We start from the raw sequence: 230,686 nt of genomic DNA, 5'->3' as shown, positions 1-230,686 counted from the left end.
CCGCCGGCTCCGGCCGCCCTTGCCGCCCCGGCGGGCTCCGCCGTCGCCCTCGTCCCCACCGCTGCCGCGGCGCTCGCCGGGGGCGTCGGACTCGCCGTACTCGCTGAACTCTCCGTGCGCGCCGTAGCCTCCGCGCCCGCCGTACCCGCCGGCCCGGTGTCCGTCGTCACCGTCCGGGGCGGAGTCCGGGCAGCCCCCTGTGCCCCTCCCCCGTGGGGCACCGGGGGTGGCGTACTCGTACTCGGCCCAGTCGGTTCGTCGTGTCACGGGTCAGCTCTTGGCTGCGGCGGCCTTGGGCTTGGCGGCCTTGGCGGCGGGCGCCGTCTTGGCGTCGTCGTCGGCCGCGGCGGTGACCGCCGCGTCCGCGCCGGGCTCGGCGGCGGGCTCCTCCGGCCGGACCCCCACGCCCAGCTTCTCCTTGATCTTCTTCTCGATCTCGTTGGCCAGGTCGGGGTTGTCCTTCAGGAAGTTGCGCGCGTTCTCCTTGCCCTGGCCGAGCTGGTCGCCCTCGTACGTGTACCAGGCGCCGGCCTTGCGGACGAAGCCGTGCTCCACGCCCATGTCGATCAGACCGCCCTCGCGGCTGATGCCCTGGCCGTAGAGGATGTCGAACTCGGCCTGCTTGAAGGGCGGCGCGACCTTGTTCTTGACGACCTTGCAGCGGGTGCGGTTGCCGACCGCCTCGGTGCCGTCCTTCAGGGTCTCGATGCGGCGGATGTCGATACGCACCGAGGCGTAGAACTTCAGCGCGCGGCCACCGGTCGTGGTCTCCGGGGAGCCGAACATCACGCCGATCTTCTCGCGGAGCTGGTTGATGAAGATCGCGGTGGTCTTGGACTGGTTGAGCGCGCTGGTGATCTTCCGCAGCGCCTGGCTCATCAGCCGGGCCTGGAGACCGACGTGGCTGTCGCCCATCTCGCCCTCGATCTCCGCGCGCGGGACGAGCGCGGCGACGGAGTCGATGACGATGAGGTCGAGGGCACCGGAGCGGACCAGCATGTCCACGATCTCCAGGGCCTGCTCGCCGTTGTCCGGCTGGGAGAGGATCAGGTTGTCGATGTCGACGCCGAGCTTGCGCGCGTACTCGGGGTCGAGGGCGTGCTCCGCGTCCACGAACGCGACCTGGCCGCCGGCCTTCTGGGCGTTGGCCACGGCGTGCAGGGTCAGGGTCGTCTTACCGGAGGACTCCGGTCCGTAGATCTCCACGACACGGCCGCGCGGCAGGCCACCGACGCCGAGGGCGACGTCGAGCGCGGTCGATCCGGTCGAGATGACCTCGATGGGCTCCTTCGACCGCTCGCCCATGCGCATGACTGCGCCCTTGCCGAATTGCCGTTCAATCTGTGCGAGCGCGGCGTCGAGCGCCTTCTCGCGGTCGGTTCCTGCCATGGGTTCCACCCGGTTTGCTTGAGTCGATCGCTTCACGTCAAAGACGCTAACGCCTGCCACTGACAATGCGCCCCGACGCAGGCCCAGCCTGTGGATAACCGGGGGACATCTCCCCGCAAAACGGGTCGAAATCCACCACCTAGAGCCTTGCCTGAGCTTCCATAAGAATGGATGTTCGATTTTCGTGTCAAGCGCACCCCGCAGGTACGGCCGAGTGCGACCGGCGCTCCTGGAGGAAGCGGGCCTCGGGGGACGCGGTGCGCGGGGGTGGGGCGGCCAGCTCCGGCGACTCGGTGACACGATCCCGCCGTCCTGCTGCCCCCCCCGGGCGGCAGGAGCGGGCACGAGCGGCACAGGTCGCGGACGCGCTGCTGCGCAACGAGCACGCCTGTCTGCTCGCCCCCCCCCGCCCCGCGCCTGGTCGCGCCCCGTCCCGCAGCGTCTCGGCGAGCCCCCGTCTCCGTATCCGCCCGGACAGGCCCGGCTCTGTGGGCCCACGGCGACCGCCGCCAGGCCGTCTGTCGGCCCACCCCGGATCCCGCGGCCCTGCGCCGCGCCCAGGACGAGACGGTGCCGCGAGCCCCGGCTGCCGCCCAGTCTGGTCGGCCGGCCTGGTCGAGCACGTTGTTCGCGGCGTCGACGCCGGCGCCGAAGCCGCTGTCGCCGTCGGCGGGCGTGGCCATACCGGCGGCGACGAGCGCGACGGCGGGCGGACGCGGACCGGAACCGTACGGCCTGCCGAACCGGTCACCCATTGGTGCACCCGGCGTCGAATCCACCCACCTCCGCCTGTCCGGGGCCGTCATGCTCACGTGACGGCGATGCGTGACCGGCATCGCCCGAAGGCACCGGCGGGAGACCGGGCGTACTGGCGGGAGAGGCATGACAGAGGGAGCGGGGCGCCGCGGCGGTCTGGACGAACAGGCCGTACTGCTGGTGGCGGGGGTGGCGGACCTGGCGGTGAGCGCGCTGGGCTCGGCCGTGACGACCGTAAGGGGGCTGCTGCGCCGCTCGGACACCGCGGAGCTGGCATCGGCGGCCGAGCAGGACCTGGTGGCCCGCGGCCGGCTGGCGCTGGACCGCTACGCGACCGTACCCCCGGCCCATTTGGAGATCCTCGCCCGGCACGCGCGCGTACACCGGGGTGCCGATGGCGGCTGAGCGGTGGAACGCGGCCGGGTTCCGGGCCCGCGTCGACCAGGTGCTGCACACGTTCGTCGCCCGGGAGGCCGATCTGCTGACCGAGGTCGATCCGGCCCTCGGACCGGTGGCCGGCCAGCTGGAGTCGGCGGTCGCGGACGGCAAGCGGCTGCGGGCGGCGTTCTGCTACTGGGGCTGGCGTGCGGCCGGCCAGCCGGACAGTGACGCACTGGTGCGGGCCGCGGCCTCCATGGAACTGGTGCACGCCGCCGCGGTCGTGCACGACGACCTGATCGACGACAGCCCCCTGCGGCACGGCCGGCCCACCGCCCACCTGGCCCTGCGCGGTGCCGTGACCGGGCATCCGCGCCCCGGCGCCGCCGCGCGGTCGCTGGCGATGCTGGTCGGGGATCTACTGATGTCGCTGGCCGGGCAGCTGTTCGCCACGTGCGGGCTGCCCGCCGCCTATCTGGGCCGCGCCCGCCCGCTGTGGTCGCTGCTGGCCCGTGAGCTGATCGCGGGTGAGTGCCTGGAGATCCTGCACACCGGGGCCGTCCCGGACACCACGGCGTCGCTGAAGGTGATCCGGTACAAGACCGCCAAGTACACCGTCGAGCAGCCCCTGCTGATCGGCGGCACCCTGGCCGGGGCCGGGGAACGGCTGCGGGCGGGCTACTCGGCGTACGGGCTGCCGCTCGGCGAGGCCTTCCAACTGCGCGACGACCTGCTGGGCCTGTTCGGGGACCCGGAGCGCACCGGGAAGGCCGATACCGACGACGTACGCGGCCATCGCCCCACCGCACTGCTGGCGGAGACCTGGCGCATCGCCGGCGCGGACGAGCGCGAGCGGCTTCGGGTCCTGCTGGGCCAGGGCGAGCCGGACCGGGCCGGCCTGGACGCCGTACGGGAGGTGATGCGCCGGCTCGGGGCACCGGACCGGGTCGAGAACATGATCTCCGCGCGCGTGGCGGAGGCACTCGACGCCCTCCACGACCTGGACGTGTCCGCGCGCGCCGCCGACGCCCTGGCCGAACTGGCGCATGCGGCGACGGTCCGCCCGTACTGACCGTCTGCCCCGCCCTCCCCGCCCGTACGGCTGCGACCGCCCACGACCCGGGCCCTGACGTCCCGTATGCCCACAACTCGCCGCACGCCCATGACTTCCCGGACAAGGAGCCCCCTGCCATGACCGTCACCGAGGCATCGATGGACGCCCTGCGGGAGGCCGGCGACGAACTCGCCGACGCCACCGTCGCCACGCTCTTCGCGCGCGGGGAGGTCGGCACCTTCAACTCGCTGATGCGGTACGTCTCCACCGCCGGCGCTCCGCTGCCGGACGGCCTGCCCGACGTGGCCCGCGAGTACCTCCGGGCGACGAGCGTGCCGCCGTCGTGGGTGGACTGGGGCGAGATGGAGAAGGCGCGGCTGTTCTTCATCGACAACAACGTGCACATCTCCACGGCGTTGTCCTTCGCCTCCATGCCCGCCTGTTACGTCGTCCCGCACGTGGCGCGGCTGCTGTCGGCCACGCACTCGCTGAAGTACCCCTCCAAGCGGATGGCGGAGACCGGCCAGTTCACGGTCTATCTGATGCGGCCGGACGCCTTCGAGGCGGGCAGCCGCTTCATCCCGGCCGCCCAGAAGGTCCGGCTGCTGCACGCGTCCATCCGGCACCACCTCAAGCGCGAGAACCGCTGGGACACGGCGGCCCTGGGCACGCCGATCTGCCAGGAGGACATGATCGGCGGGCAGATGTTCTTCTCGCTGCTCGTCCTCGACAGCCTGCACCGGCTGGGCATCCACATGACCACGGAGGGAGCGGAGGCCTACTACTACGCCTGGCGGGTGGTCGGCGCCATGCTCGGTGTCGACCAGGAGGCCGTGCCGAAGACCCTTCAGGAGGCACGGAGCTTCCTCGACCTGTACATGATCCGTCACATGGGCCCCTCGGCGGAGGGCGCGGAGCTGACGCGGCAGCTCATCGACCTCTACGAGGAGGTCGTGCCCGGCACTCTCTTCGACCCGATCGTCTCCGCCCTCGTCCGCCATCTGGTCGGCGACACCTGCGCCGACTGGCTCCAGGTGCCCCGCACCCGCTGGGACACGCTGGTGAAGGCCGTCCCGCACCTCCTCGGGGTGCTGGAGACCATCGAGGACCGCTCCCCGCTCGGCGCCTGGGCCCTGGACCGGCTCGGCCATCTGACGACGGTCCTCGAACTGTCCTCCCTCACGCGCGGGCGCGTGATGCACTACGCCATCCCCGAGCACCTCAAGAAGGACTATGGCGTCACCGACGCGGTCCCCCGCACCAGGCGCTGGACCCCGCCCGCCGCCACGGTGTCCCCCTGACCGCTGCCTTCCGGGCGCCGGATGCCGCCGTTCCCGGCGATACTCCCCGTGGCGTACGGCGGGTGCCTTCGGCCGGACGACGACCTCGCGGGCGGCCGCCGGGAGCCTTGGCGCATGAGGACTCCGCGCGCCGCCGGCCGCGTCACCGCCCGTCTCGTCGAGCGATCCGTCGGCCTACCCGTCAACCGATCCGCCGGCCGATCCGTCGACCGCCTCTGTCATGCGACTGGGCTGTTGCTCGTCCTGTCCGGTCTCGTGCACCTGGTGGTGTTCGCGGTGGACGGCGGCCCCTGGTACGGCCCGGTCTCCTGGCGCAAGCCCTTCACGTTCGGGCTCTCCTTCGGGCTGACGCTGATCGCGATCACCTGGGTCACGTCGTATCTGCGCGTCGCGGACCGGCTGCGCGCGGTCCTGCTGGTCGTGTTCGCCGCCGACTGCGTGGTGGAGGTCGGCGGGATCACCGTGCAGGCGTGGCGCCGGGTGCCCTCGCATCTGAACATGGAGACCCCCTTCGACACGGCCGTGTCCATGACGCTCGCGGTGGGCGGCGGTGTCCTGGTGGTCGTGCTCACGCTCTTCGCCGTCGCGTCGTTCCGGCAGCGGCCGACGGGGCCCGCCGGCATGCCGCTGGCGGTGCGCTCCGGATTCGCGATCCTGCTGGTGGGGCTGGCCTCGGGCGCGGCGATGATCGCGCGCGGGGTCGTGCTGACCCGGACCGGCCACCAGCAGGCCGCCTATCACTCGACGGCCCCGCTCAAGCCCCTGCACGCCGTCAGCCTGCACGCGGTCCTCGTGCTGCCGCTGCTGGCCCGGCTGCTGTCCCGCTCGCCCCGGAGTTCGTCCTGGAGCGGGCGGACGCGCCGGCGCATCGTGGCCGCGGCGGTCGGCTGTTACGTGGTGGCCGTCGCCGGTGCGGGTGTGTGGGCGGTACTGACGTACTGAGGTCCGTCCTACGGGAATGGCTCGGCGGACGCGGTCTACGACTCCTCGGCGGCCTCGGGCTCCCCGGCCCGCAGTCGGCCGTACGCGCGCGTATCCCGGGTCCGCCCGGGCTGCGGCCGCGATGCCCGTGCACCCGGGGGTCGTCCGTGACGGCGTACCGCTTCACCACGACGAAGGCCAGCACCCACACCGCATACCAGTGGGGCGACGGTGAAGGCGATCAGCATCGGCAGCGCGCCCGCGAGCTACGTCCCGATGGTGGGGATGAACTGCGACACCAGCCCGACCCAGACACCGAGCACGGGCGCGTACGGCACTCTCAGTGCCTTGAGCAGCGCGGCATGCGGCCGCCCGGAACGGCGGCGTCCGGGAGCGGGGCCGGTCGGGCGCTGTCGTACCGGTGGGTGCCGCGTGCCGGGTCAGCGGCTCGGTGGCCTCGTCGGCGGGTGCCACGAGGTTCTCGTCGGTGGGTGCCACGAGCCAAGTGTCGCCGAGGCCACCGACAACCAGCGCCCACCTGCGATTTCGTGACCGACCAGTGCCGTACCGCAGCCACCTTCACGACCTATTGGCACATCGGTCGGAAGGCGGCAGTGTGTCGGGGCAGGACGTCAGTGGCGTTCGCCCGGCACGTCCATGACCGTGCAGACCACGCGCCACACGTCCTTCGCCGCCCAGCCGGCGTCCAGCGCCTCGTTCACCGTGCGTCCGCCCAGCTCCGACATGACGTGATCACGCGCGAAGGTGTCGGCGTACCCCGGACCGAAATGTTCCGCCATCCGCTGCCAGAAGGTCGTCAACCGCATGACTCCAGTATCCCGCCCCTGAGGGTGGGCCCCGGCCGTGACCGCTTGCCGAGACCGCTTTCCGTCCTACGGTCTGACGCATGGCCGACATCGGAGCTTCCCCACTCCCCTCCACGCCCCAGGCGCGCTCCCCGCTCTTCCGCGCCGAACAGTTCGTGTGGCTCACCGCGCGCGTGCTGGAGCAGCGCCTCTTCGCCCACCACTTCCTGCACGGCGCCGCGGACGCGGTGGAGACGGCACTCGACGCCTACCGCAACGAGGACGGCGGGTACGGGCACGCGCTGGAGCCCGATCTGCGCGGACCCGTGAGCCAGCCTCTGCACACCGCGCACGCGCTGCACGTCCTGGACGCCATCGGGCGCTGCGGCGGACAGCGGGTGGAACGCGTGTGCCGCTATCTCACCGCCGTCTCCACGGCGGACGGCGCGCTGCCGGCGATCCATCCCAGCCAGCACGGCTACCCGGCCGCCCCGTTCGTGCCGGTCGTCGACGACCCGCCCAGCGATCTGCTCGCCACCGGGCCGGTGGTCGGGCTGCTGCACCGCAACGAGGTGTGGCACGCCTGGCTGTTCCGGGCGACCGACTTCTGCTGGCAGGCCGTGGAGTCCCTGGAGAAGTCCCACCCCTACGAGGTGGAGGCGGCCGTGCTCTTCCTGGACTCCGCTCCCGACCGCTCGCGCGCCGAGGCCGCCGCCGACCGGCTGGGCCGCATGGTGCGCGAGCAGCGGCTCGCGGCACTGGACCCGGACCGGCTCGACGCGTATCCGGTCGCGCCCGGCTACGCGCCCGCCGAGCATCACTTCCCGCACGACTTCGCGCGCGGCCCGGACTCGCTCGCGCGCGCGTGGTTCACGGACGACGAGATGTCCCGCTCCCTGGACCACCTGGCGGCCGAGCAGCAGGACGACGGCGGCTGGCTCGTCCGCCGGCGCCGGTGGGCCCCGGCCCCCGCCCTGGAGGCACGCTCCCTGGTGACGATCGCGGCGCTGCGCACGCTGAGGTCGTACGGCCGCTTCGTGGGCTGAGCCGACCTGGGCCGGCGGCGTCCTCGCGTCACCCTCCGAGGGCCCGTACGCCCGCCGTCACCACGACGGCCGCCATGACGACCACCAGGAACGGCGCACGCAGCACCAGCGCCACGGCGGCCGCGCCGAGCCCCGCCGCCCGGGCGTCCAGCACGAGCGCGTGCCCGTCGGCGAACGTCTGCTGGGCCGTGAGCGCGGCCAGCAGGGCGACGGGCAGCAGGGCGGCGAGCCGCCGTACGAACGGCCGTTCCATGGCCCCGGCCGGCACCAGCAGCCCGGCGAGCTTGACGGCGTAACAGCCGATGGCGGTCAACCCGATCGCGATCCAGGTGTTCACCGGTCCTCCCTCGATCCCGTGAGGAGGGCGATCGGTGCCGCCAGCGCCGCCACCAGGACCGGCACGCCGGTCGGCAGGACGGGCAGCAGGCCCAGGCCCAGCAGGAGCGCGAGGCCCGCCACCGCACGCTCGGTGGTCGTCTTCAGCATCGGCGCGAGCAGGGCGAGGAACACGGCGGGCCCTGCCGCGTCCAGGCCCCACGCGCGCGTGTCGCCGATGGCTTCGGCACCGAGCGCGCCGAGCAGCGTGGTCAGGTTCCAGAGCACGTACAGCGAGAGCCCGGTGACGGTGAAGCCGATCCGCCGGGCGCGCCGGTCCGGCTGGGACAGGGTGACCGCCGTGGTCTCGTCGATCACCCACTGGGCGGCGAACGGCCGTACCGCGCGAGGGAGGGCCAGCAACTGCGACAGCCGCAGCCCGTAGAAGGCGTTGCGCACGCCGAGGAAGAAGGCGCCGGCGGCCGCCGTGAACGGACCTCCTCCGGCGGCGAGCGCCCCGACCAGGGCGAACTGGGAGGCTCCGGTGAACACCAGGAGGCTGAGCGCGCAGGTCTGGAGCAGCCCGAGCCCGCTGCCCGCCGACGTCACGCCGAAGGCGAATCCGGACAGGCCCACGGCGACACCGACTCCGAGGGCGTCCCGTACGACGGCCCGGTCGGGCTTCACCGCGGCGTCGGTGCCGGTGCCCGTGTCGTCGTCGCCGGTGCCGTCGGCGGCCATGTCCCCGTGTGCTGTCTGCTGTGCCACGCCCCCGACGGTACGGGCGTCCTTCCGTGCGGGTCTTGTACGTTCTTGCGCCCGCTCGCCGGTCTGCGCTCTCGCTGGTACGCCCCCGGGGGCACGCCGACGATGCGCGCGAAGTGCCGGTTGAGGTGGGGCTGATCGGTGAATCCGACGGCGACGGCCACCTCGGCGGGCGGCGCCCCCGCATCCAGCAGGAGCCGCGCGCGGCGCACCCGCGCGTCGGTCAGCCAGGCGTGCGGCGGCATCCCGTAGGCATCACGGAACGCCCGCAGCAGCGCGAACGGGCCGGTGCCGAGGTCGGTGGCGAGCCGCTCCAGGGTCGGCGGCGCGGTCATCCGCTCGTCCAGCACGGCACGCGCGCGTGCCGCGATGCCGGCTCCGGCCGTGCGGACCGGGCGCTGCGGCAACGGTCCGCCGTTCAGCCGCAGCAGCCTCGTCACGGCGACCCGCAGCAGGGTGTCGGCTGCGAGCGCGTTGCCCTCCTCGGCGGCGCGCAGCACCTGATGGACCAGGCGCACGGCGTAGGGGTCGTCGAGAACGGGGCTGACGAAGCCCGGGGTGCCGCGGAGCGTGGTCGTCTCGGCCGTGATCGCGGCGACCGTCTCGGGCGAGGGGTAGACCGCGCCGTACCGCCAGCCCTCGGGAACGCCGGCGCGGCCGGTGTGCGCGGTGTCCGGGTTGACCAGGGCGAGGGCTCCGGCGCCCGCGGACACGTCGGAGCCGTGGTGGTGGAAGATCTCGACGCCGTCGGCTATCGCGGCGATCACGAAGTGCTCGTGGGTGTGCCGGACGAAGGTCTTGCGGACGTATCGGGCCCGCAGCAGGTCCACGCCCGGCAGGTCGTCGTACCGCCAGTGCCGCGCACGCTCCACCGGCCGGTGCCCGTGCGTCCGGCCACCCGTTCGTTCCTCGCCCCGCCCGGTCGCGCCCGCCACGTCTCCATTCTCCGCCTCACCGCCCGCGACCGGCTCCGTCCGCACCCGACGCACGGCGTTTCCGCAGGTCAGAGCGATTGTCAGTGGCCGGGTGCAGGATGGACGCATGGTCAGCTCCGCGCACCGAGCTCTCGACGGCTTCTCACCCGCGACCCGCGGCTGGTTCACGGGGGCGTTCTCCGCGCCCACCGCGGCCCAGGCGGGTGCGTGGCAGGCCATCGGTGCGGGCTCGGACGTGCTGGTGGTGGCCCCGACCGGCTCCGGCAAGACGCTGGCCGCGTTCCTCGCCGCCCTGGACCAGCTGGCCTCGTCCCCGCCCCCGGCCGACCCGAAGAAGCGCTGCCGGGTGCTGTACGTGTCACCGCTGAAGGCCCTCGCGGTCGACGTCGAGCGCAATCTTCGCAGCCCGCTGACCGGCATCCGCCAGGAGTCCGTGCGCCTGGGCCTGCCCGAGCCCGAGGTCAGGGTGGGCATCCGCTCCGGCGACACCCCTGCCGCCGAGCGCCGCGCGCTGTCCTCACGTCCGCCGGACATCCTGATCACCACTCCCGAGTCGCTGTTCCTGATGCTGACCTCGGCCACGCGTGACGCGCTGACGGGCGTGGAGACGGTGATCCTGGACGAGGTGCACGCGGTCGCGGGCACCAAGCGCGGCGCCCATCTCGCGCTCTCCCTGGAGCGGCTGGACGAACTGCTGCCGAAGCCGGCGCGCCGGATCGGCCTGTCGGCGACGGTCCGCCCGGTCGACGAGGTGGCCCGCTACCTCTCGCCGCGCCGCAAGGTGGAGATCGTCCAGCCCGAGTCGGGCAAGGAGTTCGACCTGTCGGTGGTCGTCCCGGTGGAGGACATGGGCGAGCTGGGCGGCTCCCCGGCGGCCGACGCGGCCGAGGGCGGCGAGCGGCCGTCGATCTGGCCGCAGGTGGAGGAGCGGATCGCCGACCTGGTCCAGTCGCACCGCTCCACGATCGTCTTCGCGAACTCCCGGCGCCTCGCGGAGCGCCTGTGCAACCGGCTCAACGAGATCGCGTACGAGCGCGTGACCGGCGAGCCCATGGCGGAGCACCACGCCCCCGCGCAGCTGATGGGCGGCTCGGGCGCGGCCCAGGGCGCTCCCCCGGTGATCGCCCGCGCTCACCACGGCTCCGTCTCCAAGGAGCAGCGCGCCCTGGTCGAGGAGGACCTCAAGGCGGGCCGGCTGCCCGCGGTGGTCGCCACGTCCAGCCTGGAGCTCGGCATCGACATGGGCGCCGTCGACCTCGTCGTCCAGGTCGAGTCCCCGCCCTCGGTCGCCTCCGGGCTCCAGCGCGTCGGCCGCGCGGGACACCAGGTGGGTGCCGTCTCCACCGGTGTCGTCTTCCCCAAGTACCGCGGAGACCTCGTCCAGGCGGCCGTGGTCACCGAGCGGATGCGCACGGGCTCGATCGAGTCCCTGAGGGTGCCCGCGAACCCGCTGGACGTGCTCGCCCAGCAAGTGGTCGCCATGACGGCCCTGGACACCTGGCAGTTCGACGACCTGCTCGCCACGGTCCGCCGCGCGGCCCCGTTCGCGTCGCTGCCCGAGTCGGCGTTCACGGCGGTCCTCGACATGCTCGCGGGCCGCTATCCGTCGGACGCGTTCGCGGAGCTGCGCCCGCGCGTCGTGTGGGACCGCGTGACCGGCGAGATCACCGGCCGCCCGGGCGCCCAGCGCCTCGCCGTCACCTCCGGCGGCACGATCCCCGACCGGGGTCTGTTCGGAGTCTTCCTCGCCGGCTCCGACCCCAAGAAGGGCGGCGGCCGGGTCGGCGAGCTGGACGAGGAGATGGTGTACGAGTCCCGGGTGGGCGACGTCTTCACCCTGGGCACCAGCTCCTGGCGCATCGAGGACATCACGCGCGACCGCGTCCTGGTCTCCCCCGCTCCCGGTGTGCCCGGCCGCCTCCCCTTCTGGAAGGGCGACCAGCTGGGCCGTCCGCTCGAACTGGGCCGCGCGGTGGGCGCGTTCCTGCGCGAGGTCGGCTCGCTGCCCAAGGACGACGCGCGGCCGCGCCTGCTGGCGGCGGGACTGGACGCCTGGGCGGCGGACAACGTGCTGTCGTACCTGGACGAGCAGCGCGAGGCGTGCGGCCATGTCCCGGACGACCGCACGATCGTCGTGGAGCGCTTCCGCGACGAGCTGGGCGACTGGCGGGTCGTCGTCCACTCCCCCTTCGGCGCCCAGGTCCACGCCCCCTGGGCCCTCGCCCTCGGTGCCCGCCTGTCCGAGCGGTACGGCATGGACGCCCAGGTCATGCACGCCGACGACGGCATCGTGCTGCGTCTGCCCGACGCCGATCTGATGGGCCTGGACCTGCTCGACCAGGCACCCGTGAAGACCGGCACGGAGTACGACAGCGAGCAGGCGCCCGTCGGCGCGGCGGACGTCGCCTTCGACAAGGGCGAGGTCGACCAGGTCGTCACCGACCAGGTCGGCGGCTCCGCCCTGTTCGCCTCCCGGTTCCGTGAGTGCGCCGCGCGCGCGTTGCTGCTGCCGCGCCGCAACCCCGGCAAGCGCACCCCGCTGTGGCAGCAGCGCCAGCGCGCGGCCCAACTGCTCCAGGTGGCGAGCGAGTTCGGCTCGTTCCCGATCGTCCTGGAAGCGGTCCGCGAATGCCTCCAGGACGTCTTCGACGTCCCCGGGCTCGTCGAGCTGATGGGCGACATCGAGTCCCGCAAGGTCCGTCTGGTCGAGGTCACCACGCCGGAGCCGTCCCCGTTCGCCCGCTCCCTCCTCTTCGGGTACGTCGCCCAGTTCCTCTACGAGGGCGACTCCCCGCTCGCCGAGCGCCGGGCCGCCGCGCTGTCCCTGGACTCCCGGCTGCTGGCCGAGCTGCTGGGCCAGGCCGAGCTGCGCGAGCTGCTCGACGCCGAGGTACTGACCGAGCTGGAGCGCGAGCTCCAGTGGCTCACCGAGGACCGCCGGGCCAAGGACGTGGAGGGCGTGGCCGACGTGCTGCGGCTGCTCGGCCCGCTGACCGACGCCGAGCTGGTCGCGCGCGGCGCGGATCCGAACTGGGTGCGGGAGCTGGCCGGGGCTCGCCGGGCCATCAAGGTCCGGATCGCCGGCGCCGACCAATGGGCGGCGATCGAGGACGCGGGCCGGCTGCGGGACGCGCTCGGCACGGCGCTGCCGGTCGGTGTGCCCGAGGCCTTCACCGAGCCGGTCAAGGACCCGCTCGGCGACCTCCTCGCCCGCTACGCCCGTACGCACGGCCCGTTCACGTCGGCCACGGTGGCGGCCCGCTTCGGCCTGGGCGTCGCGGTGACCGAGGGCGCCCTGCACCGGCTCGGGGCGGGTGGCCGGGTCGTGCAGGGCGAGTTCCACCCGGCAGGCATCGGCCAGGAGTGGTGCGACGCGGCCGTACTGCGCCGTCTGCGCCGCCGCTCCCTGGCGGCGCTGCGGCACGAGTTGGAGCCCGTGCCCCCCGCCGCGCTCGCGCAGTTCCTGCCGCAGTGGCAGCACATCGGCAAGGGCCACGGGGTGCGCGGGATCGACGGACTGGTGCGCGCCGTCGAGCAGTTGCAGGGCGCGTCCGTGCCCGCCTCCGCGCTGGAGAAGCTGGTCCTGCCCTCCCGCGTGGCGAACTACACGCCCGCGATGCTCGACGAACTGACCGCCGCCGGTGAGGTGGTGTGGGCCGGTGCGGGCGCCCTGCCCGGCAAGGACGGCTGGGTCTCCCTCTATCTGGCCGACGCAGCCCCCCTGCTCCTCCCGCCGCCGCACCCCCTGGAGCTGACCGCGCTCCACCAATCCGTCCTGGACGCGCTCTCCGGCGGTTACGGCCTGTTCTTCCGCCAGATCGCCGACCAGGTGCGGGTCACCACCCATCCCGACGTCACCGACCCCCAGCTGGCCGACGCGCTCTGGGACCTGGCCTGGTCCGGACGGCTCACCAACGACACCCTCGCCCCGATGCGCTCCCTGCTGGGCTCGGGCCGTACGGCGGGTTCGACCGCGCACCGCGCCAAACGGTCGGTCCCGCGCGGGCGTTACGGCTCCCTGACGGCCGCCGCCCGTCCCGCCTCCCGCTCGGGCCCGCCGACCGTCGCCGGCCGCTGGTCGCTGCTGCCCACGGGGGAGCCGGACGCCACCGTGCGCGCCCACGCACTGGCCCGCACCCTGCTGGACCGACACGGCGTGGTCACGCGCGGGGCGGTCGCGGCGGAGGGTGTCGAGGGCGGCTTCTCGGCGGTGTACCGGGTGCTGTCCGCCTTCGAGGAGAGCGGCCAGGCACGCCGCGGTTACGTGGTCGAGGGCCTGGGCGCCGCCCAGTTCGCCATGGACGGCGCGGTGGACCGCCTCCGCGCGGTGGCGAACGCCCGCGACCGGAGCGAGGGCCTGCCCTCCCCGGCCCACCGGAGCGGCTCCCTCCAGAACGGCTCGTTCCGGAACGGCTTCCCGGGATTCCCGGACGGTCTCGGCGCGGGCGACGTCGCGCCCCACGACCACACCCTCTCCGATGCCTTCGGCGGCTCGGACGGCGGATTCGCCCACCCCGGCCTCGACGGCGACTTCGCGTGGCCGCTGGCGGACCCCCCGCCCGCCCCCGGCGAGTACGTCTCCCCTCGCGACCTGGCCGACCCCTTCGCCTCCCCCGGCTACGGCGGCCCCCGAGGCGGCACCACGGCCTACGGCTCACCGGCGAACCGGCTCCACGGCGGCGGTCGTACGGGCTCGTCGGCACCCGACCCACGGGCCGTGGTCCTCGCCGCGGCCGACCCCGCCAACGCCTACGGCGCCGCCCTCGCCTGGCCGGAGTCGCCGACCGGGGCCGGGCACAAGCCGGGCCGCAAGGCGGGCTCGCTGGTCGTCCTCGTGGAGGGCGAGCTGACGCTGTACATGGAGCGCGGCGGAAAGACCCTGCTCGCCTGGCCCGCCACCCCGGACACCCCGGCGCCCGAGGACCCCCGCCTGCGTACGGCGGCCGAGGCCCTGGCCGCGGCGGCCCGCGCGGGCTCGCTGGGCACGGTCACCGTCGAGCGGATCAACGGCGCCCCGGCCCTGACCTCGCCGACCGGCACCCTGCTGGAAGGAGCGGGCTTCGTGGCGACGCCGCGCGGTCTGCGGCTGAGAGCGTGACAGCGGCCGTGCCCCTGCCGTACCGCACCGTGGCACCCTGGACGCATGCCCGAAGGTGACACGGTCTGGCAGGCCGCGCGGCGGCTGCACGAGGCCCTCGCGGGCAAGGCACTGACCGTCAGCGACTTCCGGGTGCCGAGGTACGCGACGGTCGACCTCACCGGCCGCACGGTGCTCGGCACGCTCCCGCGCGGCAAACACCTGCTCACCCGCTTCGAGGGCGGCCTGACCCTGCACACCCATCTGCGGATGGAGGGGGCCTGGAAGGTGTACGGCACGGGCGAGCGCTGGCGGGGCGGTCCGGCACACCAGATCCGCGTGGTCCTCGGCACCGCCGACCGCACGGCCGTGGGCTACCGCCTCCAGGTCCTGGAGCTGCTGCGCACATGGGAGGAGGAGCGGGTGGTCGGCCATCTCGGCCCCGACCTGCTCGGTCCGGACTGGGACCCCGAGCGCGCCCTCGCCAACCTCCTCGCCGACCTCGCCCGTCCGCTCGGCGAGGCCCTGCTCGACCAGCGCAACCTGGCCGGTATCGGCAACATCTACAAGAGCGAGCTGTGCTTCCTGCTCGGGGTGACTCCCTGGCTGCCCGTCGGCGCCCTGCCCGCGGACCGCGCGCAGAAGCTGCCGCCGCTCGCCAGGAGGCTGCTGGAGGCGAACCGCGACCGCCCGGTCCGACAGACCACGGGCCTGCACCGCCACGACCTGTTCGTCTACGGCCGCGCACCCCGCCCCTGCCTGCGCTGCCGCACCCCCGTCCGCGAGGCCGACCAGGGCGACGGCTCCCGGGCCCGCCCCACCTACTGGTGCCCCACCTGCCAGACGGGCCCCGCGCCCTCCCCCGGCCCGCCGCAACGCCGCCCGGCCCGCGGCCCCCACCACCCCGGCTGACGCCACACCCGCGCCCCGCCCCACTCATCCGGTCACCGGCCGATCCCCGCCAGCTAATTGACGATCCGTCAGAAACGCTCGTACGGTCGCTTCATGGCCCTCACGGCGTACGACCTCACCGGACGGACCGCGTTCGTCACCGGAGCCGCCGGCGGCATCGGCCGGGCCTCCGCCGTTCTGCTCGCCGAGGCGGGCGCGACGGTGCACTGTGCCGACCGGGACCCGGACGGACTGCAGGGCACGGCCACGCTGGTCAAGGACCGTGGCGGCACGGCCGTCGTGCATGTCCTGGACGTGACCGACCGGGCCCGGCTCGCCGAGGCCGTACGGTCCTGCGGACGCCTGGACGTGATGGCCGCGATCGCCGGGATCATGCACAGCAGCCCCGTGCTGGAGACCCGCGACGAGGACCTCGACCGGGTCCTGAACGTCAACTTCAAGGGCGTGCTGTATGCATGCCAGGAGGCCGCCCGCCTGATGCTCGCCCAGGACGTCCGGGGCAGCATCGTCACGATGGCGTCAGGCGCGGTCGACACGGGCGGTCCGGGGCTGCTCTGCTACGGCGCCGCCAAGGCCGCCGTGGTCCAGCTGACCAAGACCCTCGCCACCGAGGTCGGCCGGCACGGCATCCGGGTCAACGCGGTCGCACCGGGCTGGATCCGCACCCCCATGACCGAACGCCACGACCGGGAGGCACAGGCGCACACCGAGGGCACGATGGCCCGGTTGGCGCCCCTCGGCCGGGTCGGCAAGCCGGACGACGTGGCGCACGCGGTGCTCTATCTGGCGTCGGACGCCTCGGCGTTCACGACGGGTCAGATACTTCGCCCGAACGGGGGTGTGGCGATGCCCTGGTGACCTCTCCGGTCCGCCAGGCCGCCGCCCAGCGTCCCGTCCGCACCGCTCCGGCCGCCTGCCCCTCGGGCACACAGTGCACGGGCAGTACGCTCAGCCCCCACCCGCCGACCACGACGGCCCCTTCCAGCACACCCGAGCCCTGCCCCAGCACGAGCCGCAGCCCGGCCCACCACCACACGGCCGTGAGTCCCAGCCCGAGCGCCCAGCGCACTGTCCGCGCCACCATGGCCGCCACCACCTCCTGCGCGACGCTAGACCGCCGCCCGCCCGGCGCGGGAGGCGCACTGAGGGCTCATGGATGCAGCACCCCAGGCGGCACGCCCGGCACAGGGCAACGACACGGCGCGGAACACCGAACCCCGGCCGGCCGCTTACGCGTTCTCCGCCTGGAACATCCAGTGATGCTTCTCCAGATCCGCGGTGACCCCGATGAAGATGTCCTGGGAAACGGGGTCCGGCTCCCCCGTCGCCGCCACCCGCTCCCGCATCCGGGTGATCACCGCGCCGAGCGCGTCCACCATCGCCCTGACCGCGTCGCCGTCCTTGATCCAGCCCGCCGGAGTGGCGCCGATGCCGCTGCCCGAGGCGACCGAGGCAGCGCGCCCGTCGGGCGGGACACCGAGGGCCGAGGCCCGCTCCGCCACCGTGTCGGAGTGGGTGCGCGCGGAGGCGACGACCTCGTCGAGCTGGAGGTGGATGGACCGGAAGCGGGGTCCGACGACGTTCCAGTGGATCTGCTTGGCGACCAGTGACAGGTCCACCAGGTCGACGAGGGCACCCTGGAGCGCCTCGGACACGGTCTTCAGGTCCGCGTCGGCCAACGGGCTCTTCACGACGTACATCCGTCTTCCTCCGGTGCTTCGGCGCGGTCACGTCCCTCCCACCATGACCGCACCGCACACATCGGGCAAATGGACGCATGGCCGGACACGAACGGCAGAAGCCCCGGTCGGCTCCCCCAGGTCTCCCTGGAGCAGCCGGCCGGGGCTTCACTCGTCTTCGGACGGCTAGGCCACGCGCGCGAACCTCACGCGGCGACCACGTCCACAGCCTCCGCGGGCGCCTTGATGGTCACCCGTTCCGGTGGCACACCGGTCACCGACACCGAACCCAGCATCGGACGGACCGGCGTGGGCACGGGCTCGGTGGCCGCGGCGGACTGGGCCAGCTCGGCGAGCGCCAGCTCGTCGCTCACCTCTCGCATGAGTTCCGACATCCGTACGTCCAGCGCGTCGCAGATGGCGGAGAGCAGCTCGGAGGAAGCCTCCTTCTGCCCCCGCTCCACCTCGGAGAGATAGCCGAGTGAGACTCGGGCGGACGAGGAGACTTCGCGCAGAGTACGGCCCTGGCGTTGGCGCTGCCGACGCAGCACGTCACCCAGCAGGCGACGGAGCAGAATCATCGGTGGCTCCCTCCTCGGACCGCGTAGCCGCATCCTTCTCGCCCCACCGTACCGCCTCGCGCTGCGGCCGTGCGGGGAGCGATGTCGTGTTCACTCAGGGCTGCAAACATCAAAACCCCCCGTTCCGTTCCGTATCCTGTGCCCGCTCATTCCCGGTCTGTTCGCCCGCAAGCTGCTCAAGCAGCAGTGCGAGTACGCTCCGTACACTCTCCATACGAATTTCCGCACGGCTGCCGTTCAACCGCAGAGCCTCCACTTTTCCGCCACCGGCAGAACCAGCACGGCCGGTGACGGGCCCGTCGGCCGCGACGAACACCGTCCCGACGGGCTTGCCGTCCTGCGGGTCGGGCCCGGCGACTCCGGTGGTCGCGATGCCCCAGTCGGCACCGAGAGCCTTGCGCACTCCGGCCGCCATCTGGGCCGCGACCTGCGGATCCACCGCGCCCTGCCGTGCCAGCAGGGCGGGGTCGACACCGAGCAGCTCGTGCTTCAGCTCCGTGGCGTAGGCGGTGACCGAACCCCGGAACACCTTGGAGGCTCCGGGGACTCCGGTGATCTCCGCCGCCACCAGACCACCGGTGAGCGACTCGGCGACGGCGAGGCTCTCGCCCCTCACCGTCAGTAGTCGCACCAGTTCGGTGGCCGTGGAGCTCACGATTCCTCATCCTCCAACGCTGCCGCACGCTCGGCGATTCCCTGGCGGCGCAGCACAATGGCTTGTCTTACGTAGTCGAGACCGGTGACGACAGTGAGGACGACCGCCACGGCCATCACCCAGAACCTCAGAGTCGCCAGCCACCCCGTCAGTGCCAGGACGTACATCCCGACGGCGACGCCCTGGGTGAGCGTCTTGAGCTTGCCGCCCCGGCTGGCGGGGATCACGCCGTAGCGAATGACCAGAAAACGCAGCAGCGTGATGCCGAGTTCCCTGCCGAGGATCACTGCGGTGACCCACCAGGGCAGATCGCCCAGGGCCGACAGACAGACGAGCGCCGCCCCCATGATCGCCTTGTCGGCGATGGGGTCGGCGATCTTTCCGAAGTCGGTGACCAGGTTGTAGGTGCGCGCCAGATGCCCGTCGAACAGGTCGGTGATCATGGCGATGGCGAAGGCCGCCCAGGCCAGCGAGCGCCAGGCCGGGTCGTAGCCGCCGTCCGCCAGCATCAGCGCCACGAAACCCGGCACCAGGACCAGCCGGAGCATCGTGAGCAGATTGGCGACGTTCCAGACACTCGCCTGGTTGACGGCCGCGGCCGTGATCTTCCCGCCGCGCGCGGGCTTGCCGCCGCTGCCGCTGTCGGGACCTGGGGCAGAACCGGAGACCTCGGACCGTGCGCCGTCGGCAGCGGCGGCGGGACCCCGGGCGCCCTGCGCACCGGAGGAGCCGCCCGCGGCGGATGCCGGGACTCCGGTCATCTGCCCGCCTCCTCACTACACGCGAGCGAACCGGCCAGCGGCTCGGCCACCAGGTCGACACCTTCCGTACCGACCACCTTCGCCTCGACCATACGTCCGACACTCAGGCCCTCGCCGCTCGTGAGCAGCACCTGGCCGTCGGTCTCGGGCGCCTGGTGCGCGGCGCGGCCGTAGACGCCCTCTTCCTCGTCCACGGACTCGACCAGGACGCGCACGCTTTCGCCGACGCGCTCCTCGGCGCGCTGCGAGACCAGTTCCTCGGCCAGCCGGGAGATGCGCGCGAGCCGCTCGGCGACGACGTCCTCGTCGAGTTTGTGCTCGTACGTCGCCGCCTCCGTGCCCTCCTCGTCGGAGTAGCCGAAGACACCGATGGCGTCCAGGCGGGCGCCGGTCAGGAAGCGCTCCAGCTCGGCCAGGTCGGCCTCGCTCTCGCCGGGGAAGCCGACGATGAAGTTGGAGCGCACGCCGGCCTCGGGGGCCTTGGAGCGGATCGTGTCGAGCAGCTCCAGGAAGCGGTCGGTGTCGCCGAAGCGGCGCATCGCGCGCAGCACGTCCGGCGCGGAGTGCTGGAAGGACAGGTCGAAGTACGGGACGACGTTGGGGGTCGAGGTCAGGACGTCGATGAGCCCCGGGCGCATCTCGGCCGGCTGCAGGTAGCTCACCCGCACCCGCTCGATGCCGTCGACCTCGGCCAGCTCCGGCAGCAGGGACTCCAGCAGGCGGATGTCGCCCAGGTCCTTGCCGTAGGAGGTGTTGTTCTCGGAGACCAGCATGATCTCCTTCACGCCCTGCTCGCCCAGCCAGCGCGCCTCGTTCAGCACGTCGCTCGGGCGGCGTGAGATGAAGGAGCCGCGGAAGGACGGGATGGCGCAGAAGGAGCAGCGGCGGTCGCAGCCGGAGGCGAGCTTGACCGAGGCGACCGGGGAGCCGTCCAGCCGGCGGCGCAGGGGCGCGCGCGGGCCGGACGCGGGCGCGAGGCCCTCCGGGAGGTCGGCCGGGGCATGGCCGGGCAGCGCGACGGCGGCGGCCGATTCCTGCCGCTCGGCCGGGCTGATCGGCAGCAGCTTGCGGCGGTCCCGCGGGGTGTGGGAAGCGTGGATGCCGCCGGACAGGATGGTCTGGAGGCGGTCGGAGATGTCCGCGTAGTCGTCGAAGCCGAGCACGCCGTCGGCCTCGGGCAGCGCCTCGGCCAGCTCCTTGCCGTACCGCTCGGCCATGCAGCCCACCGCCACGACGGCCTGGGTTCTTCCGTGGTCCTTGAGGTCGTTGGCCTCCAGGAGGGCGTCGACGGAGTCCTTCTTCGCGGCTTCGACGAAGCCACAGGTGTTGACCACGGCGACGTCGGCGTCCGCGGCGTCCTCGACGAGCTGCCAGCCGTCCGCCTCCAAACGGCCTGCGAGCTCCTCGGAGTCCACCTCGTTACGAGCGCAGCCGAGAGTGACGAGTGCGACGGTACGGCGTTCAGGCATGGGCTCAAGACTACTTTGTCTCACTGACAGCCCACGTCGACGGGGTTGGCCGATCTTGGCCAACCCCGTCACATCTGCGATCCGGCGGGACCGGTCAGCCCGCCACCGGGTCGCCCTTCGTGTAGGTGAGGCGCTCCACGGCACCCGGCTGGAACTTGTCGTCGATCTTCTTGCCGTTGACGTACAGCTCGATCGCGCCGGCGTCGCCGAGGATCAGGTTGATCTTGGAGCTGTCCTGGAAGGTCTTGGACTCGCCCTTCTTCAGCAGCCCGTCGAACAGCATCCTGCCGTTGTGGTCCTTGGCGTTGATCCAACTGCGCCCGTTCGGCGCGCTGACCTGCACGGTCACCTTGTCCTGCGGGGCCGCGGCGATGGCGCTGTCGGAGGGCTCGGTGCTCGGCGCGGCGGGCTTGTCCTTCGTCGGAGTGGGCGAGGCGGACCTGGTCGTGGACGGCGAGGTGCCCTCGGCGACCTGCGTCTTGGAGTCGTTTGCGCCACTGCCGCTCTTGAGCGCGGTGAAACCGACGAAGCCGATCACGACGACGATCGCGGCGACCATGGCCGCGGTCCAGTTCGGCCCGCGCCGCTCGGGGCGGATCCGCTCCGCCTCGAACAGAGGTGCGGCAGGGGTGGGTGCGGGGCGGCCGCCGTGGTCGGCGTCGTACTGGGCGATCAGCGGCGTGGGATCCAGGTGGACGGCCTTGGCCAGCGTGCGGATGTGCCCGCGCGCGTACACGTCACCGCCGCAGGGGGCGAAGTCGTCCGCCTCGATGGCGTGCACGATGGCGATACGGACCCGAGTGGCACTGCTGACGTCGTCCACGGTGAGCCCGGCCGCGATCCGCGCCTGCTGGAGAGCGCGGCCCACGGAGACACGGGCTTCCTGGGACTCGTCTGGGAACGGACGCTCGTCTTCAGGGGAGTTGCCGATGGACACGGGGGCGCCTTTCGAGCGGGTGAGCCACCTGTGCTGGAGGTTCAGTCTAGGGGGGTACGAAAGGTTGGGGCGACAGGGCGGTGCTATTTGTACGCCATCAGAACAACCGCTCATCCCAATGGCGGGACAGACGCGCCCCCGGGCCCGGGGTCCGCGGCTGCCCTTTCGCTCAACTTGACGTACCGCAAAGGGAAACGGTTGCCCGCCGATCTCTAACGGGTGGATCACGGCGTGGCCGCCACCCGGACCAACCCGCATCGGGCGGGCGGCCCCATGCCCTTGCCTCTAAGACTCCCCGCGAATCAGCGCGAGCACGCCGTCCAGCTCGTCGGGCTTCACGAGAACGTCACGCGCCTTGGAGCCCTCGCTGGGCCCCACGATGTTGCGGGACTCCATGAGGTCCATGAGCCGCCCGGCCTTGGCGAAGCCGACGCGCAGCTTGCGCTGGAGCATGGAGGTCGACCCGAACTGCGTGGAGACGACCAGCTCGGCCGCCTGGCACAGCAGGTCGAGGTCGTCGCCGATGTCCTCGTCGATCTCCTTCTTCTGCTTGGTGCCCACGGTGACGTCGTCCCGGAAGACCGGCGCCATCTGGTCCTTGCAGTGCTGCACGATGGCCGCGACCTCTGCCTCGGTGACGAACGCGCCCTGCATACGGGTCGGCTTGTTCGCCCCCATCGGCAGGAACAGGCCGTCGCCCTTGCCGATCAGCTTCTCGGCGCCCGGCTGGTCGAGGATGACCCGGGAGTCGGCCAGCGAGGAGGTGGCGAAGGCCAGCCGGGAGGGCACGTTGGCCTTGATCAGACCGGTGACCACGTCGACCGAGGGGCGCTGGGTGGCGAGCACCAGGTGGATGCCGGCCGCGCGCGCGAGCTGCGTGATGCGCACGATCGAGTCCTCGACGTCCCGCGGCGCGACCATCATCAGGTCGGCCAGCTCGTCCACGATCACCAGCAGGTACGGATACGGCTGGAGCTCGCGCTCGCTGCCCTCCGGCGGCTTGACCTTGCCGTCGCGCACGGCCTGGTTGAAGTCGTCGATGTGCCGGTAGCCGTAGGCCGCGAGGTCGTCGTAGCGCAGGTCCATCTCGCGGACGACCCACTGGAGCGCCTCGGCGGCCCGCTTGGGGTTGGTGATGATCGGCGTGATCAGGTGCGGGATGCCCTCGTACGCGGTCAGCTCGACGCGCTTGGGGTCGACCAGGATCATCCGGACGTCCTCCGGGGTCGCCCGGATCATGACCGAGGTGATCAGGCAGTTGATGCAGGACGACTTGCCGGAGCCGGTGGCGCCCGCGACCAGCATGTGCGGCATCTTCGCCAGCGAGTGCATCACGTACCCGCCCTCGACGTCCTTGCCGAAGGCGACCAGCATCGGGTCGTCGTCCTCGGCGGACTCCGCGAGCCGCAGCACGTCGCCGAGGTTGACCATCTCCCGGTCGGTGTTCGGGATCTCGATGCCGACCGCGGACTTGCCCGGGATGGGGCTGATGATCCGCACGTCCGGGCTGGCGACCGCGTATGCGATGTTCTTGGTCAGGGCGGTGATCCGCTCGACCTTCACGGCGGGGCCGAGGGCCACCTCGTAGCGGGTGACCGTCGGGCCGCGGGTGAAGCCCGTGACGGCCGCGTCGACCTTGAACTCGGAGAAGACCTGGGTGAGCGAGGCGACGACCGCGTCGTTGGCCTCGCTGCGCGCCTTGCCGGGGCCGCCGCGGGTGAGGAGGTCCAGGGAGGGCAGCGCGTACGTGATGTCCCCGGCGAGCTGGAGCTGCTCCGCGCGCGGGGGCAGATCGCGGGGCTCCTCGGGGGCCTTCTTGGTCAGGTCCGGGACGGTCCCGGCGGTGAGCTTCTCCTGCTTGGGGCGCGCGGCCGGCACCGGCGAGGCCGCGGGAGTCGCGGCGGGCTCGGGCGTGGGCGTCGGCGTGGGCACCGGGGTGGTCTCTTCGCGCCCGCCCGTGCCGACGCCCTGGGTGAGGTCGGCGACCAGCGGGGACGGCGGCATGCCGTGCAGCACCGCGCCGTCGAGCGCGGCAGCGGCGGCCGCCGCGACGTCCACAGCGTCCATCTGGCGCTGCGGATCCGGCTGGGGCACCGCGGAACGCCTGGGACGCCCGCGACGCCGCGAGAGGGCCTCTTCCTCGGCGCCGTCGGGGTCGTACGGCTGGGGGGCGGCAGAGCGCCTGCGCGGGCGCGCGGGCAGCGCCTCGCGCCACTGCTCGTCGTAGCGCTCGTCGTCCTCGGTGAAGTCCTCGGCCTCGTGGTCGTGCAGCACGCCCAGGCGTACGCCGAGCGTGCGCAGGCGCTGCGGGATGGCGTTGACGGGGGTGGCGGTCACCACCAGCAGACCGAAGATCGTGAGCAGCGCCAGCAGGGGTACGGCGAGCACGTCGGTCATGGTGTACGTCAGCGGGGTCGCCGCCGCCCAGCCGATGAGGCCGCCGGCGTCCCTTATCGCCTGCATGCCGTCGGCGCGCGCGGGCGAGCCGCAGGCGATGTGGACCTGCCCGAGCACGCCGACGACGAGCGCGGACAGACCGATCACGATCCGCCCGTTGGCCTCCGGCTGCTCCGGGTGCCGGATGAACCGTACGGCGATCACCGCGAGCAGTATCGGCACCAGCAGGTCGAGCCGGCCGAAGGCGCCGGTGACGAGGATCTCCACGAGATCGCCGACGGGGCCCTTCAGGTGGGCCCAGGTGCCGGCGGCGACGATCAGCGCGATACCGAACAGCAGCAGCGCGATGCCGTCCTTGCGGTGCGCCGGATCGAGGTTCTTCGCGCCCCGCCCTATGCCGCGGAAGACGGCGCCGACGGCGTGCGCGACGCCGAGCCACAGGGCGCGCGCAAGCCGGTACACGCCCCCGGTGGGGCTGGGTGCCGGCTTCGGCGGCACGGCCTTCTTCGCCGGCGCCTTCTTCTTGGCGGGCGCCTTCTTGGCCGGGGTCTTCTTCGCGGCGGCCTTCCTCGCCGGAGCCTTCGCGGGAGCCGCCGCCTTCTTGGCGGTCTGCTTCTTGGCTGCGGAGGGACGTGAGGCCATGGGTGTGAGGTTACCGGGGGAGACGACAGGGGACACGTGTGCCCACAGCTTCACCCGTTCGTGTCGCCCTTGCGGGGACTCGGAACTGACGTGTGCTCATGGGCAACCGGCGCCCGGGATCACGTCAGTTCTGCGCCGGCACCGACGGACCGCCGGCCCCAGCGCCCGGTTCCAGGGCGTCGAGTGCACGGCGCAACCCGGTGAGTTTGCGCTCCAGATGGGCCGCCGTGGCCACCGCGGCTGCGTCCGCCGAGTCGTCGTCCAGCTGCTTGGACAGCGCCTCGGCCTGCTCCTCGACGGCCGCGAGCCGCGCCGACAGCTCCGCGAGCAGCCCGGCCGACTCCTTGCCGCCGCCGACCGCGCCCTTGCCGCCGCCCTCCAACTGGAGCCGCAGCAGCGCCGCCTGTTCGCGCAGCTGGCAGTTCTTCATGTACAGCTCGACGAATACCGAGACCTTGGCGCGCAGCACCCACGGGTCGAACGGCTTGGAGATGTAGTCCACCGCGCCTGCCGCGTAGCCCCGGAAGGTGTGGTGCGGGCCGTGGTTGATCGCCGTGAGGAAGATGATCGGGATGTCCCGCGTCCGCTCCCGCCGCTTGATGTGTGCGGCCGTCTCGAAACCGTCCATGCCAGGCATCTGGACGTCCAGCAGAATGACCGCGAAATCGTCCGTGAGCAGTGCCTTGAGCGCTTCCTCCCCGGACGATGCCCGCACCAGCGTCTGATCGAGCGCCGAGAGGATCGCCTCCAGCGCCAGCAGATTCTCCGGCCGGTCATCGACCAGGAGGATCTTGGCCTTCTGCACCATGGCCCGCCCTCCTCGCCCCGGCGGTACACCGGGCGCCGCCCCAGGGGACGACTCCCTATCGCCGCCCGTCCTTGTGCCGGTCATCGTAGCCGCACCCCGCCCGTCGCCACACCCTGTCACCGCGATGTCACTGTGCACGTAGCGGAAACGCCTCGGAGGCCCGGATGGTTCCCGGAATCCGGCATTCCCATACGCGCACAGCCCTGTCGGGCCCTACCTTCGCAGCCACCCCACAGGGGCAACTCCCGACGCCCGCCAGAGGTTCCCCGGGTGTTCACATCCCGGAGAACCTCTTTTCGCGTCACCTCGCGTCCGAGCGTCACCTCGCGCCCATCCACTGCTGCATCACGGCCAGCAGGTGGTCCGGGTCGACCGGCTTGGTCACGTAGTCCGAGGCACCCGACTCGATCGCCTTCTCCCGGTCGCCCTTCATGGCCTTCGCCGTCAGCGCGATGATCGGCAGGCCGGCGAACTGCGGCATCCTGCGGATCGCCGTGGTCGTCGCATACCCGTCCATCTCCGGCATCATGATGTCCATCAGCACGACCGCCACGTCGTCGTGCTGCTCCAGCACCTCGATGCCCTCGCGGCCGTTCTCGGCGTACAGCACCGAGAGACCGTGCTGCTCCAGCACGCTGGTCAGCGCGAACACGTTGCGGATGTCGTCGTCGACGATCAGTACCTTCTCGCCGCCGAACCGCACCACGTGCGCGGGGTGCGCCGTGCCCTCGTGTTCGAGGGCCGACCAGCGCTCCGCCCGCAGCTCACCCTGTGGCAGGGCGCGCCGCCGGCGCCGGAAGAGCGCCGCGGGGCCGTTCTGGGTCTCGCGGTACGACTTCACCTCGGCCGGCGTCTCGATCTCCACCGCGGACAGCTCCGAGGACGGCTTCGCCTCCGAGGCCAGCAGCTCGCCCGCCCCCAGCGGGGGCACGGACTGCTGGTAGCCCTGCGGCGGCAGTTCGCTCGGGTGCAGCGGCAGGTACAGGGTGAACGTCGAGCCGCGGCCCGGCTCGCTCTGCGCGTGGATCTCACCGCCGAGCAGCTGCGCGATCTCCCGCGAGATCGACAGGCCCAGGCCGGTGCCGCCGTACTTGCGGCTGGTCGTGCCGTCCGCCTGCTTGAACGCCTCGAAGATCACCCGCATCTTGCTGGCCGCGATACCGATCCCCGTGTCCGTCACCGAGAACGCGATCAGCGGCGCCTCCGGATCGGTCAGCGCACCGGCCTCCAGCAACTGCTCCCGGATGCCCACCGGCACGTCCGCGCCGGCCGGCCGGATCACCAGCTCCACCGAACCCGAGTCGGTGAACTTCACCGCGTTCGACAGCAGGTTGCGCAGCACTTGAAGCAGCCGCTGCTCGTCGGTGTGCAGGGTCGCGGGCAGCTCCGGGGAGACCCGTACGGACAGGTCCAGGCCCTTCTCCGCGGTCAGCGGGCGGAAGGTGGCCTCCACGTAGTCCACGAGCTGCACGAGCGCGATACGCGTCGGCGACACGTCCATCTTGCCCGCCTCGACCTTCGACAGGTCGAGGATGTCGTTGATGAGCTGGAGCAGGTCCGAACCGGCGCCGTGGATGGTCTCGGCGAACTCGACCTGCTTCGGCGAGAGGTTGCCCTCGGCGTTGTCGGCGAGCAGCTTGGCCAGGATCAGCAGCGAGTTGAGCGGGGTGCGCAGCTCGTGCGACATGTTGGCGAGGAACTCGCTCTTGTAGCGCATCGACACCGCGAGCTGCTCGGCGCGCTCCTCCAGGACCTGGCGGGCCTCCTCGATCTCGGTGTTCTTCACCTCGATGTCGCGGTTCTGCCGGGCCAGCAGCTCGGCCTTCTCTTCCAGTTCGGCGTTGGAGGCCTGCAGCGCCTTCTGCCGGTTCTCCAACTCGGCCGACCGCTCGCGCAATTGCTCGGTCAGCTCCTGCGACTGCTTCAGCAGCAGCTCTGTCTTGGTGTTGACCGAGATGGTGTTGACGCTCGTCGCGATCATCTCGGCGATCTGGTTGAGGAAGTCCTTCTGGATCTGCGTGAACGGCGTGAAGGAGGCCAGCTCGATGATGCCGAGCACCTTGCCCTCGAACAGCACCGGCAACACGATCACCTGCGCGGGCGGGGCCTCGCCGAGCCCGGAGGAGATCTTCAGATAGCCGCTCGGCGCGTCCGACACCAGGATCGTGCGCTTCTCCTCGGCGGCCGTGCCGACCAGCGCCTCGCCAGGCCGGAACGACGTCGGCATCGACCCCATCGAGTAGCCGTACGAACCCAGCATCCGCAGCTCGTAGTTGTCCTCGCCGTTGCCCACGGCCTTGCCCTCGACCATCGGCATCGCGAGGAAGAACGCGCCGTGCTGCGCGGACACCACCGGCGTCAGCTCGCTCATGATCAGCGACGCGACGTCCTCCAGGTCGCGGCGGCCCTGCATGAGGGCGGAGATCCGGGCCAGGTTGCCCTTGAGCCAGTCCTGCTCCTTGTTGGCGATCGTGGTGTCGCGCAGGTTGGCGATCATCTTGTTGATGTAGTCCTGGAGTTCCTGGATCTCGCCGGACGCGTCCACGTCGATCTTCAGGTTCAGGTCGCCGCGGGTCACCGCGGTCGCCACGCGCGCGATGGCCCGCACCTGCCGGGTCAGGTTCCCGGCCATCTCGTTCACCGACTCGGTCAGGTCCCGCCAGGTGCCGTCGACGTCACGCACGCGTGCCTGGCCGCCCAGCTGCCCCTCGGTGCCCACCTCACGCGCCACGCGCGTGACCTCCTCGGCGAAGCTTGAGAGCTGATCAACCATCGTGTTGATCGTCGTCTTCAGCTCAAGGATCTCGCCGCGGGCGTCAATGTCGATCTTCTTGGTCAGGTCACCCTTGGCGATGGCCGTGGTGACCATGGCGATGTTGCGCACCTGGCCGGTCAGGTTGGACGCCATCTGGTTCACGGACTCGGTGAGGTCCTTCCAGGTGCCGGCCACACCCGGGACGTGGGCCTGGCCGCCCAGGATGCCGTCCGTACCCACCTCGCGGGCCACCTTGGTGACCTGGTCGGCGAACGAACTCAGGGTCTTCACCATGGTGTTGATGGTGTCGGCGAGCTGCGCCACCTCACCGCGCGCCTCGATCGTCACCTGCCGCGTCAGGTCGCCGTTGGCGACGGCCGCGGACACCTGCGAGATGTTGCGCACCTGCATGGTCAGGTTGTTGGCCATCAGGTTGACGTTGTTGCTCAGGTCCTTCCAGATGCCGGTGACGCCCGGCACGTGCGCCTGACCGCCCAGGATGCCCTCGGTGCCCACCTCACGGGCCACCCGGGTCACCTGCTCGGCGAAGCTGGACAGTTGATCAACCATCGTGTTGACCGTCGTGACCAGCTCAAGAATCTCACCCTTGGCGTCAACAGTGATCTTCTTGGACAGGTCGCCCTTGGCCACCCCCGTCGTGACCTCGGCGATGTTGCGCACCTGGATCGTCAGGTTGTTCGCCATGAAGTTCACGGACTGCGTGAGGTCCTTCCAGGTGCCGGAGACGCCCTGCACCTCGGCCTGACCGCCGAGGATGCCCTCCGTGCCCACCTCACGGGCCACCCGGGTGACCTCCTCCGCGAACGACGACAGCTGGTCGACCATCGTGTTCAGGGTGTTCTTCAGCTCCAGGATCTCCCCGCGCGCGTCCACGGTGATCTTCTGGGAGAGGTCACCGCGGGCCACCGCCGTGGCGACCTGCGCGATGTTGCGCACCTGGGCCGTCAGGTTGCCGGCCATGCCGTTCACGGAGTCCGTCAGGTCCCGCCACACACCGGCCACACCGGGCACCTGCGCCTGGCCGCCGAGGCGCCCCTCGGTACCCACGTCCCGGGCCACCCGGGTGACCTGGTCGGCGAAGGCGGACAGCTGATCAACCATCGTGTTGATCGTGTTCTTCAGCTCAAGGATCTCACCGCGCGCGTCGACGTCGATCTTCTGCGACAGGTCACCCCGCGCCACCGCCGTCGTCACCTGGGCGATCTGCCGTACCTGCGAGGTCAGGTTGCCGGCCATGAAGTTGACGGAGTCCGTCAACTCCTTCCACGTGCCCGACACGCCGTCCACCCGGGCCTGACCGCCCAGCCGGCCCTCCGTGCCCACGTCCCTGGCCATCCGCGTGACCTGGTCGGCGAAGCTCGACAGCTGGTCCACCATCGTGTTCACGGTGTTCTTCAACTGGAGCATCTCGCCGGAGACGTCGACGGTGACCTTCTGCGAGAGGTCGCCGTTCGCCACCGCCGTGGTCACCTGGGCGATGTTGCGCACCTGGCCGGTGAGGTTGCGGAATGCAGTGTTGACGGAGTCCGTCAAGTCTTTCCATGCACCGGCGGCACCGGGCACCTGTGCCTGACCGCCCAGTTCACCCTCGACACCGATCTCCCGTGCGACACGGGTCACTTCGGCACCGAACGCCGACAGCTGGTCCACCATCCCGTTGACGGTGTTCTTCAGCTCCAGCATCTCGCCGGCCACGTCCACCGTGACCTTCTGTGACAGATCACCACTGGCCACGGCGGTCGTCACGGCGGCGATGTCCCGCACCTGAGTCGTCAGGTTCCGGAAGACCGTGTTGACCGAGTCCGTCAGGTCCTTCCAGGTCCCGGCCGCGCCCGGCACGTTCGCCTGACCGCCGAGCCGCCCCTCTGCGCCGACCTCGTTCGCCACGCGCGTGACCTCGTCCGCGAAGATGCGCAGCGTCTCGGTCATCTGGTTGATCGTCTCGGCCAGCTGCGCGACCTCACCACGCGCCGGAACCGTCACCTTCTGCGACAGATCACCGTTCGCGACAGCTGTCGTGACCTGCGAGATCCCCCGCACCTGCGCGGTCAGGTTGCCCGCCATCGTGTTGACGGAGTCGGTCAGCTCCTTCCACACACCGGCCACCTCTGGCACCTGCGCCCGGCCGCCCAGGATGCCCTCGGTGCCCACCTCCCGGGCCACGCGCGTGACCTCGGAGGAGAAGGCCGACAGCTGGTCCACCATCGTGTTGACGGTGTTCTTCAGCTCCAGCATCTCGCCGGCCACGTGGACGGTCACCTTGCGTGACAGATCACCCTTGGCGACCGCCGTGGTCACCAGCGCGATGTCTCGCACCTGCGCCGTCAGCCGGTCGGCCATCGTGTTGACGGACTCCGTCAGGTCCTTCCACGAACCCGACATCCCGCGCACCCGGGCCTGCCCGCCGAGCTTGCCCTCGGTGCCGACCTCGCTGGCCACGCGCGTGACCTCGTCGGTGAACGTCGACAGCTGGTCCACCAGGTTGTTGACGGTACGGCCGACCTTCAGGAACTCGCCGCGCAGCGGATGCCCGGCACCGTCGTCCGGCGCCTGCGTGCGCAGCTCCATCCGCGGCGACAGATCACCCTCGGCGACCGCCGTCAGCACCCGGCTGACCTCCGACACCGGCCAGACGAGATCGTCGACCAGCGCGTTGGAGGCGTCGATGGCGGTCGCCCACGAGCCCTCGCACGCCCCCGTCTCCAGCCGCTCCGTGAGTTTTCCCTCACGCCCCACCATGCGCCGTACCCGGGACAGCTCCCCGGTCAGATGCATGTTCCGGTCGGCCACCTCGTTGAAGACGGCGGCGATCTCCGACATCACGCCGTCACCGGACACGGTGAGCCGTTTGCGGAAGTTTCCGTCACGCATCGATACGAGAGCCGCCAGCAGCCGGTTCAGGGCAGCCGTGTCCACGGCGGTGGTGCCGCCGCTCCTGCCCAGGGACGGTCCGCCTTTCGCGCGCGTCTTCGTGCCACGCGTCGCCGCGCCAGACTCCACTGTGTCCCTCCCGGAGGGGTAGACCGCTACTGCCGTGCTCTGCCGCTTCGGCACCGGTCGCCGGTCATCGGCATACCGGATACTTCCGCGTACCCATTACTGCTGCGTATTTCTGCCAGACGAGATCCGGCCGCACCAGAGGCTGCTGCCCGCCGTACACGGAACACACGCAGCCCGACCCGACCTTCATCAGAAGCTTGCCCAGTGTTTCACCCGGGCCGAACCAGGCCATAACAGTTCGGCAGCTTCGCACATCGCCCGCACACCGTGGGGGGTAAACACCGGCGACCGGCATCCGCACGGACGGCGAAGGTAAGTAACCTTGCATCCGGCTGTCCAGCCGCACCGGTCCGACCGGCCTGGGCGGTGGCACGAGCACGAGGGGCATCGGAGGGGCGGCCGCAGACCATGACCACCGGAGTCATCCCCGGGGGACAGCCCCCGGAGCCACAGCCGACGGGCGAGCTGCTGCCCCAGCAGCGAAGCGAGCCGGCCGGCCATGCTGCCCTGCACGTCGACAACCGGCCGAGGAGTTCTGTGATCACCGCGCGTGCGGCCGCCACGTTCGAGCCCGTCGGGCGGTCCGTCGCGACCGCCCGGTCCTTCGTCCGCGACACGCTCCAGGGCTGGGGCTTCGCCGACATCGTCGACGACGCCGTCGTCCTCACCAGCGAACTGGTGACCAACGCGGTCGTCCACGCGGGCACACACGCGGACGTCCTGTGCCTGCGCACCGACGACGGCGCGCGCATCGAGGTCTCCGACCACTACCCCGAGCGCGAGGTCCCCCTTCAGAGCGCCGCCGCCACGATGGGCAGCCCCGACCGCGAGGGCGGCCGTGGCCTCCAGCTCTGCGCGGCCCTGGCCGCCCGCTGGGGCGTGGACTACACCCCCACCCACAAGAACGTCTGGTTCCAGCTCAATCTCCCCCAGCGCCCGGTCGGCACCCGCTCCGCCGGGCCGTCCCTGCCCGCCGAGCTGCTGCCGCTGGCCGACGGCCGGGTCCGCGTCGCCGTCCTCCAGGTCGACCGAAAAGGCTCCCTCACCGCCTGGAACGAGGACGCCGAGGAACTCTTCGGCTACCCCGCGTCCGAGGTCATCGGCAGGCCCCTCACCGAACTCGCGGCCTGGCCGCACACTCCGGGCACCAGCACCGGCGTCGCCGAGGCCCTCCAGCTCTCCCGCTGGGAGGGCAGTTACGGCATCCGCGGCGCCGACGGCCGCGTGGCCCCGGTCTACGCCTCACACCTCCGGGTCCGCGACACCGGCGGCGAGCCCTCCACCGTGTGCCTCCTGGTACGGGACCACGAGCGCGCCGTCCTCCAGACGCCGCTGCGCGTCCCGGCAAGCGACCAGAATCAGCCCTCCGACGGCCCGAACGCCGACCCCTTCGAGGTGTTCATCGGCTCCCCCGCCCCGGACGACCTCGACGGTCTGCTCCAGCGCACGGTGGAACGCGCGCGTGACATGCTCGACGGCGACTCCGCCTTCCTGCTGCTGGCCACCGACGACGAGACCGAGCTGGAGGTCCGCGCCTCCACCGGCCTGCCCTCCGCCCGCCAGCGCTTCGCGCGCGTGCCCGTCGAGGCCGGCCCCGGACGCTACGGCTCCGCGCGCATGCCCGCCGTCCACGACGACCTGACGGCCGTACCCGGCGCCGTACCCCTCCTGTCCGGCACCGGCATGCGCTCGGTCGTCACGGTCCCGCTGAAGGTCGAAGGCCGCCTCACCGGCTCCCTCGGCGTCGCCGCCGAGGGAGCCGGCAGATACTCCAACGAGGAGGCGCTGCGCCTCCAGTTCGCCGCCGACCGCATCGCCCTGGCCGTCGAGTCGGCCCGCCTCGGCGAACTGGAACGCCTGCGCCGCGGCTCCCTCAGCTTCCTCGTCGAAGCCTCCGACCTGCTGGCCGGCACGCTCGACCGCGACCAGACGCTGGCCCTCATGGCCCAGATGACGGTCCCGACCCTGGCCACCTGGTGCGCCGTCTACACGATCGCCGACCAGGCCTCGGACCCCTATCTGTCCTACGTCCTGCACGAGGACGAGGAACTCATCGACGGCATCAAGTCATTGCTCTCGAAGATCGCCCCGCCCGACCCGGTGCCGACCCCCGGCGCCCGCGTGTGGACGGTCCCCGCCGAGGTGGCCCACCAAGCGGCCCTGCGCACCTCCATGCGCACCCTCGGCCTGTCCGGCAGCCCCACCCACCGGATCTCCTCCAGCATCGGCCCGACCCTGGCCACCGCCTCCGCGGTCGGCGGCGAGACGGTCGTCCTGCCGCTCGTCGCGCGCAACCGCGTCATCGGCATGCTCGTCCTCGGCAAGCCCACCGACGAACACTTCCGCCAGGAAATCCTGGAACTGGCCGAGGACCTGTCCCGCCGGGCCGCACTCGCTCTCGACAACGCCCGCCTGTACTCGGAGCGCACGGCCATCAGCCAGGCCCTCCAGCGCAGCCTCCTGCCGCCCGGCACCCCGCACATCGACGGCGTCGAGGTGGAGGTCATCTACCGCGCGGCCGGCGAGGGCAACGAGGTCGGCGGTGACTTCTACGACCTCTTCCCGATCGGCAACGGCGCCTACGGCTTCGCCATCGGCGACGTCTGCGGTACGGGCCCCAACGCCGCTGCGGTCACCGGCCTCGCCCGGCACGCCCTGCGCCTGCTCGCGCGCGAAGGCCTCTCCGGCCCCGCGGTCCTGGAGCGCCTGAACTCGGCCATCCTCGACGAGGGCGACCGCAGCCGCTTCCTGACCCTCCTCTACGGCGAGATGCGCCTTCAGGAGGACGGCAGCGCGGAGCTGAAGGTGGTCTGCGCCGGCCACCCGCTCCCACTGCGCCTGCGTCAGGACGGCACGGTGGTCGCGGCAGCCGAACCCCAGCCGCTGCTCGGCGTCATCGAGGACCTGGAGCTGTACGAGGAGACCGTCACCCTCGATCCGGGCGACGTGCTGCTCTGCGTCACGGACGGCGTCACCGAACGCCGCGAGGGCACGCGCATGCTGGGCGACGACGGCCTCGCCGACGTCCTCACCACGTGCACGGGCCTGACGGCCGGAGCAGTCGCGGCCCGCATCATGCGCGCCGTGGAACGCTTCGCGTCCGACGCTCCGTCGGACGACATGGCGATTCTGGCGATGCGGGTCCCGGGAATCCACAAGGAGGCATGAGGCCTTGAGGTCTCAAGGCCTTGTGGGTATAAAAAAGGGCCCCACCCGAGAGGGTGGAGCCCTTTTCTGCTGGAGCCCCCAAACGGAATCGAACCGTTGACCTTCTCCTTACCATGGAGACGCTCTGCCGACTGAGCTATAGGGGCCTGTCGTTTTCGAGGTTTCCCTCGCGGCGACGAAGAAACTGTACCCCGAACCGGCCCGGGTTCCCAAATTCGTTCGGGAGCCGTTCAGAAGGCGGGCTGGAGCAGACCTCCGAGCGCGTTGCACGCCGAAACGATGCGCTGCATCTCCCGCTTGGTGAGCGTGGCGTCGACGGGCAGCGCGAGCGTCTCGTCGGCCGCGAGCTCGGTCTCGGGCAGCGACACGCACCGCCGGAACTCCGGCAACCGGTGCACCGGTGTCTTCACGGGCACCCGGCACTCAACTCCCTTGGCCCGCAGGGCTCGTGCGAAGGCGTCCCGGTCCGGACGGCCGTTCCCCGGCACCCGCACCACGTACTGCTGATACGTGTGCCCGTCGCCCCCGTCCGGCGTCCGTACGCCCTTGAGCTTGGCGTCCAGGTAGGCGGCCCGCTGCCGACGCTGCGCTATCTCGTCGTGCGGCGCCTCGGACTCGCCCTGCTCCAGCATGAGCAGGCCCTGCCGCTGCCCCAGCGCGTGCAACCGCCCGATGTCGGCCCGCCGTCCGAAGCGATGCACGGCAACGACCGCCGCAGTACGCGAAGTTACGGCCGCCTCGACGGCACCGGGATCGATGCAGTACGTCAACGGGTCTATGTCGGCGAACACCGGGAGCGCGCCGGCCAGGGTCACGGCCTCGGCGACTTCGACGTTCCCGAAGGCCGGTACGACGACCTCGTCACCGACTCCGACACCCGCGGCCCTGAGCATTGCAGCAGTTCCCATGTGCTGGATGTTCGGCGCGCAGGGTGAACGACACGTTAAGCAGAACGTAAAAAGGTCGGACCCCGAACCGAAGTTCAGGATCCGACCTTTTTGGAAGAATTGTTCGGCGGCGTCCTACTCTCCCACAGGGTCCCCCCTGCAGTACCATCGGCGCTGTGAGGCTTAGCTTCCGGGTTCGGAATGTAACCGGGCGTTTCCCTCACGCTATGACCACCGAAACACTATGAAACTGACAACCGGACCGCCTGTTCGGCGGGGCTGTTCGTGGTTTCAGAACCAACACAGTGGACGCGAGCAACTGAGGACAAGCCCTCGGCCTATTAGTACCGGTCACCTCCACACCTCACGGTGCTTCCAGATCCGGCCTATCAACCCAGTCGTCTACTGGGAGCCTTACCCCATCAAGTGGGTGGGAGTCCTCATCTCGAAGCAGGCTTCCCGCTTAGATGCTTTCAGCGGTTATCCCTCCCGAACGTAGCCAACCAGCCATGCCCTTGGCAGAACAACTGGCACACCAGAGGTTCGTCCGTCCCGGTCCTCTCGTACTAGGGACAGCCCTTCTCAAGACTCCTACGCGCACAGCGGATAGGGACCGAACTGTCTCACGACGTTCTAAACCCAGCTCGCGTACCGCTTTAATGGGCGAACAGCCCAACCCTTGGGACCGACTCCAGCCCCAGGATGCGACGAGCCGACATCGAGGTGCCAAACCATCCCGTCGATATGGACTCTTGGGGAAGATCAGCCTGTTATCCCCGGGGTACCTTTTATCCGTTGAGCGACGGCGCTTCCACAAGCCACCGCCGGATCACTAGTCCCGACTTTCGTCCCTGCTCGACCCGTCGGTCTCACAGTCAAGCTCCCTTGTGCACTTACACTCAACACCTGATTGCCAACCAGGCTGAGGGAACCTTTGGGCGCCTCCGTTACTCTTTAGGAGGCAACCGCCCCAGTTAAACTACCCATCAGACACTGTCCCTGATCCGGATCACGGACCCAGGTTAGACATCCAGCACGACCAGACTGGTATTTCAACGACGACTCCACGAACACTGGCGTGCCCGCTTCAAAGTCTCCCAGCTATCCTACACAAGCCGAACCGAACACCAATATCAAACTGTAGTAAAGGTCCCGGGGTCTTTCCGTCCTGCTGCGCGAAACGAGCATCTTTACTCGTAGTGCAATTTCACCGGGCCTATGGTTGAGACAGTCGAGAAGTCGTTACGCCATTCGTGCAGGTCGGAACTTACCCGACAAGGAATTTCGCTACCTTAGGATGGTTATAGTTACCACCGCCGTTTACTGGCGCTTAAGTTCTCAGCTTCGCCCCACCGAAATGGAGCTAACCGGTCCCCTTAACGTTCCAGCACCGGGCAGGCGTCAGTCCGTATACATCGCCTTACGGCTTCGCACGGACCTGTGTTTTTAGTAAACAGTCGCTTCTCGCTGGTCTCTGCGGCCACCCCCAGCTCTGGCAGCAAGTGCCGTCACCAGACGTGGCCCCCCTTCTCCCGAAGTTACGGGGGCATTTTGCCGAGTTCCTTAACCATAGTTCACCCGAACGCCTCGGTATTCTCTACCTGACCACCTGAGTCGGTTTAGGGTACGGGCCGCCATGAAACTCGCTAGAGGCTTTTCTCGACAGCATAGGATCATCCACTTCACCACAATCGGCTCGGCATCAGGTCTCACCCTGCATGAGTGGCGGATTTGCCTACCACTCGGGCTACACCCTTACCCCGGGACAACCACCGCCCGGGATGGACTACCTTCCTGCGTCACCCCATCACTCACCTACTAACCGCTTGGTCCGGCGGCTCCACCACTTTCCATTCCCCGAAGGGTCCGGAACGGCTTCACGGCCTTAGCATCACGATGCTCGATGTTTGACGCTTCACAGCGGGTACCGGAATATCAACCGGTTATCCATCGACTACGCCTGTCGGCCTCGCCTTAGGTCCCGACTTACCCTGGGCAGATCAGCTTGACCCAGGAACCCTTAGTCAATCGGCGCAAACGTTTCTCACGTTTGTATCGCTACTCATGCCTGCATTCTCACTCGTCAACCGTCCACGACTACCTTCCAGTGCCGCTTCACCCGGCAGACGACGCTCCCCTACCCATCCACACAGGCGTTGGCCCTATTGTGTGAATGACACGACTTCGGCGGTACGCTTGAGCCCCGCTACATTGTCGGCGCGGAATCACTAGACCAGTGAGCTATTACGCACTCTTTCAAGGGTGGCTGCTTCTAAGCCAACCTCCTGGTTGTCTGTGCGACTCCACATCCTTTCCCACTTAGCGTACGCTTAGGGGCCTTAGTCGATGCTCTGGGCTGTTTCCCTCTCGACCATGGAGCTTATCCCCCACAGTCTCACTGCCGCGCTCTCACTTACCGGCATTCGGAGTTTGGCTAAGGTCAGTAACCCGGTAGGGCCCATCGCCTATCCAGTGCTCTACCTCCGGCAAGAAACACACGACGCTGCACCTAAATGCATTTCGGGGAGAACCAGCTATCACGGAGTTTGATTGGCCTTTCACCCCTAACCACAGGTCATCCCCCAGGTTTTCAACCCTGGTGGGTTCGGTCCTCCACGAAGTCTTACCTCCGCTTCAACCTGCCCATGGCTAGATCACTCCGCTTCGGGTCTTGAGCGTGCTACTGAATCGCCCTGTTCGGACTCGCTTTCGCTACGGCTTCCCCACCCGGGTTAACCTCGCAACACACCGCAAACTCGCAGGCTCATTCTTCAAAAGGCACGCAGTCACGAGAATGTGCAAGCACATTCCGACGCTCCCACGGCTTGTAGGCACACGGTTTCAGGTACTATTTCACTCCCCTCCCGGGGTACTTTTCACCATTCCCTCACGGTACTATCCGCTATCGGTCACCAGGGAATATTTAGGCTTAGCGGGTGGTCCCGCCAGATTCACACGGGATTTCTCGGGCCCCGTGCTACTTGGGTGTCTCTCAAACGAGCCGCTGACGTTTCGACTACGGGGGTCTTACCCTCTACGCCGGACCTTTCGCATGTCCTTCGCCTACATCAACGGTTTCTGACTCGTCTCACGGCCGGCAGACCGTGAAAGAGAGATCCCACAACCCCCACGACGCAACCCCTGCCGGGTCTCACACGCCATAGGTTTGGCCTCATCCGGTTTCGCTCGCCACTACTCCCGGAATCACGGTTGTTTTCTCTTCCTGAGGGTACTGAGATGTTTCACTTCCCCTCGTTCCCTCCACACTGCCTATGTGTTCAGCAGCGGGTGACAGCCCATGACGACTGCCGGGTTTCCCCATTCGGAAACCCCCGGATCAAAGCCTGGTTGACGACTCCCCGGGGACTATCGCGGCCTCCCACGTCCTTCATCGGTTCCTGGTGCCAAGGCATCCACCGTGCGCCCTTAAAAACTTGGCCACAGATGCTCGCGTCCACTGTGCAGTTCTCAAACAACGACCAGCCACCCATCACCCCGAACCCATAAGGTCCGAGTGCACTGGGGCCGGCGACTGAGGAGAAGATCAGATCATTCCCTCAGACACCCAACAGCGTGCCCGGCACGACCAGCCGACCAGATCAGCGTTCCACGCCCCGAAGAGCAGTACTAGCGCCTGGTCCGTCCTGGACCGTGCCGAATAATCAACGTTCCACCCATGAGCAACCAGCATCGGACACTCGCCGATGTACTGGCCTCTGACCGAGCAGAGCCCGGTAAGAAGTGCTCCTTAGAAAGGAGGTGATCCAGCCGCACCTTCCGGTACGGCTACCTTGTTACGACTTCGTCCCAATCGCTAGTCCCACCTTCGACGACTCCCTCCCACAAGGGGTTGGGCCACCGGCTTCGGGTGTTACCAACTTTCGTGACGTGACGGGCGGTGTGTACAAGGCCCGGGAACGTATTCACCGCAGCAATGCTGATCTGCGATTACTAGCAACTCCGACTTCATGGGGTCGAGTTGCAGACCCCAATCCGAACTGAGACCGGCTTTTTGAGATTCGCTCCACCTCACGGTATCGCAGCTCATTGTACCGGCCATTGTAGCACGTGTGCAGCCCAAGACATAAGGGGCATGATGACTTGACGTCGTCCCCACCTTCCTCCGAGTTGACCCCGGCGGTCTCCTGTGAGTCCCCATCACCCCGAAGGGCATGCTGGCAACACAGAACAAGGGTTGCGCTCGTTGCGGGACTTAACCCAACATCTCACGACACGAGCTGACGACAGCCATGCACCACCTGTACACCGACCACAAGGGGGGCACTATCTCTAATGCTTTCCGGTGTATGTCAAGCCTTGGTAAGGTTCTTCGCGTTGCGTCGAATTAAGCCACATGCTCCGCTGCTTGTGCGGGCCCCCGTCAATTCCTTTGAGTTTTAGCCTTGCGGCCGTACTCCCCAGGCGGGGAACTTAATGCGTTAGCTGCGGCACCGACGACGTGGAATGTCGCCAACACCTAGTTCCCACCGTTTACGGCGTGGACTACCAGGGTATCTAATCCTGTTCGCTCCCCACGCTTTCGCTCCTCAGCGTCAGTAATGGCCCAGAGATCCGCCTTCGCCACCGGTGTTCCTCCTGATATCTGCGCATTTCACCGCTACACCAGGAATTCCGATCTCCCCTACCACACTCTAGCTAGCCCGTATCGAATGCAGACCCGGGGTTAAGCCCCGGGCTTTCACACCCGACGTGACAAGCCGCCTACGAGCTCTTTACGCCCAATAATTCCGGACAACGCTTGCGCCCTACGTATTACCGCGGCTGCTGGCACGTAGTTAGCCGGCGCTTCTTCTGCAGGTACCGTCACTTGCGCTTCTTCCCTGCTGAAAGAGGTTTACAACCCGAAGGCCGTCATCCCTCACGCGGCGTCGCTGCATCAGGCTTTCGCCCATTGTGCAATATTCCCCACTGCTGCCTCCCGTAGGAGTCTGGGCCGTGTCTCAGTCCCAGTGTGGCCGGTCGCCCTCTCAGGCCGGCTACCCGTCGTCGCCTTGGTGAGCCATTACCTCACCAACAAGCTGATAGGCCGCGGGCTCATCCTTCACCGCCGGAGCTTTACACCGTCAAGGATGCCCAAGACGGTCATATCCGGTATTAGACCCCGTTTCCAGGGCTTGTCCCAGAGTGAAGGGCAGATTGCCCACGTGTTACTCACCCGTTCGCCACTAATCCACCCCGAAGGGCTTCATCGTTCGACTTGCATGTGTTAAGCACGCCGCCAGCGTTCGTCCTGAGCCAGGATCAAACTCTCCGTGAATGTTTACCGGTAATCCGGTCGAACACCACGAGAGCGGAACCAGGAGGAGGAATAGTCCTCCCGGTTCACAGCGTCCTCGCTGTGTTTTTCAAAGGAACCTCGCCCCGGTCGTGATGACCGGAGACGGGGTATCAACTAATCTGGCGTTGATTTTTGGCACGCTGTTGAGTTCTCAAGGAACGGTCGCTTCCTTTGTACTCACCCTCTCGGGCTTTCCTCCGGGCTTCCCTTCGGTGTTTCCGACTCTATCAGATCTTTTCTCGATCCGATTTCCTCGGTGCTTTCCAGGTTCCCGCTCCGCTTTCGCTTCGCGTTTCCCTTTCCGGCGGTTCCGACTTTATCAGAAGTTCTGAGTCGGTTTTCCCGCCCCTCCGGGTTGTCCTCGGCGCACGAGGCGGCCGGGTTCCCTTGCTGGCGGAGCCGTAAACGTACTGGAGCGGGGCGCCTCGATGCAAATCGAGGCGCCCCGCTCGGGTGAAGCTTCCGACGGACCGTCAGACCTCCACGACCACCGGGAGGATCATCGGCCTGCGGCGATACGTGTCCGAGACCCACTTGCCGAGGGTGCGTCGGACGAGCTGCTGGAGCTGGTGGGGCTCCACCACTCCGTCCTGGGCGGACCTCTCCAGGATCTCCGTGATCTTCGGAAGGACCGCGGCGAAGGCCGAGTCCTCGATGCCGGAGCCGCGCGCCTGGACGTGCGGGCCGCCCGTGATCTTGCCCGTGGAGGCGTCCACGACCACGAAGACCGAGATGATGCCCTCGTCACCGAGGATCTTGCGGTCCTTGAGGGCCGGCTCGCCGACGTCGCCGACGGAGAGGCCGTCGACGTAGACGTAACCCGCCTGGACCTTGCCGACGATCTTGGCCTTGCCCTCGACCATGTCGACCACCACGCCGTCCTCGGCGATGACGATCCGGTCGTGCGGGACGCCCGTCAAAGCGCCCAGCTCGGCGTTGGCCCGCAGATGGCGCCATTCGCCGTGTACCGGCATCAGGTTCCTGGGGCGGCAGATGTTGTAGAAGTACAGCAGCTCGCCCGCCGAGGCGTGGCCGGAGACGTGCACCTTGGCGTTGCCCTTGTGGACGACGTTGGCGCCCCATCGGGTCAGGCCGTTGATGACGCGGTAGACCGCGTTCTCGTTGCCGGGGATGAGGGAGGACGCCAGGATCACCGTGTCGCCCTCGACGATGCGGATCTGGTGGTCCCGGTTGGCCATGCGGGACAGGGCTGCCATCGGCTCGCCCTGGGAACCCGTGCAGACCAGGACCACCTCGTGGTCCGGGAGGTCGTCCAGCGTCCTGACGTCGACCACCAGGCCCGGCGGCACCTTCAGGTAGCCGAGGTCCCGTGCGATGCCCATGTTGCGGACCATCGAACGGCCGACGAAGGCGACCCGGCGGCCGTACTCGTGGGCCGCGTCGAGGATCTGCTGGATGCGGTGGACGTGGCTGGCGAAGCTCGCCACGATGATCCGCTTGCTGGCGCTCGCGAACACCTGGCGCAGGACGTTGGAGATGTCCCGCTCGTGCGGCGTGAAGCCCGGGACCTCGGCGTTCGTCGAGTCGGTGAGGAGGAGGTCGATGCCCTCCTCGCTGAGCCTGGCGAACGCGTGCAGGTCGGTCAGACGGTTGTCCAGCGGGAGCTGGTCCATCTTGAAGTCGCCGGTGTGCACCGCCATGCCGGCGGGCGTGCGGATGGCGACGGCCAGGGCGTCCGGGATGGAGTGGTTGACGGCGATGAACTCGCACTCGAAGGGGCCGACGCGCTCGCGGTTCCCCTCCGCCACCTCCAGGGTGTACGGGCGGATCCGGTGCTCCTGGAGCTTGGCCTCGATCAGGGCGAGGGTCAGCTTGGAGCCGATCAGCGGGATGTCCGGCTTCTCGCGAAGCAGGAAGGGGACGCCGCCGATGTGGTCCTCGTGGCCGTGCGTGAGGACGATGCCCTCGATGTCGTCGAGACGGTCCCGGATGGACGTGAAGTCCGGCAGGATCAGGTCGATTCCGGGCTGCTCCTCCTCGGGAAAGAGCACTCCGCAGTCGACGATCAGCAGGCGGCCGCCGTACTCGAAGACCGTCATGTTCCGGCCGATCTCACCGAGACCGCCGAGCGGGGTGACGCGCAGGCCGCCCGTGGGGAGCGGCGGGGGCGGGCCGAGTTCAGGATGCGGATGACTCAAAAGACTCTCCTCAAACATGCGCGCCACGTACCGGTCGGGCACGTGGCGCGCATGACGTTCGTGCAGAAGCAGTTGTCGTTGTGGGGTGCAGGCACCGGTGGCCTGCGTCTTCTGTTGTTGTTCAGTTGTGAAGTCAGTGGTGAAGCTCGGGTGGTGCCAAGTCTGTTGTCAGAGCTGTACCCCGCCGGCGGCAAGATCGATCTTGAGCTGGGCGATCTCCTCGGGCGAACACTCGACCATGGGCGAGCGCAGCGGCCCGGCGGGCAGTCCCTGGAGGGCCAGGGCGGCCTTGGTGGTCATGACGCCCTGGGTGCGGAACATGCCGGTGTAGACCGGGAGCAGCTTCTGGTGGATCTCGGTGGCCTTGACGACGTCGCCCGAGGTGTACGCGTCGACGAGGGCGCGCAGGTCGGGGGTGACGAGGTGGCCGACGACCGAGACGAAGCCGACCGCGCCCACGGAGAGCAGGGGCAGGTTCAGCATGTCGTCGCCGGAGTACCAGGCGAGGCCGGACCGGGCGATGGCCCAGCTGGCGCGGCCGAGGTCGCCCTTGGCGTCCTTGTTGGCGACGATGCGGGGGTGCTCGGCGAGCCGGACGAGCGTCTCGGTGTTGATCGGCACGCCGCTGCGGCCGGGGATGTCGTAGAGCATGACCGGCAGGCCGGTGGCGTCCGCGACGGCCGTGAAGTGGCGGTACAGGCCCTCCTGCGGGGGCTTGTTGTAGTACGGCGTGACGACCAGGAGTCCGTGGGCGCCGACGCGCTCGGCCTCGCGGGCCAGCTCGACGCTGTGGTGGGTGTCGTTGGTGCCGACGCCGGCGACGACGTGGGCTCGGTCGCCGACCGCCTCCAGTACGGCTCGTACCAGGTCCGCTTTCTCCGCGTCGGTGGTGGTGGGGGACTCGCCGGTGGTGCCGTTGATGATCAGGCCGTCGTTGCCTGCGTCCACCAGGTGGGCGGCGAGCCGCTGCGCGCCGTCGAGGTCGAGTGCGCCGTCCGCCGTGAAGGGCGTGACCATGGCGGTGAGGACCCGCCCGAAGGGGGTCTGCGGAGTCGAGGTCGGAGCCATGGGTAACACGCTACTCGGTGCTCCATGCGTGGTCTGCCCTCGGGGGGCCGGGAAAGTCAGGACAAATATGGAGCCCGGCACTGCCTGCTCGGGGGTTCAAGCAGTGCCGGGTCCGTTTGATCAGGCTAGATGAACTTCTCTAAATGCCGCAATACGGACACTTCGCCCGGCTGATGCGCACATCCGTTCCGGGCCCTGATTACGGGGCGACCCGGCCGTTGCCGTTGAAGGCGGCGTACGTCAGCGGCATGAGCTCGGCCCACTCCGCCTCCATCTTCTCGCCGACCATCTCGATCTCCCGCTGCGGGAAGGACGGCACCTTGGCCAGCTCGTGCTGGGTGCGCAGACCGAGGAAGTGCATCAGGGAGCGGGCGTTGCAGGTGGCGTACATCGAGGAGAACAGGCCGACGGGGAGCACCGCGCGGGCGACCTCACGGGCGACGCCCTCGGCGAGGAGCTTCTGGTAGGCCGCGTAGGCCTGCTCGTAGCTCTCGGTGAGGGTGCTGCTCACCGTGTCGTGCTGGGCCGGGGTGCCCTCGACGAAGACGTACTTGCCGGGGCGGCCCTCCTGGACCAGCTTGCGGTCGGTGCCGGGGACGTAGAAGACGGGCTCCAGCTCGCGGTAGCGGCCGGACTCCTCGTTGTACGACCAGCCGACGCGGTGCCGCATGAACTCGCGGAAGACGAAGATCGGGGCGCTGATGAAGAAGGTCATCGAGTTGTGCTCGAACGGGCTGCCGTGCCGGTCGCGCATCAGGTAGTTGATCAGGCCCTTGGAGCGCTCCGGGTCCTTCTTCAGCTCGTCCAGGGACTGCTCGCCGAGCGTGGAGACGCGGGCGGCGAAGAGGACGTCGGCATCCGACGCGCTGGACTTCACGAGCTCGACGGTGACGTCACTGCGCAGGGTGAGCGACTCGGGGGTGGTCACGGGGGTCCTTCCCATCACTTCTTCAGGTTCGCGCCCACTGTACGGGGCGCCTCTGACAGTGCCGCACAGTGACCGTTCGGTGACCGCGCCGATGATTTTTTCGGACATGGGCACCTTTTCCGTCACTCGATCGTCTGTATGGGTGAGACCTGCTCGTTCGACCCGAAAACGACACTCCCGAGAGGAGAGGTACCTCCCATGTTCCGTCGGCGTGAGCCCGTGCCCTTCGCCTTCCTGGCCGAGGCGGACCGGTTCCGCAGCAATGTCGCTCCCCCGCCGCGCCGGCGTGCGTCCGCCGGGCAGATAGCCGGGCGCTGGCTGCTGGGCCTCACCATCGTCGCCGGGCTCGCGGGCTCGCTGATACTCGGCATGCCGGCGCTGTCGACCCCGTCCGACACCCCCGTGCAGCAGTCGCGGGCCGCCGACGGGCGCTGACTCTTACAGCCGTCCAAGGGTGGTGAGCGCGAACCCGGCCGGATAGCCTCACCGGGCACAGCCCGCGCAAGGATCGAGTGAGGACCAGCCGTGCCCCTGCCCTTCCTGACGGCCGACCGCACCTTCGAGGCCGCCGACGAGAGCGCGCTGCCCCACCTCGACCGGGAGCGCTGGCGGCGCCCCTACCGTCCCGGGCCCTGGCGGGTGGGCGTGGCCGCGCTGGTGCTGCTGGTCGCCTCCTTCGTGCTGTTCGCCGCGGTCGTCATCGCCCTGGCCGACTCGGTGTCCTCCGCCGTGGCGGTCCTCGTCACGGCGCTCGTGGTGATCGCCGCCGCGCTGCGGATGCTGCGCATGGGTGTCTGGGTGAGCGGGCGCGGGCTGCGCCGCGTCGGGTTCCTGGTGACGCGTACGGTGCCGTGGTCGCGGGTGGTCTCGGTGCGGACGGCGCAGCAGCCGGTGCGCTGGCTGGGGCTGCCCCGGACGGTGCAGGGGCAGGCGCTGACCCTCGTCCGGGGGGACCGGCCGGCCGAGGACACGCCGCCGCTGCTGACGACGCACACACTGGACTTCCTGAGCCGCCCGGCCGCCTTCGACCGGGCCGCGGACGCGGTCGAGGCGTGGGCCGCGGAGTGCGGCCGCGGGCACGGGCGCGACTGACCTGCGCAGGCATGCCGAAGGGGCCGGTCCGCTGCGGGCCGACCCCTTTGGTGTGTCCGGTGCGCGCGCTGTCCGCGCCGTACGGCTCAGGCCCGGGCGGGCTTGCCGTCGTGCAGGGCGATGGCCCGTTGCATGGCCTTGCGGGCGCGTGGGGTGTCGCGGGCGTCGTGGTAGGCGACGGCGAGCCGGAACCAGCAGCGCCAGTCGTCGGGGGACGCCTCCGTCTCGGCCTTGCGCCTGGCGAACACCTCGTCGGCGGAGTCGCGGTCGATGTGACCGCTCGGGGTGCGCCGCAGCTCGTCCACGGGCAGGCCGCCCTCGGCGTCGAGCTGGGTGGCGAGGGCGTTGGCCTTGCGGACGAACTGGGTGTTCTGCCACAGGAACCACAGGCCGATGACCGGCAGGATCAGGACCGCGACCCCGAAGGTGACGGTCAGGAGCGTGCCGGCCTGTATGAGCATGACGCCGCGGCTGCCGACCAGGACGAAGTAGAAGACCAGGACGGCGGCGGTGACGAGGTAAGTGATCTTGGCGCGCATGGCAGGGGCTGTCTCAGCTCAGGTCCAGGAAGTGCTCCAGGCCGAAGGTCAGGCCCGGAGTGGTCACCACGCGGCGGGCGCCGAGCAGGATGCCCGGCATGAAGCTGCTGTGGTGCAGGGAGTCGTGGCGGATGGTGAGGGTCTCGCCCTCGCCGCCGAGCAGCACCTCCTGGTGGGCCAGGAGGCCGCGCAGCCGGACGGCGTGGACGGGGATCCCGTCGACGCTGGCGCCGCGGGCGCCGTCCAGGGCGGTGGCGGTGGCGTCCGGCGCCGGCGCCGTACCGGCTGCCCGGCGGGCCTCGGCGATCAGCTGGGCGGTGCGGGTGGCCGTACCGCTCGGGGCGTCCACCTTGTTCGGGTGGTGCAGCTCGACGACCTCGACCGACTCGAAGTACGGCGCGGCGATCTGCGCGAACTTCATGGTCAGCACGGCGCCGATGGAGAAGTTCGGCGCGATGAGCACGCCGGTGCCCGGGGACTCGGCGAGCCAGCCGTTCAGCCGCGCGAGGCGCTCCTCGGTCCAGCCCGTCGTACCGACGACGGCGTGGATGCCGTGGCGCAGGCAGTAGTCGAGGTTGTCCATGACGGAGTCGGGGGTGGTCAGCTCGACCGCGACCTGGGCGCCGGTCTCCGCCAGCGTCTCCAGCTCGTCCCCGCGGCCGAGGGCGGCGACCAGCTCCATGTCCTCGGCGGCCTCGACCGCCCTGACCGCCTCGGCCCCGATCCGGCCCTTGGCGCCGAGGACCGCCACGCGCAGCTTGCTCATCTCTTGTGCTTCCTTGTCAGGAGTGGTTAGGCGACGGCGTCGTGCAGCCGCGCGGCCTGCTTGTCCTTCAGCGGGCCGATGACCGACAGCGACGGGCGCTGTCCCAGGATGTCGCGGGCGACCGCGCGGACCTCGTCCGGGGTGACCGCGGCTATCCGGTCCAGCATGTCGTCGACCGACATCTGCTCGCCCCAGCACAGCTCGCTCTTGCCGATACGGTTCATCAGCGCGCCGGTGTCCTCCAGGCCGAGGACGGTGGAGCCGCGGAGCTGGCCGACGGCGCGGGCGATCTCGTCGTCGGTGAGGCCGTTGGCGGCGACGTGGTCGAGTTCGTCGCGGCAGATCTTCAGCACGTCGTGCACCTGGCTCGGCCGGCAGCCGGCGTACACGCCGAACAGGCCGCAGTCGGCGAAGCCCGAGGTGTACGAGTACACGCTGTAGGCGAGACCGCGCTTCTCCCGGACCTCCTGGAAGAGGCGGGAGGACATGCCGCCGCCGAGGGCGGTGTTGAGCACGCCCATGGCCCAGCGGCGGTCGTCGGTGCGGGCGAGGCCCGGCATGCCGAGGACGACGTGCGCCTGCTCGGTCTTGCGGCCGAGCAGCTCGACCTTGCCGAAGGTGCGGATCGTACGGCTGCCGTCCCGCGGGGCGATCGGCTGCGCGTCCAGGTTCTTGAAGGCGCCCGCCTGCTCGAACGCGGCACGGACCTGGCGTACGACCTTGTGGTGATCGATGTTGCCCGCGCAGGCGACCACGAGATGGGTCGGGTCGTAGTGCTTCCTGTAGAAGCGGCGGATGCGGTCGGCGCCGAGGGCGTTGACCGTGTCGACCGTGCCGAGCACCGGGCGGCCGAGGGCGTTGTTCCCGAACATGGTGTGCGCGAACAGGTCGTGCACGCAGTCGCCCGGGTCGTCCTCGGTCATGGCGATCTCTTCGAGGATCGCGCCGCGCTCGACGTCGACGTCCTCCTCCAGGATCAGCGAGCCGGTCAGCATGTCGCAGACGACGTCGATGGCGAGCGGCAGGTCGGTGTCGAGCACGCGCGCGTAGTAGCACGTGTACTCCTTGGCCGTGAACGCGTTCATCTCGCCGCCGACGGCGTCGAGGGCGGCGGAGATGTCCAGCGCGCTGCGCTGCCGCGTGCCCTTGAAGAGCAGGTGCTCCAGGTAGTGCGTGGCGCCGTTCAGGGCCGGGGTCTCGTCGCGGGAGCCGACGTGCGCCCAGATGCCGAAGGTCGCGGAGCGGACCGAGGGCAGGGTCTCGGTGACGATGCGCAGGCCGCCCGGGAGGGTGGTCTTGCGGACCGTGCCGATGCCGTTCTGGCCCTTGATCAAGGTTTGGGTACGGGCAACGGCCCGCGCCTCCGAAGAGGGGCGGGCCGTCACCTTGGAGCTACGGGACGTCACTGCTCGGCGTCGTCCTTGTTCTCGTTGTCGCCTTCCTCGCCCTCGATCACCGGAACGAGGGAGAGCTTGCCGCGGGAGTCGATCTCGGCGATCTCGACCTGGACCTTCTGGCCCACGCCGAGGACGTCCTCGACGTTCTCCACGCGCTTGCCGCCGGCCAGCTTGCGGATCTGCGAGATGTGCAGCAGACCGTCCTTGCCGGGCAGCAGGGAGACGAACGCACCGAAGGTGGTCGTCTTGACGACCGTACCCAGGTAGCGCTCGCCGACCTCGGGCATCGTCGGGTTGGCGATGCCGTTGATCGTGGCGCGGGCGGCCTCCGCCGAGGGACCGTCGGCGGCACCGATGTAGATCGTGCCGTCGTCCTCGATGGTGATCTCGGCGCCCGTGTCCTCCTGGATCTGGTTGATCATCTTGCCCTTGGGGCCGATGACCTCACCGATCTTGTCGACCGGGATCTTGACGGTGATGATCCGCGGGGCGTGCGGGCTCATCTCGTCGGGCCGGTCGATGGCCTCCATCATCACGTCGAGGATGTGGAGACGGGCGTCGCGGGCCTGCTTGAGGGCCGCGGCCAGGACGGAGGCCGGGATGCCGTCCAGCTTGGTGTCGAGCTGGAGGGCGGTCACGAAGTCCTTCGTGCCGGCGACCTTGAAGTCCATGTCGCCGAAGGCGTCCTCCGCACCGAGGATGTCGGTGAGGGTGACGTAGTGCGTCTCGCCGTCGATCTCCTGGGAGATCAGACCCATGGCGATACCGGCGACCGGGGCCTTCAGCGGCACACCGGCGTTCAGCAACGACATGGTGGAGGCGCAGACCGAGCCCATGGACGTCGAGCCGTTGGAGCCGAGGGCCTCGGACACCTGGCGGATCGCGTACGGGAACTCCTCGCGCGTCGGCAGCACCGGCACGAGGGCGCGCTCGGCGAGGGCGCCGTGGCCGATCTCGCGGCGCTTCGGGGAGCCGACGCGGCCGGTCTCACCGGTGGAGTACGGCGGGAAGTTGTAGTTGTGCATGTAGCGCTTGCGGGTCACCGGGGAGAGGGTGTCCAGCTGCTGCTCCATGCGGAGCATGTTGAGGGTGGTGACGCCCAGGATCTGGGTCTCGCCACGCTCGAACAGCGCGGAACCGTGCACCCGCGGGATGGCCTCGACCTCGGCGGCCAGGGTACGGATGTCCGTCACCCCACGGCCGTCGATGCGCTTCTTCTCCTTGATCACGCGCTCGCGGACCAGCTGCTTGGTGAGCGAGCGGTACGCGGCGGAGATCTCCTTCTCGCGGCCCTCGAACTCCGGCAGGAGCTTCTCGGCGGCGAGCCCCTTGACGCGGTCCAGCTCGGCCTCGCGCTCCTGCTTGCCGGCGATGGTGAGCGCCTGGGCGAGCTCGGGGCGGACGGCGGCCGTCAGGGCCTCGAAGACGTCGTCCTGGTAGTCCAGGAAGATCGGGAACTCGGCGGTCGGCTTGGCGGCCTTGGCGGCGAGGTCGGCCTGGGCGCGGCACAGCACCTTGATGAAGGGCTTCGCGGCGTCCAGACCGGCGGCGACGACCTCCTCGGTCGGCGCCTCGGAACCGCCCTCGACGAGCTTGATGGTGCCCTCGGTGGCCTCGGCCTCGACCATCATGATCGCGACGTCGCCGTCCTCCAGGACGCGGCCCGCGACGACCATGTCGAAGACGGCGTCCTCAAGCTCGGTGTGCGTCGGGAAGGCCACCCACTGACCGCGGATCAGCGCGACGCGGACGCCGCCGATCGGGCCGGAGAAGGGCAGGCCGGCCAGCTGCGTGGACGCGGACGCGGCGTTGATCGCCACGACGTCGTACAGGTGGTCGGGGTTGAGCGCCATGATCGTGGCGACGACCTGGATCTCGTTGCGCAGGCCCTTCTTGAAGGACGGGCGCAGCGGACGGTCGATGAGGCGGCAGGTGAGGATGGCGTCCTCGGACGGCCGGCCCTCACGACGGAAGAAGCTGCCGGGGATCTTGCCGGCGGCGTACATCCGCTCCTCGACGTCCACCGTCAGCGGGAAGAAGTCGAGCTGGTCCTTGGGGTTCTTGGAGGCGGTGGTGGCCGACAGCACCATGGTGTCGTCGTCCAGGTACGCCACGGCGGAGCCGGCGGCCTGCTTGGCCAGGCGGCCCGTCTCGAAGCGGATGGTGCGGGTACCGAAGGCGCCGTTGTCGATGACGGCCTCGGCGTAGTGGGTCTCGTTCTCCACTAGCGTTTTCTCCGTTACGTATCGTCTTTCGTCCCTTGGCTGCCCGTGTGGCAGGGGGACGGTGGCGGAGAAGCGCGCCGTCTGGTGCGGGCCGGTCTTCGATCGAAGCACCCGGGGCTCGCTTCCCCCCGGGGGCCACTACCGAGGACCGGCGGCGGCGAGGTGCGCTTCTCCTCGTTCTTTTCGTACTGCGTACTGTGTCGTGCGTCTTGCGTTGTGCGTCGTGCGTACTGCGTTGTGCTACCACACTACAAAGCGTGTGTGACACTCCGCACGTTTCCCTACATACGGCAAAGGGAGCGATCCCCGAGTCCTTCGGGAACCGCTCCCCTCACGGCGTCTTACTTGGCGCCCGCCGCACCGCGGCGGATGCCGAGGCGGTCGACCAGCGCACGGAAGCGCTGGATGTCCTTCTTCGCCAGGTACTGGAGAAGGCGGCGGCGCTGACCGACGAGGATCAGCAGGCCACGACGGGAGTGGTGGTCGTGCTTGTGGGTCTTGAGGTGCTCGGTCAGGTCGGAGATCCGACGGGAGAGCAGAGCGACCTGGACCTCGGGGGAGCCGGTGTCACCCTCCTTGGTACCGAACTCGCCGATGATCTGCTTCTTCGTAGCGGCGTCGAGCGACACGCGTACTCCTCAATAGTCTGTTGAATGCCACCGAGTGCCCCCGGTCTACGTCTCGGGGAAGCTTCCGTTACTCGGGAGGCGGGGATCCGCTGGGCGCGGCCACCAGAACGTGCAGGACTGCCTGCGGGATCCGGGGGTGCGTACACGAACGGCCGTCAGCCAGGGTACCAGGAGGTGGCGGGCACCTTTCCCCCGGTCTGCGAACAGCCCGGGCGGCGGTCGTACGGCCACTAGGGTGAGCGCCGGGACCGAACGTTACGCCGTTACGCCGGGAAGGGGTCGTCACACGATGACGGAGACGGAAGCGGACATCAAGGCGCGCAAGGAGCGGGAGCGGGACGAGCTGTACGGCCTCGACATCTCCGGTGTCGAGTGGCACTGCGCCCCGGGCACCGAGGAGCACGAGGAGCGCGTCGAGATCGCCTACCTGCCCGAGGGAGCCGTGGCCATGCGCTCCTCCCTCGACCCCGACACCGTGCTGCGCTACACCGAGGCGGAGTGGCGCGCCTTCGTGCTGGGGGCACGGGACGGGGAGTTCGACCTGGAGCCGACGGAGGGGAACGGGGGGCTCGGGGCGTAGCGCCTGACGTGGCGAGGGGGCGGCACGCGTGCGTGCCGCCCCCTCGCGCTTGTCCGCCCTTGCTCAGTGCTTCAGGCCCGCGGTGCCCACTCCGAGCACCGACAGCACCGGGTCCTTCGGGTGACTGGTGTCGCGTTCCAGGACGCGGCGGGCGAAGAAGGCGTGCCCCTGTTCGTACAGGATGTCTGACATATCCGGTTCGCCGAGTTCGCCTTCGTCGTCCGACGGGAGATGGAACAGGAGGTACGGGGTCTCCTTGTCGGTCCGGGGATTCCAGTCCACCACGGCCGCCGGCTGAACGTCGTCCGAGGTGGAGCGGAAGATGATCAGGTCGTCACCGTTCATGCGGACGGGGACGACCCGCTGGAAGAGCCGGCCCTCGAACTTGGCGACGGCGGTGCCCTTCTTGACGTCGAAGGCCGTGATCTGGTTCTCGGGCTTCGTGGTGACGTCGGCGGTGTCCTTGCTCATGACGAAGACCCGGTCGCGGCCGACCACCATGCCGTAGCACCTGTCGACGGCGTCGAAGAACAGCTCGACGTTGCCGCCGCACTTGGGGTCGTAGCCGTCCAACGAGATGGTGGCCAGCCGCTCGCCGCTCTTCGGATCCAGCGTGATCAGGTCCGTGACCTGGTATTCCCCCGCCTCGGCGGCGATCACAGGCGGGTCGGCGGACGGCAGGTAGATGCTGCGCAGACCGTCACTGACCGAATAGCGCCACAGGACTTTGCCGGTGCGCGGCTCGACCTTCTCCACGCGGTAGGTGGGGGCACTGGAGTCACCGCATTTGACGAGGGCCAGCAGGGCCGCGCCACCGGCATAGGCCGAGTCGTGGCACTGGGACGTACCGGACGTGCTCCACAGCCTCTTGCCACCGTCCATGGCATACGCTGCCGACCCGTCCTCCCAGGCTATGGCCACGACGCCCCGGGTCAGGGCGATGTCGGTGCCGTTGAGGGTGGCGTCGTCGGCCGCCGGGATCTTCCCTTGCCAGAGCTTCTTGCCGGTGTCGAGGTCGACCATGATCACCTCGTCACAGCCGCTGTCCAGGGGGGAAGTGACGTTCACATGCCCAGGCGTGACCACGACGGCTGTCCGGTTGTCGGCGGTGACGTCGCGGCTGACGGCGCAGATGTGGCCGCCGAGTTGCAGGGTCCATGCCTTCGCGTCCGAGTCCGGGTCGGGCTCGATCTCGTAGCCCTCGATACGGTCGGCGAGGGCGCGCGCGACGATCTTGGACGTGGCCCAGGTGGCGGGCGCGACCCGCTGCTCGTTGCCGGTGAAGCCGCCTTCATTGTGCTGGACGACGACCTGGCCCTCCGGCGAGACGGGGGGCTTCTCCACGGTCTGGCGAACGGTGTCCGGTGCCTGCTCGACCGCCTTGGCGCCGGTCCGCCCCTGCGTCCGGTCCGCCGAGTGGTACCAGAACAGACCCGCGCCGAGGCACACGACGGCGGCCACCACCGCGGCGACCGCGCCGACTATGCGTCTGCGGCGTCTCTTCCGTGACTGGTCGGCCGCCAGCACGGAGTGGGTGTACATGGACGGGGGCGGCCCGAAGCTCACGCTGCTGGATCCTTTTCCTCGCTGCCGCCCACGGGGCGGAGAGGCCCGCTCGGGCCGGCCCGTGTCACTTGCTGGTCATCGCGCGGGCAGTCGCGTACACGTCGAACACGGCGAGCGCCAAGGGCACCAGCGTCAGCAGGACGAAGCCCTCGCAGATCTCCAGGAACCGGCCCCAGAACGGGGTCATCCCGCCGCGCGACAGGATCAGGCCCAGCGCGGTCACCAGGGCGGTGGCCGCACCGATGACGGCGATCAGCCAGATGGTGCGGATGTCCAGGTCGGTGCGGTTCCCGCCGAGGGCCTCTCGGATCACGTGTCCCGGCGGGTTGAGGGCGAGGCCGAGGCCGAGCAGGACCAGGCAGGCGAGGCCGGCGGCCAGGACGGGGGCGACCTGGGCGGTGTACCGGAAGAGGCCGGCGCGCATCAGCATCGCGACGCCGGTGGCGAACGCGAGCACCTGGGCCCAGATGCCGTCGGAGAAGCCCAGCACCGCCGAGGCTCCCACGGCGAGGAGGGCACAACCGCCGACCAGGCCGACGAGCAGTTCGTGGCCGCGACGGGCCTGGGCCTCGACGCGCTCGGTGTCGACGGCCTCCGGCGCGGCGGACTCGGTGCCGTAGGCGGAGCGGGCGGGGCCGCTGCTGGGGCTCTCGAAGCCGATCGGCAGCCGCGCGAAGCGCATGGACATGCCGGGCAGGAAGGCGAGCGCCCCGACGGCGACGGGCGCGCACAGGCCGGCCATCTCGGTCGCGGACCAGTGGGTGAGGGTCGCCACGAAGACGACGACCAGGGCGACCGCGGAGGCGAAGACGAAGGCCACGAACGGGCCGTCGCCGCGCGGGGAGCACAGGGTGAGGATCAGGGCCGCGACGAGCACCGCCGCGCACGCCAGCAGGAACTGGAGCCGGCCGATGCCCTCCCCGCCGGTGAGGGGCAGCAGTCCGCTGCCGGCGACACCGATGTTGGGCAGCGCGCCGAGGCCGAGGGCGATGGCCGAGCCGCGGTCGTCGTAGACGCGGGCACGGATCGCGGAGAGGACGACCAGGAGGATGCCGGCGACGGCGGCGAGGATGCCGGCGAGACCGTGCATGTCGTGACGCGGGTCGGCGGTCCAGGCGACGAACGCGAGCAGCGTGGGCAGCACGCCGCCGCCGACGAGACCGGCGGCCCGGGTGAGGTCGCCGCTCCACAGCTTGTGCTGCTTGGTGACGGCCGAGGCGACGGCCTCGGCGACGTCGTCGAAGACGGCCGGCGGCAGGGACTCCGCGAACGGCCGCAGGGTGAGCAGTTCGCCGTCGAGAATGCGCTGGGCGGCGAAGGAGCGGGCACTGTCCAGCACGGTGCCGTCGGTGCGGACCAGGTGGTAGCCGACCGGGGCGCCCGACTCGGGACTCTGCTGGGACAGCCGGAGGATCTCCGGATAGAGGTCGGCGACGGGGACGTCGTCGGGCAGTGCCACGTCGATACGGCTGTCCGGCGCGACGATGGTGACCCGGCAGAAGCCGAGTCCGGTGCCGGACCCGGCGGGGGCTCCCGTCCCGGTTCCGCCGGTGGCGGCGGCCGTCATGCTCACCTGCTGCTCCCCCTCAGTGGTGGTGGTGCGTCTACTTCGTGAAGGTCTCGTGCCGGTCGCATCTGCGCGGGTCGGCACGGGCTCCCTGTGGCCGGTTTCCGGGGCCGTACCGCCTCGACATCAAGGGGGTTGTCCCGGTTCGTCCGGCCTGCTCGCCGTGTGCTCACGCGAACACCCGGCACCCTACCGCCCACCCGTCCGCCGTGAACTCAGTAGGATCACGCGGCGGCCTGCGCCCGCCGGACACGGGGCGGTGGGCGGAAAGCCTGGGTCGGGCAAGGGAATTGGTGAGCAGTGAGCCAGATTGTCGTCAAGCGCCCCGCTAGGGCGCTTCCGTCCGAAGTGCCCACGGATGAGGTCGTTGTCCAGCCGCCGCCGGAACTGCCGAGGGGGCATCAGGAAAGCGTCCTGATGCAGCTGCTACCGACGTTGGGCATGGGTGGCTCGGTGGTGTTCTTCTTCACGAACGGTCAGCCGTTCATGAAGATCATGGGCATGATCATGATCGCCTCGACGGTGGCCATGTCCATCGCGATGGTGGTCCGCTTCCGCCGTGGCTCCCAGGGCCAGCTGGCCGACATGCGCCGCGACTACCTCAGCTATCTGTCGCAGACCCGCAAGTCCGCCGTCGAGACGGCGCGGAAGCAGCGGGACGCCCAGTACTACCTGCACCCGTCCCCCGAGCAACTGTGGGCGCTCGTCGCCGAGGGCAGCCGGGTGTGGGAGCGACGGGCGAGCGACGAGGACTTCGCGCACGTGCGCGTCGGCCTGGGCCCGCAGCCGCTGGCGACTTCTCTCGTGGCCCCGGAGACGGGTCCGGTCGACCAGCTGGAGCCGCTGACCGCGGGCGCCATGCAGCGCTTCCTCGCCACGCACGGCACCGTCGGCGATCTGCCGATGGCGGTGTCCCTGCGCGCCTTCTACCACGTCACGCTCAGCGGTGAGCCGCAGTCCGTACGCGCCTCCGCCCGCGCGCTGGTCGGCTCGCTGGCCTCGCTGCACTCCCCCGAAGACCTGGTCATCGCGGTGGCCGCCGGACGCGAGACGCTGCCGGACTGGGACTGGGCGAAGTGGCTGCCGCACGTGCAGGCGCCCGGCGCGGTGGACGGCGCGGGCAGCCGACGGCTGATCGGCGCCGACCCGCGCGAGCTGGAGGACCTGCTGTCCGCCCGGCTCACCGGCCGCCCTCGCTTCCACCCCGCCGCCGCGCCCCTGCTGGACGAGCCGCACATCGTGCTCGTCCTCGACGACATCTCCCTGCTGCCGGACTCCGTGCTCGCCAATCCGGAGGGCCTGCAGGGCGTCACCATCCTGGAGGTCGTGGCCGGCGAACTCATGAAGCCGGGCGGCGAGCTGTCCATCGTCGTACAGCCGGGCACGCTGCGGCTGGAGTCCGGGCACGGGGAGCTCTACGACGGCATCCCGGACGCGCTCTCCTACGAGTCCGCCGAGGCTCTGGCCCGGCAGCTGGCGCCGCTGTGCATGGGGGCGGGCGGCGACGACGGCGAACCGCTGCTCGCGAACCTGGAGTTCACCGATCTCCTCGGTCTCGGCGACGCGGCCTCCGTCGACACCAAGCGGACCTGGCGCCCGCGCGCCCTCGCCGAGCGTCTGCGCGTGCCCATCGGCCTCGGCGAGGACGGCCGCCCGGTCATGCTGGACCTCAAGGAAGCCGCGCAGGAGGGTATGGGCCCGCACGGCCTGTGCGTCGGCGCCACCGGTTCCGGCAAGTCGGAGCTGCTGCGCACCCTGGTGCTGGGCCTCGCCGTCACGCACTCCTCCGAGACCCTGAACTTCGTCCTCGCGGACTTCAAGGGCGGTGCGACCTTCGCCGGTATGGCGCAGATGCCCCACGTCGCGGCGGTCATCACCAACCTGGCCGACGACCTCACCCTGGTCGACCGCATGGGCGACTCGATCCGCGGTGAGCTCAACCGGCGCCAGGAGATGCTCCGCGACGCGGGCAACTACGCCAACATCCACGACTACGAGAAGGCCCGCGCGGCGGGCGCGCCCCTGCAGCCCATCCCCTCCCTCGTCCTGGTGATCGACGAGTTCAGCGAACTGCTGACCGCCAAGCCGGACTTCATCGAGATGTTCGTGCAGATCGGCCGTATCGGCCGATCGCTCGGCGTGCACCTGCTGCTGGCCTCGCAGCGCCTGGAGGAGGGCCGGCTGCGCGGCCTGGAGACGTACCTGTCGTACCGCATCGGTCTGCGCACGTTCTCGGCGGCCGAATCCCGCGCCGCCCTCGGCGTCCCCGACGCCTACGAACTCCCCAACGTCCCCGGTTCCGGCTTCCTGAAGTTCGGCACGGACGAAATGGTCCGCTTCAAGGCGGCGTACGTCTCCGGCACGTACCGTACGGGCGGGCAGCGGACGGCGCCCGGCGGCGGCCCGCTGCCGGTGGACCGGCGCCCGGTGCTGTTCACGGCCACCGAGGTACCGGTGCAGTACACGGCGCTCCCGCAGCAGCGTGCGGAGTCGGCCCCCGAGACGGACGACGCGCTGACCGACACCGTCCTGGACGTGATCGTGCGCCGCCTGGAGGCCCAGGGACCGGCGGCCCACCAGGTGTGGCTGCCCCCGCTGGAGAGCCCGCCGGCGCTGGACTCGCTGCTACCCGGCCTCGCGGCGGTGCAGGGCCGTGGCCTGACCCAGCCGAACTACGAGGGTGCCGGCCGTCTGATCGTCCCGGTGGGCCTCGTCGACAAGCCGTACGAGCAGCGTCGTGACCGGCTGATGATCGACTTCTCGGGCGCGGCGGGCCACATGCAGATCATCGGCGGCCCGCAGTCCGGCAAGTCGACGCTGCTGCGGTCCCTGATCTGCTCCTTCGCGCTGACGCACACACCGTACGAGGTGCAGATCTACGGGCTGGACTTCGGTGGCGGCGGTATGGCAGCGGTCGCCGACCTGCCGCACGTCGGCGGCATCGCCTCCCGCCTCGACCCGGAGCGCGTCCGCCGTACGGTCTCCGAGGTGTACGGCGTCCTGACCCGCCGCGAGGAGTACTTCCGCGCGACGGGCATCGCGTCGATCGCCGACTTCCGCAGCCGACGGGCCCGCGGTGAGATCTCGGTGACCGACCAGCCCTGGGGCGACGTCTTCCTGATCGTCGACGGCTGGGGCAACTTCCGCACGGACTACGAGGCCCTGGAACCGGCGGTCGTGGACCTCGCCGCCCGCGGTCTCGGCTACGGCATCCACGTGATCATCACGGCGTCGCGTTCGATGGAGGTCCGGGCGAACCTCAAGGACCACCTGATGAACCGCCTGGAGCTGCGCCTCGGCGACGTCATGGACTCCGAGATCGACCGCAAGGTGGCGGTCAACGTCCCCGCCGGCGTTCCCGGCCGCGGCCTCTCCCCCCAGAAGCTCCACTTCATGGCGGCGGTCCCGCGCATCGACGGTCTGACCTCCGACACCGACCTGGCTGACGCGACGGCGGCACTGACCACCGAGGTCGGCCGCCACTGGCAGGCGCCCGGCGCCCCGCAGGTGCGGCTGCTGCCGCGCCAGCTGGAGGCGGTGGAACTGCCTCCGGGCGACCGCCTTCCGCAACGGGGCATCGCCTTCGCGCTGGACGAGGACGCCCTGGAGCCGGTGTTCCTGGACTTCGAACAGGACCCGTTCTTCCTCGTCTTCGGCGAGAGCGAGTCCGGCAAGTCCAACCTGCTGCGGCTGCTGATCAATCAGCTCTGCCTGCGGTACAGCGGCGACGAGGCGAAGTTCTTCGTCGTCGACAACCGCCGCTCGCTGCTGGACATCACGCCCGCCTCGCACCTGGCGGAGTACATCCCGATGTCCAGCCAGATGGACCACCACATGGTGGCGCTGGCCGACCTCATGCAGCGCCGCACGCCGACGGCCGATGTCACCCCGCAGCAGCTGCGGGACCGCAGCTGGTGGCGGGGCCCGCAGGTGTTCGTCGTCATCGACGACTACGACCTCGTGTCCACGTCCAGCGGCAACCCGCTCAGCGGCCTGACGGAGATGCTGCCCTTCGCCCGCGACGTCGGCGTCCGCTTCATCATCGCCCGCTCCTCCGCGGGCGCGGGCCGCGCCGCCTACGAGCCCTTCATGCAGCGCATGAAGGAACTCGGCGCCCAGGGCATCGTCATGGCCGGCGATCCGGCGGAGGGCGACATCCTCAACGGGGTGCGACCGCGGCCGATGCCGGCGGGGCGGGGCGTCTTCGTGTCGCGGAAGCGGGGGAAGCCGTTGGTTCAGACGGGGTTGGTGGACGTGGAGTACTGACGTGCTCGTTCAAGCGCTGTGAATACGGCGAATCCGGCGGTCTGGCCGACCGCCGGATTCCTGTTCCGGGTGCGGCGGGGTCAGAAGACCGGCAACGCGATCAGGGCGTTGCCTGCCGTGACGAAGACTCGGTTGCCGTCGGCCGCGAGCTTGAGGTCGTCGATGAAGCGAGGGTCGAAGTACCAGATCTCCGAGCCGTCCTTGACGCTCAGGGCGTGTACCGACAGACCGTCGTTCAGATCTTGGAGCACCCATACACCGCTGCCCTGGAACAGGACCGGACTCCCGTCGGTGCCGCCCGGGCCGAACCAGTCCTTGCGGCCCTTGCGGAGGCTGAACCGCTGGTTGAAACCACCGATGTTCGCATACACGTAGTCGTCGGAGAGACCGGCGGGACCCCATTCCGACGAGGACCCGGATTCATTGATCCCCCGCCAGACCTCCTTGCCGTCCGAGATCCTCCGGCCGGTCAGCGTCTTGCCGTTGAGATAGACCACACCGCTCGCGGCCACCGGAACGAGCTGTGTCTTCTTCGCCTGGTCGTACACCGTCCACAGCGTGCGGCCGGTCTTCGTGCTGACCGCCAGTGCGTGCCCGTCGGTGGTCGCGACGACCAGTGTTCCGCTGTCGACCACGCCGTGGAGGTACAGGCGGGTTCTGAACCGCTCCGGCACCGACACGGTCCAGCGGAGTCCCGCATCGAAACGACCCACCGAACGGAGCCGGTGGTCCTTCGTCACGACGTACACCGCCTCCTCGTCGACGGCCAGGAGCGTCTCGGCATCGGCCTGTGCCGTCCACTTGGGCTCGCCCGTGGACGGGACGAAGGTGTGCAGCGTGCCGTGGGTGTCGGCGGTCACGAGCAGACGGTCGGAGAGCGACAGATAGCCGCTTGCCATCTCCATGTCGGAGGCCTGCCAGCGCTGTTTGCCGTCGACGACGTTGAACGCCGCTACACCGCCGGACTTGGCACCGGCGATGACCACGTCGCGGACCGGCAGCGGCGCTGGTGACTGCGGTCCCACCGCCGCATCGTGCTTCCAGAGCGGCTTGATGGCGTCACCGACAATGAAGTCGCCGTCGTCGGCGGACAGGATGCGCGCCGTCGGTGTCTTCACCGCGGGCGGCAGGGCGAACAGGTCCTTGCGGCGCGAGCCACCGTCGCGCATCAGCCACCAGCCGGTGCCACCGGTCGCCGCGAGCAGCGCGCCACCGGCCGCGACCCCGGTGAGCAGTCCGCGCCGGCTCGGCCCCACCCCGGTCCGGGTCGTCAGCAACGGTGCGGTCAATTCCCGTATCTCGCGCTCCCGCTCCTTGATCGCATCGGCCACGGGCCCGCGCTTCCACACCCCGTCGGACTTCCCGGACAGAGTGAAGGCCCCGGCGATCTGCTCGGGAGTGGGCCGGCCCGCCGCCTCCTTCGCCAGGCACGGGGCGATCAGGGCATGCTGTTCGGGCGAGAGACCGTGCCAGCGCGGTTCGCCGTGGACGACCTCGTACTGGACCGCAGCGACATGCCCGCCGGTGAACGCCCGGCGCCCGGTGGCCGCGTACACGAGGACGGCGCCGAGGGAGAAGACGTCGGCCGCCGCGGTGACCCGACGGCCGAGCACCTGCTCGGGGGCGCCGTATCCCGGGGTGACCGGAATCTGCCCAGTGGTGGTGAGCGTCAGTCCGTGCTCCGGACGTGCGATGCCGAAGTCGATGACCCGCGGGCCGTTCGCGGTGAGCACGATGTTGGGCGGCTTGAGGTCGCGATGGACGAACCCGGCGGCGTGGATGTCGCGCAGGGTACGGGCGAGCGAGGTGGCCAGCGCACGCAGACCCGCGTCGTCCAGCGGGCCGAGCCGATCCACGATCTGGTCCAGGGTCGGCCCGGCAAGGAACTCCGTGGCGATCCACGGCCGTCCGCCCTCGGTCTGCGCACCCAGCACCGCCGCCACACCCGGACTCCGCACGGCCGCAGCCGCCAGCGCTTCACGCACGAACCGCTGGGCGAGACCCGCGTCGTGGGCGAGTTCGGGCCGCAGCACCTTCACCGCGGCGACGATGCCCGCGTGGTCCTGGCCGACGTACACCTTGCCCATGCCGCCCTCGCCCAGCACACCGAGCAGGCGGTACGGGCCAAGCCGGATCGGATCACCGGTCCCCAGGGGTCTCATCGCTTGTCGCTTTCTGTTCTGTGCGCCCGTTCTGTTCTCTGCACCGGCCGGTTCACCGCACGGGGAACGCCGCGAGGAAGTGGCCGCCCAGCGCGATGACTTCTCCCGCCTTCTCATGGATCATGAAACGGTCACCGGTGGTCCGGTAGGAGTGGGCCGGCTGCTGGGAGGACAGATCGATCGCCCACAACCGCGACCCTCGCTTGGTGTACGCGAAGTCGGAACCCACCACGGGTGGGGCACTCAGGTCCGCGTCGGTGCCCTGCCCGCCCTTTTCCTGCCACTTGACGCGCCCGCTCGCCGGGTCGAAGGCGACGAGCCCGAGCCCCTTCTCGACGGCGTACAGGGTGCCGTCCTTGATCACCGGAAGGCCATAGGTGCGACCCGGCCGTTCGGACGCCGAGTCCCAGGCCACGCTCCCGTCGCCGAGCCGCAGTGCCCTCAGTCGGCCGGCGCCCACGTACAGGTGCTGCGCGTCGGTGACCAGGGACTCCCGTACCCGGTCCGGGACGACGCCGTCGAGCTTGCGGTCCCACCGGACGGTTCCCGTACCCGTGTCGCGCACAACGGCGTGCACACTGCCGTCGTTCGCTTCCTGAAGCGCGACGAGGCGGTTCCCCACGACCGAGGCGCCGAGGAAGAACAGGTGCGGGACCTCCTGCTGCCGACGGGGCAGCGGCGCCTTCCACAGTCGCTTGCCGCTGCTGATGTCCACCGCCAGCACGTACCAGGACTGCGAGGCGAGGAAGCTGAAGGAGAACTTGCCGTGCCCGGCCACCGCGTAGGCCACCCCGCCCGCGGTGCACAGCGCCTGGTTCAGTGAGAGCCCATTGAGGTCGGTGAACTGCGCGAAGGGCTCCCCGACCGAGCCGGTGCGGACGTCGATCGAGGCCAGAGCCAGCGGGCGCGCATGGGAGGAATCGGATCCGGTGTAGCCGTCGTTCACGTCCTTCACCAGGAACATGCGCCCGGCGTCGGAGGCGATCTGCCACGGTATCGGCGCGTTGAGCGACTTCCAAGCGACCTTCCCGCTCTGCGCGGCGACCCCTTCCAGGAAGTTTCCGGCCATCACCACGACCATGTCACCGACGGCCTGCAACGGCACCGGAAAGGAGTCCAGAGGTCCTTCTGTGAATCCTCCGTTGTACGTGTCCTCGACCTGGACCTGCCAGCGCGAGTCCAGCTGCTTCTTCGGCAGCTGGCTGTTGCTGGGCCCGGGCACGGGCTGTGTCTTCGGACCACCGGCCCACTCGCTCCAGGCCCACGCCCCCGCCGCTCCCACGGCCGCGACGCCCAGTGCGGCGCCGCCGCTGGTGAGCAGCAGACGCCGGCGCGACCACCGTACGGGAGCGGCCGTCGCCGCCATGGCCGGCTCATCGGCCGGGGCCGGCAGCCGCTGCGGCGCGACCTGCCAGACCTCCGTGGCCCGACGCCCGATGTCGGCCAAAAGTACGTCCGGCAGGTGGTCGGCGAACTCGCCACCTCCGTCGTGCAGTTGGGAGGCCAGCCAGCCGGTCGTCGGGCGCCGGAACGGATTCTTGTCCAGACACTGCGCAAGCGCCGGCACCAGGTTTTCGGGTACTCCGCTCAGGTCGGGCTCGGCGTACTGCACCCGGTAGAGCAGATCCGCCGCCTGGCCGTGCCCGAAGGGCGGATGCCCGGTGGCGGCGAAGACGAGCAGCCCGGCGAGCGCGAAGACATCACCCGCGGCCGTGTGTTCCTGCCCTCCCGCCTGCTCCGGTGACATGAAGGCGGGGGTACCGACCGCGACTCCGACACGGGTGAGGTGATCATCGCCGGCCGCGCGGGCGATACCGAAGTCGATGACCTTGGGCCCGTAGGCGGTGATGAGAATGTTGGACGGCTTGAGGTCGCGATGGACGACATCGGACGCGTGCAACTGTTCCAGCGCCCCGCACAGCGCCGCCCCCAGTGCCCGTACGGACGCCTCGGGCAGCGGCCCGCACAGCTTCACGGCCTCGTCCAGGGACGGCCCGAGCACGTACTCGGTCGCGAACCAGGGTGTCTCAGCCCGCGGATCGGCGTCCACCACACCGGCGCCGAACCGCTCCCCCACGACCCGCGCCGCGTCGGTCTCCAGCCGGAACCGGGTACGGAACGCAGGATCGGAGGCGATGCGGGCGTGCATCGTCTTCAGCGCGACGGTACGTCCACCCACGGTACGGGCGAGATACACGGTGCCCATGCCTCCGCTGCCGAGGCGGGCGATGGGCCGATAGGAGCCGATCGTGTGGGGGTCGTCGTGGGTAAGCGGGGAAGGCATGGGGTCGTTGTCAGTTCTGGCTATGGGAAGGGTGGGTGGGAGAGGTCTGCCCGGCAAGGGAGATCTCCGCCGTGAGAACAGCCGCCGACTGATGGGCGAGGGCGGCGATGACACGCCCGGGGAGCCAGCCTGGACCGAGGAGGACGGCGGAACGGCTCTCTGCCTCAGCGCGCCCTCCCAGGGCGTCGATGAGTTCGGCCAGTTGAGGACGCTTCCTCGGGTCATGTGAGAGGCACCGGGCGATGACCGTACGCAAGGCGGCGGGAAGTTCGTCCCGCTCCGGTGTCGTGTACCCGGTGGCCGCGTAGGCGAGCGTCGCCCCGAGGGCGTACACGTCTCCTAGGGGACGCGGACGCCCGCCGGACGACTGTTCCGGCGGCAGGCTGCCCGGTTCGAGACCCGGCAGCCCTGAGCGGGAAGCACCGTCGGGCGCGGCCGCGCGCACGGCGCCGAAGCAGGAGAGACGCGGCCCGTCGGCGGCGATCAGGACGGCCGCCGGTGACACACCGGCGAAGGTCAGCCCCTGCCCGTGGAGGACGGCCAGCGTCTCGGCGAGGGCCGCGCCCAGCGCGCGTACGGTCCGCTCGGGAAGCGGACCTCCGTGTACGGCGAGGGCGGTGGGGAGGGGCAGGACAGGCAGATACGGGTGCGCGTACCACGGCGGCTCGCCCGCACCGGCGACGGAGGTGGCCGGGGCGGCGCAGGACCCGAGCAGATAGCGGGAGGCTTCGGCCTCGGCGAGGAAGCGCTGAGGGTCGCGACCGGACAGCGGGAGGGACAGCAGCACGGTGTGCTGTCCGTCGGAGCTTCGGGCGATGTACCGCCGCTCGGGGACAGGGACTTTGGTGTGGGGGTCGTCCAGGGCGGTGATCAGCGTGTACGGGCCCACTCGTCGCCGTGACGTGGCGGCTCTACCGGGTTTCGCCCCAGTGGCCACACCACCTACGGCGCCGTCTGCGGCGTGCATTCCCTGTCCTGATTCTTCCGCTGTACCAGCCTGGTTCCACCGCCCTGCCGGGTCCACACCGCGCACGACAGGGGGTGGGCACCCTCCGTGCGCGCCCACCCCGCTACCGCGACGTGCTGCTGATCCCGGCCGCTTACTGGAAGTAGCTGGCGGCCTTCTTGTCGCCGCCCATGTAGTCGCCGCCGGCGGCGTGCACGGCGCGGCCGATGGCGTGGAGAGCCTCGTGGATGGCCCGGGCCTCCTTGTCCCATTCGGCCTGCTTCCGGATGTACGCCTGGTGGGCCTCGCCCTCCCACATGCCCGAGACCTTCTGGACCTCGCCCTTGATCACTTCGAGGCTGGCCTCAAGATTTCGGGCCTGGGTGGCGATTTCGGTCGCCATCTGGTCGAGACCGTCGTAATGGACTTCCGTCACGTCACTGTTGTTGATGCCCATGTTTTCTCCGTTGCTGAGAAGTGGTGGTCCGGCCGAGATCAGAGGTGCGACAGTGCCGACGAGCCGCCGAGGTTCACGTCGATCTTGTGCACCGAGGCTCGGACCTGGTCCTCGGTGTGGTCGTTGATCTTCATGGTGGTGTTCATCGACTCGATGAACCCGACCAGGATGTTGCCGATCCGGACCATGTGCTCGTTGATCTCGGTCTGCTTCTGGTTGAACGCGCCGGCGCCAATACCCTTCCAGTGCCCCTCAAGCGAGTCGATCAGGTGCTGGAGGCGCGTGAGCTGACCCTTGATGTCGTCGAACTGCCCCAGAAGCTTCTGCTCAAGGCCTACGACTGAATCTTTGGTGATCTTCTGAGTGCCTGCTGCCACTTCGATGCCTTTCTCTGTGAACGGAGCCTGCCCGGTGCCGGCTTCTGGTGCCGGCACTGTCGGCAAGCGGACCTCTGCTCGTTCGGCGAATGAGCAGCTGTGCGGGAGACCGGTCAGGCGTTACGGCGTGCACGCAGCGCGGCGAAACCGGCGCCTCCGATGATGAGGACGGCCGCTACGGCGCCCACGATCACCCACGTGGTCGTGTTACTGCCGGAGTTGGAGTCCTTCGCGGCCGCGGAGGCGGAGCCGCTGGTGGAACCGGCGTCCTTCGCGGGCTGGCCGGAAGAAGCTGAAGGGGTGGGGCTGGCCGAGGTGCCATCGTCGCCGGTGGAGTCCTCGGCAGCGAGGGGGTCGACGTTGGCCGGACCGGGGTTGATGTTTGGATTGTCGAGGACCAAACGCGGGCGCAAGAGACCAAAGCCAAGATAAAGACTCCGCTCGTTCTTCGGCCACTTACGGCCGGCCGTGTCGAACAGCACGCGGAGCACCTGGTTCGCCGTCCATTTGGGGTGTGCGGACCAGACGAGGGCGGCGGAGGCGGAGGCGATGGCGGAGGCGGCGCTGGTGCCTTCGTTGCTGCAGTATTCCTTGAACGTGTTGTCACACCAGCCTGGTATGTCAACTCCGGGTGCCGCAAAGTCGACGTACTTGCCGTGCTCCGAGAACTTGGCAACCGTGCCGGACCGATCTGAAGCAGAGACTCCGTTGACGTATGGATAGAAAGCCGGATACTCGATCTCGTTCTTCTTCAGCCCCGAGTTACCTACCGCAGCGAACAGGAGCTTCCCCTTGGAGGCGGCGTATTTGATGGCCGCTTCGGCGTCCGGATCAATATATCCGTTGCCAAAGGACATATTGATGATCTTGGCACCACTATCGGCGGCGGCCTTGATCACATCGGCCGCCGTAGGCATCTTGTTCGCCTCCTGCTCGTCCTTCAGTGAGCTGAGCGCAATTCGGTAGGGGATGACCTTCGCCCCAAAGGCCAGACCTTTTATACCGTTGTCCGCACCGGTTCCGGCGATCAATTCAGCCATGGATGTGCCATGGCCGTCGTAGTCCTGGGTGACGTGGTACGAGACGGACTTCTGCACCTCGTCGACGAGAACCTGCCCCTTCAACGAGGGCGTGTTCGGATTCACCCCTGAGTCGATGACGGCGACCTTCACCCCCTCACCAGTGCTCGTTTTCCACATCTGGTCGGCCTGCATCGCGTCCAAGTACCACTGCTTCGACCGAATGTCTACGGCTGCGGCACCAGGAGCCAGGGACGCGGACACGATGGTCAACGCGCCCAGCGCGGAGCACACGACAGACAGGCGTATGCCGCCACGCCCTATCAGGCGTGATGCTTTTGTGTCACGTCGGCTAGTCCCTGGCTTCATGCCCGCGTACGTCCTCGCTTGTTCAGTCACTCTTCTGTGGCGCGTCACGCCGCTGCTTCTGCGACGAGCGGTGTTGTTCCTTCTCGGCCGACTTTCCGGCCCGACCTGCGCCACCATCCGCTCCCCGGCGGTCGCCTACCACACCCCGGCCGAACCCCGGCCTACCGAAGCCGCCCTCGGAGTCCTTGAGTGTCGAGCCGCTGTTGTTCCGGGGCGCGCCGATCACGCCCTCGGGGTTGCTCGCCGAACGCAGCGCCGACCGGCTTGTGGCAGGATCTGCCTTCGTTCTGGGCGTATCGACAACTCCACGCTGTCCGAGAGCGCCCTTCGGCTGTGCGGAGGAGACCGACTCCTCGGCGCCGATCACCATACCGCGCGGCACACGGGAATTGGATGCCGCTCCCGACGTGCTCCCTGCGACAGGTTTGCCGCCCACGACACCGTTGCGCGCCGCGCTGGAGGGGCCAGTGACTCCAACACGTCCACCGGGCGTGTTGGCCTTCCTCGGCGTTCCACCAGTGACCCCACGCCCCAGAGAGGAACGTCCGGCTTGTTGAGTGGACCCGCGCACAGATGACTCACCGGCCGGAGTCGTCGTACGTCCCATGGCCCGAGCACCCTGCCCCATGGGCTCCTGCGGCACACGGCCGCCGGCAGCAGCACGCCCTGTCTGTCCCTCAGGTTCCTGTGGCACTCGACCACTTGTCGTGCCCGCGGGGCCGGTGCGTCCCTGTGCCGAGGTCGGGAACCGGCTGGCCGGACCGTAGCCCGCCGTACGCCCGACGGTCGGCGCAAATGGAGGCGTCATCGGTCCGCTGGTCAGCGGAGGCGTGCGCCCCCCGCCGCCGGTGGTCGGAAGAGTGGGCACGGAGCGCTCGGGTTGTGTGGTGTGAGCTGGGGCAGGCAACGTGCCCACGGTGTTGATCTCGGTGCCGACCTGGTGGTGCGGATCGGAGGCCGGCTGGTGCGCATCATGCATGGGTGCGACATGACCAGGGGCGTGCGGGTCAGTCGACACCGCCGTCTGCTGATGGCTCGACACCGTGGGCTGCGTGGTGACCCGCTGCGACGAACCGTAATGGCCCTGCTTGTCGTCCGAGCGGGGGTCAAATCTGGGCCTCGGCACCCCCACAGCCGGCATCGGCTTGTACGGATCCGGCCCATTCTGCCCATGCAGGACGCCAGCCGACACCGCATAGTAAGAAGCGAGCTTGTTCATCTGATTGATCGCCTCTTGCCGATCCTTCTCGGCAGTCTTGGCGACCAGGTAGTCCGAGTTGCTGTCGACCTGCTTGGCCTTGGGCAACTCGGTGGGCAGCTTCCGGTCAGCCCTGGGCCGGGGGTCGCGGGGCGGCATCGACTTGCTCACGGTGGCCAGGCCCATGCCCGCAGCGGAGATCTGCGTGGCGGTCGTGTCGGCGAAAGCCGCGAGTTCGTCGCTCCAGTCGGCCAAGCCCTTGCCCCAGTCGCGGAAGGCGGTGGCGGCCTCGCCCTTCCAATCGACTGCTTTGATGCGAGTTCTCAGCTCTTTGGCCGCACCAGAGATGGCCTTGTGGGCGTCCCACAAGGCCCTGCTGGCCGACTCCAGATGCTCAGGCTGCGCTTGTTCGACGAGGTCGATCATATCGTTGAGGTCGTGGTGCTCGAAATTGGTCGAACCGAAGGCGTTGACGTGCACGCCGGGGCCGAGCGGGAAATTGCCCAGCATGTACTCCACGATGTCGACCGCGCCGACCTGCTGGTCCGCCTGCTCCACGCCGGGCTTGTACTGAGGTTCCTGCTGCCACTTGTCGTCGCTCATCAGTAATCACCGCCGTGCGTGGACTTGTTGGTCTTCGGCTCCGGTGCCGGCTTGACAGGCTTCTTATCCGGCTCCGGCTGCTGGAGCTCCTGGTCGAGTCGAGTCTGAATCGCCCAGAAACGTCGACGTACCTCTTCGTCGACGTTGTCGTATCCGATGTCGGCCGCCTGTACAGCGATCCCTAGCGCAGCGATGTGCAGGCCCAACGAATTCGACAGGTCCTTGAGGCGGTCGTGCACGCGGCTGTACTGATAAGACAGGTTCTGTGCCTCGTTGAACTCAACTCCCCCACCACTGAACGACGCCCGGCTGAGGGCGTGCTGAGCAATGCTGGACGAAGCGCCCGGTGAGCCGTCAAAGTCCTTCAGCGCATCGTTCACGCGCTTCTGGAAGAGCTTCAGAGCCTCAAGACCGCGTCTCAGATCCGAGCCGCCACCGTCACTCACCGCGACCCCTTCCCCGTTGGTGCAGCTGCCGACGCCCTGGGCAGCGCAGTACACCCCCGGGGCCATCGCTGACCACTGTAGTCACTGCGCAAATCGCAGCCAACTGAACTCTGCGACGGTTCAGTTGCAATGGTGTCCCGAAGTGACCGAGTCCGGAGCCACACAAGACCGGCACTCCGGTCAATCAGGGCAAGAGCACTCACACATCTGTACGGAAGCTTCACATTCAGCCACTGGCCCGTAGTTGAGGCGCCGGCGATACATGAACTTTGCGATCACACGGTCACCCCATGGGGTGACCTGCCGTCAGGTTGCCGAACCGTTCGATCGAAAATCAGCGTCGGCAGCCCGCCGTAGCTGTGACGCCGCGCCCGTAAGCGCAGCTCAGACAGGGACCCCAGGCGCCGCGCCCGCCGACGCACCCCCACCTGCCTCCAATCTTCACAGCCCGACAATCCTTCGATTGCGGACATGGACGAGTCTTTCCTTGTCTCAGGTTGCTAACTTGACCCGGCACCGGATGTATCCACGCGGGGGAAGGGGCCCTTCCATGGCATGGGACGAGTGGGAGCAGCTCAAGGCTCGGGCAGCCGAGGGTAAATCGCCGCATATGCGCCTCAATCAGCTGGCGGCGGCTGGGGGAGGCGGGGGTACGGGCGAGCTGGTGGTCCATCAGGACGACCTGGGCGCTGTCGGTCACGAGGCCAACATCCTTTACGACGACGTGAAGAGTCAGGCGGACATCGCCGCTGCTGGATCCGGGAGCGGGTCGACCGGCTCGACGATGCAGGCCGCCGCCACTCTCAAGTCACGCGGATTCCAGACGGGCGGTGCTCTGGAGACCACCGTCGAGATGTGGACTTCGCAGGTGAAGGCCGTGCTGCAGGCATGCGCGCACATCTCCGACCACCTGGACTACACCCAGAAACGGCATGCCGAGGACGACGCCAAGATCGGTGCCGTGATCCGGGGTCGTGACGGCTCAGCCGTGTCGGTGTCACAGCTCAACGAGTACTTCAAGTAGGAGCATCTCCGATGACTCTCAGCTTCAACGACCTCGTCGAGGTCGATCTCGGCACGCTCGCCACCGCCGTGTCGGACTGGAAGAAGGCCGTCGACGGTCTGAAGAAGTCGGCGGAGAGCGCCCGTACGGGGATGCAGGCCAAGTCGGACTCGGCGAAGTGGGCCGGCATCAACGCCACCGTGACGCGTGAGTTCGTCGCCAAGACCGCCAAGGAGGTCTCGGATCTCCACTCCGAGGCCAACAGCATCTACCAGGTTCTCGATGACGGGCACACCGAGCTCGAGTCGCTGCAGAAACAGATCAAGACCGCCGTCCAGGTGGACGCCCAGAATCTCGGTGTCCGGGTGGAGGACATCGGCGAGGGGAAGGTCCGCTGCTTCTTCCCGCACATTCGCGGTGACAGCGACGAGCGCACCCAGGAGCAGCTCGATCAGAGGCGGGCATTGGAGGACCGGATCAACGGCATCCTCGCCCACGCTGCCGAGGTCGACGCTTCCGTCGCCCGCGCACTGGCGAAGAGCCACGGCAACGACCCGTACGACGCAGGCCACAGCAAGTACGAGTCGTTGAACGACGCCGAGGCCGAGCGCGCCGTGGAACTGGCGCGCAAGGGCGACAAGATGTCCGACGCCGAGCTGCGCGAACTCAACCAGCTGCTGCGGTTCAACTCCCGTGAGAAGGATGGTGAGTTCGCCACCGAGTTCTACCAGGAGCTGGGCGGTCCGGAGAAGGCGCTGCAGTTCTACGCCGAGATGTCGATCGACGGCACGGGCAGCGATGCGACGAAGACGCGTCTCAACGAAGTACAAGACCTGCAAGAGGTCATGGGGTACACGCTCGCCAACGCCACTGACCCGGACCACAGGCAGCATCTGGACCCGAGTTGGGGTGCGGAGTTCCGGCGCCTCGGCACCCGGCAGATCGGCTGGCAGAAGGGGCAGTGGAACAAGCCGTACGGTTACCAGGTGCTGGGCGGGCTGCTGCGCTACGGCGACTATGACTCCCGCTTCCTCAATCCCATCGCGGAGCACATCACACAGCTGCACAAGAAGGACCCGTACTTCTTCCTGTCGAACAAGCCAACAGGCAACCCGGACACCTACGGCTTCAACCCTTCCGGCCAGCTCGGCACGGGGAACGAGCCGCTCAACAGCGTCCTCGAGGCGCTGGGACACAGCCCCGAGGCCGCTGAGAAGTTCTTCAGCCAGCCGCCGACCGCGTACAACCAGGATGGCACCGTCAAGAAGGACGGCAAACTGGGCTTCGACTCGTACGTCGACCTGCTCACCGACAAGGACTTCGAGTGGACGATGGACACGAACAGCGCGAATGTCCTCGCCGACGAGGACAAGGCCAAGACGGTCATGGGCTACGGTCCTGATGCGCTCGGCCATGCCTTGGAGGCAGCGACCACCGGTCTGCCTTACGGGAGTGACGCGGTGTCGCCTCCCCACTCCAAAGAAGCGGCCGAGATCTTTCACAAGCTCGTCGAGCGCTACGGCGGCACGCCCGAGGATCTGGACGACTCACCCCTGCGTGACAGTCTAGGGAACATCACCGCCGACTACATGCGGGATGTGCAGGGAGCGTTCATCGGGGATGGGAGCGCCGTGGGAACCCATGGGGCCAGTGCTCACCTCGGAAACCTCGATGTCACCGCCAACCCCGAAGGGCTCAGCCCTGGCATGCTCAAGAATTTCCTCAGCGCGGTCGGGAAGGATCCTGACGCCTATGGAGCCATCATCACTTCTCAAGAGTCGGTGACCACCGACCTCGTCAACGACGCGTTCCATAATGCCGATAAATACAAAGAATTGGCTCCAGAAGTTGCCAACCGGGTCCATGCCGGAGGCGAGATCGCCGGAATCATGGCAGAGTCTCGGACCCAATCTGTTGTTGACGAGAAAATCGCCGAGGATGCGGAGTTCAACGAAGGCGTCGCTACGGCTGACAAGTGGGCCGGGCGCATCATCGGTATGGGCGTCGGAAAAATCCCGGTGGGTGGAGAGGTGGCCGGCTGGGTGGTGGAGGACATCCAGGAGTCGGTCGTTGAGAATTTCACCAGAGATTCCGCACCAGAGGCTTTGAAAGACCGGGATGCGTTCCTGGAGCAGCAACAGGCAAGCTCGGCACAAGCGATCTACGATTCCACGTACACCGCCGCCAAGGAAGCGGGCTACGACGACGCGAATGCGCAGAGCCAGGCCACAGCAGCAAAGCGAGAGATCGAGAATTCATACGGTCTGGGTCGCCAGAGAGCAGGAAAGTAGCCGGTCGTGGATATGATCAAAAAGGCGCGAGGGCGGTTCACGCTGTGGATCGCTCTGCCCATAAGTGTTCTTGCTTTGGCCGCTGGGGCTGCTTGGCAGATGTGGCCGTCTGATGAGGCCGCTGTTGCGGTGCCGGCGCGTGTGTGCGACAACGCTCTTCCCGGAACAGCTGTGAAAGCCCTGCTACCAAAGAACGGAAAGCAGTTCTCGCAGTGGCATACCGGTGTCTTCAACCCGGACGAGGCCTACCTCAAAAAGGAACCGGGAACATGCAAAGTGTACGGCGGAGGTGAGTCGGTGACGATCAAACATGGCCTCTACTCAGGGAACGGCTACACGATGACAGACGTGGCTAGCGACGCGCTTACCACGGGGGCCACACGGATCACTCTCGGCGCGTCACAAGGGTTCCACAAGGAAGACACCGTCTACCTCTTCACCAATTGCGCATCGAAACAAGACGGGAAGGATTCACTGCTGGAAGTCGATATCACGTACCAGAAGTCGAATGTTCGGATGGTGATCGAGAAAATGGCTGCCCTTGCCGCGGACACCCTTCGGCTCGAAGCGCGAAAGCTGTGGAATTGTGAGGGTTCGGAAAGCCTCCCGAACAGCGCTCCTGAGATCGGCTGAACGGACAGAGAAGGATCGCCCCGGCTTCAAGGGCTCCTCTGTGAGAACGGCGTTGAACACTCATAAACGGCTGCGGCCATGGTGGCGCAGACGTATCGGGACGAGGATTCGGCCAAGTCGGCGTACGGGAGCGATTGGAAGTCCTGGAAAGAAGGGGGTCCGGTAGGCACGGGCTCTGCGGAACGGTGACTGCCCTACGCTGCGGATCGACCAACCCTGGCTCTCATCGGCGGACTGGCAGTCGAACCGACGCTACTCACGCATCGGGATGCTCATTTCACGCATCCCGCTTGATGAGTCCTCCTACTTGTTCAACGACGACTTGACGGATCTACGTATCGAGGAGGCGGATCACAACGGCCAGCTTTCCTGCTTCGTCTCCAGTGGCAGAGAGCGACTCATGGTGATCGTTCAACCGAAGCAAGCATGAAGGCTCCGCTGATTCCGTGGTGTAGGAGAACGTTAGTTCACTGGCGCGGAATGCCCCGGTGTCTACGTACGAGAGGGCACCGTGAGACGTGCCCTCCAGTCTCGCCCCGTGTCCGCTCAGCACTCCCCCGCCGAACTCGCCACCCTGAACACGTACTTGTACTGGGTGGATGAGCCGCCGGCGATGCCGGGCGCCTCGTAGTCGCCGGATTTGTCGCGGAGTACCTTGACGTGCATGCAGAAGGCCGGGTCCGCTCCTTCGGCCGAGATGTTGTAGTACGCCTCGTTCGAGTCCTCGGGGCTGGTGGGAGTGGCGTCCACGGCGGAGCGGGGAGCGTCGTTGCCGACGTGTTGGGCGATGGCGTCCTCGATCGTCAGCGCGTATCCGGTGCCGAGGTCCCCGGGTGTGTCGTCCTCGTAGGGGCTGTAGGTGGAGTCGCCGTCCAGGCTGTCCGCCGCACTCCGCACCGCGTTCGTCAGCTCGTCGTTGCTCCAGTGCGTGTCCTTGGACACGGAGATGCTCTGGAATCCGAAGTAGATGCCCAGCGCGGCCATTCCCAGGAGCGCCACCCGGGCGATGACGAAGTCGATGTCCCCGACGGGCGGGGCCGAGGGGTTGACGGACTCTCGCCAGGAGCGGACCCGGTCGGCCTTCGCGCAGGTCATCAGGATCAGCACGACCGATCCGGCGAAGAGCAGGAACGTCATCGACTTCACGCTCGGCCCTCCAGCGCCCGGCGCCTGCGGCGGGCGTCGCGCAGGGCCACGGCTCCACCGCTCAGGCCTGCCACGAGGACGGCCGCGCCGACGGCCACGTAGGTGGCGTAGCGGGCGATGCGTTGCTGGGTGGTTTCACCGAGGGTGAGTTGGGCGGGGGTGGGGGCCTCCACATGGGTGAGGCCCGGGTCGGGGTGGGGGGCATCGATCGGGTGATCGTCCTCCGTGAGCGCGCGGACCGGGTCCACCACGCCCCAGCCGACCAGGCGGTCGTGGCCGGCAATGGAGCGTTCCGCGGTCTGCTCGATCTGGGCCACGATCTGGTTGGGCTTCCAGTCCCAGTGCTTGGCCTTGATCAGGGCGGCCACGGCGGCCACGTACGGTGCGGAGAAGCTCGTGCCGTTGTCGGAGCAGTGGCCGCCCTTGGGGACGGTCGAGATCATGTCGACGCCGGGTGCGGCGACTCCGACGAAGTCTCCGGACTGGGAGAAGGCCGCGCGTTCGTTGTTGCGGTCGGAAGCGGCTACGGCGAGCACTCCCTCGTAGGAGGCCGGGTACGTGAGCTTCACGTTGCCGCCCAGGCCGTCGTTGCCCGCCGAGGCGACGACGACGATACCGGCGTTCAGGGCCTCGTCGATGGCAAGGTGCAGGTCGTTGTCCTGTGAAATGGCCTTCGTCGTGTCCTGGGAGATGTTGATGACGTTGGCCTTGACGCCGATCGCGCGTCGGATCGCGGTGGCGAGGGTGCCTGCCGTGCCGTGGCCCTCGGAGTCGTTCTGCTTGATCGGGACGATGGTGGCCTCGGGGGCCAGGCCCACGAAACCGGTCCCCTTCATGGGCCGGGCGGCGATGATGCCGGCCACGCGGGTGCCGTGGCCGACCGTGTCGGTCGTGCCGTCCGCCTTGCCGACGTCGATCTTCTGACCCTTGTCGTCCTTCGTGGGCAGGTAGTTCGCACCCAGGGTCGCGTTCACCGCGTCGGTCAGCTGCGGATTGCTCGTGTCGACGCCCGTGTCGATCACGGCCACCTTCACGTTCTTGCCCTTCGACTGGCTCCACAGCTCGTCGAGGTTGACGCGCTGCAGGGCCCAGGGCGTACCGGCGTACTTGTGGTTGTTCTTGGAGAAGGTGCACTGGTCGGAGGCGTCGTCCGCGGCGGCGGCCGGGGCCGCCAGCAGGGTGGCGGTGAGGCCCAGAGTCGCCGCCAGGGCCGTACGCGTGCGCAGTGCGGGCAGGGTGGAGCGCATCGGACGACCTCTCACGAACCCTGCGGCTGGCGTGCCGCCGCCGTCGACAGCCGCGGACCCGTCGGCAGGAACTCCGACCAGGCCGCGGGGATGGGGGCCGGGTTCACGTCTGCGTAGCCGAGGCGGGTCTGCGCCAGTTTGGCCTCCTGCTGGAGTTCCTGTCGCTGCTTGGACGTGAGGCCGACGCCCTTGTCGTCGGTGGCGCTGTCGTCGTTGGACTGCAGGGCGTAGCGCAGGCCGGTGTCGGTGACCAGGAAGACCGAACCCACGTTGGTCGCGGTGCCCTGGAACTGGCGGTAGAGCTGACCGGAGCCCGCGGTGACGTACGCGCTGGAGGAGCCGGTGGCCAGCGCCGCCGGGAAGTCGGTGCCCGCCCAGGTGCTCAGCGTGGTGGTGCCGTTGTCGGGGTCGACGTGGTTCAGGACGTTGCAGACGGTGTTGCGGCTGCCGTCGGCGGTGGGGGTGACGTTGACCGCGGAGGGCTTCTCGGTCGGCCACTTGTACTGGGCGGCGAACGGCTTGCCCCGGGTCATGGCGCCCGCGCTGACCTCCCGGAAGTGCCCGGCCTGGCCCAGCTTCACGAGGTCCGTGTCGGCCAGGAGGAGCTGGGCGACGAAGTCGGAGACCGGTGCGACCCGGCCCTGAAGCACCACGAAGTACTGCTCCTGGTCGGCGACCGGTGCCCGCAGCACCATGCCGACCTTGTTGGCATCCCCCAGCTGGCCGGGGGCGTTGGCCGGGGCTCCGGGGACGCCGGGGATCGTCGGGAAGACGATCTCGTCACCCTGGTGCAGGGTCGCGATCCACTCCTTGGACACCTCCTCCGGCTGGCGGTCCGCCCCCACGAGGGTCTGCACGAGGAGCTGGTCGGAGGCCTTGACCTCGTACGCCGTACCTGTCGCGTCGACCACGTACTGCTTCTTGTCGGTCGGGGTGGTGACGTAGAGGAGGTCGCCCCCGCTCAGCTTCTGCGGTCCCTGGGTCTTCTTCAGGTCGCGCTGGGCCAGGACGAACGCTGCCTTCTGGATGGAACTTCCGCTGCCGCTCGGACGCTCGCAGACGGCCCACTGCTTGTCCGTGCCGGCCTCCTTGTCAGAGGGCAGGCGGTCGGGGGCGTAGGGGATGCCGATGGTGACGCCGTGCGGGATCTTGCCGTTGTCGAGGATCGACTCGTCGACGGTGACGACGTCGACGTTGTCCTGGGTGTTCAGGACGAGCTTGGCGGACGCCATGTTGAGGACGGGGTGGAGCTGGGGCTTGTTGTTCGTGTCCAGCACCACGTACCGGGTGGTGGACTTGCTGGCGATGATCACCTTCTGCCCCGGTGTGTCCCAGCCCTGCGGAGCCGTCGGCTTGAACATGCCCCAGGCCCCGAAGGCCGCCAGCACGACGACGCCGACGAGGGCGCCCGGCAGGATCGCGCGCAGCGGTCGCGGGGCCCCCTCGTCGGAGGCATCCGGTGACGACTGCACGAACGACGCGAGCATGCGGCGCTTCGCGAAGGTGTAGGCGTTGAGTTGGTCCCGCCGAGATGCCATCTGTGCCTGTTTCTCCCCGTGTCTCACGCGGAGCGCGCCCGGGGACCACGCTCCCCCGCCCTCCGTTGTCGGACCCGGCCCCTACTATGCCTGGTACGGAGCGAGTCCGGTGGAGCGGGTAGGGTACCTGGGCCCTCAAGGCCCATGTTGAGCGGCCTGGTTCCAGCGAGTTGTGAGCAAATCGGGGGGATGGAGTGATGGCTTCCGGAACGCGGTCGCGAGCACGCGGCCGGTCGGCGACACGCGGTCGCGCGGCCAGGTCCGCGGCACCCGCGGACGGGGCGTCCGCGCAGCGCGGTGCGGCGCAGCAGGCGGTCACGCTCAGCCTCAGGCCCCGGCCGGGCCAGGCGGGTTCGTTCCGTCTGCAACGGCTCGTGCTGGTGGAGCTGGCGGCGGCCGCCCTCGTCGTCGGGATGGCTGTCGGGATGATGGCCATGGTGCCGGCCGCGGTCGTGGCCGTACTGCTGCTCCTGCTGGCCTTCGTACGGCGCCGGGGCCGCTCCCTGCCCGAGTGGTTCGGCACGGCGCGAGAGCTGCGCGCACGCCAGAAGCGAGCCGACAGCACCCCGGTCCCGCCGGGCACGGAGCCGGGCCTGGTCCCCGCCGTGGAGTGCGAGCCGGCTCTGCGCACGTACTCCTACGGCGCGCGTGACCGGCGTCCGGTCGGCATCGTCGGGGACGGGACGTTCGTCACCGCCGTGCTCCAGGTGGAGGCCGACGCGACCGCACTGCGGGCCGAGCGCAGCCGGCAGCCGCTGCCGGTCGGGCTGGTGCGCGACGCGCTGGAGGTGGACGGGATCCGGCTGGAGTCGGCCCAGATCGTGCTGCACACCCAGCCGGCGCCCGCGCTGCATCTGCCCCAGCAGTCCGTCGCCGTGTCCAACTACCTTCCGCTGCAGGAGCAGACGGGCGCCCCGGCCGTCCGCATCACCTGGATCGCGCTGAAGCTCGATCCCGAGAGCTGCGCGGAGGCCGTGGCTGCGCGCGGCGGCGGGCTGCTCGGCGCACAGAAGTGCGTCGCGCGGACCGCGGACCACCTGGCGAGCCGGCTGACCGGCTCCGGGTTCCGCGCGCGGGTGCTCGACGAGGAGGAACTGGTCGCCGCGCTCGCCACGTCGGCGTGCGCCAACCCCCTGGTCACCGCCGAGGCGGGGCGCAGCGAGACCCGGGAGCGGCGTACGGAGGAGTCCGGGCGCAGCTGGCGCTGCGACAACCGGCGGCACACGACGTACTGGGTCAGACGCTGGCCCCAACTGGGCGGAGGCAACGGCGAGTCGCTGCCGCACTTCGTCGCCCGGGTCACGGCGATCCCGGCCCTGGCGACCACCTTCAGTCTCACCCTCGCCCACGGGGAGCGGCAGGAGGTGTCCCTCTCCGGCCACCTGCGGGTGACCGGACGCAGTGACGAGGAACTCGTGGCGGCACGACGCGCGCTGGAGGCCGCCGCCCGGCAGGGCGGGGCCGGACTGGCCCGCCTCGACCGTGAGCAACTGCCCGGCATGCTGGCCACACTGCCCCTCGGAGGTGCGCGGTGACGACGATTGCGACGACTTCCACGAGGCCGGGCACGGACACGCCGGCGCCGTCCGGACCGCGCCGGATGGGCGAGCTGCTGCGGCACGGCCTGGGACTGATCGGACCCCGGCACAGCCGGCACGGGTTGCCCGTGCAGCAACTGGACGCGCTCGCCCTGCCGATCGGAGACGACGGCGTCGTGGCCGGTGTCGACGCCGAGGGCCAGCCTGCCGTCCTGGGTATCAACCGGCCCACGCCGTACGACGTCGTGCTGATCGGCGGGCTGTGGACGGCACAGGTGCTGGCTCTGCGCTCGGCGGCCACCGGGGCCCGGGTCGCGGTGGAGACGGGCCGGCCGCAGGCCTGGATGCAGATGGTGCACGCGATGGGCGGCGGGCAGAACGGACTTTCCGTGTACGACGTCGGGCGGGTGCCTCCGCAGGGCGCCTCGGCCGGCACACCCGTCCTGGTGGTCCGGGACTGCGGCATGCGGCCGCCGCGTGGACGCGTGGTGTCCGGCCCCTGGCAGTCGGTACTGACACTGCTGCCGTATCTCAGCCCGGTCGCGCCCAGGCTGCTGCGCCAGGCACGGCTCGCCGGCATCCAGCGGGTCTCGCCGGACGAGGCCGCCGAATTGGGGCGCACGACAGGTCTGTCGCGCACCGAGGTGGAGTCGCTGCCGACGCTGCCCGACGGCGTCACTCTGTGGTGTACCGACCGCGACCGGCAGTACGTCCTGACGCAACCCACCGACGCCGAGATCGGATTGTTGGGCACGCCACGTCGGATGGACTGAACTCCCCCCGAGTGTCCCTTTTATTCGCAGTTTCCACTCTCCCCTTTCATTACATCCCTCCCGTTTTACCCACCCTTCCTCGGGCAAGGCGCAAGGCGTGCAGGGTGTTTCGGGCGCATGGTGACCGGGCGTTCGCGTGCCGAGAAGCGGGCGGGCCTGCCGAGGGACGGCTCATGGTGATTAGGCTGGGAGCGGGCGCGCTGACAGGACCCGTGGACCGGGCGTCGGTGTCCGGGGGGAGAACCGATGGATCGGACTGCCTCGAAAACGACTACGGACGACTCGGAACAACACGACATGGTCGCCCCAGCACGGCATGAGCATGAGGGTGTTCGACCACACCAGGAGGAACTGTGAACAGCGATCGGGACGGGATCCGCGGGGGCTGGGACACACCCGACGACGACCAGACCGACGCGGAGTCCGCCATCGAGATGACGGGCGAGTTCACCATCGACTACGCGCCGCCCGCCTGGTACACGCAGAACGCGTCGGGTTCGTCCGCTCCTCCCGCGGCGCCGGTGCCGCAGCCGCCGGTCGGCACCCCGCCGCAGGGCACTCCGTACGCGCCCCCGCAGGGCACTCCGTACGCTCCGCCGCCTCCGCCCGCGCAGGGCGGTTACGGCTTCCCGCCGCCGGTGCAGCCCGCGCCGCCGGTCGGACCTCCCGTCGGGTCTCCGGTGCCGATGCCGCAGCTGCCGCAGGGGTTCGAGCCGCAGCAGCCCGCTCCGCACGACTTCGAGCTGCAGCAGCCGCACGCCGCTCCGCAGGTCCAGCCCGGGGCCCCGGCGCCGGAGCCGGACAACGGGGATCTGGAGAGCGGGGCCACCATGCGGTTCTCCGCCGTGGCCCTGAAACGCGAGATGGCCGAGATCGCCGAGCGCGCGGCGGCCGTCAAGGAGGAGGCCGATTCCGTCGGCCAGGATTCCGCCGAGGCCGCCGGAACGGAATCGGCCGGCGCCGAGAGCACGGGTGCCGCCGGTGGCGAGGGTGCGCCCGAGACCGTGGTGGCGTCGGACGACTCCGGCGAGGGCGCGGTGGGTCATGTGGCCGAGGAGCTCCAGGAGCCGCGGGAGTCCGCCGAGTCCAGGGGCGGTGCCGCCGCTCAGGGTGACGCCGTTGCCGAGAGCGCCGGATCGGAGGAGGAGGGCTCCGCGGACGCGGAGGGTCCGGATGCCGACGCCGGTGCCGGTGCTGATGAGGACGAGCGCGAGGGCGCGAGCAGCGCCGGGCTTCCGGCCGCGGACGCGGACGGTGCCGCGGGTACCGAGGGCGGGGAGGGGGCCGAGGCGTCTCGGGCGGAGGGTTCCGCCGTCGTCGCGGACTCCGCCGCACCGGAGTCCGCGGCCGCGCCGCAGGACAGTGCCGCCCAGCCGGAGGCCGCCGCCGCACAGACCGACGCGCCCCAGGACGCCGTGCCGCCCGCCGCCGTGCCGCAGGACGCCGTGCCGCAGGCTCCCGCCGCTCCCCCGGCCGCACCGCAGGGTGCGCAGCCCGGTTGGACGCCGCCGCCCGCGCCGCAGAGCGGGGTGCCGCCGCTGCCGCCCTCCTACCAGCCCGCTGCCCCCGCCCCGGCGGGCCAGTGGTCCGGACAGCCGGGCCTCCCCGGTCAGCCGGCGCCGCCGCAGCAGCCCGGTCCCCTGCCCGGTCAGCAGCCGCCGTTCCAGCCGCAGGCCCCGCAGCCCGCACCCGCCGCCTGGAACCAGCCCAACCAGCCGCCGCAGCCCGGTCAGCCCGTCGCGCCGGCCGCGGGCCCGGGACCCCAGCCCCACCCCCAGCAGCCGCCGCAGCCGCAGCCCCAAGCTCAGCCGCAGCAGGCAGGGGCCAACGGACCCGGTGGTTACGGCTTCCCGCCGGCCGGAGTCAACTCCCCGCCGCAGCCGGGTGGTTACGGCTTCCCGCAGCCTCCGCAGCCGCCGCAGGCCCCCCAGCCGCCGCAGCAGTCGCAGCCACAGCCCCAGCCGCAGCCGCAGAGCCCCACCGCGCCGACCCCGCCCGGCGGTTACGGCTTCCCGCAGCCGCAGGCGGACGCCCCGCAGGCGCCGGTCGATCCGCGCACCGGTGCCGCGTGGCCGCAGCCGATCCAGCACGACCAGCGGCAGATGACCAACCCCGGTGCCGCGCCGCTCGGTTACACCGCCGCCGTGGAGCTGTCCTCGGACCGGCTGCTCAACAACAAGAAGCAGAAGGCGAAGAGCGGGCGGCCCGCAGCGGCGTCGAGTCGCTTCAAGCTCGGCGGCAAGAAGGAGGAGGCCGAGCGGCAGCGCAAGCTGGAGCTGATCCGCACGCCGGTGCTGTCCTGCTACCGGATCGCGGTCATCAGTCTCAAGGGCGGTGTCGGCAAGACGACCACGACCACCGCGCTCGGCTCCACCCTCGCCACCGAGCGGCAGGACAAGATCCTCGCCATCGACGCCAACCCGGACGCCGGCACGCTCGGCCGCCGCGTGCGCCGGGAGACCGGCGCCACCATCCGTGACCTCGTCCAGGCGATCCCGTACCTGAACTCGTACATGGACATCCGGCGGTTCACGTCCCAGGCGCCGTCCGGGCTCGAAATCATCGCCAACGACGTCGACCCGGCCGTCTCGACCACGTTCAACGACGAGGACTACCGGCGCGCGATCGAGGTGCTCGGCAACCAGTACCCGATCATCCTGACGGACTCCGGCACCGGTCTGCTCTACAGCGCCATGCGCGGCGTGCTCGACCTCGCCGACCAGCTCATCATCATCTCGACGCCGTCCGTGGACGGTGCGAGCAGCGCCAGTACGACGCTGGACTGGCTGTCGGCGCACGGGTACGCGGACCTGGTCTCCCGGTCCCTCACGGTCATCTCCGGGGTCCGCGAGACCGGCAAGATGATCAAGGTCGAGGACATCGTGGCGCACTTCGAGACGCGCACGCGCGGTGTCGTGGTCGTGCCCTTCGACGAGCATCTGGCCGCCGGTGCCGAGGTCGACCTCGACATGATGCGGCCGCGGACGCGCGAGGCGTACTTCAACCTGGCCGCGCTGATCGCCGAGGACTTCACCCGCCACCAGCAGGCACACGGCCTGTGGACCAACGACGGCAACCCGCCGCCGGTCGCCGCCCCGCCCATGCCGGGCTACGCGATGCCCGGGCAGCCCATGCCGGGGCAGCCTCAGCCGTACCCGCAGGTGCCCGGGCAGCCGTACCCGCCCCAGCAGGGACAGCCCGGACAGCCGGGACACCCGTACCCGCAGGCTCCCGCCGGTGCCCCCGGTCAGCCGTTCCCGCAGCAGCCGGGGCAGCCTCAGCCGTACCCGCAGGCCCCCGGCCAGGAGCTGTACGGCCAGCCGCCGCAGCAGCAGCCCGGCCAGGCGTACGGCTACCCCCAGGCACCCCAGGCCCCGCAGCCCCCTCAGGAGCAGCCGCCGCAGCAGTAGCAGTGACCGAAAAGGGCGGCCGGTGCGATGCGCACCGGCCGCCCTTTCGTGTCAGTCGCCCGCGGTCACTCCTGTGCCGCCACGATCTCCCGGCACCGCTTCACGTCCGCCGCCATCTGGTCCAGCAGGGCCTCCAGCGAGTCGAACTTCGCCTGGCCGCGCACGTAGGCGAGGAAGTCGACGGCGACGTGCAGGCCGTACAGGTCGAGGCCGACGCGGTCGATGGCGTACGCCTCCACGGTCCGCTCGGTGCCGTCGAACTGCGGGTTCGTTCCGACCGAGATCGCGGCCGGCATGGCCTCGCCCTCGACGTGCAGATAGCCGGCGTACACGCCGTCGGCCGGGATGGCGGTGTGCGGAAGGGTCTCGACGTTGGCCGTCGGGAAGCCCAGTTCGCGGCCGCGCTGGGCGCCGCGCACGACCACGCCCTCCACGCGGTGCGGGCGGCCCAGGATCTCGCGGGCGCCCTCGACGTCGCCCTCGGCGACCAGGCAGCGGGTCAGGGTCGAGGAGAACGGCTTGCCGCCGCCCGCCTCACCGGTGACGTACAGGTCGACGACCTCGACCTCGAAGTCGTACGTCTCGCCCTGCTCGGCGAGGAACTCGACGTTGCCCGCGGCCTTGTGGCCGAAGCGGAAGTTGGGGCCCTCCACGACCGCCCTGGCGTGCAACTTGTCCACCAGGACCTTCACGACGAAGTCGGCGGGCGAGAGCTTCGAGAACTCGGTGGTGAAGGGGAGCACGAGCACCGCGTCCACGCCCAGCTCCGCCATCAGCTCGGCACGGCGGTGGTGCGCGGCGAGCAGCGGCGGGTGGCTGCCGGGGCGGACGACCTCGCTGGGGTGCGGGTCGAAGGTGACCACGACGGCCGGGACGCCCAGCTCGCGGGCGCGGTCCACGGCATGCCTGATGATCAGCTGGTGGCCGCGGTGGACGCCGTCGTAGGAACCGATGGTGACGACGCTGCGCCCCCAGTCCTGGGGGATGTCCTCCAAGCCACGCCAGCGCTGCACTGTGACCGCTCCTCGAACCCGTGTCCGTATTGACTCTCATTGACTCTCACGACTTGCGCAGGTCTAAGGGTGCCATGCCGGGTGCCCCCGGCCCGCATCGGTGTCGGGGCTGTGACCGGGCGCACGTTCACGGCTATGCCGTCGGCGCTGCTCAGGCCGGTACCCGGACGCCGGCCAGGCTCTCCAGCGTGCGACGCGTGCTGGGGCCCACCACGGCGGCCCAGTCCTCCGGGGTCGCGCTCAGCCAGCGGGCCATCAGCGCGGCGAAACCGGGCACGTGCCGGCCCAGGTCGACCAGGCCGCGGTCGAAGCGGGTGGCGCCTTCGGGCGTACGGACCAGGAGCAGACCGGTGCGGTGGACGAGCCCGCGCGTCTCCTCCTCGCGGCGGTCGCCGTGCGCGGCCGCCGCGTGCAGGACGGCGGCCAGGACGGACGGCTCCTGTTCGCCGGCCAGCAGCACCTCCAGCAGCTCGCGGCGCAGCGGGCGGGAGGCCGGGGTGCCCGGGGCGGCGAGGACGGCGGCGAGGGCGGCGCGCAGCGGTTCGGGGCCGTCGTCCAGCAGGCCCGTGACGAGGGGCAGGAGGACGGGGCGCGCGGTGGGCCCCTGCTGCTCGAATCGCCGGTCGACGTGGTGGGCGAGCTGCCCGGCCAGGTGTCCCGCGCCCTGCGGACGCAGCCGTACGGCATCCCGGGCGAGGCCGGCGACGGCGCGCGCGAGGGTCGGGGTGGCGGCGTCGGCGAGGGCCGCGAGCAGGCGCACGGCGTCGGGCGGGTCCGAGGCGCTCAGCCGGGTGCGGAAGGCCTCCAGGACCGGTTCGGGATGGGTGGCGAGGGCCGGGGCCAGGGCACCGGGCGGGACGTGCGGGTCGCCGTCGGCGAAGTACCGCAGGGCGGCGGGCAGGTACGTGTCCCGGGTGTGCGGGTCGTGGACCAGCAGGGCGAGCGCGCCGCCGTGCAGGAAGCGGTCGGCGGGGCGGGCGAGCAGGGCGAGGGCGGCGAGCCGCAGCAGCGCGCGGTCGGCCTCCGCGCGCGCGTGCGGCGCCGTACGCAGCCCGAACGCGACGGCCGCCGCCCGTCGGACGGCGCGCTCGTCGTGCGCCCAGCGGTCGACGGCCCGGCACAGGGCCGCCGGCTCGTCCTCGGCGAGCGTGCCGAGCAGTTCGTCGGCGCGGCGGTGGGGGCTCGCGGCCAGCAGGTCGGTGAGGTCGTCCAGCGCGCCGTGCCGGTGGGTGTGCAGCAGCGCCTGGGCGGCCGTGGCGACGGTGGCGTGCGGCGTCGCGGGCAGCGGCCGCTCGTCGGCGAACCAGCGGATCAGCTCCGGCTGTACGACGGCGGGGGCGGCGGCGAGCAGCCGGGCCACGGCGTCGAGGTAGCGCCCGCCGGGCTCCGGGGGCACCTGGTCGGCCAGCACGAGCCGGCGCAGCAGATCGAGGCGTGCGGCGTCCGGGAGGGGCAGCCCGGTCCAGAAGGCGGGCCCGAACTCGGCCGGCACGGTCCGCCCCGCCCGGCGCCAGGCCACGATCCGCTCGGCGAGCAGCCGCAGCACCTCGGTGTACGGCGTCGCGTCCGGGACCTGGTGCAGGGTACGGGCGAGCAGCCGGGCGGCCCACCAGGAGCCGGGGTCCCGGTCCAGGGCGTCGGTCAAGTCCCTGAGGCGGGCGGTGAGTTGACGGGGTCCGCACTGCCGGGCGAGCAGCAGCAGGGCCTGCACGACCGGGCCGGCGCGGTGGTGCGGCACCGGCACGGGCGCGCTCTCGTGCGCGGCGCGGGGGCGGTGGACGAGGGCGTGCAGGGCCTCGTCCAGGTCGAGGTGCATGCCCTGGATCCAGTCGGCCAGCTCCTCGTGCGCGAAGCGGTAGCCGGTGCCGGCCGGGACGAGCAGGCCTTCGGCGAGCACGGCGGAGGCCCAGCCCGTGCCGCCGCCGAGGCGGGCCGGGGCGGGCCCCCACGGGAACACCGCCTCGAAGGACTCCCGGTCCAGCTCGCCCTGCCCGGGCCCGAGACTGCGCCGGGCGGCCTCGTGCACCTGTCCGGCGACGCGCGCGGCGAGCCGCCGTACGGCCGTACCGCGCGGGCCGTCGTTCCCGGCGGCGAGACGGACCGCGATGCGCAGGCACATCAGGTCGAGGTGGGCGGCGAACACCTCGTGCCGGTCGACGGGTCCGGCGGCGGCAGGGGTGTCGGGGGCGGCGGCGCGGATCTCGGCCAGCAGCCGCAGGACGAGCGGATGCCGGGCGTCCCGGCCGACGAGCACACCCTCGGGGACGCCGTACCGCGCACGGGCGCGACGGGCCTCGTCCGACGTCAGCGCGGTGAGCCGGACACAGGGCGGCAGCGCAGGACCGGGCGGACAGGGGGCACAGGCCGGGGCCGGGGTGGAGGCGGTGGTGGACGTGTCGGGGGCGGCGGCGGTGGTCGGAGGCGCGGGGACCCCCGGAGCCGCACGCCCGGCGGCCGGAGCCGCGGCGGTCAGCGGAGCCGCGGGGCCCGTCGCGCGAGCCGTGGGGGCCGTCGGCGCCGCGGGGGCCGCCGGGGCGTACAGCTGGTCCGGCGGGAATTCCGTACCCGCTCGCTCCCAGTACTCCTCCCGGCACGCCACCACCAGCCGTGCCCCGGTCTCGCGGAGCCAGTCGGCGGTGCCGCGGATCCAGTCGGGCTGCCGGTGGGCGAGGACGGGCGGCATCTCCTCGGGGCCGTCGAGGAGGAGCAGCAGCGGGCGCCCGGCGCGGGCGGCGAGGCGGGCCAGCCGCTCGGGGGTGATGTCGCCGAGGTCGCCGCAGGGGGTACGCCGGGGGGCGGCGACGATCCGGGCGGCCCGCTCCAGCGTGCGGCGGGCCGCGTCGGCCACGGAGCCGTCACCGTCCGCCAGGTCGGCGCCGCGCAGCCAGAGCGTGGGCGCGGGCCGTCCGGTACGGGCCCGGCGCGCGGCGAGGGCCGCCAGTTCCGTCGTACGGCCGCTGCCCGCGGTGCCGACGAGCGCGAGGACGGACCGGTCACCGTCCGCGAAGGCCGCCAACTCCCGTGCGACGCCGTAGCGTTCGACGGGTTCCGGCCCGCCGCCGGGGCGGGCGCGGGGGCCGTCCTGGCCGACCGAGGTGGCGGTCAGCTCCAGGATGCCGGCCAGGTTGAGGTCGGCGCCGTACGCGGGCACGGTCGCCGCGTTGCGGGCGAGCAGGTCGGCGAGGGGGCCGTCGGCGGTGGGCCGCAGCGGCGCCGCGAACGCCGCGTCGCGCTGCCCGGTGTGCAGGGCCGTGCCGAGGACGCCGAGGACCGCGCCGGTGCGCGCGTCCAGCACCGGTCCCCCGGCCGCCCCGCAGCCGAGCCGCAGCGCGTCCCGGCCCGCGGTGCCGATGGCCAGCTCCAGCGCCTCGGGGACCGGGTGGAAGCGGTCCGTGGCGGTGTACGTCGCCTCGGTGGCGGCCAGCACCCTCGCCTCGCGCCAGCAGCCCGCCGGGAGCCGTACGTAGGTGCCGGCGTCGATCCGCTCCCGCACGGTCAGCGGCAGCGGGGCCACGCCCAGCCCCTCGGTGCGCACCAGGGCCAGGTCCTGGCCGGGCAGCGGGGTGACGGCGCCGGCGTCGACCACGCACACGCGCTCGCCGGTACCGGCGCCGTCGTGGCCGTCTCCGGACTCGGCCGGGGCGCGCAGGACGAGCCGGGGCAGGCCGTCGACCGCCTCGTGGCTGGTGAGCAGGGTGCCGTCGTGATCGGCGAGGAAACCGACCCCGCGGGGGCGGCCGGCCGGGTCACGGATCTGGACCAGGGCGGGGCCGGTGGGGGCGGGGGGAGGGGGCGCAGATGTGCGGCCGATGCCGTCCCCCGGCTCTCGGCTACCGTCTCCCGCCTCCCCGCGACCGCTTCCGGTACGCGGGCCCCGTCCCGCCATGGCCGTACCTCCCCGCCCGTGCCCCTGCCTGTCCTCGACGGTAGGCGCGCGATGATCGGCGGGACAGATCGCGTGGCGAACGCGCCCCCGTCCGCTCCCCCGGTTCACTCCGAGCGCCTGCCCGGACGGGTGAATAGGCGGGTGCCGCTGGATAACCCTAGGGATGGGGGAACCGAGGGGGGACCGTGGAGCGGCGGCAGGAGCCCGCCCCGTGGCAGGCCGCCGCTCCACGGGCGAACACGCGTCCGTGCCGCGCACGCCCCGGAAGCGCTGTCTCAGCCGAAGACGGCCAGGCTCTTGGCCTTGCCCTTCTGTTCCTCGACGAGCGCCAGGAAACGGCTCTCCCCGTCGAAGACGGCCACCGGGCCGCGGCCCGCGTACTCGCCGGGCATGTCCAGCCGTACGCCGTTCAGCAGCAGCCGGGCCCGCCTGGTGTCCACCTGCCAGCGCGGGAACGCTGCCGCGGCGGCCTCGGCGACGGGCATCACGGTCAGCTCCTGCTGGAGCTGATCCAGGGTCCTGGCCGCGTCCAGCTTGTACGGCCCCACGCGCGTGCGGCGCAGCGCGGTGAGGTGGCCGCCGACGCCGAGGTCGGCGCCCAGGTCGCGGGCGAGGGCGCGGATGTAGGTGCCGGAGGAGCAGACGACGGAGACGATCAGGTCGAGGACTCGCGTGCCGTCCTCGGCGACCGCCTCCCGGATGTCGTACACGGTGAAGGACGAGACCGTCACCGGGCGGGCCGGGATCTCGAAGTCCTCGCCCTCGCGGGCGCGCTTGTACGACCGCACGCCGTCGATCTTGATGGCGCTGACCTTGGACGGCACCTGCATGATGGCGCCGGTCAGCTTGGCGATGCCGGCGTCGACGGCGTCCCGGGCCACCTTGGACGTGTCGGTGGACGAGATGATCTCGCCCTCGGCGTCGTCGGTGAGCGTGTTCTGGCCCAGGCGGATGGTGCCCAGGTACTCCTTCTCGGTCAGCGCGAGGTGGCCGAGGAGCTTGGTGGCCCGCTCGACGCCGAGGACCAGCACGCCGGTCGCCATCGGGTCGAGGGTGCCGGCGTGGCCGACGCGGCGGGTCCGGGCGATCCCGCGCATCTTGGCGACCACGTCGTGCGAAGTGAAGCCCGACGGCTTGTCGACGATGACAAGGCCGTCGGGCGGGGTGGGCTTGCTGGTCATTCGGCGCTGTCGTCCGTCTCCTCGTCGGAACCCGGCTTCTTGTACGGGTCCGCCTCGCCGGCGTACGCGGCGCCCGCGGACGCCTCGCGCACCGCGGCGTCGGACTGCCGGGCCCGGTCGAGGAGGTCCTCGATGGTCCGGGCGGTGTCCGGCAGGGCGTCCGCGACGAAGGTCAGGGTCGGCGTGAACTTCACACCGGCCGCACGGCCGACCTCGGAGCGCAGGATGCCCTTGGCGCTCTCCAGGCCGGCGGCCGCGGCCGTCCGCTCCTCTTCGTCCCCGTAGACCGTGTAGAAGACGGTCGCCTCCCGCAGGTCGCCCGTGACCCGGGTGTCCGTGATGGTGACGTGCGAGCCTAGCCGCGGGTCCTTGATCCCGCGCTGCAGCTTCTGGGCCACCACCTCTCGGATGAGGTCCGCCAGCCTTTTCGCCCGCGCGTTGTCGGCCACTGGTCCGTCTCCCGTTCTTTCTTCTTCGTTCTGTGCTCAGTCGTCGTCGCTCGGTCGTCGCTCAGTCGTCGTCGCCGTGAAAACGCCGTCGGACCGAGAGCAGTTCCACCTCGGGGCGGCCCGCGACCAGCCGCTCGCACCGATCGAGTACGTCGCTCAGGTGCCCCGCGTCGCCGGAGACCAGCGCCAGGCCGATGCAGGCCCTGCGATGGAGGTCCATGTGGTCCACCTCGGCCGCGCTCACCGCGTACTTCCGCTGGAGTTCGGCGACGATCGGGCGGACGACGGAGCGCTTCTCCTTCAGCGAGTGGACGTCGCCGAGGAGGAGGTCGAAGGACAGAGTCCCCACGTACATGTGTGTAACCGGTTCACCCGCCGGTACGGGATCGATGGCCCCGTGGCCGTGTGGCCGGGGACATCAAGAACGGTACCGCGTACCTGCCGGTGGCTCGACAGGGTTTCGGCACCGTGGCCTGCGCGACCGGCCCTGGGGGCTCCGCCCCCGGACCTCCGGCCTTGCCCGGGTCCGGGGGCGGAGCCTCCGGGAACGGCGAGCTGGCCGGCAGGACCGAGATCCCGCCGGCCAGCATCAGAATCCGTCGGCCGTTACGCCCGCGGCTTCTCGCGCATCTCGTACGTCGCGATGACGTCGTCGACCTTGATGTCGTTGAAGTTTCCGAGGTTGATACCACCCTCGTAGCCTTCGCGGATCTCGGTGACGTCGTCCTTGAAGCGACGCAGACCCTCGATGTTGAGGTTCTCCGCGACCACCTTGCCGTCGCGGATGAGGCGCGCCTTGGTGTTGCGCTTGACCTCGCCCGAGCGGATGAGGACACCGGCGATGTTGCCCAGCTTGGACGACTTGAAGACCTCGCGGATCTCCGCCGTACCGAGCTCGACCTCTTCGTACTCCGGCTTGAGCATGCCCTTGAGGGCCGCCTCGATCTCCTCGATCGCCTGGTAGATGACCGAGTAGTACCGGACGTCCACGCCCTCGCGCTCGGCCATCTGCGCCGCGCGGCCGGCCGCGCGGACGTTGAAGCCGATCACGATGGCGTCGGAGCCCATCGCCAGGTCGATGTCGGACTCCGTGACCGCACCGACGCCGCGGTGCAGGACGCGGATGTCGACCTCTTCGCCGACGTCCAGCTGGAGCAGGGAGGACTCCAGAGCCTCGACCGATCCGGACGCGTCGCCCTTGATGATCAGGTTCAGCTGCTGGACCTCGCCGGCCTTCAGCACCTTGTCCAGGTCCTCCAGCGACACGCGGCGCGTGCGCTTGGCGAACGCGGCGTTGCGCTCGCGGGCGGCGCGCTTCTCGGCGATCTGACGGGCCGTACGGTCCTCGTCGACCACCAGGAAGTTGTCGCCCGCACCCGGGACGTTGGTAAGACCCAGGACCTGGACCGGAGTCGACGGGCCGGCCTCGGCGACGTTGTTGCCGTTGTCGTCGAGCATGGCGCGCACACGGCCGTAGGCGTCGCCCACCACCATCGTGTCGCCGACCCGCAGGGTGCCTCGCTGGACGAGGACCGTCGCCACGGCACCGCGGCCGCGGTCGAGACGGGACTCGATCGAGATGCCCTGCGCGTCCTGGGCCGGGTTGGCCCGCAGGTCGAGCGAGGCGTCCGCGGTGAGGACCACGGCCTCCAGCAGCGAGTCGATGTGCAGACCCTGCTTGGCGGAGATGTCGACGAACATCGTGTCGCCGCCGTACTCCTCGGCCACCAGGCCGTACTCGGTCAGCTGACCGCGCACCTTGGTCGGGTCGGCACCCTCGACGTCGATCTTGTTGACCGCGACCACGATCGGCACGTCGGCCGCCTTGGCGTGGTTCAGCGCCTCGACCGTCTGCGGCATGACGCCGTCGTTGGCCGCGACGACCAGGATCGCGATGTCGGTCGACCGGGCACCACGGGCACGCATGGCGGTGAACGCCTCGTGACCCGGGGTGTCGATGAAGGTGATCGCGCGGTCCTCGTCGTTGACCTGGGTCGAGACCTGGTAGGCACCGATGTGCTGGGTGATGCCGCCGGCCTCGCCCGCGATGACGTTCGTCTTGCGGATGGCGTCGAGCAGTCGGGTCTTACCGTGGTCGACGTGGCCCATGACGGTGACGACCGGCGGACGGACCACCAGGTCGCCCTCGTCGCCCTCGTCCTCGCCGAACTCGATGTCGAAGGACTCCAGCAGCTCGCGGTCCTCCTCCTCCGGGCTGACGATCTGAACCGCGTAGTTCATCTCGCCCGCGAGGAGCTGCAGCGTCTCGTCGGAGACGGACTGCGTGGCCGTGACCATCTCGCCGAGGTTCATCATGACCGCGACGAGGGACGCCGGGTTGGCGTTGATCTTCTCCGCGAAGTCGGTGAGCGACGCGCCGCGGGAGAGACGGATGGTCTCGCCGTTGCCGCGCGGCAGCATCACGCCGCCGACGCTCGGGGCCTGCATGGCCTCGTACTCCTGGCGCCTCTGCCGCTTCGACTTGCGGCCACGACGCGCCGGACCACCGGGACGGCCGAAGGCGCCCTGCGTGCCACCACGGCCACCGGGACCGCCGGGACGGCCGCCGAAGCCGGGACGACCGCCGCCGCCACCGCCGGGACCGCCGGGACGACCGGCGAAGCCGCCGCCACCGCCGCCGCCACCGGGACCGCCGGGACGACCGGCGAAGCCGCCGCCACCGCCGCCGGGACGGGCGAAGCCGCCGCCGCCGCCCGGACGACCGCCGCCGCCGGGACGACCGCCGCCACCGGGACCACGGCCACCGGGGCCACCGCCGCCGGGACGCGGGCCGGCAGCAGGACGCTGCGGCATCATGCCGGGGTTCGGACGCGGACCGGCCGGGCCGGGACGCGGGCCGCCCTGCGGGCGGGGCATGCCGGCGGGCGACGGACGGGAACCGCCCGGAGCCTGCGGACGGGGACCGCCGCCCTGCTGGCCGGGAGCCTGCGGACGCGGACCGGCGCCGGGGGCACCGGGGCCGCCATGGCCGCCGTGGCCACCAGGACGGGGACCGCCCTGCGGGCGCGGGGCCTGCGGACGGGCCATGCCGGTGGAGCCACCGGAGGTGAAGGGGTTGTTGCCCGGACGCGGGCCGGCCGGACGGGCGCCCGGACGCGCGGCCTGACCACCGGGACGCGGGGCACCCTGGCCCGGACGGCCCTGGCCCTGGCCCTGGCCCTGAGCGGGACGACCGCCGGGCTTCGGGGCACCGGGGCGGGCGCCGGGACGCGGACCCTGCGCGGCCGGGGCCTGCGGGGTCTGGGCGGCGGCCGGAGCGGCCGGCGGAGCGGTGAACTCCGGGGCTGCCGGGGCCGGGCGCGGCGCGGGCTTGGGACCCGGCACCGGACGCGGGCCGGGGGCCGGCGCGGACGGCGCGGGAGCCGACGAGGCGGCCGGCTGCGGGGCAGCGGGCGCCGTCGGAGGCTTGGGGGCCGGCGGCCTCGGGGCAGCCGGACGTGCCGCCTGCGCCGGAGAGGGCGCGGCGGGCTTGGGGGAAGCCTTGCGCGGGGCGGGCTTACCGGCGGACTTGCCGTTGCCACCGCCCTGGAAGGCGTCGGTCAGCTTGCGTACAACCGGCGCTTCGATGGTCGAAGACGCCGAACGGACGAATTCACCGAGTTCTTGGAGCTTGGCCATGACGACCTTGCTCTCCACGCCGAACTCCTTGGCGAGTTCGTATACCCGGACCTTAGCCACTTCGCTCCTTTGAGGTCCGGGTTGCGTCCGGACCGTCGCTACTTCATGGGCGTACTCATCGCGTGCTCATCGAGTGCTCATCGCAATCTCGACCTACTTCCAACTCGCGGGGTACCTGGTCACGCGGACGGTCCGCGCACCACTTCCTTACGGTGTTGCCTGCTCGACAACTGTTGTCCGCTCGACGTACTGGCGCAACGCCTTTGTGTCGAGCGCTCCCGGGGCGCGAAGTGCCCGCGGGAACGCCCGGCGGCGTACCGCCTGATCGAGACAGACCAGGGCGGGATGTACATAGACGCCCCGGCCGGGCAGCGTACCGTGCGGATCGGGGGCGCACGCGCCCTCGATCCGCACGATCCGCAGGAGATCGTTCTTGGCCGCCCGCTCCCGGCACCCCACACAGGTGCGTTCAGGGCATGCCCGGGCGTGCGTCCGGCCAGACACAGTTAAGTCTACCTCCCCGCACCGACCTCACCCCTCCGGGGGAAAGATCGAACGGCTGTTGTCGCAAACCAGCTGTCAACCCAACGATCTGCGGCTTGGATCCATTCCCGGCGGCCCGGCGGCGCCGGTCCGCCCGGCTCCTACTCGGCGGGCTGCTCGGTGTCCGGGCGGATGTCGATGCGCCAGCCGGTGAGGCGCGCGGCGAGGCGGGCGTTCTGCCCCTCCTTGCCGATCGCCAGCGACAGCTGGTAGTCCGGCACGGTCACCCGGGCGGAGCGGGAGGCGAGGTCGACGACCTCCACCTTGCTCACCCGAGCGGGTGACAGGGCGTTCGCCACCATCTCCGCCGGGTCGTCCGACCAGTCGACGATGTCGATCTTCTCGCCGTTCAGCTCGCCCATCACGTTGCGCACCCGGCCGCCCATCGGGCCGATGCAGGCGCCCTTGGCGTTCAGGCCCGAACGGGTGGACCGCACGGCGATCTTGGTGCGGTGACCGGCCTCGCGGGCGATCGCCGCGATCTCGACCGACCCGTCGGCGATCTCCGGCACCTCCAGGGCGAAGAGCTTCTTCACCAGGTTGGGGTGCGTGCGGGACAGGGTCACGGACGGACCGCGGACGCCCTTCGCCACCCGGACGACGTACGACCGCAGGCGCATGCCGTGCGGGTAGGTCTCGCCGGGCACCTGCTCCTGCACCGGCAGGATGGCCTCCAGCTTGCCGATGTCGACCAGCACGTTCTTCGGGTCGCGGCCCTGCTGGACGACGCCGGTGACGATGTCGCCCTCGCGGCCGGCGTACTCACCGAGCGTCGCGTCGTCCTCGGCGTCGCGCAGCCGCTGGAGGATCACCTGCTTGGCGGTGGTCGCCGCGATCCGGCCGAAGCCGGACGGGGTGTCGTCGAACTCGCGGACCTCCTGGCCCTCCTCCAGGTCCTCGGGGTCCTCCTTCGCCCACACGGTCACATGCCCGGTCTCCCGGTTGAGCTCCACGCGCGCGTGTCGGCGGCTTCCCTCGGTGCGGTGGTAGGCGATGAGGAGGGCCGACTCGATCGCCTCGACCAGCAGGTCGAAGGAGATCTCCTTCTCCCTGACCAAGCCCCGCAGGGCGCTCATGTCGATGTCCACGGCTACGCCTCCTCCTCTTCCTTCATGTCCTTCTTGTCCTTGCGGTTGAACTCGACCTGCACGCGCGCCCTGGCGATCTCCGGGAAGCCGAGCCTGCGGCTGGTCGCCTTGCGGCCCTTGACTCCGGGGACCTCGACGTCGAGACCGTCCTCGTCGACCGTCAGGATCCGGGCGACCAGTTCGCCGCCCTCGGTCAGCTGGAACTTCACGAGCCGTTCGGTGGCGCGCACGAAGTGCCGGTGCTCGGTGAGGAGGCGCTCCGCGCCGGGGGTGCCGACCTCCAGGTCGTACGCCGCGTCGCCCATCGCGTCGGTCTCGTCGAGCTTCGCCGAGAGCACACGGCTCACATCGGCGATGGCGTCCAGATCGGCTCCCTCGTCGGAGTCGACGACCACGCGCAGCACCCGCTTGCGTCCGACGGAGTCCACAGCGATCTCTTCGAGATCCAGCCCCTGGGAGGTGACGAGCGGTTCCAGCAGCTCTCGCAGCCTCTCGCTCTGGGTGGTGCTCATCCGGGTGACTCCTCGGCCGCGTGTGCTGTTGTGGGATGGGTCGCGTGTCTGGTCAAAGGGTATCCGGTCGCGGGGGGTGTCGCTGTCCCCGCCCGGGGCGAGGGCGGGCGTCCGGTGCACCCGAGCGCCCCTCGGGTGGGCTGTCTGAGCCGGTGACATGAAGCGGGGGGATGCGCGGGTACCGTGATCACGGCGGGCCGCCCTCCCGCCCGTGTGTTCGTACGAGCCCCCCGAGGACGTCAGCCGTGCCGTACCCGCCAACCCCGCGCGCCCTCTCGGGTCCGCGGAGGAGAACCCTGCTCGCCTCGGCCGCCGGCGCCGCCCTGCTGGCGGGCTGCACGTCCGGTCCCGGCTCCGGCGGCGGCGCCCCCTCGGTGACCGAGCGGGCACGCGCGCGTGCGGCCGCGGACAGCCGGGCGCTGCTGGCGCGCTACGACGCCGCCCTCGCCGCCCACCCCGGGCTCGCGGACCGGCTGCGACCGCTGCGGGCGCAGGTGGCGGCCCATGTCGCGGCGTTCGCGGACGGTACGCCCCCCACGCCCGAGAAGTCCTCGGCCTCTCCTTCTCCCACCCCGGCCGTCCCGGCCACCGAGAAGGACGCCCTGGCCGCGCTCGCGGCGGCCGAGCGCACGCTCGCCGACCGGCGCGCCAAGGCCCTGCTCGACGTGCCGGGCGAGCCGGCGCGGCTGCTGGCGTCCGTGGCGGCGGCCGGGGCGGCGCACGCGTACCTGCTGACGGAGGGGGCCAAATGAGCGGCGACAGGACCAAGGACGAGACCAGGAAGGCCGAGCTGACCGCGCTGCAGGCGGCGCTGGCGGCGGAGCACGCGGCGGTGTACGGGTACGGCGTCGTCGGCGGCCGGATCGCCGAGGCGCGTCGCGCCGAGGCACTGGCGGCCTGGAACGCCCACCGGGCCGGCCGGGACGCGCTGGCCCGCGAGGTGCGCGACCTGGGCGGCCTGCCGGTCGCCGCGGATGCCGCCTACGCGCTGCCCTTCCCGGTGCCGGACGCGGCGGCGGCGCTGCGGCTCGCCGCACAGCTGGAGCAGCGCCTGGCCGGGGCGTACGCCGACCTGGTGCGGGCGGCGACGGGCACGCGGCGCGGCGCTGCCGCCGGGGCGCTGCGGGAGGCCGCGGTGCGCGCGGCGCGCTGGAGCGGGCAGAGCGTAGCCTTCCCTGGGCTCGCCGAGCGGGCCACCGAGGGGGCCGCCGAGGGGACGGGCCCGGCCGGTGCGACCCCGTCGGCCTCCGCCTCGGTGTCACCGTGAGCCGGTGACCCGGTCCGCTCCGCAACGACACGATCTCTGACCCGAAGGGAAACGCTCGCGCATGGCTTTCGAACCGCCGCCGCGCCTCGTCAAGGCGCTCGGTGAGACGGCACCGGACGGCGACGCCTGGCTGGCGGAGCTGCCCAAGGCCGCCGAACGGGCCGTCGCCGAGCGGGAGTTGACCGTGGAGCGGGTGCAGGTGCCGGGCGGGCGCAGCAGCCTGGTGCTGCTGGTGCGGCGCGCCGACGGCACCCCGGCGGTGCTGAAGCTGGCCCCGCCCCGGGCCCGCCCGGAGAGCGAGCGGGCGGCGCTGGCGCACTGGGGCGGGCTGGGCGCCGTGGAGCTGCTGGAGGACGGGGCCGAGGAGGGCGTACTGCTGCTGGAGCGGCTGCACCCGGATGTGTCGGTGCGGTCGCTGCCGGAGGCGAAGGCGCTGCTGGAGGCGGCGGGGACGCTGCGCCGGCTGTGGGTCGAGCCGCCCGCGGACCATGTCTTCGAGACGGTCGCCGAGCGCACCGGGCGGCAGGCGACGGCCATGCGGGCGGGCGCGGACGCCGGCCCGGAGGTGGCACCGCTGGTCGACGCGGCGCTCACGGCCCGCGAGGAACTGCTCGCCGCGCCGCCCGAACACCGCTTGCTGCACGGCACGTTCCGGCAGAGCAAGGTGCTGTCCGGGGAGCGGATGCCGTGGCTGGCGGTGGGTCCGGATCCGGTGGCCGGCGAGTGCGCCTTCGATCTGGCGCGGCTGGTGCGGGACCGGGTGGAGGACCTGATCGCGTCGCCCTCGGGCGCGGCGACCGTACGGCGGCGGATCAAGCGGCTCGCCGAGTCGCTGGAGGTCGACCAGGAACGGCTGCGCGGCTGGACCCTGTTCCGGGCGGTGGAGTCGGGGGTGCGGGCCCTGCGGGTGGGACGGCCGAAGGACGGCGAGCTGTTGCTGGAGTTCGCCGGCTGGCTGTAAGGGGCTCAAGAGGCTTCGCCGGCCGACGGCGAGCCGCGACGCACAAGCCCCCTGGGACCACCGCGGGTCCCAGGGGGCTTGTGCGTCGCCGAGGGCCTACTGGGCGGTGAGGCGGGCGATCGCGTCCTCGACCGGCAGCTCCTCGCGCTCACCGGTCTTGCGGTCCTTCAGCTCGACGACGCCCTCGCCGGAGCGGCGGCCGGCGACCAGGATCTGCGGGACACCGATCAGCTCGGCGTCGGTGAACTTCACGCCCGGCGAGACCCCGGCCCGGTCGTCGACCAGGACGCGGACGCCCGCGGCGGCCAGCTTCTCGGCGACGTCGAGGGCCAGTTCGGTCTGCAGGGCCTTGCCGGCGGCGACGACGTGGACGTCGGCCGGGGCGACCTCCCTGGCCCACACCAGGCCCTTGTCGTCGGCGTTCTGCTCGGCCAGCGCGGCCACGGCACGCGAGACGCCGATGCCGTAGGAGCCCATGGTGACGCGGACGGGCTTGCCGTTCTGGCCGAGGACGTCGAGCTTGAGGGCGTCGGCGTACTTGCGGCCCAGCTGGAAGATGTGGCCGATCTCGATGGCGCGGTCCAGCTTCAGGCCGGTGCCGCACTGGGGGCAGGGGTCGCCCTCCTGCACGACGACGACGTCGACGTACTCGGCGACCTCGAAGTCACGGCCCGCGACGACGTTCCTGGCGTGGGTCTGGTCCTTGTTGGCACCGGTGATCCAGGAGGTGCCGGGGGCCACGCGCGGGTCGGCGATGTAGGTGACCTTCTCGCCGAGGCCCTGCGGGCCGACGTAGCCGCGCACCAGGTCGGGGCGGGCGGCGAAGTCGGCCTCGGTGACCATCTCGACGGTGGCCGGGGCGAAGTGCGCCTCGACCTTGTCCAGGTCCACCTCGCGGTCGCCGGGCACGCCGACGGCGACGATCTCGCCGTCCACCTTGACCAGCAGGTTCTTCAGCGTGGCGGAGGCGGGGACGCCGAGGGAGGCGGCCAGGGTCTCGATGGTGGGGGTGTCCGGGGTGGGGATCTCCTCCAGCGCGGGCACGTCCGCCGCGTCGACCGGCTTGAGGGCGTAGGTGATCGCCTCGGTGTTGGCCGCGAAGTCGCAGTTCGGGCAGTCGGCGAAGGTGTCCTCGCCGGCCTCGGCCGGGGCGAGGAACTCCTCGGACTTGGAGCCGCCCATGGCACCGGCGGTCGCGGCGCAGATGCGGTAGTCGAGGCCGAGGCGCTCGAAGATGCGCTGGTAGGCCTCGCGGTGCAGGGCGTAGGACTTCGCGAGGCCCTCGTCCTCGGTGTCGAAGGAGTACGAGTCCTTCATCAGGAACTCGCGGCCGCGCAGGATGCCGGCGCGGGGGCGGGCCTCGTCGCGGTACTTGTTCTGGATCTGGTAGAGGATCACCGGCAGGTCCTTGTAGGACGTGCACTGGTCCTTGACGAGGAGGGTGAAGATCTCCTCGTGGGTGGGGCCGAGGAGGTAGTCGCCGCCCTTGCGGTCCTTGAGCCGGAACAGCTCCTGGCCGTACTCGTCCCAGCGGCCGGTCGCGTCGTACGGCTCGCGGGGCAGCAGCGCGGGGAGGGTGACCTCCTGGGCGCCGATGGCGTCCATCTCCTCGCGCACGATCCGCTCGACGTTGGAGAGGACCTTCTTGCCGAGGGGCAGCCAGCTCCAGATGCCGGCGGCGGTGCGGCGGACGTAGCCGGCGCGGACGAGGAGCTTGTGGCTGAGGACCTCGGCGTCCGCCGGGTCGTCGCGCAGGGTCTTCGCCATCAACTGGGACATGCGCTGGACCGGTGCTTTCGCCATGGCTCTCGTACTCCTGCCGGGTAAGGGTGATGTCAGGAGGTTAGCCGGGCCGCCTGTGCGGGCGGAAATCGGTTAGCGCCCGCGCAGCGGCAGCGGGGCGCCCATCACGGCGTACGGCCGCGGCGCGCTCGGGAAGTGGACCTGGCGGGCGAGGTCGACGTAGCCGAGGGAGAAGTACAGACCGCGGGCGGGGCTGTCGGTGTCGATCGCGGAGAGGATCGAGCGGGGCTCGGCGGCGGAGTCGGTGATCATGGTGATCAGCCGCCGCCCGATGCCCCGGTTCTGATGACCGGGGTGGACGTGCAGTTCGGTGATGACGAAGGAGTCGTCCAGCCAGTCGGCGTTGTCGTTGGCCCGGAGGTAGGGCTCCACGACGGTGGACCACCAGTGGGTGCGGGAGTTCGGCATGCCGTAGACGAACCCGACCAGACGCCCCCGGCTGGTGGCCCCGAGCGCCCGCGCACCCCGGTACTGCATGTGCCGCTGGACGATCTGCCGGCGTACGGCGACCTCGTCGGGCCCGAGCCCGAAGGCGACGGCCTGCACGGCCAAGGCCTCGTCGACGTGGGCGGCGAGGTCCAGGGGGCCGATGACGAGGTCCATGCGGGGAGGGTACAGGGAAGCCGACGGCGCCCGGTCCGCCTCCGGACGGGGTGCGACCGGGGGCCTAGGACCGGCGCAGGGGTGCGGCTCGATCCGGCGGCCGATGACCGGCGGGCGGGTACTGCCTACGGTCGGATGTCATGAGCATCGACAGCAGTCTGGACGAGGCGTACGAACGACTGCACCACAGCGGGCCGGAGTTCGAGGGCTGGCTGAGCAACCACGGCCCGATGGCCGTGGAGGCACTGGTCAGGAACGGGCACGGGGACCGGGTGCACCGCTGGCTGGACCGCTACATGGACCGGCTGGACGAACTGCCGCGCGGCACGTCGCCCGTGACCGCCGACGACTGGCGTACGGCGCTGGGGGACCCGCGCCGGCTCGGCGACTGGCTCCTGTACTTCGAGCGCGAGGTGCGGGAGCGGCCCTGGCGCGCGGTGCTGGAGACGTGGTGGCCGAGGCTGCTGCCCGGTATCGCGGCGGGCGCCACCCACGGCGTGATCCGCACGGGCCACGCGGTGCACGCCCTGCTCGACGACGGAAACAGCGGAGATGGCGGGGCCGACGGGAACGGCGGGGCGGATCCTCGGCCGACCGAGCTGGGGCAGGCGCTCGGGTACTGGGCGGCGCGCTGGCAGCCGGTCACCGTCGTCGCGCCGTCCGGGGCGGCCGACCCCGCGTCCGCCCTCGCCGCGGTGCCACCGGTCCCGGACCGGAGCGCCGGGATCAACCACCGGCTCGGCCAGCTGCCCGAGACGGCCGGCTGGCCCGCGGCCCCGGCCGCGCTCCGGCCCGCCGCGGACGCGGACCAGGCGCGTGAGCTGCTGGCCGACGTGACGTCCGCCGCCGCGCTCCACTATCTGCCCCACGCGCACGGCTCGCCCGTCATGCTGGTGCACGCGGCGACCGCGCCCATGGCGGCCCTGCGGACCCTCCCGGCGCTCCCCCGCACCCAGTGGGTGCCGACTCTGCACGCGGCGTGGACCGCCGCCGCGGCCGTCACCGCGGCCTACCGCCCGGCCGCCCCCGCCCCGCAGGACGGCCTGCCGGCCGCGCCGGAGTCGGCGGAGGAGACGTTCGAGCTGGCCGCCCGGCACGGGGACGCGCACGTCATCAAGCTCGCCGACACCTGCCTCGACGTGCACCGGCGCACCGGACGCCCCAAGGCGCTCGCGGCGGTGATCCGGGCGGCGGAACTGATCGAGGGCATGTGAGCGAGAGGGTGGTGGCGTTCAGAAGAGGACGCTCATGAACGCGCCCACTTCCTGGAAGCCGACCCTGTGGTACGTCCGTCTCGCCGCCGTGTTGAAGTCGTTCACGTACAGGCTCACCACGGGGGCGACGTCGGCGAGGGCGTACCGCAGGACCGCCGCCATGCCCGGTGCCGCGAGCCCCCTGCCCCGGTACTCGGGAGCGACCCACACGCCCTGGATCTGACAGGCCTGGCTGGTCGCGGCGCCGATCTCGGCCTTGAAGACGACCTTGCCGTGCTCGTCGACGCGGGCGAAGGAGCGGCCGGCGCCGACGAGCTCGGCGACGCGGGCCTGGTAGAGCAGACCGCCGTCCCCGGCCATCGGGGACACGCCGACCTCCTCGGTGAACATCGCCACGCACGCCGGCATGATCGTCTCCATCTCGTCCTTGCGGACGCGGCGGACGTACGGGTCCGGGGCGACGTCGGCGGACGTCCGGTCGGTGACCATGAGCGGCTGATGGGAGCGGACCTCACGGGCCGGTCCCCAGTGCGGCTCCAGCAGACGCCACAGCCTGGCGGTGGCCTCGGCGGGCCCGACGATGGAGGAACAGCGCCGCCCGGCCCTGCGGGCCCGGTCGGCGAAGGCCCGCACGGCACGCGGGGTGGCGCAGATCGGCACCAGATTCGCCCCCGCGTAGCACAGGGACGTGAGCATGCCGTCCTCGTACCAGCCCCACATCTCGCCGCCGAGCCGCCACGGGTCGAGGCCGGCGATCTGGACGCGCGAGGTCACGAACGCGTTCGTGACCGGCTCGCGGTGGAGGACGGCGAGCGCGGCGTCCAGGTCGCTCGGTTCGAGCACCCGTGAGGTGGTCTGGGTCAACACGTGCGGGGCCTCGGGGCTGGGGATCTGCTGATCCTCCGCACTGTACCCCGAGGGGTGGTGGAGCGCTTAGTGGTGAGATCCGGCTGCGGGCGGACCCAGCAGCACGACCTCGAAGGTGCTCCTCTCCTGCCCCGGCAATCCGGGTCTCCCCGCCCAGAAGGTCACGGCGTCGTCCAGGGCCCGCAAGAGGATCTCGTGTTCGTCAGGGGCTCGCATACAGGAAACTCAGGCGCGGCATCCCGCAGCCGCCGCGCGACGTCGATGTCCCGTTGCAGCGCACTGAGCCGGGGAGGCTCCCGGCTCGCGTCGAGGACGACGACGTGCAGCTGGTCACCGACCTGGGGTGGTGCGGCGCTCTCGTCCCACCAGGAGGGATGCTTCGCCCGGTCGATGAAGCCGGCCTCGCGGCCGGCTTCGACCTTCGCCCCCACAGGGGCCACCGCAATCACGGTCGCCTCCAGCTCCTGATGATTACGGAACGCCATGCCGCTACTCACGCTCCACTGCCGGAACATCGGATTCAGATTTCATTGGCGTATGCGGTCAGCTTTGAGATGAAGGTCGTGTCAGCAACGACCCGAATACGAGCCTCAGATGACGTCAGGTTAAGGGTGACACCGTTGTCGGAGGTCAGTGAGACATCTGCTCTGATATCGGTCCCGAAGCCTTCCAGCGCGATCTCCTTGATACCGCTGAACGAAATCTCGACCTGCGTGGTGTTGAAACGCTGCACCGCCCACTTACGCGGAGGCCGTTCCGGGTATCGCGCGAGATCCAGGCGCAGCGTCAAGGTCGGTCCGTCTGTACGGAGTACCGCCTCGTGCAGGTGAACGCCCACGAGGTCCGGCGGGTTGCCCTGGTAGACGGAGGTAATTCCCTCCGGGTTGTGCAACAGGGAGGTCCATGACATGCCGACTCAGCCTTCGGCCTGGGGAACTCGTACTTTTTTCGGGTCGTAGCGCCACGTCCCAGTAGCTCAGATCCACCGAAAAATTCTCTCCGAAGTCCCGCACGGTGATGCGGCCGACCGCGCCGGATCCTGCTACGGCTACGGCGGGCGACGGGGCGGAGACAACCCGTCGACGTCCGGCGTGGTCGTCGTACGCCGCCCGCGCCGCGCCCCCTCAGTCTGCGCACCAGCCCGAAGGCCCGAGCAAGGACGACGAGTTCGCAACCGACGAGGGATGGCGACATACTGCTGCAGTGCGCTGAGCCGAAGCGGCTCGCGTCGAGGACCGCGGCAGGCAGCCTGTCCTACGTCATCTCACATTCGCCGAGTTCCTCCAGGAAGGGAGTCACATTTCCTGTGGAGTGATGAATTCCAGCACACTGCCGGTTAGACGTCCTCCACACACCGGACACTCCGCACGGAACGAGTGGGCCCGATAGCGCTCGACAAGGTCGGGGAACAAGGGAACATCAACCGTGAGATGGACCACTCGGAATTCCGAACCGCAGACGGGATGGGTAATCAGGTAGGGCTCTCCTACGACGGCTCCGGAGAAGTCCTCCCCCGTCGCCGTACCGGCGGCGACACGGCTGTCCAGGGCTGACAAGTCAGTACCGTCACTCCAGTGCAGGTAATAGCGGTGCAGCGGCCAGCCAGGACGTCCCCGGAGCACGATCCGGCGCATCCGCGGATGAGCCGCGAGCAGTCGGTCTTCCAACTCGTCGAACGCGGCGATCGGTTCGTCCGCTTCGACGAGTTCTCCTGCAGGAAAGTACTGCGTCTCCCACCGTCCGAACTTCACTGTCAGCCTGCCCACGGTTCCACCTTGATCATGTTCGGAATCAACACTTCGCTCTCCCCTGCTCCAGGCAAGCTCTGCCAGATCCCTTCGCTCGGGTCGATCATGGCACGATATACGGGACCCCCATTGGCGAAGTACTTCGCGACCTCCGGGTCTGTCGTGAACGACATCACCGAACGGGGGCCGTATGCCTGCTGCATCTCCGTTCCGAACTCCGAATGGGCCTGAGCAAGGGCATCGGAACCACCCCACTCCGCGAGAGCAGCGGCGTGCGCCCTTTCCGAAGCCTGGAGAGCATCCTCGACGGAGCCGGTCGAGTAGTACACGTTCCTGGCCGACTCGCTCATGAGCAGACCCGTCTCGTCCGCAATCATATTCTCCGCCATCATGCTTGTACCTCGGTAAATCGGTACCTTCCCCCCCTGCGGGTAGGGGGACAAACCGAGGGGGTCCGTCCAGAGGTGCGGGCTGGACACGTAGGTGTTGGGGTTCGGGGCGGGCGCGAGGCCGAGGGGATCCGGGGTGACGTAACGCGCGGTTTCAGGGTCGTAGTGGCGGAAGAAGTTGTAGTGGAGGCCGGTTTCGGGGTCGTAGTACTGGCCAGGGAAGCGCAGCGGGATGTATCCGGTGGCGTCGGCGTTCCATGCCGTAGTGCCCCAGAGGGTACTGCGGGTACGCCAGGCGATCTCACCATGCTCGTCGACGAGTTCGACGGGGCTGCCGACCAGGTCGGTAACAATGGCGAAGAAGCGGCTGTCGATCTCTTCCTGGGAAACACGGGCGGAGTGAACCCGTTCCGTCTGGGCGATGGGGCGCCGCCCCTGATAGTCCCAGGTGAGGGTGACCGGGCTGGGCAAGTCCGTGGATGTCGTCGTCTCTTCGCAGAGGGTGGTGCCGTCCCAGGTGAAGTCGGTCCGCTCGACAACCGTTTCACCGTCCCCTGCGAGGCGGAGTTTCGCCACGCGTCGGCCCAGCGGATCGTAGACGTAGCGCCAGCGAGTGCCGTCCGGCGTGACGGCGGAAGTGAGCCGGTTCTCGCAGTCCCATGTGTAGCGCCAGTTTTCCGGTTTACGGGAGAGTCGGGTCTTCTGGCGGAGAGTGATGCGTCCGAGGGAGTCGTGCTCGTAACGGACGCTTCCTGCGCGAGTGATCCGAGTGCCGAGGTATGTGCGTTCCCCTGTGGCATCGTGACCGGGGTGAGAGGCCGGCCAGGTTGCCTGTGCCTGGTTGCCTGCCCCGTCGTAGGCATAGGTCTCGGTCCAACCCTCCGCTCGAACGGCGGTGACCCTGCCGCTCGCGTCCAGGTCGAAGTCGCGTCTGCCACCCAACTGAGCTTCGATGGCGGTCAGATGGCCGTCGGCACGGTAGGTGTATGCGCGCCTCTGCAGCGTGCGGTGGTCCGGTGACGTCACCGACTGGGCAGCAAGGCGTCCCGCGTCGTCAAACGTGTTGGCGAAGGAGAGGAACTCATCGACATGACGGTTGAGTTCGCGGCCCGCCTCATCGTAGATGAAATCTATGGTGTGCCCGTTGGCCGTCAACTGACGGCGGTTGCCTGCCGCGTCGAACGACCAGGTGCTGTGTGCGCCGGTGGGCGTGGTGCGGCCGACGCGGCGACCCAGAGCGTCATAACCGTATGTCATCGTCCGGCCGTTGACCGTCTCGGACTTGAGACGCCCGTAACGGTCACGGAGTAGCTCGAGAACACTGCCGTCCGGGCCTGTGGCATGGGCCAGTCGGCCGGTGAAGTCGTAGGCGTAGGTGGTGATGGAGCCTGCGGCGTTCTTGGTAGTGACCCGGCCCAGGGCGTCACGTTCAAACGCGATCTGCTGGCCGAGGGCGTCGGTGCGGGTGGCGAGCCGGCCTGCGACGTCGTAGGTGTAGGTCAGGACGCGGTCGTCGAAGTCGGACTCCGATACGAGACGGCCTGCGGGATCGTATGTGTAACTCCAGTTCAGACCGTCAGGATTAGTGACTCGAGTGAGTCGCAGTTCGGTGTCGTGAGTGAATTCGTAGCGGACCCCGTCCGGCCCTGTGCGGGCGCTCAGCAGGTCGAAGTGGGTGTATTCGAAGCGGGTGACGCCACCGGCGGGGTCGGTGTGGCTGGTGCAGTTGCCCTCTCCGTCGTACGTCCATGTCTCCGTGGTGCCGTCGGGAGCCGTGCGGCGGGCAAGGTGACCTTCCACCGTCCAGGCCAAGCGAGTGGTCGAACCTGTGGGATCGGTGACGTCCACGGGGCGGCCGAAGGCGTCCCGGGTGTAACGAGTGACCGCGCCCAGCGGGTCGGTCACCTCGATCGGGAGGCCCGCCTGATTGCAGCGGATGGCTGTCGTGTGGCTGAGCGGGTCGGTCACAGACGTCAGGTGACCGGCCTCCGAGTACGCGAAGTGAGTCGTCTGACCGGACGGGGTGGTTGCCGATATGCGGTTGCCCCGCTCGTCGTAGGCATGGCGGTAGGTGTTGCCGTCAGTGCCCGTGATTCGTGTCGGCAGGCCGTGGGTTCCGTACTCGACGCGGGCCTCTTGGCCGTCGGGCCGGATGATGGCGGTCAGGTTGCCTTCGTCGTCGTAGCGGTACATCGTCGCGTGGCCCAGCGGGTCGGTGTGGGACAGCACGCGGTTGTAGCGATCACGGGTGAAATGGGTCGCCGCACCCAGCGGATCAATTTCGGTTATGACTTGGCCGGAGTCGTTGATCACGTAGCGGTGGGTGTGGCCCTCGTCCGTCACGGTGGTGGTGACGCGGTGACCCGTCGCCGGATCCGTACCGTCGTACGACAGGCGCAGCGCTACGTGGCCATGTGAGCCGCTCTCGGCGACGCAGCGGTCCCGGTCGTCGTACTCGTAGGTGTAGCTGCGGTTGTTCGTGTCCGTCCAGGACGTCACGCGAGCTCGGTCGTCGTAGCCGAAGCGGAGGGGGAGACCGGAGGAGTTGATGACCTCCGTCAGGTGGCCTTCCGGGGAGTAGGCGTAGCGCTTCAGTTCCGTGTCGGTGCCGTCCGGCCCCGCGCCGGCCAGGTGCAGGGCGGTCACCCGGTCACCCTGTGTCGTGATCTTCAGGCGGTAGCCGGCGGACGACACGATGGCGAGTGGGGTGCCCTGCGCGTCGTACTCGAAGGTCAGCCAGTTGCCGTTGCGGTCGTCGATCTGCTCCAGGACCGCCCGGTCCGCCGACTGGCCGGCGAAGTGCCAGACCCGGCCCGAGCGCGGGTCCGTGATCGTGTAGCCGCCGTCCACCCGGACCAGGGGCCAGCGGTTGCTGCCGTGGGCGGGGAGTGTCGCGGTGTCGGACCGGGGGTGGGGGTAGGTGAGGAGGAGGCCGTCCTCCGTCACGAAGATGACGCCCTCGGCGTCGATCGCCAGGTGCTGGTCGAGAGTTGAGGACCAGGACGGGCCGAACCAGTGGCCCAGTTTGTAGCCGGACTCCACGCGGCGCGTGAAGACGAGAGGGAGCGTGCCGGGGAGGGTGACGTCGGTCTGCGGCAGGTACATCTTGCCGGTGACCAGGTCGACCGGGTCGGTGTTGTCGTCCTCGACCTTGTTCTTGGGGTTCTCCGCCGTGCCTTCCGGGTCCTCGCCCGCTGCCTGGCGGGCGGCACTGCGGGTGTCCGCCGCCGCGACGTCGCCCAACCCGTCCAGTTCGCTGGGCAGCGCACGGATTCCGGGGACGGAGACCCCGTCGAAGAGGGCGCGGAAGCCGCCCGCCTCGCCCGCGACCTTGGCCATGGCACCGGCGCCGCCGAACATGCCGCCGAACTCCATCCCGGACACGGCCGAGTCGCTGACCTCGTCCAGGTTGAAGCCCTTGCTCTCACCGGTGGCCATCGAGACCGGCTGGGTGACCGCCAGGTCGACCGTCACCGACTCGATGCCGCCCATCGCGGCCGTGGCCAGGGTGGTGCCCGCGATCGTGGCGATCTCGGTGGAGACCTCGACGCCCAGGGTTCCGGCGAGTTCCACGACGCCCGCCGTGGCCGCGGCCGCCGCGCCCTCGGAGATACCGGCCGTGAAGATCGCCAACGCCGTGCCCGCGATGATCGTCGCCCCGACGATCTCCAGCTCGTGTTCCAGCTTCACGACCGCGTGGTGGACGGCGTCGGCGTACTTGTCCAGCGCCTTGGCCATGTCCCGGGCGCCGTCGGCCATGTCCTTCAGCCAGCCGTGGCCGTTGTTGTAGTAACGGCGCCAGTAGGGGTCGTCGAAGGCGGAGATCGCCTCGCCCTTGTTGTCCTCGATGATCCCGCGGGCCGTCCTGTTCGCCGCGGTCATGACCGTCTCGATGTCATCGGCGAAGTCACGCCAGGCCTTGGCCGCCGCCCGCAGCCCGTCCTCGTCGGCCGCCGGCCACCACATGCCGGTCATGTCCTGGACGATCTGCTTCGCCTTGTCCGCCGCACTCACTTCGGCTGACCCCCGCCCTGACCGCCCGGCTTCGGATGGATCCGGCTGAACATCGAGCGGACCAGTTGCTCGTTGTCGATGTGGCCGTCCGCCATGTCGGTCATCGCTTCTTCGATGCTGGCCAGACCCTGGGAGAGGACGTCCGCGGCGTGCTCGATCTTCGTCACCAGCGGGCCGTAGGTGTCGTGGAACTCCTTGCCCTGCTTGTCGTCACCCCACGGCGAACCGGCCGCCGCGAGCGCCGTCTTGAGCTTGGTCAGCGCCTTGGTCAGATCGGTACTGTGCGTGTGGAAATGCGGAGCCGTCTTCTTCAGATCCTCGATCTTGATGTCGAGAATCTTGCCGTCGCCACCGCCCTGGTCACCCATGGTGCCGCGCCCCTCCCCCGTCAGCCAACTCATCGGTCCGGAGACCCTAGTTGGCAAGACGCGTTCGCAATCGAGAGCGGCACCAAGGGGCGGTAAAGCCACGTTCAGGATTGCGCAAGCCCGAGGAACGCCTGCCAGGCGGTCGGCGGCACTATGAGGGTGGCGGTGGTGGGGTTCTGCTTTGAGTCACGGATGTGGATGGTGGTGGGGGTGGTGGCGATCTCGACGCATTCGCCGCCCTCGCCGCTGCTGTAGTTGGACTTGTGCCAGGTGAGGGCGACCTCTATGCATTCGCCGCCATCGCCACTGCTGTAGCTGCTCTTGAACCACACCAGCTCGTTCGGCTCGTCAACGCTCATGTCTCTCCCAGCAGCTTCTCTACAAAGGCCAGTGATTCGCGCGGTGTCAGGGCCTGGGCGCGCAGGAGGTTGTACTGCTCCTCCACCTCCCTGACCGTCGAGCGATCCGCGAAGAGGCGACTGGCCTTGTACGCCGGTACATAGGCGATCCTGCGCCCCTTCGCCGTCTCGATCAAGGTAAACGGACCGTTGAGGCAGGCGTGCTCCTCGCGGTCGTTCGGCATGACCTGGATCTCCACATTACGCCGCTGTCCGACGAGCAGGATCTGCTCCAACTGGCCCCGCCAGACGGCCGATCCGCCCAAGCGCCTGCATACAACGGCCTCTTCCAGCACGAAGCTCAGGGTGGTCGCCGGTTTCCGCGCGAAGATCTCCTGGCGGGCCAGCCGTGCCGCCACCCGCTGCTCGATCGTCTCCTCGCTCAACGGCGGCCTCCACATGGTGAAGACCGCCCGCGCGTAGTCCTCTGTCTGCAACAGGCCCGGTACGGCCTGTACGGCGAACACGTGCAGCGCGACTGCCTGCTTCTCCAACGCCGCCGCGTCCCGGAAGAACGCCGGATACTGCGCCTTCTCCATCTCCTCGATGAAATCGACCAGTACTCCCTGCGCGTTCAGCGCCTCGTCGGCCTGCATGATGAAGCGCGCCGACGGAATGCGTCTGCCCTGCTCGAACGACGCGATGGTCGCAGCCGAGTAGCCGGTAAGGCGGCCGAGTTCAGCGCGTTCCACGCCCGCCTGGGTCCGCAGCCGCTTCAACAGCCGCCCGAAGATGAGCGGGACCCCGGATCCCGGCTCGGACTCACCCTCCGATTCCTGCACTTCCTCGCTCACACAACCCCCAATGCCCTCGCGCCACCGTCCGTCACTGCGCGCACGCCGACAGCGGCACCCCGCCCTCGTACAACCCCTGTTGGTCGAGGTGCAGCCGCTGTTCAACGTTACTGAGCGTGCGGGAGCGTAAACGGCATGAAGTCAGAAATCTCCACCCACGAGTTCACCCACGAATTCGCGATGCGCTTCACCTCCACCCCGCGCGGCGCACGCCTCGCCCGGCGGCTCGTCTCGCACCGGCTGGACGAGTGGGGGCACCCCTACGACGGGCCCGCCAACGAGGCCGTGACGCTGATCGCCGCCGAGCTGGTCGCGAACGCCGTACGGCACGGGCACGTACCCGGACGGGACTTCCACCTGAAGCTCACCGGAGCAGGTGCGACCCTGCGGCTGGAGGTCTCCGACACCCGTACCGAGTGCCTGCCCGAGCTGCGGGTCCCGCAGGGCGAGGGAGGCCGGGGCCTGCTCCTGGTCGAGGCGCTCGCGGACAAGTGGGGTGTCACGCCACGGCGGCCGGGCAAGTCCGTCTGGGCGGAGGTACGACTGAGTCCCGCCACCGAGCGGTGACGGGACTCACGGAAATCGAGGGGTCAGCCCGCGACGGACACCGACGGCTCGCCCGACTCCACGCCCGCGTCCTGCATCTTCTCGGCCAGCTTCATGGCCTCCTCGATGAGGGTCTCGACGATCTTGGACTCGGGGACGGTCTTGATGACCTCACCCTTGACGAAGATCTGGCCCTTGCCGTTGCCGGAGGCGACGCCGAGGTCGGCCTCGCGGGCCTCGCCCGGGCCGTTCACGACGCAGCCCATGACCGCGACCCGCAGCGGGACCTCCATGCCGGTCAGACCCGCCGTGACTTCCTCGGCGAGCTTGTAGACGTCGACCTGGGCGCGGCCGCAGGACGGGCAGGAGACGATCTCCAGGCCGCGCTGGCGGAGGTTCAGGGACTCCAGGATCTGGGTGCCGACCTTGACCTCCTCGACCGGGGGCGCGGACAGGGAGACGCGGATCGTGTCGCCGATGCCCTGGGAGAGGAGCGCGCCGAAGGCGACGGCCGACTTGATCGTGCCCTGGAAGGCCGGGCCCGCCTCGGTGACGCCGAGGTGGAGGGGGTAGTCGCACTGGGCGGCGAGCTGCTTGTACGCCTCGATCATGACGACGGGGTCGTTGTGCTTCACCGAGATCTTGATGTCGCGGAAGTCGTGCTCCTCGAAGAGGGACGCCTCCCACAGGGCCGATTCGACCAGGGCCTCGGGGGTCGCCTTGCCGTACTTCTGGAGCAGGCGCCTGTCCAGGGAGCCGGCGTTGACGCCGATGCGGATCGGGGTGCCGTGGTCCTTGGCGGCCTGGGCGATCTCCTTGACCTTGTCGTCGAACTGCTTGATGTTGCCGGGGTTGACGCGGACCGCGGCGCAGCCGGCCTCGATGGCGGCGAAGACGTACTTCGGCTGGAAGTGGATGTCCGCGATCACCGGGATCTGGGACTTCCTGGCGATCGTGGCGAGGGCGTCGGCGTCGTCCTGGGTGGGGCAGGCCACGCGGACGATCTGGCAGCCGGACGCGGTCAGCTCGGCGATCTGCTGGAGGGTGGCGCCGATGTCGGACGTACGGGTCGTGGTCATCGACTGGACCGAGACGGGCGCGTCTCCTCCGACGGCCACGCTTCCGACCTGGATCTGCCGGCTCTTCCGGCGCTCGGCGAGCTTGGTCGGAACGGACGGCATGCCGAGAGAAATCGCAGTCATCTGCTGTGCAACCCCAAGTCGTGGATCAGGATCCGGTCCCGTAACGGCGGGCTCCAGGCTTCGAGATTACGGCACCGGCCCGGGCGGGAGCACATCCCGTCCGGCAAACCCACCCGATGGAAGGCGGCCCGGAAGATCATCTTCCGGGCCGCCGCCAACGTCGTGTGGCTACGAGATTTTCACGGGGTTAACCACGTCGGCGATCAGGACCAGGATCGTGAAGCAGACGAAGATCCCCGCCACCACATACGCCACCGGCATCAGCTTCGCCACGTCGAACGGGCCCGGGTCCGGGCGGCGCAGGACGCGGGCCAGGTTGCGGCGCAGGGCTTCCCACAGGGCGCCCGCGATGTGCCCGCCGTCCAGGGGGAGCAGCGGGAGCATGTTGAACAGGAACAGGGAGAGGTTGAAGCCGGCGAGCAGCATCACGAACATCGCCACCTGCTGGGAAGCGGGGATGTTCAGGGTGGCGATGTCGCCGGTGATGCGGGCGGCGCCGACGATGCCGACCGGGGAGTCCGGTTCGCGCGGGCCGTCGCCGAAGGCGGCGTTCCACAGGGCCGGGATCTTGGCGGGCAGGGCGGCGAGGGAGTCGACGGCGTCGCCGACCCGGTCGGTCATCCAGGTCACGGACTCGCCGAAGCTCTGGTGGACCACGCCGGTGGCGGAGCTGAAGCCGAGGAAGCCGGCCTTGACGTACTTGCCCTGGACGTACGTGCCGCTGGAGTCCTTCTTGGCGACCAGGTTCGTGGCGATCGTGGCGTGCAGCGTGAGCTGCTTGCCGTCGCGGTCGACGACGATCGGGACCGTCTTGCCGGCGCTGTCGCGGATCAGGTCGGAGAGGGTGTTCCAGTCCTTGGTCTGCTTGCCGTCGAAGGAGACGATCTTGTCGCGCTTCTGCATGCCGGCGGCCTGGGCCGGGGAGGCGGGGTCGGACCTCTTGCAGGTGTCGCGGTTCTCGCTCTGGGCGATGACGCAGGGGGAGACGGAGGCGACCGTCGTCGTCTGCTGCTGGATGCCGAAGCCCATCAGGACCGTGAAGAAGAGCGCGACCGCCAGGACCAGGTTCATGAACGGGCCGGCGAACATGACGATGACGCGCTTCCAGGGCTTGCGCGTGTAGAACATGCGCGTCTCGTCGCCGGGCTGGAGCTCCTCGAAGGCGGCGGAGCGGGCGTCCTCGATCATGCCGCGCCAGGGCGAGGTGGAGCGGGCGGAGACGCGGCCCGCCTCGTCGGGCGGGAACATGCCGATCATGCGGATGTAGCCGCCGAGCGGGACCGCCTTGATGCCGTACTCGGTGTCGCCCTTCTTCCGCGACCAGACGGTCGGGCCGAAGCCGACCATGTACTGCGGCACGCGGATGCCGAAGAGCTTGGCCGTGGAGAGGTGGCCCAGCTCGTGCCAGGCGATCGAGACGAGCAGGCCGACGGCGAAGACCACTATGCCGAGGATGAACATCAGGGACGTCATGCACGCGCCTCCGCGGTCGCCGTCGTGGCTGTCAGTTCACGGGCCCGGGCTCGTGCCCAGGTCTCCGCTTCGAGGACGTCCGACACGGTGAGTGAGGTTCCCGTGACCGGGGTGCCGTGTTCCTCGACGACCCGGGTGACGGTTTCCATGATCCCGTTGAAGGGCAGTGCGCCGCCCAGGAAGGCCTCGACGCACTCCTCGTTGGCCGCATTGAACACCGCCGGAGCCGTGCCCGCGAGCTGCCCTACGTGCCGGGCGAGGTTCACCGAGGGGAAGGCCTCGTCGTCCAGCGGGAAGAACTCCCAGGTGGAGGCCTTGCTCCAGTCGAAGGCGGGCGCGGCGTCGGGGACGCGTTCGGGCCAGCCCAGTCCGATGGCGATGGGCCCGCGCATGTCGGGGGGCGTCGCCTGGGCGATCGTGGATCCGTCGGTGAACTCGACCATCGAGTGAACATACGACTGGGGATGCACGACCACCTCAATGCGGTCGAAGGGAATGTCGTAGAGGAGGTGTGCCTCGATGACCTCCAGGCCCTTGTTGACGAGGGTCGCGGAGTTGATCGTGATCACCGGGCCCATCGCCCAGGTGGGGTGGGCGAGGGCGTCCTCGACGCCGACGTGCGCCAGTTCGGCCTTGGTACGGCCGCGGAAGGGGCCGCCGGAGGCGGTGACCACCAGCTTGCGGACGTCGGCCCGCGTTCCCGACGCCAGTGCCTGGAAGAGGGCGGCGTGCTCGGAGTCGACCGGGATGATCTGGCCAGGCTCGGCGAGCGCCTTGACGAGCGGGCCGCCGACGATCAGCGACTCCTTGTTGGCGAGGGCGAGGGTGCGGCCGGCCTCCAGGGCGGCGAGGGTCGGGGCGAGGCCGATGGAGCCGGTGATGCCGTTCAGGACCGTGTGACAGTCGGAGGCGGCGAGGTGGGTGGCCGCCTCCGGTCCGGCGAGGATCTCGGGCAGCGGCTCCCCCGCGCCGTACTCGGCGGCGAGCGCCTCGCGCAGGGCCGCCACGGCGTCCTCGCGGGCGACCGCGACGGTGCGCACCCGCAGCCGGCGGGCCTGCTCGGCGAGGAGGGCCACGCGGCCGCCGTTCGCGGACAGGGCGGTGACGCGGAAGCGGTCGGGGTGGCGCAGCACGAGGTCGATGGCCTGGGTACCGATGGATCCGGTGGAGCCGAGGATCACCACGTCCTTGGGGCCGTCGCCCGCGAGAGGGTCGTAGACGAGGTGCGGATCGGCGAGGGGTGCCGGATGGGCGGGGCTGTCGGTCATCTCTCCATTGTTGCCGCATCGGGCAGCGCTCCGGACAGGGCGTCCCCCGGGCGGGTGCGTTAGCAGGTTTCGTTGCCGGATGGAGTGATTCTCCCGATGTGAAGTACTGGTGAAGATCATGTGATAACTCTTCAGGCATGCCGGTCCACCGGTACGTCTTCGGGAGCGTCAGCGTCGGCGCCGGGAAGTACATGAAGATCCACACGGGCCGGGGTACGGACACCGCGACGGACAAGTACCAGGGCCGCCGCGCCTACGTCTGGAACAACGACCGGGACACGGCCACGCTCACCCGGTCGAACGGGGCCAGGGTCTCCTCGTGCTCCTGGACGAAGCCGGACGCGGGGCACACGTACTGCTGACGTACGTAAAGGTGACGTAAGTACTGCTGCCGTAGCGCGAAATCGCGCACGTGTGGTCGTGGATCATGGCATCCTTCCCGTTGGCGCCCGTCAAGTAGGGCGAAACGGGGAGGAGTCACCACCATGAAGCGCATGCGTACGACCACGGCCGTGCTGGCCACGACCGGTCTGCTGGCCGCTGCTCAACTGGGTCTCGCGGGCGGCGCGTTCGCCGCCGCGCAGACGCCGAAGGCCACCGGCTGCCCGGTCGACATCGTCTACCCGAGCCGCTTCTACATCGGCTCGAACCACTGGGTGACCAACGGGGGTCTGTACTTCGGCATCAAGAGCAGGACGGCGACCGGCTTCAAGCGGGTCACGTTCACCGTCACGGACACCAAGAACCTCCGCTTCGGCAAGGCCGGGGCGACCGGCGGCCGGATCACCCACAACTCCTCCACGTCGGTGTCCGTCTACGCGGGGACCCTCAAGGGCAGGGCGAGCCTCGGGATGAGGATCCCCACGCATCTGCTCAACACCCGTTCCTACGGGGTGAAGTTCACGCTTCACGGCTCCGGCTGGAACTGCGCCGTCAACCAGGGCACCTGGGGCAACTGACCTCAAGCGCCGTACGGGCGGCGTTCGTTCTCCCGGGTGGCCGGTCCGGGGGTCGCGTCGGCGATCCACGGGCCGTCCCCGGAGGGATCGATGATTCCCTCTTCCAGCCAGGTGTACGACCCGGCGAGCACGGCCTTGACCACCGTGTGGTCGAGGCCGTCCGTATTGGTCCACAGCCGGCCGAAGAGCTCCTCGATCCGGATGCGGGCCTGGTGGCAGAAGGCGTCGGCGAGCTGGTAGGCCTCGCGGCCGTGTTCGCCCTGGACGCGCAGCCGCTCGGCCCGTACGCAGGCCGCGCTCATCGCGAACAGCTCGGCGCCGATGTCCACGATCCGCCCGAGGAAGCCCTGCTTGGTCTCCATCCGGCCCTGCCAGCGGGACATGGCGTAGAAGGTGGAGCGGGCCAGCTTGCGGGCCGCGCGCTCGACGTACCGCAGATGCCCGGACAGGTCGATACCGTGCTTGAACTCGCCGTAGGACGTGGGAAGTTGACCGGGACCGGCGACCAGCTTGGGCAGCCACCTGGCGTAGAAGACGCCCGCGTTCGCGCCCGCCTTCGCCTTGTCCGTAAGGGACTTGTCGGGGTCGATGAGGTCACCGGCGACCGACAGGTGCGCGTCGACGGCCTCGCGGGCGATCAGCAGGTGCATGATCTCCGTGGAGCCCTCGAAGATGCGGTTGATCCGCAGGTCGCGCAGCATCTGTTCGGCCGGGACGGCCCGCTCTCCGCGCGCCTTCAGGGACTCGGCGGTCTCGTAGCCGCGCCCGCCCCTGATCTGGACCAGTTCGTCGGCCATCCGCCAGGCCATCTCGGAGCCGTAGAGCTTGGCGAGGGCGGCCTCGATGCGGATGTCGTTGCGGTCCTCGTCGGCCATCTGGGAGGACAGGTCGAGGACGGCCTCCAGGGCGAAGGTCGTGGCCGCGATGAAGGAGATCTTCGCGCCGACCGCCTCGTGCAGCGCGACCGGCTTGCCCCACTGCTCGCGCTCCGCCGACCACTCGCGCGCGATCTTCAGGCACCACTTCCCGGCACCGGCGCACATCGCGGGCAGCGACAGCCGGCCGGTGTTCAGGGTGGTGAGCGCGATCTTCAGGCCCGCGCCCTCGGGGCCGATGCGGTTCGCCGCGGGCACCCGGACCCGGTGGAAGCGGGTGACGCCGTTCTCGATGCCGCGCAGGCCCATGAAGGCGTTGCGGTTCTCGACGGTGATGCCCTCCGAGACGGCCTCGACCACGAACGCGGTGATGCCGCCCTTGTGCCCCTCGGACTTCGGCACCCGCGCCATGACGACGAGCAGATCGGCGACCACCCCGTTGGTGGTCCACAGTTTCACTCCGTCGAGGACGTAGCCGTCGTCCCCGTCGGGTACGGCCGTCGTCGCGAGGCGGGCCGGGTCGGAGCCCACGTCCGGCTCGGTGAGCAGGAACGCGGAGATGTCGGTGCGGGCGCAGCGCGGCAGGAAGGCGTCCTTCTGCTCCTGGGTGCCGAACATCTTCAGCGGCTGGGGTACCCCGATCGACTGGTGGGCGGAGAGCAGCGCGCCGATGGCGGGGCTCACGGAGCCGACCAGGGCGAGGGCCTTGTTGTAGTAGAGCTGGGTGAGGCCGAGACCGCCGTACTTGGGGTCGATCTTCATGCCGAGGGCGCCGAGTTCCTTCAGGCCCGCCACGACCTCGTCGGGGATGCGGGCCTCGCGCTCGATGCGGGCCGGGTCGATCGTCGTCTCGCAGAAGGCGCGCAGCGCGGTGAGGAACTCCTCGCCGCGCCGGACGGAGTCGTCGTCCGGGAGCGGGTGGGGATGGATGAGGTCGAGCCGGAAGCGCCCGAGGAACAGTTCCTTGGCGAAGCTGGGCTTGCGCCAGTCCTGTTCCCGGGCGGCCTCCGCCACCTGACGCGCCTCGCGCTCGGTGACGTTGGTACGGGGGGTGGTGGGGGCGGACATGAGGCTCACCTCGCCGCGAAGAGGGATGATGGGGGACCGTTCGCTACCGACCCGTGCTACTGGATCGTTCGTACCCGAAACGGACCGACCTCACCACCCCTCGCGCGTCCGTTCAGCCGATGCCCAGCGACGCGTTGGTTGCCCGGCCGTGGAGCACGAAAGGGCTGTCGAAGCGCTTCGACAGCCTCTGGACACCTCACCCCGGCTGAAGCTAGTGTCGATCTCACCCTCACTCACTCTAGTCGGTCACGCGCTCTGTCGAAGCGCTTCACATAGCTTGGAGAGCCGGATGGTCACCCTCGCCGAGGTCGCCCAGCATGCCGGAGTGTCGGCGAGCACGGTGAGTTATGTTCTCAGCGGCAAGCGGTCCATCTCCGCGACCACCCGGCAGCGGGTCGAGGAGAGCATCCGGGAGCTGGGCTACCACCCGAACGCCGGCGCCCGGGCGCTGGCGAGCAACCGGTCGAACATCATCGCGCTGATGATCCCGCTGCGCACCGACATGTACGTGCCGGTGATGATGGAGATCGCCATCGCGGTGGCCACCACGGCCCGCACACACGGCTACGACGTCCTGCTGCTCACCGGCGAGGAGGGTCCGGACGCGGTGCGCCGGGTCACCGGCAGCGGGCTCGCCGACGCGATGATCCTGATGGACGTCGAGCTGGAGGACGAGCGGCTGCCGCTGCTGCGGGGGACCGACCAGCCCTCGGTCCTGATCGGGCTGCCCGCCGACACGGACGGTCTGACCTGCGTGGACCTGGACTGGACGGCGACCGGCGCGCTGTGCGTGGCGCATCTGGCGGGGCTCGGTCACCGTGACATCGCTGTCATCGGCGAGGCCCCGGCCGTCTACGAGCGGCACACCGGCTTCGCCGAGCGCACCCTCGACGGACTGCGCGCCCGGGCCCGCGAGGCGGGCGTGCGGGTGCTGCACCGCCCGTGCGAGGGCGGGTACGACGCGATGGCCCTCACCCTGGCCCGGATCTTCGACGAGCGTCCGGGCACGACCGGGTTCGTGGTGCAGAACGAGTCGGCGGTGGAGCCGCTGCTCGCGCTGCTGCGCCAGCAGGGCCGGGCCGTGCCCGAGGACGTCTCCGTGGTCGCGATCTGCCCCGACCAGGTCGCCGTGCAGGCCTCGGTGCGGCTGACCTCGGTCGCCATCCCCGCGCAGGAGATGGGCCGGCGCGCCGTGGAGCACCTGGTGGCCAAGCTGGACGGGCGCGGCGGCGACGGCGTCGTCCTGCTGGCTCCCGAGCTGACCGAGCGGGCGAGTACGGGACCGGCGTCGGCCGCGTCCTGACCTGCACCGACGGTGCCCTTCCCGGGCACCCCCCTGCCTGCGTCCCTGTCTGCACTCCTCACCTCAGGAGCCGCCGTGAACCAGCCTGCCGGTACTCAGCCCGCCCTCGCGCAGCCCAAGGTCAGCCTCGCCCAGTCCGCCCCCACCGTCGGCCGCCTCCAGGTGCGGGAGGGGGCGCTGGAGTGGAGCGGCCGTCAGGAGACGGTGCGGATCGAGCCGTGGGGTCCGGACGCGGTCCGGGTGCGCGCCCGGCTCGGCGGTCCGGTGCTGGAGGGGCTGCCGGGGGCGCTCCTCGACTCCCCGCCGGCCGCCGAGGCGACGATCGCGGTCGGTGCGGCGGGAGGCAGGCTGACGGTCGGCTCACTGACCGTCGAGGTGAGCGCCGAGGGCATGCTCCGCTTCCTGCGCACCGACGACGGCGGCGAGCTGCTCGCCGAGGAGCGGGCGCACTTCTGGTGGCCCGGCCCGCGCCTCTACACGGCGGTCGGCAACGGCCACCACCGTCTGGAGCAGCGCTTCGCCGCCTACGAGGACGAGAAGCTGTACGGCCTCGGCCAGCACCAGCACGGGCGGCTGGACCAGAAGGGCCTGGTGCTGGACCTGGTCCAGCGCAACAGCGAGGTGAGCGTCCCGGTGCTGGTGTCCAGCCGGGGCTACACACTGCTGTGGAACAACCCGGCGATCGGCCGCGTGGAGCTGGCGGGCAACGGCACCCGCTGGGTCGCGGACTCGGCCCGGCAGATCGACTACTGGATCACGGCGGGCACCCCGGCCGACGGCCAGCGCGCCTACAGCGCGGTGACGGGCCGTACGCCCATGCTGCCCGACTGGGCGGCGGGCTTCTGGCAGTGCAAGCTGCGCTACCGCACCCAGGACGAACTCCTCGGCGTGGCCCGGGAGTACAAGCGCCGGGGCCTGCCGATCTCGGCGATCGTGTGCGACTTCTTCCACTGGACGCACCTCGGCGAGTGGAAGTTCGACCCGAAGGAGTGGCCCGACCCGGCCGCCATGGTCCGCGAGCTGGACGAGCTGGGCATCAAGCTGGTCGTGTCCGTGTGGCCGTCGGTGTCCCCGCTCTCGGAGAACCACCAGCTGATGGAGCAGCGCGGCTACTTCATCGGTACGCAGTACGGCCCCGTGGCGCACGCCGACTGGCCGGACAAGGAGGTCGCCACCCCCGTCCAGGTGGCGTTCTACGACGCCACGAACCCCGAGGCCCGCGCGTTCGTGTGGTCGAGGATCCGGGACAACTACCTGATCCCGTACGGCATCACGGCGTTCTGGCTGGACGCGTGCGAGCCCGAGCTGAAGCCCGGCTTCCCCGAGAACCTGCGCTACTGGGCGGGTCCGGGCCTGGAGGTCGGCAACCTGTACCCGCGCGAGAACGCCCGCGCCTTCCACGAGGGGCTGCTCGCGGCCGGACTCGGCGACGACGAGGTGATCTCGCTCAACCGCTCGGTGTGGGCGGGCAGCCAGCGGCACGGCGCGGCCCTGTGGTCCGGTGACATCGGCACCGACTTCGCGACCCTGCGGCGGCAGATCGCGGCCGGGCTCAACACCGCGCTGTCCGGGATCCCGTGGTGGAACACCGACATCGGCGGCTTCCACGGGGGCGACCCGGACGACCCGGCGTACCGCGAGGTGATGGTCCGCTGGTTCCAGTTCGGCACGCTGTCCCCGCTGATGCGGCTGCACGGCTTCCGCGACCCCGGTATGCCGCTCGGCCCGGAGATGACGGGCGGCCCCAACGAGGTGTGGTCGTACGGCGAGGAGGCGGGCGCGATCCTGGAGCGCTGTCTGCGCCTGCGCGAGCGCCTGAGGCCGTACATCCTCAAGGTCATGCGGGAGGCCCACGAGCAGGGCCTGCCCGTGCTGCGCCCGCTCTTCCTGGAGTTCCCCGAGGACCGGACGGCCTGGTCGGTGGACGACTCCTACCTCTTCGGCCGCGACCTCCTCGTCGCCCCGGTGCTGACGGCGGGCGCCAGGGCCCGCACGGCGTACCTGCCGGCCGGGGCGACCTGGACGGACGCCTGGACGGGCACCGCGTACGCGGGCGGTACGGCGGTGACGGTGGACGCGCCGCTGGACCGCATCCCGCTGTTCCTGCGGGACGGCGCGGTACTCCCGATCGCCGGATGAGACCGGGGGCCGGTCCCGTGCGGGACCGGCCCCCTGCACCGCCGGGTGGCTCAGCTGCTGCTGACGCTCTCGCTGTTGACGGTGAAGTTCAGCCCGCCGGCCGAGGAGGTGATCTCGAAGCCGAACTGGAGGTCACCGATGGTCACGTCGCCGAACCAGCCCTTGGTGTCCTTGATCCACTTCAGGATCGGCAGGATGTTGACCGAACCGGAGCTGGAGTTGGAGCTGCGGACGAAGGAGAACACGTCGTTGGATCCGTTGTTGCCCTTGTAGGCGGTCCAGGTGGAGCCGCCGAGGGTGACACTGCCCTGCGAGGTGCCGAGCGGGCCGACGGCGCCGGTCTTGTTGACCCAGAGCATGATCTCGTACTTGTGGTTCGTGTCCCAGATGTCGTACGCCGTCTCGTAGGCGCCGGACGACGGGACGGTGACGTTGTAGCTGCTGGTGAGCGAGGCCAGGGAGCTGACCGACTTGTTGATCACCTTGTTGGCGTTGGGGTAGGACTTGATGCCGCCGGTGTTCGGGTGGTTGGCGTTGACGCCCCAGTTGGTGCCGGAGTTGGCCCAGATGCACTGGGTGCCGGCGCCGGAGCCCCAGATGTCGTTGTAGAGGGTGTAGCCGTTCAGCGTGGTGCTGCCCCACTGGTCGCAGGAGGACCAGACGGCGGCGGAGGCGGGCGCGGCGGCGAGGCCGACGGTGGCGCCGAGGGCCAGGGCGGGGGCGATGAGCGCCGTGGCGGCCTTGCTGAGCGTGCGCAGTGCCATGGTGGCGTCCCTTCCGTTCCATGGGTGGGGGGATGTGCGGGGAGTCACCACGTCCCCAGGGTGAGGACGCGGTCTTCTCCGGCGACGAGGTCGAGCGGCTGTGCGCCGGAGGGAGTCCGCAGGTCGATGCGGGCGGTGCGGCTCGGCCGGAGGGTGACCGTGGCACGCCCCGGAGCCCAGCCGAGGTCGAGTTCGGCACCGAACCGGGTGCGCACGCCCCGGAGTTCGCCGGCCGGGCAGCTGTCCGGGACGGCGGGCAGCAGGACCAGCCGGCCGGGGGTGGACTGGACGAGCATCTCGATCAGGACGCCGGGCAGGGTGTGCGCGGCGTCCGCGTTGTAGACGTCCCGGTCGGTGTAGTGGGCGCTCATCAGCGAGGCGTGGAAGAAATCGCCGCCGAGGACCTCGCGCAGGGCGTCCTCGGCCCGGCCGGCGTCCCGCAGCCGTGCCGCGGTCAGGGCGTGGTGCAGATGGCCGTGCGCCGAGTGGTTCTCGGCGCCGCGCAGGGCGAGGGCGCGGTGGGCGGCGGCGGCCAGGCCGGGGGTGTCGTAGGGATTGATCTCGTCGAGCGGCCAGACGCCGTAGAGGTGACTGAGGTGCCGGTGGTCGTAGGTGTCGTCCAGACCGGGCCAGGCCCATTCGGCGAGCGCGCCGTCGGAGTTGACCCGGTGCGGCGGCAACCGCTCCGCCAACTCGCGCCACTTCGCTGCCCGTTCGGGGTGGTAGCGGGCGGCGGTGAGCAGGGCGTGCCGGGCGGCGGACAGATCCATGGCGGCGTTGAGGGCGCCCCAGCTCGCGTTCGCGGGCCGGTTCTCGGGCGAGTAGGAGGGCACGACGACGAGCCGGCCGTGCGCGTCGGTGCGGGTGAGGAAGTCCTCGTAGAAGGCGGCGACCTCGGCGAGGACGGCGCCCGTGCGCGGATCCCGCTCGCCCCGGGTCTCGTCGTGGTCGACGAGCGGCTTGAGCAGCCAGTCGGCACCGGCCGTCCACAGCTGGTGGGGGTACGCGCGGTCGAAGTGGTACGTCCGCCCCGACTCGCCGTCGGTGTGGGTGGGCGCGACCACGCCCCGGGCGCCGAAGATCGCGCGGGCGTTCTCGTGCCAGTCGTCGAGCTGGCGGTGGATCAGTTCCGCGAGCGCGTCGGTCACTTCGGGGAGGGCCGCGGCCGGTGCGGAGGCGGTCTGGAGGTTGAGGTTGGCGTTGGTGGTGAACGCCCCGGACCAGGCGGTGTCCCAGTCGCCGGTCCACAGGCCGGTGAGCCGGGGCGGCAGCAGGCCGCTGCTGGAGAGCAGGTGATAGCGGCCGGCGGCGAAGAGCCGTTCCAGCAGGGCGGGGCTGCCGGGGCGCCGCAGCAGCTCCGAGCCGGGCAGTGCGCGCTCGGCGGGGTCGGCGCCGAGGTCGAGGCCGACCCGCCGGTAGGCGGTGCGGTGCGACTCCAGGTGCCGGGCGAGCAGTTCCTCGTACGGCCGCTCGGTGCCGGACACCATGTTCCGGAGCAGCCCGGCCTCGGCGACGACGTCGGCCTCGCCGGTGTGCCGCAGGACGCGGGTGAGCAGCAGCACCGGACGGGCGCCGGTGACGCGGACGCCCGGCGGCTGGAGTTCGGCGCCGCCGGCGACGACGAGGGTCACGCCGGTGTAGGCGCGGTCGCCGCCGGGGTAGCGGGCGCGCAGGCTCAGCAGGGCGCCCTCGGGAGTGAGCAGGGCGCCGTGGCCGACCCGGAGCCCGGCCGGGGCGCCGGGCAGCCGGTGGTCGAGGCGGATGTCGAGGTCGCCCGCCGCGATCTCGTGCACGATCACGTCGTCCGCGCGGGAGACGAACGCCCGGCTGCGGAAGTCGGCGCAGACGGCGGTGACCTCGCCGGTGGTGAAGTCGGCGGTCCGCCGGTATCCGCTCCGGCTGTCGCCGGGTCTGCCGAGCCGTATCTGGAAGGCGGGGTGGAAGGGCTGGACCCACTGGAGCGGGCGGCCGTCGGTGAAGCTCTCTGCGGCGGTGAGGTCTCCGTCGAGCAACCGGTCCTGGAGCGCGCCGAGTTGATCGGCGAGCCGGGGCGGGCGGGCGTGTTCGCCGCCGTTCGGCCGGACCAGGGTGTGCTGGGTGACGATGACCCGTTCGTCGTTCGGATCACCGAACACAAGGATGCCGTGCCGGCCGTTCCCGCTCAGGAAGGCGTCCTCCCAGCGCTCCGCCGGGGCGGGCTCCCAGGTCCCGTGCACGGGTGCGGGTGCGGATGCGTCGCTCATGGCCGCAGCACCGCCACTCCGTACCGGTCGAGGGTGACGGACCCGGTGACCGGCTCCCCGCCGGTCACCGCGTTGCGCCAGCGGTAGCTCCGCGAGGCCTCGGGGGTGGTTTCGGCGGCGGCTTCGGCCGCGGTGGCTCTGGCGGGAAGGGTGAGGAGGGCCGCGGTGGCCGCGGTGCCGGTGAGGACGGTTCTGCGGGTGGGGGTGGGCATGGGGGACCTCTGAGGGCGTGGGTGGACGGAGTTGCCGCCGGGCGGGGGTGGGGTCGCTCGCCCGCGCTCGCGGGGTGCCGCCCTGGGGGCACCTCCCAGGCCCTTTAGGCACTGGGGGAGGCACGACTCCGCAGGCCGGGCAGGTGAGCGCCTGAAGGCTCGGGTCACCCCTTGACCGCTCCCGTCAGCATCCCCTTCTTGAAGTGCTTCTGGACGAACGGCGACAGGACCGTCACCGGCAGCAGGGCCATGACCATCACGGCCATCTGTACGGCCAGCCCGGACAGTTCGCCCGTCTTGATGGCCTGCCCCAGCCCCACCGGGGCCTGCTGCTTCTGCACCAGCTGGATCATGACGTTCTGGAGCGGCATCTTGTCCTGGTCGTTGAGGTACAGGGACGCGTTGAACCAGGCGCTCCAGTAGCCCACCGCGTAGAAGAGGGTGATGACGGCGAGGACCGCGCGCGACAGGGGCATGACGATCTGCCACAGGATCCGGAAGTCCCCGGCCCCGTCGATGCGCGCGCTGTCGATCAGCTCCTGGGAGATGCCCATGAAGAACCCGCGCAGGACAAGGATGTTGAAGACGCTCACCGCGCTCGGGAGGATGAGGGCCAGGTAGCTGTTCATCAGACCCAGGGACTGGACCAGCAGGTACGTCGGGATCAGGCCCGCGCTGAAGAACATCGTGGCCAGCAGGAACATGAGGAGCCAGCGGTGCCCGAGGGTGCCGATGCGCGAGAGGCCGTAGGCGCACAGGACCGACACGGCCATCGAGAACAGCGTGCCGACCAGCGTGACCAGGACGCTGATGACCGCGGCCCGGGTGACCTGGCCGCCGCTCAGCAGTTCCTTGTACGCGACGAACGTGACGCCCTTCGGGATGATCACCAGTCCGCCCGCCCGGTCGATCGTCCTGCGGGACGACAGGCTGGTGACGATCACGATCCAGAGCGGGAAGAGGATGCCGAGGCAGGCCAGGGTCAGGACCAGGCCCTTGCCGGCGAGACCGGCCCTGCCCGGTTCCTCCTCCCACACCGGGCGGGGCGGCGCTGCCCAGCGGGACGGCGGCCGCTCCGGGACGGGCGGGCTGTCGATGACGGCGGTCACTTCTTGTACACCCCCTGCTCGCCCATGAGATGGGCCACCTTGTTCGCGGCGAGGACCAGGCCGAGGCTGACCACGCCCTTGATCAGACCGGCGGCGGCCGCGTAGCCGAAGTCCTGGTTGCGGACGCCGTTCCACCAGACGAAGGTGTCGAGGACCTCCGCCGCGCCGGGTCCGACGGCGTCGCGTTGCAGCAGGATCTGCTCGAAGCCGACGGTCAGGGCGTCGCCGACCCGCAGCACCAGCAGCAGTGCGATCACCGGTCGCAGTGCGGGCAGCGTGACGTGCCACATACGGCGCCGGCGGCCGGCGCCGTCCATCGCCGCGGCCTCGTACAGATCGGGGCTGACCGAGGCCAGCGCGGCGAGGAAGATGATGATTCCCCAGCCCGCGTCCTTCCAGATCCCCTCGGCCGTGACGAGGAACTTGAAGGTGGACGGGTTGGTCATGATGTCCAGCCCGTTGTAGCCGTGCCGGCGCAGCAGCTGCGACAACACGCCCGCGCCGCCGAAGAGCTGCTGGAAGACGGCGATGACCAGCACCCACGAGAAGAAGTGCGGGAGGTAGAGCACGGCCTGGGCGAAGGCTCTCACGCGCGGTCTGACCACACTGTTGATGAGCAGCGCGAGCAGGATCGGCACCGGGAAGAACAGCACGAGCTGGAGGACGAACAGGACCAGGGTGTTCTTGACGGCGCTCCAGAAGGCCGAGTCCGCGAAGATCTGCCGGAAGTTGTCGAGACTCACCCAGGCGCTGTGCAGCATCGAGACGATGCCGTTGTCGCTGACGTAGGGGTTGTAGTCCTGGAAGGCGACGATGTTGCCGAGGACCGGCAGGTAGTTGAAGACCAGGATCAGCAGGACCGCGGGCAGTGTCATCAGCAGCAGGACGCAGTCGCGTCCGAATCTGCGGCGCAGGCTCGGCTTCCCGCTCACCGTCCTCTTCCCGCTCGCTTTCCTCTTCCCGTCCACCGCCTCCTCCCCGTCCACCGCCTCCTCGCGGGTCCTGCCCGCGCTGTCGTCCGCCCCGGCCCTGCTCCGAGGCTCCGTGCTGTGGGACACGGCCGTCTCCTCGCCTCGTGCCTCGTCTCAGCCGGCCGCCGTGCCGTTCTCGTCGAGCAGCTTCTTGTACCAGTCGCGCAGCTTGTCCCCGCCCTTGCTCTTCCAGTCGGAGACGGCCTGCTGCATGTCGCTGATCTTCTTGCGGCCGCGGGTGATGTCGTCCTCCAGCTGCTCGAAGTCGTTGCCGAGGTCGGTGTAGCGGGACGGCTCGGTGATCATCTGGCCGTAGAAGCTGGACTTCCTGGTGAAGGCGCCCATCCGCTGCTGCCACTCGACCTGGGCCTTGGCGACGTCGGGGAAGTCGGGGTGGGCGATGGTGGCGGCGGGGCTCGCGACCATGACGTAGGCGTTGAGCACCTCGTTGTTGCCCTGGGTGGTCTTGACGGGAACGCCGTTCCTGACCGTGTAATCGGCGCCCTGGACACCGTAGTTGGTGGCCATGTACTCCTTGGTGCCGTACGGCGCGGCGGTGACGTCGGCGACGGCCAGCGCGTCGCGGATCACGGACTCCGAGGCCTTCTTGTTGACGAAGGCGAAGATGCCGGCGGGTTGTTCGGCCCACAGGTGCGGATCGCCGCCGTCGTGGCCGAAGATGTCCATGCCCCAGATCCTGTACGACGGGTTCTGGGCGGCCTGTTCGGCGGTGCGGCTCCACCACTGGCTGATGTTGTTGGGGTAGATCAGGAACTCGCCGGCCGCGAACTTGGGGCCCGGGTCGGGGGCGTTCTTGCCCATCAGGGAGTCGGGGTGGACGTATCCGGCGGCGAAGAGCTTGCGGGTCCACTCCAGCGCTTCGAGGTACTCCTCGGTCTCGATGCGGTTGATCATCTTTCCGTCGACGAGGTTCCAGCCGAGCGGCTTCTCGCTGCCGGAGAGCACGCCGAACATCTGGAACGCGGTCCACTTCATGTCCGTGCACGCCCAGCGCTTGGCCCTGGCGTTGGTGATCTCCTTGCACAGGGCCGTGAACTCGTCCGCCGAGCGGGGTACTTGATAGCCCTGCTTGTCGAAGATGTCCTTGCGGTAGAGGGGCACGATGCCGGTGACGTACGGGGCGGGCTGCGGCAGGCCGCGCAGTTTGCCGCCGATGATGCAGCGCCGCCAGGCGTCGGTCGGGATCGCGGCGAGGTTCGGGTAGTCCTTGACCTTGTCGCCGGAGAGGTAGGGGCCGAGGTCGGCGAACTTGTTGATGATGGCGGTGGGTATCTTGCCGCCCATGTTCCAGCTCGGGACGACCACGACGTCGGGGACGTCGCTGGAGGCGAGGACGGCGCCGAGCTTCTGGTCGTAGGTGTTGCCGTCCTGGTTCTGCCAGACGACGTCGACGCCGGTCATGTCGTTCATCGCCCGGTAGTAGGCGTTGTCGCCCTTGGGCGGGGAGCCCCAGAACGGCGACATGATCGTGACCTTGCCGCCCTTGCCGAGCTTCTTGGGCACCGAGGTCTTCAGGGCCGCCAGGTCGGTCTTGCCGGTGAAGCCGATCGCCGAGCCGTTCTTCGCGGGGATGTCCGGGGTCACCACAGTGTTCGCGACGTAGGTGGGCAGCAGTTTCCGGTCGCCCTTGCCGCCGGAGGTGCCGCCGCCGGACCCGCTGTCCGACGCCCCGCAGGCGCTGAGCAGCGGCATGCCTCCGGCGACCGCCGCGGCGGCGACCGCGGTGGAGGCGAGGAAGCTCCGCCGGCTGGGAGATTCTCTCCGGCCGTGCGCGGAGGAGGCGGAGGCGGCGTTCGGCGTCATTGCATCAATCCTTCGAGGTCAGTCGAAGCGCTTCGATGTTGCTGCGAGGTTAAGTGAACACATGGGGGCGCACAAGGGTCGCTCCCAAGATTTCCGCGATGCGCCGGGCCCTTGCCCGAGCGCCAACACCCCTTGCAGACTTGGCCGTATACGAGTGTTGATCAGACACGGCACCTTGACACCCCGGCCTCTCCCGTCCGAGCATCGAAGCGCTTCGAAAGCATCTCGCCGCTCCATTCGCAAGGGGAACCGCCCGTGACCGTTGACCCGCCGTCCGCACCGCCGTTCCGCGATCCGCATCTGCCCTTCGCGAAGCGCATCGACGATCTGCTGGCGCGGCTCACCCTGGCCGAGAAGATCTCCTTCCTGCACCAGTTCGCGCCGGCCGTCGAGCGCCTCGGCATCGCCGCGTTCCGCACCGGCCAGGAGGCACTGCACGGGGTTGCCTGGATGGGCCCGGCGACGGTGTTCCCGCAGGCCGTCGGGCTCGGCGCGACCTGGAACCCGGAGCTGGTGCGGCGGGTCGGCGAGGCGGTGTCCCGGGAGGTCCGCGCGATGCGGGCGCGGGACGAGCGGGTCGGCCTCAACGTCTGGGCGCCGACGGTCAATCTGCTGCGCCACCCGCTGTGGGGCCGCAACGAGGAGGGCTACTCCGAGGACCCGAAGCTGACCTCGGCGATCGCCACGGCGTACACGCAGGGCCTGCGCGGCGGCCATCCGCTGTACTGGCGCACCGCACCGGTCCTGAAGCACTGGCTGGCCCACAACAACGAGACGGACCGGGCCACCTGTTCCGCCTCCGTCCGCCCGCGTGTGCTGCACGAGTACGATCTGCGCGCCTTCCGCGAGACGGTCGAGGCGGGCGCGGTGGCCGGGGTGATGCCCGCGTACAACCTGGTCAACGGCCGCCCCAACCACGTCTCCCCGTATCTGCGCGACCCCCTGCGCACCTGGACCGAGGAGGAGCTGCTGGTCTGCTCGGACGCGGGCGCACCCTCCAACCTGGTCGACGCCGAGCACTACTTCGACACCCACGAGGAGGCCGTCGCGGCCGCCCTGCTGGCCGGCGTGGACAGCTTCACCGACCACGGCACGGACGGCTCGCAGATCACCGGACGCCTCGAAAGGGCTTATGAGAAGGGCCTGTTGACCGAGGCGGACATCGACACCGCCGTGCGCCGCCAGCTCTCCGTGCGCTTCCGGCTCGGCGAGTTCGACCCGGCGTACGACCCGCACGCGGGCACCGGCGAGTTCGACACCCCGGCGCACCGGGAGCTCGCGCGGGAGGCCGCCGAGCAGGCGGTCGTGCTGCTGAAGAACGACGAGGACCTGCTGCCGCTCGCGCCCGACACCCGGATCGCGGTGGTCGGCCTGCTCGCCGACGAGTGCAAGCTGGACTGGTACAGCGGCAGCCTCCTGCACCGCTCCACCCCGCTGGAGGGCCTGTACGAGCGGTTCGGCGCCGCGCGCGTGGAGTTCGCCGAGGGCGTGGACCGGGTCCGGCTGCGCACCGCCGCCGGGGCGTTCCTGCACGTGGCGCCCACGGACGCGCCGGCCGAGGCGCGGGGCGCCGAGGGCGCCCTCGACCCGGCGCTGCTGGCCGGCCGCACCGATCTGCCGCCGCTCACCACGGACCCGGCCGGCACCGAGTTCGCGCTGGTGGACTGGGGTGAGGGCGTGCTGACCCTGCGCGCGCCGGACGGCCGGTATCTGTCGGTGGCCGACGACGGCTACGTCCGCGCCTCCGCCGACCAGCCGGGCGGTTGGGTGGTCCAGGAGACGTTCCGCCTCGAACCGCACCACAACGGTCACCTCCTCAGGCATCTGGGCACGGGTCGCCATGTCCAGGTCGCCGCCGACGGCGTGAAGGTTGCCGACGCCGAGGGCTCCGGCGACGTCTTCGAGGTGATCACGGTCGAGCGGGGCGAGGAGGCCGTGGTCCGGGCGGCCGAGCAGGCGGAGGTGGTGCTCGTGGTCGCGGGCAACGACCCGCACGTCAACGGCCGCGAGACCGAGGACCGTACGACCCTCGAACTGCCCGCACACCAGCGGCGGTTGCTGCACGCGGCCCGCGCCGCGAACCCGCGCACGATACTCGTCCTGACCTCGGCCTACCCGTACGCGGTCGACGTGGCGCGGCTCCCGGCCGTCGTGTGGACCGCGCACGGCGGCCAGGCGGCGGGCACCGCCCTGGCCCGCGTCCTGGCCGGCGACGTCTCCCCGGCGGGCCGGCTCCCGCAGACCTGGTACGCCGCCGACGCCGACCTGCCCGACCTGCTGGACTACGACGTGATCGGCGGACGCCAGACCTACCTCTACTTCGACGGCCTCCCGCTGTTCCCCTTCGGCCACGGCCTGTCGTACGCGTCCTTCGGCTACGGCGATCTCGCGGCGACTGTCGCGGGCGGCGCGCTCCGCGTCCGCTGCACGGTGACGAACACCGGGGACCGGGCGGCGGACGAGGTGGTCCAGCTCTACGGGCGGGCCGCGGACCCGTCGGTGCCCCGCCCGCGCCGACAGCTGCTGGCCCACCGCCGGCTCGGTCTCGCGCCCGGCGAGCGGGCCGAGGTGACCTTCGAAGTGCCGCTGTCCGCGCTGGAGTTCTGGGACGTGGCGCTCGGCGGCCCGCGCCTGGAGACCGGGCCGTACGACCTGCTGGTCGGCGCGTCCAGCGAGGACATCCGGCTGCGCACGACCGTGCACGTGGACGGCGCCCCGCCGGCCCCGCGTCCGGTGGTCCGGCGAGGCCTCGCGGGCGCGGACTTCGACGAGCAGTCGGGCATCGCGATCGTGGACCGGACCCGGACGGCGGGCGACGCGGTGACCGCGGCGCACGGCGGGACGGCCGAACTGGTCTACCGTGCCTGCGACTTCGGCCCGGGCGCGACCGAGGTGACCGCACAGCTCGCGGGCGAGGGCGTCCTGGAACTCTCCCTGGACGGCGGCCCGGTGCTCGCGGCCCTGCGGCTCGACACCCCCACCGACGGCCCGTACGCCTACACCACGCTCGGCGCCGGGCTCGTCGCCGAGGGCGTGCACGACGTCCGTCTCAGGCTGCGCGGCCCGCTGCGGCTCGCGCACGTCGGCTTCTCCGGCTGAGGGTCCGGAGGAGACCGACGACAGTGAAGGGGCCCGGCACCGAAAGGCAGCGGTGCCGGGCCCCTTCACCTGCTCAGGACGAACGTCAGCCGCGGCTCGCGCGCGCGAGGGCCGGCACGAAGGTCAGGGCGTTCAGCGTGCCCACACCCGTGGCCATGTCGTAGCCGTCGACGGCCTTGTAGCCCTTGACGCCCTGGTAGCTGTTGTCGGTGCCGTCGTTGACGTCGACGACGCCGGAGCCCTTGCGACCCATGAGGGTGTAGAGGGCCTGGTTGATGTCGCCCACGCGGTGGCCGCCCGCCTGGTCGGCGAGGGCGACGATGCCCGAGAACAGGGGGCTCGCCTCGCTGGTGCCGCCCGCGACGTCCCAGCCGGTGGCGGTCGGGTCGTAGCTGGAGTAGGTCCAGGCACCGCCGTTGACCGCGGCGGCCATCGAGATGTCCGGGGTGCCGCGGCGGGTGCCGACGACGTTCCGCACGCCGTTCTGGAAGGCCGGGCGGGTGAACACGTGCGACTGGCCGCCGCCGCCCGCGCCGTTGTCGTTGTAGACGCTGTCCGGCTTGACGCGCGTGCCCTTGTCGTTCAGGTGGAGCTGGGTACCGCCGATGGAGGTCACCAACGGGTCCGAGGAGGGCCAGGAGTTGACGCGGTACTTGTAGTAGCCCTTGCCGTCCGCGGTGGCGTCGGTCGCGCCGCCGTCGCCGGAGGAGGCGAGGACGGTCACGTGCTTGCGGGCGGCGTCCTCGAAGGCGTACCGCAGCTTCTTGATGCTGGAGAAGTCGCCCTTGTCGAAGCCCGGGAAGGTGTTCTCGGTGGCGCCGAAGCTCTGGCTGATGACGTCGCCGACCCCGTGGTCGATCATGTACTTCTCGGCGTCCATCATCTCCGGCAGACCGGTGGTGCCCTCGGTCTCGGCGACGGCCGTCTCCACCAGCACGATCCTGGCGTCCGGCGCGACGGCGTGCGCCATCTCCACGTCGAGCGTGGTCTCGCCGGCCCAGCCGGTCATGTCGGAGTTCTTCGGGTCGAACGGGGGCACCTTGCCCCACTTGACCACGTTGACCTTGGCGCTCTTCATCCCGAACTGCTTGCTGTACACGTCGAGATCGTGCTGGATCGTCGGCGAGCCGAACGAGTCCACGATGACGATCGTGCGCCCCTTGCCCGTGATGCCCTTCTTGTACAGCGCGTTGAGGTTGTACGCGGTTCTGTACTGGAGCGGGTTGTAGCAGTTGATGTGCCACTTGGCCTGGCACTGCGCGATGGGGAGGGGGCTCGCGACGTCGCGAGCGAGGGTGTGCCCCGCGATGGCCGGCTGCGCGAAGGTGTGCGGTACGCCGGCGGGCGCGGCGGCGGTGGCGCCGGCCGAGGAGACGGTCGCCAGGCCTGCGGCGACCAGTGCGGCGGTGGCGGCGGTGGCGGCGAGGCCGCGCCCGGTACGGGCTATGTGCATGTGTTCCCCTGAGTGGTCCGAAGTCGGACGTAGATCGGTCGCCTAAGTCGACACGGAACCCCACGGGCGAGTCATGCACAGAACAAGATAATTGACCCGCTTATGCCAAATCCTTTACCGGAGCACATCATTCAGCGGGAACACGAACGGCCGTTCCCCGCGCACGCGAACGGCCGCGACCCCCGCACAGTGGGCCGCGGCCGTCCAGTCCGACCTGTCCGTGGCAGGTCAGAGCGCGAGACCGGTGAGGACCAGCACGCGCTCGTATGTGTAGTCCTCCATCGCGAACCTGACGCCCTCGCGGCCCACGCCGGACTGCTTGGCGCCGCCGTACGGCATCTGGTCGGCGCGGTAGGACGGGACGTCGCCGATCACCACGCCGCCGACCTCAAGGGCGCGGTGGGCGCGGAAGGCGGCCTGGAGGTCACGGGTGAACACGCCCGCCTGGAGGCCGTACTTGGAGTCGTTGACCGCAGCGAACGCCTCGGCCTCGCCGTCCACCTTCTGCACGCTGAGGACCGGTCCGAAGACCTCCTCGCGGGCGAGGGTGGTGCCGGCCGGGAGGTCGGTGAGCACGGTCGGCGCGTAGGCGGCGCCGTCGCGCTTGCCGCCGGTGAGCAGCTGGGCACCGGCCTCGACCGCCTCCGCCACCCAGGACTCGACACGCTTGGCCGCGTCCTCGCTGACCAGCGGGCCGACGTCGGTCGCGGCGTCGCTCGGGTCACCGGTGTTCTGCGCCTCGACGGCGGCGACGATACGCGGCAGCAGCCGGTCGTAGACCGACGCGTCGGCGATCACGCGCTGCACGGAGATGCAGGACTGGCCGCCCTGGTAGTTGGAGAAGGTCGCGATGCGGGTCGCGGCCCAGTCCAGGTCGGCGTCGGAGGCGTAGTCGCCGAGGACGACCGCGGCGCCGTTGCCGCCCAGCTCCAGCGTGCAGTGCTTGCGCGGCACCGAGTCCATGATCGCGTAGCCGACCTTCTCGGAGCCGGTGAAGGAGATGACCGGCAGGCGCTCGTCCTGGACGAGGGCGGGCATCTTGTCGTTGGCGACCGGCAGGATCGACCACGAACCGGCCGGCAGGCCCTCGGTCTCGGCGAGCAGGTCACCGATGAGCAGGCCGGAGAGCGGGGTGGCGGGCGCCGGCTTCAGGATGATCGGCGCACCGGCCGCGATCGCCGGGGCGATCTTGTGGGCGCACAGGTTCAGCGGGAAGTTGAACGGCGCGATGCCGAGCACGACGCCCTTCGGGAAGCGGCGGGTCAGCGCGAGGCGGCCCTGGCCGCCGGCGTCGGTGTCGAGCCGCTGGGCCTCGCCGCCGTTGAACCGCCGGGCCTCCTCGGCCGCGAACCGGAACACGGAGACGGCACGGCCGACTTCCCCTCGGGCCCACTTGATGGGCTTGCCGTTCTCGGCGGAGATCAGCTGGGCGATCTCCTCGGTGCGCTCGGCCAGCCGCTTGCTGACGTGGTCGAGGGCGGCGGCGCGCACGTGGGCCGGGGTGGCGGCGAACTCGTCCCGCACGGCGTACGCGGCGGCCACGGCCTCCTCGACCTGGGCGTCGCTCGGCACGGCGACCTTGCCGACGAGCCGGCCGTCCCACGGGGAGGTGACGTCGAGGGTGTCCTCGCCGGTGACCTGGCGGCCGGCGAGCCAGAAGGCGTGGGTGGAAGTCATAGTGCGAGTCCCGGCCCTTCCGCGTTGGAGGTGTGCTGCTTTCGTGCTCCACGGTAGGGCTGGGGCGGCCGGCGGTCGCTTGTCCGACTCGTAGCAGTCGGGGCGGTGGGTACGCCGTATTGGCGAGGTGAGGTGGCGGGTCGCGCGCCACCGTTCACTCCGCCGAGGTCGCCTTCAGGGCGAGCCACAGCTCCATGCGTACGTCCGGATCGTCCAGGGACCGCCCGAGGATCTCCTCGACCCGGCGCATCCGGTACCGCAGCGTGTGCCGGTGCACACCGAGGTCCGCGGCGGCGGCGTCCCACTGTCCGTGCCGCGACAGCCAGGCCCGCAGCGAGGCGACGAGATCGCCGCGGCCGGTCGCGTCGTGCTCGTGCAGCGCCCGCAGCAGCCCGTCGGCGAACGCCTTCACCGCGTCGTCGGCCAGCAGCGGCAGCACCGACCCGGCGGCCAGCCGCTCGTGCTCGACCAGCACCCGGCCGCGCCGCCGGGCCACCGACAGCGCCTGCTCGGCCTGCTTGTAGGCCGCCGCCGCGGCGATCGGCCCGGCCGGCGCCGACAGACCCACGACCAGCTCCGCCTCGTCGCCCCCGGTACGCTCCGGCGCCGCCCGCGCGGCCTCCAGCGCCGCCGCGTACCGGGTGCAGGCGGCCACGGCCGCGCCCGCGTCGGCGGCCAGCACCACCAGCCGCTCCCCCTCGGGCACGACCAGCACGGCCTCGCCGGAGCGGGCGGCGGCGGACTCCACGCTCTCCGCGAGCCCGCCCAGAGGATCCCCACCGCTGTCGGCGACGACGGCGGTGCGGCCGGGGGCATCCGCCTGCGCCCGTGCCGCCGCACCGGACGCGGACTCGGCGACGATCATCCGGAACGGCGCGTCGAGGAGTCCGCCGTACAGGTCTCCGGCGACGGCCCGGGCGTGGTCGGGCTCCCCGGCGAGCAGCATGCGCAGCACGGCCGCGCCGACGCGCTGTTCGGCCGCGTGCAGGGAGCGGGAGCGTTCGGTGGTGAGGGTGAGCAGCGCGATGGCGGAGTGCACGGCGTAGCGCTCGGCGGTGCCGAGGGCGGCGGCGGTACCGACGGCGAGCGCGGCGCGCGGCCGTCGCCCCGTGCCGAGGGAGTGCAGCTCGACCCGGTCCTCGTGCTCGGGTCCGCCCACCACGGACGACGCGGGCGCGGGCCGCTCCCGCAGCCGTTCCACCTCGGCGGTCAGCCGCGCGGCCCGCCGTCCCGCCCACTCGGGCGCGGCGGCGACGACGGCGCCCGAGGCGTCGTACAGGGCCGCCCACCCGTCGACCTGCGCGGCGAGCGCCCCGAGCAGCCCTTCGGGGCCGGCGTTGAGCGTCTGCTTGGTCAGCTCGCGCTGTGCGGCGAACCCCGCCGTGACGGCACGGTACTGGTCGGCGGCGATGGCGGCGGAGACGGCCTTGCTGATGGCGAGGAAGGGTGTGCGCCGCGGCACCTCCAGCAGCGGCAGCCCCTCCTCGCGCGCGGCGTCGACGAGCGCCTCGGGAATCTCCTCGTAGTTCACCCCGACGGCGAACCCGAGCCCCACGACACCGGCCCCCACCAGCCGCTTCACATAGCGCCGCATGATCTGCGGATCCTCCGCGTCCAGCTTGAGGGCGGTGATCAGCAGCAGCTCGCCGCCCTCCATGTACGGCACGGGGTCGGCCAGCTCGCTCACGTGCGCCCAGCGGACGGGCACGTCGAGGTGGTCCTCGCCCGCGCGCACGGTCAGCTTGAGCGCGGAGTGGTGGACGAGCGAGGCGAGCGTGGGGGGCATGGGTCCTTCACGGTGAGGGGGCATCCGCCGGTCTCGGCGATCTCGGCGGTCTCGGCGATCTTTTGGCCGCCGCGTATGAACGGCCCACCCCGATTCTGCCTCACCGTACGAGCCCGCGCCGCCCCCTCACCCCCGCAGATCCACGAGCAGCGGCGGCGCGTGCTCCCCCCGCACACTGGTCAACGACAACACGGCATGCCCCGCGGGCACCCCGTGCGCCAACTCCGAGGCCGACCACCGCTCCCGCTCGACCTGGCGGACGGTGACGGCCTCGGTCGTCACCGCCTTGCCGGTGATCAGCTTGCGCAGGGCGTGGATCGCGCGGGTCATCGGCTGGTTCGCGAAGACGGTGTGCTGGGCCACGTCCCGGGTCTCCACCCACTCGGTGCCCCAGGCGTCCGCGAACCTGCCGCCGTCCCACGTGGCCACCCCGGAGAACGCCATCCGGCAGCCGACGGCCGCGTAGAGCGGGCCGTGCAGCGCCTCGGGGACGTCGCCGACGGTGCGCAGGGCGAGCACGACGCCCGCGTTTTGCGAGCGCAGCCGCGAGATGCGGCGCAGGGACTCGGTCGTCACCGCGCCGGTGGCATCGTCCAGGACGAGGCAGGCGAAGTGGGTGCGCTCACCCGCCATCGCGACGGCGCCGAACTGGGCAAGCACCAGCCGGGTGACGATCCGAGCCGCCTCTTCGTGTCCGCGCTCGGGCAGGTCGATACGGACCCGCAGCGGATGGTGGGCGACGGCGCGCAGCGAGAACGGCCGGGTACCGGCGCCGTCCGTGCCGAAGAACTCGGCGAACGCCGGGCGGTCCAGCACGGCGAGCCGGTCGGCCAGGACCGGGCCTGGGTCACCGGCACTGCCCGACTGCCGGGCGCGTGCCTCAAGTTCGCGGCGCATCACGGCGTGCTCGTCGCCGGCGAGCGCCGCGCGCAGCGCCGCCAGGGCCGACGGCTCCCCTTCCAGCAGTTCGCGCAGCAGCGGCAGGGCCGGAAAGCGGCCGTGGGCCGCCCGGTAGGGGCCGAGGAGCTGGGCGAGCGCGGTGACCGCCCGCTGCCCGCTCACCGTGTCCAGATCACCGACGAGCCCCTCGGCCAGGAAGGCGGCCGCCTCGTCGGGATCCTCGGACTCGGCGTACGGGTCGAGGTCGTGGACGGACGCGGGATCGCCGAGGCGTACGACGACGTCGTGGGCGGAGTCGGGGCCGAGCGGGGTGCCCGCCGCGCAGACGGCGACGACGGCGCACTGTCCGGTGAGCGCCTGCAGGCCGAGCGACTCGACGACGGGCTGGATCAGATGACGGGTCTTGCCCGCACCGGAGGGTCCGACGGCCAGCAGCGAGGTGCCGAGGGTGTCCGGCGCGAGCGCGACGCCCGCGCCTCCGTACCCGCGAGGCGTGCGCTCTCCCTCGGCCCACCGCCCGATCCGCACCTGTCCGACCAGCAGATCGTGCCGGCCGGTACGGCCGGGCAGGTCACGGTGGCCCGACGGGTGGGTCCAGGCGGCGCCGCCCTCGCGCAGGACCGTGTCGGAGAAGGACGAGACCCGGGCCCGGGCCCGGGCCACGGTCCACATGTGACCGACCCGCGCGCAGTCCACGTCGTTCATCCGGCCGGCGTCCACCTCGGCGGCGAGCAGGTCCGCTGCCTGGTGCTGACCGGCCTCGCGCAGCTCGGGCCACTGCGACGGCCGCCGGTCGACGGCCGTCTGTACGGTCTGGCCCGCCTTCGCCCGCCCGCGCGCGGCGAGCTTCTCCTGCGCGAGGGACCGCCAGCCGCCGATCCGGGCGAACGGCCACAGCACCAGCACGGTGATGAGCGTGTACAGCCCGTCCGTGAGCCACTGCGACGCGAACACGCTGTAGTCGCCGGTGATCAGGACGATGAGCGAGAACAGCGGATCCTGCACGGGAAGGGGGTCCCAGCCGAGGCCGAACCAGGTCGGGAAGACGAAGGCCAGCGCGATCAGCGCGCCCAGGGCGGCGAGCAGGGCGCGGGCCGGCTGCTCACGGCGGCCGACGACATGCCGGACGATGTCGCCCCAGCTGCCCAGGCGTGCCATGGCGTAGACGAGGATCGCGAAGACCACACCGTTGGCGACCGTGAGGGCTTCGGCGCCCTTGAAGGTCTTGGGCGACGTGGTGCCGCCCCACCACCAGTCGCCCGGGGTGAGCAGCTTGAGGACGGTCCATTGATAAGGGAGGCTGCCGTGCCGCCACAGCGACCACAGCAGCAGCCCGGCCGCCAGGGGCACCACGAAGCCGACGATGGTGACGGGGGCCAGCCGCTGGGCCGGCCGGGCGGCCTTGGGCGGGCGGTAGCCGAAACGCCAGATGCCGGGCTCGACGGCCGGTCGCGGCTGGTCGAGCCACTCGGCGACGGGTGCCCGCAGTGGCGCGCCATGGGGGGCGTGCGAGGGCTGGGCGGTCGGGAGCGGCGGCACGTCGGGCGCCCGGGACGGCCGGGGCGGCGCCTCCCCTCCCTCCAACGGCGTAGCCGGGCGTGGTACCGGGTGCGCATGCGTGCCGCGTGCGTCGCGTGTGCCGTCGCTGTCCATCGCCCTTGCCCCCTGACCAGCCGTTCCGTCCACCGTCAGCGAGCCAATCTAACGCCCCCGCAGGGGGAGTTCACCGATTACGGGGCCGACAGGGCCGGGCGGCCGGGTGGAATGCGGGCGAACGGCTATGTCCAACGCGGACAAGGAATCGCGCCGACAACGCCCACATGGAGCATGCCCACCCCCCGTTCCCGGCCCTAGCCTGCGAAGAAAGACATGTAAGCGGCCGAAAACGCACGGCCCCGGACCGTTCGGGACACCGGACACCACGCCCGTACGCAAGATCATCAGGAGCCCTCATGACCGCACTTCCGCAGGAGCGCCGCGTCGTCACCGCCATCCCCGGTCCGAAGTCGCAGGAGCTGCAGGCCCGCCGCACCGCCGCGGTCGCGCAGGGCGTGGGCTCCACGCTGCCGGTCTTCGTCACCCGCGCCGGCGGCGGCGTCATCGAGGACGTCGACGGCAACAGCCTCATCGACTTCGGGTCCGGCATCGCCGTGACCAGCGTCGGCGCCTCCGCCGAGGCCGTCGTACGGCGCGCCTCCGCCCAGCTCGCCGACTTCACCCACACCTGTTTCATGGTCACCCCGTACGAGGGCTACGTGGCGGTCGCGGAGGCGCTGGCCGAGCTGACCCCGGGCGACCACGCCAAGAAGTCCGCGCTGTTCAACTCGGGCGCCGAGGCCGTCGAGAACGCCGTCAAGATCGCGCGGGCGTACACGAAGCGGCAGGCGGTCGTGGTGTTCGACCACGGGTACCACGGGCGCACCAACCTGACGATGGCGCTCACCGCCAAGAACATGCCGTACAAGCACGGCTTCGGGCCGTTCGCGCCCGAGGTGTACCGGGTCCCGGTGGCGTACGGCTACCGCTGGCCGACCGGGCCGGAGAACGCCGGTCCCGAGGCCGCCAAGCAGGCCATCGACCAGATGAGCAAGCAGGTCGGTGCGGACAACATCGCCGCGATCATCATCGAGCCCGTGCTCGGCGAGGGCGGTTTCATCGAGCCGGCCAAGGGCTTCCTGCCGGAGATCGTGAAGTTCGCCAACGACAACGGCATCGTCTTCGTCGCCGACGAGATCCAGAGCGGCTTCTGCCGGACCGGGCAGTGGTTCGCGTGTGAGGACGAGGGCATCGTTCCCGACCTCATCACCACCGCCAAGGGCATCGCGGGCGGGCTTCCGCTCGCCGCCGTGACCGGCCGCGCCGAGATCATGGACGCCGCGCACGCCGGTGGGCTCGGCGGTACGTACGGCGGCAACCCCGTCGCCTGCGCGGGTGCGCTCGGTGCCATCGAGACCATGAAGGAGCTGGACCTCAACGGCAGGGCCAAGCGCATCGAGGAGGTCATGAAGGGGCGCCTCACCGCCATGGCCGAGAAGTTCGACGTCATCGGCGACGTGCGCGGGCGCGGGGCGATGATCGCGATCGAGCTGGTCAAGGACCGGGCCACCAAGGAGCCGAACCCGGAGGCCACCGCGGCGCTCGCCAAGGCCTGCCACGCCGAGGGCCTGCTGGTTCTGACCTGCGGCACCTACGGCAACGTGCTGCGCTTCCTGCCCCCGCTCGTCATCGGCGAGGACCTGCTGAACGAGGGCCTCGACATCATCGAGCAGGCCTTCGGCCGCGTCTGAGCCACCCGTGCGCGCACTGCTGACGTGCCGTACGACAGGCCGTGTGAAGAAGGTGTGCGAGGTGGATGACGGGACGCTGTTCCGTCTGCCCAAGCGCGCCCGCCTGCCGTAGGTTCTAGGCAGATGAGAGATACACCCCGCCCACAGGGGACTGTGGGCGATTTCAGGCCGGGGCCTCCCCAGCTTCGACCTGGTCGTGCCCTCGCGCACACATCCGGCGCCTGACGGCTCCGGGATCTCCTCACCGATCGGACGGTCGCCGCCCCAAACCCCCCGGGGCGCGCGACGTTCCGATCCGGACGGCCGCCTCGGAACCACCCCCCCCTGTTCCGGGGCGGCCGACCTCCTTCTCCGCGCCGCCCGCCCCGTCTGCGAAGCTGGGCGCCGTGTCGACCGTCGTCCGCAGCACCTCGCGCGCCCTGCGCGCCCTGCTTCTGGTCCTGCCGGCCGTGCTCCTCGCCCTGCTCACCTGGCAGGTCGTGGCGCACGGCCCACTGCTGCGCCTGGACGCCCGGGTCAGCCGGGCCCTCGTCCGTCCGGACACGTTCTCCGAGGTCCTCTCCGACCTCGGCGACATCCAGGTCGCCGTGCCGGTGCTCGTGATCGCCCTCGCCCTCGTGCTGTGGCGGGGCCGGCGCGCCGGTGCGAAGTGCTGGTGGCTGCCGCCCGCCGCCGCTGCCGTCCTCATGGCGCTGCTCCCGGCGGTCGTCGTCCCGCTGAAGGACTGGACCGCGCGGCCGGGGACCCCCGTGATGCCCCCGGCCGTCGGCTACTTCCCCTCCGGGCACACGGCCACGGCGGCCGTCGCCTACGGCTCCGCGACCCTGCTCCTGCTGCCCTGGCTGCGTTCCCCGGCTGCCCGCCGCGCCCTGGTCGCCCTCTGCGCGGCCCTGGTCCTCGGCGTGTCGTACGGCCTGGTCCGGCACGGCTACCACTGGCCGCTGGACGTGGTGGCCAGCTGGTGTCTGTGCACCGTGCTGCTGACCGTCCTCAGCCTGGTGATCAGCCGAAGTACGCGTCGAAGTTCTTCTGGAACTCCCAGTTCGCGTACCGGTCCCAGTTCACCGACCACGTCATCAGACCGCGCAGCGCGGGCCAGGTCCCGTGGGTCTGGTACGAGCCGCAGTTCGTCTTCTTCGTCAGACAGTCCAGCGTCTTCGTGACCTCGGCGGGCGCCACGTAGCCGTTGCCCGCCTCGGTCGAGGCCGGCATGCCGATCGCCACCTGGTCGGGGCGCAGCGGCGGGAAGACGTTGTTCGGGTCGCCGGCGACCGGGAAGCCGGTGAGGAGCATGTCGGTCATGGCGATGTGGAAGTCGGCGCCGCCCATGGAGTGGTACTGGTTGTCCAGGCCCATGATCGGGCCCGAGTTGTAGTCCTGGACGTGCAGGAGGGTGAGGTCGTCGCGCAGGGCGTGGATGACCGGGAGGTACGCCCCGCAGCGCGGGTCCTGGCCGCCCCACTTGCCGGTGCCGTAGTACTGGTAGCCGTTCTGCACGAAGAAGGTCTCGGGGGCCATCGTCAGGACGAACGCCGGGCCGTACTTGGCCTTCAGGGTCTTCAGGGCCGAGATCAGGTTCACGATCACGGGTGTCGTGGGGTTCTTGAAGTCCGTGTCGTTCGTGTCCAGGGAGAGCGAGTGGCCCTCGAAGTCGATGTCCAGTCCGTCCAGGCCCCAGGTGTCGATGATGTTCGAGACCGACGAGACGAAGGCGTCGCGGGCGGCCGTGGTGGTCAGCTGGACCTGGCCGTTCTGGCCGCCGATCGAGATCAGCACCTTCTTGCCGGCCGCCTGCTTGGCCTTGATCGCCGCCTTGAAGTCGGCGTCGGACTCGGCGTTCGGGCAGTCCGTGACCGGGCAGCGGGTGAAGTGGACGTCCCCGGAGGTGGGCGACGTGGGCTCGCCGAAGGCCAGGTCGATGACGTCCCAGCTGTCGGGGACGTCGGCGAGGCGGGTGTAGCCGGAGCCGTTGGCGAAGCTGGAGTGGAGATAGCCGACGAGGGCGTGCGTCGGCAGGTCCGCCGAGCCGCCACCGCCGCCCGTGCCCGTCGTCGCCGTCACGGCCGCCGACTTCGCGGACTCTCCCGCGTCGTTGCTCGCCGTGACCTGGAAGCTGTACGCCGTTGCCGCCGAGAGCCCCGTGACGGTGGCCGAAGTGCCGGTCACGGTCTGGGACTTCACCCCGTCGCGGTAGACCGTGTAGCTCGTGGCGCCGGTCACGGCCGGCCAGGACAGGGCCACGGAGGACGCGGTGACGGATCCGGCGGTCAGGCCCGCGGGGGCGGCGGGCGGCTGTCCGGTGCCGGTACCGCTGCCGCCGGGGCCGACGAGGGAGATGTCGTCGGCGTCGTAGCCGCCGGTGCCGTACCAGCCGTGGGTGTAGACGGTCACCTTCGTGGTCGTGGCGCCGGTGGTGAAGGTGGTGCTCAGCTGCTGCTAGTCGGGGGCGGACTGGGTCCAGGTGGAGACGTCGCTGGTGCCGGTGCCGGTCGCGCCGAGGTAGACGTAGGAGCCGCGGACGTAACCGGAGAGCGTGTACGTCGCGTTCGGCTGGACGGTCACCGTCTGCGTGCACTGGGCGTCGTCGCTGCCGGCCGGGGTTGCCTGGAGCGCCGAACTCCCGCTGTGCACGGGCGAGTCGACCGTCGTACCGGCCGTACAGGTCCAGCCGGTGAGGCCGGACTCGAAGCCGCCGTTCGTCAGGACGTCCGCGTCGGCCGCACGGGCGGCCGACGAGAGCGCGGTGACTCCGGGGACGGCCAGAGCCACGGCCGTGAGCAGCGCGAGAAGGGGCCTGGGAGGTCTGGCGCGGTCCACAAGGGCCTCCGGTGTCGGGGGAGTTGGAGGAACGGAGCGGCCGCTCCGGGATCGCACTCAACTTGGTCCAGACCAATCGGCTTGTCAAGGTGTCCGGACACCCCCGCCGGAACGTCCGGCGCCCCGGCCCTAACCGTCGGCACCCCCTCCTCCCCCGTCCCCGCCCCTGGCCAGCCCTGCCGCCGCCTCGTGCATCGCCAGTTCCAGCAGCGCGGGGTCGGTCAGCGTGCCCGAGCCGTCCGGCGGCACCAGCCAGCGCACTCCCCTGGCCGTCCGGCCCGGGTGCGGTACGACGATCCAGGTGCCGGGCCCGGCGGTGCGGATGCCGGTGCCGACCCAGCGGGCCGCGGTGCCCGGTGCCACGAAGAACCCGACCCGGTCGTCGCCGAAGTCGACGAGGACCGGGCCGGGCCGGTCGAGGACCCGGGTGAGCACGTCCAGGGTCGGGTAGCCGAGGCGGCCGGGCAGGATCAGTACGTCCCAGGCCTTGCCGGCGGGCAGCAGTGCGACCCCGAGGGGGTTGCGTTCCCATTCCCAGCGGCAGGCGCCGGGATCCGGTGCGACGGATGCCAGCCATTCGACGGCCGTCTTCGCCCCAGTCATCAAGAAGGCCTCCCTGCTCTTCCTGTCGACGCGGTCGCGTCAGCAGGAGAGAGGGAGGCCGCCTCGGGGCATTACGCGGGTTCCGCGCACCCGATGGAGTGACCTGAGTCACACTTCAGGAGCGGGCGTCAGCTGTCGAAGCCCAGCCCCAGCCGGTCCATCGTCCGCAGCCACAGGTTGCGCCGGCCGCCGTGCGCGTCCGCGCGGGCCAGGGACCACTTGGTGAGGGCGATGCCGGTCCAGGCGAACGGCTCCGGCGGGAACGGCAGTGGCTTCTTGCGGACCATCTCCAGCTCCGTCCGCTCGGTGCGCTCCCCGTCCAGCAGGTCCAGCATCACGTCCGCGCCGAACCGGGTGGCGCCGACGCCGAGCCCGGTGTACCCCGCCGCGTACGCCACCCTGCCCTCGTGCGCGGTGCCGAAGAACGCCGAGAAGCGCGAGCAGGTGTCGATCGCGCCGCCCCAGGCGTGGGTGAAGCGGACGCCCTCCAGCTGCGGGAAGCAGGTGAAGAAGTGGCCGGCGAGCTTGGCGTAGGTCTCCGGCCGGTCGTCGTACTCCGCGCGCACCCGGCCGCCGTAGTGGTGGACCGCGTCGTAACCGCCCCACAGGATGCGGTTGTCGGCGGACAGCCGGAAGTAGTGGAACTGGTTGGCGCTGTCGCCGAGGCCCTGCCGGTTCTTCCAGCCGATCGCCGAGAGCTGGTCGGCGGTCAGCGGCTCGGTCATCAGCGCGTAGTCGTAGACCGGGACGGTGTAGGAGCGCACGCGGCGCAGCAGGCTCGGGAAGATGTTCGTGCCGAGCGCGACCCGGCGGGCGCGGACCTGGCCGTACGGGGTGCGTACGGCCATTCCGCCGCCGTAGCTCTTCAGGGTCAGGGCGGGCGTGTGCTCGTACACCCGCACGCCCAGCTCGACGCAGGCCTTCTTCAGGCCCCAGGCCAGCTTCGCGGGGTGCAGCATGGCCACGCCCCTGCGGTCCCACAGGCCCGCCTCGAAGGTGGGCGAGTGCACCTCCTCGCGCACGGCGTCGGCGTCCAGGAACTCGATGCCGTCCGCGAGGCCCTTCTCCGTCAACTCCCGGTGCCAGTCCTTCAGTTCCCAGGCCTGGTAGGTCTCGGTGGCGACGTCGATCTCGCCGGTGCGCTCGAAGTCGCAGTCGATGCCGTGCCGGGCGACGGCGGCCTCGATCTCGTCGAGGTTGCGCCGCCCCAGCTCCTCCAGTTTCCCGATCTCGTCGGGCCAGCGGGCCAGGCCGTTGGGCAGGCCGTGGGTGAGGGAGGCGGCGCAGAAGCCGCCGTTGCGGCCGGAGGCGGCCCAGCCCACCTCGCGGCCTTCCAGGAGCACCACATCGCGCCGCGGGTCGCGCTCCTTGGCATTGAGCGCGGTCCACAGCCCGCTGTATCCGCCTCCCACGACCAGCAGATCGCAGGTGTCGGTGCCGGTGAGGGCGGGCTCGGCGTGCGGCTTTCCAGGGTCTTCCAGCCAGTACGGGACCGGCTGGGCTTCGGAGAGAGAGGCGATCCAGTTGTCTTTGCCACGGCTCATGGCGCTTGGGGCCATGATTTCAACTCCCTACGAGGGCTTTCCTGAAAAGGCAGGACCTGAAACGGCTTATGCCTTTTGCTTGTTACGGCCGTTGGTGACGACCATCGAGAACAGTGTGATGAGGACGGCGACGAGGAACATGGCCGTACCGATCACGTTGATCTGGACCGGAGTTCCGCGCTGTGCCGAACCCCAGACGAACATCGGGAAGGTGACGGTCGAGCCGGCGTTGAAATTGGTGATGATGAAATCGTCGAAGGAGAGCGCGAAGGACAGCAGCGCGCCCGCGGCGATCCCGGGTGCCGCGATGGGCAGGGTGACCCGCAGGAAGGTCTGCGCGGGACCGGCGTACAGGTCCCGGGCGGCCTCCTCCAGGCGCGGGTCCATCGACATCACGCGCGCCTTGACCGCGGTGACGACGAAGCTGAGGCAGAACATGATGTGGGCGATGAGGATGGTGTAGAAGCCGAGCTGCGCGCCCATGTTGAGGAACAGGGTGAGCAGCGAGGCGGCCATGACGACCTCGGGCATCGCCATCGGCAGGAAGATCAGCGAGTTGACGGCGCCGCGTGCGCGGAAGCGGTAGCGGACCAGCGCGAACGCGATCATCGTGCCGAGGACCGTGGCGCCGATCGTCGCCCACACGGCGATCTGGAGGCTGATGGACAGCGAGCCGCACATGTCGGCGACGCCGCACGGCTGTTTCCAGGCGTCCAGCGAGAACTGCTGCCATTCGTAGTTGAAGCGCCCCTTCGGCTTGTTGAAGGAGAACACCGTCACGATGACGTTGGGCAGCAGCAGATAGGCGAGCGTCAGCAGTCCCGCGATGACGACGAGACGGCGCTTGAGCCAGTTGACGAGGGGCATTAGACCAGATCCTCCGTCCCGGCCCGGCGGATGTAGATCGTGACCATGGCCAGGATGGCGGCCATGAGGATGAAGGAGAGGGCCGCGGCCGTCGGGTAGTCCAGAATGCGCAGGAACTGCGTCTGGATGACGTTGCCGATCATGCGGGTGTCGGTGGAGCCGAGCAGTTCGGAGTTGACGTAGTCACCGGCCGCCGGGATGAAGGTCAGCAGCGTGCCGGAGACCACGCCCGGCATCGACAGCGGGAAGGTCACCTTGCGGAAGGTGGTCCACGGCTTGGCGTACAGATCGCCGGCCGCCTCGTGCAGCCGTCCGTCGATCCGCTCCAGCGAGGTGTACAGCGGCAGGATCATGAACGGCAGGAAGTTGTACGTCAGTCCGCACACCACGGCGAGCGGGGTGGCCAGCACCCGGTCGCCGGCCGTCCAGCCGAGCCAGTTGGTGAGGTCCAGGATGTGCAGCGAGTTCAGCGTGTGCACGACCGGGCCGTTGTCGGCGAGGATCGTCTTCCAGGCGAGCGTGCGGATCAGGAAGCTGGTGAAGAACGGCGCGATCACCAGGATCATGATCAGGTTCCGCCAGCGGCCCGCGCGGAAGGCGATCAGGTAGGCCAGCGGATAGCCGAGCAGCAGGCATCCGACGGTCGCGGCGGCCGCGTAGAGGACGGACCGCAGGAACTGCGGCCAGTACTGGCCGAACGCGTCCCAGTAGGTCGCGAAGTGCCAGGTGACCTTGTAGCCGTTCTCCAGCGAGCCCTGCTGCACGGAGGTGGAGGCCTGGTAGATCATCGGCAGCGCGAAGAAGACGACCAGCCACAGCAGGCCGGGCAGCAGCAGCCAGTAGGGCGTGAACCGGCCGCGCTTGCGCGGGGGCCTGGTCTCCCCGGGCGTGGGAGACAGAGGCGGGGGCGCCTCGGTTTCGGTGAGGGTCGACATCAGGCGGCCGCCTCTTCCTCGGTGCCCGCGGAGCCCACCGTCCCAGCAAGCAGGGACTGGGCCGCGTCGAGGCCGAACGTGTGCGCCGGGCTCCAGTGCAGGACGACGTCGGCGCCGGGCACGAGACGGCCGTCGCGCTCGACGTTCTGGACGTACACCGCGAGTTCGTCGCAGACCGGGCTGTCGATGACGTACTGCGTGGAGACGCCGATGAAACTCGCGTCGGCGATCGTGCCGGTGAGGCGGTTGCGGCCCTCGGGTATCTCGCCCGCGTCGTCGGCGTGCGTGAGCGAGATCTTCTCGGGGCGGATGCCGACCAGCACCTTGCCGCCGGCCGTCGTGGGCGCCGAACATCGCGCCTTCGGCAGGACGAGCCTGCCGCCGCCCGCCTTGAGGACGATGTCGTCGCCGTTCTTGGTGTCGACCTCGGCCTCGATGAGGTTGGAGGTGCCGAGGAAGTTCGCGACGAAGGTGGTGTTCGGGTTCTCGTACAGGTCGGTGGGCGAGCCGAGCTGCTCGACGCGGCCCGCGTTCATCACGGCGACCGTGTCGGCCATCGTCATGGCCTCCTCCTGGTCGTGCGTGACGTGCACGAAGGTGATGCCGACCTCGGTCTGGATGCGCTTGAGCTCCAGCTGCATCTGGCGGCGCAGCTTGAGGTCGAGGGCGCCCAGGGGCTCGTCGAGCAGGAGCACTTTGGGGTGGTTGATCAGGGCGCGGGCGACGGCGACGCGCTGCTGCTGGCCGCCGGAGAGCTGGTGCGGCTTCTTGCGCGCCTGCTCGCCGAGCTGGACCAGGTCCAGCATGTCCTCGACCTGCTTCTTCACGCTCTTGATGCCGCGCCGGCGCAGCCCGAAGGCGACGTTCTCGAAGATGTCGAGGTGCGGGAAGAGGGCGTAGGACTGGAAGACCGTGTTCACCGGCCGCTTGTAGGGCGGCAGGTGGGTCACGTCCTGGTCGCCGAGGCGGACGGAGCCCGTCGTGGGCTCCTCCAGGCCGGCGATCATGCGCAGGGTGGTGGTCTTGCCGCAGCCCGAGGCGCCGAGCAGGGCGAAGAAGGAGCCCTGCGGGACGGTCAGGTCGAGCGGGTGCACGGCGGTGAAGCCGTTGTCGTACGTCTTGCTGATACCGGAGAGGCGGACGTCGCCGCTGTTGTCTGGTGTCGTCATCGTCGTCACGCCCCTGTGAGCTTCGAGAACTTCTGCTGGTAGGCCGTCTCTTCCTTCTGCGTCAGCGCGCGGAAGGCATGGGACTTGGCCTGCATGGCCTTGTCGGGAATGATCAGCGGGTTCTTCGCCGCCGAAGCGTCGATTTTCGCAAGGTAGGGCTGTACTCCGGCGACGGGGCTCACGTAGTTGATGTAGGCGGCCAGCTCGGCGGCGGGCTCGGGCTCGTAGTAGTAGTCGATGAGCCGCTCGGCGTTCGTCTTGTGGCGCGCCCGGTTGGGGATGAGCAGGTTGTCCGTCGACGTCATGTAGCCGCTGTCGGGGATGACGTAGCCGACCTCCGGGCTGTCCGCCTGGAGCTGGACGATGTCGCCGCCCCAGGCGATGCAGGCCGCGAAGTCGCCCTTGGTGAGGTCCGAGGTGTAGTCGTTGCCGGTGAAACGGCGGATCTGGCCCTTGTCGACGGCCTTCTGGAGGCGGGCGATCACCGCGTCGTAGTCGTCACCGGTGAACTTCGCCGGGTCCTTGCCCATGTCGAGCATGGTCATGCCGATGCTGTCGCGCATCTCGGTCAGGAAGCCGACGCGGCCCTTGAGCTTGGGGTTGTCGAGCAGGTCGGAGACCGACTTCACCTCGATGCCGTCGAGCGCCTTCTTGTTGTAGGCGATGACGGTCGAGATGCCCTGCCAGGGGTACGAGTAGGCGCGGCCCGGGTCCCAGTCGGGGGCCCGGAACTGGTCCGACAGGTTGGCGAAGGCGTGCGGCAGGTTGGACGCGTCCAGTTTCTGGACGTACCCGAGCCGGATCATGCGGGCGGCCAGCCAGTCGGTGAGCACGATGAGGTCGCGGCCGGTGTCGTGGCCGGCGGCCAGCTCGGGCTGGATCTTGCCGAAGAACTCGTCGTTGTCGTTGATGTCCTCGGTGTAGGTGACCTTGATGCCGGTCCGCCGGGCGAAGTGGTCGAGCGTGGGGTGGCTCTTGCCCTTGGCGTCCACGTCGATGTACTCGGGCCAGTTGGAGAAGTTGACGGTCTTCTCCGTGGCCGAGTGGTCGTCGGCGGAGACCCCGCCCTGGTTCTTGCTCGCCGCGGGGATCCCGCAGGCGCTCAGCGCCCCGAGTCCGCCGACCGCGAGCGCGCCGCCCGCCGAGGCGCGCAGCAGCGACCGGCGGGTCGGGGCCGCGACAGGGGTCGGGCGGTGGGGCTCGTAGTGCTCCATGCGCGTGGTGCCTTTCGGGAAGTGCCCTTGGAGGAGGTGCCCTTGGAGGGGAAGGTGCCGGCCTGGTCGGTGGCCGGGGGGGTGCCGAGCGCTCCGCTGGAAGCGCCGCGATGTGCCGTCGGTCGTCTGCGGGTCCGTCGTGGCCGGCCGCGCAGTTCCGCGCCCCTTCGGGGCGTTGCCGAACCGGACCGGACTTCGCCGGGCCTGCTCAGCGGTCCCCGAAGACGGTGCGGTGCCAGTCCTTCCTCGCCACCGCCGTGTTGTCGAACATGACGTGCTTGACCTGCGTGTACTCCTCGAAGGAGTACACCGACATGTCCTTGCCGAACCCGGACGCCTTGTAGCCGCCGTGCGGCATCTCGCTGATGATCGGGATGTGGTCGTTGATCCACACACAGCCCGCCTTGATCTCGCGGGTCGCGCGGTTGGCCCGGTAGACGTTGCCGGTCCACGCGGAGGCGGCCAGGCCGTAGGGGGTGTCGTTGGCCAGCCGGAGCCCCTCCTCGTCGCTGTCGAAGGGCAGGACGACCAGGACCGGGCCGAAGATCTCGGACTGGACGATCTCGCTGTCCTGGGCGGCGTCGGCGACCAGCGTCGGCCGGTAGTAGGCGCCGTCCGCCAGCTCCCCCTTCGGTGCCTCGCCGCCGGTCACCACGCGCGCGTAGGCACGCGCCCGGTCCACGAAGCCGGCGACCCGGTCCCGCTGGACGTGCGAGATGAGCGGCCCGAGGTCGGTGCCGGGGGCGAAGGGATCCCCCAGCCGCACGGTCTCCATGAGCGCGGCGGTCCGCTCCACGAACGCCTCGTACAGCGGGCGCTGCACGTACGCGCGCGTGGCGGCCGTGCAGTCCTGGCCGGTGTTGATGAGCGCGCCGGCGACGGCGCCGTTGGCGGCGGCCTCCAGGTCGGCGTCGTCGAACACCACGAAGGGGGCCTTGCCGCCCAGCTCCAGGTGCAGGCGCTTGACGGTGGCGGTGGCGACCTCGGCGACGCGCCTGCCGACGGCGGTGGACCCGGTGAACGAGGTCATGGCGACGTCGGGGTGCCCGACGAGGTGCTCCCCCGCCGCCCGCCCGGTCCCGGTGACGATGTTGATCACGCCGTCGGGGAGGCCGGCGTCCGTGGCGGCCTGAGCGAACAGCAGCGAGGTGAGCGGGGTCAGCTCGGCGGGCTTCAGCACGATCGTGTTGCCCGCGGCGATCGCCGGGAGGATCTTCCAGGCGGCCATCTGGAGGGGGTAGTTCCAGGGGGCGATGGACCCGACGACACCGATGGGTTCCCGGCGGACGTACGAGGTGTGGTCCCCGGAGTACTCGCCGGCGGACTGACCGGCCAGGTGCCGGGCGGCGCCCGCGAAGAAGGCGGTGTTGTCGATGGTGCCCGGCACGTCGAACTCGCGCGTGAGCTTCAGCGGCTTGCCGCACTGGAGGGACTCCGCGCGGGCGAACTCCTCCGCCCGGTCGGCGAGCACGGCGGCGAAGCGGTGCAGCGCGTCCGAGCGCTCGCCCGGGGTGGTCGAGGACCAGCCGGGGAACGCGGCGCGGGCGGCGGCCACGGCCGCGTCGACGTCGTCGGCGCCGGCCAGCTCGTAGGTGTACACCTCCTCGCCGGTCGCGGGGTCGACCACGGCGTGGGTGCGGCCCGAGGTCCCCTTCGTCAGGCGGCCCGCGACGAACTGCGCACCCTCGGCGAACCGGTCCTGTGCGGGAAATCGTTCCGGGGTGGCGGTGCCCGGGTTGTGCATGTCGCTCTCCTCCGCCGTGCGCCCCGTCCCCGGGGGTTGGGTGGCGTAGCTCCAGCTCGATTTGAGTGCCGATCCTGACAGAGCAAGTGGACTCCAACAAGTGATTCCGTTGTTGCCTTTTGGTTACGCGACGGAATCTGTCGACCAGATGTCGAGTCGGGGCAGAAAAGGACGGACGGAGTGTCAGTGGTGCGTGCCAGACTCGCGTGCATGGGGAAGATCGACGGGCTCGAAGCCCTGATCAGCGAGGTCCGGTCCGGGGCCCGGGTGAAGTACCTGCACTTCTGGGGGCACCGGCCGACAAAGGACGGCAGCATCGGCGCGAGCTGTCTGAGCCAGTGGTGGCCGTCACCGTTCGTGGTCGACGGTGTGGAGTACGCGACGGCCGAGCACTGGATGATGGCGGGCAAGGCACGGCTCTTCGAGGACGAGGAGGCCGAGCGCAAGGTGCTCGCCGCCGGGCATCCCTCCCGGGCGAAGAAGGCCGGGCGGCTGGTCCGGGGCTTCGACGAGGAGATATGGGAGCGGGAGCGGTTCCGGATCGTGGTCGAGGGCAGCGTGCACAAGTTCGCGTCCGACGACGCGCTCCGCGCCTTCCTGCTCGGCACCGGTGACCGGGTGCTGGTGGAGGCGAGCCCGGTGGACCGGGTGTGGGGAATCGGCCTCGCGGCGACGGACGAGGCGGCGATGGACCCGCAGCGCTGGAAGGGCCCGAATCTGCTGGGGTTCGCGCTGATGGCGGCGCGGGAGAGGCTGGCGTAGCTCTCCCCCGGGCCGAGCGCCGCTCGGGTCGGCCGCGCTCGGGGGACTCAGTGGAGCAGGGCTATGACGACTGCCCAGAACCCCAGCACCAGCACGATGCCCACCGACCCGCAGATGAGCCCCGCCAGGGCCATGCCCGGGTTCGTCGCCTCGCCCCGCTTCGCCTTGCCCCGGCCGATCGCGCCGAAGATGATCGCGAGGATGCCCAGCACCAGGGCGATCGGCCACAGCAGGAAGCCGACCGTGGACAGGATGCCGCAGACCAGGGCGGCCGTGCCCAGGCCGTTGCTCGGGGCCGGCTGCATGCCCGGCCAGCCGTAGGCGTGCGCGGCCGGGTAGGCGCCGGGGTCGCCGTAGGCCGACGGCGCGGGCGGGTAGTACGGCAGCTGCCCGGGGCCGTCGGGCGCGATGGGCGGCGGGGGCACCGCCTCGGACGCCGGGTACTGCCCGAGGGGCGGGGCGTACGGCTGCGCGGGGGCGGCCGGGGCGCCGTACGGGTGCGCGGGCGGCGCCGTGGCCGTCGGCGGGGCGTACGGGTCGGCCGGGGCCGCGAAGGGGTTCGCCAAGGGCGCGGCGGCGGGGGCGGGCGGGGCCCAGGACGCCGCCGCGGCGTCGGTGGGCAGCGAGATCACCGTCTGCTGGTCATGGACCGAGCCGAAGGAGCCGAACCCGGGCCCCTGGCCGGGAGCCGGGGCCTGCGCGGCCGCAGGCACGGTACCCGCCGGGGCCTGCGGAGCCGCCGGTGCCGTGCCCGCGACCCTCTCCTGCGACGCCTGGCTCCCCGCGGTCTGCTCCTCCGCGGTCTTGTTCAGCGACACCGGGGACGACGCGGGCCGCTCGCCGGCACGTTGCTGCTCCGGTGGCGTGTGGTGCGGCACCTCGTCGGACATCGTGAACGCAACCCCCTCAACTGGATGTGTTCATGCTACGGGCCGCCCCGGACGGCGGCGCGGGCCGGGGGCCTACGATGATCCCGCGCAACCGATCAGCCGATCACCGCGCCCGCACCACGGACCGGTTCCACGGACCCCGTTCCACGGACCCCGTCCCGAACCCCGTTCCGCGGGCGCCCGTTTCCGGGGAGGACCCCTTGACCGACCACAGCTCCGCACCCGCCACCGGCACCGCCGACCGCGATCTGCGGACCTTCATCGCCGGCCTCCCCAAGGCCGAACTGCACGTCCACCACGTCGGCTCCGCCTCCCCCCGCATCGTCTCGGAACTGGCCGCCCGGCACACCGACTCCAAGGTCCCGGCCGACCCGGAGGCCCTGGCCGAGTACTTCACCTTCACCGACTTCGCGCACTTCATCGAGGTGTACCTGTCGGTGGTGGACCTGATCCGCACCCCCGAGGACATCCGGCTGCTGACCTACGAGGTGGCCCGTGACCTGGCCCGCCAGCAGGTGCGGTACGCCGAGCTGACCCTCACGCCGTTCTCCTCCACCCGGCGCGGCATCGACGAGCTGGCCTTCATGGCGGCCATCGAGGACGCCCGCAAGGCGGCCGAGTCCGAGTTCGGGACCGTGCTGCGCTGGTGCTTCGACATTCCCGGCGAGGCCGGGCTGGAGTCCGCCGAGGAGACTGCCCGGCTGGCCACCGACGACCGGATCCGGCCGGAGGGCCTGGTGTCGTTCGGGCTCGGCGGGCCCGAGATCGGCGTACCCCGGCCGCAGTTCAAGCCGTACTTCGACCGGGCCGTCGCCGCCGGACTGCACTCCGTGCCGCACGCCGGGGAGACGACCGGCCCGCAGACGGTGTGGGACGCGCTGACCGAGCTGAGCGCCGAGCGCATCGGGCACGGCACCAGCTCCGCGCAGGACCCGAGGCTCCTCGCGCACCTCGCCGAGCACCGGATCCCGCTGGAGGTGTGCCCGACCTCCAACATCGCCACCCGCGCGGTGAGCACCCTGGACGAGCACCCGATCAAGGAGTTCGCGAAGGCCGGGGTGCTGGTCACGATCAACTCCGACGACCCGCCGATGTTCGGCACCGACCTCAACAACGAGTACGCGGTGGCCGCCCGCCTGCTCGACCTGGACGAGCGGGGCCTGGCCGGACTCGCGAAGAACGCGGTGGAGGCCTCCTTCCTGGACGCTGCGGGCAAGGCGCGGATCGCGGCGGAGATCGACACCTACACCGCCGCCTGGCTGGCCCGCTGACCCCTTCCGTTCGACCGGGCCCGCCACAATGGGGGTCATGCAGACCGTGACCGCCGTGGCCCACCGCGGCGACCCCTACCGCTTCCGCGAGAACACGACCGACTCGCTGCGTTCCGCGCTCGACCAGGGCGCGGACGCGGTCGAGATCGACGTACGGCTCAGCCGTGACGGTGTCCCCGTGCTGCTGCACGACGAGACGCTGAAACGGCTGTGGGAGGTCGACCGGCCGCTCGCCGCGCTGTCCGCCGAGGAGGTGCGCGGGCTCACGGCGGGCGGTGTGCCGACGCTCGCGCAGGCGCTGGCCGCGACCGGTGACGCCCGGGTGATGGTGGACCTGTGCGGGCGGGTGGAGCGGCGCATGGTGGACCGGGTCATGGACGTGGTCCGGCAGTGCGGGGCCGAGGACCGCGTCTACTACTGCGCGCACGCCGAGGCCATGCTCGCCGTGCGCGCCGCCGACCCGGCCGCCGAGATCGCCCTGACCTGGACGACGCTCGCCCCGCCCCGGCCCGCGCTGCTCGACGTGATCAGGCCGCGCTGGCTCAACTACCGCTTCTCGCTGGTGAGCCGGGACCTGGCCGCGCGTGTCCACCACGACGGCTACCTCGTCTCCGTCTGGACCCCGGACACCCGCCGCTCGATGAGCCGGCTGCTGGACCTGGGCGTCGACTCGGTCACCACGAACCGCGTCGAGGTGCTGCACGCCCTGCGCGGCGGCAGCTAGGCATCGGCTAGACGTCGGACCGCTGGGCGACGGTCGAGGTGTCCGCCGGGGTGGCGCGGGTGAGGTACTGCGGGACCGGGGTGTCGTCCCTGCCGGTGTCGCGGACCAGCCCGTAGCGCCTGGCGCCCTGGGCGGGGCCGGTCGTGACGTCCTTCTCGACGGCGTCCCAGGTGCTCGGGAGGACGCTCAGGCCGTAGTCGGCGCCGCGTTCGTTCTGGGTGAGGGTGACGGCACCGTCGAGGTAGAAGTACTCGTTCTGCCACATCTGTTGCGTCCCGGGCGGCAGGACGTCGTAACCGACGGCTCTGCTGCCCATGCCCGTGGCGGTGGGGTCGGTGGTGCTCACGGGGTCGTCCATGCGCCGCCCGCCGCCCGAGGCCACATGGAAGAGCTTGCCCGTCAGGCCCGTCCAGGCGGGCATGACCAGGCCGCCGGAGCGGTACTGCGGCGAGATCTGCCAGCGGACCAGCACATAGCCCTGCCCGCGCAGCGTCACGCTCTCCCCGCGGTGGTTCATCACGGCGTGCGCGCCGCCGGTGCTCGTGACGCCGGTCGCGGGCCGGCGGGGCAGGGCGGCCGGGCGCGTGTCCGGGTCCGGCGCCCGGTCGACGGCGTCGACGACCGTGCCGTACAGAGCGGTGGGAGAGGCCGACGGGGCCGGAGTCGGAGACGTGGACGGGGCCGGGGACGGGGACGGCGGCCTGAGCCCCGGCGGTGCCACGGCCGTTCCGCTCGCCGTGGAGGTGACGGCCGGACCGCTCCCCGGCCGGTGGTGGTCCGGGGCGTGTACGGCGATGTAGGCGCCGCCCGCCACGACGGTCGCCCCCGCCGCCAGGGCCACGGCGGGCTTGGTCAGCGCGCCGAACACCTTCGCCGACCAGCCCACGGAGGCGCCGGCCGCCGCCGTCCTGCCGCCGAGCGCGAGAGACAGCGCGAACCCCGCCGGGACCGGCACCAGGGCGAGGCCGACCAGCAGCCGCTCCGCCGGGACGAGCGACTCGGGGGCGTCACCGCAGTAGCCGCAGCCGCGCAGATGCCGGGCCAGCCGTTTGCGCCAGACGGAGTCGGGCCGCCCGTCCCAGCGGGCGGTCAGCTCACCCAGCTCCGGGCACGCCCCGTCCAGCGCGCGCACGATGCCGCGCGCCGTCTCCAGGCGCCCCTTCAGCCGCTGGACGCGTACGGCGGCGTGCTGCCGGCTGATGCCGAGGCCCTCCGCCAGTTCGCGCCGGGTCAGCTCGCCCGCCACCTCCAGCCACCACAGCGACACCAGCTGCCGGTCCTCGTCGTCCAGCCAGCGCACGGCCCGCGCTACCTCGCGCCGCTGACCCTCCAACTGCAGCCGCAGTACGGTGAGTTCGGCGAAGTCGGCGGTGTCCGCGGCGGCGTCCTCGGCGAGCCGGTCGGCGGAGCGGCGGCGCGCCCGGTCCCGGAGCTGCCGCATGGCGATGGCCACGAGCCAGGACCGGAAGCTGTCCGGGTCGCGCAGCGAACCGAGGTTGCCGACGGCGCGCAGCATGGTCTCCTGCACGACGTCGTCGACGTCCGCGTGGCCGCCCAGGGTGCGGCCGACGATGTTGTAGACGAGCGGCAGCCAGCCCGCGGTCAGCTCGTCCAGGGCCCGCCGGTCGCCTCCTTGCGCGGCCGCGACCGTGGTGCGCCAGTCCCGCCCGTCCACCGATCCCGACTCCCGTTGGTGTCTCACTTGCTGTAGAGCAGCGTCCCGAAGCCGAGCTGGTCGTAGCCTCCGCTGTTCGGCCCGTAGTCGCCGCCCCCGCCCTCCGCGCGCACCTTCTCGGCCATGGCCGTGACGTACGGCGTGCTGAGCCTGCGGCGGCGGGCGTAGTGGTTGTGCAGGATCTCCCAGACGGGCCGGAGCTGGCCGCGGGCCGTGGCGGAGATCACGGTCTGCTCGCGCCACTGGCCGTGTCCGGTGCCCGAGCGCCAGCCGTACGGCGTGAAGGGCACGTCCGCGCCGAGGTTGTAGCGGGCGACGTACTCGGCGGCGTGCAGGAAGCGGTTGTCGTCGTAGCCGTAGAGGTCGACGCCCTGGTTCCAGGCCATCTCGCAGATCGCGCCGAGCAGGCCGATGCCCATCATGCTGTGCCCCTGGTCGCGGCCGCTCTCCTGCCACTGGGCGAGGCCCTGCCCGGCGTAGCGGAAGGGGATGGCGTTCTTGAAGGAGCCGTTGCCCTCGCCCTTCTTGAGGTACGTCACGGCGCCGCGGAACAGGGCGTGGTCGTCGAGCAGGATCCCGATGGCCATCACCGAGGCGAGGTTGCACAGGTCCCAGTTGGCCCAGTAGTTGGAGATGACGGCGCCGTTGTGGTGGGTCAGGAAGTCGATGTTCATCGGGTAGAAGACCGTGCGCAGCATCTTCCGGAAGCGGGCGAAGTCGAAGTCCGGGTGGTCGCGGACGAGTTCGGCGGCGTTGGCGAACTGGTAGCCGTAGATCCCGGCGGCCAGGAAGCGGTCGGCGTTGCCGGTGAGCGTGGTGAGGGTGGCCGACCAGGTGTTGAGGAGGGCGACGGCCGTGTCGCCGTTGGCCCTGGTACCGCCGATCTTCCAGCGCAGGGCGTTCTGGTAGGCGGCGTGGATGTCGTTGTAGAGGACGGTGTAGTTCTGGCCGGGCACGGCGCCGCGGACGACGGTGGCCTGCGGGCGAGGCCGCCAGGAGCTGGCGGAGTGCGGGTTGGCGGTGAGCCGCTTCCAGCCGGCGAGCCACGGGTCCCGGCCGGCGGCGACACGGACCTTGGCGCGGTGCAGGTCACCGGCGTTGTGCAGCAGGCCGGGGTGGGCGAAGTGCTTGCGCCCGGCGGACGCCGTGGCGGCGGCACTCGCGGAGGGGCTCGCGCCGGCCGCGCGCGGGGACTGCGCGGCGTCCGCTCCGGCACCGGAGAACGCGGCGATCCCACCGCCGAGCACTCCGGCCGCCGCGAGTCCGCCGCCGACGGTGAAGAGGCCCCGGCGGCTGAGACGGTGCTTGTTGACGTGCTGGTGGGCGGGGCTGGGCATGAGGGGGACTCCGCGCGTGAGGGAACGGTGACGTGCGAGGAGACGGAGTGGAGGGGGCGCGGATAACAGTTTTCCGTCCGCCCGCGCACCGTTCTCGACGACGGTCCACGCACCGGCACGGCGCCGGCGGGCCCGCCCTGCGGTCAACCGCTGACGGCCGGCCGGGGCAGCGCCTCCAGTCGCTTGATCTTCTTCCGTACGACGTACAGCGGGACGACCCCGAAGATCCCGAAGGACATGTCGATCAGGCTCCACCAGAAGGGGATCGAGCGGATCGGCCCGCAGACGAGGGCCAGCGGGACGATCCCGGCGCAGGCGATCATCCCGAACTCGACGACCCAGATGTTGCGGACCGGGTCGCGGTACGGCCCGTAGAAGGCGACGGCGATGACGAGATGGGCGAAGGCCAGCCAGTCGGTGCCGTAGAGAAGGAACGGGTAGTCGGCGTCGGCGGTGTCGAGCCCGTGCCGCACCCGCACGATCCAGTCCATCAGCCCCGGCAGCCCCTCCGGCACGGACAGCGCGCGCAACAGGCTCTCGGTCCAGCGCAGTTCGTGCACGAGGGGGAAGGCGGTGGCCCCGCTGAGGACGAGACACACCACGAAGAGGACCAACCAGACGCGAATGCCCTTGAGAAGGGCGGCTCTGTCGCTCATGACGGCAGCCTACGCCGACAATTGAACACGTTCAAAAGCGCCCGATGGCGAGCAGCAGCCCGCCGCTCCGGCTCCGCGAGCGACCGCGCCTCCGACATCGTTGTCGAAGGCGCGGCCTGCGGAAGGGACGGTCGGACTATGGCGCGTAGACGGCGTCACTGCCGTACAGCTCCCTGGTGAACGCGGAGACGTCGGCGCTGCGATCGGCGCCGTCGAGGTTGTACGTCAGGTAGACGCCGTACCCCTCAGCGACCGTGCGGCGGGCGAGGTCGGCGGCCGTGCTCTGCGAGGTCCCGCCGATCTCGACGGCCGCGGGCGACAGCTTCGACTTGGGCAGGGCGATGCCGGGGACCTGCCAGGTGCCGTAGTACGGGTTCCAGGCGTAGTCGAAGTCGGACGAGACGTCGACGCCGCCGTAGGACAGACTCGACGCGGCCGGGCCGATGTCGTAGAGGCTGATGATCTTGTCCGGCATGTTCGCGCGCAGTGCCGACACCAGGTACACGAACGAGCTGTCGTTGGGCTGGCCGGTCCCGTTGTTGCCGTACTCGGCGTACTCGTCGTCGAAGTCGATGCCGTCGAGGCCGTACTCGGCCACGGTGTCCGAGAGTTGTTTCGCGAACGCCGAAGCCGCCTGCCGGGACGGGAAGTTGGCGAAGCCCGCGCCCTGGTGGTTGCCGAGCACCGAGAGGACGACCTTGATGCCCTTCTGCTGCAACGGCCGTATCTGCGTGGCGGCGTTGTCGAGGACGCGTTGCACGTTCTCGTTGAAGTACAGGGTCGCCGCCTTCGTGCCCGTGTCGTAGTTGATGTTCGCCGCGAAGATCACGGCGATGTCGAAGACGTTGCCGCCGCCGCCCGCGAGGGTGTACTTGCCGACGTTCAGCATGCTGTTGTTGTTCACCTCGACATAGGCCACCGAGGTTGGTCCCTGTTTCGCGGGAGCGGGGGCCGCTGCCGCACCGGTCGTGGGGGTCGCGCCGAGGGCGAGGGCCGTAGCGGCCAAGAGCGCGAGCGCGGCCGTCCGTACTCTGCTGCGCACCGGAGTGAACATCGTCGATCGGTCTCCCATCGCATGGGGCGGCGCCCGACCTGTCCGCAAGCGCCGAGTGCCCTCCGATCTTTCCGCTCCCGTGACCGAATCCCCAGAACCCTGCGAGAGCTCTTCACGACTCCCACACCAACGGAGAGCGCGGGAGATCGGAATTGTCAGAGGGGAGCCGAGCCCCCGTCAGAGCCCCACGATCGTGTTCCAGCGCTTGGCGAACTCCACCCGTTCCGTGGAGGTGATGTCGCGGGCGATGGCGAGGCGCCCCCGCATGGTGGTGTCCGGGAAGATCAGGGGGTTGTCGGCGAGGGCCGCGGTGTCCTTGTCCTTCGAGGACGCCAGGACCTCCTTGGCCGCGGGGACCGGGCAGACGTAGTTGACCCAGGCGGCGAGCTTCGCGGCGACCTCGGGGTCGTAGTAGTAGTCGATCAGGCGCTCCGCGTTGGCCTTGTGGCGGGCGCGGTTGGGGATCATGAGGGAGTCCGACCACAGCTCGGCGCCCTCCTCGGGGACGACGAAGCGGATGTCGGGGTTGTCCGCCTGGAGCTGGATGACGTCGCCGGAGTAGGCCTGGCAGGCGAGCACGTCGCCGCTGACCAGGTCCTTGGTGTAGTCGTTGCCGGTGAAGCGGCGGATCTGGCCGCGGTGGACCTGCCGTTCGACCTGGTCGCAGACGGCGTGGAAGTCGGCCGCCGTCCACCGGGTGATGTCCACCCCGTTGCCCTGCATGAGCAGCGCGAACGACTCGTCCAGGCCGGACAGGAGGGTCACGCGGCCCTTGAGGTCGCTCGCCCAGAGGTCCTTCACCCGGCGGATCTCGCGGCCCAGCTTCTTGTGGTTGTAGGCGATGCCGGTGATGCCCGACTGCCAGGGCACGGTGGACATGCGGCCCTTGTCGAAGGCCGGTGAGCGCAGCAGCGGGTCGAGGTACTTCGCGATGTTCGGCTGGTGGGCGCGGTCCATCCGCTGCACCCAGCCGAGGCGCACGAACCGGGCGCACATCCAGTCGCTGATGACGATCAGGTCGCGGCCGGTGGACTGGTGGTTCATCAGCGCGGGGCTGATCTTGCCGAAGAACTCGTCGTTGTCGTTGATCTCCTCGACGTAGTCGACGGAGATGCCGGTGCGCTTCTGGAAGGCCTCCAGGGTGGGCCGCCGGTTCGGGTTCTTGTCGTCGGTGTCGATGTACAGCGGCCAGTTCGCCCAGGTCAGCTTCTTGTCGGCCGCGGAGTCGTCCGGGGCGGCGCGGTCGCCGGGCTGGACGTAGGCGGCGGGCACCCCACAGCCGGCCAGCGCGCCGAGCGCGGCGGTGCCGCCGAGGGCGCGCAGCAGGGAACGGCGGGACATCACGGACGTACGAGAGGGAGTCTGGGGCACCCCGGAAGGATGCCCTCCCGCCCGCCGAACGGACAATCGACGCTGCGTCGAGCATGCCGTTCCCCGTCCGACACCTTGTCGATCGCGGTCGCGGGGCCGCGGTGTCGACCCGGTTGGGCGCCAACTCCCAAGGGGCGCGGGGAACTGCGCGACCAGCCCCCACGCGCCCGCACCCGGAACGCGGCCGAAACCCGCGGAGCGTTACGCGTCGAGGGACGTCATCACGTGCTTGATGCGCGTGTAGTCCTCGAACCCGTACGCCGAAAGGTCCTTGCCGTAGCCGGACTTCTTGAAGCCGCCGTGCGGCATCTCGGCGACCAGCGGGATGTGGGTGTTGATCCACACGCAGCCGAAGTCGAGCCGCTTGGACATGCGCATCGCGCGGGCGTGGTCCTTGGTCCACACCGAGGAGGCCAGGGCGTAGTCCACGCCGTTGGCCCACTCCACCGCCTGGTCCTCGTCCGTGAAGGACTGGACGGTGATGACCGGGCCGAAGACCTCGTTCTGGATGATCTCGTCGTCCTGCTTCAGGCCGGAGACGACGGTCGCGGCGTAGAAGTAGCCCTTGTCGCCGACCCGCTGGCCGCCCGCCTCGACCTTGGCGTGGGCGGGCAGGCGCTCGATGAAGCCGGAGACCTGCTTGAGCTGGTTCGGGTTGTTCAGGGGCCCGTACAGCACGTCCTCGTCGTCCGGCTGACCCGTCTTCGTCTCGGCGGCGGCCTTGGCCAGCGCGGCCACGAACTCGTCGTGGATGGACTCCTGGACGAGGACACGGGTCGCGGCCGTACAGTCCTGGCCCGCGTTGAAGAAGCCCGCCACGGAGATGTCCTCGACGGCCTTGGCGATGTCGGTGTCCTCGAAGACGACGACCGGGGCCTTGCCGCCCAGCTCCAGGTGGACCCGCTTGAGGTCCTTGGACGCGGACTCGGCGACGGACATGCCCGCGCGGACCGAGCCGGTGATCGAGGCCATCGCCGGGGTGTCGTGCTCGACCATCAGGCGGCCGGTGTCGCGGTCGCCGCAGACGACGTTGAAGACGCCCTTGGGCAGGATCGAGCCCATGATGTCGGCGATCAGGACGGTGGAGGCCGGGGTGGTGTCCGACGGCTTCAGGACGACCGTGTTGCCCGCGGCGATCGCCGGGGCGAACTTCCACACGGCCATCATCATCGGGTAGTTCCACGGGGCGACCTGGGCGCAGACGCCGACCGGCTCACGGCGGATGATCGAGGTCATCCCGTCCATGTACTCACCGGCCGAGCGGCCCTCCAGCAGCCGTGCCGCGCCCGCGAAGAAGCGGATCTGGTCGACCATCGGCGGGATCTCCTCGGAGCGGGTCAGCCCGACCGGCTTGCCCGTGTTCTCCACCTCGGCCGCGATCAGCTCCTCGGCGCGCTCCTCGAAGGCGTCCGCGATCTTCAGAAGCGCCTTCTGCCGTTCGGCGGGCGTCGTGTCGCGCCAGGCCGGGAAGGCGCGGGCGGCGGCCTCCATGGCCGCGTCGACGTCCGCCGCACCAGACAGCGGCGCGGTCGCGTACGCCTCGCCCGTCGCGGGATTGACCACCTCGGTGGTCCGTCCGTCGGCGGCGTCCCGGAACTCACCGTCGATGTAGTTGCGCAGACGACGCAGCTCGGTGCTCACTGCCGGCCTCCTGATTCAGGTACTCGCTGTTACTCGCTGTCCGATTGCTGAGACACCCACCCTAGTCGTCAGGCCCACGTTTTCAACACCCCCAGCGGTACCACTTCTGCGAAATCCGCAAGCTTCGAAGCCGTAAACAACGAATTTCATCGCTGGAGGGTTGCGGAACTGTCGAGACCTCGTGCACAGTGAAGTCGTGGCCAGTCGAAGCGCAGACCAGAGGGACTCCACCCGCGAGTCCAGGAACGGCAACAGCCCCCAGCTGGACGCCGTCTCCCTCGCCATCATCCAGCAGCTCCAGGAGGACGGCCGGCGGCCGTACGCCGCGATCGGCAAGGCCGTCGGCCTGTCCGAGGCGGCCGTGCGCCAGCGCGTCCAGAAGCTGCTGGACCAGGGCGTGATGCAGATCGTCGCCGTCACGGACCCGCTCACCGTGGGCTTCCGCCGGCAGGCGATGGTCGGGATCAACGTCGAGGGCGACGTCGAGTCGATCGCGGACGCGCTGACTGCCATGTCGGAAGTCGAGTACGTGGTGATGACCGCGGGCTCGTTCGACATCCTCGCCGAGATCGTCTGCGAGGACGACGACCACCTGCTGGACGTCATCAACAAACGCATCCGGGCCCTGCCCGGGGTGCGCTCCACCGAGAGCTTCGTCTACCTGAAGCTGAAGAAGCAGACCTACATGTGGGGAACCCGATAACCGTGACCCAGAAGGACCTCAGCCGCACCGCGTACGACCACCTGTGGATGCACTTCACCCGCATGTCCTCGTACGAGAACTCCCCCGTCCCGACCATCGTCCGGGGTGAGGGCACCTACATCTACGACGACAAGGGCAGGCGCTACCTCGACGGTCTCGCGGGTCTGTTCGTGGTCCAGGCCGGTCACGGCCGCACGGAACTCGCCGAGACCGCCTTCAAGCAGGCCCAGGAGCTCGCCTTCTTCCCGGTGTGGTCCTACGCCCACCCGAAGGCCGTGGAGCTGGCCGAGCGCCTCGCCGACTACGCGCCGGGCGACCTGAACAAGGTCTTCTTCACCACCGGCGGCGGCGAGGCCGTCGAGACCGCCTGGAAGCTCGCCAAGCAGTACTTCAAGCTCAAGGGCAAGCCGACCAAGTACAAGGTCATCTCCCGCGCGGTCGCCTACCACGGCACCCCGCAGGGCGCCCTGTCCATCACCGGCCTGCCGGCCCTGAAGGCCCCCTTCGAGCCGCTCGTCCCGGGCGCGCACAAGGTGCCGAACACCAACATCTACCGCGCCCCGATATTCGGCGACGACCCGGAGGCCTTCGGCCGCTGGGCCGCCGACCAGATCGAGCAGCAGATCCTCTTCGAGGGCCCCGACACCGTCGCCGCGGTCTTCCTGGAGCCCGTGCAGAACGCCGGCGGCTGCTTCCCGCCGCCGCCCGGCTACTTCCAGCGCGTGCGCGAGATCTGCGACCAGTACGACGTACTGCTCGTGTCGGACGAGGTCATCTGCGCCTTCGGCCGCCTCGGCACGATGTTCGCCTGCGACAAGTTCGGCTACGTCCCGGACATGATCACCTGCGCCAAGGGCATGACCTCGGGCTACTCCCCGATCGGCGCCTGCATCGTCTCCGACAGGCTCGCCGAGCCGTTCTACAAGGGCGACAACACCTTCCTGCACGGCTACACCTTCGGCGGCCACCCGGTGTCGGCGGCCGTGGGTGTCGCCAACCTCGACCTGTTCGAGCGCGAGGGCCTCAACCAGCACGTGCTCGACAACGAGGGCGCCTTCCTGCAGACCCTGCAGAAGCTGCACGACCTGCCGATCGTCGGCGACGTCCGCGGCAACGGCTTCTTCTACGGCATCGAGCTGGTGAAGGACAAGAACACCAAGGAGTCCTTCAACGAGGAGGAGACCGAGCGCGTCCTGTACGGCTTCCTCTCCAAGGCGCTCTTCGAGAACGGCCTGTACTGCCGTGCCGACGACCGCGGCGACCCGGTGATCCAGCTCGCCCCGCCGCTGATCTCCAACCAGGAGACCTTCGACGAGATCGAGCAGATCCTGCGCGCGACGCTGACGGAGGCGTGGACGAAGCTCTGAGCCTCGGTCCTCTGATCAGCTGATCATCACCGGCCCCGGTGCCGTCCGTTCGAGTGGGAACGGCGGCCCGGGGCCGTGTGCTGTCCGGCCTCCCGGCACCGGCTGCCTAGCGTTCCAGTGACCGATCGGCCCAGCCTTCGTTCCCCCACACGAGGGATGAGGCAAACGGGAAAACGGATCAGAACCGAGGTGTACGCCCATGGAGGCCCCACCGGACAACGACGTGCTCTGGGCACGCTCGCTGCACTACCGGCACCCCGACGGCTCCCCCGGGCTCGCCGGGGTCTCGCTCGCGGTGCGGGAGGGCGAGATCCTCGCCGTCACCGGCGCCCGCGGCAGCGGCAAGTCGACCCTGCTGTCCTGTCTGTCCGGCCTGGTGCCGGCGAGCGGCGGCGAGGTCTGGTTCAACAGCGTGCCCGTGCACACCCTCGGCCCGATGGCCCGGGAACGGCTGCGCCGGGACCGCTTCGGCTGGATCGGCCCCGCCCCGGTCCTGATCCCCGAGCTGAACGCCTGGGAGAACGCCGCCCTGCCCCTGATGCTGCGCGGCACCGGCCGCCGCCGGGCCAAGGTCGCCGCGCAGGAGTGGCTGGTGCGCCTCGACGTCGGCGACAAGTCCCGCTGCCGGCCGCACCAGCTCCAGCAGGCCGAACGCCAGCGCGTCGCCATCGCCCGGGCGCTGGCCACGGCCCCCACGGTGCTGTTCGCCGACGAACCGACGGCCCCGCTGCACCGCGGCGACCGCACCCATGTGCTGCGCACGCTCACCACGGCCGCCCGCTCGCACGGCATCACCGTCGTCCTCGCCACGACCGACCCCGACATCGCTGCCCTCGCCGACCGGACGGTCTCGCTGCTGGACGGGCGGCGCGTGCAGACCCTGTACCTGCCGGAGAGCTCGCAGGCGGAAGGCCGGGCCGCGTGCTCGCTCTCCGTCTGACCCGCGCGGCCCGGCCCGCCGTCCAGCTGCGCCGCCTGCTGGTGGCGACGGCCACCGCGGGCACCGGGTTCCTCCTGCTGTCCTGCCTCGGCTACGCCCTGGGCCACCCGGAGTCGGCCCACGCCGCCACGCTGCGCCTGGTCTGGTGCGCGGTGCCGCTCGCCGCCACGGTGTACCTCGCCCTCGCCGTCGCCCGCACCGACCCCGCCACCCGGCAGCGCCCCGGACTGTCCGCGGCGGGCCTCGGCCCGGCCCGGCTCATGGCGGTCTCCGCCCTGACCACGGCCCTGTCCTGCACGCTGGGTTCGCTGCTCGCCCTGCTGGCCTTCCTCCATCTGCGCGGCGACCTGACGGGCCTGCCCTTCGACGGCGCGGCGGCCGGCTTCCTGGCCGCCGGCCGGCCCTTCCCGGTCCCGGCGGCCCTGACCCTGCTGACCCTGGTCCCGGTCACGGCGTCCGTGACGGTGGCGCTGTCCCTGCGCCCGCGGGACCCGCGCCCCGCCACCCCGGCACCGCGCAGATTCGGCCGCTTCGGGGCGTACGGCGAGGTGAGGGGCCGCGAGACGTTCGGGGCGTACGGCAGGTTCGGCGCGCGTCTGGGCCGCAAGGCCGCGGGCGGCGGCACCAGCGTGACGGCCTCCGGCCCGGAAGCGGGCACCACCGCATCCGAATCCGAAGCCGGCCCCGAGCTCCCGGCCCCGGACCCCGCGCCGGAAGCCACCTGGGCCGACGGCACTCCCCCGCCTCCCCGGGACGCCCCCGCCGGTCTGCCCTGGGGCATCACCCTCGTCACCGCCGGCCTCGCGATGCACGCCTACGCCGCCCGCCAGGACCTCGCCGTCCTCGGCGGCTGGCTCCTCATCGCCATCGGTCTCGTCCTCGCCGCCCCCGGCCTCACCCACCTGTGCGGCCTGCTCCTCCAGTGCACCCGCCCCGGCGCCCTCCGGCTCCTCTCCGGCCGGGTGCTCATGGCGGAGGCCACCCGGATCGGCCGCCCCCTCGGCGTCGTCTGCGCGGTCGTCTCCGCCGGGTACGCCATGACGTCGCTGTACGCCGGCCCGGCGGCGGCGTTCGGCCCTCTGGCCGGCCTCGGCGCGCTGCTCGTCACCGGCTGCACGGTCGCCACCCTGCTCACCGCGGCCGTGGAGACCCGCCAGTGCCGGTCCGACACGACCGCCGCGCTGCTCCGGCTCGGCGCCCCGCCCACGATGCTGCGCGTGGCCGCGGCCCTGCGCGCGGCGGCCCTGCTGGCCCTGTTCGGCCCGCTCACCCTCGCCGTCGCCGCCCTGGCGGCGCTGCCCGTGGGCCGCTGAGCAGCGACGGCGGAAACCGCGGCGACTGCGGACGCGGAGACTGCGGAGAAGATCCGCCGAAAGACTTCCGCGATCGCCGATGAGTTCGAGCCGGCCCCCCGGTCTACCTCTCGAACACGCTGACCCCAGCACGCACACCACGGGAGAGAAACCCCATGTACCAGCAGATGATCTTCGTGAACCTGCCCGTGAACGACCTCGACGCCTCGAAGAAGTTCTTCACCGAGCTGGGCTATTCGATCAACCCCCAGTTCAGCGACGAGAAGGCGGCCTCCGTAGTGATCAGCGACACCATCGTCGCGATGCTGCTCACCAAGCCGTTCTACGCGACCTTCACCGAGAAGGAGATCGCCGACGCCACGAAGACCAGCGAGGTGCTGGTCTGTCTGAGCGCGGAGAGCCGTGCGAAGGTCGACGAGCTGGTGGACAAGGCGATCGCCGCGGGCGGCACGGAGACCGGCCCGACCCAGGACCAGGGCTTCATGTACGGCCGGGCCTTCGACGACCTCGACGGCCACACCTGGGAGGTCATCTGGATGGACCCGGCCGCGATCGAGGGCTGAGCCCGCTCCGCCCGGACGTACGCGCCTAGCATGGGCGGGTGGATCCGACACCCGCCCAGCCGCTGCGGGGCGCCCGCAGCCGGGGCATCGAGTCACTCGCCGAGTTCGACGAGGTCGTCGCCGAGCAGGGCACCCTCGCCCGGTACCGCGTCCAGGCCGTCGACCTGACCGGCCGTACGGACGTCCTGGTGAGCCTCGACACCGCCGGCGCCGTCTTCCTCGGCTGTGCGATGAACCCCGGGGCCGCCGCCCGGGTCCGGTCGGCCGGAGCCCTGGTCTTCCCGCCGGTCCCGGGTCTGCCCTTCGACCCGTACCGCGCCTTCACGTACACGCCCGACGAGCTGTTCGAGTCGTTGGAGGAGGGCTACGAGGCGACGCCGGACGCGCGCGCCTACGCCTGGTACCGGCGCACGAAGGCCGACGGCGACGTCTTCGCCTCGATGCTGCGCGCGATCCACGACGACGCCGTGTCCGACGCCATGGACGAACTCCTCGTCGGCGCGCGGGTGGTGGGCGTCATGGGCGGGCACGCGACGGGCCGGGGCACGGCCCGGTACGCGGGGGCCGCGCGGCTGGGCCGGGAGCTGGCCCGGGCCGGGTTCACCGTCGCGACCGGCGGCGGGCCGGGATCGATGGAGGCGGCGAACCTCGGCGCGTACACGGCCCCCTTCGAGGACACGATGCTGGACGAGGCGCTCCAACTCCTCGCCGCGGTCCCCTCGTTCCGGCCGTCCGTCACCGACTGGGCCCGCGCCGCCTTCGCGGTGCGGGCCCGCTGGCCCAAGGGCGGCGCCTCCGTCGGCATCCCCACCTGGTTCTACGGCCATGAGCCGCCGGGCGCCTTCGCCTCGGACATCGCGAAGTACTTCGCCAACGCCACCCGGGAGGACGGTCTGCTGGCCCGCTCCACCGCCGGGGTGGTCTTCCTGCCGGGCGCCGCCGGGACCGTACAGGAGATCTTCGACAACGCGACGCCGAACTACTACGAGTCGCACGGCGAGCCCGCGCCCATGGTGCTGGTGGACGAGGCCCACTGGACACGGGAGTTGCCCGCCTGGCCGCTGCTGCGCTCGCTCGCCGCGGACCGGTCGATGGAGTCCCGTATCGCCCTCGTTGACCGGATCGAGCAGGCTCCGGAGGCGATCAAACGTCTCGGCGTTTAATAAGAAGGTAAAGCCAACTGCCGTTGACGGCATATGCATTGACACTGCTTACGGAGCGCTTATAGACCTGTGAGCCTCCTGGGGGTGCTGGGGCGTCTCCCTCATCCGTCGCCGCAACTCCCTCTCAACCCCCCGCAGTTGTGCACTCTGTAAAGGACAAACGTGTCCATATCCCGCCGCAGCGCACGCCGTTCCGTGCGCATCCTGGGTGTTGCCTCCGCCTCTGCCGCCGTGGTCCTGGGCCTGTCCAGCACCGCGTCCGCGTGCAACATCCGTGAGTTCAAGGCCGAAGCCAAGTGCGACGGCAACAAGGGTGTCCTCGTCGTGACCGACAACGACGCCTCCGGTACCCCCGCCACCATCACCGTGTTCCGCACGAACAACGGCGGGGTCGAGAAGCAGATCGGCGAGCAGCCGGTCAAGGGCTCCGCCGAGGGCACCGAGGTCACCTTCCAGGAGAACTGGAAGCCGAACGCGACGTACCGCGTCCACGTCACGGCCAGCCCCTTCGTCGACCAGGACATCACGCCTGCGCTGAGCACCCCGTCCACCGCCTGCGCGACCGGGAGCTCCACCCCGACCCCGCCGGCCTCCACGACGCCGAAGCCGTCGCCGTCGAAGTCCACCCCGGCCCAGTCGGCGTCCCCCACCCCGTCGGACTCCGCCTCCAGCTCCGCCCCGGCGAGCGCGGCCCCGAGCAACGCGCCGTCCCCGGCCGCCGGCAGCTCGAACCTCGCCGAGACCGGTGCGAACTCCAACACCCCCCTGATCGCCGGAGTCGCGGGCGCGCTGGTCGTCGTCGGCGGTGGCGCGGTCTGGTTCGGCATGCGCCGTCGCGGGGCGCGCGGCAACGGCTGACCCCCGCCCCTGCGCACCGCCGCCGCGGCCCGCCCCCTGGTCCTTGCCAGGGGACGGGCCGCGGTCGTACGCCGGGACCTCCGCTCAGCCGAAGGTCGCGCGCTGCAGCCAGAACTCCAGCAGCTCCCGCTCGCCGAGCACCTCCAACTCGGGGCTGTCCAGCGGCAGTCGGCGGTAGAAGGCGAGCAGCACGGAGGTGAGCGGGCCGCGCAGGGCGACCGCGGCCTTCTCGTGCCCGCGCCGCCAGCGCACGCCCTCCGCGCCGAACTCCAGCAGCCATTCGGCGTTCAGGCCGGGATCGGCGTCGGTGGCGTGGAGGTGGATGGAGCGGATGGGGCCGTCCAGGCGCAGGGCCTCTTCACGGCCCCGGACCTGCTGGAGGAAGACGGCGAAGTCCAGCCACTCGTCCATCGCGTCGACGGCGATCTCCGGTGCCAGTTCGTAGTCGAGCCCGGCGGCGAGGGTCGCGTCGGCGCGGTGGACGGTGATCTCGTGGGTCATCCGGCGGGCCCAGAACCCGGAGACGGCCTTCCCCGGCACGAAGCTCCACACCGCGGTGTCCGGGCCCGCCTCGCGCAGCGTGGCGACGACCAGCTCACCGGTCTGCGCGAGCCACTTGTCGAGTGCCGCCGCATCGCCCCGTTCCTCGGGCCCGGCACCGAGCGGCACCTGGTCGCGGGGAACGCGCTCCTGCGCCCGGATGCGCACGGTCGTCTCCACCCACCGCAGGGCGCCGCCCATATGGCGTACGAGGTCCTCCAGCGACCAGTCCGGGCAGGTCGGCACGGTCGCGGACAGATCGGCGCCGGAGGTGACCACGGCCCTCAACTGCGCCACCTGATGAGCGATTTCGTCACAGTAACGGTCATGCGCGAGCAAAGTCATGCCCCTCACCCTAGAGGTGGGCGTTCAGTCGATCACCACGATTTCGGCCACGTCGAACTCCACGCCGACCGTGTCCCCGACCGCGGGCGCCTCCCGCAGCGCGCAGGCGGCCTCCAGACGCGGCTGCCCGTCCCCCGGCTGGAGGTGGACGGCCACATGGGTGCCCTTGAAGGTACGGGCGGTCACCGTGCACGCCAGGCCCGCGTCGGCCGCCACGAGCCGTACACCGGCGGGCCGGACGAGCACGCTGCGCGCGCCCTGCGGGGAGCCGTCGGGCACCGGGAGCTTGCCCCACGGGCTGTCGGCGGCCGCGCCGGCGACGGTCGCCTCGGCCACGTTGTCGAAGCCGAGGAAGCGGGCCACGAACGCGTCGGCGGGCCGCTGCCAGACATCGAGGGGCGTACCGGTCTGGGCGATCCGCCCGTCGCGCATCACCACCACCCGGTCGGCCAGCGCGAACGCCTCGCCCTGGTCGTGGGTCACGGCGAGCACGGTCGTCCCCAACCGGCCGAACAGTTCCCGCAGTTCGACCACCAGCCGCTCGCGCAGCGAGCGGTCGAGCTGGCCGAGCGGCTCGTCCAGCATCAGCAGCCGGGGCCGGGGCGCGAGCGCGCGGGCGAGGGCCACGCGCTGCTGCTCGCCGCCGGACAGGGAGGCCACGGCCCGCCGCGCCGCCCCGGGCAGTCCGACCAGCTCCAGCAACTGCGCGACCTCGGCGTCCCGTACGCCCCTGGCGACGCCGCGCACGCGCGGCCCGAAGGCGACGTTCGCGCCGACGTCCCGCTGCGGGAAGAGCTGGTGGTCCTGGAACATCAGGCCGACGCCCCGCTTGTGCGCGGGCACGCCCGCCTGGTCGCGGCCGTCCAGCAGGATCCGTCCGCCGGACAGGGGCTGGAGCCCGGCGACCGCCCGCAGCAGGGTGGACTTCCCGCTGCCGCTGGGCCCGAGGACGCACACCACCTCGTGCTCGGCGACGTCGAGGCCGACCGCGTCCAGCACCGCCCGCCCGCCGAAGCGCACGGTCGCGGCGTCGAGGCTGAGCAGCATCAGAACTCCCCCGTCGGCATCTAGAACTCCCCGGTCCGGTCGGTGCGCAGCCGCTCCAGGAGCAGCAGCGCGGCGGCGCACACCACCATCAGAATGGTCGAAAGGGCCATCGCCTGGCCGTAGTTGAGATCGCCGGGGCGGCTCAGCAGCCGGGCCACGGCGACCGGGAGCGTGGGGTTGTCGGGCCGGGCGATGAACACGGTCGCCCCGAACTCGCCGAGCGAGACGGCGAACGCGAACCCGGCCGCGACCAGCAGCGCCCTGCGCACCAGTGGCAGATCCACCTCCCGCCACACCCGCCACGGCGAGGCCCCGAGCACGGCGGCGGCCTCCCGGAGCCGGCCGTCCACCGCGCGCAGCACGGGCAGCATGGTCCGTACGACGAAGGGGGCGCCGACCAGCGCCTGGGCGAGGGGGACGAGGATCCAGGACTGCCGCAGGTCCAGCGGCGGCTTGTCGAGGGCGATCAGGAAGCCGAAGCCGACGGTCACGGCGGAGACGCCGAGCGGCAGCATCAGCAGCGCGTCGAAGCTCCGGACCAGCCGTCCGGCGTCCCGGCGGGCGAGCGCGGCGGCGGCGAGAGCGCCGATCACGACGGCGATGGCGGTGGCGGCGACGGCGTACTGGAGCGAGGTCCACACCGCGTGGATGGGCGCCACCAGGAACGTACCGCCGTCGGAGCTGTTGAGGGCCCGGTAGTAACCGAGGCCGGGGGCGTCGAGGGAGCGCTGGACGAGGACGGCGAGCGGCAGCACGAGGAGCAGCGCGACGGTGACGAGGACACCGGCGAGCAGTGCCCACTGCCCGCTCCCGCGCGGCCGGCGGGCGGTCGTCTCGGGGGCGACGAGCCGCAGCGCGGTCTCCCGGCGCCGCACGGTCCAGGCGTGCACGGCGAGGATCGCGCCGACGGCGGCGAACTGCAGGAGGGTGAGGACCGCGGCCGTGGACAGGTCGAAGACCTCGGAGGTCTGCCGGTAGATCTCCACTTCGAGGGTGGAGAAGGTGGGGCCGCCGAGGATCTGGACGACGCCGAAGGAGGTGAAGGTGAACAGGAACACCATCAGCGCGGCGGCGGCCACGGCGGGCGCGAGCGCGGGCAGGGTGACCTTGCGCCAGGCGCCGAACGGGGAGGCGCCCAGCATGCGGGCGGCCTCCTCCTGCCGGGGGTCGAGCTGGGCCCACAGACCGCCGACGGTCCGTACGACGACGGCGTAGTTGAAGAAGACATGGGCCAGCAGGATCGCCCACACCGTGGTGTCCAGCCGTACGCCCCACAGGTCGTCCAGCAGCCCGCCGTGCCCGACGAGCGCGAGGAAGGCGCTGCCGGCGACGACCGTCGGCAGCACGAACGGGACGGTGACCACGGCCCGCAGCACCTGCTTGCCCGGGAAGTCGAGCCGGGCGAAGACATGGGCGGCGGGCAGCGCGAGGAGCAGGGTGAGCGCGGTGGAGGCGAGCGCCTGCCAGGTGGTGAACCACAGCACGTGCCGGATGTCCGGCTGCGTGACCACGTCCGCGATCCGCCCGAACCGCCAGGCGCCGTCCGCCTTCAGCCCGCGCGCGACGATCGCGGCGACCGGCCAGGCGAAGAACAGCGCGAAGAACGCGACGGGCAGGGCCATCAGCCCGAGCCGCGTCACGTTCCCGCGTGTCCTCCGCCGTGTTCCGGCTACTTCAGTACGAGCGAGGTCCACGCCTTGACCCACTGGTCGCGGTTGGCGGCGATCGTGCCGGGGGCCATGGTCTCGGGGTGCTGGGCGGCCGGGCCGTACGCGGTGAACTCGGCGGGCACCTTCGCGCCCTTCAGCACCGGGTAGACGTACATGTTCAGCGGCATGTCCTCCTGGAACTCCTTGGAGACCAGGAAGTCGATGAACGCCTTGGCGCCCTTGGGGTTGTGGGCGTTGCTCAGCAGCCCGGCGAACTCGATCTGCCGGAAGCAGGTGCCGTTCGCCACGCCGGTCGGTGCCGTGCTGGGCCGCTTCTTGGCGTAGATCACCTCGGCGGGCGGGGAGGAGGCGTACGACACGACCAGCGGCCGGTCACCGCCCGCCTTCTTGCCCTCGGAGGAGCCGGAGAACTCCTGGTAGTAGGCCTGCTCCCAGCCGTCGACGACCTTGACGCCGTTGGCCTTGAGCTTCTTCCAGTAGTCCTGCCAGCCGGTGTCGCCGAACTGCGCGGCGCTGCCCAGCAGGAAGCCGAGGCCCGGCGAGGAGGTGGCCGCGTTCTCGGTGACCAGGAGGTTCTTGTACGCGGGCTTGGCCAGGTCGGCGAAGGACTGCGGCGGGGTCAGCTTGTGCGCGCTGAAGTAGGCCTTGTCGTAGTTGACGCAGATGTCGCCGTAGTCGATCGGCGTGACCCGGTGCTTGTCCTTGTCCAACTGGTAGGCGGCGCCGACCTGGTCGAGCCCCTTGGCCTGGTACGGCTGGAAGAGGCCGTTGTCGAGGGCGCGGGAGAGCAGGGTGTTGTCGACGCCGAAGAAGACGTCGCCCTGCGGGTCGTCCTTGGTCAGGACGGCCTTGTTGACGGCCTGCCCGGCGTCGCCGTCCTTGAGGACCTTGACCTTGTACCCGGTCTTCTTCTCGAAGTCCTGGAGCACGCTCTTGGAGACGGCCCACGAGTCGTGGCTGACGAGGGTGACGGTCTTGGAGCCGGCACCGCTCTTGGTGTCCGCGGATCCGCACGCGGTCAGCGTCGACATGGCGACGAGGCCGAGGCCGACCGCGGTGGCCACGAGGGTCTTGTTGTGCACTGGATGTCCTCCTGGGGTTGGCCAGGAAGAACGCGGCCCTGCCCAGGGAGCTGGGCAGGGCGCAACAGCTTGAGTGATGACCGAACTTCCTACCCAGAATGACCTGGGCGAGGTTCAGAGGGTCTGCGGCCCTGTCCGCCGCACTCTCAGCGCTGTGGCGCTCCCCTGTCGGAATATGAAGGTGTCGATATGGAGATGTCGATATGAAGATGTGCGTGACGGTGGCCAGATTACCGCTCGGTGGCCGCCAGCTGACCACAGGCTCCGTCGATCTCCTGGCCCCGGGTGTCCCGGACGGTGACGGGCACGCCGTGCGCCGCGATGGCTTCGACGAACGCCTTCTCGTCCTCGGGCCGCGAGGCGGTCCACTTCGAGCCCGGCGTCGGGTTCAGCGGAATGAGGTTGACGTGCACGGGCTTGCCGCGCAGCAGCCGGCCGAGCCGGTCACCGCGCCAGGCCTGGTCGTTGATGTCCCGGATCAGCGCGTACTCGATGGACAGCCGGCGCCCGCTCTTCTCGACGTACTCGAACCCGGCGTCCAGCACCTCGCGCACCTTCCACCGCGTGTTCACGGGGACGAGGGTGTCGCGCAGCTCGTCGTCGGGAGCGTGCAGGGAGATCGCGAGCCGGCACTTGAAGCCCTCGTCGGCGAACCGGTGGATGGCCGGCACGAGCCCGACAGTCGAGACGGTGATGCCGCGCTGCGAGAGCCCGAGCCCGTCCGGCGCCGGGTCGGTGAGCGCGCGAATGGCTCCGACCACCCTCTTGTAGTTGGCGAGCGGCTCCCCCATGCCCATGAAGACGATGTTGGAGAGCCGGGCAGGCCCGCCGGGCACCTCCCCGTCCCGCAGCGCGCGCATGCCGTCGACGATCTGGTGGACGATCTCGCCGGTGGACAGGTTCCGGTCCAGGCCCGCCTGTCCGGTGGCGCAGAACGGGCAGTTCATGCCGCAGCCCGCCTGCGAGCTGATGCACATGGTGACCCGGTCCGGGTAGCGCATCAGCACGGACTCGACCAGCGTGCCGTCGAACAGGCGCCACAGCGTCTTGCGGGTGGTGCCCTGGTCGGTGGACAGATGCCGGACGACGGTCATCAGCTCCGGGAACAGCGCGTCGCGCAGTTTCTCCCTCGACCCGGCAGGGATGTCCGTCCACTGCTCCGGGTCGTGCGCGTACCGCGCGAAGTAGTGCTGCGAGAGCTGCTTGGCGCGGAACGGCTTCTCACCGATCTCGGCCACCGCGTCCTTGCGCTCGGCGGGCGTGAGGTCGGCGAGATGCCGCGGCGGCTTCTTGGCTCCGCGCGGGGCGACGAAAGTGAGTTCTCCGGGCTTAGGCATGGCTGTACCAGTGTCTCAGATCAAATTCCGTGACCTGCGGCCCATGACGCGTACGGTGATCGTCGGCCGTCGCCATTTGTCATCGCTGGCCACCCTCGGACGGCCCGGAGACGGCCCGGCTCCGGGCCCGGAGAAGTCGCTGGCGCTAGCGGCGGGAACGCTGACGTCAGCGACCCCGCTAGCGGCCGAAACCCCCGGTGACCAGCATGTCAGCAGTCAGCGGGCCGGTTCCTGCGCGATCCCCGCAGCACTCGGCATACGTGGCCGTCCGACCAGGAGGAGGGCTCAGTCGAGCGTGAATGAGCCGCCCTGGTCCGATGCGCCACTCAAATGCAGGGGACGTTGGCGTAGCCCGGGTAGAAGTAGCGCCCGGCCGGACCGGCGCTGTGGACGCAACGGTCGAAGGCGGGGCTCTGGGGCTTCGGGCTCTCGGTGGCGGCGGTCGCGGTCGGTGCGACGAAGGCGATCACTCCGAGGATCATTGCCGCCACCACCGATTTCTTGCCCGGGATGCACCTCCGGAACGTCTTCATTGCCGCCCTCCTTCGAGCCGGGATGGGAGCGCCGCACGGTTCACAAGGCGACTGTTCGGCGCTCGCGATTCCGCCTATCGTCATATGCCTCACACATAACGTCAATACCCAAAATCAGGGTATTAGTGTTGAAAAACGACCATCGGATCGTCCGTCCGACGCCACAGGCAGGCGTGATCACCCATGGCAGCGAGAGGCGCCCCGGTAAGGAGGGTCGCCGGCCTGTGACGCCGGCCGAACGTCTTGCCGCCGGTTCGGGCACGGCCAGGGCACGCGTGCAGCCTTGCGGTGGCTCAGAGAGGAAGACGCAGCACGCGTCGCGCCGTCCTCGGCTCGCTAGGCTGACGGCCGCACCGGGGGGGCGGCGGGCGGCGTGTGAAATTCTGCCGACGAACGGTCGGGTTTCCTGGTCAGCCCTTGTCCTGCCCTTTGCCGTGCCGTAACAACTGGCGCCATGAACCTTTTCGGCCGCAATTCATTTCACCGGCGCGCGCAGCCGTCCGCCGCGCCCGGGGCGACCGCGTCACCGGTGGCCGGCAGCGCCGCCACCGCCGTACTGCCCGACCCCGAGCTGGCGGCTCTCACCGGCGAGTGGCTGATCGATCCCGCGCACAGCAGGATCGGGTTCTCGGTACGGCACGCGATGGTGACCACGGTGCGCGGCGCGTTCGCGCAGTACGAGAGCCGCCTGTACTTCGACGGGCGCGACCCGTCCCGGTCCCGGGCCGACATCGTGCTGTACACCTCCAGCATCGACACCGGCGTCGAGCAGCGGGACGCCCATCTGGTCGGCCGCCAGTTCCTGGACGCCGCGGCACATCCGAGAATGACGTTCACGAGCACCACCGTGCGGCTCGTGGGCAAGGACGTCTACCGCATGACCGGCGACCTCACGATCAAGGACACCACCCGTCCGATCGAGCTGGACCTCACCTACATCGGCCACGTCACCGACGCGTTCGGCGACGAGCGGGTCGGCTTCGACGGCACCACCACGATCAACCGCTCCGACTGGGGCCTGACCTACGACGCCCGGCTCGCCCAGGGCGGGTCCATGGTGAGCGAGACGGTCCGCCTCCAGTTCGACATCGCGGCGATCCGCACCACCCGCGCAGCCTGACCCCGCCACACCAAAGTGCCCCCACCCTGCGTCCAGGGCGGGGGCACTTCCGCGTACGGCCACCGACTCACGACCGCCACCGACTCACGCCGACCCGACGAACACCACCAACAACAACCACACCACCGGCGCGGTCGGCAGCAGGGAGTCCAGGCGGTCCATGATGCCGCCATGGCCCGGGAGCAAGGTGCCCATGTCCTTGATGCCCAGGTCGCGCTTGATCATGGACTCGCCGAGGTCGCCCAGCGTGGCGCTGCCCGCGACCGCCAGGCCGAGCAGCAGGCCCTGCCACCAGGTGCCGTCGTCGATCAGGAACTGCATGCACAGCGCGCCCGCGACCATCGCGAAGGCCACCGCGCCCAGCAGGCCCTCGCGGGTCTTGCCGGGGCTGATGCGCGGGGCCAGCTTCGTCCTGCCGAAGCGCCAGCCGACCGCATAGGCGCCGGTGTCGCTGACGACCGTCAGCAGGAGGAAGGTCAGGACGCGCCACGGGCCGTCGTCGGCCGTCAGCATCATCGCCACGAACGTGGCGAGGAAGGGCACGTAGAACGCCGCGAAGACGCCTGCCGTGACGTCCTTGAGGTAGCCCTCCGGCGGTTCCGTCATGCGCCAGACCAGGACCGCGAGCGCGGTGAGTGCCATGGCGACCCAGGCGCCCTCGGCGCCGCGCACGTACCCGGCGACCACCATCGCCGCACCGCCCACCGCGAGCGGCACGAGCGGCGCCTTGATCTCCTTGCGCTCCCGCAGCCTGCTGGTCAGCTCCCACAGGCCCACGACCACGGCGACCGCGACCACGCCGACGAACACGGCCTTGTACACGAACAGGGACGCGACGATCACCACACCGAGTCCGACGCCGACCCCTATGGCCGCGCTCAGGTCACGGCCCGCGCTCTTCTTCTGCGGCGCTGGCGCCGGCTGGGGGGCGTCGGGCATGGGCTCCGGATTCTGGTTCTCGGCCGAGAGGGACCCACCCGGTGCGGGCTCGGGCCGTACCTCGTTGTGGAACGGGGGGCCGCTCGGCCGAGCGGCCCCCCGGTCGTCCTGGTCTCCGCCATACGCGGGTGCGTCGGGCACGATGGGCATGGGGCGAGTGTGCTGCGCCTGAGGCGCATCGTACGCGGGACCCGCCGGGGCGGCTCCCTGGACAGGCCCGCCCCCGGTGGGCCCCCAGTAGCCGGCCGGATCCGCCGCCCGCGGCGCCCCCCAGGAAGAGTCGCTCATCAGACTTCGAGCAGTTCCGCTTCCTTGTGCTTCAGGAGCTCGTCCACCTGGGCGACGTACTTCGCCGTGGTGTCGTCCAGCTCCTTCTCAGCACGACGGCCCTCGTCCTCGCCGACCTCGCCGTCCTTGATCAGCTTGTCGATGGTGTCCTTGGCCTTGCGGCGCACGGAGCGGATGGACACCCGGGAGTCCTCCGCCTTGCCCTTGGCGACCTTGATGTAGTCGCGGCGCCGCTCCTCGGTCAGCTCGGGGAACACCACTCGGATGATGTTGCCGTCGTTGCTCGGGTTGACGCCCAGGTCGGAGTCGCGGATGGCCTGCTCGATGTTGCGCAGCGCGCTCTTGTCGAACGGCGTCACGACCGCCATGCGCGGTTCCGGCACGGAGAACGAGGCCAGCTGGTTGATCGGCGTCAGGGCACCGTAGTAGTCGGCCACGATCTTGTTGAACATCGCCGGGTGCGCACGGCCGGTGCGGATCGCGGCGAAGTCCTCCTTGGCGACCACGACGGCCTTCTCCATCTTCTCCTCGGCCTCGAGGAGGGTCTCTTCGATCACCACTTGCTCCTGCGTGTCTTGAGTAAGGCCCGGCTGCGGTTCCTCGTCGGGGCGGCGGCCGGCTGCGTCGCGTCTTCTTCCTGCACGGTTCCCGACCGGCAGGACATTGTCCATCCCCCGGCCGGCAGCCGGCCCCGTCACGGGGCCGTGCACCACCGGCCGGATCGATGCCGGGTCAGTCCCGGCTGCCCTGGTCGCCGACCAGCGTGCCGATCTTCTCACCCTTGACGGCCCGAGCGATATTGCCCTCCGCGAGCAGCTCGAAGACCAGGATCGGAAGTTTGTTGTCGCGGCACAGCGTGATGGCGGTGGCGTCGGCGACCTTCAGGTCGCGGGTGATGACCTCGCCGTAGCCGAGGGCGTCGAACTTGACGGCGTCCGGATTCCGCTTCGGGTCGGAGTCGTAGACCCCGTCCACGCCGTTCTTGCCCATGAGCAGCGCCTCGGCGTCGATCTCCAGGGCGCGCTGGGCGGCGGTGGTGTCGGTGGAGAAGTACGGCATGCCCATACCGGCGCCGAAGATGACCACACGGCCCTTCTCCAGGTGGCGCACGGCGCGCAGCGGGATGTACGGCTCGGCGACCTGGCCCATGGTGATGGCGGTCTGCACCCGGCTGTCGATGCCCTCCTTCTCCAGGAAGTCCTGGAGGGCGAGGCAGTTCATGACCGTGCCGAGCATTCCCATGTAGTCGGAGCGGGCCCGGTCCATGCCGCGCTGCTGGAGTTCGGCGCCGCGGAAGAAGTTGCCGCCGCCGATGACGACCGCGATCTCGGCACCGTCCCGGACGACGGCCGCGATCTCACGGGCGATCTTGTGCACCACGTCCGGGTCCACGCCCAGGCCCCCGCCGCCGGAGAAGGCCTCTCCGGACAGCTTCAGCAGAAACCGGCCGCGCACTTTGCCGTCGTCGCTCTTCTGGGCCTTGGTGGTCATGGGAGATTCCGCCTCTTTCACGTGGTGCACATACGAAGAAGGCCATTGCCGGTGGGGTCGCTTTTCGCTCCCATACGCGGCAATGGCCTCCTCGTCAGATCTGCTGCCGTCCGCCTCACGCCGGGGTGGGGCGGTGTACGCGGACGACTGCTTACGACCCTATCGGGATTTCTCCCGGGATCGCTCCCGGAATCCCTCTGTGGGTCGTACGTCGATCGCGGTACGGACTCAGATGCCGACCTTGATGCGCGTGAAGCGCTTCAGGGTGACACCGGCCTCGTCCAGAACCTTCTGGACCGACTTCTTGTTGTCCAGCGCGTAGGGCTGGCCGAGCAGCGTGGCGTCCTTGAAGAAGCCGTTGAGGCGACCCTCGACGATCTTCGGCAGGGCGGCCTCGGGCTTGCCCTCGGCGCGGGTGGTCTCCTCGGCGACGCGGCGCTCGGACTCGACGACCTCGGCCGGGACCTCGTCCTTGGAGAGGTACTTCGGCGCGAAGGCGGCGATGTGCTGGGCGACACCCTTGGCGATCTCGGCGTTCGGCTTGTCCAGCTCGACCAGGACACCGATCTGCGGGGGCAGGTCGGGCATGGTGCGGTGCATGTAGGCCGTGACGTAACCGCCGGAGAACTGCGCGAAGCGGTCCAGGACGATCTTCTCGCCGAGGTTGGCGTTGGCCTCGTCCACGAACGCCTGGACGGTCTTGCCGGCCTCGATCTCGGAGGCGAGCAGGGCCTCGATGTCGGCCGGGGAGGTCTTGGCGACGTGCTCGGCGATGGCGTTGGCCACGGCCTGGAACTTCTCGCCCTTGGCGACGAAGTCCGTCTCGCACTTCAGCTCGACGAGGACGCCGGAGGTGTTGTCGTCGGCGATGATGGAGACCACGGCGCCGTTCTCGGCGGAGCGGCCCTCGCGCTTGGCGACGCCCTTCTGGCCCTTGATGCGGAGCGCCTCGACGGCCTTGTCGACGTTGCCCTCGGCCTCGTCCAGCGCCTTCTTGCAGTCCATCATGCCGGCGCCCGTGAGCTCACGGAGCTTCTTGACGTCGGCGGCGGTGTAGTTCGCCATGAGTCTGTGAGTCTTTCTCGAAGTCTGGAAGATCTTCAGGTCACCACGGTTTTGCGTTCCACATGTACGCGCGGATCACATACATCGTGCCGACCTACGGGTGAACAGCGGGGGCGGACTTCACCGCGCCGGGGCGCTGTGGTTGCAGTTCCGCCCCCGCTGTCGACGCCTGCGTCAGGCCTGCTCGCCCTCGGCGGCCTTCTCCTCGGCCGGGGCGGCCTCGGCGGCGGGGGCCTCGGCGGCCGGAGCCTCGGCGGCAGCCTCGGCCGGCTTCTCGGCCTCGGCGGCCGGAGCCGCGTCCTCGGAGTCCGTCTTCTTCTCACCCTCGAGCAGGTCGCGCTCCCACTCGGCGAGCGGCTCGCCCGCGGCCTTCTCGCCCTTGTCACCGGTGGCGACGCGAGAGCGGGAGATGAGGCCCTCGGCGACGGCGTCGGCGATCACGCGGGTGAGCAGGGTGACGGAGCGGATCGCGTCGTCGTTGCCCGGGATCTTGTAGTCGACCTCGTCGGGGTCGCAGTTGGTGTCGAGGATCGCGACGACCGGAATGTTGAGCTTCCGGGCCTCACCAACGGCGATGTGCTCCTTCTTGGTGTCCACGATCCAGACGGCGCTGGGCACCTTCTGCATCTCGCGGATACCACCGAGGGTCTTCTCCAGCTTGGCCTTCTCGCGCGAGAGCACGAGAAGCTCCTTCTTGGTCAGACCCGACGCGGCGACGTCCTCGAAGTCGATCTGCTCAAGCTCCTTGAGGCGCTGCAGACGCTTGTAGACGGTCGAGAAGTTGGTGAGCATGCCGCCCAGCCAGCGCTGGTTGACGTAGGGCATGCCGACGCGGGTGGCCTGCTCGGCGATGGCCTCCTGCGCCTGCTTCTTGGTGCCGACGAACATGACCGTGCCGCCGTGGGCGACGGTCTCCTTGACGAACTCGTAGGCGCGGTCGATGTACGACAGCGACTGGAGCAGGTCGATGATGTAGATGCCGTTGCGCTCGGTGAAGATGAAGCGCTTCATCTTCGGGTTCCAGCGACGGGTCTGGTGACCGAAGTGGACGCCGCTCTCCAGCAGCTCCCGCATCGTGACGACGGCCATGGCCGTATCTCCTCGAAATTCTCGGTTGTGCCGCGTCCGCCGGACGGCGGTCGCGCCTGACGCCCGCGATGCGCCGTGCCGCAAAGGACCGAGAGGCGCTGACACCGACCGCTTGGCGGCCCGATGTCGGGGCGTGCGAAGTCGACCCGGTGACCCGGATCGCCAGAAGAAGTGTACGGGACCGCCGGGGCACCGGGTGACGCCACTCTCCACAACCGGAGAGTCGTCCACAGACTCCGGCCATGATCGGCGGGGGTGCGGGACGGTTCTGGCATGCGACGAGCGATGCGATACGCCCTGGTGCCGGCGGCCGTGCTCCTCTGTCTCGCGACGGTGGCCCTGCTGCCGCGCTGGGCCTGGGCGGAGCCGTCTCCCCCGGCCCCGCAGACCCCGGTGCCCCGGATCGCCCGCACCTGGCCGGTGGGCGTACGGCCGCCCGTACTGCGCGGCTGGAACCCCCCGGCGACGCCGTACGGCCCGGGCCACCGCGGCGTCGACCTGTCGGCCCCGCCCGGCGCGCCGGTCCGGGCGGTGGCGCCGGGCCGGGTGTCCTTCGCGGGGCGGGTGGCGGGGCAGGGCGTGGTGTCCCTGGACCTGACGGGCACGGACCTGCGCACCACCTACGAGCCGGTCAGCCCGTCGGTACGCGAGGGCGACGAGGTGCGGGCGGGAGATGTCGTGGGCACGCTCGAACAGCCGATCAACCCCCACTGCCCGTCGGCGTGCCTCCACTGGGGACTGCTGCGAGGCGGCACGTACGTGAACCCACTGTCCCTGCTGCCCCCATGGCTGCGGGAGAGCGGCCCATCGAGATTGCTGCCGGTGCTGGACGTACCACTGCCGGACGGTGGGGAGCGGTAGCGGGGTGCTGGAGCAGCGGCCGGCCGGACCGCGGGAGCGTTCGGGCCACGCGGGCCATGGGGTGGCGGCTCGGCGGACGGTCGCGGCAGGTCGACCGCCGCAGTGACGGAGCCACGGACGGTCTTGCCGCCATGGTGGTGAAGCCGCAGGCGGTCCGGGCGATGGGCCGCGCGCCGTCGGGGCGAGGGGGTCGCTGTCGGCCGGGTGCCGGTGGCGGGCCCGGCGTGGGCGGAGGCGTCAGCCCTGTACGCCGTGCAGGACCATCGTCACCGCCGCGTCGGTGATGGCTGCGGGGTCCTCCGCCGCGCCCAGCTCGATCCTGCGCACCGCCGCGTCCACGACCCCCTGCACCAGCATGGCCGCCAGCCGGGGCTGCTCGTGCCCCATGTCCCCGAGTGCCTCGACGATCATCGCGACCAGCCCGCCGTGCGCCGCCCGGATCTTCTCCCGCGCGCCGGCGTCCAGCTCGCTCGCGGAGATGGCCACGACGGCCCGGTGCCGCCGGTCACCGACCAGCGCCAGCTGCCTGCGCACGTACGCCTCGACCTTGCCCTCGGCCGACTCCTCCCGCTCCATCGCGGCGGCCACCTCGGCCGCCCACAGCGGGAAGTCGACCTCGCACAGCTCCTCGACCACGGCGGCCCGCGACCGGAAGTACTCGTACACGGACGAGCGCGCGAGCCCCGTCCGCTCGGCGAGAGCCGGGAAGGTCAGTGCCTCCGTCCCGCCCTCGGACAGCAACGACCGGGCCGCGTCCAGCAGGGCGGCTCGCTGCATCGACCGGTGCTCGGCCACGGAGGCCGCTCGAATCCTTGGCACGCCGACCACTTTACGGACGCCTCGACCCGAGCGGGAGAGCCGCTCACCCGCCGTGCGGCCACCGGCACCGGGACGACGACACGACGGCACCGGCCGCGCGCCGGCCTCACTGTCCGAAGCTCGCCAGCTTGGCCCGCAGCTGGAGCACGGACTTGGTGTGGATCTGGCTGACCCGGCTTTCGGTGACCCCGAGGACATTGCCGATCTCGGCGAGCGTGAGCCCCTCGTAGTAGTACAGCGTGACCACGGTCTTCTCGCGCTCGGGCAGTGTGTTGATCGCGCGCGCGAGGAACCTCCGCAGCTCCCGGTCCTCGGCCACCTCCACCGGATCGTCCGCGGCGGTGTCCTCCAGCGTGTCCATGAGGCTGAGCCGGTCGCCGCCCTCGCCGCCGACGTGCAGCAGCTCCTCCAGGGCGACCACGTTGGCCAGCGACAACTGACTGAACACTGCGTGGAGTTCGTCCACCTCCATCTCCAGCTCGGCGGCGACCTCGCCCTCGCTCGGGGTGCGCCGCAGCCGCGCCTCCAGGGTGGCGTAGGCCCGCTCCACGTTGCGCGCCTTCTGCCGCACCGAGCGCGGGATCCAGTCCAGCGCCCGCAGCTCGTCGATCATCGCGCCCCGGATCCGGGTGATCGCGTACGTCTCGAACTTGATCTCCCGGTCGATGTCGAACTTCTCGATCGCGTCGATCAGCCCGAAGACCCCGGAGGAGACGAAGTCGGCCTGCTCCACGTTGGGCGGCAGCCCGACGCTCACCCGGCCTGCCACGTACTTCACGAGCGGCGAGTAGTGCAGGATCAGCTGCTCCCGCAGCCGGTCGTCCCCCGTCGCCTTGTACGACCGCCACAGCTCGTCGAGCGTCGAGGGAGCGGGCGGCCGCACGCTGCCACCGTCGCGGGCGGCTGGGGGGATCGCCGCCCGGTCTGACCCGGAGGTGTGCTGGGGCATTCGTCGCCTAGTGCCGTTCTGCCGTGAAGTGCTGTGAAGTGCTGTGAAGCGCCGTGGGGTGTCGTGGGTGCCGCGGGCCGGCGGGGGTGGGGTTGGTGGGTGAATGGGCTGCCTGGGTGAGCTGTCGGTCTGATGTCGAGTTGGTGCGATCTGTATCACTGTCTTCGTGAGCGTAGCGTGACTGAGGTGTCGCGGTGTGCGAACAGCGAGGCTCCACCCCTGCGCGGGCCCTCCGGCCGGTCTCGCGGGCGCGCTGCGCGACCCGCTCCGCGTGACCGGCCGACGACGCCAACTCCGGGAAACATCAAGGGCGTCGGGGATTCCCCCGGACGGCCGAACCCTCCGGGTCAGCGGGGATCGCGACCGGTGCGGACGGACATCACCGCCTGGCGTGTCAACTTCCAGCCGTCGCCGTGTCGTTCGACGTAGCCAAGTGCTCGGAGTTCGTACAGTCTCGCGATCGCCTCGTCCCGCGTGGTCCGCGCGCCGAGCGCGATCTCGTCGGCGGGGGCCGCGCGGTCGCCGGGCAGGGCGGCGAGCACGGCCCGGACGGGGGGATCCAGCAGATCGCGCGGAAGTACGGGGCCGCGCCGCACCGGCGCCAGCTCGCCGATGTCGCCGACCAGCTCGACGACCTCCGCGGCATCGGTGACCAGGGCGGCCTCGCCCCGCAGCAGTTCGTGCACGCCGACGGAGAGTGCGCTGGTCACGGGGCCGGGCACGCCCATGGTGAACCGGCCGAGGCGCTGTGCGGCCCGCGCGGTGGACAGGGAGCCGCTGCGCTGGGCGGCCTCCACGACGACGGTGCCTCGGGTCAGTGCGGCGATGACGCGGTTGCGCAGGATGAACCGGCTCGGCGTCGGGTGGTCGCCCGGCGGCAGCTCGCCCACGACCAGTCCCTGCTCCGCGATCCTGCCGATCAGGGCGGCGTGGCCGCGGGGGTAGGGGCGGTCGACACCGCAGGCCAGGACGGCGACGGTGGCTCCGCGGGCGGCGAGGGCGCCTCGGTGGGCGGCGCCGTCGATGCCGTAGGCCCCGCCGGACACCACCACCCAGCCCCGCTCGGCGAGCCCGCTGGCGAGGGCGGCGGCCGCATGGGCCCCGTACTCGGTGCAGGCCCGCGCCCCCACGACGGCCACGGATCTCAGCGCCCAGACCCGCAGGCTGGGCCGCCCGCGCACCCACAGCCCGAGCGGCCGGCCGTCCCCGAGGTCGTCGAGCTGCCGGGGCCACTCCGCGTCGCGGGGTGCCACGAACCGCGCCCCCGCTCTCGCGGCCGCCTCCAGATCCCGCCCGGCATCGGCCTGCCCGGCCCGCGCGACCAGCCCCGCCCAGCGCTGCTCGCTCACCCCCGGCAGCGCCTCGCCGCCCCGCAACCGCCGGACCACCTCCCCCACCCCGAACTCCCGCACCCAGCGGCCCCCGGCCTCGTCCCCGGGCTCGATGACGCGGGTGAGGAAGATCCGGCCGAGCAGTTCGTCGTCGGGGCTGTCGTCCGCCGTCATGTCAGCGCCCCGATGGCCATCGGCACACCGCGCGGCACTCCGGTGCGCAGTTGCAGGGCCAGGGCGACGTCCGTCGCGTCCGGCCGGTCGTGTCCGACGAGGTCGGCGACCGTCCAGGCGACGCGCAGGACCCTGTCGATCCCGCGGGCGGTGAGCACGCCCCGTTCGAGGTTGCGCTCGGCCTCGTCCATCGCGCCGGGCGCCGCGTGATAGCGGCTGCGCAGCTCCCGGCCGGGCACCTCGCTGTTGGTGCGCCACGCGGTGCCGGCGAGACGGGCCGCCGCCCTGTCCCGGGCCTGCCGCACCCGCCCGGCCACGGTCGCCGTCGGCTCGCCCCGGGCTCCGGGGTCGGTGAGCTGGGCGCGTGTGACCGGGTCGACCTCGACGCGCAGGTCCACCCGGTCCAGCAGCGGGCCGGAGAGCCGGGACTGGTAGCGGCGGATCGCCGACGGCGGGCACTCGCACAGCGAGTCGCGTTGCGAGAAGCGGCCGCAGGGGCAGGGGTTGGCCGCCAGCACCAGCAGGAAGCGGGCCGGGAACCGCACGACGCCGGCGCTGCGCGCGATCACCACGTGCCCCGACTCCAGGGGCTGGCGCAGCGCGTCGAGGGTCTGGCTGTGGAACTCCGGCGCCTCGTCGAGAAACAGGATTCCGCGATGGGCGAGGGACACGGCGCCGGGGCGTGCGATGCCGGGGCCGCCGCCGACGAGTGACTGCATGGTGGCCGAGTGGTGCGGGGCGCAGTAGGGGGCGACGTCGATGAGCGGTTTGCCCGGTGGCAGCAGTCCGGCCACCGAGTGCACGGCCGTGACCTCCAGCGATTCCTCCCGGGTGAGCCGGGGAAGGACGGCGGGCAGCCGTTCGGCGAGCATGGTCTTGCCCGCGCCCGGCGGTCCTTCGAGGAACAGGTGGTGTCCTCCGGCGGCGGCCACCTCCACGGCCGTACGGGCCGAGGTCTGGCCGACGACGTCCGCCAGGTCGTGCTCGTGGTCGTGCTGTGCGGCCCCGCCGCTGTGCATGCCGGTGGCCGCGCCGGTGCCGGGCATGCGCAGACCGGCCAGGAGCGGGTCCGGGCGGCCCTGCTCGTCCGGTTCCTCGTCGGGGACGGGTTCGTCGGTGAGGACCGCGACGAGCTGGCGCAGGCTGCGGACGCCGAGCACGGACACCCCGGGTACCAACGAGGCCTCCGCGGCGGCGCATTCGGGCACGACCACCTGCTCGTAGCCGGCGCCGGCCGCCGCCAGCACCGCGGGCAGGATGCCCCGCACCGGCCGTACCCGGCCGTCCAGGCCCAGCTCGCCGATCATGACGATGTCGGCGAGGACGCGGGGATCGATCCGTTCGGCGGCGCCGAGCACCGCGCAGGCGACGGCCAGGTCGAAGCCCGAGCCGGCTTTCGGCACCGATGCCGGGCTGAGCCCGACGGTGAGTTTCTTCTGCGGCCACTCGCCGCCCGAGTTCACCACCGCCGCCCTGACCCGGTCCCGGCTCTCCGACAGGCTCTTGTCCGGGAGGCCGACCAGGGTGAAGGCGGCGACGCCGGGTTCCAGGTCGGCCTGGACCTCGACGACGACTCCTTCGACACCGACCAGGGCGACCGAGCATGTGCGGGCGAATCCCATTCAGGCCACCCCCCGCGCGTGCTCGACGGACGGGGCACCGCGCAGGGGCAGCAGGACGCCGATCAGATCGATGCGGACGCCGCCCGGGGGCGCCCCTCCGTGGGCCTGGATCCAGCGTTCGGCCAGTTCGCGAAGTTTCGCCGCCTTCTCCGGGCCCACCGCGGCCATCGGGTGTTCGTAGCCGCCGCCCCGGCGGGTCTTGACCTCGCAGACGACCAGCGCGTCCCCGTCGCGCGCCACGATGTCGATCTCGCCGGACCGCCCGCAGCGCCAGTTCCGTTCCAGGATCGTCATGCCGGATGCGGCGAGCCGCCGGGCTGCCAGGTCCTCGCCGTACTTGCCGAGTGCTTCTCGTGCGTTCATGTCGGCACCACCTCCGGCGCCCACGGTCACGCACCCGGCCGAGACATGTTGATCTTGGTGAGCTACCGGCCGGTTGTGGAAAACTCCGTCACCCGATCGGGTACACCTCGCCCCGTCGGGCCGGGCGTGCCGCGCCCCGCCGGGCGACGCCGGCGGTCATCAGCCGCCCGGAAGCTCCAGGTCGCTCTTGTTCAGCTCTTCGATGTTCACGTCCTTGAACGTCAATACGCGTACCTGCTTGACGAACCGAGCCGGCCGGTACATGTCCCAGACCCAGGCATCGGCCATCGTCACCTCGAAGAACACCTCGCCCTGGACCGAGTGCACCTGCATCTCGTAGTCGTTCGTGAGGTAGAAGCGCCGCTCAGTCTCGATCACGTATTTGAACAGACCGACGACATCTCGGTACTCCCGGTAGAGCTTCAGCTCCATCTCGGTCTCGTACTTCTCGAGGTCCTCGGCGCTCATGGCATGTTCCCCTTCAGCCGTGCGATCCCACCATTGTGCGCCAGTCCCAGGTGTCCTCAGACGATTTCGGTGTCGAGGGTCACGGGACTGGCCGGGGGACCCTCGTCGAGCAGTCGCTGGAGCAGCTCGGCGAGTCTGGTCGGATACACCGTCTCATGTGCCCGGGTCAGTTCCCGGCACGTCCACCAGCGCGCTCCGGCGACACTGCGCCGCTCCAGCTCCGTCAGTGCGGTGGGTGCGGTCGCCGTCTGTGTCGTACGGGCCAGGTAGTACCACTCGTCCTGGTCCCAGCGACGGCCCGCGAAGGGGAAGGAGCACCTGCGCCGCCACAGCACCGGGCCGAGTACGACGTCGGTGACGCCCGTCTCCTCGGCCAGTTCCCTGAGCGCCGCCTGCTCGCGCGTCTCGGCTCCCTCCAGGCCGCCGCCGGGGGTGAACCACCAGTCGTCCGCCGGGTCTCCCGGCTCGTGGCCGTGCAGGAGCAGGATGCGGTCGTCCGGGTCGAGAAGGACCACCCGGGCCACCTTGCGCAGCCCGCCCTCGTACGTCTCCTCGCCGGTCCGCGCGGCCTCAGCGGGCACCGGCCGCCTCCGGCCGGGCACCGCGCGCGCGGGAGCGGCCCGTGCGCGCGGCGACAGGACCGTAGGCACCGCCGACGAGCACCAGCACGGCACCGGCGACGATCACGAGCTCGATGATGCGCAGCGGCCCGGGCTGGGAGAGGGGGCCCAGGGTCTCGAAGCCGGTGGGGCGCCCCAGCATGCCCTTCCAGGGCCAGACGACGGCGTCCACGCGCGCGGAGACGGCGTCGCTGGAGACCGTGCCCTTGGCCGCGTCGGTGAGGTGGGCGGTGGAGTCGAGGGAGCCCTGACGCTCGTCGCCGAGGAGGAAGAGGCGGCCCCTGGGCACGGTCACGGTCGGGAAGTTCATGTTCTCGGCCAGGCTGCCCTTGGGCAGATACGGTTCGTCGATCTGCTTGCCGTTGACGGTCAGCTTGCCGTTCGTGCAGCAGGAGACGGTGTCACCGCCGACCGCGACAACCCGCTTGACCACCTTGGAGTTGGTGACCCAGGTCTTGTCCTCGAAGACGACGACGTCACCGCGGCGGACGTCACCGCCGTGGACACGCTGGGCCAGTACGCGATCGCCGGCGTCGATGGTGGGGGTCATGGAGCTGGTGGGCACGGTGTAGGGCCGGTAGGACACCGCTCCCCAGGCGAATCCGCCGAGGAACAGCACCAGACCGAGTGCGACGGCCACCCCGGACAACCGCTGTCCGAGCCGGCTGCCGCCGGCCTGTGCCGTGCCTGTCCCGCCGCTGCGCGGGGCCGTACGCGTCGTGCTCTCGCCGCTCATGGATCCGCACCCTACCCGGCGGTACCGGGCGGGGGCAGCCCCTGTCGCGGACCGGCGGCAAAGGCTCGGCCACCGCCGGACTCACGGCCTCCGGATCGCCTCGTCGTCACGGACACGCGGAAGGCCCGGTGCGCATCGACGAGTCGGTGCGCACCGGGCCCTTCGTGGTCACTTGCCGCCCGCGGACGCCTTCTGCCGCGTCTTGGACTCCAGCCGGTCCCGGCGGCTGCGCCGCCACACCACCACCGGCAGCACCGCCGCGATGGCCACGCCCTGCGGGGCCACCGTGAGGGCGGCGGACGCGGAGGACTGCTGGTTCAGGTTGGGCTGGTCGAAGGTGTCCGGGACGGGCAGGGTGCCCCAACGGTTGATCGGCCAGGCCTTGACGATCGCGCGGCCCACGACGTCGCTGACCGGGACCATGCCGTGGTGCTTGTCGGTCTGGTTGTAGCGCGAGTCGCGGGAGTTCTGGCGGTGGTCGCCCATCACCCAGATGTATCCCTGGGGGACCGTCACCTTGAACTGGCCGCCCTGGTCGTCCACGCTGCACGGCGTGTTGCCGGGGTAGACGTACGGCTCGTTCAGCGGGTGGCCGTTGACCAGCAGCGGGCCCGAGTTCTTGCACTCGACCGTGTCGCCGCCGACTCCGATCACCCGCTTGATCAGGTCCTTCTCCTCCGCCGACGGCATCAGGCCGATCCAGCTCAGGACCTTCTGCACCGGGTTCGGGGTCGGCGTCGGCTCGCCCGCCAGCCAGTTGTCCGGGTCGTGGAAGACGACCACCTCGCCCCGCTCGGGCTCGGAGCCGAACCACGGGGTGAGCTTGTCGACCAGGACACGGTCACCCTGTTGGAGGGTGTTCTGCATCGAGTCCGACGGAATCGAGAACGCCTGCACCAGGAACGTCTTGATCAGCAGCGCCAGGACCAGCGCGATGCCGATGAGGATCGGCAGTTCCTTCCAGAAGGAGCGGGGTTTCCTCGGCGCGGGGGCGGCCCCGCCCTCGCCCGTGCCGTCCGCCCCGGGGGGCCGCTGCTCGTCGTCCCGCGTGCCGTCGTCGTCCGTCATCTCGTCATTCCCGGAGGTCACGGCGCCGTCCGGGCCGCTGGCGTTCGCTTCCACGGGGTGCCCGCGGTGCTCTTCGCCGTCGTGTCCCGACCGTGCGCCAACCGCCACATCCCCCACGCCAACTCCTTACTCTGTGCCACCGCCTGCCCGTGACACGGCGCAGGCCCACCACTCCCATAACGAGCGGGAGTTCCGCAGGGGTCGGGAGCTGAGTGATTCCGTTCGGATTCTCGGGGGTAACCCTATGCGACAGCACGGGAGCGGCGGCCGTACCCGACACGGAGTGGGCGACGCTTGCGAAGGTTTTAGGTTCCTGGAGACGGGTCCAGTGGTCGAAGGGCCAGCCGATGGCGACGGCCCGGCCGACGACGGAGTCCACGGAGACCGTGCCGCCGTAGGGCGTGTTCATGTGGAACCGGGAGTCCGCGGAGTTGCCCCGGTGGTCACCCATCACCCACAGCCGGCCCTTGGGGACGGTGATGTCGAAGCGCATCGCAGACGGGGCGTCGCCCGGGTAGATGTAGTTGCCCTCGGTGAGCGGGGTGCCGTTGACGGTCATCCGGCCCTGCGCGTCACAGCACTTGACATGGTCGCCGCCGACCCCGATGACCCGCTTGATCAGGTCTTTCTCATTGTCCGAGGGCAGCAGGCCGATGAAGGTGAGGCCTTCCTTGACCTGCTTGACGACGATGGGGTCGTTCGTCTTGGTGGTCTGCTCGTCGGCGAGCCAGCCGCCGGGGTCGTGGAAGACGACGACGTCCCCGCGCTGCGGCTCGGAGCCGAACCACGGCGTGAACTTGTCGACCAGGACGCGGTCGCCGATCCGGATCGTCTGCTCCATGGAGCCGGACGGGATCACGAAGGCCTGGACGAGGAAGGTCTTCAGGACGAGCGCGATGAGGACGGCGACGCCGACCAGAAGAGGGACCTCACGAACGGCTGAACGCCTGCGCTTGCGCTTGACCTTGCGCTGGAGCTTGCGCCGTTCCGCGCGCGTGCGGCCGCCGCCGGGCGCCGAGGTGCGGCGCGCTCCCGTGGGCAGCAGGTTGTCGGCGGGACCGGCCGGCACCCCGCGTGGTTTGCCGCGGTTACCCATGCGCACCGTCCGCGGACGGCACGCGCGCGTAGGCGGAGGGTCGCGTCAGATGTGTCCAGTGGGCGTACGGCCAGACGATCCAGTCGGCCCGGCCGATGACGTCGCCGACCGGGATCATGCCGCCGCCGGGCGAGCCGAGGTGGTCGCGGGAGTCGCGGGAGTCGCTGCGGTGGTCCCCGAGGACGAACAGGCGCCCCTCGGGCACCGAGACATCGAAAGGCACGCTGGAGGCGCTGTCCCCGGGATAGAGGAAGGACGACTCGTCGACCGCGCGGCCGTTCACCTCGATCCGTCCCTTCTTGTCGCAGCAGACCACATGGTCTCCCCCTACCCCGACCACGCGTTTGACGTAGTCGGCGTCCCCGAAGTACCCGGAGCCGTCGAACACGATCACGTCGCCGCGGCGCGGCCGGGCTCCGAAACGGTACGCCAACTTATCTACGAGAATGCGGTCGCCGATCCTCAAGCCCTGCTCCATCGATCCGCTCGGAATCTGGAACGGTTGCACCACGAATGCGTTGAGGAGCAGCAAAAACGCCAGGCAGACGAAGAGGGTGAGGGTGATGCGGCCGCCCGGCAGCCAGTCGGTGATCCGCGACACCAACGCGAAACGCGACCGTTCCTCCGGCCCCGGGGATTCCGGGTGGGAGGGGCGGTCGCGTTCCGTCGGCTGCGCTTCGGTGTCCATCGGGGCGAGATGCTATCCCGCCTCGCTATGGGCTCCGCGGTGCGCTCAGTTGTCGCGCTTCTCCTTGATCTTCGCGGCCTTGCCGCGCAGGTCACGGAGGTAGTACAGCTTGGCGCGGCGCACGTCACCACGGGTGACGAGCTCGATCTTCTCGACGATCGGGGTGTGCACCGGGAAGGTGCGCTCGACGCCGACGGAGAACGAGACCTTGCGGACCGTGAAGGTCTCGCGGACGCCGGAGCCCTGGCGGCGGATCACAACGCCCTTGAACTGCTGCACACGGGAGCGGTTGCCCTCGATGACGCGGACGTGGACGTTGACGGTGTCACCCGGGCGGAAGGCCGGGACGTCGCTGCGCAGCGACGCGGCGTCGACGGAGTCGAGCAGGTGAGACATTTCGTCTGCTTTCTTCGCTGATGCCACAGGTCATCAACGGAAACTAGGTGTACAAGAGGTCTGCCGTGCGCGTCGGGGCGGGCGTCGTGTCCCCCTGCGGCAGGGGCGCACACCGGACGGACGCACAACAGCGAGCTATTCTTCCATGCCCTGGGCCCGCCGCCAAAATCGGCCGAACGGCTCTCCTCCGGGGTCGGGCTCCCAGCCCAGGATCGAGAGCATCTCGCGGTCCTTCTTGTCGAAGGCCTTGGGGTCGCAGCGCTCGATCAGATCGGGCCGGTGCGCGGTCGTACGCGTCAGGGCCTCGTCGCGGCGCCAGCGGGCGATCTTGCCGTGGTGGCCGCTGAGCAGCACCTCGGGGATGTCCCGGCCGCGCCAGACGGGCGGCTTGGTGTAGACGGGGCCCTCCAGCAGGCTCGCCATGGCACCGGGCGCGAAGGAGTCGTCGCGGTGGGACTCGGCGTTGCCGAGGACGCCGGGCAGCAGCCGGGCCACGGCCTCGGTGATGACGAGGACGGCCGCCTCGCCGCCGGCCAGGACGTAGTCGCCGATGGAGACCTCGTAGACGGGCACCCGGGTCGCGTACTCGTCCGTGACGCGCCGGTCGATGCCCTCGTAGCGGGCCGGCGTGAAGATCAGCCAGGGTCGCTCGGAGAGCTCCACGGCCAGTTCCTGGGTGAAGGGGCGGCCGCTGGGTGTGGGCACGATGATCGCGGGGGCGCTCGCGCCGGTCTCGTAGCCGTCGGCGAGGACCGTGTCGAGGGCGTCGCCCCAGGGGCCGGTCTTCATGACCATGCCGGGGCCGCCGCCGTACGGGGTGTCGTCGACCGTGTTGTGCCGGTCGTACGTCCACGCGCGCAGGTCGTGCACCTGGACGTTCAGCTGTCCACGCGCGCGTGCCTTGCCGACGAGGGAGACGTTCAGCGGTTCGAGGTACTCGGGGAAGATCGTGACGACGTCCAGGCGCATTACGACTCTTCTCCGGACTGTTCCCCCGGCTCTTCCCGGTTGGAGTCGATCTCCGCACGGTCGTCGATCAGGCCCGGCGGGGGCGCGATGACGGCCTTCTGCTCCGCCAGGTCGATCTCGGTGACGATCTCCTCCACGAAGGGGATCATCACCTCGCTGCCGTCGGGGCGCTCCACGATGAACAGGTCCTGGGACGGCAGGTGCGAGATCTCGGTGATCCGGCCGACCTCCTGCCCGTCCTCGGTGACCACGTCGAGGTCCATGAGCTGGTGGTCGTAGTACTCGTCCTCGCCCTCGGGGAGTTCCTCGGGGTCGATCTCGGCGATGAGGAGCGTGTTGCGGAGGGCCTCGGCGCCGTTGCGGTCCTTGACGCCCTCGAAGCGCAGGAGCAGGCGGCCGCTGTGCACCCGGCCGGTCTCGATGGTGAGCGGTCCCGCGGCGGCGGGATCGGTGGCGAGTACGGCGCCGGGCGCGAGCCTGAGCTCGGGTTCGTCGGTGCGTACCTCCACGGTGACCTCGCCCTTGATGCCGTGGGCGCGGCCGATCCGTGCGACTACGAGCTGCACTGTGCTTGGTCTCCTGTCATACGACTACGGGCCGGGGACGGCCCAAGGGCCCTCCCCGGCCCGAGCCGGTTACGATGAAGCGTCAGCGGACGTGGTCCACGTCGACGAGGTCGACGCGGACACCGCGGCCGCCGATGGCGCCCACGACGGTACGCAGAGCGCGCGCGGTACGGCCGTTGCGGCCGATTACCTTGCCGAGGTCGTCGGGGTGGACCCGGACCTCCAGCACGCGCCCGCGGCGCAGGTTGCGCGAGGCGACCTGCACATCGTCAGGGTTGTCGACGATGCCCTTCACGAGGTGCTCAAGCGCCTCTTCGAGCATGCTGCTCAGGCCTCGGTCGACTCGGACTCAGCCGCGGCCTCGTCCTTCTTCTCAGCCTTCTTCTTCTGGGTGATCGCCTCACCCTTGCCCTCGTCGTCGCCGCCGAGCGCCTCGAACGACGGACGGGTCGCCTTCGGGGCGGCGACCAGCAGCGGCGCCGGGGCGGGCTCGCCCTTGAACTTCTGCCAGTCGCCGGTCTTCTTCAGGATGGCGAGGACGGGCTCGGTCGGCTGCGCGCCGACACCCAGCCAGTACGCCACGCGGTCGGCGTCCACCTCGATGACCGACGGGTTGTAGGTCGGGTGGTACTTGCCGATCTCCTCGATCGCACGGCCGTCACGGCGGGTGCGGGAGTCGGCGACGACGATGCGGTAGTGAGGCGAACGGATCTTGCCCAGACGCTTCAGCTTGATCTTGACTGCCACGGGAGTGGGTTCTCCTGGATTTGACGTGGTTGGGCACGGCGAGATTGCCGCGTGGGGTTGCGGTACCCGAGTGCCCGATGGACGCGTCAGCCGGAGGAGAGAGGGGTCCTGTGCGGCTGTCGAGTACAGCTAGCCATTGTGCCATACCCTGCGGGTCGCTTCCGGCCGAGGGGTTCTGCGCCGTATCCGGGCATGCCGGACAGGCATCCGGCGTGGAGGTGAGATCACGTCGGATGCGCTGTCCGCTGCCCACGGCGAGGAGCCCGCTTCCGGCACCCACGAGATGCCGGTGTACGCGGCTCGCGTCACGCCGCTCCGGCGACCTCCGGGATTCTGAACGGCTTGCCGCAGCCGCCGCAGACGATCGGCGCCTGGGCCAGGACCGAGGGCACCACCCGGACGTTGCGGCCGCAGTCGCAGACCGCCTTGACGCGGACGCCGCCGCCGGAGGAGCCGTGCCGGGCGGCCGGGCCGCGGAAGCTGCGGGTGGTGTCGGACGTCGTGGCCGCCGTGTGGGCCTTCAGCGCGCGCTGGAGCCGCTCGATCGTCGGGCGGTAGCGCCGCCGCGCCTCGGGGTTGAGCGTGACCAGGGAGAAGCCGCTGCTCGGATGCGGCTCCTCGGGATGGTCCAGGCCCAGCTCCTCGGCGATCGCCAGGAAACGGCGGTTGTGGTATCGGCCGGCGCGGGAGGTGTCGCGGATCCCACGGGCGGCTGCGATGCCGTGGACTGCCTCATGCAGCAGTCGTTCGAAGGAGAGCTCGTGACCGCACGCGGACGACGACTCTCCGATCAGGGACTCTGGCGCGGCGAGGTCCGGCAGCTCGGGGTGGTACCGCTGAATGTCGGCCCACGCCTGTGCCAGCTCCGCGGCGAGAACAGGTGGTGTCTGTGTCGTGCTCACGTAATGACAACGAGCGGGAGCTCGAATGTGTTCCTATTCCGGGTCATCCCAAATATTTTGCACGTACCCGTCAGTTGCCGCTGATGCGTCCTGACGAGGGCGGGTGCGCTGATCTGCGGAGAAGCCTCACAGCTCGTAACAAGCTGGTGCGTAGTCCGCCGTACGATCCGGCGCGTAGTGCCCACTGCGGGGTGAGGTCGGGGATGCGCAAGAGACGTTTCGGCCGCGATCGGCGTCACGTCTCGTCTTGATCTGCGTCCGTGACGGCCGTGACGTTACCGCGCACCGCCCGGACCCCTGGCACCGGCCCCGCCGCGGGAACGCACACCGTACGGCCGCCCAGATTGCCGGGATGTGAAATCTCGCCACAGACACACCCGGACCTCAAGCGGGGCTCCACGACCCCTGGACGCCGTCGCGAGCCGGGAGTTACCTGACATACGTGGGAAGTGCGCGCGCACGGCACGGGGGCCGAACGACCGGGCGCAGCGGCGAACTGTCGGCGGATTGGGGCGCTTACCTATGACACCTGTGCTCGTGCCGCAGCACCTGGCTCACGCGGACTCCGAACCCCGCGTGGACCTGTGCGCACGCGCGCGTGACTGGTCCGAGATCCAGGAGCGGATGCTGGTGCCGCTCTACGAGGCCGTTCACGAACGGCTGGAAGTGGGCCCCGCCACCCGGCTGCTGGGCCTGCGCTGCGGCTCGGGGCTCGCCCTGCTGCTGGCCGCCGGCAGAGGGGCCGAGGTCACCGGCTGCGAGGCCGCCTCCCCCGAACGCCTCGCCCTCGCCCGCGAACGCCTGCTCCCGCACGCCCCGCGCGGCGCGGACAGGGGCCTGCCGGGCGTCCCCGGCCACCCGGCCGGGTGGGGCGAAAGCGGCCGTACGCGTGCGCGTGCCGGTGTGCGGCTCATCGCCGGGTCGCCCGCCGACCGGGACGACGCCGAGGCGGAGCCGTACGACCTGGTGACCGTCTTCGAGCCGGTCGGATGTCTCGCCGGGGACGCCGAGGGGCTCGGGGAATCGCTGGCGCAGGCGCTGCCGTTCGCCGCGCGGGGGGCCGCCGTGGTGCTGACCGGGTGGGGTCCGCCCGAGCGGTGTGCCGCCTCCTCGGTGCTGCGGGTGGCGGCGAAGCTGGCCGATCCGCTGCGCGGCGCGGGCAGTTGGCGGCCCGCCGGGCGGGACGACCTGGAAGAGGTCGCGCAGCGCGCCGGCCTCAGGCCGGACGGCTCCGGACGGGTCGCCTGCCCCTTCGGGTACGCCGGCCTCGACAGTGCCGTACGCGGCCTGCTGTCGACGGCGCTGTTCGACGCGGCGATCGCGGCGACGGACGCCAAGCAGGTCGACAAGGAGCTGACCGAGGCCCTGCATCCGTACCGGCGCCCGGACGGCACCGTGTGGATGCCGAACGTGTTCCGCTATCTCGTCGCGCGCGTGCCCTGAACGTCCGTCACGAGTCGACGTCCTTGGTCAGGCGGGTGATCCCGGCGACGCGGTACGCGTCCGCCTCCTCCAGCGTCTCGTTGACCAGCAGCGCCTGCGCGAGGGCGTCCAACTGGCCGCGGTGGTCGCGGAGTTTGCGGCAGGCCTCCTCGTAGCACTCGTCCACGATCCGGCGCATCTCGGCGTCGATGACGTCCAGCGTCTGCGGTGCGGCGGCGAGCCCGTAGGCCTGCTGGGCGTCGTTCGGGAGCGCGGAGAGCCGGCCGACCTCCTCGCTCATGCCCCAGCGGGACACCATTCCGCGCGCGATGTTGGTGACCTGCTCCAGATCGCTCTCGGAGCCGGTGGTGACCACGTCGTAGACGACGTGCTCGGCCGCCATGCCGCCGAGCGCGCCGATGATCCGGCCGCGCAGGTACTCCTCGGTGTACGCGTACTTGTCGGCGTCCGGCGTGGAGAGCGTGACGCCGAGGGCGCGGCCGCGCGGCACGATGGTGATCTTGCGGACCGGGTCGGCGCCGGGCTGGAGCATGCCGAGCAGGGCGTGCCCGCTCTCGTGGTAGGCGGTGCGCCGGCGCTCCTCCTCGGGCATCACCAGCGGACGTTCCGCGCCGAGCTGGACCTTCTCCAGCGCGTCGGACAGGTCGGACTGGGTCACGGCCTGCTGCTGGCGCTTCACCGCGAGCAGGGCGGCCTCGTTGGCGAGGTTGGCCAGATCGGCGCCGGTCATGCCCGGGGTCGTACGGGCCACCTGGGCGAGGTCGACGTTCTCGGCGAGCGGGATGTCGCGGGTGTGGATCTCCAGGATGGCCTCGCGGCCGCCGCGGTCCGGGGGCGAGACCTGGACGACCCGGTCGAAGCGGCCGGGGCGGGTCAGCGCCGGGTCGAGGATGTCGGCGCGGTTGGTGGCCGCGATGACGATGACGCCCTCCGAGCCGGAGAAGCCGTCCATCTCGGTGAGGATCTGGTTCAGCGTCTGCTCGCGCTCGTCGTGCCCGCCCATGGACGCGCCGCCGCCGCGGGCCCGGCCGATGGTGTCGATCTCGTCGATGAAGATGATCGACGGTGCGACCTTGCGGGCCTCCGCGAACAGCTCCCGCACGCGCGAGGCGCCCACGCCCACGATCATCTCGATGAACTCGGACGCGGACGCGGAGAAGAACGGCACGCCCGCCTCGCCGGCGACCGCGCGCGCGAGCAGTGTCTTTCCGGTGCCGGGCGGGCCCGCGAGCAGCACACCGCGGGGCATCTTGGCGCCCATGCGCCGGTAGGCGTCGGGGTTCTTCAGGAAGTCGACGACGTCGTTCAGCTCGCCCTCCACCTCGTCGATCCCGGCCACGTCGGCGAAGGTCGTGCGCTTCTCCCCCGGCACCAGCTCGACCGGCTTGGGCGGCGCCTTGCGGCCCAGCATGCCGCCCGCGCCGCCGAGGCCCGCGCTCATCCGCCGCGCGACGAAGATCCACAGAGCGACGATGACGATCATCGGCGCCAGGGAGATCAGCAGATTGGCGAGAAAGCTGCGGTGCTGGACGACGGGCTGCGCCGTGACGGTGACGCCGTGCTTGGTCAGATTCGACCAGAGGTTGTCGTTCGCGAAGGACGGCCGCTCGGTGTTGAACTTGGTGTACGTGCCGCCGCCGGGGTTCTTCTGCTCCTTCTTGAGCTGCCCCTGGATCGAGTCGCCCTTGGCGTAGATCTTGGCGACATTGCCGTCGTTGACCTGCTTGCTGAACTCGGTGTACGAGATCGTCGGCTCGTTGGCCTGGTCGAAGTAGGACAGCACCAGGTTGGCGATCAGGTACACGACGAGCGCGGTGAGGATCAGCCGCCACCAGCCGCCGCGCATCCGGGGCCCGCCCGGCTGCTTCGGCGGCTCCTCCGGGGCACCTTCGGTACGCCAGGGCTGGTCGGGCGACTTGCGCGGCGGGGCGGGGTTGGTCATATCCGGACGGTACGACAATGACCAACCCCCGGCATGCCCAGTGAGGGCTCAGGGGCGAGCTCAGCCCATGAACTTCTTGAACTCGTCCGGCAGCTCGAACTCCTGGCCGCCCTGCTGCGGCACCCCGAAGGCGCCGCCGCCCTGGGCCGCGGCCTCGCGGCGCTGGGCCTCCTCCAGCTCCTGCTGCTTGCGCTTCATCGGGTTGCCGGAGCGCTGCTTGCCCTTGGCCTTCTTCTGCTGCTTCTTCTGCCGGCCGGGGCCGCCGCCCATGCCCGGGATCCCCGGCATGCCCGGCATGCCGCCGCCCTGGGCCATGCGGGACATCATCTTGCGGGCCTCGAAGAACCGCTCGACCAGGTTCTTCACCGCGCTGACCTCGACACCGGAACCCTTGGCGATACGGGCACGGCGCGAGCCGTTGATGATCGTCGGCTCCTGGCGCTCGGCCGGGGTCATCGACTTGATGATCGCGGCCGTGCGGTCGACGTCCCGCTCGTCGATGTTCTGGATCTGGTCCTTGATCTGGCCCATGCCCGGGAGCATGCCGAGCAGCTTGCTGATGCTGCCCATCTTCCGGACCTGCTCCATCTGGGCCAGGAAGTCGTCCAGGGTGAAGTCCTGGCCCTTCTTGGACGCCAGCTTCGAGGCCATCTTGGCGGCCTCTTCCTGGCTGAAGGTCTTCTCCGCCTGCTCGATCAGGGTGAGCAGGTCACCCATGTCGAGGATGCGGGAGGCCATCCGGTCCGGGTGGAACGCGTCGAAGTCGTCCAGCTTCTCGCCGTTCGACGCGAACATGATCGGCTTGCCGGTGATCTGCCGGATCGACAGGGCGGCACCACCTCGGGCGTCACCGTCGAGCTTGGAGAGCACCACGCCGTCGAAGCCGACGCCGTCGCGGAAGGCCTCGGCGGTGTTGACCGCGTCCTGGCCGATCATCGCGTCGACGACGAAGAGGATCTCGTCCGGGGAGACGGCGTCGCGGATGTCCGCGGCCTGCTGCATCATCTCCTGGTCGATGCCGAGGCGGCCGGCGGTGTCCACGATCACGATGTCGTGGACCTTGGACTTCGCGAACTCGATGGAGTCCTTGGCGACCTGGACCGGGTCGCCGACGCCGTTGCCCGGCTCGGGCGCGAAGACCGCCACGCCGGCGCGCTCGGCGACGACGCTCAGCTGGTTGACGGCGTTCGGGCGCTGGAGGTCGGCGGCGACCAGCAGCGGCGAGTGGCCCTGCTCCTTCAGCCAGCGGCCGAGCTTGCCCGCGAGGGTGGTCTTACCGGCACCCTGGAGACCGGCCAGCATGATCACGGTGGGCGGCTGCTTGGCGAAGCGCAGCCGGCGGGTCTCGCCGCCGAGGATCGTGACCAGCTCGTCGTTGACGATCTTCAGGACCTGCTGGGCGGGGTTCAGCGCCTTGGAGACCTCGGCGCCGAGGGACCGCTCCTTGATGTTCTTGATGAACGTCCGGACGACCGGCAGCGCCACGTCCGCCTCGAGGAGCGCGATGCGGATCTCACGCGCGGTGGCGTCGATGTCCGCCTCGGAGAGCCGTCCCTTGCCGCGCAGGTTCTTGAAAGTCGCTGACAGGCGATCGGAGAGAGTGTCGAACACGGCGCTCGCGGTCCTCGGGGTCGGTGACGGTCTTGATGGGAATCGCCCTCCAGGGTATCCCGGCGTCGAAAGTACCGGGGCAGGTCGTCCCCCGGCTCATCCGCGCAGTGTCTCCTCCAGCACCCGCGCCAGCGATGCCGCGTCCTGCGCCGGGAGCTGTGCGCCCGTGCCCGTCGTGACGTAGAAGGCGTCGACGGCGTTGGAGCCCAGCGTGCTGACGTGCATGCTGCGCACCCGTACGGCCGCCTTCTCCAGGGCCATGCCGATGCGGTGCAGCAGGCCGGGGGCGTCCTGGGCGCGGACCTCGATCACCGTGGCGTGGTGCGAGGCGGCCGGGGCCACCGTGACGCGGGGCGGCGGGGCGGTCCAGCCGCGCCTGCGGGGGTAGGCCGCGTCCCGCTCGGCGAGGCGGCCGGCGATGTCCAGCGAGCCGTCGAGGGCGCGCACGAGGTCGGCGCGCAGCCGGGCGGCCTGGGGCAGGGAGCCGTACTCGGCGGCGACCCGCCAGTTGAGCAGCAGGACCGAGCCGTCGTCGACGTCGTCGGGCAGGCTCAGGGCGCGCAGCTCGGCGGTGCGCACGGTCAGCCGGTGCACGGCGAGGACCCCGGCGACGGCGGGGAGCACGGCGGGCTGGTCGGGTACGGCGATGAGCAGCTCGACGCCGAGGGGTTCCTGGGCGGACGCCTCCCCGGTGGCCGGTTCCGTCTGGGCGCGCAGGGCGAGGACCGGGCCGCCCGTGCGGAACGCCTCGATCGCCAGCCGCTCCTGTTCGGCGGTGGGCGCGGCGGTCGGCTCGGGCTCGTCCGGTGCGTCCCCGGCGAGGACGGCGCAGACGCGACGGACGAGGTCGGCGACGAGGGAGCCGCGCCAGGAGGACCAGGCGGCCGGGCCGGTGGCGAGGGCGTCGGCCTCCGTCAGCGCGTGCAGCAGCTCCAGGGTGCTCTGGGTGCCGACCGCCTCGGCGACCGAGCGGACCGTGGCCGGGTCGTCCAGGTCGCGGCGCGTGGCCGTCTCGATCAGCAGGAGGTGGTGGCGGACCAGCGAGGACAGCACCGTCACGTCCGCGCGGTCGAAGCCGATCCGGACGGCCACGTCCTTGGCGATGATCTCGCCGGCCACCGAGTGGTCGCCGGGCCAGCCCTTGCCGATGTCGTGCAGCAGGGCGGCGACCAGGAGCAGGTCGGGGCGGCTGACGCGGCGGGTGAGCGCGGAGGCGCGGACGGCCGTCTCGATGAGGTGCCGGTCGACGGTCCAGAGGTGGACGGCATTGCGCTGGGGGCGGCAGCGGACCCGCTCCCAGTCCGGCAGCAGGCGGCTGATCAGGCCCTCCGCCTCCAGCGCCTCCCAGACCTCGACGGTCGGGCGGCCGGAGCCGAGCAGCGTGACCAGCTGCTCCCGGGCCTCGGCGGGCCACGGTGTGGGCAGGGGGCGCGTGGTCGCCGCCATCCGCCGGACGGCGTGCAGGGAGAGCGGGAGGCCGGCCTGCGCGGCGGCGGCCGCGGCGCGCAGCGGCAGCACGGGGTCGCGCTCGGGGCGCGCGGCGCGGGCGAGCACCACCTCGCCGTCCTGCTCCACCACGCCCTCGGCGAGCGGGGAACGCTCGGTGACGGGCTTGCCGCCGCCTCCCAGCATGGCGCGCAAGCGCGGCCGCACGGCGCGCGAGCGCAGTACGCGCCCCACCTCGCGCCAGGTGACGTCACTGGCGTACGCGATCACCCGCGCGGCCTCGTACACCTGCCGCAGCAGGGTGTCCGCGTCCAGCAGGCCCAGCTCGGCCGCCACCTGGTCCTGCTCCTGGAGGGACAGCCGGTCGGTGGCGCGGCCCGTCGCCAGGTGCAGGGCGTCACGGACGTCGAGGAGGCGCCGGCATGCGTCGGCGAGGCCCTCGCGCGGGGCGTCGGCGAGCCAGGAGGCGGCGACGGCGCGCAGGGCGGTGGCGTCGCGCAGGCCGCCGCGCGCCTCCTTCAGGTCGGGCTCCAGCAGGTACTGCAGCTCGCCCTGCCGCTCGGCGCGTCCGGCACACAGTTCCTGGAGTTCCGGCAGCCGCTTGGGGGCCTGGTTGCGCCAGTCGGTGAGGACGGCCGTACGCAGGCCGGCGGTGAGGCCGGCGTCGCCGGCCAGGTGGCGGGCGTCCAGGAGACCGAGGTGGACCTTCAGGTCGTCCCCGGCGGTCCTGCGGGCCTCCGCCGGGGTGCGCACCGAGTGGTCGAGGGCGAGGCCGAGGTCCCAGATCGGGTACCAGAGGCGGTCGGCCAGCGCGGCGACCTCCTTGGTGTCACCGCCGTCGTGCAGCAGGAGCAGGTCCAGGTCGCTGCGCGGGGACAGCTCGCCGCGGCCGTAGCCGCCGACGGCGACCAGCGAGACCCCCGTGAGCCCCTTGGCCGCCGCGCCGAACAGTCCGCCGAGCCAGTCGTCGGTCAGCTCCGCGAGGGCGGCACGGCGCGGCGGCCCGGACCGCGCCCCCTCGGTGAGGAGGCGCAGCCGGGCCGCCGCGTAGCCGCCGGGTCCCGAGTCCTCTGCTGCCATGCGCTCGTCCGTTCCCGTCACCCGGCGACTCCCGTTCTCAGAGATGCTGGTCAGAGCGCGTCGGGGCCGCGCTCGCCGGTGCGGACCCGTACGGCCGTGTCGACCGGCAGGGCCCAGACCTTGCCGTCACCGATCTTTCCGGTGCGGGCCGCCTTCACGATGACCTCGATCAGCTGCTCGGCGTCGTCGTCCTCGGCCAGCACCTCGACGCGGATCTTCGGGACCAGGTCGACGGTGTACTCGGCACCCCGGTAGACCTCGGTGTGGCCCCGCTGCCGACCGTAACCGCTGGCCTCGGTGACCGTCAGTCCCTGGACGCCGAACGCCTGAAGGGCCTCCTTGATCTCGTCCAGCCGGTGGGGCTTGACGACGGCGGTGATGAGCTTCATGCGTCCACCTTCTTGGTCTGCGTGGCGGCGGCCAGGGCCGAGGAGTGCGCGGCGGAGCCGATGACACCGCCGCCGGTGCCACTGAAGTCGTAGGCGCTCTCGGCGTGCTCGGCCTGGTCGATGCCGGAGATCTCCTCGTCCTCGGTGACCCGCATGCCGATGGTCTTGTCGAGGAGGAAGGCGAGGACCGCGGAGACGACCAGGGAGTAGGCGAGGACCGCGCCGACACCGGCGCACTGCTTCCACAGCTGGGTGAAGGAGTGGTCGCCGTAGAAGACGCCGGTCGCGGTGGACTGGCCCTTGCCGGTGGCGAAGAAGCCGATCAGCAGGGAGCCGAGGATGCCGCCGACCATGTGGACGCCGACCACGTCGAGGGAGTCGTCGTAGCCGAACTTGAACTTCAGGCCGACGGCCGCGGCGCAGGCGACACCGGCGATGGCGCCGACGGCGATCGCGCCGAGCGGGGAGACCGCGCCGCCGGACGGGGTGATCGCGACCAGACCGGCGACCGCGCCGGAGGCGGCACCGAGGGTGGTGAACGCGCCGTGGCGGATCTTCTCGTAGGCGAGCCAGGCCAGCATGGCGGCACCGGTGGCGACCTGCGTGTTGACGAACATCAGCGCGCCGACGCCGTCGTCGTTGCCGAGCCAGGAGCCCGCGTTGAAGCCGAACCAGCCGAACCACAGCAGACCCGCGCCGAGCATGACCAGCGGGAGGCTGTGCGGGCGCATCGGGTCCTTCTTGAAGCCGACGCGCTTGCCGATGACGAGGATGACACCGAGCGCCGCCGCACCCGCGTTGATGTGGACCGCCGTACCGCCCGCGAAGTCGATCACGCCGAGCTTGAAGGCCCAGCCGTCGGCGCCCCAGACCCAGTGGGCGACCGGAACGTAGACGATCGTGGCCCACAGGGTGATGAACAGGCACCAGGCCGAGAACTTCACGCGGTCGGCGAGGGCGCCGCTGATCAGGGCCGGGGTGATGATGGCGAACATCATCTGGAAGACCATGAAGACGAAGACCGGGATGGTGTACCCGGGCCAGAGCTCCGTCAGGCCGATGTGGCTGAGCCCGAACCAGTTCGAGTTCCAGCCGATGAAGCCGTTGTGCGTGCCGAAGGCGAGGGAGAAGCCGTAGAGCGTCCAGAGGATGGTGATGATCCCCATGGCGATGAAGCTCATCATCAGCATGTTGAGGGTGCTCTTGACCCGGACCATGCCTCCGTAGAAGAAGGCCAGGCCCGGGGTCATGATCAGCACCAGGGCGGAAGCAATGAGCATGAAGCCTGTGTTCGCGGACGACAGCTTGGGTGCCTCCGCGGCAAGCGTGATGGCTGGGGCCATCGGCGTCTCCTCGTCGGTTTCAACGGCCCCGTGCGGGCGGTACCGGGCCTGGGCGGTCCGGTCGGGTGAGGGGTGGGCCGGTTATGCGCCATGAGATTGACGCAGCGCGGTTTCGGTGGAGGCCCCTCGTTGTTTCGCCGGGGTGACGAAGACGCCGTGCGTGTTACGCGTGGATGAACGGCCGGATCTCCGGGAGGGAGACGGGCCGGCCGCGGCGGGCCTCTCGATGACCTGGCATGGGGGAGCCGAGTCGAGCGGTTCGGGAGGCCCGGCCGCGGCCGGGGCTTGGCGCCGGGGTCGGTCAGACGGCCTCGGCGGTCTCGGGAAGGTCCACGGCGAGCTGGTCGGTGAGGTCGACGACGACGGCGAGGTCGCCGTAGTCCCGCGCGGCGGTGTCGACCGTCTTTCGGATACGAGTGTTCACGCGCTCGGAGCGGACCTTCTTGGCGATCTCCATGGCCCGGGAGGCGTATTCCGTGCCTCGCTCGGGCTCGCGCTGGAGCAGGTGCACGGTGGCCTTGCCGATCAGGTTCAGCGCATACGACCGCTGGTGCTCCGGGTCCTTGGCGAACAGCTCCACCGCCCGCCGCATGAGCGGCTCGGCGAGGGAGGCGTAGGTGGGGCTGCGGCCGGCGACGTAGGCGAGGTCGCGGTAGGAGTGGGAGTTCTCGCCGTACAGCTCGGCCTCGGAGAAGAAGCGGATCCAGTCGGGGTCCGGCTCGTCCCACTCGTCGGCTTCGGCGAAGGTGTCCTCGGCCATGCGGACCGCGCGCTTGGTCTTGCCGGGCTGGCCCATGTTCGCGTACGCGCGGGCCTCCATCGCATACAGCATCGACTGGGTGCGCGGGCTCGCGCAGTCGCGGCTGCCGTACTGGGCGAGGTGGATCAGCTCCAGGGCGTCGTCGGGACGGCCGAGGTGGATCATCTGGCGGCTCATGCTGGAGAGGATGTAGGAGCCGAGCGGCTTGTCACCGGCTTCCTTGGCGGCGTGCAGGGCGAGCACGAAGTACTTCTGCGCGGTGGGCTGGAGGCCGACGTCGTACGACATCCAGCCCGCCAGCTCGGCCAGTTCGGCGGCGACCTTGAACAGGATGCGGGTGGTGGCCTCGGGCTGGGGTTCCTGGAGCAGGTCGGTGACCTCGTGCAGCTGTCCGACGACCGCCTTGCGGCGCAGGCCGCCGCCGCACTGGGCGTCCCACTGGCGGAACATCCTGGTGGTGGACTCCAGCAGGTCCAGCTCGGGCCGGGACAGACGGCCGGGGCGGCGCGGGTCGAGGGCGGGCCGGGGCTCGGGGCAGCCCGGGGAGGCCGGGCTCGGCACGAGCCAGCGCTGCATCGGCTCGATGAGGGAGGGACCGGCGGACAGGGCGAGGGAGGTGCCGAGGAAGCCGCGCCGGGCGAGCATCAGGTCGCTGCGCGAGAACTCGCTGAGCAGGGCGACGGTCTGCGGGCCGGTCCAGGGCAGGTCGACGCCGGTCGCGGAGGGTGACTGGCGCGCGGCGCGCAGGCCGAGGTCCTCGATGGAGACCACGCAGCCGAAGCGCTCCGAGAACAGCTCCGAGAGGATGCGCGGGATCGGTTCGCGGGGGTTCTCGCCGTCCAGCCAGCGCCGTACGCGCGAGGTGTCGGTGGAGATGTGGTTGGCGCCCAACTGGCGCGCCCGGCGGTTCACTTGGCGGGCCAGCTCGCCCTTGGACCAGCCGCTGCGCACGAACCACGAGCCGAGCAGCTCGTTGGGGCGCTTGTCAGCGTTCGTCCCGCTACCGCCGTTGCCGCTCACTGGAACGCCCCCATTCCTGAGACCACTTGTCGCCGCGTACGCCAAGCCCTATCAGAATGCCGGTAAATACGGCCTCCTGTCCGCCGGTTCTCACCCTTCGAACGGGATGACGACTCGCCTCCGGCATACCCACGGATGCATATGCCCCGAGGACTCGCACACTCACAGTAATCCTACGATCACCCGTCCAGCCATGGCGATCCGGGAAACGCCACCATTCGCCACCCCTTCGAATGAACTCACGTTCCCCGGGACGCGATTCACTTGACATAGGACGGCCGGAGGTGGGCGGAGTGATGCACCCGGGGGCGCGTGCCAACCGGTGCGCCACCTCAGGCGCTTCCAGGCGCTGCCTTGACCCCGCGCTTGATCGACGGCCGGTGCGGGAAGGCGGAGCCGTAGCGTTACGTTCCGCTTTCGTCCCGTTCCGTGTCGTAACCACCGGCGCGCTGGACCCGTTGGAGGGGGCATGGGCTTCACGATCGGCGGCATCCGCGAGATCCGCTCCGGCGCGCGTCGGCGCGGCCGGTCCTCGGAGTGCACGGCCGTCGCCGAGTTCACCGGACTGTGGGGCTGGGACGTGGTGCCGGGCGCGCGGGCCGCGGCGGGCGCCTGTTCCTGCGGGCGCGCCGACTGCCCGGCGCCGGGCGCCCATCCGCTGGACTTCGCGCCCCAGGTGCCGGCCGGGGCGACGCTGGACGAGGTGAGCGAGGCCTGGTCGGAGTTCCCGGGCGCCGCGGTGATGCTGCCGGTGGGCCAGGCGTTCGACGTCGTCGAGGTCTCCGAGGCGGCCGGCCGGCGCGCCCTGGTCCGCCTGGAGCGGATGGGGCTCCCCCTCGGTCCGGTGGCCGCGACCCCGGACGGCCGCGCGCACTTCTTCGTCGCGCCCGGCTCCGCCGCCGAACTGCCCCGGCTGCTCTACCGCCTGGGCTGGGACGACCCCTCCGCCCTGGACCTGAGCGGCCTCGGCCCCGGTGCGTACGTCACGGCGCCGCCCTCCGACCGTGGCGGTCTTGGCCCGGTGCGCTGGCTGCGCCCGCCGGCGCTGGACTCGGCGACGGCACCGCCGGCGGCCCGGCTGGTGCTGGGCACGCTGGCCTATGTGGCGCACCGGTCGCGGGCGCGGGCCTGACGGCTCCCCCGCGCACAAAGGCGAAGTGCCCGTCCCCAACTGCACCTTGGGGCCGGGCACTTCCTTTCTTTGCGCCTAAGCCGGCGCCGCTCTCGCGGACGTGGTTGATCGCCGTCGTGGTTCCTCGATTATCGGCTGCGGTCCGTGGGTGAAGGCTGATCCACAGGGAGTTACTCGCCGATCAGCGCGTCCACGAACGCCTCCGGCTCGAACGGGGCCAGGTCGTCCGCGCCCTCGCCGAGGCCGACGAGCTTGACCGGCACGCCCAGCTCACGCTGGACCGCGACGACGATGCCGCCCTTGGCGGTGCCGTCGAGCTTGGTCAGCACGATGCCGGTGATGTCCACGACCTCGGCGAACACGCGGGCCTGGACCAGGCCGTTCTGGCCGGTGGTGGCGTCGAGGACGAGCAGCACCTCGTCCAGCGGCGCGTGCTTCTCCACGACCCGCTTGACCTTGCCCAGCTCGTCCATGAGGCCGGTCTTGGTGTGCAGGCGGCCGGCGGTGTCGATGAGGACGACGTCGACCCCCATCTCCTTGCCCTCCTTGACCGCGTCGAAGGCCACGGACGCCGGGTCGCCGGCCTCGGGGCCGCGCACGGTGTGGGCGCCGACGCGCTCGCCCCAGGTCTGGAGCTGGTCGGCGGCGGCGGCGCGGAAGGTGTCGGCGGCGCCGAGCACGACGGTGCGGCCGTCGGCGACGAGCACGCGCGCGAGCTTGCCGGTGGTGGTGGTCTTGCCGGTGCCGTTGACGCCGACGACCATCACGATGCCGGGCTTGCGGTCCTCGGGCTCGGTCCTCACCGTGCGGTCGACGTCGGTGCCGACCAGCTTGAGCAGCTCCTCGCGCAGCAGGCCGCGCAGCTCTTCGGGGGTGCGGGTGCCGAGCACCTTGACGCGCTCGCGCAGGCCCTCGACCAGCTCCTGGGTGGGCTGCACGCCGACGTCGGCGGTGAGCAGCGTGTCCTCGATCTCCTCCCAGGTGTCGTCGTCGAGGTGCTCGCGCGACAGGAGCGTGAGCAGGCCCTTGCCGAGGGCGTTCTGGGAGCGGGACAGGCGGGCGCGCAGGCGGACGAGCCGGCCTGCGGTGGGCTCCGGGATCTCGATCTCCGGAGCCTCTTCGAGAGTGGGCTCGGCGGCGGGAGGCTCCTCCACGGCGACCGGTGCGGGGCCGCCGGGGAGATCCACCTCCTCGATGGTCCGGCGCGGTTCGTCGCGCGGTGTCTCGGCCTCGTCGCCGACGTGCGGCTCGGCCGGGGGCGCGGTGATGTCGGGCGTCTTCGGGGGTGGCGGAGGCAGCGGCTTCCGGCGCCGGGTGCCCACGATCAGCCCGCCGAGCGCGCCGATCACGACCACGGCGATGACTACAGCAAGGATGACGGTTTCCATAACCCGTCCAGTATCAGTCATGGGTGACGACGGGAGCCGGTTTGTGGCTTCCTCCGAGAGACAAACGCCACGTACGGCGAGGAGTCGGAGCAAAGTACGATGGTGGCGACTCTGTCGACGCGCGTAGAGTCCCGAGCGTCCCCCTTCCCCCCACGGCAGGCCCGTTTTTCATGAGCAAAACCGTCGAGACCGAAGGCGCTCTCGAGACCCGAGGGATCGAGCAGGTCCCGGATCACGAGCGCACCGCGAAGACCCGCGAGCTGTTCCCGACCTGGGTCGGCGCCAACATCAGTGTGCTGCTGCTGACGATGGGCGCGAGCCTCGTCGTCGCGTACCACCTGGACATCTGGCAGGCGCTCGTGGTCGCGGCGGCCGCGCCGGTCGTGTCGTACGGCCTCGTCGGGCTGATCGGCATCGCGGGCAAGCGGGGCGGCGCGCCCGGCATGGCGCTGTCGCGGGCGGTCTTCGGCCAGCGCGGCAATCTGCTGCCCGGGTCGCTGATCTGGGTCGCGCGCTGGGGCTGGGAGACGATCAACGCGGTCACCGGCGCCTACGCGATGCTCACCATCCTGGACATCGTGTGCGGCCTGAAGGCGAACAGCGTGCTGGACATGGTCATGCTGCTGGCGTTCGTCGTGGCGACGTTCGCGATCTCCGGGCTCGGCATCAACGCCGTGCAGAAGTGCAACAAGTACGCGACGTACCTCTTCGGCGTCTTCTCGGTGCTCGTCCTCGCCTACCTGGTGGCGAACACCGACTGGTCGAAGGTGATGCACCACGGCGGCGGTTCGACGGCCGCGGTGATCACCGGTGTCGGCATGATCGCGGCCGGCGGTGTCAGCTGGATCCCGACCGCGCCGGACTTCACCCGCTACCTGCCGCGCACGGCGTCCTCCAAGGCGATCGTCGGCACGGCGGTGGGCGGCGCCGGTGTCGTGGTGCTCCCGATGGTCCTGATGGGCGCGGTGATGGCGGTCTCCACGCCGGACCTGGCCTCGGCGACCGATCCGGTGTCCTTCCTCGGCGAGATCCTGCCGACCTGGATCGCGGTGCCGTACCTGTGCATCTCGCTGATCGGCATGCTGCTGATCAACTCGATGTCGATGTACTCGGCGGGCTTCACCGCGCAGACCCTCGGCTTCAAGGTGCCGCGTCACTGGGCGGTCTCCGTCAACGCCGTGATCTCGCTGATCTTCGGCGGCGTGCTGATGCTGGTGGCGACGAGCTTCATGGGCTCGTTCATCGCCTTCCTCTCCCTGCTGGCGGTCGCCTTCTCCGCGTGGGTCGGCGTGTTCGGCGCGGACATGCTGCGCCGCACCGAGTACGACGGCGCGGCGATGGCCGACACCACCCGCACCAGCGCCTACTGGTACAAGGGCGGCTTCTCCCCCGCGGCCGTGGCCGCCTGGGCGATCGGCCTGGTCTCGGGCCTGATGTTCACGACGTCGGACTGGTTCACCGGCCCGCTCGCGAAGAACAACGTCATCGGCGAGTACGGCCTCGGCTGGGTCGCCACGATCGTGATCTCCGGCCTGCTGTACCTGGTCCTGCCGAAGCCGGCGGCGGCGCGGCCGGCCCCGGCCACCGAGCCGGCCGAGGAGCCCGCGACCGTCGGCGCCTGAGACACCTCAGTGCGGCCGGCCGCTCTTGTGGAGGGCCGCACTCGCCCGGAACCGCAGGCGTGAGCAGCGGTCCTTCGTCTCCTGGCCGGCGTCGTCCGGACAGCAGCAGTGGCGGGCGAGCCACCGCAGATCGTCCGGTGCGAGCCAGAGGGCGACGCGGTCCCGCTCGGCCTCCGCCCGCGGGTCCGTGGGTACGGTGTCGGTCATCCCGCGAGCCTACCTCCGCCCCGCCATGGCCATCTGACGCTGCGTCAGCTAACGTCCCCCTCCACCGAGCCGTACCGGAGGGGGACTTGCCATGCCCGTCACGGTCGTCCGTTTCAACCTCGTCGCCCCGGGGGCCACGCCCGCCGCCCTCTCCGCCCGCTACCGGGCCGCCCTGGAGATGGCCGCGTACGCCGACGAGCACGGGATCAGCACCGTGCAGACCGAGGAGCACCACGGCGCCGAGAACAACTGGCTGCCGTCGCCGTTCGCCTTCGCCGGCGCGGTGTTCGGGGCGACCCGGAACATCGCGGTGACGGTGTCGGCGGTGATCGGCCCGCTGCACGATCCGCTGCGGCTGGCCGAGGAGATCGCCGTACTGGACCTGCTCAGCGGCGGGCGGCTCGTGACGGTGGCCGGCATCGGCTACCGCCCCGAGGAGTACGCCCTGTTCGACGTGGACTGGAAGCGCCGGGGCCGGATCCAGGACGAGCTGCTGGAGACGCTGCTGGCGGCGTGGTCCGGCGAGGAGTTCACCTACCGGGGCCGTACCGTACGCCTCACCCCGCGCCCGTTCACCGCGCCGCACCCGCTGCTGCTGGTCGGCGGCTCCTCGAAGGCCGCCGCCCGCCGGGCCGCCCGGCTCGGCCTGCCGTTCTTCCCGAGCGCGCATCTGCCCGAGCTGGAGGCGTACTACAAGGAGCGGCTCACCGAGTACGGCACCGAGGGCTGGGTCATGATGCCCGCCCCGCAGACACCGCTGCTGCACGTCGCCGAGGACCCGGACCGGGCCTGGACCGTGTACGGCGAGCACTTCCTGCACGAGGCGCGCACGTACGCCTCCTGGCAGTCGGGGCAGATCCGCTCGGCGGTGAAGTCGGCGGCCACGACGGTGGCGGAGCTGCGCACGGAGGGCGTGTACCGGATCCTCACGCCGGAGCAGTGCGTGGCGCAGGGGCTGGACAACCTGGTCCTGCACCCGCTGGCGGGCGGGATGCCGGTGGAGGAGGGGTGGCGCAGCCTCACCCTGTTCGCGGAACGGGTGCTGCCCGCGCTCGGCGCCTAGGGGGTGTCGCAACGACACCGCCGCCCCCGCTCCAGGCAGTGGCCGGAGCGGGGGCGGCGGATGGTACGAGGAGAGGGGCAGCGGGGACTTGGCCCCTACTCCTCGGTCTCGGGAGGCGATCCGGGAGGATCAGCCCATCTCCTCCAGCGACTTGCCCTTCGTCTCCTTGACGTACTTCAGGACGAACGGGACGGAGAGCGCCGCGAAGACCGCGTAGATCACATAGGTGCCGGCCAGGTTCCAGTCGGCCAGCGACGGGAAGCTCGCGGTGATGGCCCAGTTGGCGATCCACTGCGCGGAGGCGGCGACGCCCAGGGCGGCGGCGCGGATCTTGTTCGGGAACATCTCGCCGAGCATGACCCAGACGACCACGCCCCAGGACAGCGCGAAGAAGAGGACGAACAGGTGGGCGGCGATCAGGGCGACCCAGCCCTGGGTGGCGGGAAGCTTGCCGCCGACCAGGTGGGAGGAGAACGCCCAGGCCTCCAGCGCGAGACCGACGGCCATGCCGACCGAGCCGATGAGGGCGAGCGGCCGGCGGCCGACGCGGTCCACGAAGATCATCGCGATCACGGTGCCGACGATGTTGATGATCGACGTCGTGAAGGAGTAGAAGAACGAGTCCGTCGGGTCGATGCCGACCGACTGCCACAGCGTCGAGGAGTAGTAGAACGCGACGTTGATGCCGACGAACTGCTGGAAGACCGACAGGCCGATGCCGACCCAGACGATCGGCTTGAAGAAGAAGCCGCCGCCGAGCAGGTCCTTGAAGGTGGACTTGTGCTCGCTCTTCATCGCGTGCTCGATCTCGGCGACGCGGGCGTCCAGGTCGGTGCCCTCGCCCTCGACCTCGGCGAGGATCTCCTTGGCGCGCTCACGCTTGCCGACGGAGAGCAGGAAGCGCGGGGACTCGGGGATCGCGAAGGAGAGCAGGCCGTACAGGACGGCCGGGACGACCATGACGCCGAGCATGACCTGCCAGGCCTCCAGGCCCATCAGGTGGCCGCGCTGGTTGCCGCCGGCGGCGTTCAGCAGGCCCCAGTTGACCAGCTGCGAGATGGCGATGCCGATGACGATCGCCGCCTGCTGGAAGGAGCCGAGCCGGCCGCGGTAGGCGGGCGGGGCGACCTCGGCGATGTAGGCGGGGCCGATGACGGAGGCCATGCCGATGGCGAAGCCGCCGACGACGCGCCAGAGGGCGAAGTCCCACAGTGCGAAGGGCAGCGCCGAGCCGACGGCGCTCACCGTGAACAGCACGGCGGCGATCTGCATGACCCGGATACGGCCGATCCGGTCGGCTATGCGGCCGGCGTACGCGGCGCCGATGGCACAGCCGATCAGGGCGATCGCGATGACCTGGGCGAGCGCGGCGGAGCCGATGTCGTAGCGGCCGCGGATGGCCTCGACGGCGCCGTTGATCACGGAGCTGTCGTATCCGAAGAGGAAACCGCCCATGGCGGCAGCCGCCGCGATGAAGATGACGTGCCCGAGATGTTCGGGTTGAGCCGTTCTGGCTCCTGACTGAGGTGCCTGCGCTGTGCTGGTCACGTGTATCTCCTCGGGCCACGGCAACGCTGCCGGGGTGGGGGGCGAGCCCTCTCAGGTGGCGACACCTGAAGGTAAAAGCAACGTTGCAGAGACTATGCCTTCAAGTTTCGAAGTCAATAGTTCAACGGCTGTGAGTTTCGAGATATGCCCGATCATCTCGCGTTCATTTATTGAACGCAGAGTTAGTTGATCTTGAAGAGGGTCAGCGAAGCCGCTGAGAGATGACCTTGGACACTCCGTCGCCCTGCATGGAGACGCCGTACAGCGCGTCGGCGACCTCCATCGTGCGCTTCTGATGCGTGATCACGATCAGCTGCGAGGCTTCCTGCAGCTCCTGCATGATCCGGATCAGCCGCTGGAGGTTGGTGTCGTCGAGCGCGGCCTCGACCTCGTCCATGACGTAGAAGGGGCTCGGCCGGGCCTTGAAGATCGACACCAGCAGCGCGACGGCCGTCAGCGACCGCTCGCCGCCCGACAGCAGGGAGAGCCGCTTGACCTTCTTGCCCGGCGGGCGGGCCTCGACGTCCACACCGGTGGTGAGCATGTTGTCGGGGTCGGTCAGGATCAGCCGCCCCTCGCCGCCCGGGAAGAGCCGGCTGAAGACGCCCTCGAACTCGCGGGCGGTGTCCCGGTACGCCTCGGTGAAGACCTGCTCGACGCGCTCGTCGACCTCCTTCACCACCTGAAGCAGGTCGGCCCGGGTCTTCTTCAGGTCCTCCAGCTGCTCGCTGAGGAACTGGTGCCGCTCCTCCAACGCCGCGAACTCCTCCAGCGCCAGCGGATTGACCTTGCCCAGCTGCTGGTACGCCCGCTCTGCGGCCTTGAGCCGGCGCTCCTGCTCGGCCCGGTGGAAGGGCCGGGGCTGGTTGCGCGGGTGCTCGGGGTCCTCGGGCAGCACCTCGCCCTCGGCGGGCGGCGAAGGCGGCACCGGCAGGTGCGGCCCGTACTCCGACACCAGTCCCGCCGGCTCGACGCCCAGCTCCTCCAGCGCCCTGGTCTCCAACTGCTCGATCCGCAGCCGCTTCTCGGCGCCGAGCACCTCGCCGCGGTGCACCGAGTCCGTCAGCTTGTCCAGCTCCGACTTCAGTTCGCGGCCGGCGGTGCGCGCGGCGGTCAGCTCCTGCTCGCGCCGCGCCTTCGCGGCCTCGGCGGCGGTGCGCTCCCGCTCGGCGCGGGCGAGGGACACCTCGATGTGCGCGAGCAGCTGCCGGGTGCCGGCGGCGACGGCCTCGGCGACGGCCGCCTCGTGCCGCAGCCGGGCCCGGCGCTGCTCGGCACGCGCGCGTGCCTCGCGTTCGGCGCGGGCGGCCCGGTCGAGCGAGTCGGCCCGCCCGGCGAGCCCCTTGACCCGCTCCTCGTGGGTACGGACCTGGAGCCGGGCCTCCATCTCGGTCTGCCGGGCGTTGGCCCCGTCGGCGGCGAGCCGATCGCGGACGGAGGTGTCCGGCTCCTCCTCGACCGGCATCTCCTCGGCGACCGCCAGCCGCTCGGCCAGCTCCTCGGCTTCCTGTACGGCCCTGTCCAGCGCCTCCTGCGCGCGGGCGGCGGCAGCGGCGGACCGCTCCGCCTCCCCGGCGGCGCCGCGCGCCTGCCCGGCGAGCCGGCCGAGCTGCTGGGCGACGGCCGACTTCTCCCGGTCTGCGGCCCTGCGCCGCTCCCCCAGTTCTTCCACGAGGGCGGCGGCCTGCCCGCGGTGCTCGGCCGCCGCCTGCTGTGCCTCGGCGAGGCCCTCGCAGCGGACCGCCAGCTCGGCCAGCTCGGCCGCTGCCTCGTCCACGGAGGCCTGTACCTCCAGCAGGCTCGGCGCGCCGGCGGAGCCGCCGTGGGCGAAGTGGCCGCCGAGCAGGTCGCCCTCGGTGGTGACGGCGGTCAGTTCGGGGTGCGCGTAGACCAGGTCCTCGGCGTCCTCCAGGGTGCCGACGACCACGATTCCCCTCAGCAGGCGGTGGACGGCGGGCATCAGGTCGGCATCTCCGCGCACGAGCTCGGCCGCGAAACGCCCACCGGGGGGTGCCGCGGTCGGCAGTTCGGCGGGTGCGGGTTCATCGTGGCTTGTCGCGCAGTTCCCCGCGCCCCTGCGGGGCGCGTCCCCTCGGGTCGGCTCCGCCGGCCCCGCCAGCAACAGCGCCGCCCGGCCGCCGTCCTGCTTGCGCAGGAGGCGGATCGCGTCCGCCGCCGCTGCCGGGGTCGACACGGCGACGGCGTCCGCCGCCGCGCCGAACGCCGCCGCCAGGGGGACCTCGTAGCCGGGGGTGACCGTCAACAGCTCGGCCGCCGGGCCGAGTACGCCCGTCAGGCGGTCCCGGGCACCCAGCAGTATCCCGGTGCCGTCCTTCCGCCGCAGGCCGAGGGCCAGGGCCTCCTGGCGGGCCTGGGTCGCGGCGCGGCTGCGCTCGGCAGTGGTGAGTGCCTCGCGGGCCGCGCTCAGCGCGGACTCCGCCTCGGCGAGCTGCCGTCTGGCCGCCTCGTGCCGCTCGGCCAGGTCCGCGTCGTCGGCGTCGAGGCCGTCCACCTCGGCCTTGAGCGCCTCGTACTCCTCCTGGGCGGTGACCGCCCGTTCCTGTGCCTCGTCGCGGGCCACGGCCAGCCGGTCGATCTCGGCCTGCGCCGAGGCCGCACGCGAACGGGCCGCGTTGACCTGGCCGTTGAGGCGGGCCAGACCCTCGCGGCGGTCGGCGATGGCGCGGGCCACGTCCTTCAGCCGGCGCTCCTCGACGGCCAGTTCCCGCTCCAGCTCGGCCCGGTGGGCGACCGTGTCGTCCAAGGCGTGCTGGGCCGCGTCCAGGGCGGCCTCCAGCTCGGCCTCCTGTTCACGGATGCGGGCGGCCTCGCGCTCCAGGTCCTCCGGGTCGCGCCCGCGCCGCTCCTCGGGGGAAGCGGACGTCGCGCTCTTCACGCGCGCGTCGGCCAGCGAGATCGTGCCCCGTACGCGTTCGGCCAGCTGGGACAGCTCGTACCAGGTCTGCTGGGCGCGCTGGAGGCGCGGCGTGAGCTGCCGTACCTCGTCCTCCAGCAGGGCCTCGCGCTGCAGGGCCTTCCTCAGCTCCTGCTCGGCCGACTCCTTGCGCTCCTTCAGGGCGGCCTCGTCGGCGATCTCGCTCTTCAGCGCCTCGCGCAGCCGGACCAGGTCGTCGGCGAGCAGCCGCAGGCGGGCGTCGCGGAGGTCGGCCTGGATGACGGCCGCTCTTCTCGCCACCGCGGCCTGCCGGCCGAGGGGCTTGAGCTGGCGGCGCAGCTCGTCGGTCAGGTCCTGCACGCGCGCGAGGTTGGCCTGCATCGCGTCCAGCTTGCGCAGGGCCTTCTCCTTGCGCTTGCGGTGCTTGAGGACGCCGGCCGCCTCCTCGATGAAGGCGCGGCGGCCCATGGGGTCGGCGTGCAGGACGGAGTCGAGCTGGCCCTGGCCGACGATGACGTGCATCTCGCGGCCGATGCCGGAGTCGGAGAGGAGGTCCTGGATGTCGAGGAGCCGGCAGGTGTCGCCGTTGATCTGGTACTCGCTGCCGCCGTTGCGGAACATGATCCGCGTGATGGTGACCTCGGCGTACTCGATGGGCAGCGCACCGTCGGAGTTGTCGATGGTCAGGGACACCTCGGCGCGGCCCAGCGGGGGGCGGCCGGTGGTGCCGGCGAAGATGACGTCCTCCATCTTGCCGCCGCGCAGCGACTTGGCGCCCTGTTCGCCCATGACCCAGCTGAGCGCGTCCACGACGTTGGACTTGCCCGAGCCGTTCGGTCCCACGACACACGTGATACCCGGTTCGAACCGGAGTGTGGTCGCCGAGGCGAACGACTTGAACCCGCGGAGGGTCAGGGCCTTGAGGTGCACGCCGTCGGACTCTACCGGGCGCCGCTATCTCACTCCACGAACCCTCCGGGCCACGCGGTTTCACCAGTGAACATGCAGGGCACACCGTACGTTAAAGAGGGTGAAAGCATGCGGGGGCAAGAAGAAAGAAGGAAGGGACGCCGGAGCGTCCCTTGCAACTCTGACGACTGGGTTGCAGCCGTCCGGTCGACTGAGCGGTTGAATCGGCAGCCCGATGACTGCGACTGCTGTCGTGGAGCGATGCAGTAATCAGGTGAGCGCAGGCTCCGCCTGGTGTGCGTCGATGCTCTCCATGATCCTGTCCTGAGAGGCGGCAGCCGTCAGCGCGTCGTTCTCCGCCTGGATCCGTACGAGCTCGGACTCCAGGTCCTGGACACGCTGCTGCAACCGTCGCATCTCGGCGAGGAGTCGAGGGTCGGAGCCGCCGACGTAACCGAGAAGCGCCTTTGCCATGATGGATGGTCCTCCACACTGAGTGACCGACCGATGCGGTGTGGGTCGTGAGGGATTCGCACCCGCGGTGCTTGGCACATCCGGGTGTTGCTCTGCTGTTGCTTCATGCCAAACAGCTAAGGTGCGCGGGGCTTTCAGCGTCTCACCAAAAAGTTTGACGGTCAACACGATCACACCCCGTATTGGTGGGCGAACCGGGGGCACGCGGCCGGGAAATCGGCGGCGCGGCGACTCTTCCGGTGCCTCGGGGCGTGTCGATCAGTCGTAGCAGGGGAGCCTGCCATGCCGGGCTCTTCTTGGCAACCACCAGGCCATTTCCACCCTCCACACGCGCGCCCGGCACCTCTTCGCGCGCCTGCCGGTGCGGCGTCGCGGACCCCGGTCAGCGAATGGCGAAGCCGTCGTAGCCGCCTCGGGGTGTGTCCCAGATCTCGGTGACGCCTTCCACGCGCCCGGGCGTGTCGGTGCCCTGGAGCCAGTCGAGCAGCCCCTCGCAGTCCTCGCGCGGCCCTTCCGCGACCACCTGGACCCGGCCGTCGGCCAAATTGAGAGCAAAACCACTCAGGCCGCCGATCTCCAGCGCCTTCGCACGCGTGAACCAACGAAAACCCACACCTTGGACGCGTCCACGCACCCAGGCGACCAGCCGTACATCCTCGCTCATGGGTGCAACCTAACCGGCCGATGTCGCTCGGGACGCGTCGCCTCCCGACGCCATGGGGTACCGTCCCCACCCAATGCATCTCATATGAAACTCACTCGATCGAGTGAGTCGGGTGGGCCAGAGGGAGTCAGGCGCCACCAGGGACCGGGGAGCCCGCGAGGACGAGGAAGAGGGCAAGGGGATGGGACGGCACCGACGCTCCGCCGCCGGCCGCGCCGCCGAGGGACGCGCCACGGGGGTCACGCACACGGACACCTCCGCCACCGGGAGCGACGGCCCACCGGACCCGTACACGCGGGACGCGTACACGACCGACTCGTACACGACGGACTCGTACGCCCAGGACCCGTACACGACGGACATGTACACGCAGGACCCGTACGCCCTGGAGCTGTACCGGCGGGACGGGATACCCAAGGGCATCGCGCCGTACCTGAACCCGGAGGCCTACACGGGGGCGAACCCCCGGGCCCGCGCCTATCCGTTCGCCGACGGCCGTGGTGCGGGCTCCGGGGCGGGCGGCGGGTTCACGCCGGGCGGCGACTCCTCCCGCCGTCGGCGCCGCAAGAGGGCCGGCGGGCCGGTGCGCGTGGGCCTGCTCGGCACGGCCGCCGCCGCCCTGCTCGGCACGGCCGCGGTGGCCACGGGCGTGGTGCCGGGGCTGGAGCACTACAGACTCGGCGGCGGCACGGACACCGGCAGCGACTCGGTGCAGGCGGCCGGCTCGCCGGGCAACACGGCGACCGAGCAGGGCGGCACGTCGGGCGGCGCCGACCGCCGCGAGGGCGACGCCGGCGCCGGCAGGGCCGCGACGCGCCCGGCGTCCCCGAGCCCGTCCGCCTCCGCCTCCGCCTCCGCCTCTACGTCGGCCTCCCCCTCGGCCACGCCGTCCAGGACGGCGGGCGGGATCCCGGCGCCCCGGGCCACCGCGTCCCGGCCGGCGAGCAGCCCGTCGCGTACGGCGAGCAAGGCGCCCGCGGCGAGCGCCGCGCCGGCGTCGGTGTCGGCGCGGAGCGCCGCCGAGGCGGAGGTGCTGAGGCTCGTCAACCAGGAGCGGTCGAAGGTCGGGTGCAGCCCGCTCACGGCGAACTCCTCGCTGACCAGGCTGGCCGAGGCGTTCAGCGACGACATGGCCGCGCGGGGCTTCTTCGACCACACCGACCCGGACGGCAAGTCGCCGTGGGACCGGGCCTCGGCGGCCGGGATCAGCAACCTCGGCGGCGAGAACATAGCCCGCGGCCAGGCGGACGCCCAGGCCGTGATGACGGCCTGGATGAACAGCCCCGGTCACAAGGCCAACATCCTGAACTGCGACTTCAAGACCCTCGGCGTCGGTGTCCACCTCGGCACGGGCGGCCCTTGGTGGACGCAGGACTTCGGTTACTGAGGCTCTCGGTCACCGAGGCTCACAGAGCGCGGCGGTAGGCCAGCCCGGGGCGGCCGCTGTGCGGGAGCCGGGTCTCGCCGGTGACGGTGAAGCCGGTGCGGGTCAGCACCGTGCGCGAGGCCGGGTTGTCGAGGGCGGCTGCGGCGCGCAGGACGCTCAGGCCGTACCGCTCGGCGGCGAGCACGCACACCTCGCGGACGGCCCAGGTGGCCAGCCCCCGTCCGGCCGCGTGCTCGGCGACGCGGTAGCCGAGTGCGGCGCCGCCTTCGGCCACGTCCACGAGGTTGACCCGTCCCAGTACTTCGCCGTCGGCGCCTGCCACCACGTGGAAGTAGCACTCTCCCGCCTCCTGCTCCGCCAGCAGGGCGCGCAGCCGCTCGTCGAACCGGGCGAAGAAGTCGTCACCCCGGTCCGGGACGGACGCGGCGAAGTACGCGCGGTTCTCCCGCTCGAAGGCGAGGAGCGCGGGGGCGTGGTCCGGGCGGAGCAGGCACAGCTCGGGCATGCCGGGACCGTACGCGACCCGGCCCGCCCTCGTCTCCCGTATTTCCCCCGAATCTCCGGCGGCCTCAGGCGGCGCTGCGACCGCGCGTGAACACCAGCGCCGTCTCCGTCACCCGGCGGCCCAGGTGCTCGGCGGTGGCGATGTCCGCCTTGTGGACGCCCTCGGGACCCTGGTCGTTGTTGCTCTGCGCGGCGGCGCCGGCGAAGAAGCCGAGGCGGTTGAGGTCGTTCTCCGAGGCGGTGCTGGCGTTCCAGCCCGGGAGCAGACCGAGGTTGACCCAGTGCATGCCGTGCTGGGCGGCGAGGGTCTGGAAGAACTGCAGGGTGTGCAGCTTGTCGCCGCTCTTGGAGGCCGAGTTGGTGAAGCCGGCGGCCAGCTTGTCCTGCCAGGCGCGGGTGAACCAGCGGCCCGAGGTGCCCTCGGCGAAGACGTGGAAGGCGCCGGAGGCGGTGCCCATGTAGGTGGGCGAGCCGAAGACGATCGCGTCGGAGCGGTCCAGCGTCTCCCACTGCTCGTCGGTGATCTCGTCGACCTTGATCAGGTGCACCTCGGCACCCGCGTCGGCGGCGCCGGCGCGCACGACCTCGGCGAGGACGGCGGTGTGGCCGAAGCCGGAGTGGTAGGCGATGGAAACGACAGGGGTGGTCACGACAGACTCCTCGATCGGACAGCCCGGAGGGCGAGTTGGCAGCTCAAAAGCAGTGACCCTAGGAAAGCACTAACTTCTGGTTAGTGCAACCTGGTGGTTAGCGCTGTGTGTGCGTATCCTTCTGTCATGAGCGCCACGCCCCAGGAACAGGACCACCTCGCGGACACCCTCGCGTACGACGTCTTCGCCAAGGCCTGCCCGTCGCGCGCGACGCTGGAGCACGTCACGGGCCGCTGGGGCGGGCTGACGCTCGGCGCGCTGTACGAGGGGTCGCTGCGCTTCAACGAGCTGCGCCGCCGGGTCGACGGGGTGAGCGAGAAGATGCTGTCCCAGACGCTGCACGCGCTGGAGCGCGACGGACTGGTGCACCGCGAGGCACAGCCGACGAATCCGCCGCGCGTGGACTACGAACTGACCGCGCTCGGCCGCGAGGTCGCCGGGCGGCTGCTCGCCCTCATCCACTGCGTGGAGGGCGCGATGGACGACGTGCTCACGGCACGCGCGCGTTACGACGAGACGCGCGGCGCCCTCTGACACTTCGGGCAGAAGTAGCTCGACCGGTTCATCCACGGGCGGCGGCGGATCGGCGTACCGCACCGCCCGCAGGGCTCGCCCTCGCGGCCGTACGCGTCCAGGGACCGGTCGAAGTAGCCCGACTCGCCGTTGACGTTGACGTACAGGCTGTCGAAGCTGGTGCCGCCGACGGCGAGCGCCGCGTTCATGACGTCCCGGACGTGGCCGAGGAGTTCCTGGGTGACCGGGCGGGTGAAGTTCGCCGTCGGGCGCTCGTAGTGGACGCGGGCGCGCCACAGCGCCTCGTCCGCGTAGATGTTGCCGACGCCGCTGATCAGCGACTGGTCGAGCAGGGCCCGCTTGATGGTGGTGCGCTTGCGGCGCAGCGCCCGGTGGAAGGCGTCGTCGTCGAACAGCGGGTCGAGGGGGTCGCGGGCGATGTGCGCGATGACGTCGGGCAGGCCGTCGGGGGTGTTGTCGTGCAACGACAGCCCGCCGAAGGTGCGTTGGTCGACGAAGCGCAGCTCCGTGCCGAGGGAGTCCGCGAACCGGACACGGATGCGCAGGTGCTTCTCGTCCGGCGCCTCGTGCGGCTGCACCAGCAGCTGGCCGCTCATGCCGAGGTGGGCGAGGACGGACTGGTTCGTCTCCTCCAGCGGCAGCCACAGGTACTTGCCGCGGCGGCTCGGGGTGCCGATGTGCCGGCCCTTGAGGCGGTGCGCGAAGTCGTCGGCGCCCGCGATGTGCCGGCGTACGGCGCGCGGGTGCAGCACCTCGACCTCGGCGACGGTGCGCTGGGCCACCCAGCGCGCGAGACCGCGCCGTACGACCTCGACCTCGGGCAACTCGGGCATCGGGACCCCCGTACAGAGCGCTCGCACGGAGCGGTGGATGAGCCGAGCGCCCGCCCGCCGGGAACGGCGGTGCGGGCGCTCGTGCTGCTGTGGGTCAGGCCGGAGCGGACGAGGACTCGCCGTCCTCGGCGTCGGCCCCGGAGGCTTCGTCGGCCGCCTCGGCGGCCCTGGCGCGCTCGTCCGCGGCGGCCTTGATGGCCCGCCAGGCGGACTCGGCGGCCTGCTGCTCCGCCTCCTTCTTGCTGCGGCCGGTGCCGGTGCCGTACGAGACGCCTCCGACGCGGGCGGCAGCAGTGAAGGTCTTCTCGTGGTCGGGGCCGGTCTCCGTGACCAGGTACTCGGGCACGCCGAGCCCCTCGATCGCGGTCAGCTCCTGGAGACTGGTCTTCCAGTCCAGGCCGGCACCGAGGTTGGAGGACTTCTCGATCAGCGGGTCGAAGAGCCGGTGCACCAGCTCGGACGCCGCGTCGAGGCCCTGGTCGAGATAGACCGCACCGATCACCGCTTCCAGGGTGTCGGCGAGGATGGACGCCTTGTCCCGGCCTCCTGTGCCCTCTTCACCACGGCCGAGCCGGATGAAGGCGCCCAGATCGAGGCCACGGCCGACCTCCGCCAGCGCACGCGAGTTGACCACCGCGGCCCGCAACTTGGCCAGCTGGCCTTCGGGCAGGTCGGGGTGGGTGCGGTACAGCGTGTCCGTGACGACGAGGCCGAGCACGGAGTCCCCGAGGAACTCCAGCCGCTCGTTCGTCGGCAGACCGCCGTTCTCGTACGCGTACGAGCGGTGGGTCAGCGCGCGCACCAGAAGGGCGGACTCAAGCTGATAGCCGAGCCGCCCTTCCAGAAGCGTGTGGGACGAGGCCTGGTTGTCCGCCGGGCTCCCGCTCGCACGGGAAGAGTTCTTCTTGGGCGTGGACACAGTGCCTCTCACCTGGCCGCTCAGACTTCGAGGACCTGGCGCTTGTTGTAGGTGCCGCAAGACGGGCACGCGATGTGCTGCTGCTTGGGCTCGTGGCAGCGCTCGCACGCAACCAGGGTGGGGACCGCAGCCTTCCACTGCGACCGGCGGTGGCGCGTGTTGCTGCGCGACATCTTCCGCTTCGGAACAGCCACGGCTACTTCTCCTGCTTCTCGTCGACGCCCGCTTCCGCGTCAGCGCCGCTCATCTCGTCCTTCTCGCCGTCTTCGAGTGAACCGGCGAGTCCCTGCAAAGCCGCCCAACGGATGTCGACGGCGTCGTGATGGTGGTCCGGGTTGTCCGTGAGCCGCGCTCCGCACTCGGAGCACAGGCCCTGGCAGTCTTCCTGGCACACCGGCTGCATCGGCAGTGCGAGCACCACCGCGTCGCGCAGCAGAGGTTCGAGGTCGAAGAGTCCGTCCTCGAGGAAGAACCTGTCCTCGTCGTCCTCGGCGTCGTCGCCCGGTTCCGCGATCACGCGGCCCCGGTCGTCGGCGTCAGGGTACGAGAACAGTTCCTGGAAGTCCGCTTCGAGCTGCTGCTCGACCGGCTCCAGACACCTTACGCACTCCCCCTCGGCCAGTGCACGGGCGGTGCCTGTGACGAGCACCCCTTCCATGACCGACTCAAGGCGGAGTTCGAGCTCCAGCGGGGCGCCCTCGGGCACTCCGATGACTCCCTGGATCCCGAGATCCGCGGGGGCGTCGATCGTGCGGGTCAGGCGCTGGAGCGCGCCAGGACGCCGCCCCAGCTCGTGTGTGTCGAACACGAGAGGGTTGCGGTGGTCGAGGCGGGCGTTGGGAGCCATTCCTGCTTTCGATCTTCAAACTCGGAGGGACGCCGCCCTTCGGTGTTCCGGGCAGCGCAGATCGCGGACATACGCGCGACCGAAGAGCCAGGATACTGGACCTTTCGCTCTCGGCCCAATCCGGCCCTGTCTACAGGCCCCGGCCCTGCTCGTACGCCCGCAGCTGCTCCGCGCTGATCATGCCGGTGTCGAAGAGGCTGGTCTCGTCGAGGGCGTAGCCCTGCTGTCCCTGGTGCTGGTGGGACTGCTGGGCCTGCTGGGGGTCGTAAGCGGCCTGCTGGGGGTCGTAGGAGCCCTGGTAGGCGTAGGGGTCGGCCTGCTGGTAGCCGTAGCCGGTCTGGGTCTGCTGGGGGAAGGCCGCGTACGGGTCCGGCTGCTGCTGGTAGCCGTACGCCGGCTGCGGCTCGTACGACGGCTGCTGGGGCTGCTGCTGCGCCGGCCGGTCCTGGCGCTCGGCCGGGGCGTCCTGCTCGGCGAGGGCCGCGAGGTCGGCGAGGTAGTCGGCGTCGCTGGAGTGCTGGAAGGTCGTGGTGTCGTCGGCGAGGGCGCCGAGGTCGTCCGTGGCGATCCGGCCGTGCAGCTTCTGCCGGCCGCGGCCGACGGCCTCCAGGGTCTTGGCGAGGACCGCCTCGAAGGCGCCCAGCTTGGCGTCGACGTACTGGTCGGCGGTGTGGCGCAGGGTCTCCGGGTCGTGGCTGCGCTCGGGGGCGTCCTCGTCCTCGTAGCCGTTCTCGTCCAGGCCGGGGCCGGTGCCGAGCAGCTTCTCGCGGCCGCGGCCGACCGAGCCGAGGGTCTTGGTGAGGACGACCTCGAAGTTGGCGAGCTTGGAGTCGACGTAGTCGTCGGCCTCGGCGCGGACCTCCTCGGCCTCCTGGCGGGCCTCGGCGAGGATCCGGTCGGCCTCCGACTGGGAGCGGCGGGCGATCTCGGTGTCGGAGATCAGCGAGCCGCGCTCGGCGTGCGCGCCCTCGATGATCCGCTCGGCCTCCTGGCGGGCCTGCTCGACCATCTGCTCACGGCCGCCGATCAGCTCCTGCGCCTGCGCGAGGGAGCCGGGCAGGGCCTGGCGCACCTCTTCCAGCATCGCGAGCAGCTCGGCGCGGTTGATCACGCACGAGGCCGACATGGGCATGGCGCGGGCGCCGGCGACCGCGGAGACGATCTCGTCGAGCTTCTTCTGCACGTCCACCTGTGCTCGCCACTCTCTACAGCCGGGTTGGAGACGGACGGGACGACTGTAGTCCCATCGGTCCCATCAGTCCTTGTGCAGGCGCTTGTTGAGGGCCCCCAGCACCGGGGCGGGCACCAGGTGCGAGACGTCGCCGCCCCAGGCCGCGACCTCCTTCACCAGGGAGGAGGACAGGAAGCTGTACGTGGGGTTGGTGGGCACGAACAGCGTCTCGACGCCCGTGAGCCCGATGTTCATCTGGGCCATCTGCAGTTCGTAGTCGAAGTCGCTGACGGCGCGCAGGCCCTTGACGATGGCCGGGATCTCGCGCTGCTTGCAGAAGTCGACCAGGAGGCCGTGGAAGGCCTCGACGCGCACGTTGTCGTACTCGGCGGTGACCTCGCGGATCAGCTCGATCCGCTCCTCGATCTCGAACAGGCCCTTCTTGGACTTGTTGATCATCACCGCGACGTAGACCTCGTCGTAGAGGCGCGAGGCACGGGCGATGATGTCGAGGTGTCCGTTGGTGATGGGGTCGAACGACCCGGGACAGACGGCGCGGCGCACTTGTGATCCCTCGCTCTCCGGTCCGGTCATCGTGCGTCTTCGCACGTAGAGGCGGCGCGACCGTACCAAAACGTTCCCTCGCCGTAGCGACGGGACCTCAGTGGTGCGAATCCGTCGGGCCAGCGGAATTCTCCGCCTCTGGTGCTGCGCTCCACGGTGACGAGGGCTTCTTCGGTGAGCCAGCGTTCGGAGCGGAGTGTGAGCAGAATCTCGCGAAGATCGTCGTCCGTGACGGCGTACGGAGGGTCGAGGAAGACGAGGTCGTACGGCTCGGCGGGGGGCGCGGTTCTGATGACTTGTTCCGCTTTGCCCGCGCGCACTTCGGCGCCGGGCAGGCCGAGGTTCCTGACGTTGTCGCGGACGGTCCTCGCCGCGCGGGCGTCGGCTTCCACGAGGAGCGTGTGGCTCGCGCCGCGGGAGAGCGCCTCCAGACCCACGGCGCCCGAGCCGGCGTAGAGGTCGAGGACCCGTTCGCCGTCGAGGGGGCCGCCGAGGAGGGACTGCCAGGTGGAGAAGAGACCTTCGCGGGCGCGGTCGGAGGTGGGCCGGGTTCCGGTGCCGGGCGGTACGGCCAGGCGACGTCCGCCGGCGGTGCCGGCGATCACGCGGGTCATCTTCGGTCCTTGGTCGGGGGTGGTGACGGATTCAGTGTGGCAGGCCGCTTCAGCCCTTTTCCAAGTACTGCTCCCTCTCGTCGTCCAGCAGGGCGGCCAGCGCCGTCCGCAGGCCCGGCAGGTGCTCCAGCTCCGGGTCCGCGCTCACCACCGCCGTCGCCTCCTGTCTCGCCTCCGCGATGACCTCCTCGTCCTCGATGACGGCGAGGACGCGCAGGCTGCTGCGGGCGCCGGACTGGGCCTGGCCGAGGACGTCGCCCTCGCGGCGCTGTTCGAGGTCGATGCGGGAGAGCTCGAAGCCGTCGAGCGTGGCGGCGACCGCGTTCAACCGCTGGCGGGCCGCGCTCGCCTCGGGCATCTCGGTGACCAGCAGGCACAGGCCGGGGGCCGAGCCGCGGCCGACGCGGCCGCGGAGCTGGTGGAGCTGGGAGACGCCGAAGCGGTCGGCGTCCATGATGACCATGGCCGTGGCGTTGGGGACGTTGACGCCGACCTCGATGACCGTGGTGGCCACCAGGACGTCGGTGTCGCCGGCCGCGAAGCGGCGCATGACCGCGTCCTTGTCGTCGGGGTGCATACGGCCGTGCAGCACCTCGACCGTGAGCCCCTGGAGTGGGCCCTTGGCCAGCTGGTCGGCCACGTCGAGGACCGCGAGCGGCGGGCGCTTCTCCGCCTCGTCCTCGGGGGACGGTTTCTTGGCCTTCTTGGCGTCGGCCTCGTCGATGTCGTCGCCGATGCGGGGGCAGACGACGTACGCCTGGTGGCCGTTCGCCACCTCCTCGCGGACCCGCTCCCAGGCGCGGGCGAGGAAGTGGGGCTTGTCGGCGGCCGGGACGACATGGCTGGCGATGGGTGAGCGGCCGGCCGGGAGCTGGTCGAGGACCGAGGTCTCCAGGTCGCCGAAGACGGTCATGGCGACCGTGCGCGGGATGGGGGTGGCCGTCATGACGAGGAGGTGGGGCGGCTGCTTGCCCTTGCCGCGCAGGGCGTCGCGCTGTTCGACGCCGAAGCGGTGCTGTTCGTCGACCACGACCAGGCCCAGGTCGTGGAACTGGACCTTGTCCTCGATGAGCGCGTGCGTGCCGATGACGATGCCGGCCTCGGCGGTGACCAGATCGAGCAGCGCCTGGCGGCGGGCGGCGGCGCCCATGGAGCCGGTGAGCAGGACGACCTTGGTGGCCTGCTCGGCGCCGCCCAGCATGCCGCCCTCGGCCAGCTCGCCCATCATCTCCGTGATCGACCGGTGGTGCTGCTGGGCGAGCACCTCGGTGGGCGCGAGCATGGCCGCCTGCCCGCCCGCGTCGACGACGGCGAGCATGGCGCGCAGGGCGACCATGGTGTTGTGGGTCACCGAGAAGTGGTCGGTGACGTACGCGTGACTGGAGTGCGCGACGCTGATGCACTGGACCGGTTTCCGGCCCACATACTCCACCGCCCGGATGCCACGCCTGAAGGTGTTGTGTTCCGGACGTGGCCGCACGCGCTCCGCCTTGTGTGTGAGCCGGAAGGGGGCGAACTCGTCGGGCAGCGCGACCGAGACGTTGAAGGCGGATCCCTTCGGCAGCACCCGCGCCCGGCCGCCCAAGGACCGCACGATCCAGGCGACGTCATCCGCGAGCCTGCGCGAGGCCGAACACAGGGAGATGCTCATCCCGTCCCGGTGAATCGTGCCATCCGTGTCCAGCAGCCCTTGCAGGAGAGCGAGCCGATTCTTGATCGACGCGTTCTTGAAGTCGTCGGGGACGAACCTGTCGTGGGACGCCAGGCCCCAGAGACCGAGGTCACGCAGGACCTGGATCACCGGGTTCCGGACGCCGCCCGCGCGCTGCGACAGCTGGATCATGTAGTCGCACCGGGAGCCCTGGACCGCCACGAGGCGGCAGTCCGGAGCCACGGAAGCCGCGACGGCGTCGTGGATCTCCGCGTCCTCGGTGGACAGGCGCAGGTCGTGCCGGAACGAACCACCGCCCAGGAGGAGTCCGAACAGATACGGGTCCAGCGGGAGTCCCGAGTCGTCGCCGAGGTCCACCGGCGTGGCCACCGGGATGTACCACTTCGACGAGCCGTCGGCTTCGAACAGGTCGTGCCGGATTTCCCTCGCGGTCATCACCTTCGGCGGCTGACCGCGCTGCCACCCGCACCTCGTGCCGACGATCCAGAGGTGCTCGTCATCGCATTCCACGGAGCTCCCGTCGGACAACACCATGCGCCACACTTCGCGCTCTCCCTGTGGGAAGACCCCGTCGACCAGGGCGACATCTCCGTCGGGCACGATGACCTCGTCGCCCTCCCTCATGTCTCCCATCCGCCTGAACCCCCTGGGCGTCAGGACGAGCGAGTCCAGTGGCTGGGCCTTCCCCGATCCCACCTCGCCCTGGAGCAGGCGGTGCATCGGGTGTTCCGTGGCGAGGTCGTCGAAGATCTCGCGGGAGACCTTCCGCTGGCCCTCGGTGAGGGTGAAGGGGAGGCGGTCGTCGAAGGCCGTGAGGAGGCCGTCGGGCCGGGGCCTGCGGGGGACGGCCGGGAGCTGGGCGTCCGCGTGGCGGCGGCGGGCCAGGGCCACCTGGAGGACGAAGGCCTCGTCCCACTTGAGCCGGGCGCGGGCGTCGGCGATGTCCGCCTTGGTGTGCGGGCGGTGGATCTTGAGCAGTGCCTCGGGGAGCGGGAGCAGGCCGCGGCCTTCGAGGAGCGGGCCCGGCAGCGGGTCGACGGCCTCCTGGGCGGCGGGCAGCACCGTCTGGACCGCCTTGCCGATCTTCCAGGACTCCAGCTTGGCGGTGGCCGGGTAGATCGGGATCAGGGCGCCGGCCCAGCTCTCGACCGTTTCCTCGCTGTCGCCGCGCAGCAGTTCGTAGGCGGGATGGGCCAGTTGGAGGCGGCGGTTGAAGACGGAGACCTTGCCGGCGAACATCGCGCGCGTGCCCGGCAGCAGCTCCTTGTGCGGCTTGTGCACGCCGTTGCCGAAGAAGACCAGCTGGAGGCGGCCGCTGCCGTCGGTGATCGTGACCTCCAGGCGCTGGCCCTTGCCGCGCGGCGCCCTGGCGGAGGCGAACGTGTGCAGCCGGGCGTCGGCGACCTGGGCGACCACCGTGACGTGCTCGTCCATGGGGAGGTCGGCGAGGTGGGTGAGCTGGCCGCGCTCCTCGTATCTGCGCGGGTAGTGGTGCAGGAGGTCGCCGACGGTGTCCAGGCCGAGGTGCTCGGCCATCACCTTCGCGGTGGCGGGGCCGAGCACTGACTTCAGGGGCTGCTTCAGGGGTTCTTCCAGTGCGGGCACGAGATCCATTGCACACCACGGCACTGACAATGCCGTAGCACCGCCCGGCCCGGCCGCCGTGCGCGCTGCCCTGCGCATTCGTCCCGCCACGCCGTCAAAATCAGGGAAAGCCCTGGTCAGGTGCGCTGATCCGGCCCTAGGATGGCGCGCTCCGGCCCCCTTTCCGCGGTCACCGCCCCATCCGGGACCGCCCGACCCCGCGCCGCACGCGTCCCCCCTCCGGCGCAGTGACGATGGAATCCCAGACCTCACAGTCATCCCAGGCATCCCGGTCACCCCACCAACCTCACCCGCCTCACACGTTCCAGGTCGACCTGCGCGGTCTGGTGGACCTGCTCTCCCATCACCTCTACTCCAGCCCCAAGGTCTATCTGCGCGAGCTGCTGCAGAACGCGGTCGACGCGGTCACCGCGCGGCGGGCCGAGCAGCCGGACGCCCCGGCGCTGGTCCGGCTGCACCCGGCGGACGGCGGGCTGCGCGTCGAGGACAGCGGCATCGGGCTCACCGAGGCGGACG

The 230,686-nt window shown here is 70.6% G+C and carries 184 protein-coding genes, 1 tRNA gene, 3 rRNA genes and 3 pseudogenes (2 of these 191 only partly in view); 50 read left to right on the top strand and 141 right to left on the bottom strand.

Features of this window, described 5'->3' with window-relative positions; translation table 11 throughout:
- Positions 1-267: the 5' end (the start) of a recombination regulator RecX gene (recX, locus tag AC4OXY_RS34285; protein ID WP_491991591.1), read on the bottom strand. The gene continues 579 nt to the left of window position 1, outside the view; 267 of the gene's 846 nt are visible here — the first part of the coding sequence; its start codon is at positions 265-267; its stop codon lies beyond the left edge, outside the window.
- A 3-nt stretch (positions 268-270) separates the two neighbouring features.
- Positions 271-1,389 carry a recombinase RecA gene (gene recA, locus AC4OXY_RS34280; protein ID WP_071381803.1) on the bottom strand — a complete coding sequence of 373 codons (1,119 nt, stop codon included), beginning with the start codon at positions 1,387-1,389 and terminating at the stop codon, positions 271-273.
- Between the two features lie 882 nt (positions 1,390-2,271).
- Between recA and AC4OXY_RS34275 the strand changes: the two genes are divergently transcribed.
- The 4 genes from AC4OXY_RS34275 (at position 2,272) to AC4OXY_RS34260 (ending at position 5,820) form a co-directional block, all read left to right on the top strand.
- On the top strand, positions 2,272-2,550 hold the full coding sequence (locus tag AC4OXY_RS34275; RefSeq protein ID WP_356033602.1) for a polyprenyl synthetase: 279 nt from the start codon (positions 2,272-2,274) through the stop codon (positions 2,548-2,550).
- Positions 2,540-3,595: a polyprenyl synthetase family protein gene (locus tag AC4OXY_RS34270; RefSeq protein ID WP_356033599.1), complete on the top strand. Its 1,056-nt coding sequence runs from the start codon at positions 2,540-2,542 to the stop codon at positions 3,593-3,595. Before AC4OXY_RS34275 ends, AC4OXY_RS34270 begins: the two co-directional genes overlap by 11 nt.
- Positions 3,596-3,714: 119 nt before the next feature.
- Positions 3,715-4,878: an oxygenase MpaB family protein gene (locus AC4OXY_RS34265; RefSeq protein WP_362822895.1), complete on the top strand. Its 1,164-nt coding sequence runs from the start codon at positions 3,715-3,717 to the stop codon at positions 4,876-4,878.
- Between the two features lie 114 nt (positions 4,879-4,992).
- The gene (locus tag AC4OXY_RS34260; protein ID WP_362822894.1) at positions 4,993-5,820 is read left to right on the top strand and encodes a hypothetical protein; all 828 of its coding nucleotides are present in this window, start codon (positions 4,993-4,995) and stop codon (positions 5,818-5,820) included.
- Between the two features lie 82 nt (positions 5,821-5,902).
- On the opposite strand, the pseudogene AC4OXY_RS34255 reads toward AC4OXY_RS34260, so the two are convergent.
- Both AC4OXY_RS34255 and AC4OXY_RS34250 read right to left on the bottom strand, forming a co-directional pair.
- Positions 5,903-6,176: pseudogene (locus tag AC4OXY_RS34255) on the bottom strand (AI-2E family transporter); the annotation flags it as partial.
- 255 nt (positions 6,177-6,431) lie between these two features.
- Complete coding sequence (locus AC4OXY_RS34250; RefSeq protein ID WP_356033591.1) at positions 6,432-6,626, bottom strand: DUF3046 domain-containing protein; 195 nt, start codon at positions 6,624-6,626, stop codon at positions 6,432-6,434.
- An 80-nt stretch (positions 6,627-6,706) separates the two neighbouring features.
- Between AC4OXY_RS34250 and AC4OXY_RS34245 the strand changes: the two genes are divergently transcribed.
- A complete protein-coding gene (locus AC4OXY_RS34245) occupies positions 6,707-7,651 on the top strand; it encodes a hypothetical protein (RefSeq protein ID WP_491991590.1) in 945 nt (314 codons plus the stop codon).
- Positions 7,652-7,679: 28 nt separating this feature from the next.
- Here AC4OXY_RS34245 and AC4OXY_RS34240 read toward each other — a convergent pair whose 3' ends face one another.
- From AC4OXY_RS34240 to AC4OXY_RS34230, 3 genes are read right to left on the bottom strand one after another with little or no spacing between them, the layout of a single operon-like run.
- A complete protein-coding gene (locus AC4OXY_RS34240; RefSeq protein WP_362822892.1) occupies positions 7,680-7,988 on the bottom strand; it encodes an AzlD domain-containing protein in 309 nt (102 codons plus the stop codon).
- Positions 7,985-8,707, bottom strand: coding sequence for an AzlC family ABC transporter permease (locus AC4OXY_RS34235; protein ID WP_491994679.1), 723 nt, complete (start codon positions 8,705-8,707; stop codon positions 7,985-7,987). The genes AC4OXY_RS34240 and AC4OXY_RS34235 overlap by 4 nt, the downstream gene beginning before the upstream one ends.
- On the bottom strand, positions 8,650-9,603 hold the full coding sequence (locus tag AC4OXY_RS34230; protein ID WP_491994678.1) for an AraC family transcriptional regulator: 954 nt from the start codon (positions 9,601-9,603) through the stop codon (positions 8,650-8,652). Before AC4OXY_RS34230 ends, AC4OXY_RS34235 begins: the two co-directional genes overlap by 58 nt.
- Before the next feature lie 169 nt (positions 9,604-9,772).
- Between AC4OXY_RS34230 and AC4OXY_RS34225 the strand changes: the two genes are divergently transcribed.
- The 3 genes from AC4OXY_RS34225 (at position 9,773) to AC4OXY_RS34215 (ending at position 16,513) form a co-directional block, all read left to right on the top strand.
- Positions 9,773-14,764 (top strand): ATP-dependent helicase, encoded by a 4,992-nt coding sequence (locus AC4OXY_RS34225; RefSeq protein ID WP_491991589.1) that lies wholly within the window; start codon positions 9,773-9,775, stop codon positions 14,762-14,764.
- 45 nt (positions 14,765-14,809) lie between these two features.
- The gene (locus AC4OXY_RS34220) at positions 14,810-15,655 is read left to right on the top strand and encodes an Fpg/Nei family DNA glycosylase (protein ID WP_491991588.1); all 846 of its coding nucleotides are present in this window, start codon (positions 14,810-14,812) and stop codon (positions 15,653-15,655) included.
- Positions 15,656-15,748: 93 nt separating this feature from the next.
- Positions 15,749-16,513: an SDR family NAD(P)-dependent oxidoreductase gene (locus AC4OXY_RS34215; RefSeq protein WP_491991587.1), complete on the top strand. Its 765-nt coding sequence runs from the start codon at positions 15,749-15,751 to the stop codon at positions 16,511-16,513.
- 371 nt (positions 16,514-16,884) lie between these two features.
- Here AC4OXY_RS34215 and AC4OXY_RS34210 read toward each other — a convergent pair whose 3' ends face one another.
- The 9 genes from AC4OXY_RS34210 to AC4OXY_RS34170 form a co-directional block, all read right to left on the bottom strand.
- Complete coding sequence (locus AC4OXY_RS34210) at positions 16,885-17,355, bottom strand: Dps family protein (RefSeq protein ID WP_071383380.1); 471 nt, start codon at positions 17,353-17,355, stop codon at positions 16,885-16,887.
- Between the two features lie 185 nt (positions 17,356-17,540).
- Entirely contained in the window at positions 17,541-17,915 is a 375-nt protein-coding gene (locus AC4OXY_RS34205; protein WP_030178264.1) for a helix-turn-helix domain-containing protein, read from the bottom strand.
- Between the two features lie 109 nt (positions 17,916-18,024).
- Positions 18,025-18,570: a CinA family protein gene (locus AC4OXY_RS34200; protein WP_356033570.1), complete on the bottom strand. Its 546-nt coding sequence runs from the start codon at positions 18,568-18,570 to the stop codon at positions 18,025-18,027.
- Positions 18,567-19,331, bottom strand: coding sequence for a CDP-diacylglycerol--glycerol-3-phosphate 3-phosphatidyltransferase (gene pgsA / locus AC4OXY_RS34195; protein ID WP_356033567.1), 765 nt, complete (start codon positions 19,329-19,331; stop codon positions 18,567-18,569). Before pgsA ends, AC4OXY_RS34200 begins: the two co-directional genes overlap by 4 nt.
- The gene (gene rimO / locus AC4OXY_RS34190) at positions 19,328-20,800 is read right to left on the bottom strand and encodes a 30S ribosomal protein S12 methylthiotransferase RimO (RefSeq protein ID WP_491991586.1); all 1,473 of its coding nucleotides are present in this window, start codon (positions 20,798-20,800) and stop codon (positions 19,328-19,330) included. The genes pgsA and rimO overlap by 4 nt, the downstream gene beginning before the upstream one ends.
- 94 nt (positions 20,801-20,894) lie before the next feature.
- Entirely contained in the window at positions 20,895-21,737 is an 843-nt protein-coding gene (locus AC4OXY_RS34185) for a helix-turn-helix domain-containing protein (protein WP_356033562.1), read from the bottom strand.
- Between the two features lie 285 nt (positions 21,738-22,022).
- Entirely contained in the window at positions 22,023-24,776 is a 2,754-nt protein-coding gene (locus tag AC4OXY_RS34180) for a DNA translocase FtsK (protein ID WP_491991585.1), read from the bottom strand.
- A gap of 124 nt (positions 24,777-24,900) precedes the next feature.
- Positions 24,901-25,584, bottom strand: coding sequence for a response regulator (locus AC4OXY_RS34175; RefSeq protein ID WP_356033557.1), 684 nt, complete (start codon positions 25,582-25,584; stop codon positions 24,901-24,903).
- 319 nt (positions 25,585-25,903) lie between these two features.
- Entirely contained in the window at positions 25,904-31,360 is a 5,457-nt protein-coding gene (locus tag AC4OXY_RS34170; protein WP_362822885.1) for a HAMP domain-containing protein, read from the bottom strand.
- Between the two features lie 408 nt (positions 31,361-31,768).
- Between AC4OXY_RS34170 and AC4OXY_RS34165 the strand changes: the two genes are divergently transcribed.
- On the top strand, positions 31,769-34,528 hold the full coding sequence (locus AC4OXY_RS34165) for a SpoIIE family protein phosphatase (RefSeq protein WP_356033552.1): 2,760 nt from the start codon (positions 31,769-31,771) through the stop codon (positions 34,526-34,528).
- Positions 34,529-34,598: 70 nt separating this feature from the next.
- Here AC4OXY_RS34165 and AC4OXY_RS34160 read toward each other — a convergent pair.
- The 8 genes from AC4OXY_RS34160 to thyX all read right to left on the bottom strand — a co-directional run bounded on the left by AC4OXY_RS34160 (position 34,599) and on the right by thyX (position 44,884).
- Positions 34,599-34,674, bottom strand: a tRNA-Thr gene (locus AC4OXY_RS34160).
- Positions 34,675-34,758: 84 nt separating this feature from the next.
- A complete protein-coding gene (locus tag AC4OXY_RS34155) occupies positions 34,759-35,421 on the bottom strand; it encodes a DegT/DnrJ/EryC1/StrS family aminotransferase (RefSeq protein ID WP_358658226.1) in 663 nt (220 codons plus the stop codon).
- A gap of 116 nt (positions 35,422-35,537) precedes the next feature.
- Positions 35,538-35,654: ribosomal RNA gene (gene rrf / locus AC4OXY_RS34150) — 5S ribosomal RNA — on the bottom strand.
- A gap of 82 nt (positions 35,655-35,736) precedes the next feature.
- Positions 35,737-38,855 (bottom strand): 23S ribosomal RNA (locus AC4OXY_RS34145).
- Between the two features lie 312 nt (positions 38,856-39,167).
- Positions 39,168-40,693, bottom strand: a 16S ribosomal RNA gene (locus AC4OXY_RS34140).
- The 16S, 23S and 5S rRNA genes sit together here, the layout of an rRNA operon.
- 494 nt (positions 40,694-41,187) lie before the next feature.
- Positions 41,188-42,873, bottom strand: coding sequence for a ribonuclease J (locus tag AC4OXY_RS34135; protein ID WP_491991584.1), 1,686 nt, complete (start codon positions 42,871-42,873; stop codon positions 41,188-41,190).
- A 168-nt stretch (positions 42,874-43,041) separates the two neighbouring features.
- Positions 43,042-43,941 (bottom strand): 4-hydroxy-tetrahydrodipicolinate synthase, encoded by a 900-nt coding sequence (gene dapA / locus AC4OXY_RS34130; protein WP_356024295.1) that lies wholly within the window; start codon positions 43,939-43,941, stop codon positions 43,042-43,044.
- 199 nt (positions 43,942-44,140) lie between these two features.
- Positions 44,141-44,884 (bottom strand): FAD-dependent thymidylate synthase, encoded by a 744-nt coding sequence (gene thyX / locus AC4OXY_RS34125; RefSeq protein ID WP_362823890.1) that lies wholly within the window; start codon positions 44,882-44,884, stop codon positions 44,141-44,143.
- 183 nt (positions 44,885-45,067) lie between these two features.
- On the opposite strand from thyX, the gene AC4OXY_RS34120 reads away from it, so the two are divergent.
- Complete coding sequence (locus AC4OXY_RS34120; RefSeq protein ID WP_356024300.1) at positions 45,068-45,304, top strand: hypothetical protein; 237 nt, start codon at positions 45,068-45,070, stop codon at positions 45,302-45,304.
- 90 nt (positions 45,305-45,394) lie between these two features.
- Entirely contained in the window at positions 45,395-45,961 is a 567-nt protein-coding gene (locus tag AC4OXY_RS34115) for an SCO5741 family PH domain-containing membrane protein (RefSeq protein ID WP_356024302.1), read from the top strand.
- Between the two features lie 86 nt (positions 45,962-46,047).
- Here AC4OXY_RS34115 and AC4OXY_RS34110 read toward each other — a convergent pair whose 3' ends face one another.
- From AC4OXY_RS34110 to rpsO, 5 genes are all read right to left on the bottom strand, one after another.
- Positions 46,048-46,500 carry a tetratricopeptide repeat protein gene (locus tag AC4OXY_RS34110; protein WP_362823889.1) on the bottom strand — a complete coding sequence of 151 codons (453 nt, stop codon included), beginning with the start codon at positions 46,498-46,500 and terminating at the stop codon, positions 46,048-46,050.
- 13 nt (positions 46,501-46,513) lie between these two features.
- On the bottom strand, positions 46,514-47,266 hold the full coding sequence (dapB, locus tag AC4OXY_RS34105; RefSeq protein WP_356024307.1) for a 4-hydroxy-tetrahydrodipicolinate reductase: 753 nt from the start codon (positions 47,264-47,266) through the stop codon (positions 46,514-46,516).
- 26 nt (positions 47,267-47,292) lie between these two features.
- Positions 47,293-48,672: a M16 family metallopeptidase gene (locus AC4OXY_RS34100; RefSeq protein ID WP_376289147.1), complete on the bottom strand. Its 1,380-nt coding sequence runs from the start codon at positions 48,670-48,672 to the stop codon at positions 47,293-47,295.
- Entirely contained in the window at positions 48,669-50,888 is a 2,220-nt protein-coding gene (locus tag AC4OXY_RS34095) for a polyribonucleotide nucleotidyltransferase (RefSeq protein WP_356024311.1), read from the bottom strand. The genes AC4OXY_RS34100 and AC4OXY_RS34095 overlap by 4 nt, the downstream gene beginning before the upstream one ends.
- A 341-nt stretch (positions 50,889-51,229) precedes the next feature.
- Positions 51,230-51,517 (bottom strand): 30S ribosomal protein S15, encoded by a 288-nt coding sequence (gene rpsO, locus AC4OXY_RS34090; RefSeq protein ID WP_030177470.1) that lies wholly within the window; start codon positions 51,515-51,517, stop codon positions 51,230-51,232.
- 289 nt (positions 51,518-51,806) lie between these two features.
- Here rpsO and AC4OXY_RS34085 point away from each other — a divergent pair, with 289 nt between their 5' ends.
- Positions 51,807-52,097: a DUF397 domain-containing protein gene (locus tag AC4OXY_RS34085; RefSeq protein ID WP_356024314.1), complete on the top strand. Its 291-nt coding sequence runs from the start codon at positions 51,807-51,809 to the stop codon at positions 52,095-52,097.
- A 63-nt stretch (positions 52,098-52,160) separates the two neighbouring features.
- Here AC4OXY_RS34085 and AC4OXY_RS34080 read toward each other — a convergent pair whose 3' ends face one another.
- Positions 52,161-53,663 carry an outer membrane protein assembly factor BamB family protein gene (locus tag AC4OXY_RS34080; RefSeq protein ID WP_491991583.1) on the bottom strand — a complete coding sequence of 501 codons (1,503 nt, stop codon included), beginning with the start codon at positions 53,661-53,663 and terminating at the stop codon, positions 52,161-52,163.
- Between the two features lie 64 nt (positions 53,664-53,727).
- The gene (gene eccD / locus AC4OXY_RS34075; protein WP_356024722.1) at positions 53,728-55,230 is read right to left on the bottom strand and encodes a type VII secretion integral membrane protein EccD; all 1,503 of its coding nucleotides are present in this window, start codon (positions 55,228-55,230) and stop codon (positions 53,728-53,730) included.
- A 300-nt stretch (positions 55,231-55,530) separates the two neighbouring features.
- Here eccD and eccCa point away from each other — a divergent pair, with 300 nt between their 5' ends.
- Positions 55,531-59,496, top strand: coding sequence for a type VII secretion protein EccCa (gene eccCa / locus AC4OXY_RS34070; RefSeq protein ID WP_491991582.1), 3,966 nt, complete (start codon positions 55,531-55,533; stop codon positions 59,494-59,496).
- Positions 59,497-59,576: 80 nt separating this feature from the next.
- On the opposite strand, the gene AC4OXY_RS34065 is transcribed toward eccCa, so the two are convergent.
- The 8 genes from AC4OXY_RS34065 to AC4OXY_RS34030 form a co-directional block, all read right to left on the bottom strand.
- Positions 59,577-61,658 (bottom strand): protein kinase domain-containing protein, encoded by a 2,082-nt coding sequence (locus tag AC4OXY_RS34065; protein ID WP_491991581.1) that lies wholly within the window; start codon positions 61,656-61,658, stop codon positions 59,577-59,579.
- 52 nt (positions 61,659-61,710) lie between these two features.
- Positions 61,711-63,942, bottom strand: a complete 2,232-nt coding sequence (locus AC4OXY_RS34060; protein ID WP_491991580.1) for a protein kinase domain-containing protein — start codon at positions 63,940-63,942, stop codon at positions 61,711-61,713.
- Between the two features lie 10 nt (positions 63,943-63,952).
- Entirely contained in the window at positions 63,953-64,909 is a 957-nt protein-coding gene (locus AC4OXY_RS34055; protein WP_491991579.1) for a protein kinase family protein, read from the bottom strand.
- A 133-nt stretch (positions 64,910-65,042) separates the two neighbouring features.
- Entirely contained in the window at positions 65,043-65,345 is a 303-nt protein-coding gene (locus AC4OXY_RS34050; RefSeq protein WP_356024328.1) for a WXG100 family type VII secretion target, read from the bottom strand.
- Positions 65,346-65,383: 38 nt separating this feature from the next.
- A complete protein-coding gene (locus AC4OXY_RS34045) occupies positions 65,384-65,779 on the bottom strand; it encodes a WXG100 family type VII secretion target (RefSeq protein WP_491994677.1) in 396 nt (131 codons plus the stop codon).
- A gap of 56 nt (positions 65,780-65,835) precedes the next feature.
- Positions 65,836-66,936, bottom strand: a complete 1,101-nt coding sequence (locus tag AC4OXY_RS34040) for a S8 family serine peptidase (protein WP_491994676.1) — start codon at positions 66,934-66,936, stop codon at positions 65,836-65,838.
- A gap of 196 nt (positions 66,937-67,132) precedes the next feature.
- Positions 67,133-68,911: a WXG100 family type VII secretion target gene (locus AC4OXY_RS34035; RefSeq protein ID WP_491991578.1), complete on the bottom strand. Its 1,779-nt coding sequence runs from the start codon at positions 68,909-68,911 to the stop codon at positions 67,133-67,135.
- The gene (locus AC4OXY_RS34030) at positions 68,911-69,423 is read right to left on the bottom strand and encodes a DUF2563 family protein (protein WP_491991577.1); all 513 of its coding nucleotides are present in this window, start codon (positions 69,421-69,423) and stop codon (positions 68,911-68,913) included. Before AC4OXY_RS34030 ends, AC4OXY_RS34035 begins: the two co-directional genes overlap by 1 nt.
- A gap of 484 nt (positions 69,424-69,907) precedes the next feature.
- Here AC4OXY_RS34030 and AC4OXY_RS34025 point away from each other — a divergent pair, with 484 nt between their 5' ends.
- From AC4OXY_RS34025 to AC4OXY_RS34015, 3 genes are read left to right on the top strand one after another with little or no spacing between them, the layout of a single operon-like run.
- The gene (locus AC4OXY_RS34025) at positions 69,908-70,381 is read left to right on the top strand and encodes a hypothetical protein (protein WP_356024337.1); all 474 of its coding nucleotides are present in this window, start codon (positions 69,908-69,910) and stop codon (positions 70,379-70,381) included.
- 11 nt (positions 70,382-70,392) lie between these two features.
- Positions 70,393-72,651: a hypothetical protein gene (locus AC4OXY_RS34020; protein WP_491991576.1), complete on the top strand. Its 2,259-nt coding sequence runs from the start codon at positions 70,393-70,395 to the stop codon at positions 72,649-72,651.
- A gap of 6 nt (positions 72,652-72,657) precedes the next feature.
- Positions 72,658-73,284, top strand: coding sequence for a hypothetical protein (locus AC4OXY_RS34015; protein WP_491991575.1), 627 nt, complete (start codon positions 72,658-72,660; stop codon positions 73,282-73,284).
- A gap of 546 nt (positions 73,285-73,830) precedes the next feature.
- Here the strand turns inward: AC4OXY_RS34015 and AC4OXY_RS34010 are convergent.
- Genes AC4OXY_RS34010 through eccB form a run of 3 tightly spaced genes read right to left on the bottom strand, consistent with a single transcriptional unit; the run spans position 73,831 to position 77,215 of the window.
- On the bottom strand, positions 73,831-74,421 hold the full coding sequence (locus tag AC4OXY_RS34010; protein ID WP_491994675.1) for a hypothetical protein: 591 nt from the start codon (positions 74,419-74,421) through the stop codon (positions 73,831-73,833).
- A 5-nt stretch (positions 74,422-74,426) separates the two neighbouring features.
- Positions 74,427-75,677 (bottom strand): type VII secretion-associated serine protease mycosin, encoded by a 1,251-nt coding sequence (mycP, locus tag AC4OXY_RS34005; RefSeq protein WP_491991574.1) that lies wholly within the window; start codon positions 75,675-75,677, stop codon positions 74,427-74,429.
- An 11-nt stretch (positions 75,678-75,688) separates the two neighbouring features.
- Complete coding sequence (gene eccB / locus AC4OXY_RS34000) at positions 75,689-77,215, bottom strand: type VII secretion protein EccB (RefSeq protein WP_362821913.1); 1,527 nt, start codon at positions 77,213-77,215, stop codon at positions 75,689-75,691.
- Between the two features lie 197 nt (positions 77,216-77,412).
- On the opposite strand from eccB, the gene eccE reads away from it, so the two are divergent.
- The 3 genes from eccE (at position 77,413) to AC4OXY_RS33985 (ending at position 82,936) form a co-directional block, all read left to right on the top strand.
- Positions 77,413-78,750 (top strand): type VII secretion protein EccE, encoded by a 1,338-nt coding sequence (gene eccE, locus AC4OXY_RS33995; protein ID WP_491991573.1) that lies wholly within the window; start codon positions 77,413-77,415, stop codon positions 78,748-78,750.
- Positions 78,747-79,526, top strand: coding sequence for a hypothetical protein (locus AC4OXY_RS33990; RefSeq protein WP_491991572.1), 780 nt, complete (start codon positions 78,747-78,749; stop codon positions 79,524-79,526). Before eccE ends, AC4OXY_RS33990 begins: the two co-directional genes overlap by 4 nt.
- 353 nt (positions 79,527-79,879) lie before the next feature.
- Positions 79,880-82,936, top strand: a complete 3,057-nt coding sequence (locus AC4OXY_RS33985) for an SCO5717 family growth-regulating ATPase (RefSeq protein ID WP_491991571.1) — start codon at positions 79,880-79,882, stop codon at positions 82,934-82,936.
- Positions 82,937-83,001: 65 nt separating this feature from the next.
- Here the strand turns inward: AC4OXY_RS33985 and AC4OXY_RS33980 are convergent, their stop codons facing one another.
- The 9 genes from AC4OXY_RS33980 to rimP all read right to left on the bottom strand — a co-directional run bounded on the left by AC4OXY_RS33980 (position 83,002) and on the right by rimP (position 95,247).
- The gene (locus AC4OXY_RS33980) at positions 83,002-83,949 is read right to left on the bottom strand and encodes a bifunctional riboflavin kinase/FAD synthetase (RefSeq protein WP_356024351.1); all 948 of its coding nucleotides are present in this window, start codon (positions 83,947-83,949) and stop codon (positions 83,002-83,004) included.
- Between the two features lie 151 nt (positions 83,950-84,100).
- Positions 84,101-87,835 (bottom strand): trypsin-like peptidase domain-containing protein, encoded by a 3,735-nt coding sequence (locus AC4OXY_RS33975; protein WP_491991570.1) that lies wholly within the window; start codon positions 87,833-87,835, stop codon positions 84,101-84,103.
- A 275-nt stretch (positions 87,836-88,110) separates the two neighbouring features.
- Positions 88,111-89,016, bottom strand: coding sequence for a tRNA pseudouridine(55) synthase TruB (truB, locus tag AC4OXY_RS33970; RefSeq protein ID WP_491991569.1), 906 nt, complete (start codon positions 89,014-89,016; stop codon positions 88,111-88,113).
- Positions 89,013-89,465: a 30S ribosome-binding factor RbfA gene (rbfA, locus tag AC4OXY_RS33965; protein WP_356024358.1), complete on the bottom strand. Its 453-nt coding sequence runs from the start codon at positions 89,463-89,465 to the stop codon at positions 89,013-89,015. The genes truB and rbfA overlap by 4 nt, the downstream gene beginning before the upstream one ends.
- A gap of 61 nt (positions 89,466-89,526) precedes the next feature.
- Positions 89,527-89,820 (bottom strand): DUF503 domain-containing protein, encoded by a 294-nt coding sequence (locus tag AC4OXY_RS33960; protein WP_356024361.1) that lies wholly within the window; start codon positions 89,818-89,820, stop codon positions 89,527-89,529.
- A gap of 251 nt (positions 89,821-90,071) precedes the next feature.
- Entirely contained in the window at positions 90,072-93,164 is a 3,093-nt protein-coding gene (infB, locus tag AC4OXY_RS33955; RefSeq protein WP_376289179.1) for a translation initiation factor IF-2, read from the bottom strand.
- A gap of 147 nt (positions 93,165-93,311) precedes the next feature.
- Positions 93,312-93,608, bottom strand: coding sequence for a YlxR family protein (locus AC4OXY_RS33950; protein WP_491991568.1), 297 nt, complete (start codon positions 93,606-93,608; stop codon positions 93,312-93,314).
- A 140-nt stretch (positions 93,609-93,748) separates the two neighbouring features.
- Positions 93,749-94,735: a transcription termination factor NusA gene (gene nusA, locus AC4OXY_RS33945; protein WP_376289181.1), complete on the bottom strand. Its 987-nt coding sequence runs from the start codon at positions 94,733-94,735 to the stop codon at positions 93,749-93,751.
- A 2-nt stretch (positions 94,736-94,737) separates the two neighbouring features.
- Positions 94,738-95,247, bottom strand: a complete 510-nt coding sequence (gene rimP, locus AC4OXY_RS33940) for a ribosome maturation factor RimP (RefSeq protein ID WP_362821919.1) — start codon at positions 95,245-95,247, stop codon at positions 94,738-94,740.
- A gap of 245 nt (positions 95,248-95,492) precedes the next feature.
- Here rimP and AC4OXY_RS33935 point away from each other — a divergent pair, with 245 nt between their 5' ends.
- The 3 genes from AC4OXY_RS33935 (at position 95,493) to AC4OXY_RS33925 (ending at position 97,475) form a co-directional block, all read left to right on the top strand.
- Complete coding sequence (locus tag AC4OXY_RS33935; protein ID WP_402069970.1) at positions 95,493-95,999, top strand: hypothetical protein; 507 nt, start codon at positions 95,493-95,495, stop codon at positions 95,997-95,999.
- Positions 95,996-96,514 carry a ferritin-like domain-containing protein gene (locus tag AC4OXY_RS33930; RefSeq protein ID WP_362821921.1) on the top strand — a complete coding sequence of 173 codons (519 nt, stop codon included), beginning with the start codon at positions 95,996-95,998 and terminating at the stop codon, positions 96,512-96,514. Before AC4OXY_RS33935 ends, AC4OXY_RS33930 begins: the two co-directional genes overlap by 4 nt.
- 61 nt (positions 96,515-96,575) lie before the next feature.
- On the top strand, positions 96,576-97,475 hold the full coding sequence (locus AC4OXY_RS33925; RefSeq protein WP_402069972.1) for an aminoglycoside phosphotransferase family protein: 900 nt from the start codon (positions 96,576-96,578) through the stop codon (positions 97,473-97,475).
- A gap of 96 nt (positions 97,476-97,571) precedes the next feature.
- On the opposite strand, the gene AC4OXY_RS33920 is transcribed toward AC4OXY_RS33925, so the two are convergent.
- Complete coding sequence (locus tag AC4OXY_RS33920; protein WP_356024376.1) at positions 97,572-99,278, bottom strand: proline--tRNA ligase; 1,707 nt, start codon at positions 99,276-99,278, stop codon at positions 97,572-97,574.
- 72 nt (positions 99,279-99,350) lie between these two features.
- Positions 99,351-99,881 carry a GNAT family N-acetyltransferase gene (locus tag AC4OXY_RS33915; protein WP_356024378.1) on the bottom strand — a complete coding sequence of 177 codons (531 nt, stop codon included), beginning with the start codon at positions 99,879-99,881 and terminating at the stop codon, positions 99,351-99,353.
- Positions 99,882-100,021: 140 nt separating this feature from the next.
- Here AC4OXY_RS33915 and AC4OXY_RS33910 point away from each other — a divergent pair, with 140 nt between their 5' ends.
- A complete protein-coding gene (locus AC4OXY_RS33910; RefSeq protein WP_491991567.1) occupies positions 100,022-101,095 on the top strand; it encodes a questin oxidase family protein in 1,074 nt (357 codons plus the stop codon).
- Between the two features lie 18 nt (positions 101,096-101,113).
- Here AC4OXY_RS33910 and AC4OXY_RS33905 read toward each other — a convergent pair whose 3' ends face one another.
- From AC4OXY_RS33905 to AC4OXY_RS33870, 8 genes are all read right to left on the bottom strand, one after another.
- On the bottom strand, positions 101,114-101,962 hold the full coding sequence (locus tag AC4OXY_RS33905; RefSeq protein ID WP_356024383.1) for a GNAT family N-acetyltransferase: 849 nt from the start codon (positions 101,960-101,962) through the stop codon (positions 101,114-101,116).
- A 161-nt stretch (positions 101,963-102,123) separates the two neighbouring features.
- Positions 102,124-102,477, bottom strand: a complete 354-nt coding sequence (locus tag AC4OXY_RS33900) for a hypothetical protein (protein WP_491991566.1) — start codon at positions 102,475-102,477, stop codon at positions 102,124-102,126.
- 5 nt (positions 102,478-102,482) lie between these two features.
- Entirely contained in the window at positions 102,483-102,872 is a 390-nt protein-coding gene (locus AC4OXY_RS33895; RefSeq protein ID WP_491991565.1) for an Imm50 family immunity protein, read from the bottom strand.
- A 385-nt stretch (positions 102,873-103,257) separates the two neighbouring features.
- Positions 103,258-103,728 carry a CpXC domain-containing protein gene (locus tag AC4OXY_RS33890; protein ID WP_491991564.1) on the bottom strand — a complete coding sequence of 157 codons (471 nt, stop codon included), beginning with the start codon at positions 103,726-103,728 and terminating at the stop codon, positions 103,258-103,260.
- The gene (locus tag AC4OXY_RS33885; protein WP_491991563.1) at positions 103,716-108,113 is read right to left on the bottom strand and encodes a DUF6531 domain-containing protein; all 4,398 of its coding nucleotides are present in this window, start codon (positions 108,111-108,113) and stop codon (positions 103,716-103,718) included. The genes AC4OXY_RS33890 and AC4OXY_RS33885 overlap by 13 nt, the downstream gene beginning before the upstream one ends.
- On the bottom strand, positions 108,110-108,514 hold the full coding sequence (locus tag AC4OXY_RS33880) for a WXG100 family type VII secretion target (protein ID WP_356024399.1): 405 nt from the start codon (positions 108,512-108,514) through the stop codon (positions 108,110-108,112). Before AC4OXY_RS33880 ends, AC4OXY_RS33885 begins: the two co-directional genes overlap by 4 nt.
- 71 nt (positions 108,515-108,585) lie before the next feature.
- Complete coding sequence (locus tag AC4OXY_RS33875; protein ID WP_491991562.1) at positions 108,586-108,840, bottom strand: DUF397 domain-containing protein; 255 nt, start codon at positions 108,838-108,840, stop codon at positions 108,586-108,588.
- Positions 108,837-109,673, bottom strand: a complete 837-nt coding sequence (locus AC4OXY_RS33870) for a helix-turn-helix domain-containing protein (protein ID WP_362821929.1) — start codon at positions 109,671-109,673, stop codon at positions 108,837-108,839. Before AC4OXY_RS33870 ends, AC4OXY_RS33875 begins: the two co-directional genes overlap by 4 nt.
- 135 nt (positions 109,674-109,808) lie before the next feature.
- Here AC4OXY_RS33870 and AC4OXY_RS33865 point away from each other — a divergent pair, with 135 nt between their 5' ends.
- Complete coding sequence (locus AC4OXY_RS33865; protein WP_491991561.1) at positions 109,809-110,240, top strand: ATP-binding protein; 432 nt, start codon at positions 109,809-109,811, stop codon at positions 110,238-110,240.
- A gap of 23 nt (positions 110,241-110,263) precedes the next feature.
- On the opposite strand, the gene ispG is transcribed toward AC4OXY_RS33865, so the two are convergent.
- The 3 genes from ispG to dxr all read right to left on the bottom strand — a co-directional run bounded on the left by ispG (position 110,264) and on the right by dxr (position 114,162).
- Positions 110,264-111,421, bottom strand: a complete 1,158-nt coding sequence (ispG, locus tag AC4OXY_RS33860) for a flavodoxin-dependent (E)-4-hydroxy-3-methylbut-2-enyl-diphosphate synthase (protein WP_356024409.1) — start codon at positions 111,419-111,421, stop codon at positions 110,264-110,266.
- A gap of 168 nt (positions 111,422-111,589) precedes the next feature.
- Positions 111,590-112,894 carry a M50 family metallopeptidase gene (locus tag AC4OXY_RS33855; protein ID WP_356024411.1) on the bottom strand — a complete coding sequence of 435 codons (1,305 nt, stop codon included), beginning with the start codon at positions 112,892-112,894 and terminating at the stop codon, positions 111,590-111,592.
- The gene (gene dxr / locus AC4OXY_RS33850) at positions 112,891-114,162 is read right to left on the bottom strand and encodes a 1-deoxy-D-xylulose-5-phosphate reductoisomerase (protein WP_356024413.1); all 1,272 of its coding nucleotides are present in this window, start codon (positions 114,160-114,162) and stop codon (positions 112,891-112,893) included. Before dxr ends, AC4OXY_RS33855 begins: the two co-directional genes overlap by 4 nt.
- A gap of 137 nt (positions 114,163-114,299) precedes the next feature.
- On the opposite strand from dxr, the gene AC4OXY_RS33845 reads away from it, so the two are divergent.
- Positions 114,300-114,524, top strand: a complete 225-nt coding sequence (locus tag AC4OXY_RS33845; RefSeq protein ID WP_376289200.1) for a lamin tail domain-containing protein — start codon at positions 114,300-114,302, stop codon at positions 114,522-114,524.
- A gap of 132 nt (positions 114,525-114,656) precedes the next feature.
- The gene (locus tag AC4OXY_RS33840) at positions 114,657-115,121 is read left to right on the top strand and encodes a hypothetical protein (protein WP_356024418.1); all 465 of its coding nucleotides are present in this window, start codon (positions 114,657-114,659) and stop codon (positions 115,119-115,121) included.
- A gap of 2 nt (positions 115,122-115,123) precedes the next feature.
- On the opposite strand, the gene AC4OXY_RS33835 is transcribed toward AC4OXY_RS33840, so the two are convergent.
- Positions 115,124-117,064: an acyl-CoA dehydrogenase family protein gene (locus tag AC4OXY_RS33835; RefSeq protein ID WP_376289202.1), complete on the bottom strand. Its 1,941-nt coding sequence runs from the start codon at positions 117,062-117,064 to the stop codon at positions 115,124-115,126.
- A 289-nt stretch (positions 117,065-117,353) separates the two neighbouring features.
- On the opposite strand from AC4OXY_RS33835, the gene AC4OXY_RS33830 reads away from it, so the two are divergent.
- Positions 117,354-118,367, top strand: coding sequence for a LacI family DNA-binding transcriptional regulator (locus AC4OXY_RS33830; protein ID WP_356024423.1), 1,014 nt, complete (start codon positions 117,354-117,356; stop codon positions 118,365-118,367).
- 75 nt (positions 118,368-118,442) lie between these two features.
- Entirely contained in the window at positions 118,443-120,506 is a 2,064-nt protein-coding gene (locus AC4OXY_RS33825; protein ID WP_376289205.1) for a glycoside hydrolase family 31 protein, read from the top strand.
- A gap of 50 nt (positions 120,507-120,556) precedes the next feature.
- On the opposite strand, the gene AC4OXY_RS33820 is transcribed toward AC4OXY_RS33825, so the two are convergent.
- The 6 genes from AC4OXY_RS33820 to AC4OXY_RS33795 all read right to left on the bottom strand — a co-directional run bounded on the left by AC4OXY_RS33820 (position 120,557) and on the right by AC4OXY_RS33795 (position 127,629).
- Positions 120,557-121,270: a glycoside hydrolase family 12 protein gene (locus AC4OXY_RS33820; RefSeq protein WP_376289207.1), complete on the bottom strand. Its 714-nt coding sequence runs from the start codon at positions 121,268-121,270 to the stop codon at positions 120,557-120,559.
- Positions 121,271-121,314: 44 nt separating this feature from the next.
- Positions 121,315-123,513, bottom strand: a complete 2,199-nt coding sequence (locus tag AC4OXY_RS33815) for a glycosyl hydrolase family 95 catalytic domain-containing protein (RefSeq protein ID WP_491991560.1) — start codon at positions 123,511-123,513, stop codon at positions 121,315-121,317.
- Entirely contained in the window at positions 123,510-123,725 is a 216-nt protein-coding gene (locus AC4OXY_RS33810; RefSeq protein WP_402066918.1) for a hypothetical protein, read from the bottom strand. Before AC4OXY_RS33810 ends, AC4OXY_RS33815 begins: the two co-directional genes overlap by 4 nt.
- Positions 123,726-123,889: 164 nt before the next feature.
- Entirely contained in the window at positions 123,890-124,834 is a 945-nt protein-coding gene (locus AC4OXY_RS33805) for a carbohydrate ABC transporter permease (RefSeq protein ID WP_356024434.1), read from the bottom strand.
- Positions 124,831-125,802: an ABC transporter permease gene (locus AC4OXY_RS33800; RefSeq protein ID WP_491994674.1), complete on the bottom strand. Its 972-nt coding sequence runs from the start codon at positions 125,800-125,802 to the stop codon at positions 124,831-124,833. Before AC4OXY_RS33800 ends, AC4OXY_RS33805 begins: the two co-directional genes overlap by 4 nt.
- 117 nt (positions 125,803-125,919) lie before the next feature.
- A complete protein-coding gene (locus tag AC4OXY_RS33795) occupies positions 125,920-127,629 on the bottom strand; it encodes an extracellular solute-binding protein (RefSeq protein WP_491991559.1) in 1,710 nt (569 codons plus the stop codon).
- A 255-nt stretch (positions 127,630-127,884) separates the two neighbouring features.
- Here AC4OXY_RS33795 and AC4OXY_RS33790 point away from each other — a divergent pair, with 255 nt between their 5' ends.
- Complete coding sequence (locus tag AC4OXY_RS33790) at positions 127,885-130,728, top strand: glycoside hydrolase family 3 C-terminal domain-containing protein (RefSeq protein WP_491991558.1); 2,844 nt, start codon at positions 127,885-127,887, stop codon at positions 130,726-130,728.
- Between the two features lie 85 nt (positions 130,729-130,813).
- On the opposite strand, the gene AC4OXY_RS33785 is transcribed toward AC4OXY_RS33790, so the two are convergent.
- The 4 genes from AC4OXY_RS33785 to AC4OXY_RS33770 form a co-directional block, all read right to left on the bottom strand.
- Complete coding sequence (locus AC4OXY_RS33785) at positions 130,814-132,181, bottom strand: S53 family peptidase (protein WP_362821940.1); 1,368 nt, start codon at positions 132,179-132,181, stop codon at positions 130,814-130,816.
- A 228-nt stretch (positions 132,182-132,409) separates the two neighbouring features.
- The gene (locus AC4OXY_RS33780) at positions 132,410-133,858 is read right to left on the bottom strand and encodes an aldehyde dehydrogenase family protein (RefSeq protein WP_356024446.1); all 1,449 of its coding nucleotides are present in this window, start codon (positions 133,856-133,858) and stop codon (positions 132,410-132,412) included.
- A gap of 154 nt (positions 133,859-134,012) precedes the next feature.
- Positions 134,013-135,644: a PucR family transcriptional regulator ligand-binding domain-containing protein gene (locus AC4OXY_RS33775; protein ID WP_356024448.1), complete on the bottom strand. Its 1,632-nt coding sequence runs from the start codon at positions 135,642-135,644 to the stop codon at positions 134,013-134,015.
- 126 nt (positions 135,645-135,770) lie between these two features.
- Complete coding sequence (locus AC4OXY_RS33770; protein ID WP_491991557.1) at positions 135,771-138,197, bottom strand: type IV secretory system conjugative DNA transfer family protein; 2,427 nt, start codon at positions 138,195-138,197, stop codon at positions 135,771-135,773.
- Positions 138,198-138,496: 299 nt separating this feature from the next.
- On the opposite strand from AC4OXY_RS33770, the gene gabT reads away from it, so the two are divergent.
- Positions 138,497-139,831, top strand: a complete 1,335-nt coding sequence (gene gabT, locus AC4OXY_RS33765; RefSeq protein WP_376289220.1) for a 4-aminobutyrate--2-oxoglutarate transaminase — start codon at positions 138,497-138,499, stop codon at positions 139,829-139,831.
- 377 nt (positions 139,832-140,208) lie between these two features.
- A complete protein-coding gene (locus AC4OXY_RS33760; protein ID WP_491994673.1) occupies positions 140,209-140,994 on the top strand; it encodes a phosphatase PAP2 family protein in 786 nt (261 codons plus the stop codon).
- Positions 140,995-141,334: 340 nt separating this feature from the next.
- Here AC4OXY_RS33760 and AC4OXY_RS33755 read toward each other — a convergent pair.
- The 9 genes and pseudogenes from AC4OXY_RS33755 to AC4OXY_RS33715 form a co-directional block, all read right to left on the bottom strand.
- Positions 141,335-142,222, bottom strand: a pseudogene (locus AC4OXY_RS33755) (fibronectin type III domain-containing protein); the annotation flags it as partial.
- 45 nt (positions 142,223-142,267) lie between these two features.
- Positions 142,268-142,648 carry a carbohydrate binding domain-containing protein gene (locus tag AC4OXY_RS33750; protein WP_491991556.1) on the bottom strand — a complete coding sequence of 127 codons (381 nt, stop codon included), beginning with the start codon at positions 142,646-142,648 and terminating at the stop codon, positions 142,268-142,270.
- A gap of 129 nt (positions 142,649-142,777) precedes the next feature.
- Positions 142,778-143,251: a hypothetical protein gene (locus AC4OXY_RS33745; RefSeq protein WP_362821946.1), complete on the bottom strand. Its 474-nt coding sequence runs from the start codon at positions 143,249-143,251 to the stop codon at positions 142,778-142,780.
- Between the two features lie 128 nt (positions 143,252-143,379).
- Complete coding sequence (locus tag AC4OXY_RS33740) at positions 143,380-144,810, bottom strand: NAD(P)/FAD-dependent oxidoreductase (RefSeq protein WP_356024462.1); 1,431 nt, start codon at positions 144,808-144,810, stop codon at positions 143,380-143,382.
- A gap of 51 nt (positions 144,811-144,861) precedes the next feature.
- A complete protein-coding gene (locus tag AC4OXY_RS33735; RefSeq protein ID WP_362821947.1) occupies positions 144,862-145,662 on the bottom strand; it encodes an ABC transporter permease in 801 nt (266 codons plus the stop codon).
- Complete coding sequence (locus AC4OXY_RS33730) at positions 145,662-146,597, bottom strand: ABC transporter permease (protein WP_356024466.1); 936 nt, start codon at positions 146,595-146,597, stop codon at positions 145,662-145,664. The genes AC4OXY_RS33735 and AC4OXY_RS33730 overlap by 1 nt, the downstream gene beginning before the upstream one ends.
- Positions 146,597-147,775, bottom strand: coding sequence for an ABC transporter ATP-binding protein (locus AC4OXY_RS33725; RefSeq protein WP_362821948.1), 1,179 nt, complete (start codon positions 147,773-147,775; stop codon positions 146,597-146,599). Before AC4OXY_RS33725 ends, AC4OXY_RS33730 begins: the two co-directional genes overlap by 1 nt.
- Positions 147,772-148,980 (bottom strand): ABC transporter substrate-binding protein, encoded by a 1,209-nt coding sequence (locus tag AC4OXY_RS33720; protein WP_491991555.1) that lies wholly within the window; start codon positions 148,978-148,980, stop codon positions 147,772-147,774. Before AC4OXY_RS33720 ends, AC4OXY_RS33725 begins: the two co-directional genes overlap by 4 nt.
- A 208-nt stretch (positions 148,981-149,188) precedes the next feature.
- Positions 149,189-150,724 carry a gamma-aminobutyraldehyde dehydrogenase gene (locus tag AC4OXY_RS33715; RefSeq protein WP_356024472.1) on the bottom strand — a complete coding sequence of 512 codons (1,536 nt, stop codon included), beginning with the start codon at positions 150,722-150,724 and terminating at the stop codon, positions 149,189-149,191.
- A gap of 210 nt (positions 150,725-150,934) precedes the next feature.
- Here AC4OXY_RS33715 and ybiA point away from each other — a divergent pair, with 210 nt between their 5' ends.
- Entirely contained in the window at positions 150,935-151,486 is a 552-nt protein-coding gene (gene ybiA / locus AC4OXY_RS33710; protein ID WP_376289232.1) for a riboflavin biosynthesis intermediates N-glycosidase, read from the top strand.
- Positions 151,487-151,533: 47 nt separating this feature from the next.
- On the opposite strand, the gene AC4OXY_RS33705 is transcribed toward ybiA, so the two are convergent.
- The gene (locus AC4OXY_RS33705; RefSeq protein WP_402066901.1) at positions 151,534-152,376 is read right to left on the bottom strand and encodes a DUF4190 domain-containing protein; all 843 of its coding nucleotides are present in this window, start codon (positions 152,374-152,376) and stop codon (positions 151,534-151,536) included.
- Between the two features lie 94 nt (positions 152,377-152,470).
- On the opposite strand from AC4OXY_RS33705, the pseudogene AC4OXY_RS33700 reads away from it, so the two are divergent.
- Together AC4OXY_RS33700 and AC4OXY_RS33695 are read left to right on the top strand one after the other, a co-directional pair.
- Positions 152,471-153,647: pseudogene (locus tag AC4OXY_RS33700) on the top strand (adenosine deaminase).
- Between the two features lie 37 nt (positions 153,648-153,684).
- Positions 153,685-154,371, top strand: coding sequence for a glycerophosphodiester phosphodiesterase (locus AC4OXY_RS33695; RefSeq protein ID WP_402066900.1), 687 nt, complete (start codon positions 153,685-153,687; stop codon positions 154,369-154,371).
- A gap of 7 nt (positions 154,372-154,378) precedes the next feature.
- Here the strand turns inward: AC4OXY_RS33695 and AC4OXY_RS33690 are convergent, their stop codons facing one another.
- The 6 genes from AC4OXY_RS33690 to AC4OXY_RS33665 all read right to left on the bottom strand — a co-directional run bounded on the left by AC4OXY_RS33690 (position 154,379) and on the right by AC4OXY_RS33665 (position 162,105).
- Positions 154,379-156,046, bottom strand: a complete 1,668-nt coding sequence (locus AC4OXY_RS33690) for a sigma-70 family RNA polymerase sigma factor (protein WP_491994672.1) — start codon at positions 156,044-156,046, stop codon at positions 154,379-154,381.
- Positions 156,047-156,069: 23 nt separating this feature from the next.
- Positions 156,070-157,383: an alginate lyase family protein gene (locus AC4OXY_RS33685; protein ID WP_491991554.1), complete on the bottom strand. Its 1,314-nt coding sequence runs from the start codon at positions 157,381-157,383 to the stop codon at positions 156,070-156,072.
- A gap of 143 nt (positions 157,384-157,526) precedes the next feature.
- A complete protein-coding gene (locus AC4OXY_RS33680; RefSeq protein ID WP_491991553.1) occupies positions 157,527-158,039 on the bottom strand; it encodes a hypothetical protein in 513 nt (170 codons plus the stop codon).
- Positions 158,040-158,175: 136 nt separating this feature from the next.
- On the bottom strand, positions 158,176-159,093 hold the full coding sequence (locus tag AC4OXY_RS33675; protein ID WP_356024486.1) for an endo-beta-N-acetylglucosaminidase H: 918 nt from the start codon (positions 159,091-159,093) through the stop codon (positions 158,176-158,178).
- A gap of 177 nt (positions 159,094-159,270) precedes the next feature.
- Entirely contained in the window at positions 159,271-160,464 is a 1,194-nt protein-coding gene (locus AC4OXY_RS33670; RefSeq protein ID WP_376289242.1) for an ABC transporter substrate-binding protein, read from the bottom strand.
- A 201-nt stretch (positions 160,465-160,665) separates the two neighbouring features.
- On the bottom strand, positions 160,666-162,105 hold the full coding sequence (locus AC4OXY_RS33665) for a gamma-aminobutyraldehyde dehydrogenase (protein ID WP_356024491.1): 1,440 nt from the start codon (positions 162,103-162,105) through the stop codon (positions 160,666-160,668).
- A 181-nt stretch (positions 162,106-162,286) separates the two neighbouring features.
- Between AC4OXY_RS33665 and AC4OXY_RS33660 the strand changes: the two genes are divergently transcribed.
- The 7 genes from AC4OXY_RS33660 to AC4OXY_RS33630 all read left to right on the top strand — a co-directional run bounded on the left by AC4OXY_RS33660 (position 162,287) and on the right by AC4OXY_RS33630 (position 169,012).
- On the top strand, positions 162,287-162,808 hold the full coding sequence (locus AC4OXY_RS33660) for an Lrp/AsnC family transcriptional regulator (protein ID WP_071375713.1): 522 nt from the start codon (positions 162,287-162,289) through the stop codon (positions 162,806-162,808).
- A gap of 2 nt (positions 162,809-162,810) precedes the next feature.
- Positions 162,811-164,175: an aspartate aminotransferase family protein gene (locus tag AC4OXY_RS33655; protein ID WP_356024494.1), complete on the top strand. Its 1,365-nt coding sequence runs from the start codon at positions 162,811-162,813 to the stop codon at positions 164,173-164,175.
- Positions 164,176-164,374: 199 nt separating this feature from the next.
- Positions 164,375-165,115, top strand: a complete 741-nt coding sequence (locus AC4OXY_RS33650; RefSeq protein WP_356024496.1) for an ABC transporter ATP-binding protein — start codon at positions 164,375-164,377, stop codon at positions 165,113-165,115.
- Complete coding sequence (locus AC4OXY_RS33645) at positions 165,097-166,428, top strand: hypothetical protein (RefSeq protein ID WP_356024498.1); 1,332 nt, start codon at positions 165,097-165,099, stop codon at positions 166,426-166,428. The genes AC4OXY_RS33650 and AC4OXY_RS33645 overlap by 19 nt, the downstream gene beginning before the upstream one ends.
- A 155-nt stretch (positions 166,429-166,583) precedes the next feature.
- Positions 166,584-166,991 carry a VOC family protein gene (locus AC4OXY_RS33640; protein ID WP_362821958.1) on the top strand — a complete coding sequence of 136 codons (408 nt, stop codon included), beginning with the start codon at positions 166,584-166,586 and terminating at the stop codon, positions 166,989-166,991.
- Between the two features lie 38 nt (positions 166,992-167,029).
- Positions 167,030-168,154 carry an LOG family protein gene (locus AC4OXY_RS33635; protein WP_402066891.1) on the top strand — a complete coding sequence of 375 codons (1,125 nt, stop codon included), beginning with the start codon at positions 167,030-167,032 and terminating at the stop codon, positions 168,152-168,154.
- Between the two features lie 162 nt (positions 168,155-168,316).
- Complete coding sequence (locus AC4OXY_RS33630) at positions 168,317-169,012, top strand: LAETG motif-containing sortase-dependent surface protein (RefSeq protein ID WP_356024505.1); 696 nt, start codon at positions 168,317-168,319, stop codon at positions 169,010-169,012.
- 84 nt (positions 169,013-169,096) lie between these two features.
- Here the strand turns inward: AC4OXY_RS33630 and AC4OXY_RS33625 are convergent, their stop codons facing one another.
- The 6 genes from AC4OXY_RS33625 to AC4OXY_RS33600 all read right to left on the bottom strand — a co-directional run bounded on the left by AC4OXY_RS33625 (position 169,097) and on the right by AC4OXY_RS33600 (position 175,566).
- On the bottom strand, positions 169,097-169,897 hold the full coding sequence (locus tag AC4OXY_RS33625) for a maleylpyruvate isomerase family mycothiol-dependent enzyme (protein ID WP_356024507.1): 801 nt from the start codon (positions 169,895-169,897) through the stop codon (positions 169,097-169,099).
- A gap of 24 nt (positions 169,898-169,921) precedes the next feature.
- The gene (locus AC4OXY_RS33620; RefSeq protein ID WP_356024509.1) at positions 169,922-170,944 is read right to left on the bottom strand and encodes an ABC transporter ATP-binding protein; all 1,023 of its coding nucleotides are present in this window, start codon (positions 170,942-170,944) and stop codon (positions 169,922-169,924) included.
- Positions 170,945-170,964: 20 nt separating this feature from the next.
- Positions 170,965-172,566 (bottom strand): ABC transporter permease, encoded by a 1,602-nt coding sequence (locus AC4OXY_RS33615; RefSeq protein ID WP_491994671.1) that lies wholly within the window; start codon positions 172,564-172,566, stop codon positions 170,965-170,967.
- Positions 172,567-172,613: 47 nt separating this feature from the next.
- A complete protein-coding gene (locus AC4OXY_RS33610; protein ID WP_376289250.1) occupies positions 172,614-173,696 on the bottom strand; it encodes a thiamine ABC transporter substrate-binding protein in 1,083 nt (360 codons plus the stop codon).
- A 230-nt stretch (positions 173,697-173,926) separates the two neighbouring features.
- Positions 173,927-175,033 (bottom strand): dual-specificity RNA methyltransferase RlmN, encoded by a 1,107-nt coding sequence (gene rlmN, locus AC4OXY_RS33605; RefSeq protein ID WP_356024514.1) that lies wholly within the window; start codon positions 175,031-175,033, stop codon positions 173,927-173,929.
- Between the two features lie 326 nt (positions 175,034-175,359).
- Positions 175,360-175,566: a hypothetical protein gene (locus tag AC4OXY_RS33600; protein WP_356024516.1), complete on the bottom strand. Its 207-nt coding sequence runs from the start codon at positions 175,564-175,566 to the stop codon at positions 175,360-175,362.
- A 454-nt stretch (positions 175,567-176,020) separates the two neighbouring features.
- On the opposite strand from AC4OXY_RS33600, the gene AC4OXY_RS33595 reads away from it, so the two are divergent.
- Positions 176,021-176,686: a YceI family protein gene (locus AC4OXY_RS33595; RefSeq protein WP_356024518.1), complete on the top strand. Its 666-nt coding sequence runs from the start codon at positions 176,021-176,023 to the stop codon at positions 176,684-176,686.
- Between the two features lie 84 nt (positions 176,687-176,770).
- Here AC4OXY_RS33595 and AC4OXY_RS33590 read toward each other — a convergent pair whose 3' ends face one another.
- The 5 genes from AC4OXY_RS33590 to rpsB form a co-directional block, all read right to left on the bottom strand.
- Positions 176,771-177,913, bottom strand: a complete 1,143-nt coding sequence (locus AC4OXY_RS33590; RefSeq protein ID WP_356024520.1) for a phosphatidate cytidylyltransferase — start codon at positions 177,911-177,913, stop codon at positions 176,771-176,773.
- Entirely contained in the window at positions 177,913-178,470 is a 558-nt protein-coding gene (frr, locus tag AC4OXY_RS33585) for a ribosome recycling factor (RefSeq protein ID WP_071375743.1), read from the bottom strand. The genes AC4OXY_RS33590 and frr overlap by 1 nt, the downstream gene beginning before the upstream one ends.
- Positions 178,471-178,645: 175 nt before the next feature.
- The gene (pyrH, locus tag AC4OXY_RS33580) at positions 178,646-179,404 is read right to left on the bottom strand and encodes a UMP kinase (protein WP_071379606.1); all 759 of its coding nucleotides are present in this window, start codon (positions 179,402-179,404) and stop codon (positions 178,646-178,648) included.
- 228 nt (positions 179,405-179,632) lie between these two features.
- The gene (tsf, locus tag AC4OXY_RS33575) at positions 179,633-180,469 is read right to left on the bottom strand and encodes a translation elongation factor Ts (RefSeq protein WP_356024522.1); all 837 of its coding nucleotides are present in this window, start codon (positions 180,467-180,469) and stop codon (positions 179,633-179,635) included.
- 174 nt (positions 180,470-180,643) lie between these two features.
- Positions 180,644-181,558: a 30S ribosomal protein S2 gene (rpsB, locus tag AC4OXY_RS33570; RefSeq protein WP_356024524.1), complete on the bottom strand. Its 915-nt coding sequence runs from the start codon at positions 181,556-181,558 to the stop codon at positions 180,644-180,646.
- A 273-nt stretch (positions 181,559-181,831) separates the two neighbouring features.
- Between rpsB and AC4OXY_RS33565 the strand changes: the two genes are divergently transcribed.
- On the top strand, positions 181,832-182,419 hold the full coding sequence (locus tag AC4OXY_RS33565; RefSeq protein ID WP_491991552.1) for a murein hydrolase activator EnvC family protein: 588 nt from the start codon (positions 181,832-181,834) through the stop codon (positions 182,417-182,419).
- Between the two features lie 237 nt (positions 182,420-182,656).
- Here AC4OXY_RS33565 and AC4OXY_RS33560 read toward each other — a convergent pair whose 3' ends face one another.
- The 17 genes from AC4OXY_RS33560 to AC4OXY_RS33480 all read right to left on the bottom strand — a co-directional run bounded on the left by AC4OXY_RS33560 (position 182,657) and on the right by AC4OXY_RS33480 (position 195,933).
- The gene (locus tag AC4OXY_RS33560) at positions 182,657-183,214 is read right to left on the bottom strand and encodes a TetR/AcrR family transcriptional regulator (protein WP_356024736.1); all 558 of its coding nucleotides are present in this window, start codon (positions 183,212-183,214) and stop codon (positions 182,657-182,659) included.
- Positions 183,215-183,344: 130 nt separating this feature from the next.
- Complete coding sequence (gene whiG / locus AC4OXY_RS33555) at positions 183,345-184,187, bottom strand: RNA polymerase sigma factor WhiG (protein ID WP_071370652.1); 843 nt, start codon at positions 184,185-184,187, stop codon at positions 183,345-183,347.
- Between the two features lie 347 nt (positions 184,188-184,534).
- Positions 184,535-185,692: a DNA-processing protein DprA gene (gene dprA, locus AC4OXY_RS33550; RefSeq protein WP_356024528.1), complete on the bottom strand. Its 1,158-nt coding sequence runs from the start codon at positions 185,690-185,692 to the stop codon at positions 184,535-184,537.
- Positions 185,689-187,314 (bottom strand): YifB family Mg chelatase-like AAA ATPase, encoded by a 1,626-nt coding sequence (locus AC4OXY_RS33545; RefSeq protein ID WP_376289256.1) that lies wholly within the window; start codon positions 187,312-187,314, stop codon positions 185,689-185,691. The genes dprA and AC4OXY_RS33545 overlap by 4 nt, the downstream gene beginning before the upstream one ends.
- Positions 187,315-187,707 carry a YraN family protein gene (locus tag AC4OXY_RS33540; protein WP_467493434.1) on the bottom strand — a complete coding sequence of 131 codons (393 nt, stop codon included), beginning with the start codon at positions 187,705-187,707 and terminating at the stop codon, positions 187,315-187,317.
- A 129-nt stretch (positions 187,708-187,836) separates the two neighbouring features.
- Positions 187,837-188,145 (bottom strand): DUF2469 domain-containing protein, encoded by a 309-nt coding sequence (locus AC4OXY_RS33535; RefSeq protein WP_014675276.1) that lies wholly within the window; start codon positions 188,143-188,145, stop codon positions 187,837-187,839.
- Positions 188,146-188,201: 56 nt separating this feature from the next.
- The gene (locus AC4OXY_RS33530; protein WP_356024535.1) at positions 188,202-188,726 is read right to left on the bottom strand and encodes an NUDIX hydrolase; all 525 of its coding nucleotides are present in this window, start codon (positions 188,724-188,726) and stop codon (positions 188,202-188,204) included.
- A complete protein-coding gene (gene lepB, locus AC4OXY_RS33525; RefSeq protein WP_356024537.1) occupies positions 188,716-189,501 on the bottom strand; it encodes a signal peptidase I in 786 nt (261 codons plus the stop codon). Before lepB (AC4OXY_RS33525) ends, AC4OXY_RS33530 begins: the two co-directional genes overlap by 11 nt.
- Before the next feature lie 168 nt (positions 189,502-189,669).
- Complete coding sequence (gene lepB / locus AC4OXY_RS33520; RefSeq protein WP_356024539.1) at positions 189,670-190,686, bottom strand: signal peptidase I; 1,017 nt, start codon at positions 190,684-190,686, stop codon at positions 189,670-189,672.
- Positions 190,574-191,665: a signal peptidase I gene (gene lepB, locus AC4OXY_RS33515; protein WP_362823494.1), complete on the bottom strand. Its 1,092-nt coding sequence runs from the start codon at positions 191,663-191,665 to the stop codon at positions 190,574-190,576. Before lepB (AC4OXY_RS33515) ends, lepB (AC4OXY_RS33520) begins: the two co-directional genes overlap by 113 nt.
- The gene (lepB, locus tag AC4OXY_RS33510) at positions 191,658-192,353 is read right to left on the bottom strand and encodes a signal peptidase I (RefSeq protein ID WP_356024544.1); all 696 of its coding nucleotides are present in this window, start codon (positions 192,351-192,353) and stop codon (positions 191,658-191,660) included. Before lepB (AC4OXY_RS33510) ends, lepB (AC4OXY_RS33515) begins: the two co-directional genes overlap by 8 nt.
- 45 nt (positions 192,354-192,398) lie before the next feature.
- Positions 192,399-192,749, bottom strand: coding sequence for a 50S ribosomal protein L19 (rplS, locus tag AC4OXY_RS33505; protein ID WP_071370661.1), 351 nt, complete (start codon positions 192,747-192,749; stop codon positions 192,399-192,401).
- A gap of 135 nt (positions 192,750-192,884) precedes the next feature.
- The gene (gene trmD / locus AC4OXY_RS33500) at positions 192,885-193,718 is read right to left on the bottom strand and encodes a tRNA (guanosine(37)-N1)-methyltransferase TrmD (protein ID WP_356024547.1); all 834 of its coding nucleotides are present in this window, start codon (positions 193,716-193,718) and stop codon (positions 192,885-192,887) included.
- On the bottom strand, positions 193,718-194,284 hold the full coding sequence (gene rimM, locus AC4OXY_RS33495; RefSeq protein WP_356024549.1) for a ribosome maturation factor RimM: 567 nt from the start codon (positions 194,282-194,284) through the stop codon (positions 193,718-193,720). Before rimM ends, trmD begins: the two co-directional genes overlap by 1 nt.
- Before the next feature lie 82 nt (positions 194,285-194,366).
- Positions 194,367-194,606 carry an RNA-binding protein gene (locus AC4OXY_RS33490; protein WP_003973401.1) on the bottom strand — a complete coding sequence of 80 codons (240 nt, stop codon included), beginning with the start codon at positions 194,604-194,606 and terminating at the stop codon, positions 194,367-194,369.
- A 5-nt stretch (positions 194,607-194,611) separates the two neighbouring features.
- A complete protein-coding gene (gene rpsP, locus AC4OXY_RS33485) occupies positions 194,612-195,031 on the bottom strand; it encodes a 30S ribosomal protein S16 (RefSeq protein WP_093498844.1) in 420 nt (139 codons plus the stop codon).
- A 305-nt stretch (positions 195,032-195,336) separates the two neighbouring features.
- The gene (locus AC4OXY_RS33480; protein ID WP_067041283.1) at positions 195,337-195,933 is read right to left on the bottom strand and encodes a hypothetical protein; all 597 of its coding nucleotides are present in this window, start codon (positions 195,931-195,933) and stop codon (positions 195,337-195,339) included.
- Between the two features lie 522 nt (positions 195,934-196,455).
- Between AC4OXY_RS33480 and AC4OXY_RS33475 the strand changes: the two genes are divergently transcribed.
- Complete coding sequence (locus tag AC4OXY_RS33475; RefSeq protein WP_376289264.1) at positions 196,456-197,376, top strand: class I SAM-dependent methyltransferase; 921 nt, start codon at positions 196,456-196,458, stop codon at positions 197,374-197,376.
- Positions 197,377-197,383: 7 nt separating this feature from the next.
- Here AC4OXY_RS33475 and ftsH read toward each other — a convergent pair whose 3' ends face one another.
- The 6 genes from ftsH to nsdA all read right to left on the bottom strand — a co-directional run bounded on the left by ftsH (position 197,384) and on the right by nsdA (position 206,967).
- Complete coding sequence (gene ftsH, locus AC4OXY_RS33470; protein WP_362823496.1) at positions 197,384-199,318, bottom strand: ATP-dependent zinc metalloprotease FtsH; 1,935 nt, start codon at positions 199,316-199,318, stop codon at positions 197,384-197,386.
- Between the two features lie 60 nt (positions 199,319-199,378).
- Positions 199,379-200,929 (bottom strand): signal recognition particle protein, encoded by a 1,551-nt coding sequence (gene ffh / locus AC4OXY_RS33465; RefSeq protein WP_356024558.1) that lies wholly within the window; start codon positions 200,927-200,929, stop codon positions 199,379-199,381.
- 96 nt (positions 200,930-201,025) lie between these two features.
- Entirely contained in the window at positions 201,026-203,476 is a 2,451-nt protein-coding gene (locus AC4OXY_RS33460) for a [protein-PII] uridylyltransferase (RefSeq protein ID WP_376289267.1), read from the bottom strand.
- Positions 203,477-203,505: 29 nt separating this feature from the next.
- Positions 203,506-203,844 (bottom strand): P-II family nitrogen regulator, encoded by a 339-nt coding sequence (locus AC4OXY_RS33455; protein ID WP_356024562.1) that lies wholly within the window; start codon positions 203,842-203,844, stop codon positions 203,506-203,508.
- Positions 203,841-205,187: an ammonium transporter gene (locus AC4OXY_RS33450; RefSeq protein WP_362823498.1), complete on the bottom strand. Its 1,347-nt coding sequence runs from the start codon at positions 205,185-205,187 to the stop codon at positions 203,841-203,843. The genes AC4OXY_RS33455 and AC4OXY_RS33450 overlap by 4 nt, the downstream gene beginning before the upstream one ends.
- Before the next feature lie 301 nt (positions 205,188-205,488).
- Positions 205,489-206,967 (bottom strand): transcriptional repressor NsdA, encoded by a 1,479-nt coding sequence (gene nsdA / locus AC4OXY_RS33445; RefSeq protein ID WP_356024567.1) that lies wholly within the window; start codon positions 206,965-206,967, stop codon positions 205,489-205,491.
- Between the two features lie 469 nt (positions 206,968-207,436).
- On the opposite strand from nsdA, the gene AC4OXY_RS33440 reads away from it, so the two are divergent.
- Complete coding sequence (locus tag AC4OXY_RS33440; RefSeq protein WP_491991551.1) at positions 207,437-208,099, top strand: bifunctional DNA primase/polymerase; 663 nt, start codon at positions 207,437-207,439, stop codon at positions 208,097-208,099.
- 170 nt (positions 208,100-208,269) lie between these two features.
- Here the strand turns inward: AC4OXY_RS33440 and ftsY are convergent, their stop codons facing one another.
- Positions 208,270-209,487 carry a signal recognition particle-docking protein FtsY gene (ftsY, locus tag AC4OXY_RS33435; RefSeq protein WP_356024572.1) on the bottom strand — a complete coding sequence of 406 codons (1,218 nt, stop codon included), beginning with the start codon at positions 209,485-209,487 and terminating at the stop codon, positions 208,270-208,272.
- Positions 209,488-209,657: 170 nt separating this feature from the next.
- Here ftsY and AC4OXY_RS33430 point away from each other — a divergent pair, with 170 nt between their 5' ends.
- On the top strand, positions 209,658-211,109 hold the full coding sequence (locus AC4OXY_RS33430; protein ID WP_356024575.1) for a cytosine permease: 1,452 nt from the start codon (positions 209,658-209,660) through the stop codon (positions 211,107-211,109).
- Positions 211,110-211,115: 6 nt separating this feature from the next.
- On the opposite strand, the gene AC4OXY_RS33425 is transcribed toward AC4OXY_RS33430, so the two are convergent.
- On the bottom strand, positions 211,116-211,316 hold the full coding sequence (locus AC4OXY_RS33425) for a hypothetical protein (RefSeq protein ID WP_356024577.1): 201 nt from the start codon (positions 211,314-211,316) through the stop codon (positions 211,116-211,118).
- A gap of 91 nt (positions 211,317-211,407) precedes the next feature.
- Here AC4OXY_RS33425 and AC4OXY_RS33420 point away from each other — a divergent pair, with 91 nt between their 5' ends.
- Complete coding sequence (locus AC4OXY_RS33420; RefSeq protein WP_491991550.1) at positions 211,408-212,379, top strand: LLM class flavin-dependent oxidoreductase; 972 nt, start codon at positions 211,408-211,410, stop codon at positions 212,377-212,379.
- A 129-nt stretch (positions 212,380-212,508) separates the two neighbouring features.
- Here the strand turns inward: AC4OXY_RS33420 and AC4OXY_RS33415 are convergent, their stop codons facing one another.
- The 4 genes from AC4OXY_RS33415 to AC4OXY_RS33400 form a co-directional block, all read right to left on the bottom strand.
- On the bottom strand, positions 212,509-213,927 hold the full coding sequence (locus tag AC4OXY_RS33415; protein WP_362823246.1) for a sugar porter family MFS transporter: 1,419 nt from the start codon (positions 213,925-213,927) through the stop codon (positions 212,509-212,511).
- A gap of 202 nt (positions 213,928-214,129) precedes the next feature.
- Complete coding sequence (gene smc / locus AC4OXY_RS33410) at positions 214,130-217,753, bottom strand: chromosome segregation protein SMC (RefSeq protein ID WP_491991549.1); 3,624 nt, start codon at positions 217,751-217,753, stop codon at positions 214,130-214,132.
- 249 nt (positions 217,754-218,002) lie between these two features.
- Positions 218,003-218,206, bottom strand: a complete 204-nt coding sequence (locus AC4OXY_RS33405) for a hypothetical protein (RefSeq protein WP_023546484.1) — start codon at positions 218,204-218,206, stop codon at positions 218,003-218,005.
- Between the two features lie 382 nt (positions 218,207-218,588).
- A complete protein-coding gene (locus tag AC4OXY_RS33400) occupies positions 218,589-218,870 on the bottom strand; it encodes an acylphosphatase (RefSeq protein ID WP_356024586.1) in 282 nt (93 codons plus the stop codon).
- Positions 218,871-219,051: 181 nt separating this feature from the next.
- Here AC4OXY_RS33400 and AC4OXY_RS33395 point away from each other — a divergent pair, with 181 nt between their 5' ends.
- The gene (locus AC4OXY_RS33395) at positions 219,052-220,257 is read left to right on the top strand and encodes a CAP domain-containing protein (RefSeq protein ID WP_491991548.1); all 1,206 of its coding nucleotides are present in this window, start codon (positions 219,052-219,054) and stop codon (positions 220,255-220,257) included.
- A 19-nt stretch (positions 220,258-220,276) separates the two neighbouring features.
- On the opposite strand, the gene AC4OXY_RS33390 is transcribed toward AC4OXY_RS33395, so the two are convergent.
- The gene (locus tag AC4OXY_RS33390; RefSeq protein WP_491991547.1) at positions 220,277-220,762 is read right to left on the bottom strand and encodes a GNAT family N-acetyltransferase; all 486 of its coding nucleotides are present in this window, start codon (positions 220,760-220,762) and stop codon (positions 220,277-220,279) included.
- 64 nt (positions 220,763-220,826) lie between these two features.
- Positions 220,827-221,411 carry a flavodoxin family protein gene (locus AC4OXY_RS33385; protein WP_491991546.1) on the bottom strand — a complete coding sequence of 195 codons (585 nt, stop codon included), beginning with the start codon at positions 221,409-221,411 and terminating at the stop codon, positions 220,827-220,829.
- Positions 221,412-221,537: 126 nt separating this feature from the next.
- Here AC4OXY_RS33385 and AC4OXY_RS33380 point away from each other — a divergent pair, with 126 nt between their 5' ends.
- On the top strand, positions 221,538-221,945 hold the full coding sequence (locus AC4OXY_RS33380; RefSeq protein WP_356024596.1) for a winged helix-turn-helix transcriptional regulator: 408 nt from the start codon (positions 221,538-221,540) through the stop codon (positions 221,943-221,945).
- Here the strand turns inward: AC4OXY_RS33380 and mutM are convergent.
- From mutM to AC4OXY_RS33340, 8 genes are all read right to left on the bottom strand, one after another.
- Complete coding sequence (gene mutM / locus AC4OXY_RS33375; protein WP_356024598.1) at positions 221,918-222,778, bottom strand: bifunctional DNA-formamidopyrimidine glycosylase/DNA-(apurinic or apyrimidinic site) lyase; 861 nt, start codon at positions 222,776-222,778, stop codon at positions 221,918-221,920. The genes AC4OXY_RS33380 and mutM overlap by 28 nt on opposite strands.
- A 94-nt stretch (positions 222,779-222,872) precedes the next feature.
- Positions 222,873-223,709: a ribonuclease III gene (gene rnc / locus AC4OXY_RS33370; RefSeq protein ID WP_376289285.1), complete on the bottom strand. Its 837-nt coding sequence runs from the start codon at positions 223,707-223,709 to the stop codon at positions 222,873-222,875.
- Positions 223,710-223,717: 8 nt separating this feature from the next.
- The gene (gene rpmF, locus AC4OXY_RS33365) at positions 223,718-223,891 is read right to left on the bottom strand and encodes a 50S ribosomal protein L32 (protein ID WP_003951102.1); all 174 of its coding nucleotides are present in this window, start codon (positions 223,889-223,891) and stop codon (positions 223,718-223,720) included.
- 2 nt (positions 223,892-223,893) lie between these two features.
- Positions 223,894-224,544 carry a YceD family protein gene (locus tag AC4OXY_RS33360; RefSeq protein ID WP_356024603.1) on the bottom strand — a complete coding sequence of 217 codons (651 nt, stop codon included), beginning with the start codon at positions 224,542-224,544 and terminating at the stop codon, positions 223,894-223,896.
- Positions 224,545-224,674: 130 nt separating this feature from the next.
- Positions 224,675-225,733 carry a F0F1 ATP synthase subunit B gene (locus AC4OXY_RS33355; protein ID WP_356024605.1) on the bottom strand — a complete coding sequence of 353 codons (1,059 nt, stop codon included), beginning with the start codon at positions 225,731-225,733 and terminating at the stop codon, positions 224,675-224,677.
- Between the two features lie 66 nt (positions 225,734-225,799).
- A complete protein-coding gene (gene coaD, locus AC4OXY_RS33350) occupies positions 225,800-226,279 on the bottom strand; it encodes a pantetheine-phosphate adenylyltransferase (RefSeq protein ID WP_356024739.1) in 480 nt (159 codons plus the stop codon).
- Between the two features lie 26 nt (positions 226,280-226,305).
- Positions 226,306-226,893 (bottom strand): 16S rRNA (guanine(966)-N(2))-methyltransferase RsmD, encoded by a 588-nt coding sequence (gene rsmD / locus AC4OXY_RS33345; protein ID WP_356024606.1) that lies wholly within the window; start codon positions 226,891-226,893, stop codon positions 226,306-226,308.
- 49 nt (positions 226,894-226,942) lie between these two features.
- Positions 226,943-230,179 (bottom strand): helicase-related protein, encoded by a 3,237-nt coding sequence (locus AC4OXY_RS33340; RefSeq protein WP_491991545.1) that lies wholly within the window; start codon positions 230,177-230,179, stop codon positions 226,943-226,945.
- A gap of 224 nt (positions 230,180-230,403) precedes the next feature.
- On the opposite strand from AC4OXY_RS33340, the gene AC4OXY_RS33335 reads away from it, so the two are divergent.
- Positions 230,404-230,686, top strand: the 5' end (the start) of a protein-coding gene (locus AC4OXY_RS33335; protein WP_402066864.1) for an HSP90 family protein. 1,589 nt of this gene lie beyond the right edge of the window; 283 of the gene's 1,872 nt are visible here — the first part of the coding sequence; the start codon lies at positions 230,404-230,406; its stop codon lies beyond the right edge, outside the window.

Source organism: Streptomyces sp. HUAS MG56, assembly GCF_058673395.1.
This window is presented reverse-complemented; position numbering and strand designations above follow the sequence as displayed.

Excerpts from the sequence above, each read along its gene's own strand:
- AC4OXY_RS33430 (WP_356024575.1), top strand. The coding sequence starts at position 209,658 with ATGAGCAAAACCGTCGAGACCGAAGGCGCTCTCGAGACCCGAGGGATC.
- AC4OXY_RS33735 (WP_362821947.1), bottom strand. The coding sequence starts at position 145,662 with ATGCCCCTCGTCAACTGGCTCAAGCGCCGTCTCGTCGTCATCGCGGGA.
- AC4OXY_RS34165 (WP_356033552.1), top strand. The coding sequence starts at position 31,769 with ATGACCACCGGAGTCATCCCCGGGGGACAGCCCCCGGAGCCACAGCCG.
- rimP (WP_362821919.1), bottom strand. The coding sequence starts at position 95,247 with ATGAGCACCACCCAGAGCGAGAGGCTGCGAGAGCTGCTGGAACCGCTC.
- AC4OXY_RS33930 (WP_362821921.1), top strand. The coding sequence starts at position 95,996 with ATGAGCGGCGACAGGACCAAGGACGAGACCAGGAAGGCCGAGCTGACC.
- AC4OXY_RS33450 (WP_362823498.1), bottom strand. The coding sequence starts at position 205,187 with ATGGCCCCAGCCATCACGCTTGCCGCGGAGGCACCCAAGCTGTCGTCC.
- gabT (WP_376289220.1), top strand. The coding sequence starts at position 138,497 with ATGACCGCACTTCCGCAGGAGCGCCGCGTCGTCACCGCCATCCCCGGT.
- AC4OXY_RS33600 (WP_356024516.1), bottom strand. The coding sequence starts at position 175,566 with ATGAAGACGTTCCGGAGGTGCATCCCGGGCAAGAAATCGGTGGTGGCG.
- AC4OXY_RS33830 (WP_356024423.1), top strand. The coding sequence starts at position 117,354 with ATGGTCACCCTCGCCGAGGTCGCCCAGCATGCCGGAGTGTCGGCGAGC.
- AC4OXY_RS33975 (WP_491991570.1), bottom strand. The coding sequence starts at position 87,835 with ATGGCGGGACGGGGCCCGCGTACCGGAAGCGGTCGCGGGGAGGCGGGA.
- truB (WP_491991569.1), bottom strand. The coding sequence starts at position 89,016 with ATGACCAGCAAGCCCACCCCGCCCGACGGCCTTGTCATCGTCGACAAG.
- AC4OXY_RS34175 (WP_356033557.1), bottom strand. The coding sequence starts at position 25,584 with ATGGTGCAGAAGGCCAAGATCCTCCTGGTCGATGACCGGCCGGAGAAT.
- AC4OXY_RS34120 (WP_356024300.1), top strand. The coding sequence starts at position 45,068 with ATGTTCCGTCGGCGTGAGCCCGTGCCCTTCGCCTTCCTGGCCGAGGCG.
- dapB (WP_356024307.1), bottom strand. The coding sequence starts at position 47,266 with ATGAGCAAGCTGCGCGTGGCGGTCCTCGGCGCCAAGGGCCGGATCGGG.
- AC4OXY_RS33440 (WP_491991551.1), top strand. The coding sequence starts at position 207,437 with ATGGGCTTCACGATCGGCGGCATCCGCGAGATCCGCTCCGGCGCGCGT.
- AC4OXY_RS34085 (WP_356024314.1), top strand. The coding sequence starts at position 51,807 with ATGACGGAGACGGAAGCGGACATCAAGGCGCGCAAGGAGCGGGAGCGG.
- eccD (WP_356024722.1), bottom strand. The coding sequence starts at position 55,230 with ATGACGGCCGCCGCCACCGGCGGAACCGGGACGGGAGCCCCCGCCGGG.
- AC4OXY_RS33855 (WP_356024411.1), bottom strand. The coding sequence starts at position 112,894 with ATGACGTCCCTGATGTTCATCCTCGGCATAGTGGTCTTCGCCGTCGGC.
- AC4OXY_RS33920 (WP_356024376.1), bottom strand. The coding sequence starts at position 99,278 with ATGGCGAAAGCACCGGTCCAGCGCATGTCCCAGTTGATGGCGAAGACC.
- trmD (WP_356024547.1), bottom strand. The coding sequence starts at position 193,718 with ATGCGCCTGGACGTCGTCACGATCTTCCCCGAGTACCTCGAACCGCTG.
- AC4OXY_RS33840 (WP_356024418.1), top strand. The coding sequence starts at position 114,657 with ATGCGTACGACCACGGCCGTGCTGGCCACGACCGGTCTGCTGGCCGCT.
- AC4OXY_RS34265 (WP_362822895.1), top strand. The coding sequence starts at position 3,715 with ATGACCGTCACCGAGGCATCGATGGACGCCCTGCGGGAGGCCGGCGAC.
- dxr (WP_356024413.1), bottom strand. The coding sequence starts at position 114,162 with ATGACCGACAGCCCCGCCCATCCGGCACCCCTCGCCGATCCGCACCTC.
- AC4OXY_RS33360 (WP_356024603.1), bottom strand. The coding sequence starts at position 224,544 with ATGGCTCCCAACGCCCGCCTCGACCACCGCAACCCTCTCGTGTTCGAC.
- AC4OXY_RS33590 (WP_356024520.1), bottom strand. The coding sequence starts at position 177,913 with ATGAGCGACTCTTCCTGGGGGGCGCCGCGGGCGGCGGATCCGGCCGGC.
- AC4OXY_RS33615 (WP_491994671.1), bottom strand. The coding sequence starts at position 172,566 with ATGGCCCTGCCCGTCGCGTTCTTCGCGCTGTTCTTCGCCTGGCCGGTC.
- AC4OXY_RS33625 (WP_356024507.1), bottom strand. The coding sequence starts at position 169,897 with ATGACTTTGCTCGCGCATGACCGTTACTGTGACGAAATCGCTCATCAG.
- AC4OXY_RS33875 (WP_491991562.1), bottom strand. The coding sequence starts at position 108,840 with ATGAGCGTTGACGAGCCGAACGAGCTGGTGTGGTTCAAGAGCAGCTAC.
- AC4OXY_RS33685 (WP_491991554.1), bottom strand. The coding sequence starts at position 157,383 with ATGCCCAGCCCCGCCCACCAGCACGTCAACAAGCACCGTCTCAGCCGC.
- dprA (WP_356024528.1), bottom strand. The coding sequence starts at position 185,692 with ATGACGGCGGACGACAGCCCCGACGACGAACTGCTCGGCCGGATCTTC.
- AC4OXY_RS33820 (WP_376289207.1), bottom strand. The coding sequence starts at position 121,270 with ATGGCACTGCGCACGCTCAGCAAGGCCGCCACGGCGCTCATCGCCCCC.
- AC4OXY_RS33745 (WP_362821946.1), bottom strand. The coding sequence starts at position 143,251 with ATGACTGGGGCGAAGACGGCCGTCGAATGGCTGGCATCCGTCGCACCG.
- AC4OXY_RS33835 (WP_376289202.1), bottom strand. The coding sequence starts at position 117,064 with ATGTCCGCCCCCACCACCCCCCGTACCAACGTCACCGAGCGCGAGGCG.
- AC4OXY_RS33730 (WP_356024466.1), bottom strand. The coding sequence starts at position 146,597 with ATGTCGACCCTCACCGAAACCGAGGCGCCCCCGCCTCTGTCTCCCACG.
- AC4OXY_RS33695 (WP_402066900.1), top strand. The coding sequence starts at position 153,685 with ATGCAGACCGTGACCGCCGTGGCCCACCGCGGCGACCCCTACCGCTTC.
- AC4OXY_RS33390 (WP_491991547.1), bottom strand. The coding sequence starts at position 220,762 with ATGCCCGAGCTGTGCCTGCTCCGCCCGGACCACGCCCCCGCGCTCCTC.
- AC4OXY_RS34025 (WP_356024337.1), top strand. The coding sequence starts at position 69,908 with ATGGCATGGGACGAGTGGGAGCAGCTCAAGGCTCGGGCAGCCGAGGGT.
- AC4OXY_RS34040 (WP_491994676.1), bottom strand. The coding sequence starts at position 66,936 with ATGCAGGCCGACCAGATGTGGAAAACGAGCACTGGTGAGGGGGTGAAG.
- AC4OXY_RS34060 (WP_491991580.1), bottom strand. The coding sequence starts at position 63,942 with ATGCCTTCCCCGCTTACCCACGACGACCCCCACACGATCGGCTCCTAT.
- dapA (WP_356024295.1), bottom strand. The coding sequence starts at position 43,941 with ATGGCTCCGACCTCGACTCCGCAGACCCCCTTCGGGCGGGTCCTCACC.
- AC4OXY_RS33775 (WP_356024448.1), bottom strand. The coding sequence starts at position 135,644 with ATGCCCCCCACGCTCGCCTCGCTCGTCCACCACTCCGCGCTCAAGCTG.
- AC4OXY_RS34065 (WP_491991581.1), bottom strand. The coding sequence starts at position 61,658 with ATGAGACCCCTGGGGACCGGTGATCCGATCCGGCTTGGCCCGTACCGC.
- AC4OXY_RS33380 (WP_356024596.1), top strand. The coding sequence starts at position 221,538 with ATGAGCGCCACGCCCCAGGAACAGGACCACCTCGCGGACACCCTCGCG.
- AC4OXY_RS34225 (WP_491991589.1), top strand. The coding sequence starts at position 9,773 with ATGGTCAGCTCCGCGCACCGAGCTCTCGACGGCTTCTCACCCGCGACC.
- AC4OXY_RS34250 (WP_356033591.1), bottom strand. The coding sequence starts at position 6,626 with ATGCGGTTGACGACCTTCTGGCAGCGGATGGCGGAACATTTCGGTCCG.
- AC4OXY_RS34270 (WP_356033599.1), top strand. The coding sequence starts at position 2,540 with ATGGCGGCTGAGCGGTGGAACGCGGCCGGGTTCCGGGCCCGCGTCGAC.
- AC4OXY_RS33720 (WP_491991555.1), bottom strand. The coding sequence starts at position 148,980 with ATGGAGCACTACGAGCCCCACCGCCCGACCCCTGTCGCGGCCCCGACC.
- ftsY (WP_356024572.1), bottom strand. The coding sequence starts at position 209,487 with ATGGAAACCGTCATCCTTGCTGTAGTCATCGCCGTGGTCGTGATCGGC.
- AC4OXY_RS33650 (WP_356024496.1), top strand. The coding sequence starts at position 164,375 with ATGGAGGCCCCACCGGACAACGACGTGCTCTGGGCACGCTCGCTGCAC.
- AC4OXY_RS33845 (WP_376289200.1), top strand. The coding sequence starts at position 114,300 with ATGCCGGTCCACCGGTACGTCTTCGGGAGCGTCAGCGTCGGCGCCGGG.
- thyX (WP_362823890.1), bottom strand. The coding sequence starts at position 44,884 with ATGGGAAGGACCCCCGTGACCACCCCCGAGTCGCTCACCCTGCGCAGT.
- AC4OXY_RS34020 (WP_491991576.1), top strand. The coding sequence starts at position 70,393 with ATGACTCTCAGCTTCAACGACCTCGTCGAGGTCGATCTCGGCACGCTC.
- AC4OXY_RS34035 (WP_491991578.1), bottom strand. The coding sequence starts at position 68,911 with ATGAGCGACGACAAGTGGCAGCAGGAACCTCAGTACAAGCCCGGCGTG.
- AC4OXY_RS34210 (WP_071383380.1), bottom strand. The coding sequence starts at position 17,355 with ATGTACGTCGTGAAGAGCCCGTTGGCCGACGCGGACCTGAAGACCGTG.
- AC4OXY_RS34215 (WP_491991587.1), top strand. The coding sequence starts at position 15,749 with ATGGCCCTCACGGCGTACGACCTCACCGGACGGACCGCGTTCGTCACC.
- AC4OXY_RS33400 (WP_356024586.1), bottom strand. The coding sequence starts at position 218,870 with ATGAGCGAGGATGTACGGCTGGTCGCCTGGGTGCGTGGACGCGTCCAA.
- AC4OXY_RS33640 (WP_362821958.1), top strand. The coding sequence starts at position 166,584 with ATGTACCAGCAGATGATCTTCGTGAACCTGCCCGTGAACGACCTCGAC.
- AC4OXY_RS33895 (WP_491991565.1), bottom strand. The coding sequence starts at position 102,872 with ATGTCATGGACCTCCCTGTTGCACAACCCGGAGGGAATTACCTCCGTC.
- pgsA (WP_356033567.1), bottom strand. The coding sequence starts at position 19,331 with ATGACCGGAGTCCCGGCATCCGCCGCGGGCGGCTCCTCCGGTGCGCAG.
- AC4OXY_RS34205 (WP_030178264.1), bottom strand. The coding sequence starts at position 17,915 with ATGATTCTGCTCCGTCGCCTGCTGGGTGACGTGCTGCGTCGGCAGCGC.
- AC4OXY_RS34260 (WP_362822894.1), top strand. The coding sequence starts at position 4,993 with ATGAGGACTCCGCGCGCCGCCGGCCGCGTCACCGCCCGTCTCGTCGAG.
- AC4OXY_RS33865 (WP_491991561.1), top strand. The coding sequence starts at position 109,809 with ATGAAGTCAGAAATCTCCACCCACGAGTTCACCCACGAATTCGCGATG.
- eccE (WP_491991573.1), top strand. The coding sequence starts at position 77,413 with ATGGCTTCCGGAACGCGGTCGCGAGCACGCGGCCGGTCGGCGACACGC.
- AC4OXY_RS33910 (WP_491991567.1), top strand. The coding sequence starts at position 100,022 with ATGAGCATCGACAGCAGTCTGGACGAGGCGTACGAACGACTGCACCAC.
- rplS (WP_071370661.1), bottom strand. The coding sequence starts at position 192,749 with ATGTCTCACCTGCTCGACTCCGTCGACGCCGCGTCGCTGCGCAGCGAC.
- lepB (WP_356024537.1), bottom strand. The coding sequence starts at position 189,501 with ATGAGCGGCGAGAGCACGACGCGTACGGCCCCGCGCAGCGGCGGGACA.
- pyrH (WP_071379606.1), bottom strand. The coding sequence starts at position 179,404 with ATGACCACCAAGGCCCAGAAGAGCGACGACGGCAAAGTGCGCGGCCGG.
- AC4OXY_RS33795 (WP_491991559.1), bottom strand. The coding sequence starts at position 127,629 with ATGACGCCGAACGCCGCCTCCGCCTCCTCCGCGCACGGCCGGAGAGAA.
- AC4OXY_RS33395 (WP_491991548.1), top strand. The coding sequence starts at position 219,052 with ATGGGACGGCACCGACGCTCCGCCGCCGGCCGCGCCGCCGAGGGACGC.
- lepB (WP_362823494.1), bottom strand. The coding sequence starts at position 191,665 with ATGGGTAACCGCGGCAAACCACGCGGGGTGCCGGCCGGTCCCGCCGAC.
- mutM (WP_356024598.1), bottom strand. The coding sequence starts at position 222,778 with ATGCCCGAGTTGCCCGAGGTCGAGGTCGTACGGCGCGGTCTCGCGCGC.
- AC4OXY_RS34055 (WP_491991579.1), bottom strand. The coding sequence starts at position 64,909 with ATGCACGCCGCAGACGGCGCCGTAGGTGGTGTGGCCACTGGGGCGAAA.
- AC4OXY_RS33425 (WP_356024577.1), bottom strand. The coding sequence starts at position 211,316 with ATGACCGACACCGTACCCACGGACCCGCGGGCGGAGGCCGAGCGGGAC.
- mycP (WP_491991574.1), bottom strand. The coding sequence starts at position 75,677 with ATGCGCTCCACCCTGCCCGCACTGCGCACGCGTACGGCCCTGGCGGCG.
- AC4OXY_RS34245 (WP_491991590.1), top strand. The coding sequence starts at position 6,707 with ATGGCCGACATCGGAGCTTCCCCACTCCCCTCCACGCCCCAGGCGCGC.
- AC4OXY_RS34030 (WP_491991577.1), bottom strand. The coding sequence starts at position 69,423 with ATGGCCCCGGGGGTGTACTGCGCTGCCCAGGGCGTCGGCAGCTGCACC.
- AC4OXY_RS34180 (WP_491991585.1), bottom strand. The coding sequence starts at position 24,776 with ATGGCCTCACGTCCCTCCGCAGCCAAGAAGCAGACCGCCAAGAAGGCG.
- AC4OXY_RS33475 (WP_376289264.1), top strand. The coding sequence starts at position 196,456 with ATGACACCTGTGCTCGTGCCGCAGCACCTGGCTCACGCGGACTCCGAA.
- rsmD (WP_356024606.1), bottom strand. The coding sequence starts at position 226,893 with ATGACCCGCGTGATCGCCGGCACCGCCGGCGGACGTCGCCTGGCCGTA.
- AC4OXY_RS33770 (WP_491991557.1), bottom strand. The coding sequence starts at position 138,197 with ATGGACAGCGACGGCACACGCGACGCACGCGGCACGCATGCGCACCCG.
- AC4OXY_RS34275 (WP_356033602.1), top strand. The coding sequence starts at position 2,272 with ATGACAGAGGGAGCGGGGCGCCGCGGCGGTCTGGACGAACAGGCCGTA.
- AC4OXY_RS34050 (WP_356024328.1), bottom strand. The coding sequence starts at position 65,345 with ATGGGCATCAACAACAGTGACGTGACGGAAGTCCATTACGACGGTCTC.
- lepB (WP_356024544.1), bottom strand. The coding sequence starts at position 192,353 with ATGGACACCGAAGCGCAGCCGACGGAACGCGACCGCCCCTCCCACCCG.
- AC4OXY_RS34235 (WP_491994679.1), bottom strand. The coding sequence starts at position 8,707 with ATGGCCGCCGACGGCACCGGCGACGACGACACGGGCACCGGCACCGAC.
- rpsB (WP_356024524.1), bottom strand. The coding sequence starts at position 181,558 with ATGGCCGTCGTCACGATGCGGGAGCTGCTGGAGAGCGGCGTCCACTTC.
- AC4OXY_RS33420 (WP_491991550.1), top strand. The coding sequence starts at position 211,408 with ATGCCCGTCACGGTCGTCCGTTTCAACCTCGTCGCCCCGGGGGCCACG.
- ispG (WP_356024409.1), bottom strand. The coding sequence starts at position 111,421 with ATGACTGCGATTTCTCTCGGCATGCCGTCCGTTCCGACCAAGCTCGCC.
- AC4OXY_RS33880 (WP_356024399.1), bottom strand. The coding sequence starts at position 108,514 with ATGAGTTGGCTGACGGGGGAGGGGCGCGGCACCATGGGTGACCAGGGC.
- AC4OXY_RS33620 (WP_356024509.1), bottom strand. The coding sequence starts at position 170,944 with ATGCTGCTCAGCCTCGACGCCGCGACCGTGCGCTTCGGCGGGCGGGCG.
- AC4OXY_RS33785 (WP_362821940.1), bottom strand. The coding sequence starts at position 132,181 with ATGCACATAGCCCGTACCGGGCGCGGCCTCGCCGCCACCGCCGCCACC.
- AC4OXY_RS33675 (WP_356024486.1), bottom strand. The coding sequence starts at position 159,093 with ATGTTCACTCCGGTGCGCAGCAGAGTACGGACGGCCGCGCTCGCGCTC.
- AC4OXY_RS33405 (WP_023546484.1), bottom strand. The coding sequence starts at position 218,206 with ATGGCAAAGGCGCTTCTCGGTTACGTCGGCGGCTCCGACCCTCGACTC.
- AC4OXY_RS34110 (WP_362823889.1), bottom strand. The coding sequence starts at position 46,500 with ATGCGCGCCAAGATCACTTACCTCGTCACCGCCGCCGTCCTGGTCTTC.
- eccB (WP_362821913.1), bottom strand. The coding sequence starts at position 77,215 with ATGGCATCTCGGCGGGACCAACTCAACGCCTACACCTTCGCGAAGCGC.
- AC4OXY_RS33340 (WP_491991545.1), bottom strand. The coding sequence starts at position 230,179 with ATGGATCTCGTGCCCGCACTGGAAGAACCCCTGAAGCAGCCCCTGAAG.
- AC4OXY_RS33565 (WP_491991552.1), top strand. The coding sequence starts at position 181,832 with ATGCGACGAGCGATGCGATACGCCCTGGTGCCGGCGGCCGTGCTCCTC.
- tsf (WP_356024522.1), bottom strand. The coding sequence starts at position 180,469 with ATGGCGAACTACACCGCCGCCGACGTCAAGAAGCTCCGTGAGCTCACG.
- AC4OXY_RS33680 (WP_491991553.1), bottom strand. The coding sequence starts at position 158,039 with ATGAGCGACAGAGCCGCCCTTCTCAAGGGCATTCGCGTCTGGTTGGTC.
- rlmN (WP_356024514.1), bottom strand. The coding sequence starts at position 175,033 with ATGCCTAAGCCCGGAGAACTCACTTTCGTCGCCCCGCGCGGAGCCAAG.
- AC4OXY_RS33535 (WP_014675276.1), bottom strand. The coding sequence starts at position 188,145 with ATGAGCGCCGAGGACCTCGAGAAGTACGAGACCGAGATGGAGCTGAAG.
- whiG (WP_071370652.1), bottom strand. The coding sequence starts at position 184,187 with ATGCCCCAGCACACCTCCGGGTCAGACCGGGCGGCGATCCCCCCAGCC.
- AC4OXY_RS34220 (WP_491991588.1), top strand. The coding sequence starts at position 14,810 with ATGCCCGAAGGTGACACGGTCTGGCAGGCCGCGCGGCGGCTGCACGAG.
- AC4OXY_RS34155 (WP_358658226.1), bottom strand. The coding sequence starts at position 35,421 with ATGCTCAGGGCCGCGGGTGTCGGAGTCGGTGACGAGGTCGTCGTACCG.
- AC4OXY_RS33960 (WP_356024361.1), bottom strand. The coding sequence starts at position 89,820 with ATGTACGTGGGGACTCTGTCCTTCGACCTCCTCCTCGGCGACGTCCAC.
- AC4OXY_RS33815 (WP_491991560.1), bottom strand. The coding sequence starts at position 123,513 with ATGAGCGACGCATCCGCACCCGCACCCGTGCACGGGACCTGGGAGCCC.
- rimO (WP_491991586.1), bottom strand. The coding sequence starts at position 20,800 with ATGCCTGAACGCCGTACCGTCGCACTCGTCACTCTCGGCTGCGCTCGT.
- AC4OXY_RS33925 (WP_402069972.1), top strand. The coding sequence starts at position 96,576 with ATGGCTTTCGAACCGCCGCCGCGCCTCGTCAAGGCGCTCGGTGAGACG.
- AC4OXY_RS33780 (WP_356024446.1), bottom strand. The coding sequence starts at position 133,858 with ATGACTTCCACCCACGCCTTCTGGCTCGCCGGCCGCCAGGTCACCGGC.
- AC4OXY_RS33900 (WP_491991566.1), bottom strand. The coding sequence starts at position 102,477 with ATGTTCCGGCAGTGGAGCGTGAGTAGCGGCATGGCGTTCCGTAATCAT.
- AC4OXY_RS34010 (WP_491994675.1), bottom strand. The coding sequence starts at position 74,421 with ATGACGTTCCTGCTCTTCGCCGGATCGGTCGTGCTGATCCTGATGACC.
- AC4OXY_RS33595 (WP_356024518.1), top strand. The coding sequence starts at position 176,021 with ATGAACCTTTTCGGCCGCAATTCATTTCACCGGCGCGCGCAGCCGTCC.
- AC4OXY_RS33455 (WP_356024562.1), bottom strand. The coding sequence starts at position 203,844 with ATGAAGCTCATCACCGCCGTCGTCAAGCCCCACCGGCTGGACGAGATC.
- recA (WP_071381803.1), bottom strand. The coding sequence starts at position 1,389 with ATGGCAGGAACCGACCGCGAGAAGGCGCTCGACGCCGCGCTCGCACAG.
- AC4OXY_RS33915 (WP_356024378.1), bottom strand. The coding sequence starts at position 99,881 with ATGGACCTCGTCATCGGCCCCCTGGACCTCGCCGCCCACGTCGACGAG.
- AC4OXY_RS33705 (WP_402066901.1), bottom strand. The coding sequence starts at position 152,376 with ATGTCCGACGAGGTGCCGCACCACACGCCACCGGAGCAGCAACGTGCC.
- ybiA (WP_376289232.1), top strand. The coding sequence starts at position 150,935 with ATGGGGAAGATCGACGGGCTCGAAGCCCTGATCAGCGAGGTCCGGTCC.
- AC4OXY_RS33740 (WP_356024462.1), bottom strand. The coding sequence starts at position 144,810 with ATGGCCCCAAGCGCCATGAGCCGTGGCAAAGACAACTGGATCGCCTCT.
- AC4OXY_RS33490 (WP_003973401.1), bottom strand. The coding sequence starts at position 194,606 with ATGCTCGAAGAGGCGCTTGAGCACCTCGTGAAGGGCATCGTCGACAAC.
- AC4OXY_RS33810 (WP_402066918.1), bottom strand. The coding sequence starts at position 123,725 with ATGCCCACCCCCACCCGCAGAACCGTCCTCACCGGCACCGCGGCCACC.
- AC4OXY_RS33545 (WP_376289256.1), bottom strand. The coding sequence starts at position 187,314 with ATGGGATTCGCCCGCACATGCTCGGTCGCCCTGGTCGGTGTCGAAGGA.
- ftsH (WP_362823496.1), bottom strand. The coding sequence starts at position 199,318 with ATGACCAACCCCGCCCCGCCGCGCAAGTCGCCCGACCAGCCCTGGCGT.
- AC4OXY_RS33715 (WP_356024472.1), bottom strand. The coding sequence starts at position 150,724 with ATGCACAACCCGGGCACCGCCACCCCGGAACGATTTCCCGCACAGGAC.